112 protein-coding genes, 6 tRNA genes and 1 pseudogene are annotated in these 167,485 nt (G+C 38.0%); 73 read left to right on the top strand and 46 right to left on the bottom strand.

Annotated elements, in window-relative coordinates; all coding sequences use genetic code 11:
- Positions 1–171: 171 nt before the first annotated feature.
- Entirely contained in the window at positions 172–603 is a 432-nt protein-coding gene (locus FNN09_RS08260; protein WP_143301375.1) for a hypothetical protein, read from the bottom strand.
- Positions 604–726: 123 nt separating this feature from the next.
- Between FNN09_RS08260 and FNN09_RS08255 the strand changes: the two genes are divergently transcribed.
- Positions 727–1,245 (top strand): C40 family peptidase, encoded by a 519-nt coding sequence (locus FNN09_RS08255; protein WP_143301373.1) that lies wholly within the window; start codon positions 727–729, stop codon positions 1,243–1,245.
- A gap of 5 nt (positions 1,246–1,250) precedes the next feature.
- Here FNN09_RS08255 and FNN09_RS08250 read toward each other — a convergent pair whose 3' ends face one another.
- Both FNN09_RS08250 and FNN09_RS08245 read right to left on the bottom strand, forming a co-directional pair.
- Positions 1,251–1,589: a cupin gene (locus FNN09_RS08250; RefSeq protein ID WP_143301371.1), complete on the bottom strand. Its 339-nt coding sequence runs from the start codon at positions 1,587–1,589 to the stop codon at positions 1,251–1,253.
- A 164-nt stretch (positions 1,590–1,753) separates the two neighbouring features.
- On the bottom strand, positions 1,754–4,696 hold the full coding sequence (locus FNN09_RS08245; protein ID WP_143301369.1) for a DUF2723 domain-containing protein: 2,943 nt from the start codon (positions 4,694–4,696) through the stop codon (positions 1,754–1,756).
- A gap of 246 nt (positions 4,697–4,942) precedes the next feature.
- On the opposite strand from FNN09_RS08245, the gene FNN09_RS08240 reads away from it, so the two are divergent.
- Positions 4,943–5,013: transfer RNA gene (locus tag FNN09_RS08240), tRNA-Gln, on the top strand.
- Positions 5,014–5,057: 44 nt separating this feature from the next.
- Positions 5,058–5,128, top strand: a tRNA-Gln gene (locus FNN09_RS08235).
- Between the two features lie 712 nt (positions 5,129–5,840).
- Here FNN09_RS08235 and tsf read toward each other — a convergent pair.
- The 4 genes from tsf to rplM all read right to left on the bottom strand — a co-directional run bounded on the left by tsf (position 5,841) and on the right by rplM (position 8,509).
- Positions 5,841–6,668, bottom strand: a complete 828-nt coding sequence (tsf, locus tag FNN09_RS08230; protein WP_143301367.1) for a translation elongation factor Ts — start codon at positions 6,666–6,668, stop codon at positions 5,841–5,843.
- Positions 6,669–6,719: 51 nt separating this feature from the next.
- A complete protein-coding gene (gene rpsB / locus FNN09_RS08225; RefSeq protein WP_143301365.1) occupies positions 6,720–7,550 on the bottom strand; it encodes a 30S ribosomal protein S2 in 831 nt (276 codons plus the stop codon).
- Positions 7,551–7,661: 111 nt separating this feature from the next.
- Positions 7,662–8,048 carry a 30S ribosomal protein S9 gene (rpsI, locus tag FNN09_RS08220; RefSeq protein WP_143301363.1) on the bottom strand — a complete coding sequence of 129 codons (387 nt, stop codon included), beginning with the start codon at positions 8,046–8,048 and terminating at the stop codon, positions 7,662–7,664.
- Positions 8,049–8,053: 5 nt separating this feature from the next.
- Positions 8,054–8,509, bottom strand: coding sequence for a 50S ribosomal protein L13 (gene rplM, locus FNN09_RS08215; RefSeq protein WP_143301361.1), 456 nt, complete (start codon positions 8,507–8,509; stop codon positions 8,054–8,056).
- Between the two features lie 248 nt (positions 8,510–8,757).
- Here rplM and FNN09_RS08210 point away from each other — a divergent pair, with 248 nt between their 5' ends.
- Entirely contained in the window at positions 8,758–9,231 is a 474-nt protein-coding gene (locus FNN09_RS08210; RefSeq protein ID WP_143301359.1) for a nucleoside deaminase, read from the top strand.
- Positions 9,232–9,281: 50 nt separating this feature from the next.
- Here the strand turns inward: FNN09_RS08210 and FNN09_RS08205 are convergent, their stop codons facing one another.
- From FNN09_RS08205 to FNN09_RS08195, 3 genes are all read right to left on the bottom strand, one after another.
- Complete coding sequence (locus tag FNN09_RS08205) at positions 9,282–10,412, bottom strand: hypothetical protein (protein ID WP_143301357.1); 1,131 nt, start codon at positions 10,410–10,412, stop codon at positions 9,282–9,284.
- A 107-nt stretch (positions 10,413–10,519) separates the two neighbouring features.
- Positions 10,520–11,284 carry a LytTR family DNA-binding domain-containing protein gene (locus FNN09_RS08200; RefSeq protein ID WP_143301355.1) on the bottom strand — a complete coding sequence of 255 codons (765 nt, stop codon included), beginning with the start codon at positions 11,282–11,284 and terminating at the stop codon, positions 10,520–10,522.
- Complete coding sequence (locus FNN09_RS08195; protein ID WP_143301353.1) at positions 11,271–13,223, bottom strand: histidine kinase; 1,953 nt, start codon at positions 13,221–13,223, stop codon at positions 11,271–11,273. The genes FNN09_RS08200 and FNN09_RS08195 overlap by 14 nt, the downstream gene beginning before the upstream one ends.
- A gap of 150 nt (positions 13,224–13,373) precedes the next feature.
- On the opposite strand from FNN09_RS08195, the gene dusB reads away from it, so the two are divergent.
- Positions 13,374–14,372: a tRNA dihydrouridine synthase DusB gene (dusB, locus tag FNN09_RS08190; protein ID WP_143301351.1), complete on the top strand. Its 999-nt coding sequence runs from the start codon at positions 13,374–13,376 to the stop codon at positions 14,370–14,372.
- Here the strand turns inward: dusB and FNN09_RS08185 are convergent.
- From FNN09_RS08185 to rbfA, 3 genes are read right to left on the bottom strand one after another with little or no spacing between them, the layout of a single operon-like run.
- The gene (locus FNN09_RS08185; RefSeq protein ID WP_143301349.1) at positions 14,348–15,586 is read right to left on the bottom strand and encodes an FtsX-like permease family protein; all 1,239 of its coding nucleotides are present in this window, start codon (positions 15,584–15,586) and stop codon (positions 14,348–14,350) included. The two genes, dusB and FNN09_RS08185, sit on opposite strands and share 25 nt — an antisense overlap.
- 4 nt (positions 15,587–15,590) lie before the next feature.
- Positions 15,591–16,415 carry a bifunctional 2-polyprenyl-6-hydroxyphenol methylase/3-demethylubiquinol 3-O-methyltransferase UbiG gene (locus FNN09_RS08180; RefSeq protein WP_143301347.1) on the bottom strand — a complete coding sequence of 275 codons (825 nt, stop codon included), beginning with the start codon at positions 16,413–16,415 and terminating at the stop codon, positions 15,591–15,593.
- A 2-nt stretch (positions 16,416–16,417) separates the two neighbouring features.
- Positions 16,418–16,756 carry a 30S ribosome-binding factor RbfA gene (gene rbfA, locus FNN09_RS08175; RefSeq protein ID WP_143301345.1) on the bottom strand — a complete coding sequence of 113 codons (339 nt, stop codon included), beginning with the start codon at positions 16,754–16,756 and terminating at the stop codon, positions 16,418–16,420.
- 848 nt (positions 16,757–17,604) lie between these two features.
- Between rbfA and FNN09_RS08170 the strand changes: the two genes are divergently transcribed.
- Positions 17,605–19,539, top strand: a complete 1,935-nt coding sequence (locus tag FNN09_RS08170) for a PD40 domain-containing protein (RefSeq protein ID WP_185968935.1) — start codon at positions 17,605–17,607, stop codon at positions 19,537–19,539.
- A gap of 162 nt (positions 19,540–19,701) precedes the next feature.
- Here FNN09_RS08170 and FNN09_RS08165 read toward each other — a convergent pair whose 3' ends face one another.
- The 4 genes from FNN09_RS08165 to FNN09_RS08150 form a co-directional block, all read right to left on the bottom strand.
- On the bottom strand, positions 19,702–20,487 hold the full coding sequence (locus FNN09_RS08165) for a DUF4382 domain-containing protein (protein WP_143301341.1): 786 nt from the start codon (positions 20,485–20,487) through the stop codon (positions 19,702–19,704).
- A 251-nt stretch (positions 20,488–20,738) separates the two neighbouring features.
- Positions 20,739–22,280: an arylsulfatase gene (locus FNN09_RS08160; protein WP_143301339.1), complete on the bottom strand. Its 1,542-nt coding sequence runs from the start codon at positions 22,278–22,280 to the stop codon at positions 20,739–20,741.
- A gap of 136 nt (positions 22,281–22,416) precedes the next feature.
- Positions 22,417–23,394, bottom strand: coding sequence for an AraC family transcriptional regulator (locus FNN09_RS08155; protein WP_143301337.1), 978 nt, complete (start codon positions 23,392–23,394; stop codon positions 22,417–22,419).
- 408 nt (positions 23,395–23,802) lie between these two features.
- Complete coding sequence (locus FNN09_RS08150; RefSeq protein ID WP_143301335.1) at positions 23,803–24,768, bottom strand: PLP-dependent cysteine synthase family protein; 966 nt, start codon at positions 24,766–24,768, stop codon at positions 23,803–23,805.
- A 1,183-nt stretch (positions 24,769–25,951) separates the two neighbouring features.
- Here FNN09_RS08150 and FNN09_RS08145 point away from each other — a divergent pair.
- The 17 genes from FNN09_RS08145 (at position 25,952) to FNN09_RS08070 (ending at position 57,953) form a co-directional block, all read left to right on the top strand.
- Positions 25,952–29,212: a TonB-dependent receptor gene (locus FNN09_RS08145; RefSeq protein ID WP_143301333.1), complete on the top strand. Its 3,261-nt coding sequence runs from the start codon at positions 25,952–25,954 to the stop codon at positions 29,210–29,212.
- Positions 29,213–29,230: 18 nt separating this feature from the next.
- Complete coding sequence (locus FNN09_RS08140) at positions 29,231–31,057, top strand: RagB/SusD family nutrient uptake outer membrane protein (protein WP_143301331.1); 1,827 nt, start codon at positions 29,231–29,233, stop codon at positions 31,055–31,057.
- 32 nt (positions 31,058–31,089) lie between these two features.
- Positions 31,090–33,819 (top strand): SusC/RagA family TonB-linked outer membrane protein, encoded by a 2,730-nt coding sequence (locus FNN09_RS08135; protein ID WP_185968934.1) that lies wholly within the window; start codon positions 31,090–31,092, stop codon positions 33,817–33,819.
- A gap of 23 nt (positions 33,820–33,842) precedes the next feature.
- The gene (locus FNN09_RS08130; protein WP_143301327.1) at positions 33,843–35,543 is read left to right on the top strand and encodes a RagB/SusD family nutrient uptake outer membrane protein; all 1,701 of its coding nucleotides are present in this window, start codon (positions 33,843–33,845) and stop codon (positions 35,541–35,543) included.
- Between the two features lie 31 nt (positions 35,544–35,574).
- Complete coding sequence (locus FNN09_RS08125) at positions 35,575–37,875, top strand: T9SS type A sorting domain-containing protein (protein WP_143301325.1); 2,301 nt, start codon at positions 35,575–35,577, stop codon at positions 37,873–37,875.
- Positions 37,876–37,971: 96 nt separating this feature from the next.
- Positions 37,972–40,533 carry a glycoside hydrolase gene (locus FNN09_RS08120; RefSeq protein WP_143301323.1) on the top strand — a complete coding sequence of 854 codons (2,562 nt, stop codon included), beginning with the start codon at positions 37,972–37,974 and terminating at the stop codon, positions 40,531–40,533.
- A gap of 24 nt (positions 40,534–40,557) precedes the next feature.
- Positions 40,558–42,138, top strand: coding sequence for a glycoside hydrolase (locus FNN09_RS08115; protein ID WP_143301321.1), 1,581 nt, complete (start codon positions 40,558–40,560; stop codon positions 42,136–42,138).
- 176 nt (positions 42,139–42,314) lie between these two features.
- Positions 42,315–43,844, top strand: coding sequence for a sulfatase (locus FNN09_RS08110; RefSeq protein ID WP_143301319.1), 1,530 nt, complete (start codon positions 42,315–42,317; stop codon positions 43,842–43,844).
- 118 nt (positions 43,845–43,962) lie between these two features.
- Positions 43,963–47,460, top strand: a complete 3,498-nt coding sequence (locus FNN09_RS08105) for a discoidin domain-containing protein (RefSeq protein WP_143301317.1) — start codon at positions 43,963–43,965, stop codon at positions 47,458–47,460.
- A gap of 46 nt (positions 47,461–47,506) precedes the next feature.
- Positions 47,507–47,908, top strand: coding sequence for a carbohydrate binding domain-containing protein (locus FNN09_RS08100; protein WP_143301315.1), 402 nt, complete (start codon positions 47,507–47,509; stop codon positions 47,906–47,908).
- A gap of 81 nt (positions 47,909–47,989) precedes the next feature.
- Complete coding sequence (locus FNN09_RS21345) at positions 47,990–48,928, top strand: IS1634 family transposase (protein WP_221932457.1); 939 nt, start codon at positions 47,990–47,992, stop codon at positions 48,926–48,928.
- A gap of 59 nt (positions 48,929–48,987) precedes the next feature.
- On the top strand, positions 48,988–49,422 hold the full coding sequence (locus tag FNN09_RS21340; protein ID WP_221932456.1) for a transposase: 435 nt from the start codon (positions 48,988–48,990) through the stop codon (positions 49,420–49,422).
- A gap of 32 nt (positions 49,423–49,454) precedes the next feature.
- A complete protein-coding gene (locus FNN09_RS08090) occupies positions 49,455–49,601 on the top strand; it encodes a T9SS type A sorting domain-containing protein (protein WP_143301313.1) in 147 nt (48 codons plus the stop codon).
- Positions 49,602–49,647: 46 nt separating this feature from the next.
- A complete protein-coding gene (locus FNN09_RS08085; protein WP_143301311.1) occupies positions 49,648–52,773 on the top strand; it encodes a glycosyl hydrolase in 3,126 nt (1,041 codons plus the stop codon).
- 186 nt (positions 52,774–52,959) lie between these two features.
- Complete coding sequence (locus tag FNN09_RS08080) at positions 52,960–53,649, top strand: RraA family protein (RefSeq protein WP_143301309.1); 690 nt, start codon at positions 52,960–52,962, stop codon at positions 53,647–53,649.
- Positions 53,650–53,757: 108 nt separating this feature from the next.
- Positions 53,758–56,526, top strand: coding sequence for a sugar-binding domain-containing protein (locus FNN09_RS08075; protein WP_143301307.1), 2,769 nt, complete (start codon positions 53,758–53,760; stop codon positions 56,524–56,526).
- A 92-nt stretch (positions 56,527–56,618) separates the two neighbouring features.
- On the top strand, positions 56,619–57,953 hold the full coding sequence (locus FNN09_RS08070; protein ID WP_221932455.1) for a sulfatase: 1,335 nt from the start codon (positions 56,619–56,621) through the stop codon (positions 57,951–57,953).
- A 112-nt stretch (positions 57,954–58,065) separates the two neighbouring features.
- On the opposite strand, the gene FNN09_RS08065 is transcribed toward FNN09_RS08070, so the two are convergent.
- Entirely contained in the window at positions 58,066–58,947 is an 882-nt protein-coding gene (locus tag FNN09_RS08065; RefSeq protein WP_143301303.1) for an AraC family transcriptional regulator, read from the bottom strand.
- Positions 58,948–59,299: 352 nt separating this feature from the next.
- Between FNN09_RS08065 and FNN09_RS08060 the strand changes: the two genes are divergently transcribed.
- From FNN09_RS08060 to FNN09_RS08015, 10 genes are all read left to right on the top strand, one after another.
- Positions 59,300–60,460, top strand: coding sequence for a mandelate racemase/muconate lactonizing enzyme family protein (locus tag FNN09_RS08060; protein ID WP_143301301.1), 1,161 nt, complete (start codon positions 59,300–59,302; stop codon positions 60,458–60,460).
- Positions 60,461–60,470: 10 nt separating this feature from the next.
- Positions 60,471–61,256: an SDR family NAD(P)-dependent oxidoreductase gene (locus FNN09_RS08055; protein ID WP_143301299.1), complete on the top strand. Its 786-nt coding sequence runs from the start codon at positions 60,471–60,473 to the stop codon at positions 61,254–61,256.
- Complete coding sequence (locus FNN09_RS08050) at positions 61,256–62,140, top strand: SMP-30/gluconolactonase/LRE family protein (RefSeq protein ID WP_221932454.1); 885 nt, start codon at positions 61,256–61,258, stop codon at positions 62,138–62,140. The genes FNN09_RS08055 and FNN09_RS08050 overlap by 1 nt, the downstream gene beginning before the upstream one ends.
- Positions 62,141–62,716: 576 nt before the next feature.
- Entirely contained in the window at positions 62,717–64,276 is a 1,560-nt protein-coding gene (locus FNN09_RS08045) for a discoidin domain-containing protein (RefSeq protein WP_143301295.1), read from the top strand.
- Between the two features lie 88 nt (positions 64,277–64,364).
- A complete protein-coding gene (locus tag FNN09_RS08040) occupies positions 64,365–67,019 on the top strand; it encodes a sulfatase-like hydrolase/transferase (RefSeq protein WP_143301293.1) in 2,655 nt (884 codons plus the stop codon).
- An 11-nt stretch (positions 67,020–67,030) separates the two neighbouring features.
- The gene (locus FNN09_RS08035) at positions 67,031–68,524 is read left to right on the top strand and encodes an SGNH/GDSL hydrolase family protein (RefSeq protein WP_143301291.1); all 1,494 of its coding nucleotides are present in this window, start codon (positions 67,031–67,033) and stop codon (positions 68,522–68,524) included.
- Between the two features lie 96 nt (positions 68,525–68,620).
- Entirely contained in the window at positions 68,621–71,488 is a 2,868-nt protein-coding gene (locus FNN09_RS08030; protein ID WP_143301289.1) for a sugar-binding domain-containing protein, read from the top strand.
- A 32-nt stretch (positions 71,489–71,520) separates the two neighbouring features.
- A complete protein-coding gene (locus tag FNN09_RS08025; protein ID WP_185968933.1) occupies positions 71,521–73,428 on the top strand; it encodes a sulfatase in 1,908 nt (635 codons plus the stop codon).
- Positions 73,429–73,458: 30 nt separating this feature from the next.
- On the top strand, positions 73,459–76,620 hold the full coding sequence (locus tag FNN09_RS08020; protein ID WP_143301284.1) for a glycoside hydrolase family 2 TIM barrel-domain containing protein: 3,162 nt from the start codon (positions 73,459–73,461) through the stop codon (positions 76,618–76,620).
- 42 nt (positions 76,621–76,662) lie between these two features.
- Positions 76,663–78,090, top strand: a complete 1,428-nt coding sequence (locus FNN09_RS08015; protein WP_143301282.1) for a sulfatase-like hydrolase/transferase — start codon at positions 76,663–76,665, stop codon at positions 78,088–78,090.
- A 112-nt stretch (positions 78,091–78,202) separates the two neighbouring features.
- Here FNN09_RS08015 and FNN09_RS08010 read toward each other — a convergent pair whose 3' ends face one another.
- Positions 78,203–79,084 carry an AraC family transcriptional regulator gene (locus tag FNN09_RS08010; protein WP_185968932.1) on the bottom strand — a complete coding sequence of 294 codons (882 nt, stop codon included), beginning with the start codon at positions 79,082–79,084 and terminating at the stop codon, positions 78,203–78,205.
- 300 nt (positions 79,085–79,384) lie between these two features.
- On the opposite strand from FNN09_RS08010, the gene FNN09_RS08005 reads away from it, so the two are divergent.
- The 7 genes from FNN09_RS08005 to FNN09_RS07975 all read left to right on the top strand — a co-directional run bounded on the left by FNN09_RS08005 (position 79,385) and on the right by FNN09_RS07975 (position 92,916).
- Positions 79,385–80,161 (top strand): hypothetical protein, encoded by a 777-nt coding sequence (locus tag FNN09_RS08005; RefSeq protein ID WP_143301278.1) that lies wholly within the window; start codon positions 79,385–79,387, stop codon positions 80,159–80,161.
- Positions 80,162–80,389: 228 nt separating this feature from the next.
- Positions 80,390–81,898 carry a sulfatase gene (locus tag FNN09_RS08000; RefSeq protein WP_221932453.1) on the top strand — a complete coding sequence of 503 codons (1,509 nt, stop codon included), beginning with the start codon at positions 80,390–80,392 and terminating at the stop codon, positions 81,896–81,898.
- A 7-nt stretch (positions 81,899–81,905) separates the two neighbouring features.
- Positions 81,906–83,996, top strand: coding sequence for a hypothetical protein (locus FNN09_RS07995; RefSeq protein WP_143301276.1), 2,091 nt, complete (start codon positions 81,906–81,908; stop codon positions 83,994–83,996).
- A 131-nt stretch (positions 83,997–84,127) separates the two neighbouring features.
- A complete protein-coding gene (locus FNN09_RS07990; RefSeq protein ID WP_185968931.1) occupies positions 84,128–87,274 on the top strand; it encodes a discoidin domain-containing protein in 3,147 nt (1,048 codons plus the stop codon).
- A gap of 247 nt (positions 87,275–87,521) precedes the next feature.
- Positions 87,522–88,913 (top strand): sugar porter family MFS transporter, encoded by a 1,392-nt coding sequence (locus tag FNN09_RS07985; protein ID WP_143301272.1) that lies wholly within the window; start codon positions 87,522–87,524, stop codon positions 88,911–88,913.
- 69 nt (positions 88,914–88,982) lie between these two features.
- Positions 88,983–92,315: a DUF5107 domain-containing protein gene (locus tag FNN09_RS07980; RefSeq protein WP_221932452.1), complete on the top strand. Its 3,333-nt coding sequence runs from the start codon at positions 88,983–88,985 to the stop codon at positions 92,313–92,315.
- 73 nt (positions 92,316–92,388) lie between these two features.
- Positions 92,389–92,916: a DUF4625 domain-containing protein gene (locus tag FNN09_RS07975; protein ID WP_143301270.1), complete on the top strand. Its 528-nt coding sequence runs from the start codon at positions 92,389–92,391 to the stop codon at positions 92,914–92,916.
- A gap of 738 nt (positions 92,917–93,654) precedes the next feature.
- On the opposite strand, the gene FNN09_RS07970 is transcribed toward FNN09_RS07975, so the two are convergent.
- Positions 93,655–94,044, bottom strand: a complete 390-nt coding sequence (locus FNN09_RS07970; RefSeq protein ID WP_143301268.1) for a transposase — start codon at positions 94,042–94,044, stop codon at positions 93,655–93,657.
- 1,200 nt (positions 94,045–95,244) lie between these two features.
- Between FNN09_RS07970 and mobC the strand changes: the two genes are divergently transcribed.
- From mobC to FNN09_RS07950, 4 genes are all read left to right on the top strand, one after another.
- Complete coding sequence (gene mobC / locus FNN09_RS07965; protein WP_143301266.1) at positions 95,245–95,622, top strand: plasmid mobilization relaxosome protein MobC; 378 nt, start codon at positions 95,245–95,247, stop codon at positions 95,620–95,622.
- 82 nt (positions 95,623–95,704) lie between these two features.
- A complete protein-coding gene (locus tag FNN09_RS07960; RefSeq protein WP_143301264.1) occupies positions 95,705–96,970 on the top strand; it encodes a relaxase/mobilization nuclease domain-containing protein in 1,266 nt (421 codons plus the stop codon).
- A gap of 68 nt (positions 96,971–97,038) precedes the next feature.
- The gene (locus FNN09_RS07955; protein ID WP_143301262.1) at positions 97,039–97,359 is read left to right on the top strand and encodes a helix-turn-helix transcriptional regulator; all 321 of its coding nucleotides are present in this window, start codon (positions 97,039–97,041) and stop codon (positions 97,357–97,359) included.
- Entirely contained in the window at positions 97,359–98,630 is a 1,272-nt protein-coding gene (locus FNN09_RS07950; RefSeq protein ID WP_185968930.1) for a type II toxin-antitoxin system HipA family toxin, read from the top strand. The genes FNN09_RS07955 and FNN09_RS07950 overlap by 1 nt, the downstream gene beginning before the upstream one ends.
- A gap of 90 nt (positions 98,631–98,720) precedes the next feature.
- Here FNN09_RS07950 and FNN09_RS07945 read toward each other — a convergent pair.
- Positions 98,721–98,994: pseudogene (locus FNN09_RS07945) on the bottom strand (HU family DNA-binding protein).
- Between the two features lie 380 nt (positions 98,995–99,374).
- Here FNN09_RS07945 and FNN09_RS07940 point away from each other — a divergent pair.
- Together FNN09_RS07940 and FNN09_RS07935 are read left to right on the top strand one after the other, a co-directional pair.
- On the top strand, positions 99,375–99,785 hold the full coding sequence (locus tag FNN09_RS07940) for an ArdC-like ssDNA-binding domain-containing protein (protein WP_143301260.1): 411 nt from the start codon (positions 99,375–99,377) through the stop codon (positions 99,783–99,785).
- Between the two features lie 56 nt (positions 99,786–99,841).
- Positions 99,842–100,219: a zincin-like metallopeptidase domain-containing protein gene (locus tag FNN09_RS07935; RefSeq protein ID WP_143301258.1), complete on the top strand. Its 378-nt coding sequence runs from the start codon at positions 99,842–99,844 to the stop codon at positions 100,217–100,219.
- Between the two features lie 55 nt (positions 100,220–100,274).
- Here the strand turns inward: FNN09_RS07935 and FNN09_RS07930 are convergent.
- The 6 genes from FNN09_RS07930 to mutS form a co-directional block, all read right to left on the bottom strand.
- Positions 100,275–100,358 (bottom strand) — tRNA-Leu (locus FNN09_RS07930).
- Between the two features lie 7 nt (positions 100,359–100,365).
- Positions 100,366–100,441, bottom strand: a tRNA-Gly gene (locus FNN09_RS07925).
- Positions 100,442–100,671: 230 nt separating this feature from the next.
- The gene (locus FNN09_RS07920; RefSeq protein WP_143301256.1) at positions 100,672–101,877 is read right to left on the bottom strand and encodes a site-specific integrase; all 1,206 of its coding nucleotides are present in this window, start codon (positions 101,875–101,877) and stop codon (positions 100,672–100,674) included.
- Between the two features lie 282 nt (positions 101,878–102,159).
- A tRNA-Leu gene (locus FNN09_RS07915) sits at positions 102,160–102,243 on the bottom strand.
- A 5-nt stretch (positions 102,244–102,248) separates the two neighbouring features.
- A tRNA-Gly gene (locus FNN09_RS07910) sits at positions 102,249–102,324 on the bottom strand.
- Positions 102,325–102,573: 249 nt separating this feature from the next.
- A complete protein-coding gene (gene mutS / locus FNN09_RS07905) occupies positions 102,574–105,195 on the bottom strand; it encodes a DNA mismatch repair protein MutS (protein ID WP_221932451.1) in 2,622 nt (873 codons plus the stop codon).
- 515 nt (positions 105,196–105,710) lie between these two features.
- Between mutS and FNN09_RS07900 the strand changes: the two genes are divergently transcribed.
- The 15 genes from FNN09_RS07900 to folK all read left to right on the top strand — a co-directional run bounded on the left by FNN09_RS07900 (position 105,711) and on the right by folK (position 132,289).
- Positions 105,711–108,875: a TonB-dependent receptor gene (locus FNN09_RS07900; protein WP_143301254.1), complete on the top strand. Its 3,165-nt coding sequence runs from the start codon at positions 105,711–105,713 to the stop codon at positions 108,873–108,875.
- 11 nt (positions 108,876–108,886) lie between these two features.
- Positions 108,887–110,356, top strand: coding sequence for a RagB/SusD family nutrient uptake outer membrane protein (locus tag FNN09_RS07895; protein ID WP_221932450.1), 1,470 nt, complete (start codon positions 108,887–108,889; stop codon positions 110,354–110,356).
- 427 nt (positions 110,357–110,783) lie between these two features.
- Positions 110,784–113,972, top strand: a complete 3,189-nt coding sequence (locus FNN09_RS07890; RefSeq protein ID WP_143301252.1) for a SusC/RagA family TonB-linked outer membrane protein — start codon at positions 110,784–110,786, stop codon at positions 113,970–113,972.
- Positions 113,973–113,998: 26 nt separating this feature from the next.
- Entirely contained in the window at positions 113,999–115,618 is a 1,620-nt protein-coding gene (locus tag FNN09_RS07885) for a RagB/SusD family nutrient uptake outer membrane protein (protein WP_143301250.1), read from the top strand.
- A 542-nt stretch (positions 115,619–116,160) separates the two neighbouring features.
- Entirely contained in the window at positions 116,161–119,328 is a 3,168-nt protein-coding gene (locus FNN09_RS07880) for a TonB-dependent receptor (protein ID WP_143301248.1), read from the top strand.
- Positions 119,329–119,341: 13 nt separating this feature from the next.
- Complete coding sequence (locus tag FNN09_RS07875) at positions 119,342–120,922, top strand: RagB/SusD family nutrient uptake outer membrane protein (RefSeq protein WP_143301246.1); 1,581 nt, start codon at positions 119,342–119,344, stop codon at positions 120,920–120,922.
- Positions 120,923–120,954: 32 nt separating this feature from the next.
- Entirely contained in the window at positions 120,955–121,710 is a 756-nt protein-coding gene (locus FNN09_RS07870; protein ID WP_143301244.1) for a hypothetical protein, read from the top strand.
- 132 nt (positions 121,711–121,842) lie between these two features.
- Positions 121,843–124,749, top strand: a complete 2,907-nt coding sequence (locus FNN09_RS07865; RefSeq protein ID WP_143301242.1) for a pitrilysin family protein — start codon at positions 121,843–121,845, stop codon at positions 124,747–124,749.
- Between the two features lie 230 nt (positions 124,750–124,979).
- Positions 124,980–125,387 carry a hypothetical protein gene (locus tag FNN09_RS07860; RefSeq protein WP_143301240.1) on the top strand — a complete coding sequence of 136 codons (408 nt, stop codon included), beginning with the start codon at positions 124,980–124,982 and terminating at the stop codon, positions 125,385–125,387.
- A 19-nt stretch (positions 125,388–125,406) separates the two neighbouring features.
- On the top strand, positions 125,407–129,342 hold the full coding sequence (locus FNN09_RS07855) for a T9SS type A sorting domain-containing protein (RefSeq protein WP_143301238.1): 3,936 nt from the start codon (positions 125,407–125,409) through the stop codon (positions 129,340–129,342).
- Positions 129,343–129,604: 262 nt separating this feature from the next.
- Positions 129,605–130,105, top strand: coding sequence for an RNA polymerase sigma factor (locus FNN09_RS07850; protein ID WP_143301236.1), 501 nt, complete (start codon positions 129,605–129,607; stop codon positions 130,103–130,105).
- Between the two features lie 235 nt (positions 130,106–130,340).
- Positions 130,341–130,802: a GAF domain-containing protein gene (locus FNN09_RS07845; RefSeq protein ID WP_143301234.1), complete on the top strand. Its 462-nt coding sequence runs from the start codon at positions 130,341–130,343 to the stop codon at positions 130,800–130,802.
- Entirely contained in the window at positions 130,802–131,521 is a 720-nt protein-coding gene (locus FNN09_RS07840; protein ID WP_143301232.1) for an SDR family oxidoreductase, read from the top strand. The genes FNN09_RS07845 and FNN09_RS07840 overlap by 1 nt, the downstream gene beginning before the upstream one ends.
- Before the next feature lie 34 nt (positions 131,522–131,555).
- Positions 131,556–131,906, top strand: a complete 351-nt coding sequence (locus FNN09_RS07835; protein ID WP_143301230.1) for a FolB domain-containing protein — start codon at positions 131,556–131,558, stop codon at positions 131,904–131,906.
- 2 nt (positions 131,907–131,908) lie between these two features.
- The gene (gene folK / locus FNN09_RS07830; RefSeq protein WP_143301228.1) at positions 131,909–132,289 is read left to right on the top strand and encodes a 2-amino-4-hydroxy-6-hydroxymethyldihydropteridine diphosphokinase; all 381 of its coding nucleotides are present in this window, start codon (positions 131,909–131,911) and stop codon (positions 132,287–132,289) included.
- A gap of 74 nt (positions 132,290–132,363) precedes the next feature.
- On the opposite strand, the gene FNN09_RS07825 is transcribed toward folK, so the two are convergent.
- A complete protein-coding gene (locus FNN09_RS07825; RefSeq protein ID WP_143301226.1) occupies positions 132,364–133,137 on the bottom strand; it encodes a hypothetical protein in 774 nt (257 codons plus the stop codon).
- A gap of 280 nt (positions 133,138–133,417) precedes the next feature.
- Between FNN09_RS07825 and FNN09_RS07820 the strand changes: the two genes are divergently transcribed.
- From FNN09_RS07820 to FNN09_RS07810, 3 genes are read left to right on the top strand one after another with little or no spacing between them, the layout of a single operon-like run.
- Positions 133,418–135,442 carry a tetratricopeptide repeat protein gene (locus FNN09_RS07820; protein WP_185968929.1) on the top strand — a complete coding sequence of 675 codons (2,025 nt, stop codon included), beginning with the start codon at positions 133,418–133,420 and terminating at the stop codon, positions 135,440–135,442.
- A 10-nt stretch (positions 135,443–135,452) separates the two neighbouring features.
- On the top strand, positions 135,453–136,835 hold the full coding sequence (locus FNN09_RS07815; RefSeq protein ID WP_143301222.1) for a sigma-54 dependent transcriptional regulator: 1,383 nt from the start codon (positions 135,453–135,455) through the stop codon (positions 136,833–136,835).
- 55 nt (positions 136,836–136,890) lie between these two features.
- Positions 136,891–137,322: a zf-TFIIB domain-containing protein gene (locus FNN09_RS07810; protein ID WP_143301220.1), complete on the top strand. Its 432-nt coding sequence runs from the start codon at positions 136,891–136,893 to the stop codon at positions 137,320–137,322.
- Between the two features lie 469 nt (positions 137,323–137,791).
- Here FNN09_RS07810 and FNN09_RS07805 read toward each other — a convergent pair whose 3' ends face one another.
- From FNN09_RS07805 to FNN09_RS07780, 6 genes are all read right to left on the bottom strand, one after another.
- On the bottom strand, positions 137,792–139,249 hold the full coding sequence (locus tag FNN09_RS07805; RefSeq protein ID WP_143301218.1) for a monomeric [FeFe] hydrogenase: 1,458 nt from the start codon (positions 139,247–139,249) through the stop codon (positions 137,792–137,794).
- Entirely contained in the window at positions 139,236–139,505 is a 270-nt protein-coding gene (locus FNN09_RS07800) for an NAD(P)H-dependent oxidoreductase subunit E (RefSeq protein ID WP_143301216.1), read from the bottom strand. Before FNN09_RS07800 ends, FNN09_RS07805 begins: the two co-directional genes overlap by 14 nt.
- A 13-nt stretch (positions 139,506–139,518) precedes the next feature.
- Positions 139,519–140,706, bottom strand: a complete 1,188-nt coding sequence (locus tag FNN09_RS07795) for a SpoIIE family protein phosphatase (protein WP_143301214.1) — start codon at positions 140,704–140,706, stop codon at positions 139,519–139,521.
- Positions 140,699–142,414 carry a [Fe-Fe] hydrogenase large subunit C-terminal domain-containing protein gene (locus tag FNN09_RS07790; RefSeq protein ID WP_143301212.1) on the bottom strand — a complete coding sequence of 572 codons (1,716 nt, stop codon included), beginning with the start codon at positions 142,412–142,414 and terminating at the stop codon, positions 140,699–140,701. The genes FNN09_RS07795 and FNN09_RS07790 overlap by 8 nt, the downstream gene beginning before the upstream one ends.
- A complete protein-coding gene (locus FNN09_RS07785) occupies positions 142,405–142,671 on the bottom strand; it encodes a (2Fe-2S) ferredoxin domain-containing protein (protein WP_143301210.1) in 267 nt (88 codons plus the stop codon). Before FNN09_RS07785 ends, FNN09_RS07790 begins: the two co-directional genes overlap by 10 nt.
- A 184-nt stretch (positions 142,672–142,855) precedes the next feature.
- On the bottom strand, positions 142,856–144,631 hold the full coding sequence (locus FNN09_RS07780) for a sigma-54-dependent Fis family transcriptional regulator (RefSeq protein ID WP_143301207.1): 1,776 nt from the start codon (positions 144,629–144,631) through the stop codon (positions 142,856–142,858).
- 269 nt (positions 144,632–144,900) lie between these two features.
- On the opposite strand from FNN09_RS07780, the gene FNN09_RS07775 reads away from it, so the two are divergent.
- The 5 genes from FNN09_RS07775 to FNN09_RS07755 all read left to right on the top strand — a co-directional run bounded on the left by FNN09_RS07775 (position 144,901) and on the right by FNN09_RS07755 (position 149,301).
- The gene (locus FNN09_RS07775) at positions 144,901–145,581 is read left to right on the top strand and encodes an energy transducer TonB (RefSeq protein ID WP_143301204.1); all 681 of its coding nucleotides are present in this window, start codon (positions 144,901–144,903) and stop codon (positions 145,579–145,581) included.
- Positions 145,582–145,996: 415 nt separating this feature from the next.
- Positions 145,997–146,665 (top strand): energy transducer TonB, encoded by a 669-nt coding sequence (locus tag FNN09_RS07770; protein ID WP_143301201.1) that lies wholly within the window; start codon positions 145,997–145,999, stop codon positions 146,663–146,665.
- A 234-nt stretch (positions 146,666–146,899) separates the two neighbouring features.
- Positions 146,900–147,916: a DUF4837 family protein gene (locus FNN09_RS07765; protein ID WP_143301198.1), complete on the top strand. Its 1,017-nt coding sequence runs from the start codon at positions 146,900–146,902 to the stop codon at positions 147,914–147,916.
- A gap of 97 nt (positions 147,917–148,013) precedes the next feature.
- Positions 148,014–149,009 carry a M48 family metallopeptidase gene (locus FNN09_RS07760; RefSeq protein ID WP_143301195.1) on the top strand — a complete coding sequence of 332 codons (996 nt, stop codon included), beginning with the start codon at positions 148,014–148,016 and terminating at the stop codon, positions 149,007–149,009.
- 100 nt (positions 149,010–149,109) lie between these two features.
- On the top strand, positions 149,110–149,301 hold the full coding sequence (locus tag FNN09_RS07755; RefSeq protein WP_143301193.1) for a hypothetical protein: 192 nt from the start codon (positions 149,110–149,112) through the stop codon (positions 149,299–149,301).
- 603 nt (positions 149,302–149,904) lie between these two features.
- Here FNN09_RS07755 and FNN09_RS07750 read toward each other — a convergent pair.
- From FNN09_RS07750 to FNN09_RS07695, 12 genes are all read right to left on the bottom strand, one after another.
- Complete coding sequence (locus FNN09_RS07750; RefSeq protein ID WP_143301190.1) at positions 149,905–150,618, bottom strand: LytTR family DNA-binding domain-containing protein; 714 nt, start codon at positions 150,616–150,618, stop codon at positions 149,905–149,907.
- On the bottom strand, positions 150,615–151,715 hold the full coding sequence (locus FNN09_RS07745) for a sensor histidine kinase (protein ID WP_143301187.1): 1,101 nt from the start codon (positions 151,713–151,715) through the stop codon (positions 150,615–150,617). Before FNN09_RS07745 ends, FNN09_RS07750 begins: the two co-directional genes overlap by 4 nt.
- A 114-nt stretch (positions 151,716–151,829) precedes the next feature.
- The gene (locus FNN09_RS07740) at positions 151,830–153,281 is read right to left on the bottom strand and encodes a CotH kinase family protein (protein WP_143301184.1); all 1,452 of its coding nucleotides are present in this window, start codon (positions 153,279–153,281) and stop codon (positions 151,830–151,832) included.
- A 12-nt stretch (positions 153,282–153,293) separates the two neighbouring features.
- Positions 153,294–153,941, bottom strand: coding sequence for a DUF2490 domain-containing protein (locus FNN09_RS07735; RefSeq protein ID WP_185968928.1), 648 nt, complete (start codon positions 153,939–153,941; stop codon positions 153,294–153,296).
- Positions 153,928–154,641, bottom strand: a complete 714-nt coding sequence (locus tag FNN09_RS07730; protein ID WP_143301177.1) for a DUF4956 domain-containing protein — start codon at positions 154,639–154,641, stop codon at positions 153,928–153,930. Before FNN09_RS07730 ends, FNN09_RS07735 begins: the two co-directional genes overlap by 14 nt.
- Positions 154,642–154,655: 14 nt before the next feature.
- Positions 154,656–155,399, bottom strand: coding sequence for a polyphosphate polymerase domain-containing protein (locus tag FNN09_RS07725; RefSeq protein ID WP_143301174.1), 744 nt, complete (start codon positions 155,397–155,399; stop codon positions 154,656–154,658).
- Positions 155,400–155,696: 297 nt separating this feature from the next.
- Positions 155,697–156,083 (bottom strand): hypothetical protein, encoded by a 387-nt coding sequence (locus FNN09_RS07720; protein ID WP_143301171.1) that lies wholly within the window; start codon positions 156,081–156,083, stop codon positions 155,697–155,699.
- Positions 156,084–156,969: 886 nt separating this feature from the next.
- Positions 156,970–158,214, bottom strand: a complete 1,245-nt coding sequence (locus FNN09_RS07715; protein ID WP_221932449.1) for a DUF1566 domain-containing protein — start codon at positions 158,212–158,214, stop codon at positions 156,970–156,972.
- 113 nt (positions 158,215–158,327) lie between these two features.
- A complete protein-coding gene (locus tag FNN09_RS07710; RefSeq protein ID WP_143301168.1) occupies positions 158,328–158,723 on the bottom strand; it encodes a sulfatase/phosphatase domain-containing protein in 396 nt (131 codons plus the stop codon).
- The gene (locus FNN09_RS07705) at positions 158,674–159,621 is read right to left on the bottom strand and encodes a sulfatase-like hydrolase/transferase (protein WP_143301165.1); all 948 of its coding nucleotides are present in this window, start codon (positions 159,619–159,621) and stop codon (positions 158,674–158,676) included. Before FNN09_RS07705 ends, FNN09_RS07710 begins: the two co-directional genes overlap by 50 nt.
- Positions 159,614–160,804 carry a DUF1566 domain-containing protein gene (locus FNN09_RS07700; RefSeq protein WP_143301163.1) on the bottom strand — a complete coding sequence of 397 codons (1,191 nt, stop codon included), beginning with the start codon at positions 160,802–160,804 and terminating at the stop codon, positions 159,614–159,616. Before FNN09_RS07700 ends, FNN09_RS07705 begins: the two co-directional genes overlap by 8 nt.
- 105 nt (positions 160,805–160,909) lie before the next feature.
- On the bottom strand, positions 160,910–162,097 hold the full coding sequence (locus tag FNN09_RS07695) for a hypothetical protein (RefSeq protein ID WP_143301160.1): 1,188 nt from the start codon (positions 162,095–162,097) through the stop codon (positions 160,910–160,912).
- A gap of 797 nt (positions 162,098–162,894) precedes the next feature.
- On the opposite strand from FNN09_RS07695, the gene FNN09_RS07690 reads away from it, so the two are divergent.
- The 4 genes from FNN09_RS07690 to FNN09_RS07675 all read left to right on the top strand — a co-directional run bounded on the left by FNN09_RS07690 (position 162,895) and on the right by FNN09_RS07675 (position 167,197).
- Positions 162,895–163,920 (top strand): hypothetical protein, encoded by a 1,026-nt coding sequence (locus tag FNN09_RS07690; RefSeq protein ID WP_143301158.1) that lies wholly within the window; start codon positions 162,895–162,897, stop codon positions 163,918–163,920.
- Between the two features lie 66 nt (positions 163,921–163,986).
- Positions 163,987–164,451: a hypothetical protein gene (locus FNN09_RS07685; protein ID WP_143301155.1), complete on the top strand. Its 465-nt coding sequence runs from the start codon at positions 163,987–163,989 to the stop codon at positions 164,449–164,451.
- 135 nt (positions 164,452–164,586) lie between these two features.
- Positions 164,587–166,842, top strand: a complete 2,256-nt coding sequence (locus FNN09_RS07680) for a TonB-dependent siderophore receptor (RefSeq protein ID WP_143301153.1) — start codon at positions 164,587–164,589, stop codon at positions 166,840–166,842.
- A gap of 22 nt (positions 166,843–166,864) precedes the next feature.
- Positions 166,865–167,197, top strand: a complete 333-nt coding sequence (locus FNN09_RS07675; protein ID WP_143301150.1) for a heavy-metal-associated domain-containing protein — start codon at positions 166,865–166,867, stop codon at positions 167,195–167,197.
- Positions 167,198–167,485: the final 288 nt, after the last annotated feature.

The raw sequence follows: 167,485 nt of genomic DNA, 5'->3' as shown, positions 1-167,485 counted from the left end.
AATTCAGATTGACCTTGATTATAGGGCTTGAAATTGATTTGTTTCATGCTTTTAAGATACTAAATATCAGGCACATGAACAAACTAACTCAGCTGTAATCAATTGATTATGAACGAAAAAAGAGGGAATCCGTTTTTGGACACCCTCTTAATATTTTTCCGCTTTGTACTCTTATTCTTCGTGTGTAATACTTAGCTTAATTTCGTAAGGTTGATAGTCTGAACTATCATATTCCATAACATCGATCTCGAAACTAACATTGTCACGCCTGGATGACCAAATACCCTCGTTTTTAGAGCTATTATTGCCTTGGTGATATTGTAATTCCATATCAAATTTTTCTTCAAAAGCAGTTTTTATCGATGTAAATTCATCTTCTGAAATAGGTCTTAAATGATTTCCTTCAACCGGAATGCTTTCAATGTGGTATGCCTCTCCATTTTCATTACTTTCCGTAGTGATGTAATAATCTCCACCAGCAATAACACGTGTTACACCTTTATTGTCAATGCCTTCAATTGTTCCATCCTTTTCAATTGCTATTTGTGCAGTTGTGCCAACTGAGATGATGAAAATGCTTATTGCTATAATTAATTGTTTCATGCCGAATCGTTTTAAATTGTTAGCAGGTAGGCTTATCCAAATTATGAACCAATATTAACTTCCAAGTGTTAAAAGTTTTTAATAAATTGAAATGATTAATTTGATGTTCTAAAATCCAAAGGTATGACAGGTCTTAGGCAAATATTAGCTGTTAGCATTTTGTTACTTTTCGTTTGCTCATTGCAGGCTCAGCAAAAAATGTTCCGCCATGAGGTTAAAGAATTTAAAAGGGAACGGCAAGAGCTGAAAGTGGAGCGAAATGGAGTGAAACGTGCGGAGGTAATGACCACGGCTCGTTACTTTTTGGGAGTAAAGCACGAAATGGGAGGTACTTCGCACGAAGGAATTGACTGTTCGGGTTTGATTTATATGAGTTTTAAAAAGCATGGAATTGTAGTGCCACGTACTGCAGCTCAACAAAGTCAATGCGGAAAGTTTGTTAAATCAAAGGGACGATTGCGTTTTGGGGACATGATCTTCTTTCATACCCTTGCTGAAAGTGATCAATTAATAAACCATGTTGGTTTTTACTTGGGCGATAAGGAATTTATTCATGTGTCTTCATCCAGAGGCTGTGTTATTTCGCGATTGGATGAAGAGTTTTGGAGTTATGCATTCTTATTTGGTGCGCGAGTTTGGTAGTTGAGCTATCGTATTACGCTAAAAACACGTTCCACCGCATCCTTTTTTGATAAGCTTAGTCTGACGATACTGTCTTTAGTTGCTTTTAAATCGTGTGGTACTTTCCCATTAAGTGTTAGTATATCACCTTCTGTTAATTGGTGGATTTCGTTATTAACACCAAAATCTATTTCACCTTTAAATATTTCCACAACGATAGGAGTATGTGCACTATGTTCCTTCATGATTTGGCCTTTTTTAAATACTATTCTAATCTCTTTGCTAAAAGGAGTTTCAAGAAGTGCCTGAATATGTGGTTTATTGTCTTTATGTGTTACCTGGCTTGTTAATGAAGCTGTTTTCATAATTTTGCATTTTAAGGCTAACAGCTGTGTTTAATAAAAGTTGCTTGATCATGAGTTTTATACCATTTATATTTCATAATACCTTGGTATAATGCCGGAACATCATCAACGTGGCTTTAGAAATGGAATGGACAAAGTCGCATTTTGATGAGTAAACGGTATTATTAAACTTCTAATCCTAATTGCTTATACACCGACTTTAATTGGTCGATCATGGCTGTGTTATTAATTGTATCTAGTACCATTTTCATTAGTTGTCCTTTTTCTACCTCTTGCTGAAAAGTAGAGGAAGCTGCTTGTTGGCCACTTTTGGTTAACGAAGCATACCATAAAAGATTAGTAAGGTGTCGCTGCAATAAATAATTAACTTCCTCTTCTGCCTCTTTTTGCAAGCCGCATTCAAATGCTAAATGAAGTAGTGGTAAGTTGTCACCAACGTCAGGAGCAAGGTGAATTGGTAATTCGGTCAAGCTTTTTCTTACCACAATTCTGGCTTCTTCCATACGCTTGTTTTGTATCAAATCATCGGCCAATAAATTACCTATTTGTCTGTATTTCATTACATCAAAAGTTCGCCTGCAATAATGGTCGTAGTAACTGCTATTGCCGTCTCCTAAATCAATTTTATTAAGATAGATATCCAATAATTTGTCGGTGTTGTAATTGATGACTTGGTCGCTAGCCTGGGGTTTATGCTCCAGCTTATAGACAAGTCCGTCGTAGCGCAAGTATTTTTCCAGACCAAGGAAAATCTCTGGGTCAGCTCCAATTGTAAAATATACAGGACGCTCCCATTGGTTGGTTGCTAATAAATCAAGCAGTGCTATGTCATTTTTGTACAGAATACGTTTCGGACATTGCCATTTAAGGGTATCTGTTTCGTTAAAAGGAATAGCAAATTTGTTGACAGGCGAGAAGTCGACTTTCATCCCATTCTGGAGCGGTAGTTTCGATGTTTCCTTATTACTGCCAATGAACTGGACAACACTTTTAAGGGGTACCGTTTCTTTACTTTGCTCAAGCAGTAAAGCATAATCCAAATTACCAGTTTTGTATCTGTTTTGTGGGATGCTAAAATCGATGCCCTGTGTTTGATTGACTGCCTTTTCTAATTGGCTAATACACCAATCGGCACCCATCAAACCATAGTTGATCACCCTAACATCCGTCCGATAGTTTTCTACTTCCTGAACGTACCAAAGTGGATAGGTGTCGTTGTCGCCATAGGTAAATAGAATGGCATTGGGCTCGCAGGAATTAAGATAGCTGCGAGCTTGTAGTAAAGCGAAATTTCTGTTTGAACGATTATGATCGTTATAATTTTGCGATAGCATTAGAATTGGAACGGCCATGGTCATCAGTGTAAGTCCCAAGGCACTTGAAAGATAACTTTGTGTTTTGATGAAAATAAACCTTGCAACCGAAAATGCACCAAAACTTATAAAAAGTGCAAAGGCGAAAAATGACCCGACAAAAGCATAATCGCGTTCGCGAGGTTCAAAAGGCGTTTGATTAAGATATAGAATAATGACAGGGCCTGTCATTAAAAACAATAGCCCAGTAATGGCCAGGTATTTCTTTCCACTTTCGCCTGAATTGAACAGTAATATTATGCCAATAAGTCCAAGTATTAAAGGCAGCATAAAGTAGCTGTTGCGTGATGGGTTAAGGATGGCCAAACTATGTGGTAAGTCGCCTTCCTTTTTTTTGTCAAGAAACGGGATGCCAGTTATCCAATTGCCTTTGTGAATCTCACCATGGCTTTGCTCATCGTTTTGTCTGCCAGAAAAATTCCACATAAAGTAACGGATGTACATGTGGTTGACCTGGTAATTAAATAAGAAACGAATGTTGCTTAAAAACGATGGTTTATCAGTGGAATTTGGATTAATGCCTGCCCATTGCTGATAACCGTACTTATGAGTGTTGCTACTGCTGTGCATGCGCGGAAAAAATCCGCATCCTGCATCGTCGTAATCATATGAATCGCTTTTTTTGTATGCTTCATATTTGTCGCCATCTTTTCTGTAAGCATCGGTATACTTCAAATCACCTGTTGCAGTATTGTAATAATGACCATAGAATAATGGGTTCTGGGCATATTGCTCTCTGTTTAAAAAACTATCCAATGAAAACATATCAGATGGATTATTGAGGTTGATGGGCGTATTGGTATCAGCTCGAATGATAATCATGGCATATGATGAATAGCCAATCATAAAAGTTAAAAGCGTAAGCGATAAAAGGTGCTGCCAGTTGTTTTTAAGTCGCGTTTTAAAGGTGGCGAAAAACAGTCCTCCAAATACGAGGATAACAAATAGTATCAAACCTGAATTGATGGGAAGCTTCCAAGTATTAACCATTAAAAGCTCTAATTTTCCGGCTAGCCAAAGACCATTTTGTATGATGCCAAACAATAGAAAGGCTAAAATGGCTCCACCAATAATTAGTGCCTTAGCAAACAGCTTCCATGAAAACGCTTTGTTACGCAGAAGAATTATAAGTGTAAGAACCGGTATGATTAGTAGGTTTAGAAGATGTACGCCAACAGAAAGACCAGTTAGGTAGGTGATGAGTATGAGCCATTTCGTTCCTGATGCGTCGCGCTGGTAAGCTTCTTCCCACTTAAGAAATAGCCAAAAGCATAGGGCTGTAAAAAATACCGATAAGGCATAAACTTCGGCTTCAACGGCTGAAAACCAGAATGTATCGGAAACGGCAAAGGCGAGTGCGCCAATGGCACAGGGGATTGTTATGAGTAGGTACTTTTTTATCGACTGCTTGTAGGTGTCAAAAATACGCGTTAGAATGTGTTCGGCCGAAAAATAAAAGAGCATTACAGTTGCTGAAGAAGCAAAGACTGATACCAAGTTAGCCGTGTAGGCAATTTGTGAATTATCAAAGGCAAATAAGTTAAACAGTCGCCCTAATAGCAAATAGAAAGGTGCGCCAGGCGGATGGCCAACTTCCATTTTAGCCATGCAGGCAATAAACTCACCACAATCCCATAAACTTACGGTGGGAGCCATGGTACTCCAATAAAGTATGGTTGTTAAAAGGAATAATGTCCAGCCAAAAAGGAGATTGATCTTTTTCGATTTAGTCATAGTGATGTGTATTTCGATTTTAAAGATAGCTTTTATCTGTCATTAGAAAATTGTTTATTATTGATAATTAACAGGATGGAATAAATGTGCAATTGTTGTGCATTGGTGTGCGTCATAAGTCAGTTGCTAAAGGCGCTTGCGGGATAAAAAGGAAACGTTTAAAACTTATATTTTTTAAGCAATTTTCTTGCATTGAAAGAAAAACTCTCTATCTTTGCATCGCTTTTGAAATAAAAGCATGGGAATTGTCTCATGGTGTAATGGTAGCACAACTGGTTTTGGTCCAGTTAGTCCGGGTTCGAATCCTGGTGAGACAACGACTTAACCTCCTAAAATTAGGAGGTTAATTTTTTGTCTTGTTTGTCTCATTGTGTAATGGTAGCACAACTGGTTTTGGTCCAGTTAGTCCGGGTTCGAATCCTGGTGAGACAACTTCCGAAACGCTTCTCAATATATTGGGGAGCGTTTTTTTTATATCTGTTAATTTGATTTGAGGCTGCACTGGGAGAAGGGGACTAGATAGATCACGTACAAAAGTTGGGTCTAAATTAAAATGATGGCATTTTTGTGTCGATTGTGAAGAAAGATTGGGGCAGAAGCTATTTAGTTAGGAGGCTTCATGATTCGTATGCAGGTTACACTATTTAATTAAACGACTTTATACAACTTTTTTTGTCATGGGCTCCCTCCGTCTAGAGGTAGGTAAGAGGCGTGTTTTTGTTATAGACTAAGTATGCCCTGTAGTAATGTGTGGCAACCCCTTGTTATGTGAAGGTCGAATAAACTACAATACAAATACGTATCAACTTCGATAGAACATCGATAAAAATCGAAGCTAGATTGATTATACTCCGTATATGCCATAAAGTTTGAGTGGTGATAATGGCTAGTATATTTGGGTTTGTCTACTATTAAGGATGGAGTATCCTTACTAAGGCTATGCTCCATGTCGGCTTATGACAACATGTATATGGGACTACTACTATGCGCATGACCATTTTTGTATTCGATACCAATCAGTCCTTTTTGAGGTCTGTATTTCGAATGGTAACTTAATAAATCTTGTGAAGCCTTGTGTTGATCTTTAAGCACAAAAAAAGGGAAGCTAAGTAGCTTCCCTTTCTATATAATGTAGAATTATCTACTAGTTATTCAAAGTGTAACGTTTGAATTCAACAGCTTTTAAGCCTTTGCTAGCTCCATCAAGATACTTTTCAATAGTAAGCTTGTTGTCTTTTACAAATGCCTGAGCCATCAAAGTGTTCTCTTTGAAGAATTTGTTCAAACGACCCATTGCAATCTTTTCCAACATTGCTTCTGGTTTACCTTCGTTGCGAGCCATATCTTTTCCAATCTCTAGCTCTTTAGCTTTAACATCTTCAGGTACGCTGTCAGCATCTAGGGCAACAGGAGCCATTGCTGCAGCTTGCATAGCAACGTCTCTTCCTACTTGCTCATCCATACCTTCTTGGTTGAAACCAACCAATGTAGCTAATTTGTTACCAGCGTGAATGTAAGCAGTAACAGCCTCAGCAGATACAGTTTCGTATGCTGCTAAATCTAGTTTCTCACCAATTACACCACTCTGCTCAGCAACTACTTCAGAAACAGGACGTCCGTTTAATTCTAACGCTTTTAAAGCATCTAAGTCAGCTGGATTTTCAGCAATTGCCACATCAAGAATAGACATTGCAAAGTCAACATAGCTTTCGTTTTTAGCAACGAAATCAGTTTCGCAATTCAATACGATTAACGCACCTCTTTTCTTATCAGCAGTAACTTTAGCTAATACAACACCTTCAGTTGCTTCGCGGTCAGCACGCTTGTTAGCAATTGCTTGACCTTTTTTACGGATGATTTCAACAGCTTTGTCAAAATCGCCTTCAGCTTCTGTTAGTGCCTTTTTACAATCCATCATACCGGCACCGGTACTTTTCCTTAGTTTGCTTACGTCAGCAGCAGTAATAGCCATGATATATTATTTTAAAGTTGTTAGACAAAAATTATAATCGAATTAATCTTATTATGCTTCTTTAGATGGAGCTTCGTCTGCTGGTTTTTCAGCTTTAGGAGCTTCTTCTTTTTTAGCCGGAGACTTTGCAGCTTCTGACTTTTTAGCACGAGATTTCTTTTCTTTCGATCCTTCGTTGTTGTCCTTCTCTACTTTGCGCTCGTTTAAGCCTTCCTGAATAGCTTTAGTCATCACATCAGTAATTAGCTCGATAGACTTAGTGGCGTCATCGTTAGCAGGAATTACATAGTCGATGTTTGATGGATCTGAGTTAGTATCAACGATACCGAACACAGGGATATTCAAACGGATAGCTTCTTTAACAGCAATGTGCTCCTTCATTACATCAATAACAAACATAGCAGCCGGAAGACGTGTAAGATCAGCAATACTACCTAATGTTTTGTCAAGCTTAGCGCGTTGACGTGTAATTTGAAGTCTTTCTCTTTTTGATAAGTTTTTCCACTGACTAGGGTCAGCCATCATCTTATCAATAGAAGTCATTTTCTTCACCGCTTTACGAATAGTAGGGAAGTTGGTTAACATACCACCTGGCCAACGTTCAGCAACATAAGGCATGTTTACAGCACCAACTTTGTCAGCGACGATTTCTTTAGCTTGTTTTTTCGTTGCTACGAATAACACTTTCCGACCCGATTTTGCAATCTGTTTAAGTGCTTCGGCAGCTTCGTCAATTTTAACAGCTGTTTTGTGAAGATCTAAAATGTGGATTCCATTGCGTTCCATAAAAATATATGGTGCCATGGCTGGGTTCCACTTTCTTTTAAGGTGACCGAAATGTACTCCGGCTTCCAATAATTCCTCGAAATTAACTCTTGGCATTTTAATTTTTTTAAAGTTGTTTACTTTCTGTTTAAATCAATCTTCAAGTAGTTTTTCAGTATGAAACTGAAAAGTCTCAAAGATTTAGATACTAAACACACCTGATAAATATTAACGTTTAGAGAACTGGAATCTCTTACGTGCTTTAGGACGACCTGGCTTCTTACGTTCAACAACACGTGAGTCACGAGTCATGAAACCTTCAGCTTTAAGAGCCGGCTTGTTTTCAGCATCAATTTTTACAAGTGCACGAGAAATAGCAAGGCGTACTGCCTCTGCCTGTCCTTTGAAACCACCACCGTTAAGGTTGATTTTGATGTCGTAGTTGTCTGCAACACCAATTACGTTTAAAGGTTGTTTTACAATGTACTGTAAAGTGGCAGCAGGGAAATACTGCGATAAATCACGTTTGTTAATGGTAATGTTACCACTTCCTTCACTCAGGTAAATACGAGCAATCGCTTCTTTTCTTCTACCAATAGCATTAATTACTTCCATAATACTTATTTAATGGCGTTAATATCAATTACTTTAGGTTGTTGAGCTTCGTGCTTGTGTTCAGCTCCTACATATACATGTAAGTTTCTGAAAAGCTGACGTCCAAGACGACTTTTAGGTAACATACCTTTAATAGCTCTTTCAACTAATCTCTCCGGTTTCTTAGCAAAAATTTGCTCAGGAGTAACCTCGCGCTGACCGCCAGGGTAACCACTATGGTAGAAAAAGATGCGCTGGCTCCATTTGTTACCAGTCATTTTAATTTTATCTGCGTTTAAGATAATCACGTTATCTCCGCAATCCACGTGAGGTGTATAATTTGGCTTATACTTACCTCGGAGTAATTTAGCAACTTTAGTAGCTAAACGACCCAATACCATATCAGCAGCATCTACCACAACCCACTCTTTGTTGGCAGTAGCTTTGTTAGCTGAAATCGTTTTGTAACTTAACGTATCCACAGTCTTCCTTTTTAAAATTCGACTTATTAATTAACAGTTTGCAAAGGCTAAAAACATCTCATTCTCTACATTTAGGTCCCACCCCAAATGCACTGAAACAGACGCATATACCTTTTGGCTCGGATAATAATCGGCCGCAAAATTACTGCTTTTATTTTTATTGTGCTAATTATTTGATTAAAAAAGCACTTACGATTGTATGAATCAAATAAATAAAGGAAATTGAATACAAACTTAATTTGTGTAATATGATGGACAAAAATACTCATTTTATGCACATCGCTATTCAGCTTTCCATTAAAAATATTGAGGATGGAGGTGGTCCTTTTGGAGCTGTAATTGTGTTGGATGATGAAATAATAGGTAAGGGTGTAAATCGTGTTGTATTGGATAATGATCCAACAGCTCATGCTGAGGTTAATGCAATCCGAAGTGCTTGCCAGTATTTACAACATTTCGATTTGTCAGGCTGTGTCATATACTCATCATGTGAACCTTGTCCTATGTGTTTAAGTGCAATGTATTGGGCCAGGATAAAGCAAATCTATTATGGGAATAGCAAGTTAGATGCGGCACGAATTAATTTTGATGATGCCTTTATTTATAAAGAGTTAAGTCTTGATCCTGAAATGAGGCAATTGGCCGCTCATCAGATGATGGAGCATGAAGCTAAAGTCGCTTTTCAAAAGTGGACATTGAAAACTGATAAAACAAAGTATTGAATCTGAATTGACAGCAGTTTTTTGTTATATCTTATTGTGTACTGTTCTTATTAATCAAATTTGATGTTAGTAATAAGAAAATTGGGTGTAAATACTAAATTAAAGCCATACGAGTAGTCAAGTTGCTTGGCTGGCGAATCGTAATAGAGCTCAACCACGGTGCTAAACTTAATTTGTTTCATAAACGTTTTACTAAAACTTAGTTTGCTAGTGACTAAGTTTCTGTACTCGGTATAATAGCCATTCTTATAGTCCGACGTAGATTGAAATATTGAACTGCCTTTTGGTGCAAGAAAGTTATGAGCTTTCCAGTAGCCTGCCATTAGCGTTCCGTATTTATAATTTAACTCTGCAACCGGATAAATTGCATTTCCTGAAGTAAAGTCCCAGCCCGAATGGCCTGTTAGGTCGTGGTAACTTGCCAGGTAGGTGCTCACTCCAATATCCCTGATGAAGCCATCGCCAATTTTATAATTTACCTTTAAGCCTGTCACAAGGTTTGCCAGTGATTGCATTCTTTCAGAGTAATTACTGATTTGTCCACCCAAGTGAGTTGCAACCATTTGACCTGGTATGGATATTTTAAAATCGCTGCTTTCTTTTGTTAGATCAAATTCAGTGCTGATACCAGCGGTAAATTTCTCAGGTTTGGTATCTCCCAAGAAAATAAACTGTTCCCAATCGACCCAGGCATCCAACCATAATTTGTTAGAATTATATAAAAATTGAAATCCGTTTTCGATGGGGCGCGTGTACTGATTTTCGGGATTAAATATTGGCTCGATTAGTTTGTGATGAACATCTCCCTGAAGTCCACCCATTATTAATTCCAACTTGTCGGTGAGTTTTGTGTGAATTGAAAAGGTAGGAAGAACTTCTGTGAACTCGTCCATTCCACTGTATTGAATAATGTGTACGCCTGCTTTTAATCTAAGGCGTGAGCCAGCGTAATATACCATTGATGGTTGAACAGTATAACCCATCATTGTATAACCTTCAGTATAATCGCTGAAGTACTCGTTATTTTTAACGAAGTTATTATTCTCAAGCCTGAAATATAAATTGTCGCCCGCATCATCCTTAAATTCTGGATAATAATAGCGCCAAGTTTGATCCAGTTGAGCAAATGAAGTAGTTCCCCATACTACTATCAGACAAAGCACAACAATCCCACGAAACATCACATCCTAATTAATTGTATTCCCAAATTTAAACACTCAGTAATTAATACTGCATGAATACAAAAAGGTTATATTGAAACGCCTTTTTTTGAAGTAGGATGTCTTATTTAGAATGTTTGTACATACTCTTTTTGTATCTGAAGTAGCTCGTTTAGTTGGTTGTAGCGTCGGTTTTCGAGCGCTACTGTGGCTCCAGATAGCATGTGAATTGTATTGGCGGTAGAGTCTATAGTGTTGATGTGAAGCAAGTTTACCAGGTTAAAAGGGTGGCATCTGAAAAATGTATGATCTGATAAAATGGCTTCGTAACGACGTAGTGGTTTGGTAGCAATAAAGCTTGAGTTGTCGCTTAAGTGAAATTCTGCACCTCCTGCAATAGCTTGGGCCCATACAATATCGCTAATTTTAAATGCTTTGAGTGAATCGCGACCGTGGAGAATAATTTGGTTTAATTCAAAGTCGATGTTATTAAAAAGTGTTTTAATCTTTAATGCATACTGTTTGTCTTGCATTTGATCTATGGCCTTGTCAATAGCTACCACTAAATCGTTAATGTCAAAAGGTTTGAATACGAAATCAACTGCTGCATATTCAATCGCCTTAACTGCGTATTCGTGATAGGCCGACATAAAAACGATCTTAAAATCGCGGTAATTAATTTGCTTAATAACGTCAAACGAAGTGCCGCCTATTAAATGGATGTCCATCAATAGTAAATCAGGCTGATGTTCATTAATTTTTTCAATGGCTTCGTTTACCATTGATGCCGTGTCCACAATAATAATCTCTGGAAATTGATTCTGAATTATTTTAGTGACCGCTAAAACATTAAAATGGTCATCTTCGATAATGATTGTTCTAATGTTTGCCATTGCTATTGGTTTGAGTGGTTAATGGTAAAATGATGCGAGCAATTGTTCCCCTTTCAAATGGATCTTTTCTCTTTTTGTCAAATATTTCCAGCTGTGTTTTTCTTCTTGTATCCTTTTCAAGTATATCGAGTCGTTCCTGTGTGATTTTAATCGCCATCGACTCGTGTTTTTTGTCGCTTTTGCTCAATTGATCGTTGTAGTCAATGCCAAGTCCATTATCCTCAACCTCAAGTACAAGATTGTTTTTATTCTTCAAAATGCGAATGATAAGTTTTCCTCCTCCGCCCAATGGACTAAGTCCGTGTTCAATGGCGTTTTCAATAAAGGGTTGTATTAGCATTGGTGGAATAACTGTTTTGTTGTTCTTCACTTCATCACTAAAAACAATGTCGAATGTAAATGGAGGAGAGAATCGTAATTGTTGAATTTTTAGGTAGTACTGTAGCATTTCCACCTCTTCCTGAACGGGGATGAAATCGTAATTACTGCTGCGTAAAACGTGTCTCATTAATTTAGAGAAGTGCGCCAGGAATTCACTTGATTTAGTCATGTCATTCTCAAGTATAAACACCTGAATGGCGCTTAATGCATTGAAAATAAAATGAGGATTCATTTGTGAACGAAGTAGTCGTTGCTGAAATTGTAAGCTTTTATATCTGCTGCGAAAGCGCGATTGCCTAAAGAAAAGCACGGCAATTAGTATGAGCACTAGCACAATGGTAATGATGGCAGCGATCATTGATCTTTGTTTCGATAAAAGTGTTTTTTGTAATAATGCCTCCTTGTTTAACTCATCAATCTGTAGTTGTTGAAGTGTATTGTTGTATTTGGCTTCAACAGAAGCCATGTGGAAAATATTTTTCTCATTTAAGATGCTGTCTCTTAGGTTGGTTGATAGTTTGTAGTATTCCAGTGATTGCTTAAATATCTGTTTATCTTCGTAGGCTTTGGATAGTAATGAGGCGGCTTCTTCGGCCGTGTACTTGGAGCCAATGGATAGGGCTATTTTAAGGCCTTTTTTAAGGTGCTCGATGGCTTGATTTGGTAATTTGTCGTTAAGGTAGGTTCTGCCTATTTGTGTGTAGCTAACCGATATGAGCATACGATCTTCTAGCTCAAGGTTGATGTCTAAAGCTTTTACAAGGTAGTCAAGCGCTAAGCGGTTCTGGTGCTTGGCTACATAAGCTTTCCCAATGCAATTATAGCATATCGATTGTCCAACCCGACTGTTTATTTTAGTGTTGTAGTCAAGCGATAAGAAAAAATAGTGCATTGCTGAGTCCAATAAATTGAGTTTCATATAGGCCTCGCCAATGTTATTGGTGTTAATGGCCATGCCCAAAGTGTTGTCCATTTTTCGAGAAATTTTAAACCCTCGTTGGAAATACTCAATGGCTGAATGATGTCGCTCCATGGCAATGCTAACGTTTCCCATACCGTTAATTGCCTTGCTAATACTTAGTGAGTCGTTGCACTGTTCTGCTAGTTGCAAAGCTTTCATGTGCATGTCCAATGCTTGAGGGTTTTCGTCAATTCGCCGGTAAATAACACCTATTTGGTTGTATGCTCTCGTTTGGAAGTAGATATTTTCAGAATTTTCAGCTATTTCAAGTGCTTTCTTCAGCATGAGCATGGCTTCTGAGTAATACGATTTATTCCGATAGCGCTGCCCTACAAGTGTGTAGATGTTAAATAAGTGGTGGTTGCTCTCACTTCTCTGGGCAATGTCTTCTGCTTCTTTCAGGTAATTGTCAAAAGGCTCTTGGGTACTAAAGTTTTCAGAGTAGGTTTCTTTTGACTGTGCAATAAGTTGCACCACCATTAGTGAATCTTCACTGAATTTTGGAGATGACGAGTTGGTGTCTTCACTTGCAGTCTGTTGGTGTTTGCAACTGAAAAATAGAATAGAAAGTAGTATGAATAAGCTGTATTTAATCACTTAGATGATGGTTCGGTTACGATAATTGCTATACAAATTAGGGAAATTAAACTCCCGGAAACGGATTTTGTTCATAAAGTTATCAACCGAGTTATTAACAGCTTGGACGGTGGTTGGATTAAAAAATTATCTTTGCAAAAAAAATAGAACGTGAAGATTGGAGATCTAGATTTAGGGGAGAAGCCATTGCTTTTGGCACCAATGGAAGATGTGACAGATCCATCATTTAGGGTGTTTTGTAAGGAGCAGGGGGCCGATATGATGTATACTGAATTTGTGTCGGCTGATGCGCTTGTGCGTAATGTCAATCGCTCTTTGCGTAAGTTGGAAATAATGGAGGCCGAACGTCCAGTTGGTATTCAAATATATGGCAAGGATGTTGATAAAATGGTCGTCGCTGCTCAAATGGCTGAAGCTGCCAAGCCCGAATTAATCGATTTAAACTTTGGCTGCCCCGTTAAAAAGATTGCTAGTAAAGGAAGTGGTGCTGGTTTGTTGCTTGATATTCCCAAACTATTAGAAATTACGAGTGCTGTTGTTAAAGCAGTCAATGTGCCTGTTACCGTTAAAACCCGCTTGGGATGGGATAGTCAATCAATTGTTATTGAGGGTTTGGCCGAACAGATTCAAGATGTAGGTGCTCAGGCCTTATGCATACATGGACGTACGCGCGATCAAATATACAATGGACAGGCCGATTGGACGCTCATAGGCAAGGTTAAAGCCAATCCGAGAGTCCATATTCCTATTATTGGGAATGGAGACATTGATAGTGCACAAGTTGCTAAGCATTGCTTTGATAACTATGGGGTAGATGCCATAATGATTGGGCGTGCATCAATAGGTAAACCCTGGATTTTTCGTGAAATAAGACATTATTTAAAAACAGGAGAACTTCTACCAGAATTAACCGTAGCTCAGCAGGCTATATTAATGGATGATATCGTTAAAAAATCATGCGATATGATTGGAGAGCGCAGTGGAATACGGCATGCGCGTAGGCATTTGGCAATACCCTTTCAAGAGCTTCCGAATATTCGTCCTTTACGAATTAGATTGCTGCAGGCAAAGAGTGTAGAAGCGATTTCTGAGGTGTTGAATGAAATAGCAAGCCAGTACCAGGATTATCCAATTTCAGACTCGGAATAATATTTACTGACAATAACTCTGACGGGATACCAAGCTGCCAGAGCGCTTATAATGGATACGGTTATAATTACTAGAACTACATCAAGCCATTCCAGTGCAATGGGGTATGCATCGGTAATGTAATGGCCATTACCCATAAATTTAATAAATCCAAACTGCTGCTGGAGTAGTACAGCAATAACGCCAATGGCTGTTCCGACCATGATACCAATAAAGGAAATAAGCCAGCCCTCTAGCATAAAAATACGCGTAATCAATCGTTTGTTGGCGCCCATGCTTTTTAGTGTGAAAATACTGTCTTTCTTCTCGTAGATTAACATGGCTAAATTGGCCACAATGTTAAAAGCAGCAATTGCTATAATAAAGCTAAGTATGAGGTAAGACATTAGCTTCTCCACTTTCATTACTTTGTAAAAAGAGGCGTGTTGCTCTTGCTGGTTGAGTACATCCATTTTACCAGCTACAATGGCCTGAATTTCTTTTTCAGCCTTTTCAAAAGAATAGCCGTCCTTTATTTTAATAGCGAGCGATGAAATAATTTTCTCATCGTATTGCAAAAGTCGGCGCGCCTGTTCAATATCAATTATTAAATATTGACCATCGTATTCCTCTTGATTAACGGCAAAAAGACCAGATGGACTAATGTACTCCTGTTTGAAAGAGTTTTGTGGCGACATGAGGTTGATGTTCCCAATGCGTTTTGGTACATACATGCTCAGTGGTGTGACAAAATTTAGTCGAATAGCTAGTTGGTCAGCTAAGCGCTTGCCTATTACACCACGAAACTCGCTTTTGTACTTCAGCTCATATTTGCCATCAATAATGATGGAGTCGATTTGACTCACCTTATTGTATGATGAATCAACGCCCATAACAACGCCTGGTATTTTGCGTTTTCTGAATTTTAGTAAAGCCTGATGCTCCAGTACTTCAGCAATATTCTCTACAGCTTGGTGGTTTTTAAGTTCTTGATAAGCAATGGAGTTAGTCGAGATAACTTTGCCATTGCTCGGTGTTAGCTTCAGGTTGGGGTCAAAAGCTGTGTAAAGCTCTCCCATGAAGCCATGTACCCCGTTAAACACCGATAGTACAATTATCAATGCCATGCTGCCGGTTAGTACACCAAATACCGAAATGATAGAAATCAAATTAATGATGTTCTGCGATTTTTTGGCATATAAATACCGTTTAGCTATGACAAAGGATAGATTCATGGATTTACTTTTTGGCCACCACCATCAGGCCTGTTCCTGTTTTGTGGGTTTTACTTACATCAAGCCAGTTTAAAACATAGGCCAATGGATAAGTAATAAGGTAATACAGAGGGATAATTATAAAAAAGGCTTTACTGGCATTAAGCATCTGTATTGGATACTTCATTGATAAGCGCCATGAGATACTCCCTGCTTTACCATAGGTGTAAGCAGTTTTTATGGATGTAAAACCTGCCTTGCTAAGTTTTTCTCTTATGTCTTCTGCATTATAACCATCTCTCACATGCTCATCAATAAAACCGTGTACACCATCTTCTTCGTGGTCGTGGTGATGTGCATCTGAACCGCCTTGGTCAGATGGTGTAGAAATAATTAATGATCCACCCTTTTTCATGGATTGGAAGAAGTTGGCAAAAACCAATTCATCCTCTAGGATATGCTCCATCACATCAACCGAAAGGATGATATCGTAGGCTTCCTTGTTGACAAATTGTGTTAGGTCTCCAAGCTGGAATTTGACTCTTTCGTTGCGCTTTATCTTGGTAAAGAACTCGTTGCAATCGGCAATTTGTTCGTCTTTAACATCCACACCTGTAATGGACCATTTTTTGCCCAATGATGACATGAAATAATCGTACTGCCCAAAGCCACTTCCTGCATCAAGGATGTTTAAATTCTGATTGCTTGTTTTTGCAATCTTCCGCAGTTCTCTTCTAATGTACCAGGCGCGAAGTAATAATAAGTCGAGTAATTTGTAAAAGAGAATGCGCAGGGCTGGAGTTTGATTAAATACTTTACCCAATGAACGTTTTATCGGATCATATTGCATGTTTATTTTTTTAGTAAACGATCAATGTTATCCAGGTAATCAAGGCTATCATCAACATAAAACTTTAGCTCTGGTATTATGCGCATTTGTTTACCCACCCTTTTGCCCAGAGCAAAGCGTATCTGTGCTGTTTGCTCATCTATCTGTTCCATTACCTCTTTTATGTTACCAGTAGGAAAGATACTAAGGTATGTTTTGGCCTGACCCAAATCAGGGGATATACGCACTGCTGTTACCGAAACCATTGTTCCCATTGAAACAGCTCGCATCTCTCTTTGGAAAATCTCACTGATTTCTTTTTGCAGTAAGCGCGATATTTTTTTTTGACGTGTTGAATCCATAATCTTTTATTCCAAGCATCGCTGCTCTGTTGTAAGTATTTAAATCATCACATGATGAAATGGTAAAATTACACTTTTTAAGCGGATTATTGTATGGCCGAGCAGGCTTGTGTGTATAAAGCACAAGTTTTTTGCAATAAAAAAACCTGCAACTCCTTTGAATTGCAGGTCTCTCAAACCAAAACTTTTACCAATTATGAAAAATTATGGGATCTCAACCTCCTCAACCTTTCCTTCGCCCATTTCTCATTTCTTTCGCTCTTTTTATGAGCTTATGTTGTTTTTAGAATCTTAATTGTTCTGTAATCCTCAATCTTTTGTTTAATATTTTCAGAATGAAGATAAGCATTTATATTTATGTTTAACTGTCGTTTCGCTAATTTATTTTAAAGGTTTTAATATTTCTTTCTTCTGTTAATCCTTTAATTCGACAGTTATATAAAAAATTATAAGTGATTAAGAATCATCTTTGTTTGTTGTCGATATCTACCTCATCTAGAGGTTTAGTTTTTGTCTTGTGTTAAAACATAATGCCTACGCTCTATATTAATAAACTGTTCTTATAACTATTTTATTGCCTCAATTGTTCAAAGTTTTGTTTAATTAATTAGTGTAATAATTAATGTTTCAATACTTGTTGTCAATAATATTTTACCACCAAAGCCAAATCTAGTTTTAGGTGATTTTCATTAGAAATAATTAATTGTTCTGATTTATAGAGGGCTTTGACTGTAACAAATATTAACATTTTTTAGCTAAAATTTAAGCGTTTGATAAAAAAAGACTTATTTTGTCTACTGTAATTGAGAATTTGGGGTATTTATATGGTTAATTTTCAGATAAAATATTTGCTTCTATTTATTTTGTCGTTCAGTTGTTGGCTTGGGGAATCGCAACAAAAAAGGAATGAACGACAGAAAGATAAAGCTTTTTATAAAGCAATAGCTTACGCCGAAGCAGACGACTATGAACGTGCAATACAGGAGTTTAAAATCATTGTACAGCAGTCGCCAGACTTTGTTGAGGCCTATCTGCAACTAGGTTTGTGTTATTTAAATACCAATACGGGAGCCGATTCTGCAATTGTTATTCTTCAAAAGGGATTGACACAGCTTGATGTTGAAGGGCAAACATCATTTTTAGGGCAGGATATGTTTATGGCTTTGGGAAAAGCTCATCAAATGGCTTTGCAACCCGATTCAGCTTTGTTAGTTTACGAAGCGTTGAATAATAAAGTAGCTGTTGATGATTTTGAAATGAAACAAGAGCTTGCTCAAGAGGTGAGTAATTGTGAAAATGCCCTTATTTTCTTGGCAAACCCAATTCAATTAACGATCGTCAACTTAGGAAAGGAAGTAAACAGCCGTTATGATGATCATAGTCCTTTAGTCAATGCCTTTGAAGATGTGCTTTTATTTACCTCACGACGATCGACCAATAAGTTACCCTTATTACAAGATGGCCAATATCCTGAAAAAGTATATTACTCAACTTCCGATAGTATTAATTGGAGCAAGTCCGAATCCTTAGCGGTATTTTTTAAATCGCTGGAACATGAATCCGGTTTATCATTATCTCCTGATGGGAAAAGTTTGTTTATCTATCGAAATGATAAAGAGGGGAAAAGTATTTATGTAAGTTATTTGGAAAATGATGAATGGACTGAACCAGTCAAATTGCCTTATCCAATCAATAGTGCGGCTAACGAAACGCACGCCTCTTTATCGAGCGACAGGAGTACTTTATATTTCACAAGCGATCGTGAAGGAGGGTATGGGGGGATAGATATTTATATGAGTAAAAAGGATGCGAGAGGTCAGTGGGGAGAGCCTCGCAACCTGGGAGCTTCTGTTAATACCCCTTTTGATGAAGAAACATCGATGATACATCCCGATGGTTATACGCTATACTTTGCTTCTGAAGGTCATAATTCGATGGGGCGAATGGATGTTTTTTATACACAGATGGATGCGGATAGTATTTGGTCAATTCCTGTAAATCTGGGGTATCCAATCAATACACCCGACGACGATTTTTTCTTTATGCCTAGCTTGGATAAAAGTCATGCGTATTATGCATCAGCGCGTTTCAATGATAATTATGGAGGCTCTGATATTTATCGTATTGAGTTTGATAGTGCCTTTGAAGGAGAATTGGCCATTATAGAAAGTGAAATATCGGAAGAGGCCAGGCAGCAAGGTGGTATAGTACGTATTATGGTAACCCGGATGACTGATAAGCGTTTAATGGGTGATTATCGACCTGATAGTAAAAGTGGTAAGTACACCATGTTTTTGGAGGTAGGGCACGAGTATGCCATTGAAGAAAAGATAGATGAACAAGTAATTGAGGAAGCGCGTGTGAATGTTACGCCAAAAATGAATTATCAAACTAATAAAGTGGTTCATTCATTTGAAGAGATTAAAATGACACCACCTCTTAAACGGGCCATTGTTCATAAAACGCTTAAAGAGCAAAACGAAATAATTATTGAAACATTAGAGGAAGAGATAAAGCAGTTAGAGCGTGCGCCATTTTATACCATCCAAATTTTAGCCTTAAAACGGAAACCTTTATTTGCATCAATGTACCTTAAAGGTTTGGATGTGGATGATATTCAAACTGTTTCGTGCAAGGATGGTTTTACGCGTTATATTTATGGTGCTTACATAGGCTATGAGGCTGCAAAGTTTCGTCGCGAACAGATTTTGAAACTAGGGCGATACAAAGACTCTTATGTGCGATTAATTGATGAAATTGAAGAGTTGAGGGTGGTGGAATAGCTTGGCTTAATTGCGATAAACCCCCAAAAAAGGAATTCGATATTTATTTGTGAAGATTGGTTTTGTTTGATGCCTTCATAGCGAGGGTTTTGCAATTAAGCAATCATACAAGCCCGATAGTTAACCTACCAGGCTCGTTGTAAGAATCCATTACGAAGATGTTTATTCTGGATCTATTTGCAAGTTAATTATGCCTAAATCGCTTGCCTGACCCAGTACCACATTAATATTTTCAATCTCTACATCTAAATAGTCTTCAGTTGGCTCAATTTCCACATCGTAAAGCCCTGCATCAACGCCACGAAGTAAAAATTCACCCGTTTCAATATCGCTATAGGTTCCAATTGAATCATTAGCCGAAGAAACAGCTACAATGTACGATTGCACATTTGCTGGGTTAATGGTTCCCGAAATGCTTCCACTCGTTGCTTCGGTAAATGTTCTAATAACTGGTTTTAAAGAGTAGGCTCCATTGCCTTTTTCTACAATTGAACGTCCTGCGTCAAAGTCAATCCAAATGCGATAAGCAACGCCACTAATTAAATCAGCATGGATATTGAATTTTAGGCCTGACTGTTGAGAAGAGGGTGTTTCTAAGTTGTAATACTGCCCTTCTTTCTTTATTTGGTTATTATCACCAAGTATTAAGCGCATTTGAGAAACCTTGCCTGCTGGTAAATCTTCATCAGCCAATAATGTATCTGCGCCGTTGGTAAACTTCAGTAAATCGTATACGCCGATTTCAGTTGTTTCTAATGTTTTCCAGCCACTATCATCTTCGGATGAAGTATTTATTCTTACTTCAAGAATATCAATTAGTACTTCTTCATATTCCGCGGGACTATCGGTTAAACGAACTTCCATACTGGATTTTTGTTCATCATCATCGTCCTTACAACTGGTAAAAACAACTATGCAGCATAACAATAAGCTTAGGATTAACTTCATAACTATTTGTTTTAAGTAAGTGACATTATTTAAATTACATTCTGAGGCTTAAAATAACCTGCATTCATGTTTTTGTCCAGTCCTATTGTTAAAATTAAATTGTAAAATATTTAATGGATTTATGATTGCAGAGAAAGGGGAGGATTAATAACTACGTATGGCTTCAAAATGCTTTAAAATACGAATGGCACTGATTTGTTTGATAAATTCAAATCAGTGCCATTCAATAAGTAAGTATCTATCAGAAATTGTTAATTATTCGACGGTGTATTCATCATGTTATTCATCACATCTTCTAAATTAAATTTAGCTGGTTTCTGGCGTGGAGGAAACTCTTTAAAGGTTTCGATCATTTCGCCCACCTTAACTTGGGCTGGAACAGCTAAAAATTGAGCCATGCGCTCCATCCATTCATAATAACCATTGGCATCAGTTGCTGCCCGCTCGTATGGATCCATTTTTAAATCAAATATCAAAGGCACGCGCAAGGCTGTAAACGGCTCCATCCAAACTCTGAACTGATGAGCTTTTTGTTCCATAAAAACCAATTTCCATCGGTCGTATCGATAAGCCACCAAATCACCATCATCACTCCAATAAAAGAATTCCTGTCTTGGCCACACTTTCTGCGTATTGTTATCTAATAGGTTGGGCAACAGGTTATAACCATCTATATGAACCTTGTATGTCATATCGCCAACTTTATGTCCTTTTTTAAGTTTATCTTTTATGTCATTTTCTCCAACGGCAGCCATCAAGGTCGGTAACCAATCGGTGTGTGAAGTAATACCGTTTTCAATTTGTCCGGCTTTAATTTTATCGGGCCAACGCATTGCGAATGGTACTCGATATCCACCTTCCCAGTTAGTGTTCTTTTCGCCACGAAAAGGTGTTACACCTCCATCCGGCCACATGTTAAAATGTACACCATTATCGGTTGTGTAAATGACTATGGTATTTTCTGTAATGCCTAAGTCATCTAATTTATTGAGTAAGATTCCAATTTGGTCATCATGCTGAATCATGCCGTCAGCATAAACGTTTAAGCCCGATTTACCTTTGTAATCATCTGGTACATGGGTGTGGTAATGCATGCGTGATGGATTAAACCAAACAAACCACGGCGTTTCTTCATCTTCTTTACGCTCGATAAAATCTATTGTAGTATCTAAAAACTCCTGGTCAATGGTTTCCATGCGTTTTTTAGATAAAGGTCCAGTGTCTTCGACCTTACCATCGGCACTTGATTTTATCACGCCTCTTGGGCCAAACCTCTCTTTGAATTCAGGATTTTGTGGGTAGTTCTCGTGTTCAGGTGCCTCCTCAGCATTCAAGTGGTAGAGGTTTCCAAAAAATTCATCAAACCCATGTTCAGTAGGCAGGAATTCATCCTTATCACCTAAGTGATTCTTACCAAATTGTCCGGTAGCATAGCCATGTTGCTTTAATAAGGTTGCCAGTGTTGGATCCTCTTTTCGAATTCCTAAATCGGCCCCTGGTAAACCTACTTTAGTCAATCCTGTTCTAACTGGCATTTGGCCAGTAATAAAAGCAGAACGGCCAGCTGTACATGACTGCTCGGCGTAATAATCAGTAAACTGTACACCTTCGTTGGCAATGCGGTCGATATTGGGTGTTGTATACCCCATCATACCTTTGTTGTTGTAGCTAAGATTAGAAATTCCAATATCATCCGCCATGATAACCAGTATGTTTGGTCTTTCACTCTTTTGTGTAAATGCGACAAGAGGAAGTAGGGCGGTCATTAATAAATATAAAACAGTCTTTTTCATACCTTTTTTTGTTTGTCATTATTAGTAATCAGCGTTTAACTTTGAAATACATGACAAAGATATGGTGATGCGGTACTGCTATTGTGCAACGGAAGTGACTAAGAGTGTCGTGAATGCGTCAAGAGTTATTTTAGGCTTATTTATTAAGCAGATTTGATGGAGAATAGCCAAACTGATCTTTAAATATTTTTGAGAAATGGCTGTTAGAGGTATAGCCCATTTTAAAGCAGACATCAGTAATGGAAAGACGCTGTTCAAGTATCATATGCCGGGCCTGTTCCATCCGTATTTGTTTACGATAACTGGTCATGTCAACCCCATGGTATGCTTTAAACAGGCGTTGCAGTTTTCTGATGCCAATAGAGAGTTTGTCTGATAACTCGGATATCTTGATAATCTCATCTGTTGATTCAAGTAGCATTTTTTCCGCTTCGTATAATGTATTGAGATCATCCTGATGTATGAAGCTGTTCTTATCTGATTTATTACTTTGTTCTTTAAATACCTGCTCAAGTGCTAATACGATCAGTTCTTCCGATTTATTAATCATATATCCTTTAGTAAATGCGTTCTCAGTTTCATAAGTGGATAATTGATGTAACACTTTTTGTACTTCAGCAGTGAACGGGAATTTATAGCACCACTGCTCATTCGTTTGCAAATGTTTATTTATTTCATTGGGTAATGCATAGTAGCTGCACAGCGACAAGAGTTTTTCGACACTAACGAATAATTGTATTTGCTTAAATCGGGTGTAGGCCGGAACAATGTTACTATAGGAGTAGTGCTTGTTAAAGAATAAGAGGTAATTCTGAATGCCTGATTCAGCTGCTTCGTCTTCTGTATATATATAGTTGAGTTGATTGAAAACGTATATTAGTGAGAAATGATGCATGCTTTCATCTTCCTCAATTTTACGATTGATTGTAAAGTCTTGAAACAAATTAAACTCGCCATCCTGGAGGATAATTCCTTTGGTTAGCATATTTCTTGAAATTTGACCATTGCCAATTTGTTTAGGGATGGGCATGATGTTATCCTCAATGGTAGCTCCCAATTGAGTAGCTAATTCGTTTAGTTGAGATTCTGTTTTGGTAATTTTAAATTGTAGCATGCTATGTGGCTATAAATATTTCCTTCACGTTAAGGCAATTTACAAAGTAATCAGTTAATCTAAATATAGGTTTTAACAATGTGCTTGGGAAGCCGTGTGCTATCATTTTTAAGATGCCAATAGGATTCAGTTTTCTGGTTTTTTCTCCTCTTTTCTTTCAAGGTTGATTTTTTGCATTTAAAAGCTTATTCCCAAATGAGCAAATAGTAGATGAGACTATATATACTGCAGTATATCGACGTTTTAAATAGTCCCTGCAAATCCAGGATTAACCTAACAATAAACTAGGTTCAGGAAAAAAGTAACGATGTCAACATAGAATTGATTGATTTTGCATCATTTATGAAAAGTCAATCAATTCTATGAAATATTATAACGTGGAAGAATATATGATGAAGTTATGGTAAGTTACTTAACAATATGGCCAAGGCCCACCTCATTTAACCACTGTGGATTGAAAATTTTGCTCAGATATTTAAAACCACTATCAGGCAAAACAGTTACAATTTTCGCAGGAGCTTCCATTCTTTTTGCAACTTCCAGAGCAGCCCAAACATTACCTCCACTTGAACCACCTGCCATCAGGCCTTCCTCGCGTGCAAGACGATGTACCATAGCTATAGCTTTCTCATCATTAAATGCAATTGTTTCATCTACTATGTCACAATTCATGGTTGCACAGAGCTTAGTTTTTCCAGCTCCTTCTACATGAAATGACTTAATATAGGACATGTAATCTTCTTTGCCCTCCAAGTACGGTTTGTAAACAGAGCCTTCCGGATCTGCCAGAATAGCTTTTATATTAGGATTATTCTCTTTTAATCGTTTCGCAACGCCTGATAATGTACCGCCTGTAGATGCTGAAGCCACAAATGCATCAATCTCCCCATTCATATCATCCCATATCTCCTTTCCTAAGGTCATATAATGGGCTTCAGGGTTGTAAATGTTGTTATATTGATCAATGTGATAGTAGTCTTCACTTTCACTGGCCTTTATTGCAGGGAATTTTCCGTATGTCAGCTCAGGTTTTACAATAACTTCCGCACCGTATGATTTAATTATTGCTATCTTCTCTTCACTGCATTTATCAGGAACAAAAATAATTGATTTCAGTCCCATAGTTGAAGCAATCATTGCAACTGAGGCGCCAGTATTACCGGAACTTCCCTCAACAATTGTTGTGTTCTTATTGATTTTCCCTTCCTCAATACCTTTCTGAATCATATATGCAATAATTCGGTCTTTCATACTTCCCGTAGGATTCATGTATTCGAGTTTTGCATGTATCTCCACACCCGGTTTGGGATCAAGTGTTTTTAAATGCACCATTGGGGTGCTACCTATTAGATTTAATGATTCAATTTTTGACATAACAGTTCATTTCCGGTTTTTTAATAGGCCTTAAAATTATAATATACATTGGGATAAACCATGACTTATTGTGAAACAAAAAAAGGTTGCCCGAATATTATATAGAAAAAACAAGATTAGTCAGCATCCAGTCATTGGTTTTGGAAGTTCCCGAAATAATCTTTTATAGAATTGAATTATTATTTGAAAGTTTGTATTGGATGCTCTAACAATATACAGAAGGGATGAGAGTATTTTTGTAGAGGCACTTTAATTGAAGATTGCTATAACAAAAAAGAAGCGTTTAAAACTTTCGTTTTAAACGCTTTTGGTTCTAGATGACTCTAGATTGGTACCCGAGGCGGGACTTTCTCTGTCCACGCAACGCTTATATTTTCAGTAAGTTATAACTGTCAAATTTAAGTGGTCACACATTGGTCACTTTTGATATAATTGACTACAAACAAAGGTAAAGAATATTGTTGGTTTTGAGCAACTATATTTTAGTAATAGAATGCTTTGAGTAATCTAAACTATAAACATTGGTGAGGGCTAAATGTCCTTTGTTTTCATTTCATTTATTTCTATCGAAATGATTATGTTTGAACATATCTATCCCATGTTTAACAAATGGGCAAGAGTTAATTTGTTCGGAAAAATACTTTACTGAATAGATAATTATTCCTCCTTCATTTGCCCTTATAAGCCACATAGAATTTGCAATAGATTCTTATACTTTATAAGTTAAAAGTCTATTTGTGTTTCATTTCAATCTTGTTTTTTTGTTTTATCACTCATGTATTTTGGATATAAGTCTTAGGAAATAGCAAGGTAATTAACGTGTTTGGAGCATATTACGTAGCCCAGGTTACTGATTTTTAACTAATATTCATCTTTTTCTTACAAATAGTAAATTGTCTTTAATAATAAGGGCTACTAGCTTGTATTGTAATATTTGAAACAATATTTAGGCTTTTTAATTTTGAATACTAGATGTTCCAATTTAAAACACTTCTTTTACAAAATATTAAGGAATTATATCTGCATACCAATAGATAAAGAACTTTCTTTTATTTGAGTTCAGTTAACTTAAATAATTAAATAGTCCATATTTAGCATTAAATATCCATTTGAAATAGCTTTCTGTTAGGATAGTTTTGTAATGTTAACTAAAGTGTGTAAAAGTTAATTTAAACTAAATCATATGAAATCTAGGAATTGGAAAAATCTAGACTGTATAGGTATAATACCTATAAAAGTGTTACTCCTGATTTTACTCTTTTTTGGTGCTGTGACAACGAATGCAGCGAGTATCGAGAGTACATCAGGGAATGTAGGTCAGCAGGTTGAAAGAATTAAGGGTGTAATAGTTGATAAAACGAATGCCCCTTTACCAGGTGTTAGTATAGTAATTAAAGGTACTTCAACTGGAACAATCACCGATATTAACGGTAATTATAGTTTAGATGTGCCTGCTCAAGGTACAATTGTGATCTCTTATATAGGATTTGAGACACAAGAAATTGTTGTCTTAGATGATGTTTCGGTATATGATATCGTTATGCTAGAGGATACCGAGGATTTGGATGAGGTAGTGGTTATTGGTTATGGTACTCAAAAGAAAGAGACTGTAACGGGTGCTATGTCAACGGTTTCATCAAAAGATATTGTGGCACAGCCTGTTAGTACGGTTACTCAGGCGTTGGCAGGACGATTGCCAGGTTTGATAACAAATCAAGCAGGTGGGCGACCAGGAAAGGATGCTCCAACCATTAAAATACGTGGTATTGGAACCTTGGATGCAGGAGCTGGTTCAAACCCGTTAATTCTTATAGATGGTATTGAAAGGGATCAATTAGCTTTAAATTATTTAGATCCAAACGAAATAGAATCTTTGTCTATTTTAAAGGACGCATCATCAACGGCAGTGTTTGGTGTAAGAGGGGCAAATGGAGTGATTCTAGTAACGACAAAACGTGGTAAATTAGGACCAGCGAAAATTAACTTTAAAGCTAATGTTGCACTCGTTCAACCAACAGTTAATTACGATTTAATTAATAGTTATGAACAGACTGCCTTAGCCAATGAATACCTTGGTTTTGCTGCAAACTCAACAGATCCATCAGCACCTTATCCTCAGGCTTTAAGAGAACGTTACAAAGGAGTTGTAGATGGATCTCCTGTGCAAGCTGGAGATGAATATTTTTATCCAAGTACAAATTACGAGGATTTAATGTTTAAAGATAATGCAACGCAGCAGCAGTATAACTTTACAATTAATGGAGGAACAGATAGAGTAAAATATTTTGCTTCGTTAGGTTATTTTCAACAGGGTGGTTTGTTTGAAAATCTAAATCCAAATGTTGATGAAACAACCAGTTATGAGCGTTATAATTATAGAACCAATATGGACGTTAGCATTAGTAAGACAACGTTAGCAAAAATTAATATTGGAGGTAGTTATAACAGGAATGTTGGTTTAGGTCAGGGAGGTTCTGAACCATCACAATCATATTATTGGAATATGCTAAACCACTCTTCACCATGGGATGGATATATGCATGAAGGAAAAGTAGTGATGCTGCAGGATAACGCCAACTCAGTATTATTAAATAGCGATGTAAGAGGATATAATATTGAAATGCAAAATACCGCAGATTACAGTCTTATATTGGAGCAAAAGTTAAATTTTATTACTGAGGGATTATCTTTTAAAGGTACAGCGTCTTTAATCAGTTATTTTAGGAACTATATTAATAGAAGCAAGGATCCTAAGAAAATACCAGTTTGGAAACCTTATTTACAAGATGATGGTTCGGTTGAATTTTACCAAAGTAATGAAGATGTCTTGCCATATAATTCAACAAGTCAAGGCAAATCAAGAAAAGAGTACTATGAAGCAGCATTGAATTATAAACGAACATTTAATAATGACCATTCATTCACTGGTCTTGCTTTATTTAATGCTGAAAAATCTCATTTTTCTCAATCGTATTGGAATGAAATTCCTCGAGCATATCTTGGAATGGTTGGGCGTGTAGCTTATAACTATAAGAATAAGTATATGGTCGACTATAACCTTGGTTATAATGGTTCCGAGAATTTTGCAGAAGGAGAACGTTTTGGTTTTTTTCCTGCTTATTCTGCAGGATGGACATTTACTGAGGAATCGTTCTTGAAGAATCTAATCGGTGAAAAGATTTTGAGCTATGGTAAGTTCCGATTCTCATATGGTACAGTAGGAAATGATAAAATGAGTCAACGTTTCTTATATCTTCCTGATAAATACAACATGGATGTATATAATTACAGAGGATGGAGAGATCTTGGAATTAATTTTGGAATACCAGGAGAGGTTCAAAAATACCCTGTTGCTTATCAAGGGGCTGCTGGTAACCCTAATGTTACATGGGAAAAGGCAATAAAAACAAACTATGGAATTAACCTTTCCTTCCTAGAAGGATTGATTAGTCTTAAAGCTGATTATTTTACAGAAGATCGCCAGGATATCTTAATAAATCAGAGAGTGGTACCGGTTTATCAGCAAACTGGAGCTTTAGCATTAAACCTGGGTAGAGTTAAAAATAAAGGGTATGAAGTTGAGTTGGGTTGGAACAAGCCAATAAATAATGGTCGCTACTGGGTTAATATGAATTATTCCTTTGCCCGAAATGAGATTATTGAAATGGATGAGCCAGAACAAGAGTTTGATTATCGCGCAAAAACAGGCAGACGAGTTGGTGAGATATGGGGTTACCAGCAAGAAGACTACTTTAGAACTGCTGAGGAAGCAAATGCTTATAAGCAAGAATTATGGGAGCGTTACAGTGAATTAAATCCTGGAGCAAATGAAGGAGCTTATCAGGCATATGAAATTTTTAGTGCAGGAAACGATGTGTCGGCTGGTGATTTAAAATTTATTGATAGAAATAATGATGGTGTTATAAATGATTTAGATGCAGGGTACATTGATATGGTCAATTTTCCTGAGTCAACTTTTGCCCTTAATGCAGGCATTCAAATTAAGAATATATCTTTTTCTGTATTGCTGCAAGGTGCTACCAATTATTCGATAAACTCACGTACCAACTACAGTCCAAATCCAACCAAAGGTTCTATCATGGACTATGTTTTAGAAAGATATACTCCTGAAAAGTATGAAGCTGGTGAAACAATCAACTATCCTCGTTTGGTTCAAACAAATGATAACTGGAGTTTTAATGGAACATATTGGTATCAGGATGCGACCTATTTAAGGGTTAAGAGTTTAGAGATTGGTTATACGTTTGATAAAAACAATCAGTTTGTTAAAAGTATTGGACTTGATAACCTAAGAATATATGCTAATGGATTGAATCTGTTAACGTTTACTGATATAAAATACATCGATCCGGAAACAACAAATGGACAATTACGCTACCCAAGCTCTCGAATCTTTAATGTTGGTGTTAGTGTACAATTTTAACAGTTAATTGAATCTGATATGAAAAATGATATGATAAAATATTTTAAGATCGTTGGGTTCGTACTTGTTTTGGCGACAGTATTTGGAGCTTGCGAAGGTGATTTTCTTGAGAAACCTGCTGGTTCAGATATTACAATCGATACCGTTTTTGTTTCAACAAGTAATGCTCAACAAACCATCTTTTATCTTTACCACGATGACTTTTTTGGAGCTGATAATATCGCCTTAAACTGGTGGGATAACCCACAAGCATATGCTAGTTGGTCTGAAATTGGTGATGATTTGTATCCATCACACAAAGGATTAGGAAAAAGTAAAACTTATATAAGTGGTGCGGTAAACTCATCATCTGGTCAGATGTATGGTTTAGATTGGATGTATCTTGCTGTGCGAAGTGCCAATACCTTTATTGAAAAAGCGTCAACGATTCCAACAGTCTCTGAAGAGGATGATGCTTATGTCGATAAAATGCTTGGAGAAGCGCATGCCCACTTGAGTTACCAGTATTTTAAAGGTATGAAATTATGGGGTAGTGTGCCTTGGATTCATCAACGTTTAGAAGGTGGTGAGGAGGCAATCCCAAGACCAAGTTTTTCTGATTTTGTTGATAGTATGGTTGTTCATTTGGATATTGCAGCGGAGCTACTACCTGCACGATGGGAAGATCGATGGCAAGGACGTTTTACAAGTGTTGCAGCAAAAACTTTAAAAGCAAAAATATTAGTTTATGCAGCGAGTCCATTGTATAATGGTGAAATACCAAACTATGCATCAGGTTACGAACATCCGGAAGTATTAGGGTATGGTTCATTTAGCAATGAAAGATGGAAGCGTGCTGCAGATGCATGTAAAGAAGCTATTGATGCAGCACATGCAGCAGGCTATGGCCTTTATCAAGGTTCAGGTGAAGAAAAGAATATCTACGATTTAGCTATTAGCTTAACAGATGAACACATTCTTTATCAGACTTTTGAATCTGCTAATAGTGAAGGTGGTTGGAAATACTGTCATAATATGATGAACTGGCCATACGGTATTGGTTGGTATAACAGAACTGACGTCATGTATCAGCCAACCATTCAGCATATTGATGCCTACCAATTAAGTAATGGAGCATTTCCGATTGATGGTTATGATAATAATGACCCAATGCAACCAATTATCTCACAAGCTGGGATGGATGCAGGTTATACTGATCAGGATTATCATTTAAATCGCGACACCAGATTTTATCAGAATGTCGTATATCATGGCTCAAAATTCGGAGAGAACTATAACAATAAGTTAATTAATTTTGATGCCGACCCTACTGTGCCAGATCGCACACATGGTGATCATTCTGAGTTTAAAACCAGTTTCATGGCTCGAAAATTTGTGAATGAAGCACTAGGTGAAAGTCCATCTATTACCTACAGACCAGTTCACCCAATACTTCGATTAGCTGATTTATACTTATTATATGCAGAGTCTTTGAGCGAATATAATGGTGCTCCAACAGGTGATGCCATCTTTTACTTAAATGAAGTTAGGAGCCGTTCTGGTATGCCAGATTATGATGCTGCAAACTATAAGGGCGCAAGTGATAAAGAAAAGTTCCATAATGCGATTAAATATGAACGTAAAGTGGAATTATTCCTAGAGGCGCAACGTTATTTCGATTTACGACGCTGGAAAGAAGGAGACGATTTGACCACTAATATGGGGGGTATAATAATTAATAATGGCGCTGTATCACGTATCGACATTAATTTTAGTCGAATTTTCAATGAAAAAATGTACTTCCATCCTTTCCATAGTAGTTGGGTGAATAATACAGAAGGGTTATATCAAAACCCAGGTTGGTAAACATTATTAGTTAATGCTTAAATGTAAATATGATGAGAAAATATAATATAATTTACTTTTCATTCTTAATGTTGTTTGCCATAAGTATGTGTGGATGGGCGCAAACAGACAGCTTGAATGTAAATTCAAAAATAATAGACCAAGAGGTCAGTATCGCATTCGGAAAACAAAGCTTTGGTGAGGTTACATCTTCAATATCGACGGTGAGTGGCGAAGAATTAGAAAAAAGTTCTGCAACAAACCTTGGTAATTCACTATATGGAAGATTACCGGGCTTATTTGTCATTCAGGCAAGTGGTGAACCTGGTAAAGATTTGCCATGGTTACGAATTAGAGGAGCATCAGTTAATCCATTGATTATTGTGGATGGATATGAACGTGATTTGTCGTTTATTAATCCTGAAGAAGTGGAATCCATTTCAGTACTAAAAGATGGAGCAGCTTTGGCAATTTACGGTATGAAAGGAGCTAATGGTGCCATTGTAGTTACAACTAAACGAGGAATTGAACAGAAGACGCAGATATCTTTTTCACTTCAGTCGGGTGTTCAGATGCCATACGAAACCGTTAATGTACTTGGTGCCAAGGATTATATGACCATGTATAACCAGGCAGCCCTTAACGATGGTTTGCCAGCTAAGTACACAACAGATGATATTGCAGCTGCAGGTACAAGTCCTCGCTTTCCTGATGTTAATTGGGAAGATGAAGTGGTGAAGAAGCTGACAAATGTTTCAAAAGCAAACCTTGGAATAAGAGGAGGATCTAATTTTATCAAATATTTCGTCAATTTTGGTTTTTTATATAATGATGGTATCTACAAGCCGGAGAATCCGGATATGAATTCAAATGCCAATATGACTCGATTTAATGTTCGATCTAATTTTGATTTGCAGGTAACTAAGAACACCGTGTTTTCGATGGATTTAGCGGGAAGTTTCGATAATAAAGGCTATCCTGCCAATAGTACATCTGAAATATGGAATGCCATGTACACATTGCCGCCAAATGCATTTAATATTAAAAATCCGGATGGTAGCTATGGAGGTACTTCTCTACTATTAAACAACCCAGTTGCAATGCTTGAAACATCAGGGCGTAATAAAGTTGTAGATCAGTATTTGAATGCAAGTTTTAAGTTGACACAGGATTTTGATTTTATCACCAAAGGATTATCTGCCAGTATTGGATATGTATTAGATCATAGTGCCAATAACTCTGATGGTACATGGCGATACTTTCAAGTGAAGCAAATTGCACCAGGATACGATGATAATTATCAGTATTACACTTATAGGGAAAATACAGAATATAATAACTGGAGCAACGCTGCAAGTACACGTTTTACTGTTTTTGACGCTCAGGTTTTATATGAAATGCCTACTGCCAATGGACACGATTTGACCTTTATGACTCGATTCCAGAGTGATAAGGAATCTAAAGCAAATACTGATTTGACTCCCTATGTGACCAATAGTGTAGGAGGCCGCTTAAGCTATTCTTATAACAATAAATACCTTTTTGAAGTTGCTGCTAGTTATTATGGATCAGACCAATATGCAGAAGGTAAGCGTTATGGCTTTTTTCCATCAGCATCAGCTGGTTGGGTATTCTCTGACGAGAGTTTCTTAGAAGATTCTAAACTGCTTTCCTATGGTAAATTAAGAGCATCATATGGTATTACTGGCTTAAACAGATATGCTAGTGGACGATATCCATATTATCAATTTTATACAGGGGGTGGTTCATTTCCGATTGGTGAGGATTGGGATATGATGTATGGTTTGAAGCCCGGAAGACTGGCGAATGAAGATACGAAATGGGAAGTATCGGAAAAGATTAATATGGGTGTTGATCTTGAATTCTTCAAGCAATTATCTTTCACTTTCGATTACTTTATGGATAAGCGTACTGATGTACTTTATATAGATTACAGCAGACCAGCAGTTACCGGAGCAACACTACCTATTGAAAATATTGGAGAGATTCATAATACAGGTTTTGACACAAAACTCGGATTTATTTCTAAACCTGGCGATTTTAGCTGGTATGCCGATTTTATGCTGTCTTATTTTGACAATAGCATCGAAGAGATGGGGGAATCGATAAGCGAAGGCAATTTATCACATATTAACAAAACTGGCGATCCTTATAATGCCATTTACGGCTATGAGGTAGAAGGTTATTATGAAGCAGGGGAAGATGTTTCTTTATCGCCGACTCAAACTTTTGGGTCAGTAGCTGAGGGTGATTTGAAATATCGTGATCTAAATGGCGATAATATAATCGATGAACGAGATATGACAATGATTGGCAGTCGATTGGCCAATGTTGATCTAGGGCTTAAATTAGGATTCAATTATAAGAATTTTGACTTAGAAGCCATGTTCCAGGGGCAATTGAATCGTGATATTACGATTAATGATAATGCCATGTATCAGCCATTTATTAAAGGAAATGCTGTAACTGAAATCGCTAAGGAAGATGGTTTTCCTCGTCTAAGTTTAACCAACATGAATAACTATCAAAGTTCTTCATACTGGGTTCGAAGTGTCGACTTTATTAAGTTGCGTAATTTAGAGTTAGGCTATTCGCTGCCAAAACATTTAAGCAGTAGTCTTCGAATGGATAAAGTTCGATTCTTTTTTAGAGGTATGAATATTTTGACTCTAAGTGATTGGAAATATACTGATCCTGAGTTTTCATGGATAGGATATCCTCCTATGAAGACTTACTACCTAGGTGTTAATATTAACTTTTAGTAAGCGCATTAAATCAGATAGATATGAATTATAAATTTAAGATATCAACAATTCTAATCTTCATAGTCGTGCTATTTACTGGCTGTCAGGATTTGGATATGGAAATGGAAACAGGGATCGACGATAATTTAATGTGGAACAACCCCTCTTACATTGATCGCTATGTGGTTGATTTAATAAGCACAATGCCCAATGGTTTTAAACCTGAAGAATTTGGTAGTGGTATTTTCTATGCTAATGCAACTGATGAGGCAGAAAATTCAAATACAACTGCTGGTGTCCAAAACATGAATACAGGTAACTGGAATTCCGTTACGAATACTAACCAGGCTTGGAATAAGTATTATAATGGCATTTATAAGGTAAATTTATTTCTTGAGAAGGCAAATGAAATAACGTATGAAACTTATACACCTTCACAAAGAGAACTTTTTCTTAACAGATTAAATGAATATAAGGCAGAAGCACGTTTTTTAAGAGCACTTTTTTATTACGAATTGATTAAGCACTATGGAGGTGTTGTATTAATTGGTGATGAATCAATTCAGATAATGGAAGACCTTGATAATCCTGTGTTTGAAGCTGGTCGTTCATCTTTTACAGAGTGTGCAGAATATGTAATTAGTGAATGTGAATATTTGATTGATAATGAATTGCTGCCTTTACTTGATGAAGGCGCTGATCAGGGAAGACCTAATGGAACAGCAGTTAAAGCAATTGCCTGTAAAACAAATTTATTATTAGCAAGTACAACTTATAATACATCGATAACAGAAGGTTCTGCAGAGCAGATGGCTTATTGGAAAGAAGTGTTAGACTTAGCTCAGGAAATTGCTTTTGATAAGGTATTCACATTTGGCCCTTACGATCAATTCGATGGAACAAGTCCTGAAATTATCTTAGGGTATCGCCAAAAGAATATAAACTATATTGAGAAGGCCAATTTCCCTGTAGGTTGCGAGGGTGTTAATACAGTAGGAAGTAGTTGTCCTACACAAAATCTGGTTGATGCCTATCGCATGGCCAATGGGATGAAGATTGATGAACCGGGTTCTGGTTATGATCCAAACAATCCATATGTAAGTAGGGACGAAAGATTATTACATACTGTAATTGTTAATGGCAGTCATTGGGATGAAAGAAACACCACTTCGCGTATTGTTGAAATTTTCCGTGGAGGTCGTGATGGAATGGATAGAGATTACGGAACCAAGACAGGTTATTACCTTAGAAAATACCTTGATCCAACTTTAGACTTGAGACAAGGTCAGGTATCAAATAGAGAATGGCCAATATTCAGATTTGCTGATATTGTTCTTATTTGGGCAGAAGCAGCGAATGAATTATATGGACCATCCAATTTAGGAGAATCATATTTGACTGCAACAACGCTTCTGAACCAGACAGTTGTGCGTCATGGTGGATTGCCTGAGATTCCATTAAATAGTTTATCTCAGAGTGAGTTTAGAGAACGACTAAGAGAAGAACGTTATGTTGAGTTAGCTTTTGAGAACATGCGGGCCTGGGACCTACGCCGTTGGGGTATTGCTCCACAAGTTCTAAGTCAGCCTGTTTACAAAATGGAAGTTACGCAAAGTGTTGATGGATCATATAATTACCAAAAGCAAATGTTAGAAGAACGATATTTTGAAACGCGTATGAATTTATACCCTATTCCACAAGGGGATGTAAATAATGGGCTTGAACAAAATGCAGGTTGGTAGTGATTTATGATGAATAATAAAAAATGAAATTATGAAATATCTAAGTTTTATTATAGCCGTTTTTATATCGCTTTCGACGTTTGCACAAGAAAATGTGCCTCTTAAAGCGGATGGAACAACAAAGTACATCATCAAAGTATACGATGGTGAAACAAATGAGAAGATTTTATTTAATAACAGTGCTCATGGTGATTGGAAAACAAAAATTCAGGTAGCTGATGTCTTTGACGGCTCAATGCCTCAACTATGGTCTTTTCAGGCAACAGAAATGTACCCAGGGTATTTTAGTGTCATCAACCATGATGAAGAAGTTCCAGAAAATTCATTTTTAATGTCTTGGAGTTGGCATGCTTATTTGGGTAGTAACAGAGATCCAGCTACTGAACTGGAAATGCAATATCGCTTCGTTGAGGTAAGTGACGGTTGGTATGCTTTGGAAACGATTGAGAAACCAGCAGGTTTGTACAATCAACCCTACACACCTGGAGCTGATGCTTTAAACTTAAAACCTGAAGGCTATGTAGCTTTTAGAGATGTTAAAAGTGCAGACATCACAGCAGATAACATGGCTAATAAAGTATTCAGGTTTGAAGAGTTTGATCCAATGAAACTTTTTCTGGAGATGATCACACGAGGCCAGGAATTGTATGATAATAATCCTAATGTGTCAGAATCTGTACGCTTAGAATTATTTAAAGTACTTGAAAAAGCAAGGGCAACACGAGTATTTGGTAACGAAAGTGAGATGTTGGCTTATCAACCCTACCTGGATGAAGCAATTAAAAAGTTTAACGAAGCATTGGGGCTTAATTCTATCATTGCCGATGCACGTTCATTCATTGCTAATTCTGCAGCAAAGCAAGCTGTAAAAGATGCATTTAATGCCATTGTTGATGAAGCTGAACTATTTTTAAATGCGGATAATCTAAACTATTCGGAAATAGAAAGTGTAAAAAACAAGATAGCGAGCGCTAAAGCATTGGTTGAAGTCTTGGTAGAAGCCGAAGCCTTGATTGAATCTACAACAGATTTTGAGGATGCAAAAGCTGAACTTCGTCTTGTTATTGAGGATGTTATTACTGCCTTTAGTAATTCAGCCGTTTCAACACCCGAGTTAGATACGCTGAAAGCTGAAGTTGATGATGCTGTAAAAGCCTTTAAAAAGGCTTTAGAAGCTGGAGATCCAGTACTTGCTCTTAAGAATGCTGATTTTGAAAATGATTTAACCGACTGGAATGTAGAATCGCCAACACCTGAGGCCGCTTATCCTGAAAATAAAGGAGTAGATGGTAGCCGTAGTATCACTACATGGAAAGGAGCTGCATACCAAATGAAGGTTTTTCAATCCATCAGTAATATTCCGAATGGTAAATACCTGATTAGCTGTTATGCCCATACTAATGGAGTTGAAACCATTGCATTATTTGCAGAAGATGGTGTAAATAGCAGTCAGTTACCTTTAGTCAATGAAGGTGGTATTACGAAACGAGTTATTGAACTTGAAGTAACGAATGGTACCCTGCAATTTGGTATAAAAGGTACCGGAACTGATAATGAAATACCAGCAGGCAATTGGGTTGTATTCGACCAGTTTGAGATTAAGTGGAAGGGTACTTTCTCGATTGAGAATGGTGATTTCGAAGACGATTTAAATGGCTGGACAAGCGAAGCAGCAGACGGAGTACCATATATAAGTGCTAAAGGCGTTGATGGTTCAAAAAGTGTAACCATGTGGAAAGGTTCTGATTATTATGTCTCAACCTACCAGTACTTAACTGATGTTTACAATGGTACCTATGAAATCAGTGCCATGATAAATGCTCAAATGGATGATTTATTTGTGTTGTTCGGCGAATCAGAAGCTGTAGAATCGTCTCTGTTGTTGGCTGCATCTACTGAATTGGTTAAGAACACTGTTACATGTGAGGTAACCGACGAAACACTTCGTTTTGGAATACGTGGAGCCGGAGATGGAAATGCTGTTCCTGCAGGTCGATGGGTTGTATTCGATGAGTTTTCGGTTATTCTGAAGACGATTGTTCCGGAGTATATAGATGTTGCACCATCAGTTGCTTTTAGAGGACAGGATACATTTGAAAATTTAGCATCAAAGGAAAATAACATTGTAATCTGGCAAGATAATCAGAACCTGAATATTCGTTCATCTGAGGATATCGTTGTATGCGATGTTTATTCTATCTCAGGTGTATTAGTTAAGAAAGAAACATCGGTAACCAATAACTTGTCTATTCCACTTCAGAAAGGGATGTATATCGTACGCACCAAAAGTGAAAATGGAATGATTGAAAGCAAGAAAGTTATCATTAAATAGTCTGTCAATTGATTAAAGGAGATTCTTTTAAGAAGGATCTCCTTTTTCTATTTTTTATACTTACCAAAGGTTTGATATCCAGCTAAAGTAATTATTATGCAACTTCGATTTATCTCCTGCCTGATTCTGGGTATTTTCCTTATGCCACTGAATATCATTACTGCACAAGATGCAGTTAAGCCAATAGTTAATTATTCATTCTCGAATAATACAGTTGTTGATGAAACCGGCTTATCCAATCTTACGCTTTACAATCAAACAGCACTGTATCAAGATTCACAGCGAGGTTCAGTATTGCGTTTCTCAGCATCATCCAAGGGGTATGCGGTATTTGATAAGCAATTATTAGATAACGATACCTGTACCATCGCATTCTTCTTTTATTGGGAAAAAGAAAATGCAACGTCATGGCATCAATTATTCGAGCTGCATGATGCCAAAACGAATAATAATTTGTTTTTCACACCACAAAATGGATGGGCAGGGCAATTAAGTTCGGTAATTAGTGATAACAAGGATTATAACTTATACAAAGCCGTTAGTGGCAGCCAACTAACGCAAGATAAATGGATGCATATTGCAATTGTTTTTGAGGGAAAGCATGTTATGCTCTATCTGGACGGGGTAAAAGTGAATAGTGAACTACTAATGTGCACACCGGGGTTGATTGATAATGGTACTTTGTATCTGGGAGGAAACCCAAACCGCTCTAACAACTACTACATATCAGCACGCCTGGATGAAATAAAGATATTTGATAAAGCTCTGGTAGATAACCAAGTGCTAGCATTATTTGAGGAGGAAGAGATTCCGGCACCCATTGATGAAGTGACGGACTGGGAACCAGTTGGTAATGCGGTTGAACTAAGCTTCGACCTGACTGATAAGAAGCAAACAATACGCAACTTTGGTGCTTCCGATGGCTGGAATACCGAGAAAATAGGAAAATACTGGCCACAAGAAAAGAAAGAGAAGTTAGCTGAATTATTATTTAGTGCTGAAAAAGATGATGATGGTAATCCCAAAGGAATTGGTTTATCGGCCTGGCGTTTTAACATTGGAGCAGGTACTGCTGAACAAGGCGATGCTAGTAGAATCTCGAATGAAGATCGGAGAACAGAAGGTTTTCTTAATGCCGATGGAGAAACCTATGACTGGAACAAACAGCAAGGTCAGCAATGGTTTTTAAAAAAGGCAGCCCTTGAATACGAGGTTAGTGATATCATTGGCTGGCAAAATAGCCCTCCCATACATTTTACCAAAAACAACCTTGGCTTCCGTGAATATGGCGCTTCTATGTCTACCATCTTGAAAAGAGAGTATTTTGATAAGTTTGCTAACTTTCTGGCTGATGTTTCAGAGCACTTCAAAAGTGAAGGCATCACTTTTGACTATATTAGTCCTTTGAATGAGCCACAATTCTCATGGTCGCCTTCCAACTTTGGAGGGACAGTAACTCAGGAAGGTACTCCCTGGACGAATCAGGACATTCACGATGTTGTGTCAGCTATCGATAATGTATTTAATGCAAGGGGAGTAGATACTAAGTTGTTTATTACAGAGGCCGCTTCTGTATCGCATCATCTCGGAGGAAATGGACATGCAGATAATCAGCTGTATAATTTCTGGAACAGCAATTCTACTCTTTCACTTAATAATAAATCATCATTGGCTAAAATTGTATCCTTTCATAGTTATTGGAAAGACTATGGAGCAACTTTGATTGATACTAGAAGTGAGTTGAATAGTAAAATTCAGAATCTCACAACAGTACCAGAAGTATGGCAAACCGAATATTCTATGCTGGGAACGGGTTATCGTCAAGGTTATCCGGATGGGTATAAGCTTAGCGAAATGGAGTGTGCTTTATCATTGGCACGTGTAATCATGACTGATTTAAATGTGGCCAATGTTACAGGTTGGCAATGGTGGACCACCTTTGAAAAAGGAAAACATGGAGGTGAAACCCGGTTTAGCTTAATTGAGGCAATTACGAATTTAAATTATTCAGATGGTACTTACCATTTAAATAAGTTGTTTTATTCATTGGGACATTTCTCACATTTTATTCGCCCAGGTATGACTCGCTTGACTTATTCGCGTTCAGATAATCTCAATATTTATAATGAAGCGAATGATATCATGTATTCAGTCTATACCAATGACGATGAAACTAAACTAGTGGTGGTGGCTGCTAATTTTAGTGATGTTACAAAAGAGGTTAATATAGGTTTCGCAAATGGAGATAAAAAGATTGAAAATGAACAACTATATCTAAGCAATGCGTATTGTAATCTTACTAAACAAAGCGCTGGTTTGACGATAAATGGCATGGTTGTTCCTGCTCAATCTCTAGTGACCTATACCGCCGATTTATCACCTGATGTTTCAGTTCCAGACAATACTGTAGAATTGGATTTTAAGGTACATTTAAAATCTAGCACTAAAGAACTTGTTATTCGGCTGTCCGAAGGGCATCAACCGGAAGAAATTAGACTGTATGATTTAACAGGTAACTTATTAGCGAAGAAAATAGTTCAAAAAGGGCAGAAGGAACTTGTAATAGGCGCCAATAAACTAAGTAGTGGAACTTATTTGGTGTCAGGCTTTAACAGACAAGCCGTGTCTACTAAGAAAGTAGTTGTTTTTGGCAATTAAGAAAATCACACTAATTGAGTTGGGATGAAGAATTTAGTACTATTAATAGTTTTTATAGTATGCATATCTTGCACACAAAAAAACGGAGACGTAAAAATCCATGTTGATGAATCGAAGCAGTTTCAAATCATGCAAAGTTTTGGTGCATCTGATTCATGGCGAATTCAATTTGTTGGAGAAAACTGGCCTGTTGAGAAACGTAATCGTATCGCCGACTTACTTTTTAGTATGGACATAGATAAGACTGGCAATCCCAGAGGGATTGGTCTATCAAACTGGCGTTTTTATCTAGGAGCCGGTTCTGCTGAACAAGGTGAAGCGTCAGATATTCAGAATGTATGGAGACGTTCGGAGTGTTTTTTAGATAAGCATGGACAATATGACTGGAGTAAGTATAAAGGACAGCGCTGGTTTTTAAAGGCTGCTAAATCTCGAGGCGTTGGTGAATTTACTGCCTATACAATTTCTCCACCAGTCTTTTATACAAAAAACGGTTTGGCTCATGCCAGCAAAGGTGACTTGAGTTTTAACCTCAAGGACGAGTATTACGATGACTATGCCAGGTACCTTGTGGATGTACTGGATTATTTCGATAAGAATGAGCAAGTACACTTCAACTATATAAGCCCTTTTAATGAACCACAGTGGGCCTGGGATAAAAACAACCAAGAAGGAACGCCGGCTACTAATGAGGAATTATATAATTATATGCGCCTTCTATCAGAGGAACTTTATTCAAGAGGTTTATCAACGAAAATTTTGCCAGGTGAAGCCGGACAACTGGATTATCTGTTTGAGAAGAAAGGTGACAACAACAATGGCGATCAAATAAATGCTTTTTGGAATCCTTCTTCACCCTTTTACGTTGGTGGGTTTAAAAACATGGAATACGCCATCACTTCACATTCTTACTTCACAACCTGGCCAATAAAAACTCAGGTTGAAACAAGGGAACGTTTAGCGCAAAGAATAAATGAAATTGATCCGAAATTAAGATACATGCAAACGGAGTTTTGCATTCTGGAGAAGAACCCTGAGATAACTGGCGGATGGAGACGAGATTTAGATATGCCAACAGCACTATATGTGGCACGTGTTATTCATTCCGATTTGACAATAGCTAATGCCTGCTCGTGGGAATGGTGGACCGCACTATCTCAGTTCGATTTCAAAGATGGATTAATTCATTTGGATGATGGAATTGGTAATGGGGTCAAAAGTGATACGAGTCAATTAAATCATGACTTGATGTATGATGGGCAAATCCAGGAAACAAAGTTATTATGGGCCTTAGGTAACTTCTCACGTTTTGTTCGACCAGGCATGGTTCGTATCGATGCTCAAATTGAAAGTGACCTAAGTCTTGAACAACAAGCAACGGATATGCAGGTGTCTGCCTATAAGGATCTAGCCAGTGGAGATATAACGTTGGTTTTAATTAATCATACAGAACAAGAAAAAGCCATAAGCTTAGATGGATTTAAAGCTAAAACCATCGACATGTATGTTACAGATAATGCACATAGCCTCAATAAGGTAGATGTAAAGAATAATGAACTAGTGGTGTCCGAACGGTCTGTCTCAACCCTAGTTTTGAAGCGCTAAGGATTGTTTGTCCATTAATTACGAAGGTATTGATTATCCCGAAGTTAAAATGATAATAAAATTATATGAAACGAGCCATGAGAGATTTTTTCACACACACGATGATGACTAATTTGGCGAGTTCCATCCCGGTAAATAGGGACAAGTAGTGACAATAAAAAACAAAATATAAACACATGAAAGCAAGTGTAAAGCATATTGTATTGGCGTTAGTTGCGATCTTGTCAGTACAATGCAATGGCCCTGATAGTTCGAAATCGACTACTGTTCAGCCTCCCAATGTTATTTTAATAGTAACTGATGATCAGGGATATGCCGACCTTAGTGCTTATGAACATGTATCGCCCAGGTGTCAAACACCTCATATGGATAGGATTGCCAAAAATGGTGTTTTGTTCGATAATTGTTATGTTTCTGGGCCAGTTTGTAGTCCATCGCGTGCCTCTATCTACACAGGAAAGTATCAGGAACGATGGGATGAGGATATGAGCTGGGCACCAGGGCTACCTGTTAATATTCCAACTATAGCCGAATTACTCAAGAAAAAAGGATATACAACAGGTAAAGTAGGAAAAAGTGATTTTGGTAGAAATTATCATAATCCTGAGATGCGCGATTTTCCAAACAATCATGGTTATGACAGTTTTATAGGTTTTAGTGCTCATGCTCATGATTTTTGGTTATTAGATGAGGACATTGAAAAAGCTACGCCTGATCCCTATGGAGAGAGTGCTTCTCTTGGCAGAATATTTCGAGATAAAGTTAAAGTAGGATTTAAAGATACGTATAGCACAAACCTTTATACCGATGAGGCCTTAAAGTTTATTGATAAAAACAAAGACAAGCCATTTTTTCTTGATTTATCTTATAATGCAGTACATGAATTAATTCATCAGGTTCCCGAAGAATATCGAAAAAAATGGGATGCCCCTAAAATACCCAATTACGATCCCTCTATGGGGACTTATAACGATTACTATTATAAGTATACAAAAGTTGGTGATATAACTGATGAAGGGAAAAGAAAACTTTATTTAGCCAACTTAAATTGTCTCGACGATAATATTGGTCGATTGCTTGATGCTCTAGAGAAGTTGGATATACTAGATAATACCATGATTATCCTTATTTCCGATAATGGAGGCGAGCCTTTAACCGGGGCAAACAATCTGCCTTTGACGGGGTCAAAATACACCATGCATGAAGGTGGCATTCGAGTGCCTTTTATCATTTCATGGCCTCAGGTATTGCCTAAAAACAGGTTGTATCAACACCGTGTTTCTGCCATGGATATTATGCCTACTTGCCTGGAGGCAGTTGGGATAAGCATGGATAACGATTATAAATTTGATGGATGTAGTCTTATTGAACCAATCGCTAAAAATATGCCGTCAGATAACGCTAAAGAACCCCTTTGTTTTCAATTTGGTAAACAGTGGGCTATTATTGATGATGGTTGGAAACTGGTTTATGCCGAAGATTATAAACCACATTGGAGACCAATAACATCGCAAATTCAACTTGGTATTAATAGTGGCAAGTTGGCTCTGTATAACCTTAAAACCGACATTGGGGAGCAAAATAACCTAATTGAATTACTGCCGCGTAAAGCTGAAGAGTTACAGATGAAGTTTGACAAGTGGCTACATGAAGTGAAGCAAGACCAAACAAATTATCAATTCGAGCAGGTTGAGAAGATGAATTAAAAAGAGCGGAAAAATTAAAAAAAGTTTGACATGAAACGAGCCGTGATAATTGCATCTCAGTTAGGAGGATGACGAAGTTGGCGAGTTACATCTGACAAATGAAAACGAATTCAAACAGATGAAAAAAATCTACAAATATTTATTAGCTGGTTTTTGTCTTTCACTTATCACCTATTGCTTAAGTGAACTTTGGGTAACAGAAGCAAATCATTATAATTCTGGGCTTATCTATGAAGAAGAAGCTGAAGAACGACCAAAGGTTCTTGTTTCTACAGAGGAACAAAGTGTTAATAAAAGGCATCAAGAAAGAGCTTTAACGGTTGAAAATTCTTTAAAGAGTTCATCCGGAACGTCATCTTATGCCAATGGGCAAATTACAGGTTCTTGGGAGCAATTTAGGTTTTTAACTTATGCAGGTAGCCCTTATGGATTTCGAATTAAAGGATCAGTATACGATAAGATGAATGATGTGCTATACGCCATCTCCCATGCTGGTCATATCTGGAAAATAAATCGTAATGTTGATGGCAGTGCTACTGACGGCTGGCAAATAATGAATCACAAATACGATTTCAATTCCTCGTACATTGATGGTCTGAATAAAAGTAATGGCTCCTTTCGCATGATTCGTTCAGCAGATTATGGAATGCAATATAGCGATGATGAGGGCAAAACATGGGAAGTCGCGACCGGAGCAACTTCTGTAGCCAAAAGTAATGAAGGGGTCATTGTAAAAGCATCATCTGGCAATAGAATACATGTGCTATTAAAAACAAATTCAAGTACAGTACAGGTATTTACATCTGATGATAATGGTGAATCGTATAGTGCGTTGGGCACAAGTTTTAATACGAGTACATACTATACAAAGCTGTTTAAAGTGCATAATTCAGAATCGGTTTTTCTGGCTGTTTATCACTATTCTGATTCAAAAGTTAGTATTTATGAGAAAACCATTGACGAGTCGGGTTTTACATTAAAAAACACCTCGAATACAAGCTTTGTAAGTCTGGATCATATTTTTGGAACCTATCATAATGGGAACTATCATTTTTATGTTGGTACAAAGTATACTCATATCTACTATACTTCTGATAAAGGAGCCAATTGGACTTTAAAGCAGATAGGGCAGGAGAGTGGCAATACGAATGTACGCACCGTTCATCCCACAAAGCCAAACATGATTTTCAGAGGATATTTAGATGTGAATGTATCGCTTAATTACGGTGCGTCATTTAGCAACTTTGGGCATCGCCTAGGCTGGGATGTACATCATATGAAATTTTACCAAAGAAGCGATGGTAGTTATTTTCATTTTATAGGTAAGGATTTTGGTTGTTACGTAGCTGATGTACCAGAAAGCTGGTCGAATTATATATCATTGAATAATGCTTCGCCTGCACAAATGTGTTACGATGCCGCTCATGGACAAAATTATAACAGTTCATTTACAGCTAACCAGGACAGGGGTACCGTTGGTTTTCTTAACTCCGGTAATGAGGCAACTACAGTGGATGTAAAAACAACCGATGGTTTAAGGGTTACTTTGGGAAATAGAGATGCTTCCGTATGGACATGGATGTATTATGGTTCTATTTTTCATCGCACTAATTTTATAGCTGGTAGCTCCGGTTTAACTGCTATTCACGAAAAAGGTAACTGGTGGGCTGCACCCATGGTGGCCTCCCCAAATAAAAAAGAAGATGCCGTTTACTTGGCTTATGGCAATAAGTTGTCGAAACTAACGTATAATTCAAATCAGCAGAGTATTATCGAGACCAAACATTACGTTGATTTCAAAAGAGAAACAGCTTATGATATAACCGGGTTTGCTTATTCCGAATTAAATCCTCAGCGTTGGTATGTTTCAGTAAAAAGTGGTGTTTTCTTGTATTCAGAGGATGGGGGTCAAACATTTACTAAATCCAACTACTCTGGTGTTTTGCCTAAGGCCAATGATCAGTCACACAACTACCATAAAAATCAGCATGTTATTAAGGCATCCAATATTGATGAGAAAACTGTTTATTATGCCGGTGTTGGTAATGTGTTTTTGATTAGCAAGGACGGTGGAAAAACGTTTGCAAAACATGTAGATGGCCTTGATGTCTATCGAATCAGAGATTTTGATTTGTCAGCTGACGAGAAATACATCTATGCTGCTTGCGGTAATGCAGGAATATGGGTGTACTCAGTGGATGACGATATCTGGTACGAGATGAATGATGCATCGGTACCTTACGTTGATTTCACTGATGTTGAATTTATTGAAAAAGAGAATGAAGTTAAGTTTGCCACGTATGGAAGTGGGGTGCTAAGTTTTAAAGTAGATGGTAATTATCAAACGCTAGTATATCCTGATAATTTGGTGACGCAAGTGAAGAACAATAAGACTGTTGAACTAAGCTGGGCAGATAATTCGGATAATGAAGATGGCTTTATTATTGAGCGCACAAATAATGGACTCTTCGAAGAAGTGGGACGTGTTAATGCCAATGAAGTAGCCTTTGTTGATTCAGATATACCAGACAATGGAAGCTGTCAATATAGAGTTAAGGCCTATAACACGGATGATGAATCTTTTTATTCTAACTATCAATTGGTTAATATTCCATCAGCGGGAGAGGTTTCTAAAACTGACTGGACATTGGTAAGCGTAGATAGTGAAGATGTTGCAGGTTCACATTTGGCCTCTTACGCATTTGATGGAAACCCAGTAACATTTTGGTTCACGCAATGGTCGGGAGCACAACCACCATATCCTCATGAGCTGGTTATTGACATGAATGCGTCGCATAGCTTTTTAGGATTTTCCTACATGCCACGCCAGGATGGGAAAAATGATGGTACTATTCAGGATTATGAGTTTTATATCTCATCGGATAATAGCACCTGGACTAAAGTAAGTAGTGGAACCTGGAATGGGAGCACAGCATTAAAAGAAGTCTATTTCTCTGAAAGTAAAGAAGCCAGGTATATTAAATTAGTTGGTTTAAGTGGATACAATGGAACCAACTATGCCAGTTGCGCTGAGTTATCCCTTTTAACGCAAAGAATCGAAGCAAAGGCTCCTAATAAGCCACAATTTGTACAAGGAGGTCGATTAAGCGATACTGAAATTGAAATGATTTGGCTGGACTTATCAAGTGATGAAGATGGCTTTGTTGTAGAGCAGTATGTCGACGATGCTTTTATGCCTATCTACACCTCAGGGCAGGACATCACTACTTTCAAGCTTAAGAATACAAATTCAGAGGATACCTATTGGTTTAGAGTAAAGGCCTTTAATGAAGCCGGTCATTCCAGCTATTCCGATACACTCACTATTGGTACAGGTAAATTGGAGAATGTTGGTATTTATGACTTGATTGCTAAAGACGATTTTAAAGTGTACCCTAATCCGGTTGAAAATGTATTGAACATTAATTACAGCCTCAATAATTTGTTTTCAGAATGGCGCTTATTGGACATGTCAGGAAGAGTGATGAGAAACGGAACAATATCCAGAGATGTTAATAAGATAACACTACAGGTTCCAAATATTCAAACAGGAGTTTATGTAATTCAACTTTCGGGTGAGAATGGTGCCGTGTCAAAGCAGATAATTAAAAAATAATAAGAGTCTCAATAAGTTTAAGAATTCGTATAAACATCATTCAGGAATGAGAAATCTATCTGCTTTATTAATTGTATTTTTCTCATGGACGATAACATTATCTGCTCAAAACTTGCTGACTAATGGTAATTTTGAATCAGGAAATTTGAATGATTGGAATCCAACTAATTCAGTAATTAGCAATACAGAACTGGCAGAAGGCGGACAATACTGTGCTAAAGTGCGGGTATCATCTAAAACCGGTTGGATATATCAACAAAAAGAACTTGTTGCAGGAAAGACATACAGGTATTCGGGATATGTGAAAATTGGCGAAGTTGACAAGCAATATTTTTTCCTGACTTCGACACTTTTTCGAGAGCAAAATCATAAACATCAATCATTCAGTGGAATAACTGTTTTTAAAAGGCATTTTTGGGTGTCCCAGCTCAATTTTGGGTATATTTAATATGTGTTTGTCAGAAAAAAGAAAAACAAGAGCGGAGTCATCAGTGTTCAAGTCATTGATAAGAACACAGGGAAATATAATATGATAAAAACCATTGGGAGTAGTTCCAGCCCAGAAGAGGTTGAAAATCTTGTTATGGAGGGTGAAGTTTGGATTAAAAACAAGATTGGTCAAAAAGAACTGGATTTTACATGCGAAAGGGATCTTACAGAAACCATCCTAGATAACATCGAACAAATTACAGTGGCCGGAACCACTCTTTTGTTAGGAAAGATATTTGATGAGATTGGATTTGATACTATCGACGATAAACTTTTCAAACAACTTGTGATAGCGCGTTTGTGCTTTCCGGCAAGCAAACTCAGAACAACTGATTTTCTCTCAAAATATCATTTTCTGTCAATAGAGCCCCAACATATCTATCGGTATTTAGATAAGCTTCATAGCAGTCAAAAAGAGTTGGTGCAAGACATCAGCTATGCACATTCGCTGAAAATCTTGAATAATGAAATTAATGTTGTTTTTTATGACGTTACCACACTTTACTTTGAAGTAGATAACGAAGATGAAATAAGAAAGACTGGTTTCTCAAAAGAAGGCAGGCATCAGAACCCTCAAATACTGCTCGGTCTTTTAGTCAGTGTTGATGGTTACCCACTCGCATATGAGATTTTCGAAGGCAACAAATATGAGGGTCACACGATGCTCCCGGTTATCAATGGGTTTAAAGAACGCTACAGCATCAATAAACTTGTAGTAGTTGCCGACTCAGGCCTGCTAACTAATGACAATATCCAAGAACTTTGCTCCAAAGGATATGAGTTTATCCTGGTAGCAAGGATAAAGAACGAAACCACCTCAATAAAAGCACAGATATTAAATTTTGACTACTCGGAAACAAAGGAGCAATTAATAATAAAGGATAACGACATTAGACTTCTTGTTACGCACTCTAAGAAAAGAGCCAAAAAGGATAAACACAACAGAGAGAAAGGGCTTGCCAAACTTGAAAAAAGATAAAATCAGGAAAATTGACCAAATCCAACATTAATAATCGGGGATACAACAAATATTTAAAGATGGATGGTAAAATCAGCCTGACAATAGATTTGGAGAAGTTTGATTCCGATGGCAAATGGGATGGTTTAAAAGGATATCTGACCAACACAAAAATGTCAAATAATGACATTATGGAAAACTATGCACACCTATGGAAAATTGAGAAAGCTTTTAGGATATCAAAACATGACTTAAAAATAAGGCCAGTTTATCACCGAATCCAAAGGCGGATTGAAGCTCATATCTGTATATCGTTTGTGGCATATAAAATCTACAAAGAGCTTGAAAGACAACTCAAACTCAAGGGGTCTGATTTGAGCCCAGAAAAAGCAATGGATATTGCCAAAACCATTTATGCAATACAGGTAAAAACACCAAACCAACAACACATTGTATCCAAAACAATTTTAATCACTGAAGAACAAAAAATGTTAGCAACAATGTTTAACTTCTAATTTGGGTGTCCCAGTGTCGAACTCAGGTGGACATGTCAGGAAGAGTGATGAGAAACGGAACAATATCCAGAGATGTTAATAAGATAACACTACAGGTTCCAAATATTCAAACAGGAGTTTATGTAATTCAACTTTCGGGTGAGAATGGTGCCGTGTCAAAGCAGATAATTAAAAAATAATAAGAGTCTCAATAAGTTTAAGAATTCGTATAAACATCATTCAGGAATGAGAAATTTATCTGCTTTATTAATTGTATTTTTCTCATGGACGATAACATTATCTGCTCAAAACTTGCTGACTAATGGTAATTTTGAATCAGGAAATTTGAATGATTGGAATCCAACTAATTCTGCAATTAGCAATACAGAACTGGCAGAAGGCGGACAATACTGTGCTAAAGTGCGGGTATCATCTAAAACCGGTTGGATATATCAACAAAAAGAACTTGTTGCAGGAAAGACATACAGGTATTCGGGATATGTGAAAATTGGCGAAGTTGACAAGCAATATTTTTTTAATATCAAGTGCAGAAACGACTATTATATTTCCTATAATACACTGATATTTAAAAAAGAATATACCGACTGGGCATACGTTTCGAAAACATTTAAGGTAAAAGAAACCGATACGCACAAGTTGGCCATTTATGTTCCCCAAAAAGGAACTATTTATGCTGATAGTTTAGTTTTAGAAGAAATTGACCCGACGGGGATGAGTTCAGAGGCTTTAATTGTTCAATCAGAATATGGAGTAGTCAATAATACTACGAATGTAATAGCTGATATCCCAATGGTTGATATCCCGTTTACGAAATTTTTAGAAGGATTACAGTTATCTGAAAAAGCGCGTGTTGAATTATTCACTTTGAATGAAGGGACTGTAGCCGATTGGAGAACAATTGCATCTGAAGAATACAGAATAAAAGTGTTTGCTGAGGATGGTTCGTTCCGTTTTTATACTCTGAAATTTAATGATAATGTTTTGTTAGCTGCTTACAAAGGTGATTTGGATAATAAAGATTTCTCAATCAGCAATGTATCATCGGCAATAACGGTCACCGAATTTATTGAAAGCTTACGAAAAACGACTTCCTCAACGTTAAGAGTAGAATATGTTGCTAGTAATTCAGAAGTGGCAGTTGGCAAAAAAGTGACTTCGGCTATGCAAGTAAGAATCAATTCGGCTAATAATCCCGATAAAATATATAGTATTTCGACGCGTAATCTGTATAGCGGTTCTGATTTGTTGAGTCTCTCACAAGGAGTTATTAGTACTCAGGCAAAATTAATAACACAGCTTCCAAATAAAACAATGGCATTTTATTTGAAAGAAACCGCAACTTGTTCCCCGGGAGCTACAATACGTGTTGTAAATGCCGATGATAGCGATGTGGCTGATGACTCGTTGGTTAGTGATGATATGAAAGTTTTGGTAACATCAGAAACTGGAAGAGTCACGGCTTATACCATTTCAACAATCAGTAGCAATGAAGCTTATGGCTTATATTTGAATAACAAACCATTAGAAGTCGAGACACTAGCAGATAATGTGATTTCATTAAATGGTTATGCCAAATTACATGTAAGTGGTTCGGTTAATCCCTTGAAAGACACAAAGGTATATGTTAACAGTCCTGATGCATGGATTTATTTTCACCATATCAGACCTTCGGTGGTTGCAGAGTATTTATTGGATGATATTTATATAAACGGAGTCCCTTGTTCTTATAACTATCTGATAAAGAATGTAAGAATAAAACAATATGGCAGAGGAACTGTCATAGTACCACATAACGATGAATACGAACCATTAACAGTTTATGCAGAAGCAGCTTATCAGGGGGCATCAATAAAAATGAAACCCTATACTTTTTATCGTACAAGTGAATTGGGAGCATTGAACGATAATGTTGGTTCATTCAGATTAAAGCACGGCTATATGGCTACACTAGCCGAAAATCAAGACGGAACAGGGTTCAGTAAAGTGTTTGTGGCAAGCGATAGCGATTTAGATATTTCCCTTATGGAACCTGGATTAAAAGATGCCGTTTCTTTTATTCGCGTATTTCCATGGAACTGGCCATCTAAAAAGGGTTTCTGCGGTTCGCAACCTTATGCCGATGCTGTTGATGCAACATGGCGCTATGACTGGGGAATGAATGTTAAACATACACTTGATGTGGAGTTTGTACCTGAAAAATGGGGTGGTGGTTATGCAGGAGAATATGGAGAGTGGCGTGATGTAACTCACATGCTTGCATTTAATGAGCCCAGTCACACCGAACAGTCGAACCTGACTGTTGCACAGGCTATTGAATATTGGCCTTCTCTTATGAAATCAGGATTACGCTTAAGTTCACCGGCAATTGCAGACAATGGTAAACAATGGTTGTGGGAGTTTTGGGACGAGATAGAAAGATTAAATTATCGGGTCGATTATGTGGTATGTCATTGGTATAAAGGAGGCAGAACTGCTCAGCAATACTACAATTACTTAAAAGAAATTCACGACAGAACAGGTCGTCCTATTTGGGTTAAAGAATGGAATAACGGAGCAACCTGGACCAATGAAGCCCCTCCACATTCCTATGAAGAACAAGCAAAAGATATTGGCTTGTTTTTAAATATGTTAGATACAACAAGCTGGATTGAAAGACATTCTTTATACGAATGGGTCGGTGAATGGCGGCAGATGATTAATGACTATAGCACCTTTGAACTAACACCTGCCGGAGAAATCTACAAGGATAATAATGCACCGGTATTTTATAATTCCGAAGCAATCTACGATCATCGAGAAAGTGCAACACAGTATCCTGTATTAAGTTTTCTAAATCCGGAAAATGAAACAGAGTTTAATAGAGGAGAAGAAATTAGTGTTGAAGTAAACGCAAGTGATACAGATGGTACGATAAGTAATGTTCAGCTTTATTTGAATGGCGTATTTATTGGGCTTGACGACACGGCTCCTTATGAATGGGGATGGGATGACCCAGCCTTGCAAAATCTTACGGCAGGTGATTATACTTTGAGCGCCGTTGCAACTGATAATGTTGGTGCACGGTCGGGGCAAAGTGTCACATTTACTGTAAGTTTCACTACCGATATATCAGAAACAACCGTTTCGCAAAAAGAATCGCTTGCTAAAATTTATTCTCTTGGAAAGAATGTAATAGTTCACCTAAAGGCTAGTCATGCGTTAGCAAATATTTATGATATAAATGGCCGATTAATTGTCAACAAACAGATTGTGCATGGTGAAAATCAAATTTTAATAAACCATGCAGGTGTTTACCTGGTAAAAGTAATAACCAGGAATATGGTAGAAACTCAGAAAATATTTATTAAATAATATTTTGCAGCATCTTACAAATTAACAATTACACATATGTGTCATTTGTATGAAACAGGATTTTAGATTATTAACTCATATTGCTTTAAAATAGTAATAAAGTTTAAATATGGGTTAAAATAGTGTTGAACATTAAGAGCAACCCCTCCTATTTTTGTATAATAAAAACTGGTTTAAAACCTTATTATGACAAAACTAGAAAATGACAAAATACTCTTCGAAACGATACGTAAAGAACTCTTTACAGCCGTTGTAGGTGATATAATGGATAAAATGGGATATACCAATCAGTTTCTTCCTCCACAAATACAACCCTTGCAAGAAGATATGTTTCTAGTAGGTAGAGCAATGACTGTTTTAGAGGCAGATTGTTTTGAGGAACTGAGTGAAGGGGCCAATGAATATTTATCAAAACCTTTTGGTTTAATGCTGGAGGCTTTGGATGACTTGAAAGAAAACGAGATTTACATATGCACTGGCGCTTCTCCAACCTATGCTTTATGGGGCGAATTAATGAGCACCAGGGCTAAGATATTAAAAGCCAATGGAGCTGTGGTGAATGGCTACTCCAGAGATACCAAAGGAATTCTTGAGTTAGGTTTTCCAACGTTCTCTTTCGGGCGGTATGCACAGGATCAGGCTCCTCGTGGTAAAGTAATCGATTATCGTATTCCAATTGAAATAGGTGGCGTTCGTATTAATCCGGGTGATATTGTTATTGGTGACATAGATGGAGTATGTATTGTGCCAAAAGAAATTGAACAGGAAGTTTTCAAAGGTGCTCTTGAAAAAGCACGTGGAGAAAAAACCGTACAAAAGGCGATAGAAAATGGAATGAGTGCTGTTGACTCTTTTAACAAATATGGAATAATGTAATTGCTGATAAAGATTGCATACAAAATTAGGTTTCGAACATGTGCCTACGTTTAAAACCTCGTTTAAGGAGGCGAATTAAATAGTTCAGTATCAAAAAGCAGAATAATCATGAAAAAGGTTTCTTTAAAATATTTTCTCGGACTGTCGTTAAGTGTACTTATTGGCTGTTCATACAATAGCACGAATTCTATAGATTTAGAAGGAGAATGGATTGTTAAGCTGGATTCATTGGATGTAGGTGAAAATGAAAAGTGGTTTGAAAATGAATTGTCAGACGAACTGACCATCCATTTACCATCAACGCTTGATAAAGCTGGAATTGGAGAAGAAGTGGTGCTTGAGCCTAAACTCAACCGTGAAACTCTTTTTCAGTTAACCAGAAAACGAAGTTATATTGGACCAGCATGGTATCAGCGGGAAATTGATGTCCCTGCTGCATGGGAAAATAAAGATATTGTGCTTGAGATGGAGAGAGTAATTTGGAAATCGCAAGTTTGGATTGATGGAGAATATAAAGGTTCAGATAATAGTTTGGTTACTTCCCACAAATTAAAATTGGGCAAATTATCAAAAGGCAAGCACCTGATAACGATTTGTATTGATAACCGACAACAATATGATTTATGTGATACAACGCGTAATTTAGTTATAGCACATGCATATACTGAGACTACTCAGACTATATGGAATGGAATTCTTGGAGATTTTAAACTTCGCGTTGTACCTGACTTTAGTATTGAGAACCTGCAGGTTTATCCTGATGTTGCTGAAAATAGTATTAAAATTGAAGCTCAGGGAAGCGGAAACAGTAAAGAGAATATTCAGTTTATTGTTAGAAATGAAGCCGGGATAGTCCTTGCAGAAAAAACCATTTCTGCAGATAAAACAATCAGACTTGAGATTAAAGATGATTTTGAGAAATGGAGCGAGCATAATCCAAAATTATATTCTTTACAGGTAACCAATAGTTTGGGAGAAACCTTAAAAGAAGTGCCGTTTGGTTTGCGCAAAATAGAAGCAGAAAATAATAACCTTTTTATAAATGGGAAGCGTTTATTTCTAAGGGGAACGCTTGAATGTAGTATCTTCCCTAGAGATGGACATCCTCCCTTGGATGATGCTGGTTGGGAAAAAGTTTTTAAAGCTGCAAAAGAATACGGATTGAATCATTTACGTTTTCACTCCTGGTGTCCACCTAAAGCCGCTTTTAGGGTTGCCGATAAAATGGGTTTTTACCTACAGGTCGAACTGCCTAACTGGTCGTTGCGCTATGGAGAAGATAAGGATATGGTTAGGTGGATGGAAAAAGAAGGTTGGCGAATGATTAAGGAATACGGGAATCACCCTTCATTTTGTTTTATGTCGATGGGGAACGAACTGGAGGGAGATTATGATTTGCTCTCATCATTTATGGAAGAGTTAAAAGAAGCAGATGCCAGACATTTATATACTGTTACTTCATTTACGTTCCAAAAACCGCAAGATGCAGAGCCTCAAGCTGCAAATGATTTTTGGATTACTCAGTGGACTAAGGAAGGATGGGTAAGAGGACAAGGTGTTTTTGATACCTATTCACCCTCATTCGATAAAGATTTTCGTTCAAGCATTGAATTTATTGACATTCCTTTGATTACGCATGAAATAGGTCAGTATTCGGTATTTCCAAATCCCGAGGAAATAAAAAAATACGATGGTGTGCTTGCTCCATTAAATTTTGAAGCGATAAAAACAGATTTAGAAAAAAAAGGAAGGCTTGATAAAGCGGGTGATTACCAAATGGCATCAGGGCATTTTGCTAAGATTCTTTACAAGGAGGAAATAGAACGTGCTTTTAAAACTCCTGGGATCAGTGGGTTTCAGCTACTAGATTTACATGATTTCCCCGGACAGGGTACAGCATTAGTGGGTATGCTTGATGCTTTTTGGGATTCCAAAGGAATAATCACAGGAGCTGAGTTTAGGGAATTTTGCAGTGAATTTGTTCCTCTTTTAAAATTTGAAAAGGCAACCTATTCCTGTCATGAAATTTTCACTGCTAAAGCAGAAGTGTCAAACTACTGGAAGGATCTTGGGCAATCTGTATTTGAGTGGCAGATTTCCATGAATAATCAGAATTTAAATGCCGGGGAACTTCTAATTGATAAAATCCCTTATGGAAGTTATGCAGAAATCGGAACTTTTGACTTTGAACTCAAAGAGATAAAAGAGCCTGTGAAGCTTGATGTTACATTAAGACTCAAGGGTACTGAGTATACGAATACATGGCCAATATGGGTTTATCCACAAATTGAACGAAATGAAGCTGGTAAGGTTTTGGTAACCTCTGATTGGCAAAAAGCCGAGGAGGCACTTAGTAATGGAGAAAAGGTTTTATTGACACCAAAGATAAATGAACTCAAAGGTATTGAAGGAAAATTTGTTCCAGTATTCTGGAGTCCTGTTCATTTTCCTAATCAACCAGGAACAATGGGATTACTAATTAATAACAAGCATCAGGCTTTTGCTAGTTTTCCAACAGAATTTCATTCAAATTGGCAATGGTGGGATTTGTGTAAGCAATCCAAATCGCTTGAGATGGAAAAAATAGAGGCGGAAAGAATAGTAACTGTTATCGATAATTTTGCTAAAAACCGTGATTTATCGAATTTGTTTGAAGCAAGAGTTGGCAAAGGTTTATTAGTATTCAGCGCTATGGATTTACACTCTAAGATTAATGACCGAATCGTAGCAAAAACCTTACGACAAAGTATAATGAATTATATGGAATCTACAGAATTTAGTCCTTCCAACGAATTGACTTTCGAACAAATCAAAAGCAGTTTTCAACTGGATCCAAATGCCCAAAAACTAGAAAAGAAAAGTATATATGACAATTAGGTTTTGAAAGGAGACAGGTTTTGAATTAAAGTTCAAAACTTATGGATTTGGTAAATGGGAAACTGGTTTTAGATTTTATAAGTAAAAGTAAAATGAATATAAGAAATATAGTTTGTGTAATTATGATATTTGCTTGGATGAATCTGCATGGTTCATCCAAGCCTAATATCATATGGATAATGGCAGAAGATATAAGCACCGAACTTTCGTGCTATGGCCATTCGGCAGTAAAAACGCCCGTGCTTGATCACCTATCCTCATTAGGAACCAAATATACTAATGCTTTTACAACAGCCCCTTCATGTACTCCTTCACGAAATGCTATGCTAACAGGAGTTTACCAAACAAGTACTGATACGCAGGATCAACGACGAGGAGGAGTTACCTTGCCCGGTGGAATAGTTGCTTTTACTGAATTACTCAGAGAAGCCGGCTACTATACTGCATTAGGCTGTGGATATCACGATAAGACCGATCATAATTTTATAGCTGAGAAGTATTATAATGAAGACAAGAAGCACACTAGCTATCTTTTCGATGGTAATGATTGGAAATATAGGGCTGAAGGTCAACCGTTCTTTGCTCAGATTACGCTTCCGATTACGCATAGGTGGTATAGCAGCGAATGGCCAAAGCTAAGGGAGCTATCAGAAAATCCTGTTGATACTGCAGAGATAGAACTTCCTCCATATTTTCCGAGACATGATATTACACTAAATGATTGGGCTTTATATCTGGGTGCCATTGAAAAGATGGATTCCCAGGTTGGAGAAATACTCATGCGTCTTGAAGAGGAAGGAATTACAGATAATACGATCGTAATTTTTATCGGGGATAATGGGCGTTGTCATTTACGCGGAAAATGTTGGTTATACGATGCAGGTATCAACATCCCTTTAATAATAAAATGGCCTGAAGAAGAAGGAAATATTGAAACTGATAAATTGGTAAGTATGCTTGATGTTACTGCAACGATATTAGATGTTTCCGGAGCCGAACTTCCAGATTATCTTGATGGGCGCTCTCTTCTTGATTCAAGTGCGCCCGAAAGAGAGTATGTTTTTGCAGCACGCGATGTAATTGGTAATGTGGAGGATCACATCCGATGTGTAAGAACCAAACAGTTCAAATATATTAGGAACTATGTTCCTGAAATAGGTTACCAGGAATGTCAATATGTTCTTGATAACCGACCAATGTTGCCCATAATTGAAGACTTAGGAACGCAGAATAAACTTAATAACCATCAGAAACTAATTCTTGCAAAACCCAAGCCGTTTGAGGAATTGTATCAGATTCATACAGATCCAAACGAACTAAATAACCTGGCGACTAAACCCGAGTATCAGGAAACATTAAAAAAGTTAAGTCGGGTAATGGACAATTGGATTGAAGAGACTCGTGATAAGGGAATGGTTAATTTTTGATGTTGATGCGTTTTGGAAATTAACTAGTCAGCAGTAAAACAATGTAAGCATGAATGTTAAAACTCCTGATAGTGGTAGTGAGTTGATTTAAAGCGTTTAAAATCAGTTGTTTTTAATCTTCATCCAAAACAAGAAGAAGACTTTTAAATTTCTTTCGATATTCTCTAGGAGTAACTTTTAATTTCTCCTTGAACTTGCGATTAAAAAAGGTAGTGTTGTTATAGCCACTTTGAATAGCAATCTGGTCAACGTTCAAGTCAGATTCTATCAATAATTTACAGCTATACCCAATCTTTAAATCGTTAATAAAGGTGAATACTGTTTTTCTCGTTTTATTTCGGAAATAGGTACAAAAGGCTTGCGGTGTCATATGTACTTTTTCAGCGAGAGTTTCAAGCTTTATTTTTTCCTTAAAATGTTTTGCAATATAATTATGAACTACGGTAAGTCGGTCGCTCTGATGCGCTGTAACAACCTGATTGTATTCACTACTGCTAAGAAATTCGATTTCCTTATGTTGACTCAGCAGTGACAATAATTTGAATACTGCAATTATTCGTTCTGTAGACGTCGTATTATTGATTTCTGTTAAATGCCCTTCTATATCATTAAAATGAATAAATCTTATTCCTCGGCTGGATAGCATGAATAAATTTTTAAGATTATCCATCATTGGAAGCTCAAAAAAATTGTTATTGATGAATTTGGGTTGAAAGTGAATAACAGTTGAGGCAGCATTGTTAGAATTACTTTCTTTTGAAGAATCATTATTTATCCAAACATGAGGTAGTTTACTACCCAATAATACCAAGTCTCCTTTTTGATATGGATTAATACTATCACCGATGTATCTAATCCCAGAGCTTTTGCGGATATAGACAAGCTCATATTCGTCATGATAATGCCAATGAGGATAAAAATGTTCGCTTTCATCATACCTGATGGTCACTGAATTATCAAATTGGGTGGTCGCTTTTGTGTAAAAAGGCTTCATTGATTATCAACTTATATTATTAAAGAATAATAATAAAGTACAAATATACATTAAAATAGTGTTTATAATAACGCATTGCTCCGTATATATTTGCATTATGAATTCCTGATTAAGACTTAGTTGTGATAATCCTGCGAAATAAATTATTCGCTTCTAAATTATTCGAAAATGCGTATTGTTATAGAAGTAAGATAATAAGGTCGCCAACAAGTTCTACCAAAAGAGATTAATAAATAATAAAGAAATTAAACATGAAACGACCTTGTAGATTCAATCATTAAAGTAACACACAGGGCAATGATTGAAACTATTTGGGAGTTCCATCTGACCATTGAAAAATAAATTTAAACAGATGAAAATAACAGATGTAAAAGTTTGGTTAGTTGAAGGAATAAAATATAACTGGACCATGCTAAAGATATATACCGATGAAGGTTATACTGGTGTAGGAGAAGCTACAAACTGGCCAGGAAGTCCAATGATTGAGGCGGCTACCAGGCATGCCGGAGAACGAATTATTGGGATGAATCCGATGCAAATTGATTATATATGGACAAAACTTTATCGTGATCTAAATTGGGTTGGGCCATTTGGAGCAAGTATGTGTGCCATTAGTGGGATAGATATGGCACTTCTCGATTTGAAAGGAAAAATACTTGGTGTGCCAGTTTATGACTTACTGGGAGGCTCTTTTCGAAAGGAAATTCCATTGTATGCTAACTACTGGTTTTTAAATGGGGATTTCAACGAAGCAGACTATGCTGCTCAGGCCAGAAAAGTAGTGGAGAAAGGGTTTACAGGTTTAAAATTTGACCCTTTTGCTCATACCAACTATTTTTATGGTAACGACCTCTCTTCTAACTTGGCTCTGACACCATCGCAAATGGATCATTCTTATGCAATTGCTAAATCAGTAAGGCAGGCCGTTGGTAGTGATGTCGATATTATGATAGAGACACATGCAATGCTTAACGCCAAAACTGCCATTACGATGGGTAATCGTTTAGCAGACTTAAATATTACTTGGTTTGAGGAACCACTAGGGCCTGAAAATCCTGATATGCTAAAAGCTTTCCGTGATCGATTAAATCCGGAAGTGTCTATTTGCGTTGGTGAAAGGCACTATACCAGGTATGGAATACAGAGATTGTTAGAGTTAGGTGTATGTGATATTATGATGCCTGATATTACGCGCTGTGGTGGACCATCGGAAATGAAGAGGATGGCAACTATGATGGAGACATATAATGTCATGTTGGCTCCTCATAATCCCAACGGTCCTTTATCCACTATTGCCAGTGCTCATGTTTGTGCTTCTGTACCAAATTTCTTTCGTCAAGAGTTTATGGTTACTGATGTGCCCTGGAGAGATACAATAATAGATGAACCATTAGCCATAAAAAATGGTAAATTTATCATTTCAGATAAACCAGGATTGGGAGTTGATCTTTTAGAGGATGAAATGGAAAAGCACCCAGGCCTTATTACAGCAAAAGAAGGGTTTTACGTTTAATTAATTAGATATGATACCAATAGACTTAGAAGGTAAAGTTGCAATTGTAACAGGTTCAACTCAGGGAATTGGACTGGGGATTTCTAAGATGCTTGCCAAAGCTGGATGTCATATTGCAGGATGCGGATTATGTTTTGAAGATTCAAGTAAGGTGGCCAATTTCAATGAGGCCATTCATATGGCTGGTAAAAGGGCTTTTTATCAAACTGTTGATGTCAAAATTAAGACAGAACTTGATCAATTTGTTGAGAATGTAGTAAAGGAATTTGGACAAATTGATATGCTAGTCTCAAATGCAGGTAAAAATATGTTTGTTGCGCCGGAAAACTGTGAAGAATCTTTTTGGGATGAGAATGAAAGCCTCAATCTTAAGTCACATTGGCTTATATCGAAGGCTTGTTATCCTTACTTAAAGAAGCAACAAGGTACAATTGTACTTATGTCCTCCAACCATGCTTATACAACCTTGCCCAATTGCTTTCCTTACAATGTTACAAAGGCTGGAATAACGGGTATGGTTAATGCCTTAGCTGTTCAGTGGGGATCTAATGTAAGGGTTGTAGGTTTGGCTCCTGGCTTTATTGAAACTGAGGGAGGAGATGAATGGTTTAATTCTTTTCCTAATCCAGAGGAAAAAAGAAAAGAAGTTTTGAGTATTCATCCTACAAAGAAATTAGGTACACCCGAAGAGATTGGAGCTTTCTGTACATTTTTGTGTAGTGATTTTGCAGGATTTATTACTGGAGTTACTTACCTGATGGATGGTGGTCGTTCCGCATTAATGCAGGATATATAATGAATGCAGAATTATTTATACCAGACAAGAATATTCTTGGTGAGGGGCCACTTTGGGATGCCCACCGGAAAGAACTGTTATGGGTTGATATTGAACGTCAGTTATTGTGTTTTTGTAAGGTTGTATCCGGTGATATCGAAACAATTCGATTTGATAGTAAAATTAGTTCGGTGGTTCCTGTAAAGGACACGAATGACTATTTACTAGCTCTTCAGTATGGATTGAAATTTTATAACAGAACGACAGGTAAAACCACTCCAATTGCTCATCCTGAATCCGATATTCAGAATAATCGTTTTAACGATGGTAAATGCGATCCAAACGGCAGGTATTGGGTTGGTACGATGGATTTAAATGCCGAAAGTGAAAAGGGAAGTTTATACTGTTTTGACGAACAGCAACAGCTTACTAAAAAGCTGAGTCGATTGACAATTTCAAACGGGCTTGCCTGGGATTTAGATAAAAAATCCTTTTACTTCATTGATACGGTTACATATAAGGTTGTCAGATATCTGTATAATGAAAATACAGGTGATATTTCTAATCAGCAGACTGTCGTTAACGTACCCAAAAACCATGGTGCTCCTGATGGAATGTGTATTGATTCTGAAGGGATGTTATGGATTGCACATTGGGGGGGAGCTAATGTTTCAAGGTGGAATCCGATGAATGGTAAGTTAATTCAAAAGGTTGAGGTTCCATCATTGAATGTCACCAGTTGTTGCTTTGGTGATACAGACCTAAAAACCTTGTATATTACTTCTGCAAGAATTGGTTTAAATGAACCACAACTGAAGAAATACCCTCTTAGCGGCTCAATATTTAAGATTAGGACTGATGTAAAAGGTGTCAGTACTGATTTTTACAAACTCGACTTAAAATAGAGCCTTACTCTTTATAGCTAAGTTATAGCAATTGTTATTCAGATTGAGCTTTAAGCGAAATTTGAATGTACAATAGCTTGTCCCGTAATAAACGGTATTAAACGTGTTGAAAAAGAGTGTTTATAAGCCTGAATGTATCAATGCTTTTCAGGTTTTTTTATGTGTTTATATTTTGTTTTTTATTGCCACTACTTGTCCCGATTTACCGGGATGGAACTCGCCAAAATTAATCATCATCCTGTGTGAGAAGGAATCCTCATGGCTCGTTTCATGTCCTAATTTTTTTCTCGTGCTCATATGGGGCAATAGAATAATCCAAACAATAACATTATAGTCCATTTAAATTAATGTTACAGCAAGGTATTTTTACCTTACTGTAAAATGCCAAAAAAACAATGGTTATAATAGAATACTCTATTTGTGTCAGTGCATGTTGCTAAGCTATGCTTTGTATGGAGTATTTAGCCTTTAGAACCGTATACTTAATTGCCACATTGAGCGAAGTTCGGCCGTAAAACAAAAAGAACAGAAGATTAAAAGTTAGTGGTGCATCATAAGAAATTAAAAAACTAAATAATGAGATTATTATTCTTGACAACATTTTTTTTCTTAATCGTGGCATTGTCACATGCCCAAATGGTAGATAGCGAAACACCAGAAAATGTGCAGCCTGCTAATGATAAAATTGGAGGAGAGTGGGAATTAAACTTTAGCGATGAATTTAATGGTAGTGTAGTCAACACCCTTAAGTGGAATATTGATAATAGTACCAAATCACGAGCTGCACGACCTAATATAGGTATTTATGACTGGCGCTGGAAGCCTGAAAATGTGTCGGTCGAAAACGGAAATCTCATTTTAAAAGTTTATAAAACGAATGGCAGCTCAATGACCAATGGTTCCATACAAAGCCATAAAAAGTATACAACGCAATATGGTTATTTTGAGGCACGCATTAAAGTAGGGGATGCTACAAAAGGCACGCATACTGCTTTTTGGCTTCAAGGACCGAACATGAGTAATGTTGATGGCACAGCAAACGATGGTGCTGAGATTGATATTTTTGAAACAGCCTGGACCGGTGATTATACCAAATCCGTTGTTCATATCGATGGCTACGGTGCGGACCATCAGGCAAGTACTAAAAAATATGACACACCGGGCATACATGACGGGTTTCATACCTGGGGCTTTCACTGGACAGAATACTTTATGGATATTTATTACGATGGCGTTTTTAAAGTTCGGTATTCAGACCCTAAATGGGTAGTGCATAGCCCTGAATTTTTATGGCTCTCAAATGGTGCTAGTTTTGGTTTAACAGGCGACCAGTATTTTAAAGATTTGCCAACAGGCTTTTTAACGCAAACAGAAGTGGATTACATCCGTGTTTGGAAAAATGTAACGCCGGCAGATGATACCCTTTTAAGTAAAGATGATTGGGAGCTAATATCTACAAACACCGAAGATACATACGGTGACCATTTAGCAAGCTATGCTTTTGATGGTAATCCATTTACTTTCTGGCATTCTGAATGGAAAGATAATCACCCACCACATCCTCATGAGATTCAAATAGACTTAGGTAAAACAGCCAACTGTACAGGTTTTAGTTATTTACCTCGGCAAGATCATAATCCGAATGGGAATGTAGCAGATTATCAGTTGTTTGCTTCAAAGGATGTAGATAATTGGGGAGATCCCCTTCTTTCAGGAACTTTTGGCGCAGAAAGCAATAAAAAGACAGTTGAATTTCCTAACACGATTTTTTGCAGATACATCAAGTTTGTTGCTTTATCTGAAGTCAACAATAACGCACTCACCAATGCAGCCGAAATTGATATAATAGGTGAATATGCAGAAGAACAGGTAGGAATATTTGATGAGCTTAAAATGGTTGATATTTCAGCTTATCCCAATCCATTTAGAGATCATATAAACCTTGAGTGGGAGCAGGCCAATGAATTCAGTTTCTGTCATATTTATTCGATGGATGGACGCTTAATTAGGGAGCAGAAAATAGAGCGCGGAAATAATAAATTATTACTAGATGGCGCCATGCTAAAACGTGGCAACTATGTTGTTGAATTAATTGGTGATGAAGTGAGAGCTGTTAAATTACTGAGTAAATTTTAATAATTATGGTGTGTACCTAATGCTTATTTAACTATCAATTAAAAAGTACAAAACTCTTGTTGAAAAGGGTGTAAAAAGAATATCCAATATGAGAAAATCGAAGTTATTGAAATTTAATTTATTGATGCTGTTTTGTGTGATAGCATCGCAGGGAATGAATGCCCAAGGGGATGATTTGCCTAATATTTTATGGTTGGTTATTGAAGATACTTCGCCACAAAATATAGGTTGTTATGGGAATGAAGCTGTGAATACACCAAATATTGACCAGCTGGCAGCCGAAGGCGTTCGTTTTGCAAATGCATACAGTACAGGCACAAGCTGTGCCCCAAGCAGGAGTACTATCATAACCGGGGTTCGAACTTATAAGATGGGAACGGGGAATCAGCGCACAACGTATCCTATCCCTGATATGATAAAGGGCTTTCCTTATTATCTAAAACAGGCCGGTTACTATACCAGTAATAATTCAAAAACAGACTATAATACGTCAAATGCGTCAAGCATCATCCAAAATTCATGGGATGAAAGTTCAAATTCCGCTGGTTGGTGGAACCGCCAGGCAGGGCAGCCATTTTTCTCTGTGTTTAATTATGCCGGTTCTCATCAGTCGCGCACAATGACAGATTCGTATGTTGATTACGTTAAAAATGTACTAGACGTGCTGCCCGATCATCTTGAAGTAGGAGAAAATGATTTTGACATGCCACCATACCTGGCCGACACACCGGAGATGCGTAAAGAGTATGCTCGAATGTACAATGGTATTTCATTAACCGATTATAATATTGGAAAACGCCTACAAGCATTAGAGGATGCTGGTTTGAAAGACAATACCATTATCTTCTTTTATGCCGATCATGGGCAAGGAATGCCCCGGCAAAAAACAAATGGTATTGGGCAGGGATATAAAGTTCCTTTTGTCGTTTGGTTTCCTGAAATGTACAAGCATTTATCGCCCTTTGGAACTGGAGGAGTCGTTACTTCAGAGCAGATTAACTTTGCTGATTTGGCGGCTACTATACTAAGTCTGGCAGGTATTGAGTCTCCAGACTATTTTGATGGTCGCGCCTTTTTGGGAACCCACCGAGAGGCTGCTCCTGATTATATGTTTGTGTCGAACGACCGTGTGGATAACGGGGTTAATGTTAACCGAGCCGTAATTAAGGAGAATCTGATATATGTCCGCAATTTCACACCATTTCAGCCAGAGCAACGCTATATCAACTATTTTATCAAGGGCGAGATATGTAAGTTAATGTACGAAGATTTTACTGCAGGTAAGTTGCCAGCGCAACAGTCGTTTGTGTTTGAGAAAAGAACACCTGAAGCCTTTTATAACCTGAGTGATGATATGTGGGAAATGAATAACCTCATTGATGATCCAGCTTATGCTAATGAAATTGCACAAATGCGTTTAGTTCTTGAGCAAAATATTATTCAATCGAAAGATATAATGTTGGCTACAGAATATGATTATAAGAGGTTACCAGGTGGAACAACACCATACGAGTACCGTAATACAGCGGCTTATAATATGAATGAAATCTGGCAGGCAGCTTCTTTATCAGGTTTTACAGGGAGTGATGTTAAGCAACAACAAATACAATTTCTAGACCATCAAAATGACTTGGTTCGCTATTGGGCTGCAGTTGGTCTGTTGTCACAAACCGGCTTGTCATCTGCTGATTTAGAAGTGATGGCCACACATTTAGCTGATAATTATGAGCCGGCAAAAATTTACCTGGCCGCAGCCATTTATGAAAACAATAAAAACGAAACGGCTAAATTAATCCTGGAAAATAGTAGTCTTTCGACAGATCCAGATTTATCCTTAATGGCTATAGAACTTATTCAAAACATGGAAAGTTTTAAAGACTTTGGCGACCATGTTCAAAAAGTACATAATGAAACGAGTGGAGTAAGCAGTCTTTGGGCAACCTGGGCAAGTGCTGATGTTTTAATGTACCGTTTAAAAGCAGCAAATTTTGCTTTTAATTATGGGACATCAACTATTGCAGAACAGGTAATAACTGATTTTGAAACACCAATTAATGTTGTTCCGGCTTCAGGTGCTGCCTTTAGTGTTGTGCAGAATACAGAGAAGACAGCCATCAATCAAACCAATAAATGCGGACAATTAAAGCGCACAAGTACTAATTGGTGGGAATTAATTGATATCCCATGTAATTTTTCTATCCCTGCTGATGAAGTTGCGTATTTGCATGTTTTGGTCAACTACCCGGCGCAACCAGATGTTGTAGTTAGGCTAAATAGTATGGGCAATGAGATGAACCTTCGTACAATTCACGAATATGATGCTTTGGGCGAGTGGCAAGACCTGGTATTTATTCTTCCCGGTGGCAGTAGTGGTCTTAATGTAACAAACGTAAGGTATATGGATGATTGTGGTTTTCAAAACTCACCTTCAGGATTTGTTCTTGATAACCTGAGCAAATTTGGCTTTATAGATGAAATCATTGTCAATAATAGTTCTGCACGAAGAACCATTTCTACTTCAACAAAAACACCAGAGATGAAGAGGGATTATAGTCTAATCGCTCGCGATCAATTTATTGCTTTTCAATCTAATACAGGTCAAACCATACAATTTGAGGTGTATGACCTTTCAGGGAAAATACTTTTCTCTGCCAATAAATCCATTCATAATTTCCGAGTTCCTAGATCAGGCGTATACATTGTTAGGATTGGGAATGCTATTGAAAAGATATTTGTACAGTAAATAACTCAGACATGAAAAAGAAAAATATCGTAATAACAGTTTTCGTATATACCCTTTTACTTTTTACATCAATCAATGCTTTGGCACAAGCCGATGAATCTTACTTAAGGAATATACGAGATGAGTTTAAAATAAAATGGCCTAATAACAGAACCATCAACTTGGTTTTTCACGGACATTCAGTGCCAACTGGTTACTACACCGCTGGAAATGTTTACAAGCTGGGGGCTTATCCGCATTATACACTCGAACAGATTAAAGGTAAATATCCTTATGCAGTAGTCAATTCAATTACCACGTCTATTGGCGGTGAGCAGGCCGAGAGAGGTGAAACGCGCTTTGCCAATGAGGTGCTTACCATGCGACCCGATGTTCTGTTCATTGATTATGCCTTAAACGACCGTGGTATTGGACTTGATAGAGCAAAAACGGCCTGGCAGAAAATGATTGATGCCGCATTAGCACATACATTTACTGACAGAGATGGAAATGTACATGGGGTCAAGGTGTTTTTATTAACGCCCACACCTGATACAAATGAGGATATACTATCAGATGAAACGCCATTGGCACAACACGCCGCGCAGATAAGACAACTAGCAATCGACAACAATGTAGGTCTAATCGACAGCTATGCAATTTTTAAGGAACTTGTAGAAAATGGCGAATCACTATCTCCTTATATGGCTCAGAATAACCATGTCAACGCAACAGGGCATCACCTAGTCGCTAATAAAATAGCTGAGCTGTTTCTTATGAATGATGAAATTGTTTCATCACTTACCCCACAGACGATAACAGATTTTGAAACACCCATAAGTGTCACTACAGCTGGAGGTGCAGCCTTTGAAGTCGTGGAGAATCCTCTTAAATCAGGGATTAATCAAACGGATAATTGCGGACAAATTAAGAGAACTTCAACACTTTGGTGGGAGCTTCTTGATATTCCATGTGATTTTTCCATTCCCTCTAATGAAGTCGCTTACCTTCATGTTATGGCAAAATATCCGGCAAAGCCCGATGTTGTTGTCAGACCAAACCAAATGGGAAATGAAATAAACCTCCGACCAACCCAGGAATACACAGAAATAGGTGAGTGGCAAGACTTGGTTTTCGTAATCGAAGGTGGTAGTTTGGGATTAGCAGTTAACAACATTCGTTTTATAAGCGATAATTCACCAACAGGCGACTTTGTATTGGATAACGTCGATAAATTTGGCTTCATCGATGAAATTATAGTAAATAACAATCCAGAACCCAGAACAACAGTGGCAACAACTACAGCCGAAATAGACGTAAAAAAAAAGTATTTGATTACAACAAATAATTCTGGAACTATAAAATTTGAACCATTAAGTGATGAAATGAGTAGGGTAGTGCTTTATGACATTAATGGCAAAGTTCTATATTCTGATAATAGCAATGGTTTTTCCTATCAAGTGCCAAGGGCTGGTATCTACATTGTTAAAGTTGATAATAGTACTGAGAAGGTTATCGTTATGTGATGTTTAATAACGATTTGATTGGTTTCGGAAATAAGTTGCAGTAATGTGATTGAATTTTAGATTAAACTCACAGATTCAATTCTAATAGTTAAAGGTATGACTATCAATAATTTTAAAGGTAATATCGTTTTTTTCTTTATAGCTTGTTGTATATCCTTATTATTTAGTTGTTCTCCCAAAGAAGTCAATGAAATTGACCTATCGGGTCAATGGACTTTTCAAATGGATAGCTTGGATAGGGGAATAAACGAACAGTGGTTTCAAAGGCAGTTAACAGACCTCATTAATCTGCCAGGATCCATGCCCGAACAGAATAAAGGTTATCCCGTAGGGTATGAAACACAATTTACAGGTAATACCTGGAAACAATACCCCGAAGGTAAGTCATGGTCTGATGATGAAAACTACAAACCCTATTTGAGTGATGATAAATTCAGATATCCTTTTTGGTTAATTTCCGATTATCACTATGTGGGCAGAGCGTGGTATCAAAAAGAAATTATGGTGCCTGAAGACTGGCAAGGGAAAATTATTGAACTGTATCTTGAGCGTCCTCATTGGGAAACTACTGTATGGGTTAATGGTCAAAATGTCGGGCTTCAAAATGCTTTGGGTATGGCACATCGCTATGCCATCGGCAAGTTTATTCAAGCTGGGCTCAATCAAATTACTATTAGCGTTGATAATCGCGTAAAAGATATTAATGTTGGTATCGATGCCCACAGTATATCAGATAATACGCAGAGTAACTGGAATGGCATTGTTGGCGATATCAAATTAGTTAAAAGAGATGAAATCTTTGTTTCGAATGTGCAGATATATCCTAATGTAGAAAATAAAACGGCACGGTTGAAGATTGTTGTGAAGAATACTAGTGGTCAATTGCAGTCAGGCCAGCTATCAGTTGAAGCTAAAACGATTGGTGCAAGTAAGTATCACAAGGTCAAATCCATGGCTACTTCATTTAAATTAGAGGCGAAGGTAGATACGCTTGAGCTTATCTACAATATGGGAGACGATATGTTGTTATGGGATGAATTTAATCCCAATGTATATCAATTATCTGTGCAATTGGATACCGACATGGCGAGTGATAAATGGGAAGGAAACTTTGGGATGCGAGAGTTTAAAAACGTAGGCAAAGGTCTTCAGAATAATGGCAGACCCGTTTATTTACGAGGTACTTTAGATTGTGCGGTATTTCCTAAAACTGGCTATCCTCCAACATCGCTTGAACAATGGGAGCGAATTATCAAGACTTGTAAAGCACATGGTCTTAACCACATTCGCTTTCACTCATGGTGCCCTCCCAAAGCGGCTTTTGAGGCGGCTGATAAACTGGGTTTTTATTATCAGGTTGAGGCTTCTGCCTGGGCAACAAATTTGGGCGATAGTACGGCTTTGGATCAATGGATTTACGATGAAAGTGAACGAATGGTAGCAGAATATGGGAATCATCCCTCATTTTGTCTGATGCCATACGGTAATGAACCACATGGTAAAAATCATAGAGCTTATTTAGTTGACTTTGTAAGGTACTGGAAAGCAAAAGATGATAAACGTAGAATTTATACAACAGGGGCAGGTTGGCCCCTTATCCCAGAAAATGACTTCCATAATACCCATCAGGGAACCCGTATTCAAGGGTGGAATCAAAACCTGAAGAGTGTTATCAATAAAGAAGCACCGCGGAGTGATTATGATTTTGAAAAAACCGTTGCGAAACTAAAATCTCCAATGATCGCCCATGAAACAGGACAGTGGTGTGTTTATCCTAACTTTAAAGAAATGGAGAAATACGACGGTGTTTTAAAGCCCACAAATTTCGAGATTTTCCAAAAAAGTATAGAAGCACATGGAATGTTGCACTTGGCTGATGATTTTGTGAAAGCTTCAGGTATGTTGCAAACACTTTGTTATAAGGCCGATATTGAAGCAGCATTACGAACTAAAGGTTTTAGTGGTTTTCAGTTATTGGATTTAAGTGATTTCACCGGTCAGGGTACTGCTTTGGTTGGAATATTAGACGCTTTTTACGAAGAGAAAGGCTATGTAACACCTAAGGAGTTTAAACAGTTTTGTGATGTAACGGTACCTCTTGCGCGTTTCAAGAAAATGATTTTCACAAGTGACGAAAAAGTTGCTTGCGATGTGGAAATTGCGCATTATGGTCCACAGGAGTTAAAACAAGTAATACCTATTTGGAGAATTGTTGATGCCAATGGTACTTTAGTTAAAGATGGAACTTTAAAAAAGACAGATATTAGTTGGGGGCATAACATTCAACTTGGATCAATTAGCGAGTTGATTGAAATAACAGAGGCTTCGAAGTTTCAATTACAAGTTGATGTGGAAGGCTTCATCAATACCTGGGACTTTTGGGTTTATCCATCTGAGTTACCGAAAGTAGAAAGCGATGCATTGGTTGTGTCAAGCTTCAATGAAGCCGCAATTGCCACTCTGGAAAATGGAGGAAGTGTATTATTAACAGTTGAAAAAGGCAGTATAACAGTTGAAAAAGGCGGCGATGTGGCTGTCGGTTTTTCAAGTATGTTTTGGAATACAGCCTGGACCAATGGTCAAAAACCGCACACCTTAGGCATTTTATGTGATCCTACTCATCCAGCCTTGGCTGAGTTTCCCACGGAGTATCACTCCAATTGGCAGTGGTGGGATGCGACTAGCCATTCCAATGCAATCAATATTGAAGGATTTGAAAATACACCACAGCCCATTGTTCGCATTATTGATGACTGGGTGACTAATCGTAACCTGGCCTTGGTTTTTGAAGCTAAAGTTGGTAAAGGTAAGCTTGTAATGGCTGGTGTTGATCTTCAATCAGCATTAGATAAAAGACCAGAAGCCCGCCAAATGTTGTATAGCCTTCAAAAATATATGGCAGAAGATTCTTTTAATCCGCAGACAAAAATATCAGTGGAGGAAATAAGGCAATTGTTTAACTAATAGGGGCGTTTTCGTTGAAAAATATAATAATGATGAATCAGATACTATCTTGTAATCGTATTTGCTTAGTTCTTGGCATGCTAATAATGATGTTGCCTTCGTGTACTAAGGAGCATGTACCTACTCAGCCTAATATTCTATGGTTAACATATGAAGATACTTCGCCTCAGTTTATTGGTTGTTATGGGAATGAAGAGGCACATACGCCCGTAATGGATCAATTGGCCACTGAAGGGATTCGATTTACATCGGCATTCTCAACCGGAACGGTTTGCTCCCCTAGTAGGTTTGCGCTAATTACAGGGTGCAGAACCACCCGTTTTGCGACAGGACACCACCGTAGTTATTATCCAGTTGGTGATTCTATTGAAGCTTTTCCTAAATATTTGCGGGATGCCGGTTATTATACTTCAAACAACAGTAAAACCGATTATAATACCTCAAAACGTCACCATTTTAGAAAAACAGGATGGAATGAATCGTCAGGGAAAGCAGGTTGGTGGAAAAGAAAACCTGGTCAGCCTTTTTTTGCTGTTTTTAATAGCTTTCATAGTCATCAATCTCGCACCATGACAAATCCATGGTGGAAGTACAAAGAACAGATTCTGGATTCACTAAAAAGTGAGGATGTAATCTTAGACAATGAGATTGATGTTCCGCCAATTTTCAAGGATACACCAGAGATGAGGAACGATTTATCTCGAATATATAATGCCATACAATTAACTGACCAACATTTTGGTAGAATTCTAAATAGATTAGAGTTGGAAGGGTTAAAAGATAGTACCATCATCTTTTGTTTTAGCGATCATGGGCAAGGGATGCCTTGGGGAAAAACTTACCCCAGAGCGATGGGATATCGTGTTCCCTTTATTATTTACTTTCCAAAAATGTATCAGCATTTGTCACCATGGGGAACTCAGGTCGTTACAGATGCTATGATTGATTTTGTCGATCTACCTGCTACTGTTTTGTCATTGGCAGGTATTGAGCCTCCTCAATATATGGATGGAAACGCTTTATTGGGTGAATTTAAAGAAGGCTCAAAGAAATATACCGTTGGCGGCCTTGACAGAACAGGAGAGAATACCACATTATGCCGGAGCATTTCAGATGGGAAGTATATCTATAATCGAAACTTCATGCCTTTTCAATCTGAAAAACGATGGCAAAAGTATTTCGACTTTTCAGATATTTCGCAACATATACGTGAAGATTATAGGAATAATAGATTAAACGAGGAACAAGCCGGGTTATTGAAACTCAAAGGGAATGCAACATTTTATCATCTGGAAGAAGACCCATGGGAAATAAACAATTTAAAGAACGAACCTTCACTGGTTTCTATGATTAAGGACTTTGAAGAAGCATTGAAATCGGATTTAATCAAAAACAGAGATGCCCATTTTATTCCTGAGTATAGTTTAAAATTAAGCCAGCTAACTCCATACGAATTAAGCAGGGAAAATGACTTTTACCCTGCAGAAGAAGTAATTGAACAGGCATTTAAATGTGGTGATAAAGAGGCCTTGGAAAATCATTTACAAGGGCTAAAGCATGAAAACGATATCGTACGCTACTGGTCAGCCGTAAGCGTTTATTCTCATTTTAGATTATTCGGGCATGATAAGAGGATGAATGTGATTAGTACAGATGCATATGCTCCGGCTGATGTTTTTATTCAAGCTGTTAAGTATCAGACGTATTCAGGTAATGAGAACACACAGAGTCAATTGCTAAAATATATTGCTAGCGAAAATGAGACTTTAGCACCTTTGGCATGTCAGCTTTTATTGTTAAATCCTGAAATAGATGAGCAATTTCTGGAGAAAATACTGCAAACGTGTGCTAAGTCCGGGTTACCGGTGACAAAAGAGTGCGGTGAGTTATTCGAAAATAAATTTAAAGGTAAACCTTTGGAATATAAAATGTTCTGGTAGTAGGTGTTTTTCAGCAATTAATTTTAAGGTATGAAATTAAATACAATTAGCTTATTATTTATCAACTTTGGCAGCCTTATTCTATTGTCATGTAATCAATATAAAGATTACAGAGGTGAACCATTTGAAGAAAAGAAAATTGCAGACTGGGAAAATCCTGCTGTATGTGAAATAAAGCGTGAAGTGCCTCGAGCTTATTTTATTCCATTTGCTTCGGAAGAAGAAGTGGATCGTGATAATATCTGGGCTTCAACATTCATTCAGCCATTGAATGGGGAATGGTTATTTCATTTATCACACAATCCATCAGAACGGCCCTATTATTTCTTTAAAAATGATTTTGATACGCGTCAGTGGCAAACAATAAAGGTTCCTGCCAACTGGGAGTGCGAGGGCTATGATTATCCGATTTATACCAATGTAAAATATCCACACGAAAAAACGCCTCCTACCATTCAGGACCATTATAATCCTGTGGGCTCGTATAAAAGAACGTTTGAAATACCTTCAGGGTGGGATGAGAAGGAAATATTTCTACATTTTGGAGCAGCTGGATCAGCCGTATATGTATGGGTAAATGGTCAGAAAGTGGGTTATTTCGAAGATTCCAAAACGCCTTCCGAATTCAATATCACTAAGTATTTAAGAGCTGGTAAAAATTCTTTGGCTGTTGAAGTATATAAGTGGAGTGATGGCAGTTATCTGGAAGATCAGGACTTTTGGCGCATAGCCGGCATTACGCGTGATGTATTTTTGATGGCAAGAAATCCACAGCATATTCGTGACTTCACAATAACGTCATGTTTGTCTGATGACTATGCGGATGGTGTGTTCGAATTAAAAGCAGAATTGCTTGGATTGGAAAGTAATGCTCCAGTAGTTGTATCAGCAAAACTGATGGAACAGGATGTAGAAATCAAATCATTTTCAACAAGCTTAGCTTATGGTTCGATTGATTTTAGGGCTGAACTACCTGATGTGAAAAAATGGACTGCAGAAACACCGTATTTATATGAACTTATAATAAGCTTGAGTACTGTCAAAGGTGAAATATTAGAGGTCTTGAGGCAAGATGTTGGTTTCCGTAAAATAGAAATTAAGAATGCCCAACTTCTGGTAAATGGCACCCCTGTGTACCTCAAAGGAGTAAACCTGCACGAACACCATGACGTTAACGGGCACGTTGTTGATGAAGCAACTATGCTAAAGGATATTCAGGTCATGAAGAGCCATAATATTAATGCTGTGCGTACTTCTCATTACCCTCAGCCCGAAAGATGGTACGAACTGTGCAATCAATATGGACTTTATATCATAGACGAGGCCAATATAGAATCGCATGGTATGGGTTATGGGAAAGAATCTTTGGCGAAGGACACCCTTTGGCAGGAGGCGCATTTGTATCGTACACGTAACATGTATCAACGTGATAAGAATCAACCATGCATTATTATTTGGTCATTGGGCAATGAAGCTGGTAATGGAATCAACTTTTTTAAAACCTACGACTATTTAAAATCAGTCGATAAAAACAGACCTGTTCAATACGAACAAGCACATGGAGGAAAGAATACCGACATTATGTGTCCTATGTATATGCGCATAGGAGGTATGAAAAAATACAAAGCCGAGCGAGGAGATAAACCATTGATTCAATGTGAGTACGCACATGCGATGGGTAATAGTGTGGGTAATTTGCAAGATTATTGGAACCTAATTGAGTCAGAACCAATCTTTCAAGGGGGCTTTATCTGGGATTGGGTCGACCAGGGATTATTAACAGAGAATAGTGCCGGAGAAAAGTATTGGGCATATGGTGGTGACTTTGGTCCAGATACAGTTCCGAGTGATGGCAATTTCTGTTTAAACGGATTAGTTAATCCTGATCGTGGTGTTAAGCCTCACCTTTTAGAGGTTAAAAAGGTGTATCAATCTTTTAAATTCAAAGCTATTGATGTTAATAAAGGGATCATACAGATTGAGAATAACTATGGTTTTATTTCAAGTGATAAGTTCAATTTTACCTATGAGGTAAAAGGAAATGGTCATTTGGTAAAAAGTGGAAAGATAGAGGGTGTAGATTTAGAGCCTGGCAAGGCAGAAATCTATCACTTGGATATAGACTTTATGACCAAGCCAAATACGGAGTACTTTTTAAATGTTTATGCCACTTTAAAGTCATCTGAAAGTTTGGTTGATGCAGCAACCGTGTTGGCCAAAGAACAATTTAAGCTACCTGTTTTTGAAAAAAATATCGAGAAGAGGCAGGGTTTGAAAGAAGTTGAAGTAGAACAGACAGAGACAGGTATTGTAGTCACAGGGAACGAGTTTAAGGCACGTTTTGATTCTCAAAAAGGAAGCTTGTCTTCTCTTCTGATAGATGGCAAAGAAATGTTTTTAGAAGGATCTGTTACTAATTTTTGGCGTGCACCTACGGATAATGACTTTGGAAACGGGATGGATAAATGGGCCTTACCCTGGAGAAAAGCCGGAAAGAATGCAAAACTTATTTCTTCAAACGTAGTTGTGGCTAAAGACAGAACTTCAGTTTCAATTGAGTTTGTTCTTGAATATGCACATGGAGCCCAAAAATTAGGAAAAGGAAAGGTGAGCTACACAGTAGGTGGCAATGGTAAAATAAAAGTTGGCAATAGTGTTGTAATCACTTCAAAAGATGCCCCTGACATGCCCCGTTTTGGAATGAACCTGGTAATGCCTCGCGAATTTGATCAAATAAGCTGGTATGGTCGTGGACCACACGAATCGTATTGGGATCGAAAAACAAGTGCTTTCGTAGATTTATACTCCGGTTCTGTTTCAGAACAATACTGGCCATATATTCGTCCACAGGAAAATGGTAATAAAACAGATGTGAGGTGGATGAGTATATCCAATACCAACGGATTTGGATTAAAGTTTACCGCAACTGACTTAATGGAAGTATCTGCCCATCATAATACATTGGAGGATTTTGAATCGCCAGAGCGCACTGATGGTCGCCAGGTAGATGGTGTTCGTGTTGTTAATAGACATACCACTGATGTAGTTCCCAGGGATATAACTTCGGTGAATATCGACTATAAGCAAATGGGTGTTGGAGGAGATAATAGCTGGGGTGCTCACACCCATGCCCAGTACTGTTTAGCTGAGAAGAAATACAGCTATAGTTTTACGATTGAAAAGGTGAAATAGTTAAGGAGCTGATTGAATTTTGTTTTAGTATAAAAAGCTGTAATGAATTATAGAGTAAATAACATAGGTTGGGTAATCGTTGTTGGATTACTGTTGGGCTTAGTTTCATGCCAGCCTTCGGAATATTTTAATGAACAGCCCAATGTCATTGTTATGCTGGTGGATGATGCAGGATATGCTGACTTTGGCTTTGCAGGGAGTAAGGATTTAAAAACACCGAATATTGATAAGCTCGCTGATGGAGGTGTAATCTTCACTGATGCGCATGTAACCGCATCGGTATGTGGGCCTTCAAGGGCTGGGTTAATGATAGGTAGGTATCAGCAGCGATTTGGCTTTGAGTGTAACCCCGATAGCCATACTTGTGGCATTGATTTGCATGAAAAAACAATTGCTGATGTGATGAAATCTGCCGGATATGCCACGTCTGCTTTTGGGAAATGGCATTTAGGAGGGGAGGAACACTATAAACCGAATGCAAGGGGATTCGATTATTTTTGGGGTTTCTTAGCGGGTAGTCGTAGTTATTTCCATAATCGTCATCAAGATGTAAAAGGAACGATTCACTCCATTAGAGAGAATGATACTTTTACAACTTTCGAAGGCTATTTAACTGACCGGTTGGGAGAGCAGGCAGCTGATTTTATACACGCCAATAAGGAAAAGCCCTTTTTTATGTACTGGGCACCTAATGCGGTACATACACCAATGGAAGCAACAAATGAAGACTTAGCATTATTTAAGGGGCATCCGCGCCAAAAACTTGCTGCAATGACATGGGCATTGGATAGGGCAGTTGGTACCATCGTCAAACAATTGGAGGAAGACAAGATTCTTGATAATACCTTGATTTTCTTTTTGAGTGATAATGGGGGTGCGCACAATAATCAATCATCCAATTTGCCATTAAAAGGTTACAAAGGGAATAAATACGAAGGAGGGCAGCGTGTACCATTTTTTATGCATTGGCCAGCCAAAATTCGGGGCAGGCAGACATATAATGGACTAAGTTCATCTCTTGATATTTTTGCGTCGAGTATTGATGCTGCTGGTGCTGATAAGGCGCGTTTTAAAGATTTGGATGGTGTTAGTTTGCTCCCTTTTGTCATTGGCAAAGAAGACGGTGAGCCACATAGTGAGTTGTATTGGAGAAAAAATCAATCCCAAGCTCTACGCCAGGGGGATTACAAATTGATAAAAGTAGACAGGCTTGGATATCGTATGTATAACCTGCGTAATGACTTATCAGAAAGAAGGGATTTGAGTCAGGTTGAACTAGGGAAGTTTGATGAACTATGTTCAAAGATGGAAGAGTATGACCATCAAATGATGACGCCCTTATGGACTGAAGGCCATACATGGGATACCATCACTTGGATGATTCATGAAGATTTGTTGTTAAATAGGGAGGTGCGTGTTAAGGAACCAAGGCAATTAAAGCTATATCTTGAGCAAAAGGCTAGGTTGTAGATAATTTTTTATAATAGAAAAAGAGGCATGGAACAGCGCAATAAATAATATAGCAAAGATTTTTATAGACTTACGATTTTTGCTGTATTGTTATATTCTGTTGAACCCCGAATTAAATTTGGTTGCGTTTTCGATAATGAGCAGGAGATTGTAGCATGATTCGTTTAAATGTTCTTGAAAAATAGAATGGATCGCTGTACCCCAGATTGTTAGCTACTTCTGATATGCTCAATTTTGTAGTGTCCAACCACTTACAGGCCTCTTGCATTTTCAGGTGATTAAAGTATTCCATTGGTGCATGTCCTGTTTTTTCAGAAAATATTTTAGAGAAATGAGAATGACTATAACCAATTGCACTTGATATTTCACTTAGTTTTAGGGGTTTGTTGATGTTCTCTTTCATGAAGTTAATGGCTTGAGAGCTCACATCATGTTCAGTTTCTTTTTTGATTTGTCTAAACTGATTGATATACATAAAGGAGGCCATCAAGTGCCACAAGCAAAGGTTTGTATATTCAAGATTCTCACGGCTATAGCCAAGTGATAAATTCACAATTATTTCAACAAATAAATCGGTTCTCTCTTTGTTTCTCGATACTGGTGATGGAGTAATTTCTTTGGTCTGTCCAATTATTTTGGAGAAGAGGTGTGATTTATCACCTGCGAAATGGATCCAATAAATATTCCAAGGTTCCTTTTTGTCTGCATAATAAGTATGAGGTGTATTGGCTGGAATTATGAAGAAATGGTTGGGAAGAATTTCATGCTCTATATTGCCTATTTTAATCCATCCTTTTCCTTCCAGGTTATATATTAAAATATGTTCCGAGATACCTTCTTTTCTGGTTCGATGGTGATATTTAGCATTCGGATAAAAGCCAATGTCAGTTACATACAAACTACTGATTAATGGATTCTTCTTTATGGTCTCAATTATCATTCCTGGAACAACGATTACCACTTCTCCAGGGAAACCCTCAATTCTTTTTGGCATAACAAGACTATTTTGAATGTATAGCTGATTTTTTCTCGTTTTAAAAACATCAATTTTTTTTAGCAAATCAAATGTAACACTCTCACTCATTAAAATAATAGATGGTACAAGAATATTGTCGAAAATGTTTTAGAAATCTAAAATAAGATAATAATCCATATTATCAGGAGAAAAGATATTTAAATCTAAAGATGAGCTCTTTATATTTGAAATGCTTAAATGTTTAGAAAACCACATTTGTGTTTGTTTGGTGTTCTGCATTTTAGCGAAAGTTGAACAGTTTAGTCTAAATTATTTATTATGAAAAAAACTACTACTATTTTTTTACTGTCTTTTATTATGGCAGTATTCGGAATTAATGCTCAAAATCTGGTTGATTTTGAAACAGACGTAACAGCTGCACCTGCAGGAGGAGCTACTTTTGCAAGGGTTGCTAACCCTGATCAAACAGGCTTGAATAGTACTGCTTACTGTGGTCAATTCGGTCGAACGGATGCTACATGGTGGTCTTTAGTGGATGTGCCATGTAACTTTACAATCCCAGCCAATGAAAAACGCTATGTGCATATCATGGTTCTATATCCAGCTCAACCAGATATTGGAATACGTTTAAATACAGAAGGAGATCCAACTCCACGAACACTAGTCCCCTATACTGAGTTCGGGAAATGGCAGGACTTAGTTTTTGAAATGAATGTTAGTACCTCAGAAAAAACTGTTACACAGCTTAGATTTATTGGAGATATGGGCTATGCCAATGATCCTGTAGGCCAGGTGCTTAATAATACTGATAAATTAGGTTTGTTTGATGAAATCATTGTAAATGGTGATCCTTCACCAAGATCTACAGCAACGTCAATTAATTTGGATGCTAAGAAAGCCAAATTTGTTCTTTATGCAAAAGATGGTTTGATTACCTTTCGATCGGATTTAAATAATGGAGATCCAGTTTTTATTTACAATAGCACAGGAAATTTGGTGGCAAATTATAATGAAGGGCAATTCGATTGTGCAGTAGCTCCAGGATTATATATTATTAGAGTAGGTGATTGCACAAGAAAGCTCATTGTAAATTAAATGGTTTATAATAATTATCGTTAAACGGTAATTTTCTATAATAGAAAACATAAGTCTTAAAAGCATTTTTCATTATGAGAAAGGTGTTTCTAAGACTTATTTTAACAATCTGTTCAGGTTCAATAAAAGAGAAGTGATTATCAAGCAGAAATTGTTTAGAAGTTTATAAAAACCTAAACCTCTTTTAACAACTACGACCCTGAGTTTGGAAAAAATAAATTGTACAATATGATTTTAAGGAATCTTTTTTTGCTAATGACAATTAGTGTTGCAATTTGCAGTTGTAATCGCACCACGAGCATTAGTGATAAACCTAATGTAGTTGTAATAGTTGCCGATGATTTTGGCTGGATGGATACAGGTTTCCAGGGCAGTGACTTTTATGAAACGCCAAACCTGGACAGGCTTGCAAGTGAGGGAATGGTTTTTACAGATGGGTATGCATCGTGCGGTGTTTGTTCGCCAAGTAGGGCCAGCCTTTTAACAGGACGTTATACGCCTCGTTCGGGCATTACTGATTGGATTAAGGGGTACCAGGCCGATAAAACACCTGAAGAGTTGAGTGAATATGCCATGGTTGGCCCACAAAATGTGTACAACCTGCCGCTAGAAGAAACAACACTAGCCGAAGCCGTTAAAACAGCAAATTACAAAACCTGTTTTGTCGGAAAGTGGCACTTAGGGGAAGATTCGTTATACTATCCACAATATCACGGGTTTGATAAGAATGTGGCTGGTTGGTTACGAGGTGGCCCTAGTGGCGATCGTAAGGATCAACGCTCTTATTATACGCCCTATAATAACCCTTATTTAACAGATGGCCCTGAGGGTGAATTCTTAACCGACCGCTTGGTTAAAGAAAGTATTTCGTGGATGGATGAGAATAAGAAAGATCCATTTCTCATGTACTTGTCATTTTATACTGTTCATACGCCTATTCATCCTAAGCCAGAGAAAGTACCGTACTACAAAGAGAAGGCCATTAAATTAGGATTGGATACAGTTCCTCATTTCTACGACAAAGTACCTTGGATGGAAAACTGGCCAAAGAATAAATGGCATTGGAAAGAACGCATGGTGCAAAGTAATGCGGAGTATGCTGCCTTGATAGAAAGCATGGATGAAAATATTGGAAAGGTTTTGGACTATCTTAAAGCATCTGGTATTGATGATAACACGATCGTTGTTTTTACATCAGATAATGGGGGCTTATCAACCGCCGAAGGCTCACCTACCTGCAATGCTCCACTAAGAGGAGGAAAAGGTTGGTTGTATGAAGGTGGTATCAGGGAGCCATTTTTGGTGAAAATTCCTGGTAAAACAAAACCAGGTACAGTATGTAGCACACCTGTTCATTCTGTTGATGTATATCCGACCATCCTGAGTGCGTGTGGAATTGATGTACCCAATAAGAATGCAGTTGATGGTGTTAACTTATTGCCATTAATTGAAGGCTCAGGTCTAAAACGCGATGCGCTTTATTGGCATTACCCTCACTATGGAGGTAAAGGCGATCAGCCTGCCGGAGCTATTCGCAAAGGTGATTATAAATTGCTGGAGCTGTTTGAGACAGGTGAAGTGCAGTTGTTCAACCTGAAGAAAGACATCGGAGAAACAAAAGACTTATCAAAGGAGTTGCCTGAGATAGCTGAAGAGCTTTTAAATGAATTAAGAATCTGGAGAACTGAAGTGGGGGCTAAAATGCCAACGGAAAACCCTTATTATAAATTTAAATAAGAGGATGATGAGCAGGAGTTTATCTAACGCTTGTTGGTTGATTGTGGTGTTGGTAGCAAGTTGTAGCTATGCTTATGGCCAAAATACGGCTAACCTAAAAGTCTATGTTAATGATCGCACCCCTATTAATCCGGATATTTTTGGAGTTAACAACGATTGGAGACAAATAAGCAATACGGCTTTTCCTGATTTTACATCTGCTTTTGAGGCGATTGACTATGGGGTATTTCGCTTTCCTGGTGGATGGGAGTCGGAATATTATGACTGGGCAAGTAATTCAACGCCAGCCTGGGGAGATGAGTCACCTGAAGTACCTGGTGCATCGGTGGCGACTTTAAAAAACAACGTAAGTAATTATTCCATTGTTGTTCCTACCCGAATAGCGATGGACGTATCGTATGGTTCCGCAGAGTGGGATGCAGCCCTAGTAAGTTTAAAGCTAATTGCTAAAGATGCAATTGACAGGGCAGATCCAACAGCTATTAAGTATGTTGAAATTGGAAATGAGTGGTGGTTGCAGTATGCTGGAGGTTCAAGCCGTGCCAATAAGTTGCTCAAATACTCAAAAATTGCCATGACTATTGCAGGGTATATAAATAATCAGTATCCCAATCGTACCTTTAAGTTGCTGGTCAATGGTGATTATACAGTGCCATCTGAGTTTTCGACTATGAAGGAATATTTTACCGAAGCGTATGATGCTATAGATGGCGTTGCACTGCATACCTATACCGGGTATACAACCGATACCCATGATATTGCTGAGTTAGGGAAAAGAATACAAGCCTGTGCTTCTAATTTTAATTCATTAAAAGAGATGTGTGTGTATGCATCAGAGTGGATGCCTTCGCGCGATTATAATGAGCGACGTCTTTATATGGAAGCAGCCAATATCTTGCCCGACATCTTTCATATTTATGCAAGAAATAAAGTTGAAGCCGCTGCTTATTGGCCCCCTGTTAATAATTCAGTACCAGGCTTGGGTCTTGTGAATTGGAATGCATCGGTGACATTTCCCTGTGGGCAGATGATAGGTGACATGGTTAAATCGTTCAAAGGAGAAGTGGTTAGAACAATTTCTGATGATATTACCATTACAGGAGCATTACAGGATGAGAGTAGTTTAGTCTTGTATGTTACAGGAAAAGATTACGCCGAAACAGATGTAACAATCAGCTTCAACGGATTTACTGTCGAAACCATTAAATCAGTTAAAAAGTTCAGACCATATGATTATTCACAAACCGACTTGGCAAAGCCATACCTTGTAGAAACAGCCTCGGCTAGCTTAGCGTCAGATGAAGTAACTCTCACAATTAATAGCGGAGGGCGTTACGAAATTTTTAAAATTGAACTGAGTGGCCATTTGGTTCAAGATGAGGGTATGAGATTAATTGATTTTGAAACGCCTGTTAATGCTAGTCCTGTTTTTGGGGCGACTTTTGAGAGAATAACGAATGAAGAAAACACTGGAATTAATGTGACATCTAATTGTGGGCAAATTGGTCGAACAAGCTTAAATTGGTATGAACTAATAGATTTGCCATGCGATTTTAGTGTGCCGGCCAATGAAAAACGCTATGTGCATATTCTAATTGCTTATCCTGAACAACCAGATTTTGGATTACGTATTAATGAAGAAAGTACCACCACTCGATCGATGAATCATTATACAGACATTGGTAACTGGCAGGATATGGTAATTGAAATAGAAGGAGGTGCAACTGGCAAACAAGTTTCACAACTTCGTATATCAGGCGATATTGGTATCGAGAATGCTACGGGTGATTATGTTCTTAATAATACGGATAAGGTAGGTCTAATTGATGAAATTATTGTCAATGAAAACTCTAATCCAAGAATGCTTTCAACGGCTATTGAAGGGGAAGTTGAACGTCTTAATTTTAAATTATATGCGCATCAAGGCAGCATCTATTTTGATAGCTATGATGAACGAATGCCTCAAGTGAGTATCTATAATAGTTATGGTGCATTAGTTTGGGGCTCGTTTGAAAATCAGTTTGAATACAAGGTGCCAGCACCTGGCTTATATATTGTGAAAGTAGGAAATGCCACTAAAAAACTGATGGTGCTGTAGTATAAGATGAATTCAGGTTTATGGTGGTTTCTTTAAGTTAAAAGAATTAACCGCTAAATGAAAAAATAGTTAGTGTTATGATTAGGAAAATGTTTTTGTTAAAATGTTTGGGGTGTTTTTTATTATTCATGATGAGCTTTAGCTTGGTAAGTGCTCAGAATACAATATCACTTCAAGGGAAATGGAAAGTTAAGCTCGATCCGGAAAATATAGTTAAGCAAACCGAACAAATCAGTGAGGATTTTGATGCCGAAGTTAATTTACCGGGTACAACCGATATTTTTAAACTTGGAACGGCATTAAATACGGATACAATTCAGAAGCCGTTTAAGCACTTGTTTAGAGAGTTTTCGTTTGTTGGTAAAGCATGGTATCAACGTAAGGTAACTATCCCTCCGTCGTGGAAGAACAAAATCATCGACTTAAAATTGGAGATGGTTAAATGGACATCGGAACTTTATATTGATGGTCAAAAAGTGGATACGCAAAATAGTCTTATTGGACCCCATAGATACGACCTGACGGATTATTTGACTCCGGGGGAACACACCATTACAATTGCAGTTGACAATACAAAAAAGTATGATGTTGGCCTGTCTCATGCCTATACCGAAGAAACACAAACAATTTGGAATGGTATTTTAGGTGATATGGATATAACAGCGAATGATGCGATTAGTATCAACCATGTTGCCACTTATCCTGATTTGAAGAACAACCAGGTACGACTTCTTATAACTGTCAATAACAGTCAAAAAAAGACTGCAAAAGGGGAGTGTATTGTTAAGGCTAAAGTGGGTAGTCATGCGGTTAAAGAGATGGTGTTAAAGCAAAGCTTTAAAGCTGGCATAAATACAATTGAATTGAATTATACCTTAGGAGAAAAACAGTTTCTTTGGAGCGAGTTTACACCCAATGTATATGAACTAAATGCGTCCATTTTCGGAGGTAAAGGCAAAAAACAGTTTAAGAGCTCATATGCCACTACATTTGGGATGAGAGAAATTATCTCTGATAAACATTTTTTTAGATTAAACGGGGATAAAATATTTTTAAGAGGAACACTAGATTGTTCGATATACCCTAAAACTGGCCATCCGCCAACAGAGCTCAATGATTGGTTAAAAATTATGCAAGCCACTAAAGATTATGGCTTGAATCATATTCGCTACCATTCTTGGTGTCCTCCTAAAGCAGCCTTTGAAGCAGCCGATCAATTGGGAGTTTACCTTCAAGTAGAATTGCCTAGTTGGAGCTTTGCTTTTGGTAAAGATTCGCTGGACAATAAATTTTTTAATGCTGAAGCAGATCGTATCATTGCTGAGTATGGGAATCATCCATCGCTGTGTTTATTTACGCTTGGTAATGAGTTGGAAGGTGATTTTGATTATATGAATAAAATGGTAATGGGACTACGAAATCGCGATTCTCGTCATTTGTATTCAGTTACTGCTTTTACCTTTCAAAAAGGTCATGGCAAGTGGCATGAGCCATCTGATCAGTATTTCATTACGCAAATCACAAAGAAAGGCTGGGTAAGAGGACAAGGCTTTTTTAATGACTTTGCCCCTAATAGTAAAGATGATTACCGTGCATCTATCGAAGGAGCAGAAGTACCTTTGATTGCGCATGAAATTGGTCAGTATTCTGTTTATCCTAATATGGAAGAGATCGTTAAGTACGATGGTGTTTTGAACCCTCATGCATTAGTTACTATCCGCGAAGACTTACGTGAGAAAGGATTGTTGGATCAAGCTGCAGACTTCACATTGGCGTCTGGTAAACTGGCAGAACTACTTTATAAGGAGGAGATGGAGCGCTCGTTCAGAACTCCTAATCAAGCTGGTTTTCAGTTGCTGCAATTAACTGATTTTACAGGGCAAAGTACGGCTCATGTTGGACTTTTAGATGCATTTTGGGAGTCAAAAGGAATCATTACTCAGGAATCATTTAAAGCATTTTGTTCAGAATCGGTTCTTTTACTTAGAACCGCACAATTTATTTACGAAAATGACCAGCATTTCAACGGTATTCTTGAGTTTGCCAACTATTCAGCAAAAACCTTGAACAAGGTTACCCTTGAATGGATGCTTAAAGATCAGCAAGGCACTATTTTTAAAGAAGGTACTATTCGTAATAAAACTGTTCAACAAGGGGAATATTTTATTTTTGGTGAATTGGATATTGATTTATCTGCGCTAGAAAAAGCAACAAACCTTACTTTAACAGCTCAGATTAAAAATACAGATATTGTTAATAGTTGGGATTTGTGGGTTTATCCAACAAATAAAGAGGTAGGCTTAAGCAAGGTATTGGTGACTACAGATTTGGATGAAGCCATCGTAGCTCTAAATAAAGGAAAACGAGTGGTTTATACACCATCGTCGCGAAATATTAAGAAAAAAGTGAATGGCAAATTCGTGCCAGTATTCTGGAGCCCTGTTCATTTTCCTAAGCAGGCAGGCACAATGGGTATTCTGTGTGAACCAGAACATAAAGCTTTGGTCGATTTCCCAACAGATTTTCATTCCAATTGGCAATGGTGGGATTTAACACGGGAAATGTCTGCCATTGATATTTCTGCATTAGACTCCGAAATTGAACCTATTGTACAAGTCATTGATAATTTTGCTCGTAATGCTAAATTGGCTGGTATTATGGAGGTAAAGGTAGGTAAGGGCTCTTTGTTAGTATCAGCATTTGATATTACCAATAAACTAGAAGAGCGACCAGTGGCACGTCAGCTTAAACAGTCGTTGTGTGCCTATGTGGCAAGTACAGACTTTAATCCAACTGTTGAAATAAATGAATCAGATTTGAGAGATTTATTTTTGAGTCATCATCCATGGCAGAATTCTGCTGTTGTAAAAAGTACACCAGGACAAAAAGGCTATGAAGCTAAGAAGGTACTGGATGGTGATCCGAATACTTTGTGGCATACTCAATGGGGAGGCAATGAGCAAGAAATGCCTCATGAAATTATTATTGATGCCTCAGAACAAATTTCCATCAAAGGGATTCGCATTGTTCAGCGCGGCACGGGTAAAGCAAATGGACGTGTGAAAGATTTTGAGGTGTATATTAGCCAGGATGGTCAATTCGGTGAACCCCAAGTAGTAGGTCAATGTAAGGAAGGTGAGCTATATCATAATGTTATGTTTTCGCAGAAATATATGGATGAAAGTCGCTTTAAATGCAGGTTCATTAAGCTTAAGATTCTTTCATCTGAGAATGGGAATCCATATACAGCCATTGGAGAAATTGAAATTATTGAGTAAGGCATTCTCTATAAAGTAAATTGCATTTTATTGTGCATGTTTTTGTATTGGTTATCGATGTAAAAGCATGCACATTTTTTTATAATATATTATAGTGCATTGATTAACTGGTGATATAGAGTTGGTTTGTGTTTTGGCGGCTTTTAGATGATATGATAGAAATGTCCATGTGATAACCTAAATCATCCATTTTATATTTACCTGAAGGATGCTTTTTTTGTATTAGTTAATTAAAGTCCTTTTTAAAATGAATAAGACGAAATATAATACACGTTACTTGTTAGGCATATCAATGGTGTCTGCATTGGGAGGTTTGCTTTTTGGGTACGATTGGGTTGTTATTGGTGGAGCAAAGCCTTTTTATGAGCAATTTTTTCAAATTGCTAATCAACCAGCCATGCAAGGTTGGGCAATGAGTAGCGCTTTGATAGGATGTTTAGTAGGTGCCGTATTGTCAGGTATGTTAAGTGATCGATATGGGCGAAAAAAGTTGCTGATTTTTGCAGCTTTCATGTTTACATTATCCGCTATTGGTACAGGCGCAACCAATAATTTCACCATTTTTATTATTTACCGTTTGATTGGCGGTGTAGGTATTGGATTAGCATCTACTTTATCACCTATGTATATAGCAGAGGTAGCACCTGCTGAGATGCGCGGTAAGTTTGTTTCGTTAAATCAGTTGACCATTGTATTGGGTATTTTGGCCGCTCAAATCGCAAACTGGCAAATTGCAGAGCCTGTTCCAGAATATTTTACCGATGCTGATATCCTGGCATCATGGAATGGACAAACAGGGTGGAGATGGATGTTTTGGGCTGAAACACTACCTGCAGGCCTCTTCTTTATTCTGATGTTTCTGATACCTGAGAGTCCAAGGTGGCTGGCAAAATCGGGTAAGGAGTCGAAAGTAGAAGCTATACTTAAGAAGATTGGTAATGCCGAATATGCACATCAGGAGTACATCAATATCAGAGCAACTCTTAATAGTAAACAAGAAGAGTTTAGCTTTCGAAGTTTATTAAAACCAGAATTAAGAAAAGTAATAACAATTGGTGTTGTTATTGCTATTTTTCAGCAATGGTGCGGCATTAACGTAATATTCAATTATGCCGAAGAGGTGTTTAAAGCTGCTGGCTTCGGTGTTTCAGACATCCTAATGAATATTGTTATTACTGGTATTATTAATGTTGTATTTACATTCGTGGCTATTTTTACCGTGGATAAGTTAGGCCGACGAACATTGATGTTAATCGGTTCGCTAGGGTTAAGCTTCGTATACATTCTAATAGGAGCAGCATATTTCTTTAATATTTCAGGATGGGTATTATTGGTAATGGTATTGGTAGCCATTGCAACTTATGCCATGTCGTTGGCTCCTATTGTTTGGGTGGTGATTTCAGAGATATTCCCAAATAGAGTTAGAGGTGCAGCCATGGCGATATCTACCATTGCATTGTGGACTGCCAGCTTTCTGTTGACATACACGTTCCCGTTACTAAATGATACTTTGGGTGCTGCTGGCACATTTTGGTTGTATGGATTGATTTGTTTGGCAGGTTTTATCTTCATTAAAAATAAGTTACCTGAAACCAAAGGGAAATCATTGGAACAAATTGAAAAAGAAATAATAAAGTAGTTAAAATATAGCCTTTTTTCTGGTTGATGGGTTCTCACAAGAGTGCATACATCGGAAAAATATCAAAATATGAAAGAGATGGAATCTGTTAAAGCGTGGCAAGAAAAGTTGAACATTCCTACTTACGAATTGGGAAAGTCAGAAGTTAATCCCGTGTTTTTTGAAAAAAGAGTTTATCAAGGGTCTTCAGGTAAGGTGTATCCTGTTCCTTTTATCGACAAAGTGTATGATCATAAAGTGGATAAAGACTATCAAGGAGCAATGCTTGAAAATGAGTTTGTAAAATTAGTGATGCTGCCCGAAATAGGTGGTCGTATTTTTGAAGCTCAGGATAAGACTAATAAAGATTATAATTTCTTTTATCAACAAAAGGTAATTAAGCCAGCGTTGGTTGGTTTAGCTGGGCCTTGGGTTAGTGGGGGTGTTGAGTTTAACTGGCCTCAGCACCACCGTCCGGGTACCTATTTGCCAACAGATGTTTACATCGAACATGAAGCTGATGGTGCCAGAACTATTTGGATGTCAGAATATGATTCAATGTACCGATTGAAAGGAATGCATGGTATTAGGCTTCGCCCGAACAGCTCATTAATTGAATTGCGTGGACGCTTGTTTAACCGCACGCCCTTAACACAAACATTCTTATGGTGGGCTAACGTGGCGGTTGAGGTACATAAAGATTACCAAAGTTTTTTCCCACCTGATGTGCATTATGTGGCTGATCATGCAGTGCGTGCTCAGAGTAGTTTTCCTCATGCCGAAAATGAATATTACGGTATTCCATATCACCAAAGACAAGGGGCAAACGATTTACGTAACTACAATAATATTCCTGTTCCAACCAGTTATATGGTTTGCGACACGAAGTATGATTTCTTTGGTGGATATGATTTTAAAGCTGATGGTGGATTTATTCATGTGGCCAACCGTCATATTGCGCCTGGTAAAAAACAATGGACTTGGGGTAACGAGGATTTTGGTCGTGCATGGGATCGCGAGTTGACTGATGAAGGTGGACCATACTTTGAATTGATGGCAGGAGTTTATACCGATAATCAACCAGATTTTACTTACTTGTTACCATATGAGACAAAAACATTCTCACAATTCTGGTGGAGTTATAAGAACTTAGGACCGGTACAAAATGCCAATAAAGATTTGGCTATCCGCTTAGAGGTACAACAAGGAAATAAACTGGATTTAGGTGTTGCAGCTAGTAGTAAATTCGAAAACCTAAAGTTTGTATTGCTGATTGGAAACGAGAAGAAGATATTTGAAAATATTACAGTATCGCCTGATGTTCCATGGAAAGATAGCAGCATTCAGATTGAAACGGGACAAGAAAATAGTGTATCACTTATTGTCTTAGATGAAACAGGTAAAGAGTTAATTGCCTATCACCATCGTGAAGTGAGCAAAGAGCGTAATCGTAAGTTGGCATTTGAGCCTAAGCAACCAGAGGAAATTGAAAGTGCTAACGAACTGGAATTAATTGGTGAGCACCTAGAATTGTATCGCCACCCAACTCGTTATCCCGAGCCTTACTGGAGAGAAGCGATTAAACGTGATCCTAAAAGTTACAAATCATACATTGCATTGGGCCGTGTTGAATTGAAAAATGGTAAGTTTGCTGATGCTGAAAAGAATTTTCGCACAGCAATAGATATCATGACAACTTATCATCCAAACCCGGCTTCGGGCGAAGCGCATTATTTCTGTGGTCTGGCGTGTTCGTTGCAAGGTAAAAAGGATGAAGCGTATGGATTATTCTACAAATCAACCTGGAATTCAGAATGGCGTGCTTCAGCTTATTATCAGGTAGCAACCTTAGATTGTTTGAAAGGTAATTATGAAACAGCTTTAGAGCATATTGAGGCGTCGTTGGATACTAATCGACAGAATAATAAAGCTTATATCTTGAAAGCTGTAGTTCTTAAATATCAAGGTGAAAAAGAAGCTGCTCAACAAGTACTTAATGAGTTGTTTAAAATAGATTCACTAGACCAATGGGCTAAGTTTGAATTAGCAACGTTAACGGGTAATTTTGACAAATTCATTGAATCATCTCGTAACGATGCTCAAACCGTTATTGATATCGCCATTGATTATGCTGAAGCAGGCTTTTATCAAGAAGCGATTGATGTAATAGAGTTGCATCATAAAAACGAAATACCTGAATGTGCTGTGCCAAACCCAATGGCTAAGTCAATTATGACAGAATATGTGTTGGCTTGGTTGTATGCTTTAAAAGGTGAGACTGCAGTCTCAAAAGATATTTTGAATAAAACAAAGTCAGCTTCATACGATTATGCATTCCCATCGCGTATTTATGAACAAATTGTTTTGGAATGGGCATTACAGGCTGATGAAGAAAATACCTTAGCAGCGTATGGTTTAGGTAACTATTATTTCAACCTGAAACGTCATGAAGATGCAATTGCAGCCTGGGAAAAAGCAGCCAAAGCTAACAGTACTTATGGTACATTGTATCGTAACCTAGGTATTGCTTATTGGAATACTTTTGAAGAAGGAGAGAAAGCCAGAACTGCCTTTATGAAAGCAATTGAGTTGGCACCAGACGATATGCGTATTCGTTACGAGTTTGATCAATTACGTAAAAAGCTGAATGATGATCCTAAAGATCGTCTGGAAAGTTTATTAGCGATAAAAGATCAAATCACAACACGTGATGATTTTTCTGTGGAATTGGCTGCATTATATAATTTCACGGGAGATTATAATAGTGCATTGAGTTTAATGGCAAATCGTAACTTCCATCCATGGGAGGGGGGTGAAGGCCAGGTGTTACGACAGTATACCTATGCATGCCTGAAGTTAGGGCAAGTAGCTTTACAGCAGGGGGATGCTGAAACAGCACTGACTTATTTCACTAAATCGATGGATACACCAGATAATTTAGGTGAAAAATACCATCCTTTACAAGCAGTAGCGCACATCAATTATTGGAAAGGAATGGCTTTAAAAGCAATGGGTAAAAGGGACGAGGCAAAAGTTCATTTCGAAGCCAGTACTAACGAAGAAGGAGATTTTATTGATATGGCCGTTAGTGCTTACTCTGAATTATCGTACTATAAAGCACTTTCTTTACGTGAATTGGGAAAAACAGAAGAGGCAAATGATTTATTGAATAAGATAAAAGAGTTTGCTGATGCTAAATTGAAAGAACAAGTAAGAATTGATTACTTCGCAACTTCGCTACCATTGTTATTGGTTTTTGAAGATGATATTCAAAAACGTAATACAATAGATGCCAAATACTTAATTGCATTAGCAGAAGAAGGATTAGGGAGTCAAGACAAGGCTGATAAGCTTGCTGACGAAATAATGGCTTTAAACTCAATGCATGTGGGTGCTGCCGATTTAAAGTTGGAAGTTGTTTGATGGTTGGTTAAATTCTTGTTTATACATCCTTAAATTTAACAAAAAGAGGAGTCGCTGAAAAAGTGTAAATATTATGAAGCAGGAGAAAGGTTCTCCTGCTTTTCAATTGGTTTTTGATGTATTAATTGATAACTGCTTAATCTGTAAGGAAATGATGAAAAAACTTATGTCAATAATTAGTATATGGGCAATCATGTTCATATTAATCTCATGTTCAAAAAGTAATGGTGAAGATCCTCAGCCTGTTGATGAACATCCACCGACAATGAATATTACAAGCCCTACAAGTGGTGCATCTATACCTAAGGGAGCCAATCTAATATTGGAGGGAATTTTCGAAGATGACATTGCATTGAAAGAACTTAAAGTTAGCTTGATTGCTCCCGAGGAATTGAAGGCATTAAACGGAATAAAGGATCCTTGGGCGCCAGCCGATAATGTAATTGCACTTACAGGTACTAAGCATATACTCGAGGCATATTTATTGTTTAATGAGAATGTTCCTGCAGATTGTTTGAGTGGAACCTATAAGTTATTACTCGAACTGATTGATGCGAAAGAGAAAGTGACAACAAAAACGATTGATATTGTTGTTTTTTAAATTTAAGTTAATTACAATTTATATTAATAGCCGAGTTCGACTAATGTCTAAGTTATTTATGTTACGTCGAACTTGGGATGATGATTAGGCTATTTACGCTTGTCTACAGGTTTTCTGACCAAATAGTCTTATTCATCGTTTACCTTAATCTACTTTTTTACTCCTTACCTATAAAGTTTTTGCAATATACTGCGCGTTGAGGTTAGTGGTGGCGTGAGTGATGAGTATGTCAGAAATTAAAAGATCATAGCTACTTAGGATGATATCTACTAATACATTACACTTTGAGCCGAAATATTTGATGTTGGATTCGGCACCGAGGTAATAGAATCAAATTGGGATTGGTGGTTTTTGTCCTGAAGGAACTTTAAAAATTAGTTTGCTATAGTGGTGAATAATTTTGAATATCTTTTAGTACCTATATGGACATGAAATCTATGATAATCTGGTAGATAGTGAGAGTTAAATAAAGTCTCTCTGATGCACCTTCCACACCATCTGTCATACGAATCGGTACCAAGGAGGTTCCCAGTGCATCTTCGAAGAAACGATTAGACGTTTATATCTCGTTTATAGTATCCAGCGGAGAAACATCATTTTTGTCTTTTTTCGGATTCCGTCCTATCATCAATTGGGGAGTCTTCTCTAAGTATTTGACTTATATTGGTTCTCAATTCAGTGACTTCCACTTTTTATGTTGTAATCCCCATCCTTAAAAACATAACTACAAGAGGTTAATCATTGCAGGATGTAAACCACTTGGCTAAACAACTTATGGATGTGTTTCTTCAAACGTTTACTTCTAAAGTCGTTGATGCACGAATGTTTTGGGAATTGTTTTCCACTTAGCCACATATAAGCAATGCTTTCTGTCAAGGCCTGCTCCATCTTTCGGCATGAAAACACATTACTCAGATAACTGTAAAACAATACCTTTAGTAACATACGGGGATGATAACCTTTACAACCACCAGCCTTATAACTCCTAACGATATCGTTTAAATCGAGCTCATCTACTACTTGGCTAACTATACGAACAGGTGCGTTCTCTGGAATAAACTCATCAAGGCGCGATGGGAACAATTCAGATTGACCTTGATTATAGGGCTTGAAATTGATTTGTTTCATGCCATAAGATACTTAATATCAGGTACATAAGTAAATAAAAGTAGCTGTAATTAATTGATTATGAACGAAAAAAGAGGGAATCCGTTTTTGGACACCCTCATTTCAGTACCGAAGGCGGGACTTTATGAGTCTACGCAACGCTTATATTTTCAGTAAGTTATAACTGTATAATTTTAGTAGTCACCCATTGGTCACTTTTGATATAATTGACTACAAACAAAGGTGAAAAAATATTATAGCTATCATGCAAATGTAATCTTTGCATGCAATAAATATCATTATCAACTATTTTACGTATATAATTTTAACCATCTTCTGCCAATAGACAGAGCTCCCTCCCAAAAGAAAAAATACACGGCGCATGCCATGTTTTTCTTCATCTTTTTAATCATTTCTGCCGTATAGTGTATCGCTCCTCCGTAAGAATTGGAAATAGAACTTTCGCTCAATGCAAGGGCGACATATCTGGATGTCGTTTATCTACCCTTGCAGAAGAAGAAAGGACTATTAAATTTTGAAGGAGGAGAGAGGAATGGACGGTAGAAATTTGATGTTTATCACTTCAATTTTTTGAGAAAATAATTTTCATTTTTCTTCGAGCTGTTTGTGAAAAATGACGTCCAAATTCGGAAAATAGTACCATTTGATTCGATTTGATGGATTTTGCTTATTTATTAGTAATAAATGAGTTGGTAATTTAATAAGACAGAATAACACCCAAAAATTACCACCATGAAAATCAAAGAAATTTTTAAGAGCCATGCTTTTTTATACATGCTTCAGCAAAGGTGTGAACGGTCATGGTTTGATGCAAAAGTGTTCGGCATAAACGCGCCAGAATCATTCCAACACATTTTCTTTCCCACCGCACTGGCCCAACAGCAAAAAGCTTGTTATTATTGCGTCCCGCAAAATACATGCCCATTGCTCTGTCCGCTCAAAATCTGTTCGAACTGATTCTTCTTTCCATCGCACGAGGCTTTTTATTCCGCTTCCTTTTGCCAAACATGACCTTTCAAAATGGGTGGCTTACGCATGTAAAAAAGACCCATTGTATGTAAAAATCGGATAGAGAAAACAGTGTTAGAAATATCTCTTACGAAGTGGATGCAAGATGTGTTTTTTAGTACCTAAAAAACGAAAAAAACTTGCCCGGTGGGACTCAAACAATATCTAGGTATAAGCTAATAAATTCACGTGATGGGACGAAGTAGAAATAACGCTGAGAGGCGTATAATCCAATTTAAAATCTATCTGACTAAATCGGAAAAGAGAAAGATTGTTGAACACGTCAAGCTAGAGAAATTTAATTCCTTTAGTGATTATGCCCGAGAACGACTTTTGAAACAACGCCTGTCAAAACATATTACGGTCAACAACAATTACATTCGAACCTTTAAAACGATGGATTACAACCTGACCAAAATAGGCACCAATCTCAATCAAGTGGCACACAAGTTGAATGCCTACAATACTTATATGCTGACAGAAGAAGACCAGCAAACGTTTAAGGAGTGCTTCGAGCTGTTGAAGCGTTGCTATGAGGTATTGGGACAACATCTTCGAAAAATCAAATAAGTAGTGGTCATAAAAATCCATCAAACAGCATCAAGCAAAGAAGCCTTTTGTTTATCCCAAAGTTCAGCGTTTGGAACAATAGGTGGCCATCGAGAAAGGCAATAAACGTTGTAGGAATAAATGTTTTCATGCGTCAATCAACCCGACAAATTCAGAGATAGAAAAACTAACAAAAGATGGACTTAAAAAGGAAATTGATACTTTTATGAAACACATGGGCTATGGACAGCAACCTTACTTTGTGTACGAGCATGCCGATATACAACGCACACATTTTCACATTGTATCCACACGCATTGACAGAAACTCGGGCAAGCAAATAAAAAACAGCAACGACCGCTATGTAATCCAGGATTTTATCAAGCAAATAAATCAGCAATATGACTTAGTTGAAACACAAAGCCTTGGCAATCTACATCTTATGTCATCAGCGGATAGCCCGAACCTTAAAGCGAGCATTCAAGAGGTGTTTCACCTATTAAACAACTCGAATATCACCGACCGGCAAGAATACCAGGATGTTCTGAAAGCATTCAATCTGCAATTATATCAATCAAAGCAAGGGCAAAGCATTCTGGTTATTGACCAGGATAGCAAAATAGTGAGACATTCTATAAAACTTTCAGCTTTTGAGGAAAAGCCACAATACAACTTCAAACAAGGGCACACTATTAATTCTAAGCAGCAAGAAGAGCTTAAAAATCAGGCAGAGCAGATTCTAAAAGAATTGATAAAGCAATACCGCTTTTATACCAAAGAAGAGCTCAGAAGAGCTTTTTTGAAGTACAATATGGTTCCTTATCAAATCAGTAAGAATGGTAATTATAACATCTATTCGCCCCGTCATCAAACAGTTATAGATGCTCAATTCCTACTAAAGAAATACAGCGTTCGATTAAAGGATTTTACCTTAACCAAGGAGCAGTTTAAAGGCATTGTAAAAGATTATACAGCACAGTTGTTACGGCAAAATCCGAACCTGATTGATGCCATTGTGGATAAAGAAGAATCGTCAATTGCAAAAGATAAAAAACGAATTGTACTAAAGGAATTAAACCTTTCAAAGAGTGAGTTATATAAAGAATTTATGAGCCATATAAATAATCAACAGCAAGAAGTAGTTGATAAGGCCATTCAATCACATTTTGCATACCTGGTAGCTAAGCAACTTCAATATGAAAATTCTCAACGAGCCCATCAGCTGCAACATACTGAGATTAGCTTTTGGCAACGGATAAATCACCAGTTGGTTATTGAGTTATTAAACTATCGGGATTGGGAGCATCGAAAAAGTACACGCCAAAGAAAGAAGAATACGATAAAACGAAGAAAAGGAAGGTACTTGTAGAAGGTGAATGTTATAGTGTAAAATAAAATTGCTTAAATATGCTATATTTGTAAAATATATTTTACTGTATGGCTAAAAAGAAAATCATAATTCTTCCCAAGATAAAGCGTATTTTGTCCGAGATGGGTGAAAATATTAAGTTGGCACGTTTGCGACGTAAATTGAGTTCAGAGCAAGTGGCTGAACGTGCTAATATTAGCCGTCCAACCTTGTCAGCTATAGAAAAAGGAGCTGAAACAGTAAGCATTGGTGCATATTTGTTAGTGCTTCAGGTTCTTGGTCTGGAAAAAGACCTGAGCACTATTGCAAAAGATGATGAGTTGGGCCGAAAATTACAAGATGCTGAGATAATTACACCTAAACGGGCACCTAAGAAGAAGAGTGAGTGATGAAAGAGGATAAAAGAGAAATACTGGTTTATGCGCATTGGGTTGGGATGGAGGAACCCCAGTTGATGGGGATATTGTATTCCAAGCGACTTAAAGGTAAAGAGCTATTCTCCTTTGAATATAATAAGCAATGGCTGAAAAACCAATCTGTACAAGTTTTAGACCCGGGTTTACAATTGTATTCTGGATTACACTATTTGAATGAAGAGCAATCTAACTTTGGTATTTTTCTGGATTCATCACCGGATCGTTGGGGACGTATTTTAATGCGTCGTAGAGAAGCTGCTTTGGCACGCAAGGAAGAACGTACAGAGCAAAAATTTTTTGAAACAGATTATTTATTGGGTGTTTTTGATGAGCACCGCATGGGTGCAATACGCTTTAAGCTTCATGAAGATGGACCTTTTATAAACAATAACAGGGAGATGGCAGCGCCTCCATGGACTTCATTACGTGAACTAGAACAAATAAGTCTTCGTCTGGAAGAGGAGGATGTGATGGATGATCCAGAGTACTTACGTTGGTTAAGTATGCTGATTGCGCCGGGAGCCTCATTAGGAGGAGCAAGACCCAAAGCCAGTATTCTGGATGATAAAGGAGTGCTCTGGATAGCTAAGTTCCCAAGTCGAATTGACCAGGGAGATATAGGAGGATGGGAAATGGTGACCTATGAAATGGCTATTGCTGCAGGAGTCAATATGGCGGAATCACGCGCTCAGAAGTTTTCTTCCAATTACTATACCTTTTTAACAAAGCGTTTTGACAGAACGGAAATAGGAGAACGTATTCATTTTGCATCGGCGATGACAATGCTGGGCTATTCAGATGGACAAGATCATGCTGATGGTATCAGTTATCTGGAACTAGTGGAATTTATTCAGAATTATGGTGCTAATGTCAAGGATGATTTGGAAGAGCTTTGGCGCCGTATTGTATTTAGCATCTGTGTATCTAACACAGATGATCACTTACGCAATCATGGTTTCATTTTGACTAACAAAGGCTGGTTGTTATCACCGGCCTATGACATCAACCCAGTTGAGACAGGTATGGGATTAAAGCTAAACATCTCGGATGAAGATAATGCGCTTGATTTGGAATTGGCTATACAGGTTGCTGAGTTCTTCCGATTGACGGAAGCACGTGCACATGCAATTATTGACGAGGTAAAAAAGGCTGTTAGAACATGGAGGAATGTAGCTGATAAATATGGTCTATCTAGAGCAGAGCAAGAGTTAAAAGCAATGGCTTTTAGGTTGGTAGAAGAGTAAGCTTGTTAAAACCTCACATAACTAAGAATGAAAACTGCACAAAAAAGGCTACCATAACAGGTAGCCTACACTTATTTTCAATAGGAATCTTTAATTGATACTATCATCCAAAGCTTTTCCGGCTTTGAATTTAGCAACATTCTTAGCTGCTATCTGAATTTCTTTACCAGTTTGTGGATTACGTCCTGTGCGAGCTGAACGCTCAGAAACAGAGAACGTACCAAATCCAATTAATTGGATGCTTTCCTTTTTTTGCCAGTGTTTCTTTTGTTGTTTCAACAAATGCATTGATTGCTTTTTCTGCATCTACTTTAGTTATGCTTGCCTTTTCAGCAATGGCTGAAACTAATTCTTGTTTATTCATATCTGAGTTAAATTATGTTTCCACTACACTATAAAACTTTTCGTAGAAATAGCGGTTTTTATGAGATTCTGGCAGTTTTAATCAAGCATTTATAAGTCAGCCCAGCATTAAGTTTAAGTTGCCTTTTAGAGATAATGTATAAAAAGAGGTTCCACACCATATAAATCTTGTCAAAGTTATTAATCGCCGAAAATGAAAAGTCAAGTGCGGCTGAATGTGTCTATCTATATGGTCAGCCGTCCTACGAAGGCGTTCAGTTTTTGCAAATAGCAAAAACAGACATGCCCACTTGACAAAATTCATTTCGGCTCAATGGAGTTCGCCAAAATTTAATGGCGCGCCAGAAGCCGAAATAAACCCACAAGGCAGTGGTAAATACAATGAAAAACTTTGATATTTATGAAACAGTCACCAATTTAATTATTGAACGATTAGAGCAGGGAGTTATTCCTTTGGCGATGCCATGGCAAACCTCAGATGCTATTCCTCGCAATCTGATTTCAAAAAAGGCGTATAGAGGATTTAACTTTTGGTATCTATTAAGCTTTGGTTTTGAACGGCCTTATTTTCTCACCTTCAATCAGGTTAAGCAACTGGAAGCTTCCATTAAAAAAGGTGCTAAGTCATTTATGGTGATTTTTTGGAAAATGTTAGAAGTCAAAAAGGATCATGAAATTGAAGAAATACCAATGCTTCGTATTACAGGGTATTTCATATTGATGATGTTGATGGCATTGATCAAAGTAGGATTCCCAAAGAAACATCACATGCTCATGAATTTAAAGCAATAGATTCATGTGAAGAGCTGATTGATAAGTGGGATGATTCTCCGTTGATTAAGTATGGTATGAAAAAAGCCTGTTACATACCGGCTAGGGATGAAGTTCATATGCCAGATGCCAAGCACTTTTATGAGGATGAAGAATTTTATTCAACCCTTTATCATGAAATAATTCATAGCACGGGCCATTCAAAGCGTTTAAGTCGTCATCAACACTTTCCAAATCTAAATTTTGGCAGCCAGGATTACAGTCAGGAAGAATTGGTTGCAGAGATGGGAGCTGCCTACCTATGTGGTATTAGTGGAATTGAAAATGCCACCATTGATAATAGTGCAGCTTATATTGAAGGTTGGCTAAGAAAATTAAAGAGTGATAAGAGGTTTATTGTTTCTGCTGCAAGTTTAGCTCAAAAGGCAGTCGATTATATTTTGGCAGCTAAATGAAAAACTTGATTAATAAAAAAAGGCGCTTAAAACAGATGTTTTAAGCGCCTTTCAGTACCGAAGGCGGGACTTGAACCCGCACGGCCTAATGGCCACAGGATTTTAAGTCCTGCGTGTCTACCAATTCCACCACTTCGGCATCCTAGTGGAGCGAAAAACGGGACTCGAACCCGCGACCCCGACCTTGGCAAGGTCGTGCTCTACCAACTGAGCTATTTTCGCAATTCAGTCTTGCATTTGCCTATCTGCGTATCAGAGTCGTTTCTCAAATGCGGATGCAAAAATAGAGGCTTTTTTTTGTTTTACAAATAATTCTGGCAACAAAATTTAATCTGGCATCACCTTTAGATGTAAGGTGTAGAATAATAGATTGTTAAAAAAGAACTATTCTTCTACTCATAACTAAATTACTGTAGAAGAATAGTTGATAGATATGCTTAATGAGGTGTTACTCACATTCCCAATTTGTTTTTTAACTGCATCATATCCTCTGATATTTTATTTTCTAGTACCCTCGCATAAATCTGGGTGATTTTTAAAGATTTATGACCAAGAATTTTTGATACTGTTTCAATAGGCACGCCATTAGATAAGGTAACTGTAGTAGCAAAGGTGTGACGAGCCATATGCATAGTCAGCTTTTTATTAATACCACAAATGTTTGCTAACTCCTTCAGGTAACTGTTAAGTTTTTGGTTAGAGGCGACTGGTAAAACTCTTCCCTTTAATAAAGACTCCGGATAGTCGGAATATCGTTCAAGTATTTCAATGGCATTGGGGAAAAGGGGGATTGAGCATTGCGTTTTTGTTTTGGTCCGGTTAATAATTATCCATTGATTTCCATCGTTGCGTGTCTGAATATGATCTGGACTTAATTTAGATATATCAGAATAGGCTAATCCTGTATAGCAGGCAAATACGAATATATCTCTCACGATTGAAAGACGGTCTAAATCAATTTCTTTTGTTTCCAGTCTGTGAAGCTCATCTTTGGTTAAGAAATCGCGATTAGCCTGCTCTAATTTTGTTTTAAACTGGTTGTAAGGGCTCTTATCCAAATGACCCATGGAAACAGCTAAATTCATCACTCTTTTTAAGTGTTTGTGGTAATTCCAGGCTGTATTTTGATGAACACCGTATTCGGACTTTAAAAACATGTCAAACTGATTAAGGAAGTTATAGTCAACGCTGGTTATAGGAATTTCCTTTTTTCTCAGCTTCTTTTTAAGAAATTCTGCCAATTTCTTGCGTGATACACGATAGTGTTTTAAAGTTCGAAAGGCATAGCCATGACCAATGTTGTTCTCAATCGTTTTAAGGTAGTAGTCGAAAACCTCAAGCATTCCTTTCGATTCACTTTTGCCAAGAAATTCATTTTTAATATCGACAACATCAAATTCTTTACCAGAAGAAACAAAACGGTTGTAGATGTCCACAACAGATGTTTTGACTTTTCTCAAGCGCTGGTTGGAAGATTGTGCTTCATCGGTCAGTTCATAGAATACTTGATGTACTTCATCCCAATTTTTGGGAATGCATCTCATTCCGGATGATAAGTCAACTCTTCTACCTTTAAACAATAGGCGAAGGTAAATTGGGTAGGAGCCATCCTTGCCAATTCTGGATTTTCTCAGTACGAAATTTGAATAAAACCTCATAATAATAAAATTTTGTGGTCACGTTGGTCACTCAAAAAGCATAAAGTTCTTGAGATTTCCAGACATAACCAAGTTCAAATAAAATCAATATGAGTCAAATTAAATCTTGGTAACCAGGCATTTAAATGGTCACGTGACCACTTAGGGTGAAAAAGGGAGTGGTCACGTATTGGTCACTTTAAACACCTGTTTTAACCACTTTTCTTGAAGTTTTCTGAAAATAAAAAAGCGCTTAAAACATTGGTTTTAAGCGCTTTTAGGTCATTTTGGTGAGTAGACCTGTACCCGAGGCGGGACTTGAACCCGCACGGCCTAATGGCCACAGGATTTTAAGTCCTGCGTGTCTACCAATTCCACCACTCGGGCATCCTTGGAGCGAAAAACGGGACTCGAACCCGCGACCCCGACCTTGGCAAGGTCGTGCTCTACCAACTGAGCTATTTTCGCAATTAAGTATTTCACCAATCCTGCTTGACTTCCTACTTTCAGTATCATTTGCCCCTCTGCGTATCAGAGTTGTTTCTCAAATGCGGATGCAAATATAGTGCTTTTTCAACGATTGCAAATAAAATGAGTGTCATTTTTTGCAGAAAAATTCGATGAATTATTTATTGTCTTTGACATCAGATAGTTCGTGCTTTATGTGTGGGATGAAAAAATCTTCACAAAGCTGGCTACATGGCAAACAATACGAATTTATTTGCCACCAACCCATCTTTTTATATCGTTTAATTTATTCAAAGCATCTATTGGTGTCAGATTGTCCACGTCTAAAGTGGCTATTTCATCGCGTATTTGTGTTAAAACCGGATCATCTAACTGGAAAAAACTTAACTGCATACCTTCACGATTATTGGAGATTTCATCCATTGGTTTTGAGAGTTCGCCATTTCGATGTGTGATCTCTAATTCACCCAGTATATCATTGGCTCTTTTAACAACGCTTTTAGGCATGCCAGCCATTTTTGCCACATGTATACCAAAACTGTGATTACTGCCTCCAGGCACAAGTTTTCGAAGAAATATGACTTTGTTATCTACTTCCTTTACCGATACATTAAAATTCTTACATCGCTTATGAGTTTTTTCCATCTCGTTTAACTCATGGTAGTGAGTGGCAAATAATGTTTTGGCTCCAGCGCGTTTGTGTTCGTGAATGTATTCTACTATTGACCAGGCGATGGAAATACCATCATAAGTACTGGTGCCTCGTCCTAGTTCATCAAATAGAACAAGGCTGCGAGGTGTTAAATTATTCAATATGCTTGCCGCTTCGTTCATTTCCACCATAAAGGTTGATTCGCCTAAACTAATGTTATCGGATGCACCAACACGTGTAAAGATTTTGTCAACTACACCAATTGTGGCCGACTCAGCGGGCACGTAACATCCAATTTGTGCCAACAGGGTAATCAATGCTGTCTGTCGTAATAAAGCCGACTTACCAGCCATGTTTGGACCTGTGATGATTATGATCTGCTGTTTGTCGTTATCTAAATAAACATCATTGGGAATGTACTGCTCGCCAGCAGGAAGTTGTTTTTCAATAACAGGATGACGTCCTGCAGTAATATTTAACTCAAGCTCGTCGTTAACCACCGGACGAACGTATTTTGAAACGGTTGCCAGGTTGTTGAATGAAATAAGAACATCAATTTTTGCAAGCAATATGGCGTTGAGCTGAATAGCCGAGATAAATTCAGAAACAGCAATGATTAGTTCGTTGTATAATCGTACTTCAATTGCTTGTATCTTTTCTTCGGCACCTAGTATTTTTGATTCATATTCTTTTAGCTCCTCAGTAATGTAACGTTCAGCATTAACCAAGGTTTGCTTTCGAATCCATTCTTCGGGCACCTTGTCTTTATGGGTATTTCTAACTTCAATGTAGTAGCCAAAAACGTTGTTAAAGGCAATTTTAATGCTTGGTATGTTGGTTTCTTCGCTGAGTCGCTGCTGTAGGTTGGCTAAGTAATCTTTTCCCGAAAAGGCAATTTTTCTGAGATCATCCAACTCCTCATTAATACCTGTTTGTATAACTCCACCTTTGGCAACGAGTGTTGGTGGTTCGATTTCAACTTCACGATGAATGCGCTCACGAATAGTTAAGCAAGCGTTTAATTGATCGCCTATATGACGAAGATGTTCATTATTACTTCTCAGGCAACTTTCCTTAATGGGCTCAATTGCGAATAAAGCTGTTTTTAATTGCACGAGTTCCCGTGGTGTTATGCGGCCTGCTGCTACTTTAGCCACCAAACGCTCTAGGTCGCCTATTGAATGTAGCTCTTCAACTATTTCACTTTTTAGCTCTGGCTCTTTAAAAAAATGCTCAACAACACTAAGGCGATCCTCAATTGGTTTCACATCTTTAAGCGGAAGTGCTATCCAGCGTTTAAGCATGCGCGATCCCATAGGGCTTATGGTGCAGTCAATCACATCAGTTAATGATTTGCCACCTTCGTTTAAGGAACCAAAAAGCTCCAGGTTGCGAATGGTAAACTTATCGAGCCACACATACTTGTCTTCATCTATACGACCAAGTGTTCTTATGTGCTGAACTTTGTGGTGTTGTGTTAAATCTAGATAATGGATGATAGCACCTGCTGCTGTTATACCATAGGCTAGGTTGTGTACCCCAAACCCTTTGAGTGAATTTGTTTCAAAATGCTTAAGTAGTCTGTCGTGAGCCGATTCAGGGGCAAATGCCCAATCGTCAAAAGCATAGGTGTAAAGCTTATCGCCAAAATGCTGTTCAAACTCCTTGCGTTTACCTTTTTCAAAAAGTACTTCTTTAGGTTTGAAATTGGTAAGGAGTTTATCAATGTACTCAAAAGACCCTTCGGCAGTTAAAAACTCTCCAGTTGATATATCTAAGAAAGCAACACCTGCCACTTTTTTATCAATATGTATGCTGGCCAAAAAATTATTTTCCTTGTGCTCAAGTATATTATCGTTGATGGCTACTCCGGGAGTTACCAGTTCTGTAACACCTCGTTTTACAATTTTTTTGGTCATTTTAGGATCTTCCAGCTGGTCACATACGGCTACCCTTTCGCCTGCTCGTACAAGCTTGGGTAGGTATGTATCCAAGGCATGGTGCGGAAAACCTGCTAATTCAACGTACGAGGCAGCGCCATTGGCTCTTCTGGTAAGCGTGATACCTAGTATTTGCGAAGCCTTTATAGCATCGTCTGAAAATGTTTCATAAAAATCACCAACTCGAAATAATAATATGGCATCCGGATACTTTTCCTTAATGCTATAATACTGCTTCATTAATGGAGTCTGCACGGGTGTTTTCTTAGTTTTAGCCAATGTCTATCTTTTAAATGTATCCTAGTTGTGTACTGGAGGTAGAATAGACTGTAAATAACTATTCAATCTTGCTCTTATCAATACAGCTTCCAAAAGTAGAATTTATAGCTTGAAAAACGAAAGGTGATAGTTGATACTTGAGTGAATTTATTTTAGAAATAAATCTCATTTCTAAAAATGATCCAACATGTGGATTTAATAAAGAAAGTTGTATTGGCGTTAGATGTGTGCTTAGGACTAGTTTTGTTTCCTTATGAATTAGATCCGTTTGAAAGCAGGATTTAATGTGTGTTGACGATTTGTTATGCATAGTACATTTGGGTTATTTCAATTTCATACGTATTTGTATTGTTGTGATTATAGTTGTTTTGTGTCAATATAAATAATTATTAAAAAGGAAAAGAAAATTAAGATGACTATTATCATATGAGATATTGGTATTAATAATGATAGTAATACTATTTTAGTCGCGAAAATTCAATCAAATAGTATTATTAATTTAAAACCTTTAGTCTATGAAGAAAGTACTATGTGCACTTTCGTTAATGGTTATGCTTGGTTTGCAATCGTTGATTGCACAAACCACTAGCTTGACCGGAATTGTGACTGATGCAAGTGATGGAAGTCCCATTCCAGGTGTGTCAGTCTTTGTCAAAGGAACAACTGTTGGAACCATTACAATGCCGGATGGAGCCTACAATCTTGAAGTGCCAGCAGATGCAACAACTCTTGTTTTTTCGTTTGTTGGTATGACCATGCAAGAAATTGTAATTGATGGTAAAACAACTATTAATGCTGTAATGCAAGGCGATGCAATCGATGTGGGAGAAGTGATGGTGGTTGCTTACGGTACTGCAAAAAAAGAATCATTTACTGGTTCTGCATCTGTTGTAGGTGGGGAGCAAATTGCAAAAATGCAAACCTCATCGGTATCCAAAGCACTGGAAGGAACTACTTCAGGAGTGCAGGTGGTAAGCTCAAGTGGTCAGCCAGGATCTGATGCTGCTATTCGAATTCGGGGAGTGGGCTCTATTAATGCTTCCAGCTCGCCATTGTACGTGGTTGATGGTGTACCTTATGATGGTAAGTTGAATGCAATTAATCCGCAAGATATTGAATCGTTAACGGTTTTAAAAGATGCGGCAAGTGCTGCTCTTTATGGTTCGCGTGGTGCCAATGGTGTTATCATGATTACCACTAAAAAAGGTAAAAAAGGAGAGACTCGTGTTTCATTTGATGCTCGCGTGGGAGTTAATTCCAGAGCTGTGCCGGCCTACGATGTGTATACTGATCCTGGGCAGTATTTTGGAAAAGCATGGGAGGCCTATCGCAATGGATTTTATGCAGGAGACGAGTATACGCTTGAGGAAGCAGGTGTTGAAGCGTCTAATGATTTGATCAATCGTTTAGGTGGCTATAATCCTTATAGAGGTGTAGATGATACACAAGTAGTTATGCCCGATGGAACCGTAACAAGCGCATCTTATCTTTATAATGATAATTGGGAAGATGAGACCTTTAACAATGGAAAGCGACAGGAGTATAACCTGAATATTAGTGGAGGATCAGAAAAAACAACGCACTATATTTCCTTGGGTTACTTAAATGATGAAGGTATTATTAGGGGTTCGTCATTTGAACGTTTTTCTTTAAGAAGTAACCTCGACTATCAGATTACTGAACACATTAAGATTGGTTCGAACTTATCGTATGCCCGAGGAGAGCAGGATGCACCTAAAACATCATCAGGAAATTCATTTTCTAACCCATTTATGTTTACGCAGAATGTGGCACCTATCTATCCAGTTTATATCTACGATGCCGATGGAAATAAACAATATAGTCCAACGGGTGAAGTGATGTACGATTTTGGAGATAAAACAATGGAGGGGACTTCGGGGCGTGTATACGGTGCTCGTCAGAACCCTGCAGCCATGTCGGCTTATGATCTAAATAATCGTGTTGAAGATAGTTTTAGTAATCGTACTTACTTATCTGTAGATTTCTTACAGCACTTCAACATTACGGCTAATATGGCTTACGACCTTCGTAACCTCAATCGATCTGTTTTCTATAGCCCACTAAATGGTGATGCAGTTAATGTTAACGGTCGTTCACAAAAATGGGGTAATCGTTACCAAACAACAACCATTAATCAACTGCTAAAGTATAATCAATCATTTGGTCAGCACTCGATTTCAGCCTTAGTTGGTCACGAATCGTATAACTACGAAATGAAACAGTTGTATGGTGAGAAAACTAACTTTTTCATCCCTGATAATCATGAGTTTAATAACGGGGTAAATATGGTTGGTTTAACATCTTATGCCAATCGCCACACAATCGAAAGTTTCCTGTCTCAGGTAAACTATGATTTTAAAGATCGCTATTATTTTTCTGCTAGTTTCAGAACCGATGGTTCATCAAAGTTTCATGATAATAACCGATGGGGTAACTTTTGGTCTGTTGGTGGATCGTGGCGAGTAAGCGAAGAGGAGTTTATGAGTCAGGTTACTTGGGTCGACAACTTAAAGTTAAAAGGATCTTATGGTGTACAAGGAAATGATGGGATACTTGATACCAATAGCAATACCGTATATTATCCATACAAGGATATGTACGATGTGGTTAACAACAATGGCGAAGTGAGTCTTTCATTAGCTTACAAAGGAAATAAAGATTTATCCTGGGAAGTAAGCAAGAACTTAAATGTTGGGGTTGAGTTAACGGCTCTTCATAATCGCTTAAGATTTGAGTTTGAGTATTTCAATAGGGCTACTTCTGACCTTCTTTTTAATAATCCTCAGCCAACGTCATCGGGTATAGCCTATATTCCTGAGAATATCGCTGATATGAAAAACGAAGGTATTGACTTTAATGTGGCTTACGATATTGTTCGCAATAATAACTTCACATGGAACATGGCCTTGTTTGGTACGCATTATAAAAATGAAATAACGAGTCTTCCTGCTGATAAGGTAGAGAATGGAATTGTGATGGGTAATAAAATATTAACTGTTGGCGGTTCTATTTACGATTTTTATTTGAACCAATGGGCAGGTGTTGATCCTGAAACAGGCTCGGCTTTGTATTGGATGAATTCGGTGGATGAAGAAGGCAACGAGGTAAAAGTTAAAACCGATAGTTATGAGCAGGTAAGTAGCTCTGATTCTCGCGAGATTAGCGGTTCGTCATTGCCCGATTTTCAAGGATCTTGGAATAACACATTTACCTATAAGAGCATTGATTTATCTGTCGTAACCAATTTTCAATTTGGCGGTCAGGTATATGATGGGAACTATGCAGGTTTAATGCATGCTGGCCGTTTGGGTACAAACTGGCATACAGATATCAATAATGCATGGACCCCAGACAATCCAAATACCGATGTGCCTCGTTTGGAGGAGAATTATCAGGATGCTAATCAGCAGTCAGATCGATTCTTAATTGATGCTTCTTATTTTAATATTAGAAACATCACATTGGGATATACTTTTCCAGCTCAGCTGTTAAATGATTTACATGTTAAATCGTTGCGAGTGTACTTTGCTGCTGATAATGTGTTGTTGTTCAGTAAGCGATCAGGTATGGACCCGCGCCAATACTTTAGTGGCTCAAACACAAGCTTTAATTATGCGCCTATTAGAACAGTCTCTTTTGGCTTGAATGTTAACTTTTAAACATTACAAAAATGAAATTACATAGAATACATATATTCTTGATGCTTGGTTTGCTGGGTATGTTTACCGCATGCTCCGATGAATTTTTTAATCACGAGCCAACCGATAGAGCCTCTCAAGAGCAGATTGATGATTTGTTGGTGACCGACCCAGGTGCCGTTGTGTCAATTGCTAAAGCCAACGTGGCTGGTATTTATACCGATATGTTTAAGTACAGAACCAGTCATGATGATTTTGGTGTGAAAGCCATGGAGCTTGGTTCTGATATGATGACCGACGATATAGCTTATAATAATGGTTGGTTTGTTTTTGATTATCGATTAGATAACAGAGCTGCTGCTTACAGAAGACCACGTAGTTGTTGGGCGCTTTATTACGAATTAATACGAGGAGCAAATAATGCAATTACATTGTTAAAGCCAGCTGAAGAAACGGTTGAGTTAAGCGATGAGCACAAGAATATCTTAGGCCAGGCTTATGCAGCACGCGGATATTCTTACTTTGGTTTGATTAATCGTTACCAGCACCCTTATAGCATTGATAAGAATGCGGCTGGTATACCTATTTATACCGAAGATGCAGTCTTAGCTGCTCGTCAGCCTGTTGCTGATGTGTATGACTTAATTATTGCCGACTTAACATCAGCCTATGATTTACTAAAAGGCGCTGGTAAAGCTAAACCCGAAGAGTTAAACGAATATGCTGTTGCAGCTATTTTGGCTAATGTCATCAGTTTTGTTGATGATTACCCGAATCAGTGGGATGAGGTTGTGAAGTATTGCGACTTGGCCATGCAGGGCGGTACATTGTTATCTGGTTCAGAGGTACACAATGGTTTTAATAGTGTTGATATGAATGAAGTGTTATGGGGATCGCGTATCAACGCCGAAACGTGTACTTTCTATGCTTCATTCCCAAGTCATATCAACCCTTATGGCGCAGGATATGCTGGAGGTTTGTCTCAATATAAAGAAGTTGCCAGTGAATTGATCGATGGTGTTGATGAAAATGATGAGCGCTCAAAATGGTTTCAGGATAAAGTTGTTGAAGGCGTAACGTATAAAGTTTGCTCAAAATTTGCCGATGTTGGTGGTTTTGAAGCTGACTATATATATTATAGAGTTGCCGAAATGTATTTCTTAAAAGCCGAGGCCATGTTACTTAATAAAAACGAGGCTGGTGCTAAGCTTGCATTGGAAGAGGTTATGAAAACACGTAATCCGGAATATAGTGCAACAACTTCTGGACGATCATTGCAAGAAGAAATTTATTTTCAGAAGCGAATTGAGTGCTGGGGTGAAGGCAAGCGATTTCTTGATATGATACGTCGCGGCGAAGCTTTGGATAGAACAAAGTCAACAAATCATCATGCGACAGTAATAAAGCAAGTGCCTGCAAACGACAATCGCTTTATTTATCAAATTCCGCAAAACGAATTGGATGCGAATAGTGAAATTAATGAAGAAGATCAAAATCCATAATAGTTCGTGTTAAATCCAGTCAATAGAAATATTGATTTTTAGGGCTGCTCATTGAGTGGCCCTTTTTTGTTGCATGTGCCTAGTCTTGATTTCGTTCATCATTCATTGAATTTATGCTATACAAAGTGTGGAAATAGTCGTGGAGGATACTAATCAAAAGTGATTTTTTTAAATTTTTTTATTAAAAATTAACGCTCCATAGGCAATTGAGGTATTATGGTTGTTTAAATGTTAGTGAAAGAGTACAAATACGTTACGAAATGATATTGGAAGCCGAATGAAAGTTAATGTTTGTTACAACTGCTTTAAAACATGATTTGCGTCACCAACAAGACTGTTAAAAAGTATGAAAAATTAGGAAGTATTGTTACTTTTGGCACGGAAACTAACAATTAACATGTAATTATTAATTTAAAACCTTTAGTTTATGAAGAAAGTACTATTTGCACTTTCGGTTTTGGTTATTATGGGTGTGCAGGCTTTTGCACAAACTACAGATGTAACCGGAACAGTTACTGATGCGGGGGATGGTAGTCCGATCCCTGGAGTCTCAGTTTTTGTAAAAGGAACAACCATTGGTACAGTTACAACTCCCGACGGTACTTACAATTTGTCTGTTCCTAATGACGCAACCACAATTGTTTTTTCATTCGTAGGAATGACATCTCAAGAAGTTGCATTTAATGGGCAAACAACTATTAATGCTTCAATGCAAAGCGATGCTGTTGATGTAGGTGAAGTAATGGTTGTTGCTTATGGTACTACAACAAAAGAAGCCTTTACGGGTTCTGCATCTGTTGTAGGCGCCAAAGATTTAGAGTCCAGAGCAGTTACTTCTGCCGTTCAAGCGATTGAAGGTAATGCTACTGGTGTTCAGGTGATGTCTTCATCTGGTCAGCCAGGTTCTTCTCCAGATATTATTATTCGTGGAGTTGGAACACTTAATGGTACTACCGATCCTTTGTTTATTGTTGATGGTGTGCAGTATGAAGGTGGATTAAATAACATTAATCCTGAGGATATTCAATCGATGACCATTCTAAAGGATGCTAACTCTACTGCGCTTTATGGTTCGCGCGCTGCTAACGGTGTTGTGGTAATAACAACCAAAGGCGGTAAGAGTAAAGATGGAGGTATTAAAGTAAATGTAGCTGCTAATTATGGGGTAATTTCTCAGGCGATACCTAATTACGACTATGCTAATCCTGGTCAGTATTATGAATTAATGTACCAAGGATACAAAAGAGCTTTGATTGAGGATGATGAGTTTACTGGTGATCCTGCTTTGGAAGCATCTTTAAAAATTGCTGATCGTTTGGCCTACAATCCATTTAATGTCCCTAATGATCAGATTGTTGATGTTAACGGAGTTCTAAATCCGAATGCACAGGTAAATGCTAAAGGCTTAGATTGGTACGATGCTCTTACTCAAAAAGGTAAGCGTGAGCAGTATTCTATTAATATCTCAGGTGGTAATGATAAGGCTGATGTGTACTTCTCAACCTCATACTTGGATGAGACAGGTTATGTAATTAACAGTGCATATGATCGTTTAACAACTTTACTGAAAGGTAATTTCCAGCCAAAAAAATGGTTGAAATTAGGTGGTAGTTTAAATGCTGCAATGAGTGAAACATCAGGGCCTCAGTCAAGGGGTACTAGTTATGCTAACCCATTCTTTTTCGCTAAAAGCATTGGTTCTATTTATCCAGTATATGTAATAGACCCAACAACGGGGGATTATATTTTGGATGAAGCAGGAAAGAAACAATATGACTTAGGTGAAGGTTATCCTGATTATGATATTGCTGCTCGTCCTTCTTTAGTCGGTCGTCATACAGTTGCTGAAACTCTTTGGAATAGTGATATCACAAAGCGTAATACGCTTATCTCTAGATATTATGCAGAATTCTTTATTATGGATGGTCTAACAGCTAAAATGACATATGGTTTAGATGTTCAGGATTATATTAATAAAGAATATGAGAACAACGTTGTGGGTGATGGAGCTCCAGGCGGACGTTATAGTGAGGATCGTTACCGAAGAACAACTGAGAACTTTGCTCAATTATTAATGTATAATAAGCGATTTGAAACAGGTCATAACTTCGATATAACTTTAGGTCATGAGAGTTTTGATCGTCATTACACCGGTAGTGGTGGAATGAAAAATACGCAAACAGCAACAGGTATCTACGAATTTGATAACTTCTCTAAAGTATCTGATTTATCTGGCTATTCTTCAGATAAACGTACTGAAGGTTACTTTGCTCGTGCCAACTACAACTTTAACGACAAGTATTATGCAAGTGGTTCATTCCGTCGTGATGGTTCTTCTGTATTTTCATCTGATGTTCGTTGGGGTAACTTCTTTTCACTTGGTGGTTCTTGGAGAATGGATCAAGAGCAGTTTATTCAAAACATTTCTTGGGTTGATAAATTAAAATTAAGAGCTTCATTTGGTCAAGTAGGTCAGGATGCATTATTAGACGGTGATGGAAATCGTGATTTTTATATCTCTCAGCCGCGTTATGCACTTTATCCTAACGCTGGTGAGCCAGGTATTTATTGGTCGAACTTAGGAAATGAGCAATTAACTTGGGAAACAAGTGAATCGTATGACGTCGCTTTAGAATTTGCAGTTCTCGACAGAAGAATTGATGGTTCTATTGAATATTGGAATAAAACATCTTCTGACTTGTTGTACAATGTACCAATTCCATTATCAAATGGTTTAAGTGAGAAGCCTGCTAACATTGCAACAATGGTTAATTCAGGATTGGAATTAGGACTTACGGGTACTATTTTCCGTACATCTGATTTTAACTGGGATCTATATTTACAGGTGTCCACGCTTAATGCTGAAATTACAGAGATACCTGATCCTGTTGTTACAGGTTCTAAACGTTGGGCCGAAGGTCGTAACCGTTACGAGTATTTTATTTACGATTATGCAGGTGTTAATCCTGACAACGGTATGCCATTGTATTATAATTGGGTAGAAACTGAAACTGAAGAAGGTTTGCCAACTGGAAATTTTGAAAGAGAAGTTGATGAAACTACTGGTGAATATGTAACTGTTGAAGATTACAATGATGCAGGTAAAGGATATACCGGAGCTACTTCACAGCCTGACTTTTTTGGTTCTATACGTAATAGTATGAGTTATAAAGGCTTCGCATTAGACTTCATGTTTACTTATGGTGTAGGAGGAGAAATTCTTGATTACGGATATGCCAACATGATGCACGAAGGTGAATATGGTGAATCTTTACACCCTGATATGGCAAGAGCTTGGAAAAATCCAGGTGATATTACCGATGTTCCAAGAATGGAGAATGGTAATTCGTTAATTAATCAAACAATGTCAACACGTTATTTAACGGATGCTTCTTACATCGCATTAAAGAATGTAAACTTATCATATACTTTCAGACAAGCATTTGTTAAAAATGCTGGTATTGGTCATTTGAAAGTGTTCGTAACTGGTGAAAATTTATTCCTTTCAAGTGCACGTAAAGGATTAAATCCTCAGTACAACTTAGCTGGTACACCTGATGGATACGATTATAATCCTGCAAGAGTGATCTCTATGGGTGTTAATGTTTCATTCTAAGAATTAAATTGTAAAAATAGATAAATATGAAACGAAATATATTTTTAGCTTTAATTGCTGTGTTGGTCATATTTTCAGGTTGTTCGAAAGACTTCCTTGAGACAACTCCAACGGATTCAATATCTGCAGAAGCAGCATTGTCATCTCCGGATAACATGATGCTGATCCTTAATGGCTTACATCGTCAGATGTATTCTCAGTCACCTCTTGAAGGAGCTTCTTGGTCAAGAACTGGTCAGAGTCACTTCTTACCATCATATGATGCTATGGGAGGTAATGTTATTCACTCTTCACCAGGTAATGGTTGGATGCGTTCTGATTTACAATGGCAAACACACATTAGTGCCACTTATACAACACCTCGTAATGTTTGGTACCAGCGTTACCACTTTATTGCAAGTGCTAACTCTATCATTAACAAGGTGGAAGAGGCTCAAATGCCAGTGGATGCTTTTATGTCTAATATTTTAGGTCAAGCGCATGCTTATAGAGCTTGGGCATACCACCAATTGGTAATGACGTATGCAAAAGGTTATTTGATAAGCGCAGACCCTAGCACAGAGCCTGGTGTGCCGTTATTGTTTACAACTGAGGCTCCTTACACTAGTGAAGGACGTTCGTCAGTTCAAGCAATTTACGACCAGATTGAAAAAGACATCGACATGTCTATTTCATATTTAGCTGATGCTACTGCTCCAAATAATAATTCGCATATCTCACAAAATGCGGCTTATGGTATAAAAGCACGTATTGCTTTATCAAAAGGTGATTGGGCTGTAGCTGCAAGTGCAGCTGCTGAAGCTCGCAAGGGTTATTCTTTAATGAATGAGGCTGATTATTTAAGTGGGTTTAATTCATATAACTTACCGGAAGTAATTTGGGGTGGTCATGTAATTGATTCAGAAACGAATTACTATGCAGCTTACTTTTATTACCTAGGTACCAATTTTAACGGTAGCCAGAATAGAGGTAATCCTAAGATGATTAATAATGCTATTTACGATGCATTACCAGCTACTGACTACAGAACAAAGTTGTGGTTGCCTACTGCTCCTAATAGTAATAAAAATGCATCTAATGGCTGGGGTGGAAGTTATGAGACTGATCCTAATTATGATACTGATGCGGAATTTAAAGCTGCAAAGGCTGCAATTCAAACAGAGTATCGCATGACATCAGGTCACCACACTCACCCGTATATGTCAGTGAAGTTCTTAAATGCAAATGGTGGAACAATTGATCCGGATGATGTGATTTTTATGCGTGCTTCAGAAATGTACCTTATCGAGGCAGAAGCATATGCAATGTTGAACATGGTTACTGAGGCTCAGGCAGCTTTAGCTGTATTAGGTACTGAAAGAAATCCAAGTTACGATGTTTCTGTTTTTGGTACACAAGATGCCTTAATGGCTGAAGTGAAATTCCAACGTCACGTAGAGTTATGGGGTGAAGGCTTTAGTTTCCACGATCATATTCGTTGGAATGATCCTCTTGACCAAACAGGTTCTGGTGCTTCTTCAGTGCTTTACCAGAATGGTTTTAAGCAGGATAGACCATCAGATAATCCAAAGTGGGTTTGGAAGATTCCACAAATGGAAATTGATGCGAATCCAAACTTAACAGAAGACGACCAGAATAAGTATTAATTCTGGTATTCATATTATTTTAAAGCTCGGCTATTTAGTCGAGCTTTTTTATTTTATAAATCTTTTTATAGTATGTTGCTTATTCTGATGCGATTTTATCTTTTGTAATCTTGTTCAGTACATGCGTCCAAATAATAATTTGAGTTAATACGTAAAGAGTAATTGGCTTATATACGACTTAAATACGATCCTTGTTGGTTTCAAGTTTCGTTAATCTCCCTCTCTTACCTATTATTTCATTGCTTCCAAATTAATTGTTAGAGTTTATTATCTATTTGTGGGTAATAGTAGAATGTTAAAAATTACACACCTATTTATTGGGCTGCAATTATAAGTAATATAAAAAGCCAAGTAAATGTGTGATTTAAAAGCATGATACACATGAAAAGGTGCCTTTTGCCTTGAAATTTTTCAATATTTGAACATAAATAAGTAAAAGTCTGTCGGAATAGTGTTAAAAAATATGAAAAAATAGAAAGTATTGTTACATTTGGTTTGAAACTAACAATTATCACAATTATTAATTTTTAAACCTTTAGTCTATGAAGAAAGTACTATTTGCACTTTCGCTTATGGTTATGCTTGGTTGGCAAACTTTTGCTCAAACCACGAATTTAACCGGTACTGTGACTGACGCTTCTGATGGTAATCCAATACCAGGCGTTTCAGTTTTTGTAAAAGGAACTACAATTGGTACCGTTACCACACCCGATGGTACCTATAACCTATCAGTTCCCAATGATGCTAGCATTATCGTATTCTCATTTGTAGGTATGACCTCGCAAGAAGTGGCCTACACAGGGCAAACGAATATTGATGCTGCGATGCAAAGTGATGCTGTTGATGTAGGTGAAGTTATGGTTGTTGCCTACGGTACAGCTAAAAAGGAATCATTTACAGGATCAGCTGAAGTTGTTGCTGCCGAAAAATTAGAAAAACGTGTAGCGGCAAATGTCACTAAAGCTATTGATGGCCAAATTGCTGGTGTTCAAACTACTTCCGGATCTGGTCAGCCAGGTTCTGGTGCTTCTATTCGAATTCGCGGGTTCGGCTCTATTAACTCAAGTAATGATCCGCTGTATGTTGTTGATGGTGTTCCGTATGATGGTAACCTTAATGCTATTAGCAATAGTGATATTGAGTCAGTAACTGTATTGAAAGATGCCTCTGCTGGTGCTTTATATGGTTCTCGAGGTGCTAACGGTGTTGTTTTAATAACTACCAAAAAAGGTAAAAAAGGTAAAACATCAGTTGAGCTTAAAGTATCACATGGTTTTGCCAATAGAGCTGTGAAACCTTATGAAACATTGAATTCTGATGAGTACATTGAAGCTGTTTACCATGGTTACAAAAATCAATTCATCTATCAGGATGGTGTTGATCCATCGCTAGCAGGTCAAATGGCCGTTGATGAAATGGGAAGTAGTACAGGAATCTTTGGAGTTGACGAGCAGTATAACTTTTATAGCATGCCAGTAGGTGAACTCATTGATCCAGCAACCGGACTGGTAAATCCAAATGCCACACGTGCATTCGAAAGTGACTGGTTAGACGAAGTAACCAATGAAAATGCCGTTCGTCAGGAGTATCAAATTCTTGTTAATGGAGGTACTGAGAAAACTAGAATGTTTTCGTCGTTTGCATATTTAAGCGAAGAAGGCTTATTGAAGAATACAAATTTTGAACGTTTCTCAGGTCGTGTTGGTGCTGAGGTAGATGCTAAGGAGTGGTTTAAGTATGGCGGTAGTATTAACTTCGCACAAACGAACACGGATTATTTAGCTTCAACAGGTTCTTCTACTTCAAATGTTTGGTATTCGGCTCAGTTTATGGCTCCGATTTATCCCGTTTATGTGCGCGATAGAGATGGAAGTCTTGTGTTATCAGAAACTGGAGACAAACAGTTCGACTATGGTATTAACCGCCCTAGTGGTGCTCAGCCAAATTTTAACTCAGTAGCAACCCTATATGAAGATGAAAGTAAAGTTAAGTATGATAATGTTTCCGGACGTTTCCATATTGATTTACTTGGTGATGGTATTGCTAAGGCAGTAAAAGGCTTAAGTGTAGTAACCAACCTTGGGTTTGATTACGTAACAAGAAATCAATTCAGTTATTATAATCCGGACTTTGGAAACTATGTTAGCTCCAATGGTAGATTAAATAAAGTAACCTCTAGAACCTTTGCTTATACCTGGAATCAGTTAGTTCGATATGAAAAAGAGTTTGGTCAGAGTAAATTAAATGTACTGTTAGGTCATGAAAATTATGCCTATAAGTATAATTATATGACAGGTACGAAAACTGGCTTTCCTTTCCCTGGAATTGTTGAATTGGCTCCAGGAACGACTACTGTTGATTTGACATCGTTTGAAGATAACTATGCTATTGAGTCATACTTCACGAACTTAACCTATGATTTTATGGATCGTTATTATTTCAGTGCTAGTTTCCGTGCTGATGCATCGTCACGTTTCCATAAAGACAATCGCTGGGGTAATTTCTGGTCGGTTGGTGCGTCATGGCGTGTATCAGAAGAAAGTTTTATGGATGGTGTTTCATGGATTGATAACTTGAAATTAAAAGCGAGTTATGGATTGCAAGGAAACGACAACATCAGTACAACAACAACTAATAACTTTTATGCGTGGCAGTCATTGTATAATCTTGACGTTCCTAACTCAACACTTGGAGGTGCCCGATTGGCATCACTGGGTAATGAAAATATTAAGTGGGAAGAGAATCTGAACTTTAATATAGGAGTAGAGGCACGTATTTTTAATAGAGCCAACTTCTCTTTAGAATATTATAATCGTAAAACGATTGACATGTTAATGCAGAAACCAATGCCACTTTCAACTGGTTTTGCAAGTTATTGGGATAACGTTGGTGAGATGCTCAACAGAGGTTTCGAATTTAGTACAACAGTTGATATTATTAAGTCAACTAACTTTGAATGGTTTGCTAATGTGAACCTATCTACCGTTCATAATGAGATTTTAAAGCTTGACGGTGAGAAAGATCAGATTATTTCCGGTACCCGTATTAATAAAGTAGGTGAAGAAATCAACTCTTTCTGGTTGTCAGAGAGTGCAGGTGTTGATCCTACAACTGGAGCTCAGCTTTATCATGTTTTTGAAGAAGATGCCGACGGAAATATGGTGTATTCAGTTTCGGATAGTAAAAATGAGGCTGTTAATTCTCGTAAGATAATGGGAAGTCGTATACCTGATTTTTATGGTTCGTTTGGAAGTGATTTTAAAATTTTCACCAATTTCGATGCCTCATTCTTAACAACTTTTTCAGTAGGTGGAGAGGTATTTGATGGCGTATACCGTGGTTTGATGAATCCGACTTACGTTGGAGCAAACTATCATAAAAACATTTCGAGAGCTTGGAGACAACCAGGAGATATTACTGATGTTCCAAGAATTGAAAATGGAACAGGGTTCGATAGAGCACAAACGAACGCTGATTTGATTGATGCTTCATATTTCGCAATTAAGAATATAACTGTAGGATATACACTTCCTAAGAACATTGGAGCAAGTATCGGACTGGAAAAAGTACGTATTTATCTTACAATGGATAACCTGGCGTTATTCTCACATCTTGATGGAATGGATCCTCAATACAACTTCTCTGGCTCAACAGACTTTGTGTATGCGCCGGTGAAAACTACACTTATTGGACTTGATGTAAAATTCTAAAATAGCCCAAATTATGAAATTATATAAATTTTTAATAGCAGTTTTTCTTGTTGCTTCTTTCATTGGATGTGAAGACAACTTGGATACATTTCCGACGGATCAGGCTTCAGGTCCAGAGCTTTTTTCAGATGTGGATAAAGCAATGAGTACCATTAATGGACTATATAGAGCCATGTACCAAACCGGCTGGGGTGGAGGATGGGAACATGAGCAATTTGGTCATGTTGCCTTAATGCATTGTGGCGGATTAATGGCCGAAGATATGGTGCAGAACGAACAAGGTAGTGGTTGGTTTTACTACGATTATAAATATCAGGTGAAGTCAGATTATACGCATACTTCAGGTCGCCCATATTCAACATGGAATTTTTATTATACCTTGATAACAAATGCAAATTCAATATTGGCATCGAAAGAAACTTTATCAGGTGCACCAACAAAGGTGAACTCATTGATGGGGCAAGCTTTTGCTTTACGTGCTTTCTGTTACTTTAATTTAGCCAGATTCTATCAGCAAACTTATGTTGGTAACGAAAGTTTACCTGGTGTGCCAATATATACCGAACCAACAACCATTGATACAGAAGGTAAAGGAAGAGGTACTTTAGCAGAAGTTTATGATCAAGTAAATGCGGATATTGATAGTGCTATTGTACGTCTTAATCCCGATAAAGCAGCTGAAAAAGTTCATATTTCTAATATCGATTACTATACAGCTAATGGTATAAAAGCTCAGATAATGATTGAGCAGCAGCGTTGGCAAGATGCTTATGATGCAGCAAAAGAAGCTTTGACTGGAAATACTGTCATGATTTCAGAAGCAGATATTAAAGGTGGCTATGCTTTTAATGATATTTCTAATAAGTCAGTGTTGTGGGGATTCGAAGTGATCGACGATCAGGTTCCTGGTGCTGGACGTGCCGGACTGTTTGGTCACATGGATGCGAGTGCTTCAGATTATTATGCATTTAAATCGAGAGTGTGTGTAAGTAATTGGCTTTATGAACAAGTTGATGATAACGACATTCGCAAGGATTGGTGGAATGGAGCTATTCCTTCAGAGGATGAACAACCTACAGGAACGCAGCTAAGTTACAATCAGTTTAAATTCCAGTTTAAGAATCAATCCACAGGTGCTGGTGATTATGTTTTTATGCGTCACGAAGAAATGATGTTGATTATGGCTGAGGCAGCTTGTATGTTGACTAACTATGGAGAGGCGCGTCAGTTGTTAGCTGATTTAATGGACGAGCGTATCGCTGGTTACGACATTAGTAGTTTAAGTGATGCAAATACTTTAACAACAAATGATGATAATGGCCCAACAACCCCTTCGGTTGGTAGTGTTACTTTATTAGATGAAGTTTTCTTACAAAAGAGGATTGAATTATGGGGTGAGCATCCTCGTATTTATGATATTAAGAGAACTAAAACTGGTTTTACACGTGATTTTACGGGTTCGAATCATTCGAACTTAATAAGTGGTATCGGTACCTTAGATCCAATGTGCCCTGATTGGGTAATGTCTATTCCTCAGGCTGAGTTTGATGGAAATGAGGCAATGGATCAGGATATGGATCAAAACCCTTGGTAGCATTTATTGAATAACCTTTTAAAAGAAAACATATGAGAAGAATATATATATATGCAGTCATGTTTTTGGTAGCGCTGAGTGCTTGTGACCAAGAAAACAAAGGGCCGGTTATTCCTGGAGCTGATTTAGATAATGTTTATTTTCCCGAAAAAGTAATAGAAGGCTTAGAAGTTAGCGACGGGAACCTAGTGGTTGAATGCCCTATTGCACGTTATTTAAAAGAAGATGCAGGAACGACCATTTCTGTGGAGATGGAATTGGCAGAGGAAGACAATGGCCTGTTTCAATTAGTAAATAGTGACTTTGTTTTTGAACAAGGCGTAATGGAAACAGCAGTTGAGATATCAGTTTCTGACTTATCAGCATTAGATCCTTTTAAAACCTACACAATTAAACTAACTTTAGTTGGTGAAAATGCACTTGTTTTTAATAGCAACTCTGAACTTAAAGTAACCAAAAAGAGAGTATTTACACCTTTAGGTAAAGGTACTTTTACTTCTGAAATATTTGGTGGTTCTTGGGAGGTTGATGTTGAAGGATTAGTGGGGGATACCCAAGCAATCTATAAAGCCGACTTTTACGGAGATGGTTATATGGTTGAAGTGTTTGTTGATGGTGATGAAATAGAAGTTAGCGGACAGCGTGCATGGATTCATGGTGATTATGGAGATATTTACGTTTCAGGAGAAGGCTCTGTTGATGGGAAGAATTTAGATATGGACTTACTTCATTACGTGCCAGATTTAGGCTCGTTTGGTATCTATAATGAAATATTAACACTACCATAATACGAACTGAGTAACAATATTTGCGATAAGCCCGAGCGCGAGTTCGGGCTTTTATTATGTGATTCAAGCTACTAGTGTTCTAGTAGAGGTACTTTTATTGTTTAAACATTTTTACCACCTAAACTTAATTTTATGAGACAAAAAGAACTAACCTTCTATTGGCTGATAGTACTTTTATGTATGCCAATTATTAATAGAGCTGAAGAACTACCCGGAAAGCTGGAGCATTATAAACTAGATAACGAATTAACTGTTATTTTGTATGAAGATCCTGAAGCGACTAACGTTTTTGGAAGTGTTACGGTGAAAGCTGGTTCATACCACGAACCAATCCAATCAACAGGTTTAGCACATTATTTAGAGCATGTGCTGTTTAAAGGAACTGAAGAATTGGGTACTACCAATTGGGAGGCTGAAAAAGTATTTTATAATCAGATAATCTCATTATTTGAAGAGATGAGAGAATCTGAAGAGCCGGAACGAAAAAAAGAGATTTCAAAAGAAATAAATGAACTATCATTAAAAGCAGGCGAGTATACAATAAATAATGAATTCAGTAATCTGGTGCAGAGTATTGGGGGTACGGGCTTGAATGCTGGAACGGGTTATGATCAAACATCTTATTATAATTCTTTTCCATCTTACAATGTAGAGAGATGGTTGGAGCTATACTCTGCAAGGTTTCAAAATCCTGTTTTTAGAGGGTTTCAAGCGGAATTAGAAAATGTTTATGAAGAAAAGAATATGTACGCTGATGATCCTTTTTCGGCCTTAATGGACGAATTGAGTGCAGCGGTTTATGGCGAAGAACATCCTTATGGAAGAAGTATAATTGGCTACACTGATCATTTGAAAAACCCATCTTTAAAAGATGTGATCGATTTTTATAATACCCAATATGTGCCTGGTAATATGGCATTAGTCCTTTCAGGTGATATTGATATTGAAGCTGTAAAGCCATTGATTGAAAAAAGTTTTGGTACATGGCAGACAAAAGAAGTGCCTCAAGACAAGGTTTATCAACAAAAAAGTTTTGATGGCAAGGTGAAGAAGAATGTGAGAATGACCCCTTTCCCTCAAGCTTTTTGGATATATGAAGGCATAAAAGTTGGAGATGAGGACGAAGTTGCCCTAGACTTGCTTTGTGAAATTCTTTCAAATAACAATCAAACGGGTGTGCTTGATAAGTATGTATTAGATGGCGATATTCAGTATGTTAATGTGGGTGCAGATACTCGAAAATATGGAGGAAGTATTAATATTTCAGCCGTTCCTACATTCGATTTAAATACCTATAAGTTTACATCGGTAAATGTCATCCATAAGATTATTGAGAAAGAATTAAATAAAATGATCGATGGCAATGTAAGTGACTGGTTATTAAATGCTGTTAAAACTAATCAGATCAATGAGTATAAACTAGCTCTTGAGTCACCACAAATTATCGGTCTGATATGCAGTAAGGCTTTTGTTAATAATAAATCAATTAATGAATTTCTTGACTACCCAGAAAAGGTTAAGTCTATTTCAAAAGAGGATGTGATTAGGGTGGCGAAAAAATATTTAGGTGATGATTATCTTGCTTTTTATAGTATGGAAGGAAGCCCAGCGAAAGGAGAGGTAATAAAAAAGCCTAAGCTAGAACCAATTGTACCCGCAACAGGCAAAAGTTCGGTATTTGCTCAAAGCTTTAAGAACATTCCATTAAATGAGGTGAAATCTTCATTTGTTGATTTTCAAAATGACATTAAGACCTCGGATTTGGCACCAGGGGTGAAGCTGTTTTATACGCCAAATAAAGCAAATGATGTTTTTAGTATGACCATTAAGTTTGGTGCAGGAAGTCGCGATATACCGGCAATTGGCTTAGCCTCATCATTAATGAATTCAGCAGGCGTCATGGCACAATTTGAAGCTCATCAAATTAAAAAAGAGTTCAGTAGTCTAGGTTGTGTTTATCGCTTCTATAATGATGCAAACTATACCTATGTAATACTAACTGGGGATGAGAATAATCTTGAAGATGCTTGTCGTTTGTTATCCAAACTATACATAATACCTGAGTTGGATGAAAAGCAGATGAGTCGATTAATTGGAGGGACAATTGGCAGCAGAAGCATTGAAAAGAAAGATAAGGATAGCCAGGTTGAAGCTTTAAGAAACTACTTATTGTATGGTGAAAATTCACCCATGCTGGAGCGTTTGTCTTCCGATGAAATAAAGGCATTTACCTTAAGTTCTTTGGCTGCAGAGTTTACAAAAGCAACACAGTTCGAAACCAGTGTGCATTTTGTGGGTACAACACCGTTTGATGAATTGAAAAGCCGTTTAGTATCGAGTCTTGCATTCCCCTCCGACTTAAAAAAGTCTACATCACCTAATGTTATACCATTTTCTGAGCATGCAGATAAGACGATTTATTTTGTGCATAATAAAGAAGCATCTCAAAGTGACATATACCTATATATTCGTTCGAACGATTATCAATTAAAGCAAGAGCCGTATATCGAAGCGTTTAATCAATACTTTAGTGGTGGCTTTAATGGTATTGTAGCGCAAGAACTACGTGAATTAAGATCGTTCGCTTACACTGCAAATGCTAATTACATTTCTTTGCCTATACAAAGTTCTCCAACGGCTTTAGTAGGATATATAGGAACTCAATCAGATAATACTAAAAATGCACTGAACGAATATTTGAAACTAATAAATGACATGCCTTTGAAGCCAGAACGAATTGATAATATCAAAAATTACTTGGTACAGAAATCAGGGTCTGGGAAACCATCTTTCAGGTATTTAAGTCAGAATATTGAGCAATGGCAAAAACGGGGATATGAGGAGGATCCTGGGTTGATTTATAAACCCGTTTATGAAGAAATGTCATTTGATGATATTGTTGCTTTTTATAATGAGAATGTAAAAGGTTTGCCAATTTCTATTGCTATCGTTGGAAATAAGAATGAAGTGGATATAAAATCGTTGAGTGAATTTGGTAAGGTTAAAAGTATTAGAATGAATCAAATCTTTACCGACTAAAAAGGTTTTGCCTGTATATTTTTAAGAAGGTATGAGAAAATATAAAAACATTGATTTTTTTGTTATTATACTTTGATAATCAATGTTTTTATATTTAGTAGGTTGAGTTGATAAAAGAAGAGTTCATCTTTTAGAATATTACTATTCGAATAGCTAAGATATTCTCACTTTCTACTTTCTATTATTTTTCTACCTTTATGCGCCCGTGGTTATTATCTAAACTAATTAATATGAAACTGTTAAATATAGGTATTGTCATTCTTTTATTTGTGCAATGCCAGAGTATTAAAAACAATAGTGATGTAAACGATATACAAGAAATAGCTAAAGGCTATTTTGGCGAAGGTGTTGTTGTTGAATTTAATGATAATAAGAGCTTTGCATTATTTAGCTTAACAAATAAAAAAGATAATAAAATGCCTGTTAATGCGCTTTCATTTGGCATTTATAATGTAGATAAACAAGAACTGGTTTACAAAGAACAAAAAAATGATGCCAAAGTTAAATGGGTAGATAACGAGAATCTAGAAGTTCGCGCTAGGCCAGGTGTTAGTTCTGTAGACCAAAGTGTTAATGATAGAATGAAACACTATTACATTAACGTACGTACATTACAAACAACGACAAAACCCAATTGATTTATATTAAACCTTTAGTATGAGAAAACACTACATTTATTCATTTTTGCTACTGTCATTAAGCGTAGGAGCTTTTTATCTCTGGCAGTCTACTTCCCCAACTAGCACATATCACAAAGATGCTAAGACTTCTGAGTATTTAATTCAGCAGCAAATCAATGAAAAGGTAAGCCGAAGAGCAAACGGTTATGCCAAACAAGATAAGCCTGACAAGTATTTGGAATATATTCATTTACTAAAGACAGGTGGAGATCCGTCTTCGAATTATAGTATAAATAATGCTCTTGATGAATTGAAGAGTGCCAAATTACGACGCAGTCATTTAAAAAGTGCTGCTGCACTTGATTGGAAAGAAAGAGGACCAGGTAATGTTGGTGGTCGAACACGTGGTTTGATTGTTGATCCGGATGATGCAACAGGTAACACCTTATTTACCGGCCCTGTAGGTGGTGGCGTATGGAAATCTGCTGATGGAGGTAATAGCTGGGCATGTTTAACACTTGATTGGCCCAATCTTTCAGTTAGTTCTTTAGTAATGGCATCATCTAATCACGAGGTTCTGTATGCCGGAACTGGCGAAGGATTCGGTAATCTTGATGCGATTAAAGGAAATGGCATTTTTAAGTCAACAGACAGGGGTAATAGCTGGACTCAATTAGTGGCTACAATCGATAACGATGATTTTAAATACGTCAACAGAATTGCAGTTGATTACGATGATGAAGATATATTGGTTGCCGTAACTAACTCCGGAGTATTTAAAAGTGTTGATGGAGGTGTTACATGGACTAAGAAATATGGTTCAAGTGGAAAAGTGCAGGACTTAATTTGTCATCCCAACGATTATTCAATCCAATTTGCTGCGGAAAATGGTATTGGTATTATTGCCAGTGTAGATGGTGGTGAAACCTGGAGTAAGGTAAAAGAGATAACAGAAGGCCGAATTGAGCTGGCAATTTCGAAAAATTTCCCCGAGTATGTTTTTGCTTTAACGCAAGAATCGAATCTTCTACTATCAAAGGATGGAGGCGACAATTGGATTTCGACAGAGCCGAGTGCAAAAATTGAATTTCTTTCAGGGCAAGGGTGGTATAACAATACCCTGGTAGCACACCCTACGGATAAGAATAAGTTATTTGTAGGAGGACTAAATCTCCATGAAGTAACGTTGGGTGCATCATCAAGTGGTACACCTAGCAGTGTATATGACTTTAAAAATAATGGAGCAGATTTTCTGGCATGGAAATCAATGCAAGGACAATATCAGGCCGGAGCTATAAAAGTAGAGTCAGATAATTCGACTTTGTATACCGATGTTGAGATTTCTTTTGGAACAGGTGTTTCGCAAATGGCACACCGATTTACAACAACATCAGATTTGGTTAATCCAACAGCCACTTTATTTACATATGAAGATTATGTTTCTGTTCCTTTTAAAGTGGTTGATAAGGCTACTGGTTTACAGATGATGGTTTCTTTTAGGGATCATGATAATGATGGTAAATTTTCTTTAGGTAATGAAACGATGGAGCAAATTTATGTTCATTCAGCTGAGTATGTAGATGGGGCGCCATTAACGGAAATTACTGTTGAAGGAGGTATTACGCATAATAGAATTGTAAGCCTTTATCCTGTTTTAGCCAATGGATATACCTGGGATGTCAATAACGTACCAGCGAGTAATGTTTTTCTCGATAATTATGATTTGGTAAGCACAAAAATATCATCTCAGGAAATTAGCGTTTGGTGGCCTTCGAGTGAGCCTAATTATTCACATGCAGATCACCATAATCTGCACATTGTTGAGAATGTTGGTGATCCATTTCGTATTGTTAATTGTAACGATGGTGGTGTATTTATATCCGATGATGGAGGTGTAAATTGGTCAGCCAGAATTTCTGGTTATGTAACCACGCAGTTTTATGGTATTTCTCGTCATCCTGAAAAAGATATCTACATTGGAGGAACACAAGATAATGGTACATGGTTATCACCTGAAGACCCCGAAAAAAATAGCGTGTGGGCATCGGCATTAGGTGGCGATGGATTTGAAACTGCATGGTGCAGTAACGATGCTAATAAAATAGCCATTTCATTGTATAATAATGAAATCAAATATACACACGATGGTGGTGCATCGTGGAATGATGCTCAAATTGGCGATCTTGATGACGATGCTCCATTTGTAACGCGTATAACCAATGAGGTTTCCAACCCTAATATGTTATTAGTTGGTGGCCTTTCTGGAGTATGGCGTTCACAAGATTTCGGAAGAAATTGGGTGCTTACCAATATGCCTGCTGAAACATGGAATTACGGAAGTAGCAACCCGCACACGGCCGTTAGTCCTGTCAACAGCAAATATGTATGGGCCGGAAATGCCATTTCAAGTGAGAATACATTGGCCTTGTCTAGTGATGGCGGTAAGTCATATAGCGCAGTGCCTAAGGCTGGTGGAGTTGCTTCGTTCGTATCAGATATTGTAGCACATCCAAAGAATGAGAACGGTGTTTTCGTAACCTTTGCAAAAGCTGCTCATCCAAAAATTATATACAGTGATGATTTGGGTCAAACATGGACTGATATTACTTCTTTTGAAAATGATAAAAGCACAAATGGTTTTCCTGATGTTGCAGTGTATTCTCTAATTGTAATGCCTTATGATACCAATATAATTTGGGCTGGAACTGAGATCGGGATCTTTGAATCGACTGATGGCGGTCAAAATTGGCATTACGCCGATAACGGTCTCCCGGCTGTTTGTATTTGGGATATGAAAATTGTAGGTCAACAATTAATTGTAGGAACCCATGGGTTAGGTGTATGGACGCTTGATATTCCGCAAATTACAATTGATAAAGCGCCTGTTATTAACCGAGCTGCCAAAGCGCCTGTAGGTAGTTATAACTTTGAATTTGAATTCTTCAAAGCTTATGATAAGGTTGAGCTTTTTGTTGATGAGAGCTTGATTGAGACTTTTGCTGACGTGGAGCCGGGAGTGATGAGTCAAACTCTTGATATTGATATTTCAAAGGCAGAAGTTTCGTGTAATTTGGTTGCGTATAATGGTGCCGAAGAGCAGATATCAAATTACATTTGGATGTTAAATCCTAATTACAAGGAAGCTGTGGAGAAGTACATGAACCCGTTCTCTAATCGTAAATATGATTTTAAAGGATCTGGATTTAGTATATCTTCCGAACTTTTTGATGATTGGGCAATTCATACTTCGCATCCATACAGCGAAGCATCAGATATGATTTACACGCTTGATTATCCAATTATCGTAACAGATAACCGTGAAGATGCTATCATGTCATACCGCGATATTGCTTTGGTTGAGCCTGGTGAAGCTGGTACTGTTTTTGGTGATGATGAGTTTTGGGATTATGTGATTGTCGAAGCTACAGGAGATGGGATTAATTGGGTGCCACTATTGGATGGATATGATGTTAATGGGTCGAGTAAGTGGAGTGATTTTGCTGATGCGGCCAATGCTTATGAGGATATTGATAAAGAGCCAAACTCTGTAAGTTTATTTGAAGATCATACCATTAATTTACATGATGTTTTTGATCCGGGTGATGTAATACTGATTCGCTTTAGAATGTATTCTGACGCTAATGCAACAGGATGGGGATGGGTGATTGATGATTTGATTATTCAGGAAAAAGGAACATCATTAAATCTTGATGAGAAAGAAGATTTTGTATTTGAACTTGGACCAAATCCAGCATCAGAGTATGTTAATTTATCTATCAATTCAGAAGATAGAGGATCAGTCTCAGTTGTGGTGTACAATGCAGCAGGTAAGCCGGTAATTGTTCAGGATTATCACAAGGGTTCTGATCAGTGGAATACTCAAATCAATCTAACACAGCAATACAAAGGAATGGCCATTGTAGCGGTTACTATTGATGGTAATGTTTATAAGAAAAAACTCATTATAAAGTAATAGTGAGTTGAAGACATAAGTAAGAAGAGGCGCCTTTTAGGTGCCTCTTTTTGTTTAGCAATGACTACAATCATGTTGAATTCTTTATTATTTAGATTGAACATTATTTATGTATCGGATTGCCTATTTATTAGATGATTAGGCTGATATTTATTTAGAATATTAAAATATAAAAAGATAAAAACATCTTAAACTATTGTGTGGGATTGTATTTTGAATTATATTTGTTCAAGAAATAAGTAATGAGATAAAACACAACACTATGACCGCTATACAATTTGACGAACGACTACTAGGTATGCAAGATAAGCTATTGTATTTTGCCTTAAGCTTAACTGCCAATGATGATGATGCACGTGATTTATTGCAAGAAACTACTTTAAAAGCACTAACATATCGCGAGCAATTTGTGAACAATACCAATTTCAAAGCTTGGGTGTTTACCATCATGAAAAACACGTTTATAAACAACTATCGACGTAATCAAAAGAACCGAAATACATTTGATTCTGCTGAAGATGCCATGCGCGCAGCATATAAAAAGAATTACGCATCCGAAACGCCTGAAAACGTTTACGCCGTAATGGAGATGAATTCCAAAGTAGAACGATTGGATGATGATTTTCGCGTGCCGTTTAAGATGCATACCCAAGGTTTCAAGTATAAAGAAATTGCTGATAAACTGGATTTGCCAATTGGTACAGTTAAAAGTCGGATTTTCTTTACACGTAAAAAACTACAAGAGATGCTTAAAGACTACTAGTTAACGACAATATAGGATTAGAAACCGGTGTAATTTTGTAATTTGCACCGGTTTTTATTTTTTACAAGCACTTGTCGCAATCGGTAATGATTGTATATATTTAAAAGTAGCACCTGAGAATTAAAAGATAATCAAATGAAACAGCAATGTAAATTCAATCAATAAAATTGCACACAGTGCATTGATTGTATTTATTTGGGAGTTCTATCTGACAAATAAAAGAAATTATAATCGCATGAATGAACAAAGTAAAGCAAAACGTTACGATCGTATTTACGAACAAATTAAAGAATTGGTAAAGGCGACAAATAACCCTACTTCGCGCATGGCTACTATTAATGCCATACTGCACCATAAGTTTTCGTACTATTATTGGACTGGTTTTTATGAGCTGGTAGATGGCGATTTGTTAGTGAGTGCATACCAGGGACCAGTTGCCTGTTTAAAACTTAAAAAAGATGTAGGCGTGTGCTGGGCAGGAATAAATACGAAAGAGACTGTTGTTGTACCCAACGTACATGATTTCCCTGGTCATATTGCTTGTTCATCAGCAAGTAATTCTGAAATTGTGGTACCCGTTTTTAATGCCAATAACGAAGTTGTGGCTGTATTAGATGTTGATAGCAAAGAATATGGTTCTTTTGATGAAGCCGATAAGATGGGGCTTGAGAAAATTGTTGCACTAATTTATAGCTAATGAATAAAAAGGTTTTCATATCGGGAGCGGCACAAAGGGTGGGAGCAGCCTTGGCCCGTAGTTTTGCGGAGGATGGTTATGATGTAATAGTTCATGTTAACACGAGTGTGCAAGCTGGAGAAAACCTCATAAAGGAGTTGAGAATTAATTATCCCAAGCAGTTATTTAATCTTGTTTCTATTAATTTGATTGATTGGAAAACTGTTGGGAAACAGATTAAGGATATATTTAGTGTTCACGGCTATCCTGATGTCATCATTCATAATGCTAGCCGCTATGATAAAGCTACGCTCCTAAAAAGCCATCCTAGCTTAATGGAGGAGATGATGGCTATTCATCTTTTTGCGCCTATCGAAATAGATAAAGTGTATTGTCAACATAAAGATAACGGCAATATTATAACACTTTTGGATACGGCTATTTATACGAATCAATCGACTCATGCTATGTATTTGTTGTCCAAAAAATCGCTGGCAGAGTACACTAAAATGGCTGCTCTGGAGTGGGCCCCATCAATCCGTTTCAATGGTATTGCTTTAGGACCCGTGTTGCCACCCGAGGGCAAGGGGCAAGATTACTTTAATCAAGTCGTTGATAATACTCCATTAAAAGAGGTAGTATCTGTTGGTAATATAAAAGCTAGCATTGACTTTATTCTCCAGAATAGAAATATGACAGGGCAAATTATCAATTGTGATGCTGGTCAACATTTAGTTTAGTAAATCGTTCTACCCTTAGACCAAATATTATACTATGGGTAAGCTACGAATTAAAAATCTGTTGCTACGAAGTTATGTGGGATTTAATCCGCATGAGATAGGTAAGCGTCAAGATTTAATGTTAAATATTTCCATCGAATATCAATCAGGTCCAGAGGAGTTAAGTGATAAACCCGAGGATGCCTTTGATTACCGTACAATCACCAAGGAAGTAATTAAAAAAGTCGAAAATAGCCACTTTAATTTATTGGAAGCATTGGTACGTATGGTACTTGATTCGTTAATGCAATATGATCGTGTACTTTCGGCAGAGGTAGAGATTGATAAACTCCATGCATTGCGATTTTCGGAAAGTGTATCAATATGTTTATCGGCAAGGAGATAATCATGGAAATTCAAACAATTATTGGTTTAGGCTCAAACATCGATAGTGAAAGGTACATACCTTTGGCTCTCACAGAACTCGCTACGCTTGGCACAGTACTTAAGGTTTCGGAAGTATTAACTACCAAGCCCATTGGTATAAGTGATCAAAACGACTTTGCAAACGCCGTAGTGCTGTTAAGTGTCGATAGCACCTACGAGAACCTCAATGAACAACTAAAGTTGATTGAGGATAAACTAGGAAGGGATAGATCGCGCCCTAAGTTTGGACCCAGAGAGATTGATTTAGATATTGTAATGTATAATAATAAAATTACGGATGACGATTATTATACCCGTGATTTTTTACAAGAACTGGTAGCACAAGTTTGGGCAAAAAAATAGAGTTGGCTCGCCAGAACCAACTCTACACCTTTATCACCATTATTAACCTAACCTTTGCTAGGTATGAAAAGAAATTACAATTGAAAGCTCTTGCCTATATTAAACGAAAACCAAGTGAAGTTTTTGTCTATACCTGTTGGTATTAAGGCATCAAGCGTATGTTGGTAATTAATACCAGCTGACAAAGTTACTAGCTTAAAGTTGTAGGAACATGACAAATGTTGCGAAAAGAATGCCCATCCTGGCTCTATAGCATAACTAACAGCTCCTTGGTTGTTGCTAATCACAGACTTAGCTCCTAAGCTAACTTTTTTATATGTTTTGTTAAATTTTATTAAAAATTCATGTATTCCAGCTGCTCGTATGCCCATATCACGCCCTAGTTGATGGTAGTAATAAAAGTCATATCCAGTTGTCATTGAAAAACTTGAATTGTCAGACAAAACAAACGGAAAATGGATACCAGCATTGTATTTCATCCCTTGATAAAAATTTTGAATGTCAGATTCTTCGTTAACAGGTAGGTACCAGTAGTTTACATAGCCATGTAAATCAATGTTCCAGGTCTGTTCGGCATCAAATAGTTTAACATTGTGATTAACAATGATATCCCATTCGTCAAGTGCTTTAAAATTACGGTCATAGGGTAAGCTAAACCAAGCCATAATAGTTGGACCTTTGTCGATGCTATAATAGACACCAGGCTGAAAACACGATTGGTTAGCGCTTAAAGTTCTACCATGAGCAATATAATTGCTTGTGTTTCCCCAGTCGAGACTAAGGTTGTTCTGTGATAGTAGCTGTTGCGATACAAGCGCTAACAAAGCAATTAATAGTAAATTTTTCATTCTGTTCCCTGTTCAGTAATCCTTTAATTTTTGGCAAAAATAGATCTCGAACTACTTGTAAACAATGACTTTGTATAGATGAAAACATGATAAAAGTCGCAGTGTTAATATTTGTAAAAAGCCAGTGCTTGTTTTATCTGCTTTGTAAACTTTTAGAGTACTCAAGAGTGTGTTTACAAAATGTTTCCTACTTTTAAGCAACAATCTTTGAAGTATGTCTCCAAATCTTCCAATAAAACAAGCCCTTTCAGTACTCAACCTGTTAATATGTTTATTAATAATGCCCAGTTTATGGGCACAAGACGAAACCAGCGAAGAGTTATTAAAGAAATTGCCCAATGCTTCTACCAAGGAGCAAGTTCAGATTTATAATCGTTTATCAAAATCACATATTTACACCGACCCACAGCGAGCAATCAAATATGGAGAGAAGGCTTTGCAAGTGGCTAGTAGAATTGATGATAAACGAGGTAAAGCAGAGGCCTATAACAATTTAGGCATGGGGTACTATTTTGTAAATGATTATGAGCGTTTACTTGATTCGTATCGTAAATCATTATCTGAGTATCGTTCAATGGGCGATAATCAAAGTATGTCCACCTTGTCATCAACCTACTTCAGGCTTAGTCAGTCAGAAAAAGCCTTGAAAAACTATAAGCGCTCATTAAACCTATATATTAAGGAACAGAACTGGGATAAGGTAGCTGAGACTTATAAAAACATGGCCGATGTCTACAAAAATATTGCTGATTACCCGCAGGCCTTAAGGTTTTATGAAAAGGCGCTGAAGATCATTGAAGAAGGGGAGGGAGCAGATTCGAAAGGAGAACTTATTCGCTTGTTGGATCAGATTGCACAAATTTGGTTTTATCAAAAGGAGTTTGATACGGCATTAATCTATTTTACCCGCATGCAGCATATGTTAGAGGAACGTGGCGATCAGCGTAGTACTTCTATTTTATTAAGTAACATAGCCAATGCCTATTTTTCTAAGGGGGATTTAAAACGTTCGTATGCTTTTTATCAGGATGCTTTGAAGATGCAGATAGAGCAAAATGATCATTGGGAAGCAGCGATGAGCCTGATGCGAATTGGTATGATTGATGCCAAGCAAAATAAGCACAAAACGGCTATTAGAAGTTATAAGAAGAGCATCCGATTAGCCAAAGAGGTTGATGCCAATGATTTGTTACGAGATAATTATCTGGTTATGTCTGAGGCTTACGAGGCACAAGGCAATTTTGTTAAGGCCTATGAATACCGCATTATGCACTCTGACTTGTCAGAGGCTATGGTAATGGAGGAGAATATTGCGAATTTTGTTGATGCTCTTGCGCTTCAGGCTTTGGAAGAGAAACAACGTGAGAATGAAATTCTGCAAACAAAAAATAAGAATTACCTGCTTGAACTTGACAAAGAAAACCTTGTTCGTTGGCGCTTGTCCTTCGGTTTTACCATTGTTATTATGGCGCTGCTTGTGTTTATTATTTACTATCGCTATTACTTAAAAGGGGAAGAGAATAAGAATTTGGAGCAACGCATTTCGGCCGCCTTAAAAAAGCAGGAAGAGCAACAGCAGATAATTATGCACCAAAGTAGCTTAACTTCTTTGGGAGAGTTGGCAGCGGGTATAGCACATGAAATAAACCAGCCTGTGCAAAATATTTCTTTATCAGCTGAAAGTATTAAGTATGAGCTTGCCGAGGAACAACCAAATGAGCCGTTTTTGCAAAAATCAGTTGATGAAATATTTGAAGACATTATCAGGGTGCGTCAGATAGTTGATCATATTCGTATTTTTAGCAGCGGACAAAAAGACGAAGTGGAAGAAGAGTTTGATGTAAGCGATTGTGTAAGAGCAGCTACTTCCATGATTGGAAGCCAATATGCCAATCATCACATTCTTTTAACCAGTACCTTGTCTGATGATTTGCCTTGTGTGTTGGGGAATCCGCACAAATTAGAACAGGTAATTCATAATTTATTGTCCAATGCCAGAGATGCTGTACAGGAACAACGGAAGAGCGATGAAATGCTGCAGATGAAAGTGAGTATTGAAACATCTTTTTTAAACGAGGAAGTGTGTTTGAAAATAAGAGACAACGGGGTTGGAATTTCGCCCAATCGAAAGACCGACATTTTTCTTCCCTTTGTTACCAGTAAACAGTTAGGTAAAGGTACGGGCTTGGGTTTATCCATTTCGTACCGTTTAATTAACGAAATGCGCGGACGCATAGAAGTAGAGAGCAAGCCAAAAAAAGGAACAACAATGTTGGTGTTTTTGCCACCAGCAGATAAATTATAGAGCCAAATACATGGATAATTTAAAAGTGCTGATACTTGATGATGAATCACGGATCACTGAAAAACTAAAATATCATCTTGAAAAACGAAAGTTTTCTGTTTATACCGCTAATACACCCAACGAGGGCTTTGAATTGCTGAGAAAGAAGCAACCAGGCGTTCTAATTTTGGATGTGATGTTACCAGGCATGAACGGACTGGATATTTTAGAAAAGGTAAAGCAAGAATATCCAAACTTAGAAATTATCATGATTAGTGGTTATGGTGATATGGATATGGTTATTCAGGCTATGCGCCAGGGAGCGTCTGATTTTATACGCAAACCATTTCAAATAATGGATATTCAGTTGGCCATTGAGCGCACCGAAAAGTTTTTGTTGATGCAGTCGAAGTTAGAAAAAGCTGAAAATCAACGTGCACTTGTTTCCAAGGAGTTGGAGGGGATGATAGAGAAAGATTTTGTGGGTGATAGTCCGCAAATTAAGAATGTTTTAAAAATGGCTCTTAAAGCTGCTGAAGATGGTGATGTTAATGTATTGGTAACGGGCGAAAACGGCACTGGTAAAGAAATTATTTCGCGCATAATACATTTTGGCAGCCCACGAAAAAAGCAAGTGTTTGCCCCTGTTAATAGTTCTGCAATTCCCGAGTCTTTGCTCGAAAGTGAGTTTTTTGGCCATGTAAAAGGAGCCTTTACCGATGCGCGCGACGAGAAGAAAGGTTACTTTGAAATGGCCAATAAGGGTACTTTGTTTTTAGATGAGATTGCCGATATGCCATATGCCTTACAAGCTAAGCTGCTAAGAGCTATTGAAGAGAATCAGATAAAACGAGTGGGGAGCAACAAAGAAATTCCGGTTGATGTGCGTATTATTTCAGCCACCAATAAAAACATTGAAGAGTTAATAGGTGAGAAACAATTTCGCATTGATCTGTTTCATCGGATTAACACCATAGAAATAAACATCCCACCTTTGCGTGAGCGCCCAGAGGATATTCTACCACTTCTAAATCACTTTGTTAAAAGTATTGCTCTGAAAAAGCGTAAGTCAGTGCCCAATATCTCGGAAGCGCTTGTGAAAAAGCTGTCTGCCTACAAATTTCCTGGGAATGTGCGTGAGTTACGTAACATGGTAGAAAGGGCGATGATATTATCGGAGAATAATACTTTGCAGCCTGAGGATTTTCCATTGCGTGGAGAGGGAACTGTTGTGCCATCGTCAAATGGTAGTTTAAATATTGAAGAGCATGAGCAGCAATTGATTGAGGAGGCTTTGAAAAAGACGGATCTTAACCAGACGAAAGCAGCTGTTTTATTGGGGATCAGTCGAGATGCTTTGAAACGTAAGATTAAAAAGTTTGGAATTGGCATTGTAAAAGGGATCGAAGAATAAGTTTGTATTTATCTGAATGAGAAATATAGTGGAAGTCTGACTAAGAACTAGTACAATGAAAGATTTAGCACATAATTATAAAATAAGAAATATGAATTGTCCAAGGTGCGAAACGCCATTACAAGTGAGTTCCATCAAAGATGTTAATGTTAGTATAGAAATTGATAAATGTCCTTCGTGCGGAGGTGCTTGGTTTGATAAAGGTGAGTTGGCGCAAATTGAGAATGTAATTGAGCCAACCTTCGTTGAGATTCGACATATTCCTAAAAAGAAAGAGCAATTTGAACCTTTAGCCTGCCCATCCTGCAATCTACATCAGCGCTTACAGAAAGTAGTGCATCCACGTGACAAGAAAGTGATTATTGATCATTGTGGCTACTGTAAAGGTGTTTGGCTTGATAAAGGTGAGCTGGATGCCATTCAAAAAGAGAATTGGTTAATTTCATTTGGCAAAATATTTAAATGGTTGGCTGGCGAAGAAGTGTAGCACAGTATTCGTATTAAAAATATTAGTGGTAGTTTGTTCTCAGCTTACCGACATAAACAACGTAGTTTGGGGCCCATTGGCATAAGCGAAGGGAAGAAAAATTTGATACCAAGCTGTAATTCATTAAATTTTTCCTGTAGCGTTGACATAATGGGTAAACGAGTGTTTCAGTCGGCGGCTTTTTTCTCCTCTTTTTGAGCTGGAGGCAAAAAGGGGAAGCCTCAACGGCTTGAGTTGTGAAAACAATTTCTTAAATGTGTTTGCTGTGGGAGGTGTTACTCCTGATGTATGTAGTCACTTTAAATTTAATGACGCCATAGAACCATTACCATAATTTGCGGATGAAACAAAAAAATAAACCCGTCCGGCATGTGGAATCCGAACGGGCTTATAACCAAAAGGAATGTATAAAAATAAATGAATGGCGCTACTATTGCTCGTTAGCAATGGCTATTCATCTACGACTCTATCAAATCACAGCTTCTTCAGGCTGAATCTCCTGAATAGCTTTTTTAAGTTTGTTTTGGCTAACTTTTAAAGGAGCTACGTTAACAGGGCCATTGATGCAGCCTCCATCACAAGCCATAACTTCGTAAAATGCCGCCTCGCTTACGTTTTTCTTAGCTAAGGTTTTAAGCAAACGAATGCTCTTTTTGTCAATGCCATCAATCAATTCTGTTTTTAACTGATGATCATTGGATAAAACAGTTTTAATAGCATTGGTAACACCACCAACCGCCGCATAAGCTCTACTTTCGGGGCGCACTACTGGATCAAGATCTTGTGTAATGTCGGTTTTAACCAGATCAATTTTTAGTGCCGCAAACATAGCTCCAAGCTCTTCGGTAGTGATAACGTAATCAATATTTTCATTGGTATAGGCTTCTGAGCGTTTGGCTAAGCAAGGGCCAATAAATACAGCTTTGTAATTTGGAAAACGATCCTTCGCCAATTGCGCAGTATACGCCATTGGCGATGGCGTATCGCTCACAAAAGGTTTTAACTCGGGAGCATGTTTTTCGGTAAATTGGATGTAAGATGGGCAGCACGAGGTGGTCATAAAAGAAGCACCCTTGTCCAATCGTTCTAACAATTCTTGTGTCTCATGGTCGGTGGTCATGTTGGCGCCTTCAGCCACTTCTATTACTTCATCAAAACCGATGGCTTTTATGCTGTTAAGTATTTGCGATGAACTGGCTTTAAATTGACTGAGTATGGCCGGCGCTACCATGGCTACTGTTTTCTCCGATTGATGCTTTATGTTGTAATAGAGGTTTAATACCTGTGATTTTTCAGAGATGGCGCCAAAAGGACAAGCCGTCATGCACTTGCCACAATGGATGCATTTATCAAAATCGATTTCTTCAATTCCATCGGCATTTTTTCGGATGGCCTTAACTGGGCATGATTCCTCACAAGGAACAGGCAAGTAGGCAATGGCGTGAAACGGACATGCTTTTTGGCAAATGCCACAGTTCACACATTTCTGGTGGTCAATATTGGCTTTGCCATTAATTACCATAATAGCATCTTTGGGACAGTTAACCTGACATGGTCGTCCCTCACACCCCTGGCAAAGGTTACTAACGGTGTAATTAACCTGTACGCACGAGCTGCATGCTTCATCCACAACGGTTAAGAAGTTGCCATTTTGCGTATAGCCTTTTAAAGCTTGCTCGGCATAATCTCTTAAGGGTGCCAATTCATCTGTTTCATCGGCAATGTTAAAACCCAAAAGAGCCATTATTTTGTATTTTATTACCGCTCGGTCTTTATGCACACAACAGCGAATGGGCGAATTGGTGCGAGGACGCATTTCAAGCGGAATGCGGTCAATTTTCTCCAGTAAAGTATCGTTATCCAATTGTTGTATCAAGCGGACAAGGAGCTCTCGTTTGGTTATAACTGCATTATTATAATAGGTCATTTTGTTCGATAGTTAGTAGGTGGTTTACTATTTTTTGAGTTGATGCATTGTTAAGTACTTGGCCATTGATCAGCACACAGGGGTGCGACTTTTCATGTTTGTCGCATTTGCCAAAGCAAGGAATGCCTTCAACGCTCACTTTGTTTTTTAATGATGACGGCAAACTCTCGTTTAGCAAGTGTAGCTCAGCACCTCCCATGATGTAGCACATGGTTCCGCAGCATATTTGCACCTTATATTTTATTGATGTTATCATAGTTGGCTAAGGCTTATAAATATTCTATTTCAATGTTTTTTAAAAACTTATATTCGAGTATGGATGCTATCTTTTTAATGATGTTTCGTCTTATCTCTAACTCAACTGGAAGATTAGGATCCTGATGGGCATTATTAATTTGTGTGCCCGCTAAAATGAGTATCGAGTCGCTGTCCAATAGCATTTTTACCATGCTTTCAGCAGGGCCGCTTGCTTTAATGGTGTTGCTGGTAAGCTCTTCTAATATGGATGATACTTTACCGAGCGTGAGTATACCTTCGGTTATTAAGTCAACGCCTTCCATGTTGCCTACTGGTGGCAGCTCGGGTTGGTAGTTGTCCAGTTCAATGCTAATTTGTCGATTTAGCTCACGGCTAATAATTTTAGAAGTTGTGCCGCCGCATATGATTTTTCGACCATCAAAGGAGTCAATGCGCTCTGCCAGCATGCTGTCGCAGTGCTTGTAATAAGGAGGTCCCGACGCCATGATGAGTTTTCGGGGCTCACGACAGTAAATAACCTGACAAGTGGCATCATCTTTAAACTGATCGGCATCATTAGCTTTAGCACGCTGCATTATTTTACGTGCCAGTTGGCGCGCCGAAATATGCTGGTTATTCTTAATGGTTTGTTGTATGAATAATTGCAAACCATCTGTTCCCCAGCCAAAAGGGGTTTGTATTTTACCCATTCCCGATTGAGTAATGCCATCGCTGAGCATTATAATGCGGTCTTCTTTTTGTAATTTAATATGCGAATACAAAACCTTAGCAGCTAATGAATCGGGCCGACTAATTGTTTTTGCTTGTTGATCCAACTTAATAAACTGTCCCTCGCGATAAATTAACACAGGAGGATTGTCATACTCCACGATACTGGCATCGCCAAAGCAGTTGATGTCAATAATGCTAAAAGTGGAGTAGCTTATCTGGCGTTTTGAATCCACAGGCAGTGTTTTCATAATAAACTCAGAGGTGCGCTCCAGAGGATCGTTCTTAGCAGTAAATTGCAAGGCCATGCTGGTTGTCATGGTAGCTAATATGTTAGCCTTTACGCCTGATCCTAAGCCGTCTGATAAAACCGTGATAAGGCGGTCTTCCTCCTTTAATTTGCGTGATTCACATGCATCTCCACAAACATTCTGATGTGCCTTTCTTTCTTGGCATAGTTCAGCCTCTATGTTAAAATGCTTGTTATGCATTATCCTGGTTTTGCGAGTCTAAAATAGAGTTCAATAGTGAATCGGTGTAGGAGGCATTTTCTCCCAGCAGGAAAGCGATTTTTTGTACCGTCTCCATGTTTTTGTTGATTACCTCTCGTGTTCTTTTCTCTATTATTTCTTTTCTGAATTCAGGTTGTTGGGCACTTTGTATGATTCCTGTAACCAACTTGTGCTTTTGAATATTAAATATGGAGAGCTGCAGGCTTTTATCATTTTCCACAACTGGTAAGTCGTAATATTCCTTGCCCGTTAAAAGCGCTGTTCGAAATAGCTTTGTGAATGAACCTAACTTGTCTAAATCAGCACCGCGCATGCCTGGATTGGCTTCGTAACACATTTCAGTTTCGGTTCCCAATAAACGGGCAAAGTTGGCATTCATCTCCAGTACTTTGTAATTGTCATCGATAATAACCACCCCCGATGGAATTTTCTGAAGCAAAATGGTTGCCTTGTGGTGTGCTACCATTCGCATGTATGATACGCACATCGCAGTTTCGGCATTACCATTAAGCAGGGCAAGCGCAAAATCACGACAAGTATCGTAACCGCAGCCACTACAGTTTAACTCATCGCTAACATTGTTTTTACCAATGCTTTGCAATGCCGATTTTATTTCGTCGGCTTTAAACTGTTTGCTTTCAACTGTTTCGATGTTGAAAAAGTCACGTTCAATATTATAGCTAGGTTCCTCAAGAATGGTGTTGGATGAGCAACTTTGGCGTTGAGTGTAATTGCACTGAATGTTTAAATGCTTGCTGGCAATGTTAGAGTTACAACTCATGCCAGGCCCATTTAAACAGCCTGTTTCACAAGCTAATAGTTCAAGAAATAATGGGGCATCCTTGCCTAACTGGTCGATGTTGTTGAGGGCGTTTCGTACCATGTTTTGTCCCGTAAAACTCATAAAAGTACTTTCGCCGCTGTTGTTTTCTTGTTTAATGGTTTCTACCATGCCACCATCCAAGGGATAGATAACTCCTTCTTTGGCTTGATAGGGTTGAAAGTTCACATCGCTACTTGAGTTGTTGTTTATTTGAATGTTTTCTGATTCCAACCAATCGTTTAACTCCTTAAAGGTTAAGGATACATCAATTAAATCGGAGTCATCGGCTTCGCATTTTTTTCCGATGCAAGGGCCAATAAATACAACGCCAATGTTATCGCCATACCAATGTTTTAGCATACGACCATGAGTTAGCATTGGCGACATATAAGGAGTAATGGCCATGGTGTGCTCGGGATAATACTTGCGTATTAATTCAACCACCACAGGGCATGCCGATGAAATATATACGCCTGTTTGACGAATCTTTAGGTAGTTACTAACTTGTTTAGAAACTTCTTGGGCACCAAGGGCAGTTTCAGAAATAGCCGTAAAACCAAGTTGCTGTATCGCATTTAATAATCCTTTGGATTGATTACCGTATTCAGCGGTAAACGATGGGGCTAAGGATACGTAAACTTGTTCCTTTTCTTTTAATAACTGTTTCGCTCGTGAAATACCATCTCTTACTTTCTTCGCATTACTTGGGCAAATGGCGACACAATGTCCGCAATAAATGCACAAAGAATCAACGACCGAGGCTCTGTTGTCAGTCACTTTAATTGCCTTTGTTGGGCACTCGCGTATGCACTTATAGCAATCTTTACAGTCGTTGGTTTCTGTATATATTGGTTTTAGATGCATGTTGCCTTATCAAAATGTGAACGTAAAATAGACGGTAAGTTACTTTGGGTCACTTCTTCAAAAACATGGTCATCAATTTCTATCACGGGACCGCGTTTGCATAATTCATTACACAGATGGCCTCTAAAGTCGATGGCCGTTGCAATGTCGCGCTCCTTTACAAAGTCTTGAATTATTTTTAGGTTTTCAGCATTTCCACGCGAGTGGCATGAGCTGCCCAGGCAAATAAGAATTTTGTGTGTGATTGATGCTTCCATGATGCTTGTGTTTGCATCATCGTATAACTAGGAGTGTGCCAGTCTTAATAAAAAGCAGATAGTCAGTTAATAAAGAAAATATTCTCCAATGCCTTTGGCTGTGGATTTCGGCATGTGTATCAAATAAGGACACGCGCTCAAATTGGCAGTCCTAAAATAGGACAATGAACTAAAACAGGACAGTTTATTGCTTGATAGGTATGTTGTACTTGTTGACCTTTAGGTATAATGTGTTTCTACTAATGCCCAATGATTTGGCTGAATGAGACATGTTATTTTTAAAATGTTGTAAGGTAGTGATGATGAGTTGCCGTTCCATTGCTTGAACAGAAACAAGTGGTGTAGCAGAATTGGCTGCGATAGTAGCATCCTTATGCAGTTTGTTCGTTTGGGTACTTGTCCTGTTTTTTTCTTTTATGTTTTCAAACGAAATATCACCATCCAAAATCATGTACTGCTCAATGGCATTTTCTAACTCACGTATATTACCTGGCCAATCGTAGTCTAGGAACTGTTGCAGGGTGGAGTAGCGTATTTGAGGAACTTGTTTTTGCAGGCGGATTGATTTTTTATTTAAAAAGAAACGGATAAGAGATGGTAAATCCTCCATTCGCTCTTTTAAAGCAGGTATTTTAAGAGGAATAACACTTAGGCGGTAATATAAATCTAAACGAAAGTTTCCCTTATCAACTTCATCTTTTAGGTTTTTGTTGGTGGCGGCAATAATACGCACATCAACTGGTATGTTTTTTTCGCCTCCAAGGCGTGTAATGGCGCTTTCCTGTATGGCTCGCAGTAGTTTCACTTGAACTTCCTGCTTCATGTCGCCTACTTCATCAAGGAAAAGGGTGCCACCATCGGCCAATTCAAATTTACCTGGATGGCCACCTTTTTTAGCTCCTGTAAACGCCCCATCATCATAACCAAATAGCTCGCTCTCGATTAGGTTGTCGCTTATGGCAGCGCAATTAATGGCAACAAAGCCTTTGTCGCGACGGCTGCTGGCATTGTGTATGCTCTGGGCAAACACCTCTTTACCAGTCCCGCTTTCTGCCTCTATTAATATGGTTGATGGACTGTCGGAAATAGTTTTGGCGTAATCAACTAATTTGCGCATCTTTTGACTTTTGGCAATAATATCCTTAAAAGTAAAACGCGCTTGCATACCCGTGTATTTGTTTACGAGATGGTATACATTTTCAAGTTCACGAATGGCAATTACCAAACCAATTAACTTTACCTGTTCCTGATCAAGAATTGGAGTAACCGTTACGTTGAATTTGATTTTCTTGTCAGCCGTATTAATGGCGATCTCTTCATTAATAAACTTTTCCCCTGAGCTAACTATTTGATAAATGTTATTCCATCCTGCAATTAGTTTTTTGATGGGTATCTCTAATAATTCACGTCTTCTGATGTTAATCCATTGACAGGCTAAATTATTAGCATATTTAATTTTACCACTTGTGCTTACAGAGATTACTCCCACCTTAAGCGCATTCATCATGGCAAAAGTAAACTGATGCGTATCATCCATTTGTTTTTGCATGGATGCTCCTTGAAGTTGTGCTTGTATGCTTGTGTGTATGCCCGATACGGCCATGTTTATCCAGGGCAGATCAATATCAATTGATGAGATCAAAAATAGCTTAAAGGGGAAGTTGGAATTGGCCTTGTGTTGATATTTAACCAGGTTGTAGGCTGATTTGCCGAGGCTAATGATACCTTGTGTTTGAGCCGTATTTTCCCACTCTATGCGCTCACTTATTAAAGTCCAGTTTTGTCCCTTTGCCAATTGGTATTTCTTCGGGAACGATAAATTACCATACAACTGTTGTATGAGGCCTTGTTCGCCAACAAGCACTATACGAAAAATAGCTTTGTCCATGTTCTGAACAAATAAACTCAGTGCTTCACTTATAACATGATCGTATGATAGTTGCTCGTCCTGAATTGGCATTAAATACTATAATTAGTGTGCTATGATTTATACGGCGTAAAAATAAGATTTATAAAGGACAATGCCGTTGTTTTCGCCCATGTGGGCGTGTTTATTAAAGCTTGGTGGTATTAATTTAATTGGTATTTCAAATAGTAGGCTTGGTGTAAGTGTCATGCCAGTAGGGTTTAAGCCGTTTTGTTTGAGGGCTTGAATTTACATAGAAGTGTTTTTGGTACGCTCCTTGGCTTTAGGTAGGAGCAAACAATAAACCTCAAAATAATTAGCCTATGGAAATTAAGAAAAGTAAACGAGCTGATTTGGAACGCAAGCGTACTTTGTTTTTTCAAATCGGACTCATGGTAACCCTTGGAGTGGTTTTGGTAGCTTTTGAATGGAGTAGTGTAGACACAGGTTTAGGTGGTTTTGTTCCTATCGATGAAGAGATACTTGAGGAAGAAGCTCCACCCATAACGCGTCGCGAAGAGATTAAACCACCACCGCCTCCTCCGCCTCCAAAAGCACACGATCTTCTGAATATTGTAGATAATGACGTGGATTTGGATGAAGAGTTAGAAATTGAAGACACAGAATTAGATCAGGATTTTGAAGTGGATTTGTCAAACCTTAGCGTTGAGGAAGAAGACGATGACCAACAGATTTTTATTGTGGTGGAGGAAATGCCCGAATTTCCCGGAGGTTCAGGGGAGTTATTTCGTTTTATCTCAAAAAATGTGAAGTATCCTGTTATCTGTCAGGAGAATGGTGTACAGGGAAGAGTGAGTGTTTCATTTGTTGTTGATGAGAAAGGTAATGTTGTAAACGTACAAGCATACCGTGGTGTTGATCCAAATTTAGAGAGAGAAGCAGTGCGTGTTGTTAAATCAATGCCAAAATGGAAACCAGGAAAACAGCGCGGAAGAAATGTGAAAGTTTCTTACACTGTTCCTGTGAATTTTAAGTTGCAATAGTAACTATGTTTAATCATTGTATTAAGTAATGTTTATTTAGGTAGTTTATACAAAATAGCTTACTGGTTTTTTGGTAATCTATTTCAAAGATTGAGAAAACGTTCTCAATATAATTTTTCAGAACAAAAGCCGATGTCTCCTGCACGACCCTGCAAACTTCGAATGTAAATACGAAACAAGGAGCATCGGCTTTTTTGTGCCCTACAGTCTGATCAAAAACGCCCATGCGGGCGAAATTTTAAGCCCTTAAAATTAGGGTAGAAGTTAATGAGGAAAAACAATGAGTTCTTTAAGTATCATAAAATAAGGTTGATACATTTGTTTGTGTTCGTCGATTTTGAATAATTATTAAAAGTGGAACGCCCCTTGAATTACAAGTAGCAACAGAAAGTATTAACCTCTTAAACACATCGTCATGAAAGTAAAAAAATATAAACATGCGGATTTAGAACGCAAACGTAGTGTCTTTTTTCAAGTAGGTTTAATCATCGCTTTGGGAGCTTCATTAGCTGCTTTCGAATGGGGATCATCTTCGAAGTCAATTGAATTACCCGTGTTTGATGACCCATATACAGAGGTGGAAGATATGGCGCCACTAGTAAAAATGGAAGAGCCTAAAAAGGAATTGCCAAAACCAAAGATGTTGATCGATTTGATTTTGGTTGATGACAAGACAGTGATATTGGAAGACCCTATTGTTTTTGAGTCGGAAGATTTAGGCGAACCCGTAGTGATACCTGATATGATTGAGGAAGATGAAGTGACAATGGGAACTTTTCATCGTGTGGAGAAAATGCCTGTTTTCCCTGGTGGTGAATCAGCTTTGTTAAAGTACATTGCCGCCAATGTAAGGTATCCAACAATATGTGCTGAGGCAGGCGTAACGGGTAAGGTGTATATCTCATTTGTTGTTGATGAAACCGGTAAAGTAGTTGAAGTTGGTGTTGCACGCAGTCCGGATGCTAACTTATCAGCCGAAGCAATGAGAGTTGTGAATGCCATGCCCAATTGGACACCAGGGAGACAGCGTGATAAGAACGTTAGAGTGGCGTTTACCATCCCCGTGAACTTTGTATTAGAATAATACGGTTTACTAATCAATGAGTGTCTTTAGTGCATGCCATTTCTAAAGCCATGTTGATTATGTTACGGCATTATACCAGTGCAATTTAATTTTAAAGTGGTATAACTCTTCAAACCAGTCTATATATAGAATCAGCGCCGGTTGAACTTAATAGTTTTGTTTCATCTGTGCCTAAAGATTTAGCAATTATAATTGTTTCAATCGGCGTTGTTTCACTCTTAAAAATCTAATGTTATGCGAAACTATTTTGATAAAATTAATCGAGGAGTGTGGTTTTTGGCTATTGTTGCGGTAGCAAGTATTGTAGGTGTAGCAGCTTGTGCCGATCAAGCGTCGGAATATAAACCCAGAGCTATTGGATCACCTGGAGAACTGTTAGTGGTTATGGATGACCAATATTGGAATGGCAGTTCAGGCGAACTGTTAAAGACCTTATTAAACGATGAGTTTCCTGCTTTACCACAGGGAGAAGTATTGTTTAAGAAAACACACATTGGTTTTGCTCAGTTCGAGCGCCACTTTCGCACCTATCGAAATGTGATATTGCTGCAGATTCGTCCGAGGATAAAGGAGAATAAAGTTGAGTATAGAAAGCAGGAGTGGGCTCAGGACCAAAGTGTAGTGGAGCTAATTGCCCGATCTCCAGAGGAAATGCAGGTTATGCTGAATCAGAAGTGGCCAACCATCAAAGGTTTTTTTTATAATAACGACATTGTTTCAATGGCCGATTCCTATACCAAGTTATACCAGCCCGAGGCCGTGCTGCATGTGCAAAATACGTATCCATTCACCATGTTTTTTCCTAAGGGTTTTAAACTGAAAAAATCAAACGGCCAATTTTCATGGCTCGATGCCCAGCGTTTAGGCAGTCAATTGGGTGTCATCGTGTATCAATGTCCGCTCGATTCATTGGGCGAGATTAATGCGCATAAGTTGCTGCAATTCCGAAACAATGTTTTGCGCAAACAAATACCAGGCGAAAATAAAGGTTCGTTTATGACAACCGAAGAACAATACCCTGTATCGGTTAAAAAAACAAAGTTTGCTAACCGACAATGGACCGAATTAAGAGGTTTATGGAAGGTGCAAGGCGATTTTATGGGAGGTCCGTTCATCGACTATTTCTATCAGGATAAAGAGAATAACCAATTGTTAATGCTAAGTGGCTATGTTTATGCACCAGCAAAACCAAAGAAAGGGGTTTATATGAGAGAAGTGGAAGCCGTGCTCAAAACACTTCAGGTAAATTAATGACTGCTGAGGGGGATACTTGTGTTAACAAGCGTTAAACACCTTGCGCTTATTGAATTTGTTTGATGGAATAAGAATAAAAGTCTATCATTACAGCATGAGATATTTAATTGTGTTGTTACTGATGGGCTTTTTTAATGTACAGGCTCAGCAAAGTGAAGTAGATAAATTGATGAGACAAGGAAAGGCTTTGTTTGGTCATGAACTATACAACGATGCCATTAGCAAGTACGAGCAAGCACTGGCATCAGATAAAAAATGTATTGAAGCTCAATACGAATTGGCCTATACCTTTTTAACCATTAAGGATTACGACGAGGCCTTACATTATAGCCGTAGTGTGATGTCTTTTAAAGGGGAGTATTACCTGGAAGCCTTACTTATTTATGGTGCTGTATTAAATGAGAATGGTAATGAAAAGCAGGCCATTAGAGAGTATAATAAAGCACTGAAGAAATACCCAAACGAGTATTTGTTGCTGTATAATATTGCCGAAAGTTATTGGCGCATGAAAGAAGCCGGGGAGGCAGAGAAAGCACTTGTAAAAGTGCTTAGCATGAATAAGTCGCACTTACCCAGTCATCTGATGTTATCGGCCATTAAAAAGCAACAAGACGAAGTGCTGAAAAGTATGTTGCCAATATACTACTGTTTGCTTTTAGAAACCGATGAAGCGAAGAAAGGTGTTTTGTTAGAGGACCTGCAGGTACGATGGCATGTGGCCATGATTCAAAAGCCTAAGAGAATAGTGCCCGTAAGTAAACATAGTCAGCAATCGGGATTAGAAGTGGCTGAATCAAAACTTAATGCCATAGCGCAGGAGGCGACAGCCAATAACCCCGATCAACCATACAAAATGGTTAATCAAACCATGGCTTTGTTAGAAATGTTAGCAACAGAACAAACTGGCGAGATGGATTTCTTTGATATTCATTATGTTGATTTTTTTAAACAACTATACATTGCCGGACATGCAGAGTCGTTTAGTTACTTTATTAATAGTGGAAAATTTAATCCCGAAGTCTTAACTTGGGTGGCAGCTCATCAGGGCGATTTTAGTGCTTTCATAAACTGGATGGAGTTACAGCAATAAGCAATTGATCATTTCGTCAAAAATTGATTCGGTTTTTGAATCAAAATAGCACTCTTAACGTAGGAGTAAGAAAATGATGTGGAATTTTAAATAAGGTGTTATGAATAAAGTACAGACTAAACATTTTCAATATACAGGAACCGACGATTTTGATCAGTCATTAGATGACCAAATCAATGAGTTTATCAATAAAGAGGGCATCACTACCGAAAATTTAATAGATGTGAAGTTTAGTGGCCACTCCGATCAGGGTGTAGCTACTTATTCTGCCTTGCTGTTGTTTAAAAAATAAGTTTGGAAAAAAGAACAAAACAAAGCCTCCTTTATTATTAGGGGGCTTTGTTGATTGGTAGTGAATCAGCTTAGTTATACCAATACTACATTGAAAGGCCACCGCAATTGCATTTAAGATTCAACCACTTTGTGGTTGTTATTAAAAAGGTATATATCATACCCCCTGCATTCCATGCAGGGTTAATATTAAATCCTTTTCAGGATTTATCACCATCAACCACACGTGGTTGAATAAGAATAACCCCAGATAAAATCTGGGGCAAATAAAAATTCTCAATTATAGAATCCTAAAGGGGTTCAACGTTTAAATGCGATTGACATGATTGAAAGGCGGGATCATAGGATATTTCTTTGGATAAATATAATTTGTAACGAAAGGCAGCAATGAAATACCCTGTTTTGTGAGGCCACGGTACTGTCGAAATTACATTTCGAGTGGGGAAAGGAAGATAGCCAAAAATGAAGGGTGAAAAACTAACTAATCGATTAAATAATGAGCCTTATCTCAAACTACGTTTGACTAAACCTCTTTATTGATAAAACGGCATTTACAATTGTTTTTCAACGTTTCGCTTAAGCTCTCTTTGAAAAACAATTGGTATTACTTTAAAAAGCGTTCATCTAAAAATATTTGAAAAGCCTCTTTGTATTGATCACTAATAGGGATAAATGTTTTGTCAAAAACAATGCGGTTGCGCTCAATGCAAGTGATTTTGTTAAGGTTTACAATGTAGGAGCGGTGTACGCGCATAAATTGCTCCTCAGGGAGATGGTCTGCAATTTTTTTCATGCTCATTAATGCCATTACAGGAGCATCTTTATCCAGGTAGATGCGCACATATTCGCGCATGCCTTCAATGTATTTTATGTCGCTGTAGTTGATGCGAAGTACTTTGTATTCCGATTTTATAAACAGGAAATCATCACCATGGCCTATGCTTTCGCTTTTGTTGGCGTTTGAAAAGTAAATGTCTTTGGCCTTTGATGCGGCTTTTAAAAAGTCGGCATAGGCAATCGGTTTTAGTAAATAATCAACGGCATTAACCTTAAAGCCTTCAAGAGCATATTCGCTATAGGCGGTGGTAAATATTACCTTGGGTGCATTCGATAAGCTTTTAACAAAATCCATCCCATTTAAATCGGGCATGTTTATATCCACAAACATGAGGTCAACAGCGTTGTTGGCTATAAAATCAATGGCTTCAATGGCGTTATCAAACTGACCGCAAAGCTCTAAAAATGGCGTTTTATCAATGTATGATGCTATTTGCTTTAAAGCTAAAGGCTCGTCATCTATTGTTATGCATCTAATCATAATGGCAGATTTAGTTTTACAATGTAAGCGTCATCAACACAGTCTTCTTGTAATTTATAGTTGTTACCATAAAGTATGTCCAGTCGCTTACGCGCGTTTTCTGTTCCAATACCCGATTCCCCTACAATGGCTTCTGAGCGATGATTTGAGTTGCGTATGCTGAATTCCAACTCCTTGTTTTTCGAAAAGATGCTCATATGAATAAACGAGGGGTGCTGGTAACTGATGCCATGCTTAAAGGCATTTTCAACATACGATGTAAAAAGCAAAGGTGGAATTTTTACATCGGGTAGTTGTTCGTCAATATTTAAGCGGATGTCTACCTTATTGGAATAACGCAGTTTCATTAAATCAACATAATTGCGGATAAAATCCATCTCCTTGTTAATGTGGATGCGCTCTGCTTCGGAATTGTATAACAAGTGACGCATCAGTTTTGACAAGCGGATAATGGAATCTTTAGCTTCGGTAGTATCAAAGTCGATGAGCGAGTGAATGTTGTTGAGTGTATTCATAAAAAAGTGAGGGCTCACCTGGTTACGCAAAAATGCGAGTTCACTTTTTACTTTCTCTTTCTCCAATACCTCACGTTCTTGTTCCAGTCGGGTCCATCGAAAGGCAAGTCGCAGGCCGCTACCAAAACCTAAAATAAGGATACCTAGTAACAGCGAGTTGACTTGCGGTGGTATTCCTCTTGGTTCCTTACCGTGTGCTTCTAATGGTCTGGAGTGTTCAGGTCTTTGGTTAGGTCTATGGCGTGGGCCAACCTGGTGTCGTGCTTGAGGCGGTTCTAATCGCTTGGTGGAGTGTAGTTCCTGGCTGGCTAAAACAAAAGTAATGGTGGTTAGCAGGCCTGCTAAAAAGTACAGCCACTTACCTTTTTTAAATAAAAGAAAAGGAACCAACACAAAATGATTGACGAGCGAAAGCAAGATAAAAGGCATTAGCCTCCTCCATGTGTTCAGTAACTTGGGTGCCCAGGGGGTGTTGTCGCCATCTATGAAAAAAACAGGAGAAGCCAGGATGATAATCCAGATGCTTGCCAAAATAATGTGTTCGGCATGGCGAAAGGTTTGGTGTTTATTGCTGCTAGACATGTTACAAATATATGGATTCAGCCAAGAAATGCCGTTTTGGGATGGCCTCACTTTTAAAAACAAGCTATCCGATCAGTACAAATGACTGGATCAGATAACTTGTCGCTTCCCCGATTAATCAATAGTTAAATATTCAGATAGTGCATCGTTGCGACTCTGAACATGATTATTTAGTTCTTCTATGGCATTATCAAAAGCACTGTTACTACTTATAAATGAATGTGTGCTGCGTTCTGCATAAGCATATTCTTTCAGTAAGTCGTAATACTTGCTGTAAAGCGTATTCATTTCGCTTGGAATAAAAACCTTATCGGCAAAATCCTCGAGGTGGCCTTTGTACATGTTTTCGTACTCTGGTATTTGCATCAGATAATTGATCAAGGGCCAGTTGCTAGCAACTTCGTTCATTGAAAAGCTTAAAGCACCACCTTGTTTACCTTCCTGAAAAGCTTCGTTGTTGTCCCACGGAATCCAGGTAAGTAAATTGTTAGCTGGGTTGTTATACAAATAGTAATTGTGGGTCATTCGGCCATAGGTATCCCAATTTTGTATAGTGGTGTTGGCCGCTAGCCACCGCATAAAACCATCTACATTAAATATCGTTTCCAATTCACTCTTCCACTGTTCTACATTACTGGTGCGTGTTGATGAATTAAGTGTGGAGTATAGGGCTTTAATATCGCTGTAGTCTCCAACTTCTTCGTTGTTTTTCTTTTCCATTTCGCCATTGTCATAAGTACCGTTAGCAAAACTGGCTGCATCACCATCGGGCTTGTAAAGGTTGCCACTGTAATCGCTAAGTTGTGTTTCAACAACGGTATCATCCATCTCCTCAACAATGGTGTATAAGCCGAAGTATTGTGGGCCTGAGCCATTATCAACATAAACCTCGCAAAAACTGGTTTGCGCAGATACAAGTCCAAACTGCCTAAATAAATCGGAAGCAACTTTCTCGCGCAGAAGCGATGCATCATCGAAATTATTGTTGAGGTTGAGCTGTTTAAACCCATAAAATCGTTGGTTTTTTAAAGCAGGATAATCATCTTCAAATTCATCAAAATCGAGTTTGAACGATAGTTTTTGGTTGCCTGACTGATAGGCCGATTTTAAACTTGAGTTACCCTTGTATCGAACGCCAACGTTGTACCACTCTGTATCGTTAAAGGTAAAAGAACAAGGCACCCAAATAGGATCAAAATCAGTATCTCCAGGGCTTGTGCCACCACCTGGACCTCCACCACCTGGACCTCCGCCACCAGGGCCTCCACCAGTACTTCCAAGGTTAGTTGCCAAGTCGCTTTGCATTTGCGACCAATTGCTATCACTTATTTTAAGGTCAATGCGTAATACCGCATCTTGTTGAAATACTATATCATAGTTCAGTTCTGCACTTTTGCTGTGTGTTTCATCGCTCCAATCGGGATATGTCTCCGGGTCTACAATCACTTCTTCTTCATCCTGCTCAGATTCACTTTCAGGTGCAATCGCACTGTCTTCTCTGCAGGCACTGACCAATATTAATAGACCAAATAGTAGGCCAAGTAAGTTGTTTTTTGAGATATGCATAATAGATGATTTTTATAATTTGAATTTGTAACCAAAGTAAAGGATGTGCTTGTTCTCGAATTTTTGCATGTAATAATCAAGTTTATAGGCCACGCTAATGGCGTGTTTTTTACTTAACTTATAATCACTGCCCAATGAGTAACGTACTTTAAAAAGTTCCTGATTATTAAATTCATGAAAGAGTTCGGCACCAGCAAACGGGCTTAGTTTGCATTTGCGTATGTTGTATTCTACACCTGCCTTGTAACGTAAAAATTCACCATCGGCATCATCTTCAGAGTAATTGGTGTAGCGTAAGCACAGCAAAGGTTTCCACCTGTCAAATTTAAAATTGTATTTGGCATCAAAGGCATAGCGCTGTATGTATTCAGTGGGTTTTGTCTCTCTTGTATTAGCAACAAATCGGTAGCTGGCACCCAAGGCTAGCTTTTTAAAAGGATTATAAATCGTTTTTAGTTCAATTATATACTTATCAATGCTAAACGAGTCATCTAACCTTAGTTCGGGTGTGGCCTGAATCTTCCATTTTTTCGATAGTTTATAACTCAGCTTAAACTCGGTACGGGTTTGAAAAGTATTGTCAATGTCTTGAGCGTATAATGGAGCCCACATGCAGCCAATGACAATAACCATGATCAGATATTTATTAAGCTTGCTCATTTTCCTTGGCTTTAATGTTGTTGGCATTGTAATACAGCGTGATGTCGGCTACGTCGCGTAAAAAATCTATTTTATTGATCTCGAACCGGCTGATGTTGATGCCAGTTCTTTTCGTCATGTCTTCGAGTAGCTCATCGTGTTTGTTCAGGTTGATGTTTTCGATGTGTTCGTAGGTTAGTTGCACCGAAAGTTCCTGTTTCATGGCAAGGCGTTTCTCTAAATACCAAAGTCCTGCGATTATTACCATGTTGGTTAGCATCAGCTCGGCATAACTCACCTTTTTATTCGATAGGGCATTGATGACTGATATGCCGATAACAACAAATAAATACGTCATCTCTTTGATTGGAATGGCATCGGTTCGATAGCGGAGTATGCCAAAAATGGCAAACAAACCAAGTGCAAAACCCAGTTCCAACTTTACGTTGCTAAGTAAAAAGCATAGCAGGAACACAATAACCCCAATTACCATAAAGCTGAAATAAAAATCTTTACGTCGACTTCGTTTGGCGTACATGAAATGAACGACAGTAAAAATTAAAACGGTATTTATCAGAAGCCTCAACAAAAGCTCGGTAAAGTCGTTTAGGTTAATGAGTTTAACGCCTAATAAGCGGAAGCTATCTTCCCAATCGGGCAATTGATTAGCGACATCCCCAATCGCTTCTGTGTTGAATTGTGAAAGTATTTCAGTAATCATATGTGTGTGATTTCTTAGTTGTAGATATTAAGTGCTTTTCTTAATCGTCTAATATTAGGTTTAAAGGCGTTGTGCTTTAGGTGTTTGTCGCTTAGTGTTCGACCAATACAATATTTGCTGAATCCTGACTTTTTAATGTTTCTGTTTTTTAATATCTGCGATAATTTAGAGTTGACAGGCGGTCCATCGGTTTTAATCTCAACTATAGCCAGGTCGGCAAGCGCTGTATTGCTGCATTCCCATTCAAACTCAAGATTGATGTCAATGGTACAACGTTCGTCAAAGTTTTTACCAACGAGGGTAATTCGTTGAAATGAATTACGAATGGCTGGTTGTAAATCCTGAATTACAAAAGGGCAGTTGTCATTTAAAAAATGTTGCTCTTTTTCGTTAAAAGTAAGCTGCTTACCAGTGGTTGAAATGCGATTTTTAATGGTTCTGCCTTTGTTGGTTTTATGCTTTATTTCAATAAAAGAAATGTCGGAATCGATATAAGTACGTTGGCGAATTTTGTAGCGATTTAAATGCCCGTTATGATGTGCTCGATACATGCTGTCCTCATTCGTATCAAAATAGGTGGTTGAATAAGAGAGTACTTGCTTGTTTTCAATTTCAAGTATATAATAATACTGGCTGGCATCTTCCAGAATCTCGTGCAATTTGCTGTTGTGAAACCAGTATTTTGTATCTACACGGTTCATAAGCTTTACACCTTCTATGTCTTTTAGTTGGATGCTTTGGTTGAAAGGTAATTGCATATGAAATGGGATATAGGATTAAATAATACCAATTAAATATTAAAATGCGCTGGTATAATGCCGATACATATTCATAGTGCTTTTAGGAGTGAAGCGAACGAAAGGCGCATTTTGAATAGTAATCGGTATAATAGCTTATCGGGGATGTGGTCTTTCGGTGCGTAAACAGGAGGTGTGTTTACTAATAATATGCTGAGTGCAGCCGGCACTGGCGATGATGAGTCCTGCTATGAGCAGGATCACCATCACATAAATGAGAGCAAAACTTCGGTAATAATGTTTTACTTTCATTGTAGTCTACCTTTTTTGCTTGCGTTGCTGTCTACGTTCTTCTAGTAGTTTAGCATGAGCGACTTGTTGCTCCTTTGTCAAATGTTCATTCACATCCTTCTCAAAGTCAGCACGCATTTCTTGCATTTCCTCACGATCAGGACGACCATTTTTAGTTTTCTCTTCCATTTTTTTAAAGTGAGCTGTGTATACCGCTTGCACCTTAATGCTTTGCTCTTCGCTCAACGATAATTCTTTTTCTAATTCTTGAATCATCTTTTCGATTTGCTGCTCATTGGGAATGCGTGGCCCATTGTTGCGCTGTCCGCCTTGTCTTTGTGCCATGGCAGAAGTGCTCAATGCAAAAGTGATGATAACTAAAAGTACTTTGCTAATGTTTAAAAATGATTTCATGATATTTAATTTTTTAATGTTTACAAAAGTTAGACGTTAAGTAGTGCTACTTCCTTTATTTCTGTTATCAAATGTATCATTGTCAGCTTGCTTTATAAACTAGAATCAACAGGGTGCTACTATTTATCGATGAATGGGGTAATTTATCCTACAAGGCTTTTGCTGTTTTACACAGTAAAATGGGGGTAGTGTGCTGCAATTAGTCAGAAACTTTAGATGGGGGCGAGACATGATCCCCATAGGGCGAGGCTTTATCCCCTGGGGGCGCATCATTATCCCCTAGGGGCAAAGGGTTCGCCCCTAGTTTTTTAAAGCAATCCCCATGGGGCGCATCGTCATCCCCATGGGGATTGCTCCTTGCCCCATGGGGCGCAAGCTTCTTTTGTTGGGGCAAACAGTTATCCCCATGGTTCCAAAGCCGTGCCCCATGGGGATCAAGTCTCGCCCCTTGGGGATAGTGATTATCCCCAAGGGTTTAGTGGGTGTAAATCATTCCCCTACTTTATAAGGAGGGGTGCCAAAGGCGGGGTGGTTATTGATTAATACAGTTTACTAATCAAAATAGGTTTTAGAGCATTCATTTCGAAAGCCAGTTAGATTGTGTTACGGCATTTTACTAGCTCAATATGAAATAAAGATTGTGGTATTTCATAGCTGTCTTCTGATAGTTGTTAACTCATGTTTGTTGCTTGTCATCGATAATATGTAGGCTTAGCTCTAGTATATTGACATTGATGTTTAACCCCCATCCCCACCTAGCGGTGGTACTTCCCCCCTGAAAAGGTGAAGAGGATTGGCAAGGTGGTAAGCTGTGTAATGGACTAAAAAAAAGCTTGCACAGTCGATGTTGACCATGCAAGCTCTTATATATTATAGAAGTGAATCCTTATTGAATGTCTCTAACTAAGCGAACATAATGGGCAAAACGCACCACATCGCCTTGGGGGCCATGGCCAGCGCTATAATCTTTACCATTGTCTTTTTTAGGATCACTCCGTTGTGCCCCTGCTCCGTGTACATCAATTGGGTTTGTTGATCCTTCCGGAAAAAAGCCCAATGCCTCTCCAAAGCAAATATAGACGGCTGATGCAGCTGATTGTGTGTTTAAGTGTGTAGTGCTGCTCCAAAAGAATGGGTAATCCTCTAAACCACCTTCAACGTTTATTTTTGATGTGTTAAAAATAGGATCGATGGCTGCCGTGTTGGTGGCTTGCGGCGAGCGTGAGTAATCGACAATGCTATGTAATTCTTTGGCATTGGGTACGCGCCAATCGTTGTAACCAAGGTGCATATTGCTGTTCATTGTTTGTGCCCAATTCAATGCATCTGCCCATTCCATAGCTTCACCACTGTCATTTTTTGTCCACATTAAACTGGTGGCATTATCGCTAATGGTTTGGTCCTTATTATCCACAAAATCATTAATGCCATATTCTGGGTTGCCTCTAACCAACTTCACCGAGTAGTCTTTTTCAACACCACGCGAGACATATGGATATCCTTTTATACGGCCATCTGCCACATTGAGGCCAAACAAACTTTCGCTGTTATTCATGGTAAGGCCTGTGTACTTGGTGCTGCTGTAATACTGCACGTCAATTGCACGGTCGCCATTGGCGAAATAATCAAAGTCGAAATAGTTATCATCAATAAACGGTATGGCCGTGCTTGGTGGCTGCACATGCATGTCTGCACTGCTCACGTCGGTGCCATTGAATTGCATTAAGGAGTAGAGTTCTTTAATACTTGGAATGCGCCAGTCGTTATATGTGCCAGTGTTTTTCTCGTTTAAATAGGCCAGTGCTTCACTATGCGTTAAGCGCTGATAGCCTTTCTCCCACGTTAATCCAGTATTGTTGTCCGTAACGGTTTCGTCGGCGTTGGAGGTGTATGATGCTTGAATACCCGTATGCTGGGCGTCCTGTCCGTAGAAAGTGCTTCCCGCTTCAGGAGAAGAACTCATCTCCGTACTATTATTATAAAAAGTAGTTTGTTTGGTGTCAACAATGGCATAGGTCATTGTAAGGTCAAGATCCTTATGGTTATTTCCATCATCTTCGGATGGGGAGTTATCCTCGCAAGCGCTTAAGGCAAGTGAAAATAGGGCGATAAATAAAAATATATTCTTCATATGGTTATAATTTGCTTTCAATTGTCATATGGAAATCTCATGTAAATTTTATAATCCTCCTGTGTGAAAATTTGGATAATCAAATTGACATGGTCGTTTCATGGTGTTTTGTTTTAATTGTTGGTAAGGGTATTGGCTTCGCTAGTTAAGCGAATGATAGCTTGTTGATCATTGGTGTTGGTGCTGTTAAAAAGATCATTGGTCTCGTAAGGATCATCACTTAAATTGTATAATTCATCATCCTTGTCGTTATTGCTTATGAGTTTATATGTACCATCACTAATGGCGTAACGATAATTATCTCCATGATCAATTTCACTAAAGTTATATTGGCGTTTACTTGTTGTTTCGCTTGATAGCAGTTCTTTAAAACTGTATCCATCCTGATAATTTGTAAGATCTGCTCCTGCTAACTCGGCAATGGTTGCAAAAAAATCAGTGGTATTAATTGGGTTGGCATCACGTACATTTTGTCGTGTAACGCCTTTGCCCGCAGCAATAAATGGCACCTTGATAAAGAGAGCCTTTGCCTTTTCTGCCTCGGTAGGGAGCTTGCAAAACAGCTTTTTCGGTGCCGTTATCGCCTATAAATAGGATGATCGTATTGGCAAGAGTGGTTTCATCCATGGAGTCGAACAAGCGTCCCATCTGGTAATCCATGCTTTCCATCATGGCCAAGTACATCGATAAATCACTTCCCTCGTTTTCATCCTGACTGTGCATTTCGCTTGGTGGATAGTGAAAAGGCGTGTGAGGTGCCGAATAGGCCAGCCAGCAAAACCATGGCTGCGTCTGTTGGTTTATCCAGTCAATTGTTAGCTCAGTAATTTTAGTAGTATGGTATTCGTTACAAGCTTCTGTTGTTCCATTAATGTTTAAGTCCCAACTATGATAGTCTAGCAAACCACCCTGCATTTGGCCTGCAAAATAGCCAATGCCAAGGTCGTTGGGAGCACTTGTTTGATTAAATTTTGATAAATGCCATTTGCCAAAGTGAGCATGTGCATAGTTGGAGCTTGTGTTCGCATCGAGGTAGGCTTGGATGCTGATTTCGTCACTTGAAATAGCAGCGTTTTCAACGCTGAGTACACCTGTTTGAGATCCGTATTTACCAGTTAATATACTTGCGCGTGTTGGCGAGCAAAGTGGGTAAGCCCATGCATTGTCAAAGGTTATACCCAATGAAATAAGACGATCGAGGTTGGGCATATTGGGTTTTTGAACGCCCTCGCTATAGCCTGGCGTAGCATCGAGCCCCATGTCATCGGCTATTATTAATAGGATATTAGGATAATTGGTGGCATCGTCATCATCTGCTTGAGGTGTATTGCTTTCGTCGGAGCAAGCGATTAACAAAGTGCTTACTATGAGGAAGCTTATTAATCGGAAATAACATGTTTTAATCATTATTTGTTGGTTTTATCGTTCGCACAAGCCTTACATAGTTATACACATACCTAATGTCGCCTTGTGGCCCGTGGTATTGAGGATAGTTTGCAGGTTTACCAGTTTTTGGGTCGCTTCGTTGGCATCCAGCGCCATGCACATCCATTACTTTATCGTGCATCTTTCCAAGGCCTTCGCCAAATGCTATGTACGCAGCACTGGCAAAAGGGTTACGCCCGTCGAGGTGGGTGGTGCTGCTCCAGAAAAATGGATAATGCCCCTTGCTTCCATCCGGATAGTTAATCGATGTAGTGCTAAAAAGTGCATCAATGGCTGGCGACTTGCTTGTTTGTGGCGATCGTGTGTAATCAACAATGCTTTGTAACTCTTTCGCATTAGGTAAACGCCAGTCGGTGTAACCAGCTATGTCTGCACTTTCGGCATAGGCAAGTGCGTCTTCCCAATTGCGAGCCTGGCCGTCATCGGCTTGTTGCCACATTAAACCCGTTGCTTTGTCGCTAATGGTACCATTGTTATTGTTTATAAACTCATTTTTGCCATAGGAGGTATTGCCGCGCACCAAACGAACATATAATTTGTTGTCCTCCTTTTTTCGTCGGTTAAACTTGGGGTAGCCCTTAATACGACCATCAATAAAGTTAACGCCAAAAACAGTCTTGCTCTTGCGCATGGTGCTGCCTACATATTGTGTGGCCGACCATGTTTGTGCATCTATTTCACGCTCTCCTTTTGAAGTATCGCCCAAAGGCTGGTTGAAGTATTCGGTGTTGATGTATAACTTGTGTGCATTGCCACGTTTTAGCTGACCCGTAAACTGAATTAGCGAATAAAGTTCTTTGATGGTAGGAACGCGCCAATCACTGTATCCACCAAGTCTTGATTGCTCTGCTTTCGTAAAAGCTTGTTCGTAAGTCATCTTCTCACCCATATCTTTGGCCCACATTAGACCTGTTATATTATCGGTAATAGTGCCATTGCCGTTGTTGTTATAGGAGGCTTGGTTTCCTGTGTAATTGGCATCCTGACCAAAAAAAGCATTACCCTCTTTGGGTTTTGTTATAATGGATACATCATCGTAAAATGTAGTAACACCTGTATCAACAATGGGATAGGGTAATGATTGAGCAAAAAGTGACTGCCCAATAATCACGAGGATAAGAATTGAGGGATATGTGTTTCGCATGCTGCTCCTATTTAAGTATGAACGATTACTCAAATGTAAAACAGATTAATAAGGTGTCTAAATCATATCAATACAAACAAAGCTCTTATCTACAGATTGGGTCTTTTACTCAACCAATCCCCAAGCAGCAAAACGCGTGTTCGTGGTAAATGGAGTCAGTGGGAAGAAGCCTTTTGTAATTTTGTTATTTTGAATGCTTACTGGGTGTTTTTGCAAGTGCTCTTCCAAAAAATCTACAGCTCCACCTTTATCAAACTGAGTAATTTGCCATGTGCCTTTGCTCGATGAAGCAATCAGTTTCTTGATAGATAAATTGACCAAGCCCATGTTGTGTCTGATGTTAGCTTCCACCAAGGGGTAAAAACGCAAGTCGCCATTGATGTCCTTAATAAACATTGTGTCCACACCAATGGGGCCATGGTAATGATGATGAAGGTTCAAAGCTTGCATGCTTTTCATTAGCGATTGAGCTGTTTGCAGTATCCAGACATCGTCAGTTGGCAATTGCTCAAATATTTCATAGGGTGTATGAATGTACTCCTTGCTAAAATGCCCCTCTTGGTCGGCATCAAAATAGTTAATACCCAAAAAATGATAGGAGCCACCTCTATCAATAGTAAATTGGAGTGAAGCATCTTGTACCTTATTATATATGGGTTCAGCAATTAGGGCTCCGTGCTTTTTTATTTGAGCCTTAATCCAGTTCATGCCATTGCTCAGGTGTAGCTCCTTACGTATAAACAGTAAACCACGACCCGATGAGCTCCACAATGTTTTTAGAATAATCCCCTTTGGGTGTAGATGAAGTAAGTCATTTATGGCCTCAATTGTTTCAACAGTTTGTGGAAGTTGTGGTATTGAAACAAAATGATGAAGCTCCTGTGTATTTAATTCCTCAATGAGTTGAAGACTTGTTTTGCGACTAAAGAATTGTTGGTAGTTAGCTCCATTAGAAAAAACAGGGATGTGCGATTTTGGTAGCGAGCTTTGTTTGTAACGATTGTGAATGAGCTGACTCCATCCCCATGGTTGAACACTTTTAAACTCCAGGTTTTTGAATTGTGATTGATTAATGGCTTGTGGCAAGCGTTTGTTTACTTGTAACCAAAAATCTGAGAATTGATGGTAGCCATCGCCAGTGTATAATACATAGTCATCTTCTTGCCCAAGAAAAGCCATGAGTGGGCTGATGTCGTGTTCAAACTGCGTGAGCAAACGCGATGGCATGAAGCTATTGGTGCCGTTCTCAATTGCCATATCGCAGGTGGGGTTGTATATATATAAGTCTGCCATCAGAGCTCAAAAGTAGATGTTTCTTTGAATAATTACGATCCATCGATTTTAATTCCTTCGGCAATCGCATTTAAAACAAAGCTGTAAATCAACCGACCTCAGCAACGCAGCTTGGTACCCAATCTCATAAGTGGAGGGTAGAAAAATTTGGCTCGAAGCTGCAAATCTTTAAATTTTTCCCGAAGCGTTGAGTTATTGGGTAAGCGAGTGGTGTAGTCGCGGCCTTTTTTGTTTCCGTTTTTGGGGCTGTTGCCAAAAATGAAAAGCCCTTGCGGCTAGAGCAAAGGTATAAATCTTAAATGCGCTTGCCCTATTATAATTCCTTCGGCAATCGCATTTAAACTTGCAAGGTTTCATGATACGCATCCGACATCAGCAACGTAGCTTGGGACCCGCTTTTCTTTGATTTTGAATAGACAGAATTGGAGCATAGCGAAAATCATGAACACCTTTTTAAATATGCTTTAGTGAACTAAAGCTGTATGAACGTAGGGAGTTCTTTCTGTCTCAAAACAAAGAAACTAGTGGGTAAGCGAGTGGTGCAGTCGGCGGGCTTCTTTGTTTACTCTCTTCGTCTGAAGGAAGAATTGGAGCAAAGCGGAAATCATGAACGCTTTTAATAGGCTTTGTGAACTAAAGTAAAAGCCCTTGTGGCTCGAGCAAAATCAAGTTCTGTTCTCTTTAAGAGAAGAGTTTCGCGTAAAAGTTTTTTAATGGGCGATTGCCGTGTTATAATTACTTCGGCTTGACTATCCTTTTAAAGTTAAATATCTTCATGGAAATTAAATAGATTAACAATGAAGTCAATTGTGTGTTTTGTAATTCTGATAGCAGTACTTGGCTGTACTGGTAATGATAGCAAGGAGTCTGAAAACCCGATAGCGATAGACTATGCCTTTAGCGTGAAGCCTATTGAAGGTGATGATTTTATTGCTGACTATAGGGTGGCAAATGAAGAAGTGCTGAGAGCAATTCCACAGGCTTATATTGATTTAGCACGAAATAATCTGCGTGTTGCCTATCAGCATACATCGCACGGCACGCATGTTAGCTATGGTTTATATGGTTTACAAGATTATAAAGATGGGGATGAAAAATTATTTGGAATAACGCGCTATGGCAAACAGCCCGATAAATTGGATGTTAATGATTATGTCATACAAAAGTATGCAGAAGAGGGTACTGATGCCTCTGATTTAAGTAGAGAAGAAACAGCTTTTATTCAAGCCACCCGTAACTATTTAGATGATCCGCTAAATGCTGAAATAAATGTTGTGATGTGGGCATGGTGCAGTATTAGGCATCATGATTTAGAAGGTGTTTACTTGCCGGGAATGCAAACCTTGATTGATGAGTATGGAAGCGGAGGATCAAAAATAGGAAATGGGGATGGGCAAAGAAGGGTTCCGGTGTGTTTTGTGTTTATGACCGGTCATGCTCGAAAAAACTTAAACCTGGGAGATGGCTACCCTGAGCAACAAGCAGCTATTGTTAATGCCTATTGTCAGAAAAATAAATTGTTATGTCTCGACTACTATAGTATTGACACACATTGTATGAACGATATCTATTGGGATGATGCCAGTGACGATGGCTACTCTGAAAAATATGCAAATGCCAATGGTGGGAGTGGCAATTATTATCACGATTGGCAGAATAGTCATGTTTTAGGAACTCATTATTACGAAAATAAAATTGAACCCAAAGGAGAAGTTGTATTCGGAAACCATACCACTCAACATGTTATATCCAACCGTAAAGCCTATGCTATGTGGTGGATATTAGCTCGAATAAGTGGCTGGGATGGCAAGTCTATCGAATAGTGAGTGATGTAAATCATTTGTTAAAATTTTGTTCATGTAGGCAGATTTTATTTGTTTTGCAGTAGCATGAAAACATTTAAGTTGAAATATAGGGCGATAAGCTTCTTTCTATTGATGGCATTTGTACCATCGGTATTAGGGGTGCACATCTTTCAGCATCAATGTGTAGGTTGTGAAGAGGGTGAAACCATCGCACGAATCATTACCACACTTCATACGCACGATCATGCTTGCGAAGACTGTTCGTGCGAGAATGCATGTACTTCATGCTCTCACGAACAAGGAAAACACATACATCACAATACCGATACAGACACTTGTAAGCACCAATTTAAAAAGGCTTCCTTTGAAGGGCAGACACAAGTGGCCGATTTTAAGTTTATCGCCGAGGTGATTGATTTATTTCATTCGACAACTGTTGTTGCCGACCTTTTGGTGACTGTTAATGGTTCAACACTACTTTTTGCCGACGTAATTCAGAATATTCCTGACGAGCCTTCGCCAGCGATGAATTGCGTTTTTCGCTTATGATTCATACAATTTGTTAGAAACTCTCTGTTATAGAGGGGTTTTAGGTGATTTTAACCAATTAACCTTAAAGGATTAATAACCTAAATTAAAGCTCGTTCACATAAAATTGTGTCGGGTTGATCTAATCAAATAATGATGAATAGATTTCTTTTAATAATAATACTGCTGTTTTCAGTCGGCGCTACAGTGTTTGCGCAAGTCAGTATTGAATTAACTGGTGTTGTAAAAGCAAATGACAAAGGAACTGTTACCGAGTTAGTTGGTGCCAATGTATATTGGGCCAATACTCAAAGTGGTACAGTAAGCGATTTTAACGGACAGTTTAAAATTGAACAAAAGGCAGGTAATACAAAGCTGGTCATTAGTTACATCGGTTATAAAGCAGATACATTACTTATCACCAATAATAGTTTCCTGGACGTTGTTTTAGAAAGCGATCAGTTAGATGAGGTTTTAGTAGCTGGTAAAAAAGCAGGTTCCCACATGTCGCGCATCGACCCACTAACAAAAGTGAATATTACAGGTGCCGAATTATGCAAGGCAGCCTGTTGTAACTTAAGTGAGAGTTTTGAAACCAATGCATCGGTTGATGTTTCGTATGCCGATGCTGCTACAGGAGCAAAACAAATACAATTATTAGGTCTGTCAGGTAATTATGTGCAAATGATGACTGAGAACATTCCTAATTTCAGAGGTTTAGCAACTTTGTACGGTTTAAATTATATACCTGGAGCATGGATGGAGTCCATTCAAATTTCAAAAGGAACAGCAACAGTTATCAATGGGTACGAAGCATTAACCGGACAGATTAACGTGGAATATAAAAAGCCGGTTAACTCTGAGAAATTCTTTTTGAATGTGTATGCCAATAATACAGGACGATGGGAGAGTAATGTTAACGGTTCTATCCATATAAATGATAAATGGACAACAGCAATCTTGGCGCATTACTCAGAAGACCAAAAGTCAACCGATGATAACGATGATGGTTTTCGTGATGAGCCTTTATTGAAGCAATTGAATTTTATCAACCGATGGGATTACAATAATAAGAATGGTTTTACATCACAAATTGGCATCAAAGTTTTAGATGAGAATCGCTTGGGTGGACAAATGGGCTTTGAAGGTAGTCAACCACGTGATCAAAATATTGGCACGCCAGAGCAGTTGTATGGTATCAATATTGATACACGCCGATACGAAGGGTTTTACAAGGCGGGTTATGTTTTCGATGATGAGGTGTCTAGTTTAGCATTGGTTGCTAACTATGCTTTTCATGAGCAGAACTCATTCTATGGACGAAAACAGTATGATGCCCAGCAACGTTCGCTATATGCCAACCTTATCTTTCAATCGGTAATTGGTAATGATAACAATAAGTTTAGTACCGGAGTCAGTTTTCAATCCGATGAGTTCGATGAGGTGTTGATTGTTGACTTTCAGCAGCCTGACAATAAGCAAGAGCTCAATCGTCAAGAAGTAGTGCCAGGCGCCTATTTTCAATATACCTATTCCTTACCTGAACGTTTAACGGTAATTGCAGGCGGTAGAGTCGATTTTCATAATAATTTTGGAACCTTGTTTACGCCTCGTATTCATGCAAAGTATAACATTGCGCCAAATACTATTTTAAGAGCTTCGGCTGGTAAAGGCTATCGTACTCCTAATGTACTGGCAGAAAATAGCTATCTGTTGGCGAGCTCAAGAGATATTAATATTGCGAATGACCTGGACCAGGAAGAGGCATGGAATTATGGTGCTAATATCACCCAGTACATTAACATTGCAGGGAAAGAGCTGACCTTAAATGCAGAGTATTACCGAACGGACTTTCAGAATCAATTAATTGTAGATGCCGATCAGAGTGTTAATGCTGTGTATTTCTATAATCTGAATGGTAAGTCGTATGCCAATAATTTCCAACTTGAAGGGAAGTACGAGTTGCTAAGGGGGATGGATGTTGTTGCTGCCTGGCGTTTAAATGATGTTAAAGCAACTTACGATGGCGAACTATTGGACAGGCCATTGATAAGTAGAACCAAGGGATTAGTGAATTTATCCTATTCGACACCATTAAAGAAGTGGCAGTTCGACTTTACTACCCAGTTTAATGGAAAGGGACGTGTTCCTTCCACTGAGGCTAACCCTGTGGAGTATCAGCGACCAAGTTCATTTGATGCTTATCAGATTGTAAATTCGCAAATCACACGTTATTTCCGCAAATGGAATGTTTATGTGGGAGTTGAGAACCTTGGTGATTTTAAGCAGGATGAACCGATAATCGCAGGTGACGATCCTTTTGGTGATGAGTTTGATAGTTCATTAATATGGGGACCAATTATGGGACGACGGGTGTATTTTGGTCTTCGTTTTTCAATTGATAGAGAGTAATAACATTAAATAATAAATAGTCATGAAGAAATTATTAGTATTAGCTGTAATGGCATTGTTTGTAATAAGTACTTATGCCGAGGATAAAAAGAAGAAGGTAAGTGAAGTTACTTATAAAGTAGAAATGGACTGCCAGAGTTGTGTAAACAAAATCACTAAGAATATTCCTTTTGAAAAGGGCGTGAAGGATTTGAATGTTGATTTTGAAGGACAAACGGTAACTGTGAAGTACCGTGAGGATAAAACAAACAAGGAAAGCTTGGTTAAAGCATTCGAGAAGTTAGAGTTTAAAGCGGAAGAGGTAAAAGAGGGCGATTGTACGACTAAAAAGGCCAAATGCTGTGGAGCTTGCTAATGCAACAGTATCCTGATTTATATAATAAAGGCTCCCAATGTGGAGCCTTTGTTATACTATCCCGCTACTAATCTTATAGCTACCTCACACTTAACCCACACTAAACTCAACTAAAATCGAATTTACTTTGAGTTTAATATGACTTAACTAGTCAAACCTTAAAAACCCTTGTATTTTGATGAGCTACAATTTTCAAAAGAAGTACTTCCCAATCATTTAACATTTGAAAAAGGGTAAAAAGAATCTGCTCTTTAATTCTATTGAGCATTTTCTTTAAATTGAAGCCCG

The sequence above is a fragment of the Carboxylicivirga sp. M1479 genome (genome assembly GCF_007097485.1).
Classification (GTDB): Bacteria; Bacteroidota; Bacteroidia; order Bacteroidales; family Marinilabiliaceae; genus Carboxylicivirga.
The sequence above is the reverse complement of the archived record's forward strand: the minus strand, read 5'-3'. Positions and strand labels throughout refer to the sequence as shown.

Bases quoted from the DNA above. Each gene is read 5' to 3' on its own strand.
- FNN09_RS08165 (WP_143301341.1), bottom strand. From the start codon at position 20,487: ATGAAGTTAATCCTAAGCTTATTGTTATGCTGCATAGTTGTTTTTACC.
- FNN09_RS07970 (WP_143301268.1), bottom strand. From the start codon at position 94,044: ATGAAACAAATCAATTTCAAGCCCTATAATCAAGGTCAATCTGAATTG.
- FNN09_RS07695 (WP_143301160.1), bottom strand. From the start codon at position 162,097: ATGGCAGACTTATATATATACAACCCCACCTGCGATATGGCAATTGAG.
- FNN09_RS07805 (WP_143301218.1), bottom strand. From the start codon at position 139,249: ATGACCTATTATAATAATGCAGTTATAACCAAACGAGAGCTCCTTGTC.
- FNN09_RS08010 (WP_185968932.1), bottom strand. From the start codon at position 79,084: ATGCCAAAAAGAATTGAGGGTTTCCCTGGAGAAGTGGTAATCGTTGTT.
- FNN09_RS07800 (WP_143301216.1), bottom strand. From the start codon at position 139,505: ATGATAACATCAATAAAATATAAGGTGCAAATATGCTGCGGAACCATG.
- FNN09_RS07790 (WP_143301212.1), bottom strand. From the start codon at position 142,414: ATGCATCTAAAACCAATATATACAGAAACCAACGACTGTAAAGATTGC.
- FNN09_RS07745 (WP_143301187.1), bottom strand. From the start codon at position 151,715: ATGTCTAGCAGCAATAAACACCAAACCTTTCGCCATGCCGAACACATT.
- FNN09_RS07875 (WP_143301246.1), top strand. From the start codon at position 119,342: ATGAAATTATATAAATTTTTAATAGCAGTTTTTCTTGTTGCTTCTTTC.
- FNN09_RS08200 (WP_143301355.1), bottom strand. From the start codon at position 11,284: ATGGCAAACATTAGAACAATCATTATCGAAGATGACCATTTTAATGTT.
- FNN09_RS07760 (WP_143301195.1), top strand. From the start codon at position 148,014: ATGAGATATTTAATTGTGTTGTTACTGATGGGCTTTTTTAATGTACAG.
- FNN09_RS07720 (WP_143301171.1), bottom strand. From the start codon at position 156,083: ATGAAATCATTTTTAAACATTAGCAAAGTACTTTTAGTTATCATCACT.
- FNN09_RS08205 (WP_143301357.1), bottom strand. From the start codon at position 10,412: ATGTTTCGTGGGATTGTTGTGCTTTGTCTGATAGTAGTATGGGGAACT.
- FNN09_RS07755 (WP_143301193.1), top strand. From the start codon at position 149,110: ATGAATAAAGTACAGACTAAACATTTTCAATATACAGGAACCGACGAT.
- FNN09_RS08055 (WP_143301299.1), top strand. From the start codon at position 60,471: ATGATACCAATAGACTTAGAAGGTAAAGTTGCAATTGTAACAGGTTCA.
- FNN09_RS07845 (WP_143301234.1), top strand. From the start codon at position 130,341: ATGAATGAACAAAGTAAAGCAAAACGTTACGATCGTATTTACGAACAA.
- FNN09_RS07690 (WP_143301158.1), top strand. From the start codon at position 162,895: ATGAAGTCAATTGTGTGTTTTGTAATTCTGATAGCAGTACTTGGCTGT.
- FNN09_RS08155 (WP_143301337.1), bottom strand. From the start codon at position 23,394: ATGCTACAATTTAAAATTACCAAAACAGAATCTCAACTAAACGAATTA.
- FNN09_RS07835 (WP_143301230.1), top strand. From the start codon at position 131,556: ATGGGTAAGCTACGAATTAAAAATCTGTTGCTACGAAGTTATGTGGGA.
- FNN09_RS08025 (WP_185968933.1), top strand. From the start codon at position 71,521: ATGAATCAGATACTATCTTGTAATCGTATTTGCTTAGTTCTTGGCATG.
- FNN09_RS07700 (WP_143301163.1), bottom strand. From the start codon at position 160,804: ATGCGAAACACATATCCCTCAATTCTTATCCTCGTGATTATTGGGCAG.
- FNN09_RS07770 (WP_143301201.1), top strand. From the start codon at position 145,997: ATGAAAGTAAAAAAATATAAACATGCGGATTTAGAACGCAAACGTAGT.
- FNN09_RS08065 (WP_143301303.1), bottom strand. From the start codon at position 58,947: ATGAAGCCTTTTTACACAAAAGCGACCACCCAATTTGATAATTCAGTG.
- FNN09_RS07785 (WP_143301210.1), bottom strand. From the start codon at position 142,671: ATGGAAGCATCAATCACACACAAAATTCTTATTTGCCTGGGCAGCTCA.
- FNN09_RS07850 (WP_143301236.1), top strand. From the start codon at position 129,605: ATGACCGCTATACAATTTGACGAACGACTACTAGGTATGCAAGATAAG.
- FNN09_RS08210 (WP_143301359.1), top strand. From the start codon at position 8,758: ATGATGGACAAAAATACTCATTTTATGCACATCGCTATTCAGCTTTCC.
- FNN09_RS07795 (WP_143301214.1), bottom strand. From the start codon at position 140,706: ATGCATAACAAGCATTTTAACATAGAGGCTGAACTATGCCAAGAAAGA.
- FNN09_RS08045 (WP_143301295.1), top strand. From the start codon at position 62,717: ATGAGATTATTATTCTTGACAACATTTTTTTTCTTAATCGTGGCATTG.
- FNN09_RS07685 (WP_143301155.1), top strand. From the start codon at position 163,987: ATGAAAACATTTAAGTTGAAATATAGGGCGATAAGCTTCTTTCTATTG.
- FNN09_RS07995 (WP_143301276.1), top strand. From the start codon at position 81,906: ATGAGCAGGAGTTTATCTAACGCTTGTTGGTTGATTGTGGTGTTGGTA.
- FNN09_RS07990 (WP_185968931.1), top strand. From the start codon at position 84,128: ATGAGCTTTAGCTTGGTAAGTGCTCAGAATACAATATCACTTCAAGGG.
- FNN09_RS08040 (WP_143301293.1), top strand. From the start codon at position 64,365: ATGAGAAAATCGAAGTTATTGAAATTTAATTTATTGATGCTGTTTTGT.
- FNN09_RS07890 (WP_143301252.1), top strand. From the start codon at position 110,784: ATGAAGAAAGTACTATTTGCACTTTCGGTTTTGGTTATTATGGGTGTG.
- FNN09_RS08250 (WP_143301371.1), bottom strand. From the start codon at position 1,589: ATGAAAACAGCTTCATTAACAAGCCAGGTAACACATAAAGACAATAAA.
- FNN09_RS07735 (WP_185968928.1), bottom strand. From the start codon at position 153,941: ATGAGCAAGCTTAATAAATATCTGATCATGGTTATTGTCATTGGCTGC.
- FNN09_RS08070 (WP_221932455.1), top strand. From the start codon at position 56,619: ATGAATATAAGAAATATAGTTTGTGTAATTATGATATTTGCTTGGATG.
- FNN09_RS08145 (WP_143301333.1), top strand. From the start codon at position 25,952: ATGAAATCTAGGAATTGGAAAAATCTAGACTGTATAGGTATAATACCT.
- FNN09_RS08100 (WP_143301315.1), top strand. From the start codon at position 47,507: ATGAGAAATCTATCTGCTTTATTAATTGTATTTTTCTCATGGACGATA.
- FNN09_RS08160 (WP_143301339.1), bottom strand. From the start codon at position 22,280: ATGAAAAAGACTGTTTTATATTTATTAATGACCGCCCTACTTCCTCTT.
- FNN09_RS08085 (WP_143301311.1), top strand. From the start codon at position 49,648: ATGAGAAATTTATCTGCTTTATTAATTGTATTTTTCTCATGGACGATA.
- FNN09_RS08035 (WP_143301291.1), top strand. From the start codon at position 67,031: ATGAAAAAGAAAAATATCGTAATAACAGTTTTCGTATATACCCTTTTA.
- rpsB (WP_143301365.1), bottom strand. From the start codon at position 7,550: ATGCCAAGAGTTAATTTCGAGGAATTATTGGAAGCCGGAGTACATTTC.
- FNN09_RS07855 (WP_143301238.1), top strand. From the start codon at position 125,407: ATGAGAAAACACTACATTTATTCATTTTTGCTACTGTCATTAAGCGTA.
- FNN09_RS07775 (WP_143301204.1), top strand. From the start codon at position 144,901: ATGGAAATTAAGAAAAGTAAACGAGCTGATTTGGAACGCAAGCGTACT.
- FNN09_RS07950 (WP_185968930.1), top strand. From the start codon at position 97,359: ATGAAAGAGGATAAAAGAGAAATACTGGTTTATGCGCATTGGGTTGGG.
- FNN09_RS07870 (WP_143301244.1), top strand. From the start codon at position 120,955: ATGAGAAGAATATATATATATGCAGTCATGTTTTTGGTAGCGCTGAGT.
- FNN09_RS07900 (WP_143301254.1), top strand. From the start codon at position 105,711: ATGAAGAAAGTACTATGTGCACTTTCGTTAATGGTTATGCTTGGTTTG.
- FNN09_RS08120 (WP_143301323.1), top strand. From the start codon at position 37,972: ATGCAACTTCGATTTATCTCCTGCCTGATTCTGGGTATTTTCCTTATG.
- FNN09_RS08180 (WP_143301347.1), bottom strand. From the start codon at position 16,415: ATGCAATATGATCCGATAAAACGTTCATTGGGTAAAGTATTTAATCAA.
- FNN09_RS08050 (WP_221932454.1), top strand. From the start codon at position 61,256: ATGAATGCAGAATTATTTATACCAGACAAGAATATTCTTGGTGAGGGG.
- FNN09_RS08105 (WP_143301317.1), top strand. From the start codon at position 43,963: ATGAAAAAAATCTACAAATATTTATTAGCTGGTTTTTGTCTTTCACTT.
- FNN09_RS08245 (WP_143301369.1), bottom strand. From the start codon at position 4,696: ATGACTAAATCGAAAAAGATCAATCTCCTTTTTGGCTGGACATTATTC.
- FNN09_RS07780 (WP_143301207.1), bottom strand. From the start codon at position 144,631: ATGCCAATTCAGGACGAGCAACTATCATACGATCATGTTATAAGTGAA.
- FNN09_RS07895 (WP_221932450.1), top strand. From the start codon at position 108,887: ATGAAATTACATAGAATACATATATTCTTGATGCTTGGTTTGCTGGGT.
- FNN09_RS08000 (WP_221932453.1), top strand. From the start codon at position 80,390: ATGATTTTAAGGAATCTTTTTTTGCTAATGACAATTAGTGTTGCAATT.
- FNN09_RS08150 (WP_143301335.1), bottom strand. From the start codon at position 24,768: ATGTCAAAAATTGAATCATTAAATCTAATAGGTAGCACCCCAATGGTG.
- FNN09_RS07765 (WP_143301198.1), top strand. From the start codon at position 146,900: ATGCGAAACTATTTTGATAAAATTAATCGAGGAGTGTGGTTTTTGGCT.
- FNN09_RS07860 (WP_143301240.1), top strand. From the start codon at position 124,980: ATGAAACTGTTAAATATAGGTATTGTCATTCTTTTATTTGTGCAATGC.
- FNN09_RS07705 (WP_143301165.1), bottom strand. From the start codon at position 159,621: ATGATTAAAACATGTTATTTCCGATTAATAAGCTTCCTCATAGTAAGC.
- FNN09_RS08080 (WP_143301309.1), top strand. From the start codon at position 52,960: ATGACAAAACTAGAAAATGACAAAATACTCTTCGAAACGATACGTAAA.
- FNN09_RS07675 (WP_143301150.1), top strand. From the start codon at position 166,865: ATGAAGAAATTATTAGTATTAGCTGTAATGGCATTGTTTGTAATAAGT.
- FNN09_RS08140 (WP_143301331.1), top strand. From the start codon at position 29,231: ATGAAAAATGATATGATAAAATATTTTAAGATCGTTGGGTTCGTACTT.
- FNN09_RS08255 (WP_143301373.1), top strand. From the start codon at position 727: ATGACAGGTCTTAGGCAAATATTAGCTGTTAGCATTTTGTTACTTTTC.
- FNN09_RS08060 (WP_143301301.1), top strand. From the start codon at position 59,300: ATGAAAATAACAGATGTAAAAGTTTGGTTAGTTGAAGGAATAAAATAT.
- FNN09_RS08090 (WP_143301313.1), top strand. From the start codon at position 49,455: ATGTCAGGAAGAGTGATGAGAAACGGAACAATATCCAGAGATGTTAAT.
- FNN09_RS08030 (WP_143301289.1), top strand. From the start codon at position 68,621: ATGACTATCAATAATTTTAAAGGTAATATCGTTTTTTTCTTTATAGCT.
- FNN09_RS07980 (WP_221932452.1), top strand. From the start codon at position 88,983: ATGAAAGAGATGGAATCTGTTAAAGCGTGGCAAGAAAAGTTGAACATT.
- FNN09_RS07840 (WP_143301232.1), top strand. From the start codon at position 130,802: ATGAATAAAAAGGTTTTCATATCGGGAGCGGCACAAAGGGTGGGAGCA.
- rbfA (WP_143301345.1), bottom strand. From the start codon at position 16,756: ATGGATTCAACACGTCAAAAAAAAATATCGCGCTTACTGCAAAAAGAA.
- FNN09_RS21345 (WP_221932457.1), top strand. From the start codon at position 47,990: ATGATAAAAACCATTGGGAGTAGTTCCAGCCCAGAAGAGGTTGAAAAT.
- FNN09_RS07725 (WP_143301174.1), bottom strand. From the start codon at position 155,399: ATGCAATTACCTTTCAACCAAAGCATCCAACTAAAAGACATAGAAGGT.
- FNN09_RS07750 (WP_143301190.1), bottom strand. From the start codon at position 150,618: ATGATTAGATGCATAACAATAGATGACGAGCCTTTAGCTTTAAAGCAA.
- FNN09_RS07955 (WP_143301262.1), top strand. From the start codon at position 97,039: ATGGCTAAAAAGAAAATCATAATTCTTCCCAAGATAAAGCGTATTTTG.
- FNN09_RS07810 (WP_143301220.1), top strand. From the start codon at position 136,891: ATGAAAGATTTAGCACATAATTATAAAATAAGAAATATGAATTGTCCA.
- FNN09_RS07730 (WP_143301177.1), bottom strand. From the start codon at position 154,641: ATGATTACTGAAATACTTTCACAATTCAACACAGAAGCGATTGGGGAT.
- FNN09_RS08005 (WP_143301278.1), top strand. From the start codon at position 79,385: ATGAAAAAAACTACTACTATTTTTTTACTGTCTTTTATTATGGCAGTA.
- FNN09_RS07975 (WP_143301270.1), top strand. From the start codon at position 92,389: ATGAAGCAGGAGAAAGGTTCTCCTGCTTTTCAATTGGTTTTTGATGTA.
- FNN09_RS07935 (WP_143301258.1), top strand. From the start codon at position 99,842: ATGAAAAAAGCCTGTTACATACCGGCTAGGGATGAAGTTCATATGCCA.
- FNN09_RS08130 (WP_143301327.1), top strand. From the start codon at position 33,843: ATGAATTATAAATTTAAGATATCAACAATTCTAATCTTCATAGTCGTG.
- FNN09_RS21340 (WP_221932456.1), top strand. From the start codon at position 48,988: ATGGATGGTAAAATCAGCCTGACAATAGATTTGGAGAAGTTTGATTCC.
- mobC (WP_143301266.1), top strand. From the start codon at position 95,245: ATGGGACGAAGTAGAAATAACGCTGAGAGGCGTATAATCCAATTTAAA.
- FNN09_RS08115 (WP_143301321.1), top strand. From the start codon at position 40,558: ATGAAGAATTTAGTACTATTAATAGTTTTTATAGTATGCATATCTTGC.
- FNN09_RS07815 (WP_143301222.1), top strand. From the start codon at position 135,453: ATGGATAATTTAAAAGTGCTGATACTTGATGATGAATCACGGATCACT.
- FNN09_RS07940 (WP_143301260.1), top strand. From the start codon at position 99,375: ATGAAAAACTTTGATATTTATGAAACAGTCACCAATTTAATTATTGAA.
- FNN09_RS08260 (WP_143301375.1), bottom strand. From the start codon at position 603: ATGAAACAATTAATTATAGCAATAAGCATTTTCATCATCTCAGTTGGC.
- FNN09_RS07880 (WP_143301248.1), top strand. From the start codon at position 116,161: ATGAAGAAAGTACTATTTGCACTTTCGCTTATGGTTATGCTTGGTTGG.
- FNN09_RS07865 (WP_143301242.1), top strand. From the start codon at position 121,843: ATGAGACAAAAAGAACTAACCTTCTATTGGCTGATAGTACTTTTATGT.
- FNN09_RS08110 (WP_143301319.1), top strand. From the start codon at position 42,315: ATGAAAGCAAGTGTAAAGCATATTGTATTGGCGTTAGTTGCGATCTTG.
- FNN09_RS08020 (WP_143301284.1), top strand. From the start codon at position 73,459: ATGAAATTAAATACAATTAGCTTATTATTTATCAACTTTGGCAGCCTT.
- FNN09_RS07740 (WP_143301184.1), bottom strand. From the start codon at position 153,281: ATGCATATCTCAAAAAACAACTTACTTGGCCTACTATTTGGTCTATTA.
- FNN09_RS07820 (WP_185968929.1), top strand. From the start codon at position 133,418: ATGCCCAGTTTATGGGCACAAGACGAAACCAGCGAAGAGTTATTAAAG.
- FNN09_RS07885 (WP_143301250.1), top strand. From the start codon at position 113,999: ATGAAACGAAATATATTTTTAGCTTTAATTGCTGTGTTGGTCATATTT.
- tsf (WP_143301367.1), bottom strand. From the start codon at position 6,668: ATGGCTATTACTGCTGCTGACGTAAGCAAACTAAGGAAAAGTACCGGT.
- FNN09_RS07715 (WP_221932449.1), bottom strand. From the start codon at position 158,214: ATGAAGAATATATTTTTATTTATCGCCCTATTTTCACTTGCCTTAAGC.
- FNN09_RS07680 (WP_143301153.1), top strand. From the start codon at position 164,587: ATGAATAGATTTCTTTTAATAATAATACTGCTGTTTTCAGTCGGCGCT.
- FNN09_RS08125 (WP_143301325.1), top strand. From the start codon at position 35,575: ATGAAATATCTAAGTTTTATTATAGCCGTTTTTATATCGCTTTCGACG.
- FNN09_RS07985 (WP_143301272.1), top strand. From the start codon at position 87,522: ATGAATAAGACGAAATATAATACACGTTACTTGTTAGGCATATCAATG.
- FNN09_RS07920 (WP_143301256.1), bottom strand. From the start codon at position 101,877: ATGAGGTTTTATTCAAATTTCGTACTGAGAAAATCCAGAATTGGCAAG.
- rpsI (WP_143301363.1), bottom strand. From the start codon at position 8,048: ATGGAAGTAATTAATGCTATTGGTAGAAGAAAAGAAGCGATTGCTCGT.
- FNN09_RS08185 (WP_143301349.1), bottom strand. From the start codon at position 15,586: ATGAATCTATCCTTTGTCATAGCTAAACGGTATTTATATGCCAAAAAA.
- FNN09_RS08015 (WP_143301282.1), top strand. From the start codon at position 76,663: ATGAATTATAGAGTAAATAACATAGGTTGGGTAATCGTTGTTGGATTA.
- FNN09_RS07825 (WP_143301226.1), bottom strand. From the start codon at position 133,137: ATGAAAAATTTACTATTAATTGCTTTGTTAGCGCTTGTATCGCAACAG.
- folK (WP_143301228.1), top strand. From the start codon at position 131,909: ATGGAAATTCAAACAATTATTGGTTTAGGCTCAAACATCGATAGTGAA.
- FNN09_RS08075 (WP_143301307.1), top strand. From the start codon at position 53,758: ATGAAAAAGGTTTCTTTAAAATATTTTCTCGGACTGTCGTTAAGTGTA.
- FNN09_RS08135 (WP_185968934.1), top strand. From the start codon at position 31,090: ATGAGAAAATATAATATAATTTACTTTTCATTCTTAATGTTGTTTGCC.